The sequence below is a fragment of the Micromonospora sp. NPDC049240 genome, from assembly GCF_040647835.1.
Lineage (GTDB): Bacteria > Actinomycetota > Actinomycetes > Mycobacteriales > Micromonosporaceae > Micromonospora.
This window is the reverse complement of record NZ_JBEZCX010000010.1, coordinates 57,672-281,127: the sequence shown is the minus strand read 5'-3', so window position 1 is coordinate 281,127 and position 223,456 is coordinate 57,672. Positions and strand designations below refer to the sequence as shown.

Annotated in this window: 215 protein-coding genes, 4 tRNA genes and 1 pseudogene (2 of these 220 only partly in view); 136 read left to right on the top strand and 84 right to left on the bottom strand. The window is 73.7% G+C overall.

Annotation, left to right across the window (positions count from 1 at the left end; translation table 11 throughout):
* Positions 1–620: the 3' portion of an NAD(P)H-dependent oxidoreductase gene (locus AB0B02_RS18000; protein WP_281935989.1), read on the top strand. Its footprint begins 136 nt before the window's first position; only the last 620 of its 756 coding nucleotides appear in the window; its start codon lies off the left edge, out of view; the stop codon is at positions 618–620.
* Here AB0B02_RS18000 and AB0B02_RS17995 read toward each other — a convergent pair.
* The 7 genes from AB0B02_RS17995 to AB0B02_RS17965 all read right to left on the bottom strand — a co-directional run bounded on the left by AB0B02_RS17995 (position 563) and on the right by AB0B02_RS17965 (position 6,407).
* Complete coding sequence (locus AB0B02_RS17995; RefSeq protein ID WP_281935988.1) at positions 563–1,096, bottom strand: hypothetical protein; 534 nt, start codon at positions 1,094–1,096, stop codon at positions 563–565. The two genes, AB0B02_RS18000 and AB0B02_RS17995, sit on opposite strands and share 58 nt — an antisense overlap.
* A complete protein-coding gene (locus tag AB0B02_RS17990; protein ID WP_281935987.1) occupies positions 1,093–1,473 on the bottom strand; it encodes a carboxymuconolactone decarboxylase family protein in 381 nt (126 codons plus the stop codon). Before AB0B02_RS17990 ends, AB0B02_RS17995 begins: the two co-directional genes overlap by 4 nt.
* A gap of 2 nt (positions 1,474–1,475) precedes the next feature.
* Positions 1,476–2,687 (bottom strand): MFS transporter, encoded by a 1,212-nt coding sequence (locus AB0B02_RS17985; protein ID WP_357301452.1) that lies wholly within the window; start codon positions 2,685–2,687, stop codon positions 1,476–1,478.
* A 7-nt stretch (positions 2,688–2,694) separates the two neighbouring features.
* Positions 2,695–3,207: an aromatic-ring-hydroxylating dioxygenase subunit beta gene (locus AB0B02_RS17980; RefSeq protein WP_281935983.1), complete on the bottom strand. Its 513-nt coding sequence runs from the start codon at positions 3,205–3,207 to the stop codon at positions 2,695–2,697.
* Positions 3,204–4,523, bottom strand: coding sequence for an aromatic ring-hydroxylating dioxygenase subunit alpha (locus AB0B02_RS17975; protein WP_357301448.1), 1,320 nt, complete (start codon positions 4,521–4,523; stop codon positions 3,204–3,206). The genes AB0B02_RS17980 and AB0B02_RS17975 overlap by 4 nt, the downstream gene beginning before the upstream one ends.
* Entirely contained in the window at positions 4,520–5,686 is a 1,167-nt protein-coding gene (locus AB0B02_RS17970; protein WP_281935979.1) for a glycosyltransferase, read from the bottom strand. Before AB0B02_RS17970 ends, AB0B02_RS17975 begins: the two co-directional genes overlap by 4 nt.
* Positions 5,687–6,029: 343 nt before the next feature.
* Positions 6,030–6,407, bottom strand: coding sequence for a hypothetical protein (locus tag AB0B02_RS17965; RefSeq protein ID WP_357301444.1), 378 nt, complete (start codon positions 6,405–6,407; stop codon positions 6,030–6,032).
* Between the two features lie 21 nt (positions 6,408–6,428).
* Between AB0B02_RS17965 and AB0B02_RS17960 the strand changes: the two genes are divergently transcribed.
* The 4 genes from AB0B02_RS17960 (at position 6,429) to AB0B02_RS17945 (ending at position 10,770) form a co-directional block, all read left to right on the top strand.
* Positions 6,429–6,809, top strand: a complete 381-nt coding sequence (locus AB0B02_RS17960) for a VOC family protein (RefSeq protein WP_281935977.1) — start codon at positions 6,429–6,431, stop codon at positions 6,807–6,809.
* 88 nt (positions 6,810–6,897) lie between these two features.
* Entirely contained in the window at positions 6,898–9,978 is a 3,081-nt protein-coding gene (locus AB0B02_RS17955) for a VWD domain-containing protein (protein WP_357301441.1), read from the top strand.
* Between the two features lie 61 nt (positions 9,979–10,039).
* Positions 10,040–10,115: transfer RNA gene (locus tag AB0B02_RS17950), tRNA-Lys, on the top strand.
* Positions 10,116–10,272: 157 nt separating this feature from the next.
* Entirely contained in the window at positions 10,273–10,770 is a 498-nt protein-coding gene (locus AB0B02_RS17945; RefSeq protein ID WP_281935974.1) for a DinB family protein, read from the top strand.
* Positions 10,771–10,800: 30 nt separating this feature from the next.
* Here AB0B02_RS17945 and AB0B02_RS17940 read toward each other — a convergent pair whose 3' ends face one another.
* On the bottom strand, positions 10,801–11,541 hold the full coding sequence (locus AB0B02_RS17940; protein WP_281935972.1) for an SDR family oxidoreductase: 741 nt from the start codon (positions 11,539–11,541) through the stop codon (positions 10,801–10,803).
* Positions 11,542–11,598: 57 nt separating this feature from the next.
* Between AB0B02_RS17940 and AB0B02_RS17935 the strand changes: the two genes are divergently transcribed.
* The gene (locus AB0B02_RS17935; protein ID WP_357301438.1) at positions 11,599–12,168 is read left to right on the top strand and encodes a TetR family transcriptional regulator; all 570 of its coding nucleotides are present in this window, start codon (positions 11,599–11,601) and stop codon (positions 12,166–12,168) included.
* A 61-nt stretch (positions 12,169–12,229) separates the two neighbouring features.
* Here AB0B02_RS17935 and AB0B02_RS17930 read toward each other — a convergent pair whose 3' ends face one another.
* The gene (locus tag AB0B02_RS17930; protein WP_357301435.1) at positions 12,230–13,336 is read right to left on the bottom strand and encodes an NAD(P)/FAD-dependent oxidoreductase; all 1,107 of its coding nucleotides are present in this window, start codon (positions 13,334–13,336) and stop codon (positions 12,230–12,232) included.
* Positions 13,337–13,366: 30 nt separating this feature from the next.
* On the opposite strand from AB0B02_RS17930, the gene AB0B02_RS17925 reads away from it, so the two are divergent.
* Positions 13,367–14,086 carry a TetR/AcrR family transcriptional regulator gene (locus tag AB0B02_RS17925; RefSeq protein WP_357301432.1) on the top strand — a complete coding sequence of 240 codons (720 nt, stop codon included), beginning with the start codon at positions 13,367–13,369 and terminating at the stop codon, positions 14,084–14,086.
* Positions 14,087–14,115: 29 nt separating this feature from the next.
* On the opposite strand, the gene AB0B02_RS17920 is transcribed toward AB0B02_RS17925, so the two are convergent.
* The gene (locus AB0B02_RS17920) at positions 14,116–15,792 is read right to left on the bottom strand and encodes a Na+/H+ antiporter (protein WP_281935964.1); all 1,677 of its coding nucleotides are present in this window, start codon (positions 15,790–15,792) and stop codon (positions 14,116–14,118) included.
* A gap of 51 nt (positions 15,793–15,843) precedes the next feature.
* Between AB0B02_RS17920 and AB0B02_RS17915 the strand changes: the two genes are divergently transcribed.
* A complete protein-coding gene (locus tag AB0B02_RS17915; protein WP_357301429.1) occupies positions 15,844–16,746 on the top strand; it encodes a ParA family protein in 903 nt (300 codons plus the stop codon).
* 14 nt (positions 16,747–16,760) lie between these two features.
* Complete coding sequence (locus AB0B02_RS17910) at positions 16,761–17,168, top strand: hypothetical protein (protein ID WP_281935960.1); 408 nt, start codon at positions 16,761–16,763, stop codon at positions 17,166–17,168.
* On the opposite strand, the gene AB0B02_RS17905 is transcribed toward AB0B02_RS17910, so the two are convergent.
* Positions 17,140–19,317, bottom strand: coding sequence for a UvrD-helicase domain-containing protein (locus AB0B02_RS17905; protein ID WP_357301425.1), 2,178 nt, complete (start codon positions 19,315–19,317; stop codon positions 17,140–17,142). The genes AB0B02_RS17910 and AB0B02_RS17905 overlap by 29 nt on opposite strands.
* A 422-nt stretch (positions 19,318–19,739) precedes the next feature.
* Here AB0B02_RS17905 and AB0B02_RS17900 point away from each other — a divergent pair, with 422 nt between their 5' ends.
* The 4 genes from AB0B02_RS17900 to AB0B02_RS17885 all read left to right on the top strand — a co-directional run bounded on the left by AB0B02_RS17900 (position 19,740) and on the right by AB0B02_RS17885 (position 25,025).
* Positions 19,740–21,101: a ricin-type beta-trefoil lectin domain protein gene (locus AB0B02_RS17900; RefSeq protein ID WP_357301422.1), complete on the top strand. Its 1,362-nt coding sequence runs from the start codon at positions 19,740–19,742 to the stop codon at positions 21,099–21,101.
* Positions 21,102–21,234: 133 nt separating this feature from the next.
* Positions 21,235–23,595 carry a ricin-type beta-trefoil lectin domain protein gene (locus AB0B02_RS17895; RefSeq protein WP_281936292.1) on the top strand — a complete coding sequence of 787 codons (2,361 nt, stop codon included), beginning with the start codon at positions 21,235–21,237 and terminating at the stop codon, positions 23,593–23,595.
* Positions 23,596–23,671: 76 nt separating this feature from the next.
* Positions 23,672–24,256: a hypothetical protein gene (locus tag AB0B02_RS17890; RefSeq protein ID WP_357301419.1), complete on the top strand. Its 585-nt coding sequence runs from the start codon at positions 23,672–23,674 to the stop codon at positions 24,254–24,256.
* A gap of 31 nt (positions 24,257–24,287) precedes the next feature.
* Entirely contained in the window at positions 24,288–25,025 is a 738-nt protein-coding gene (locus tag AB0B02_RS17885; RefSeq protein ID WP_357301416.1) for a Clp protease N-terminal domain-containing protein, read from the top strand.
* A gap of 47 nt (positions 25,026–25,072) precedes the next feature.
* Here AB0B02_RS17885 and AB0B02_RS17880 read toward each other — a convergent pair whose 3' ends face one another.
* From AB0B02_RS17880 to AB0B02_RS17855, 6 genes are all read right to left on the bottom strand, one after another.
* Positions 25,073–25,591, bottom strand: a complete 519-nt coding sequence (locus AB0B02_RS17880) for a hypothetical protein (protein WP_281935952.1) — start codon at positions 25,589–25,591, stop codon at positions 25,073–25,075.
* Positions 25,592–25,699: 108 nt separating this feature from the next.
* Entirely contained in the window at positions 25,700–26,119 is a 420-nt protein-coding gene (locus AB0B02_RS17875; RefSeq protein ID WP_281935950.1) for a PIN domain nuclease, read from the bottom strand.
* Positions 26,119–26,376 (bottom strand): type II toxin-antitoxin system VapB family antitoxin, encoded by a 258-nt coding sequence (locus AB0B02_RS17870; protein WP_281935948.1) that lies wholly within the window; start codon positions 26,374–26,376, stop codon positions 26,119–26,121. The genes AB0B02_RS17875 and AB0B02_RS17870 overlap by 1 nt, the downstream gene beginning before the upstream one ends.
* Positions 26,377–26,439: 63 nt before the next feature.
* The gene (locus tag AB0B02_RS17865; protein WP_281935947.1) at positions 26,440–26,625 is read right to left on the bottom strand and encodes a DNA repair protein; all 186 of its coding nucleotides are present in this window, start codon (positions 26,623–26,625) and stop codon (positions 26,440–26,442) included.
* A gap of 82 nt (positions 26,626–26,707) precedes the next feature.
* Positions 26,708–27,730: a HAMP domain-containing sensor histidine kinase gene (locus AB0B02_RS17860; protein WP_281935946.1), complete on the bottom strand. Its 1,023-nt coding sequence runs from the start codon at positions 27,728–27,730 to the stop codon at positions 26,708–26,710.
* A complete protein-coding gene (locus AB0B02_RS17855; protein WP_357301409.1) occupies positions 27,723–28,418 on the bottom strand; it encodes a response regulator transcription factor in 696 nt (231 codons plus the stop codon). Before AB0B02_RS17855 ends, AB0B02_RS17860 begins: the two co-directional genes overlap by 8 nt.
* 115 nt (positions 28,419–28,533) lie before the next feature.
* Between AB0B02_RS17855 and AB0B02_RS17850 the strand changes: the two genes are divergently transcribed.
* Complete coding sequence (locus tag AB0B02_RS17850; RefSeq protein WP_281935944.1) at positions 28,534–29,199, top strand: GNAT family N-acetyltransferase; 666 nt, start codon at positions 28,534–28,536, stop codon at positions 29,197–29,199.
* A 166-nt stretch (positions 29,200–29,365) separates the two neighbouring features.
* On the opposite strand, the gene AB0B02_RS17845 is transcribed toward AB0B02_RS17850, so the two are convergent.
* The 4 genes from AB0B02_RS17845 to AB0B02_RS17830 all read right to left on the bottom strand — a co-directional run bounded on the left by AB0B02_RS17845 (position 29,366) and on the right by AB0B02_RS17830 (position 32,571).
* Entirely contained in the window at positions 29,366–30,073 is a 708-nt protein-coding gene (locus AB0B02_RS17845) for a TetR family transcriptional regulator (RefSeq protein ID WP_357301404.1), read from the bottom strand.
* Positions 30,036–30,494 (bottom strand): DCC1-like thiol-disulfide oxidoreductase family protein, encoded by a 459-nt coding sequence (locus tag AB0B02_RS17840; protein WP_281935940.1) that lies wholly within the window; start codon positions 30,492–30,494, stop codon positions 30,036–30,038. The genes AB0B02_RS17845 and AB0B02_RS17840 overlap by 38 nt, the downstream gene beginning before the upstream one ends.
* Positions 30,491–30,976 carry a hypothetical protein gene (locus tag AB0B02_RS17835; protein ID WP_357301399.1) on the bottom strand — a complete coding sequence of 162 codons (486 nt, stop codon included), beginning with the start codon at positions 30,974–30,976 and terminating at the stop codon, positions 30,491–30,493. The genes AB0B02_RS17840 and AB0B02_RS17835 overlap by 4 nt, the downstream gene beginning before the upstream one ends.
* Positions 30,977–31,116: 140 nt before the next feature.
* A complete protein-coding gene (locus AB0B02_RS17830) occupies positions 31,117–32,571 on the bottom strand; it encodes a glycoside hydrolase family 3 N-terminal domain-containing protein (protein WP_357301396.1) in 1,455 nt (484 codons plus the stop codon).
* Positions 32,572–32,697: 126 nt separating this feature from the next.
* Between AB0B02_RS17830 and AB0B02_RS17825 the strand changes: the two genes are divergently transcribed.
* Complete coding sequence (locus AB0B02_RS17825) at positions 32,698–33,906, top strand: ROK family transcriptional regulator (protein WP_357301393.1); 1,209 nt, start codon at positions 32,698–32,700, stop codon at positions 33,904–33,906.
* Positions 33,907–34,042: 136 nt separating this feature from the next.
* On the opposite strand, the gene AB0B02_RS17820 is transcribed toward AB0B02_RS17825, so the two are convergent.
* Together AB0B02_RS17820 and AB0B02_RS17815 are read right to left on the bottom strand one after the other, a co-directional pair.
* Positions 34,043–35,053 carry an ABC transporter permease subunit gene (locus tag AB0B02_RS17820; RefSeq protein WP_281935932.1) on the bottom strand — a complete coding sequence of 337 codons (1,011 nt, stop codon included), beginning with the start codon at positions 35,051–35,053 and terminating at the stop codon, positions 34,043–34,045.
* Positions 35,050–36,054 (bottom strand): ATP-binding cassette domain-containing protein, encoded by a 1,005-nt coding sequence (locus AB0B02_RS17815; protein ID WP_357301389.1) that lies wholly within the window; start codon positions 36,052–36,054, stop codon positions 35,050–35,052. Before AB0B02_RS17815 ends, AB0B02_RS17820 begins: the two co-directional genes overlap by 4 nt.
* A gap of 76 nt (positions 36,055–36,130) precedes the next feature.
* Here AB0B02_RS17815 and AB0B02_RS17810 point away from each other — a divergent pair, with 76 nt between their 5' ends.
* Both AB0B02_RS17810 and AB0B02_RS17805 read left to right on the top strand, forming a co-directional pair.
* Positions 36,131–37,027, top strand: coding sequence for an ABC transporter ATP-binding protein (locus tag AB0B02_RS17810; RefSeq protein ID WP_357301531.1), 897 nt, complete (start codon positions 36,131–36,133; stop codon positions 37,025–37,027).
* A gap of 7 nt (positions 37,028–37,034) precedes the next feature.
* Positions 37,035–37,949 carry a ribokinase gene (locus AB0B02_RS17805; protein WP_357301386.1) on the top strand — a complete coding sequence of 305 codons (915 nt, stop codon included), beginning with the start codon at positions 37,035–37,037 and terminating at the stop codon, positions 37,947–37,949.
* 54 nt (positions 37,950–38,003) lie between these two features.
* Here the strand turns inward: AB0B02_RS17805 and AB0B02_RS17800 are convergent, their stop codons facing one another.
* Both AB0B02_RS17800 and AB0B02_RS17795 read right to left on the bottom strand, forming a co-directional pair.
* On the bottom strand, positions 38,004–38,762 hold the full coding sequence (locus AB0B02_RS17800; protein ID WP_357301383.1) for a hypothetical protein: 759 nt from the start codon (positions 38,760–38,762) through the stop codon (positions 38,004–38,006).
* A gap of 132 nt (positions 38,763–38,894) precedes the next feature.
* Entirely contained in the window at positions 38,895–39,116 is a 222-nt protein-coding gene (locus tag AB0B02_RS17795) for a winged helix-turn-helix domain-containing protein (protein ID WP_357301380.1), read from the bottom strand.
* Between the two features lie 459 nt (positions 39,117–39,575).
* Here AB0B02_RS17795 and AB0B02_RS17790 point away from each other — a divergent pair, with 459 nt between their 5' ends.
* Positions 39,576–39,836, top strand: coding sequence for a hypothetical protein (locus AB0B02_RS17790; RefSeq protein ID WP_357301377.1), 261 nt, complete (start codon positions 39,576–39,578; stop codon positions 39,834–39,836).
* Between the two features lie 33 nt (positions 39,837–39,869).
* On the opposite strand, the gene AB0B02_RS17785 is transcribed toward AB0B02_RS17790, so the two are convergent.
* Entirely contained in the window at positions 39,870–40,391 is a 522-nt protein-coding gene (locus AB0B02_RS17785) for a hypothetical protein (RefSeq protein WP_357301374.1), read from the bottom strand.
* A gap of 162 nt (positions 40,392–40,553) precedes the next feature.
* On the opposite strand from AB0B02_RS17785, the gene AB0B02_RS17780 reads away from it, so the two are divergent.
* Complete coding sequence (locus AB0B02_RS17780; protein WP_357301370.1) at positions 40,554–42,050, top strand: alpha/beta fold hydrolase; 1,497 nt, start codon at positions 40,554–40,556, stop codon at positions 42,048–42,050.
* Between the two features lie 13 nt (positions 42,051–42,063).
* Here AB0B02_RS17780 and AB0B02_RS17775 read toward each other — a convergent pair whose 3' ends face one another.
* Both AB0B02_RS17775 and AB0B02_RS17770 read right to left on the bottom strand, forming a co-directional pair.
* Entirely contained in the window at positions 42,064–42,435 is a 372-nt protein-coding gene (locus AB0B02_RS17775; protein WP_281935923.1) for a hypothetical protein, read from the bottom strand.
* Complete coding sequence (locus tag AB0B02_RS17770) at positions 42,432–42,914, bottom strand: DUF6232 family protein (protein ID WP_281935921.1); 483 nt, start codon at positions 42,912–42,914, stop codon at positions 42,432–42,434. Before AB0B02_RS17770 ends, AB0B02_RS17775 begins: the two co-directional genes overlap by 4 nt.
* Positions 42,915–42,970: 56 nt before the next feature.
* Between AB0B02_RS17770 and AB0B02_RS17765 the strand changes: the two genes are divergently transcribed.
* Positions 42,971–43,372, top strand: coding sequence for a nuclear transport factor 2 family protein (locus tag AB0B02_RS17765; protein ID WP_357301365.1), 402 nt, complete (start codon positions 42,971–42,973; stop codon positions 43,370–43,372).
* Here the strand turns inward: AB0B02_RS17765 and AB0B02_RS17760 are convergent.
* On the bottom strand, positions 43,318–43,854 hold the full coding sequence (locus AB0B02_RS17760) for a DUF6232 family protein (RefSeq protein WP_357301362.1): 537 nt from the start codon (positions 43,852–43,854) through the stop codon (positions 43,318–43,320). The genes AB0B02_RS17765 and AB0B02_RS17760 overlap by 55 nt on opposite strands.
* Positions 43,855–43,951: 97 nt before the next feature.
* Between AB0B02_RS17760 and AB0B02_RS17755 the strand changes: the two genes are divergently transcribed.
* Both AB0B02_RS17755 and AB0B02_RS17750 read left to right on the top strand, forming a co-directional pair.
* Positions 43,952–44,725, top strand: coding sequence for an enoyl-CoA hydratase-related protein (locus AB0B02_RS17755; RefSeq protein WP_281935915.1), 774 nt, complete (start codon positions 43,952–43,954; stop codon positions 44,723–44,725).
* Between the two features lie 72 nt (positions 44,726–44,797).
* Positions 44,798–46,420, top strand: coding sequence for an acetolactate synthase (locus AB0B02_RS17750; RefSeq protein WP_281935913.1), 1,623 nt, complete (start codon positions 44,798–44,800; stop codon positions 46,418–46,420).
* 50 nt (positions 46,421–46,470) lie between these two features.
* Here the strand turns inward: AB0B02_RS17750 and AB0B02_RS17745 are convergent, their stop codons facing one another.
* Genes AB0B02_RS17745 through AB0B02_RS17735 form a run of 3 tightly spaced genes read right to left on the bottom strand, consistent with a single transcriptional unit; the run spans position 46,471 to position 47,635 of the window.
* The gene (locus tag AB0B02_RS17745) at positions 46,471–46,869 is read right to left on the bottom strand and encodes a PLD nuclease N-terminal domain-containing protein (protein WP_281935912.1); all 399 of its coding nucleotides are present in this window, start codon (positions 46,867–46,869) and stop codon (positions 46,471–46,473) included.
* 26 nt (positions 46,870–46,895) lie between these two features.
* Entirely contained in the window at positions 46,896–47,249 is a 354-nt protein-coding gene (locus AB0B02_RS17740) for a DUF202 domain-containing protein (RefSeq protein ID WP_357301357.1), read from the bottom strand.
* The gene (locus AB0B02_RS17735; protein WP_357301529.1) at positions 47,246–47,635 is read right to left on the bottom strand and encodes a DUF202 domain-containing protein; all 390 of its coding nucleotides are present in this window, start codon (positions 47,633–47,635) and stop codon (positions 47,246–47,248) included. Before AB0B02_RS17735 ends, AB0B02_RS17740 begins: the two co-directional genes overlap by 4 nt.
* Positions 47,636–47,676: 41 nt before the next feature.
* Between AB0B02_RS17735 and AB0B02_RS17730 the strand changes: the two genes are divergently transcribed.
* The 4 genes from AB0B02_RS17730 (at position 47,677) to AB0B02_RS17715 (ending at position 50,819) form a co-directional block, all read left to right on the top strand.
* Positions 47,677–48,474: a GNAT family N-acetyltransferase gene (locus AB0B02_RS17730; RefSeq protein ID WP_357301354.1), complete on the top strand. Its 798-nt coding sequence runs from the start codon at positions 47,677–47,679 to the stop codon at positions 48,472–48,474.
* Between the two features lie 2 nt (positions 48,475–48,476).
* Entirely contained in the window at positions 48,477–48,881 is a 405-nt protein-coding gene (locus AB0B02_RS17725) for a hypothetical protein (protein ID WP_357301351.1), read from the top strand.
* A gap of 187 nt (positions 48,882–49,068) precedes the next feature.
* Entirely contained in the window at positions 49,069–49,848 is a 780-nt protein-coding gene (locus AB0B02_RS17720; RefSeq protein ID WP_357301348.1) for an electron transfer flavoprotein subunit beta/FixA family protein, read from the top strand.
* 11 nt (positions 49,849–49,859) lie between these two features.
* Entirely contained in the window at positions 49,860–50,819 is a 960-nt protein-coding gene (locus tag AB0B02_RS17715; RefSeq protein ID WP_281935904.1) for an electron transfer flavoprotein subunit alpha/FixB family protein, read from the top strand.
* A gap of 101 nt (positions 50,820–50,920) precedes the next feature.
* Here AB0B02_RS17715 and AB0B02_RS17710 read toward each other — a convergent pair whose 3' ends face one another.
* Positions 50,921–51,691, bottom strand: coding sequence for an anti-sigma factor (locus AB0B02_RS17710; RefSeq protein WP_281935903.1), 771 nt, complete (start codon positions 51,689–51,691; stop codon positions 50,921–50,923).
* Positions 51,645–52,265, bottom strand: coding sequence for an RNA polymerase sigma factor (locus tag AB0B02_RS17705; RefSeq protein ID WP_357301345.1), 621 nt, complete (start codon positions 52,263–52,265; stop codon positions 51,645–51,647). Before AB0B02_RS17705 ends, AB0B02_RS17710 begins: the two co-directional genes overlap by 47 nt.
* A 225-nt stretch (positions 52,266–52,490) precedes the next feature.
* Between AB0B02_RS17705 and AB0B02_RS17700 the strand changes: the two genes are divergently transcribed.
* The 7 genes from AB0B02_RS17700 (at position 52,491) to AB0B02_RS17670 (ending at position 59,534) form a co-directional block, all read left to right on the top strand.
* The gene (locus AB0B02_RS17700; protein ID WP_281935899.1) at positions 52,491–53,321 is read left to right on the top strand and encodes a DUF4397 domain-containing protein; all 831 of its coding nucleotides are present in this window, start codon (positions 52,491–52,493) and stop codon (positions 53,319–53,321) included.
* Positions 53,318–53,989: a class F sortase gene (locus AB0B02_RS17695; RefSeq protein ID WP_357301341.1), complete on the top strand. Its 672-nt coding sequence runs from the start codon at positions 53,318–53,320 to the stop codon at positions 53,987–53,989. Before AB0B02_RS17700 ends, AB0B02_RS17695 begins: the two co-directional genes overlap by 4 nt.
* Positions 53,990–54,137: 148 nt before the next feature.
* Positions 54,138–55,313 (top strand): cysteine desulfurase family protein, encoded by a 1,176-nt coding sequence (locus tag AB0B02_RS17690; RefSeq protein WP_357301338.1) that lies wholly within the window; start codon positions 54,138–54,140, stop codon positions 55,311–55,313.
* A gap of 37 nt (positions 55,314–55,350) precedes the next feature.
* Entirely contained in the window at positions 55,351–56,433 is a 1,083-nt protein-coding gene (gene mnmA / locus AB0B02_RS17685) for a tRNA 2-thiouridine(34) synthase MnmA (RefSeq protein WP_281935894.1), read from the top strand.
* Between the two features lie 650 nt (positions 56,434–57,083).
* Positions 57,084–58,088: a methionine synthase gene (locus AB0B02_RS17680; RefSeq protein WP_357301334.1), complete on the top strand. Its 1,005-nt coding sequence runs from the start codon at positions 57,084–57,086 to the stop codon at positions 58,086–58,088.
* Positions 58,089–58,125: 37 nt separating this feature from the next.
* Entirely contained in the window at positions 58,126–58,494 is a 369-nt protein-coding gene (locus tag AB0B02_RS17675) for a VOC family protein (RefSeq protein ID WP_281935890.1), read from the top strand.
* Between the two features lie 26 nt (positions 58,495–58,520).
* Complete coding sequence (locus tag AB0B02_RS17670) at positions 58,521–59,534, top strand: ADP-ribosylglycohydrolase family protein (protein ID WP_281935887.1); 1,014 nt, start codon at positions 58,521–58,523, stop codon at positions 59,532–59,534.
* 13 nt (positions 59,535–59,547) lie between these two features.
* Here AB0B02_RS17670 and AB0B02_RS17665 read toward each other — a convergent pair whose 3' ends face one another.
* Positions 59,548–60,057 (bottom strand): type II toxin-antitoxin system PemK/MazF family toxin, encoded by a 510-nt coding sequence (locus AB0B02_RS17665; RefSeq protein ID WP_281935886.1) that lies wholly within the window; start codon positions 60,055–60,057, stop codon positions 59,548–59,550.
* Positions 60,058–60,255: 198 nt separating this feature from the next.
* On the opposite strand from AB0B02_RS17665, the gene ligA reads away from it, so the two are divergent.
* The 6 genes from ligA to AB0B02_RS17635 all read left to right on the top strand — a co-directional run bounded on the left by ligA (position 60,256) and on the right by AB0B02_RS17635 (position 70,897).
* Positions 60,256–62,391: an NAD-dependent DNA ligase LigA gene (gene ligA, locus AB0B02_RS17660; protein WP_281935885.1), complete on the top strand. Its 2,136-nt coding sequence runs from the start codon at positions 60,256–60,258 to the stop codon at positions 62,389–62,391.
* A 152-nt stretch (positions 62,392–62,543) separates the two neighbouring features.
* On the top strand, positions 62,544–65,048 hold the full coding sequence (locus tag AB0B02_RS17655; RefSeq protein WP_357301329.1) for an EAL domain-containing protein: 2,505 nt from the start codon (positions 62,544–62,546) through the stop codon (positions 65,046–65,048).
* Between the two features lie 106 nt (positions 65,049–65,154).
* A complete protein-coding gene (gene gatC, locus AB0B02_RS17650) occupies positions 65,155–65,460 on the top strand; it encodes an Asp-tRNA(Asn)/Glu-tRNA(Gln) amidotransferase subunit GatC (RefSeq protein WP_281935881.1) in 306 nt (101 codons plus the stop codon).
* Positions 65,457–66,932, top strand: coding sequence for an Asp-tRNA(Asn)/Glu-tRNA(Gln) amidotransferase subunit GatA (gene gatA, locus AB0B02_RS17645; RefSeq protein ID WP_281935879.1), 1,476 nt, complete (start codon positions 65,457–65,459; stop codon positions 66,930–66,932). The genes gatC and gatA overlap by 4 nt, the downstream gene beginning before the upstream one ends.
* A gap of 11 nt (positions 66,933–66,943) precedes the next feature.
* Complete coding sequence (gene gatB, locus AB0B02_RS17640; RefSeq protein ID WP_281935876.1) at positions 66,944–68,440, top strand: Asp-tRNA(Asn)/Glu-tRNA(Gln) amidotransferase subunit GatB; 1,497 nt, start codon at positions 66,944–66,946, stop codon at positions 68,438–68,440.
* 108 nt (positions 68,441–68,548) lie between these two features.
* A complete protein-coding gene (locus AB0B02_RS17635) occupies positions 68,549–70,897 on the top strand; it encodes a pyruvate dehydrogenase (RefSeq protein WP_281935874.1) in 2,349 nt (782 codons plus the stop codon).
* Between the two features lies 1 nt (position 70,898).
* On the opposite strand, the gene AB0B02_RS17630 is transcribed toward AB0B02_RS17635, so the two are convergent.
* The 3 genes from AB0B02_RS17630 to AB0B02_RS17620 form a co-directional block, all read right to left on the bottom strand.
* Complete coding sequence (locus tag AB0B02_RS17630) at positions 70,899–72,506, bottom strand: metallophosphoesterase (RefSeq protein WP_281935872.1); 1,608 nt, start codon at positions 72,504–72,506, stop codon at positions 70,899–70,901.
* A 54-nt stretch (positions 72,507–72,560) separates the two neighbouring features.
* Positions 72,561–73,736: a PQQ-dependent sugar dehydrogenase gene (locus AB0B02_RS17625; protein WP_281935870.1), complete on the bottom strand. Its 1,176-nt coding sequence runs from the start codon at positions 73,734–73,736 to the stop codon at positions 72,561–72,563.
* 117 nt (positions 73,737–73,853) lie between these two features.
* Positions 73,854–75,659: a SpoIIE family protein phosphatase gene (locus AB0B02_RS17620; protein ID WP_357301320.1), complete on the bottom strand. Its 1,806-nt coding sequence runs from the start codon at positions 75,657–75,659 to the stop codon at positions 73,854–73,856.
* A gap of 142 nt (positions 75,660–75,801) precedes the next feature.
* On the opposite strand from AB0B02_RS17620, the gene AB0B02_RS17615 reads away from it, so the two are divergent.
* A complete protein-coding gene (locus tag AB0B02_RS17615; RefSeq protein WP_357301317.1) occupies positions 75,802–76,728 on the top strand; it encodes a 2-hydroxyacid dehydrogenase in 927 nt (308 codons plus the stop codon).
* Here the strand turns inward: AB0B02_RS17615 and AB0B02_RS17610 are convergent.
* Positions 76,722–77,129 carry a PH domain-containing protein gene (locus tag AB0B02_RS17610; RefSeq protein WP_357301314.1) on the bottom strand — a complete coding sequence of 136 codons (408 nt, stop codon included), beginning with the start codon at positions 77,127–77,129 and terminating at the stop codon, positions 76,722–76,724. The genes AB0B02_RS17615 and AB0B02_RS17610 overlap by 7 nt on opposite strands.
* 227 nt (positions 77,130–77,356) lie before the next feature.
* On the opposite strand from AB0B02_RS17610, the gene AB0B02_RS17605 reads away from it, so the two are divergent.
* Positions 77,357–79,825, top strand: a complete 2,469-nt coding sequence (locus AB0B02_RS17605) for a GGDEF domain-containing phosphodiesterase (RefSeq protein WP_357301311.1) — start codon at positions 77,357–77,359, stop codon at positions 79,823–79,825.
* 18 nt (positions 79,826–79,843) lie between these two features.
* Here the strand turns inward: AB0B02_RS17605 and AB0B02_RS17600 are convergent, their stop codons facing one another.
* Positions 79,844–80,863: a LacI family DNA-binding transcriptional regulator gene (locus AB0B02_RS17600; RefSeq protein WP_281935863.1), complete on the bottom strand. Its 1,020-nt coding sequence runs from the start codon at positions 80,861–80,863 to the stop codon at positions 79,844–79,846.
* A gap of 383 nt (positions 80,864–81,246) precedes the next feature.
* Here AB0B02_RS17600 and AB0B02_RS17595 point away from each other — a divergent pair, with 383 nt between their 5' ends.
* The 4 genes from AB0B02_RS17595 to AB0B02_RS17580 all read left to right on the top strand — a co-directional run bounded on the left by AB0B02_RS17595 (position 81,247) and on the right by AB0B02_RS17580 (position 86,958).
* The gene (locus AB0B02_RS17595) at positions 81,247–82,530 is read left to right on the top strand and encodes an extracellular solute-binding protein (protein WP_357301308.1); all 1,284 of its coding nucleotides are present in this window, start codon (positions 81,247–81,249) and stop codon (positions 82,528–82,530) included.
* A gap of 83 nt (positions 82,531–82,613) precedes the next feature.
* Complete coding sequence (locus AB0B02_RS17590) at positions 82,614–83,627, top strand: sugar ABC transporter permease (protein ID WP_281935860.1); 1,014 nt, start codon at positions 82,614–82,616, stop codon at positions 83,625–83,627.
* Positions 83,628–83,677: 50 nt separating this feature from the next.
* Positions 83,678–84,520, top strand: coding sequence for a carbohydrate ABC transporter permease (locus AB0B02_RS17585; protein WP_357301526.1), 843 nt, complete (start codon positions 83,678–83,680; stop codon positions 84,518–84,520).
* Positions 84,517–86,958: a glycoside hydrolase family 2 protein gene (locus AB0B02_RS17580; RefSeq protein ID WP_357301304.1), complete on the top strand. Its 2,442-nt coding sequence runs from the start codon at positions 84,517–84,519 to the stop codon at positions 86,956–86,958. Before AB0B02_RS17585 ends, AB0B02_RS17580 begins: the two co-directional genes overlap by 4 nt.
* 64 nt (positions 86,959–87,022) lie before the next feature.
* Here AB0B02_RS17580 and AB0B02_RS17575 read toward each other — a convergent pair whose 3' ends face one another.
* Positions 87,023–87,709, bottom strand: coding sequence for a hypothetical protein (locus AB0B02_RS17575; RefSeq protein WP_357301300.1), 687 nt, complete (start codon positions 87,707–87,709; stop codon positions 87,023–87,025).
* Positions 87,710–88,250: 541 nt separating this feature from the next.
* Complete coding sequence (locus AB0B02_RS17570; RefSeq protein ID WP_281935856.1) at positions 88,251–89,135, bottom strand: inositol monophosphatase family protein; 885 nt, start codon at positions 89,133–89,135, stop codon at positions 88,251–88,253.
* 264 nt (positions 89,136–89,399) lie between these two features.
* On the opposite strand from AB0B02_RS17570, the gene AB0B02_RS17565 reads away from it, so the two are divergent.
* The gene (locus tag AB0B02_RS17565; protein ID WP_281935854.1) at positions 89,400–90,113 is read left to right on the top strand and encodes a trypsin-like serine protease; all 714 of its coding nucleotides are present in this window, start codon (positions 89,400–89,402) and stop codon (positions 90,111–90,113) included.
* A 66-nt stretch (positions 90,114–90,179) separates the two neighbouring features.
* Here AB0B02_RS17565 and AB0B02_RS17560 read toward each other — a convergent pair whose 3' ends face one another.
* The 3 genes from AB0B02_RS17560 to AB0B02_RS17550 form a co-directional block, all read right to left on the bottom strand.
* A complete protein-coding gene (locus AB0B02_RS17560; protein ID WP_357301296.1) occupies positions 90,180–91,577 on the bottom strand; it encodes a stress response protein in 1,398 nt (465 codons plus the stop codon).
* Between the two features lie 358 nt (positions 91,578–91,935).
* The gene (locus tag AB0B02_RS17555; protein ID WP_281935850.1) at positions 91,936–92,130 is read right to left on the bottom strand and encodes a DUF397 domain-containing protein; all 195 of its coding nucleotides are present in this window, start codon (positions 92,128–92,130) and stop codon (positions 91,936–91,938) included.
* On the bottom strand, positions 92,123–93,007 hold the full coding sequence (locus tag AB0B02_RS17550; protein ID WP_357301292.1) for a helix-turn-helix transcriptional regulator: 885 nt from the start codon (positions 93,005–93,007) through the stop codon (positions 92,123–92,125). The genes AB0B02_RS17555 and AB0B02_RS17550 overlap by 8 nt, the downstream gene beginning before the upstream one ends.
* Before the next feature lie 203 nt (positions 93,008–93,210).
* Here AB0B02_RS17550 and AB0B02_RS17545 point away from each other — a divergent pair, with 203 nt between their 5' ends.
* Positions 93,211–93,462, top strand: coding sequence for a hypothetical protein (locus AB0B02_RS17545; RefSeq protein WP_281935846.1), 252 nt, complete (start codon positions 93,211–93,213; stop codon positions 93,460–93,462).
* Positions 93,463–94,314: 852 nt separating this feature from the next.
* Positions 94,315–95,205 carry a hypothetical protein gene (locus tag AB0B02_RS17540; RefSeq protein WP_357301288.1) on the top strand — a complete coding sequence of 297 codons (891 nt, stop codon included), beginning with the start codon at positions 94,315–94,317 and terminating at the stop codon, positions 95,203–95,205.
* Here AB0B02_RS17540 and AB0B02_RS17535 read toward each other — a convergent pair.
* Positions 95,202–95,924, bottom strand: a complete 723-nt coding sequence (locus tag AB0B02_RS17535; RefSeq protein ID WP_281935841.1) for a hypothetical protein — start codon at positions 95,922–95,924, stop codon at positions 95,202–95,204. The genes AB0B02_RS17540 and AB0B02_RS17535 overlap by 4 nt on opposite strands.
* An 82-nt stretch (positions 95,925–96,006) precedes the next feature.
* On the bottom strand, positions 96,007–97,854 hold the full coding sequence (gene ilvD, locus AB0B02_RS17530) for a dihydroxy-acid dehydratase (RefSeq protein WP_281935839.1): 1,848 nt from the start codon (positions 97,852–97,854) through the stop codon (positions 96,007–96,009).
* A gap of 111 nt (positions 97,855–97,965) precedes the next feature.
* Here ilvD and AB0B02_RS17525 point away from each other — a divergent pair, with 111 nt between their 5' ends.
* The 5 genes from AB0B02_RS17525 to serA all read left to right on the top strand — a co-directional run bounded on the left by AB0B02_RS17525 (position 97,966) and on the right by serA (position 105,982).
* Positions 97,966–100,401 (top strand): bifunctional diguanylate cyclase/phosphodiesterase, encoded by a 2,436-nt coding sequence (locus AB0B02_RS17525; protein ID WP_357301283.1) that lies wholly within the window; start codon positions 97,966–97,968, stop codon positions 100,399–100,401.
* A 181-nt stretch (positions 100,402–100,582) separates the two neighbouring features.
* On the top strand, positions 100,583–102,505 hold the full coding sequence (locus tag AB0B02_RS17520) for an acetolactate synthase large subunit (protein ID WP_357301280.1): 1,923 nt from the start codon (positions 100,583–100,585) through the stop codon (positions 102,503–102,505).
* Positions 102,505–103,020: an acetolactate synthase small subunit gene (gene ilvN, locus AB0B02_RS17515; RefSeq protein ID WP_107156164.1), complete on the top strand. Its 516-nt coding sequence runs from the start codon at positions 102,505–102,507 to the stop codon at positions 103,018–103,020. The genes AB0B02_RS17520 and ilvN overlap by 1 nt, the downstream gene beginning before the upstream one ends.
* A gap of 58 nt (positions 103,021–103,078) precedes the next feature.
* Complete coding sequence (gene ilvC / locus AB0B02_RS17510; RefSeq protein ID WP_281935834.1) at positions 103,079–104,092, top strand: ketol-acid reductoisomerase; 1,014 nt, start codon at positions 103,079–103,081, stop codon at positions 104,090–104,092.
* 291 nt (positions 104,093–104,383) lie between these two features.
* Complete coding sequence (gene serA / locus AB0B02_RS17505; protein WP_107156162.1) at positions 104,384–105,982, top strand: phosphoglycerate dehydrogenase; 1,599 nt, start codon at positions 104,384–104,386, stop codon at positions 105,980–105,982.
* Positions 105,983–106,056: 74 nt separating this feature from the next.
* On the opposite strand, the gene AB0B02_RS17500 is transcribed toward serA, so the two are convergent.
* Both AB0B02_RS17500 and AB0B02_RS17495 read right to left on the bottom strand, forming a co-directional pair.
* Entirely contained in the window at positions 106,057–106,413 is a 357-nt protein-coding gene (locus AB0B02_RS17500; protein WP_199199609.1) for a hypothetical protein, read from the bottom strand.
* Between the two features lie 334 nt (positions 106,414–106,747).
* Complete coding sequence (locus AB0B02_RS17495) at positions 106,748–107,620, bottom strand: FAD:protein FMN transferase (protein ID WP_281935830.1); 873 nt, start codon at positions 107,618–107,620, stop codon at positions 106,748–106,750.
* A 219-nt stretch (positions 107,621–107,839) separates the two neighbouring features.
* Between AB0B02_RS17495 and AB0B02_RS17490 the strand changes: the two genes are divergently transcribed.
* Positions 107,840–108,871, top strand: coding sequence for a 3-isopropylmalate dehydrogenase (locus AB0B02_RS17490; protein WP_357301274.1), 1,032 nt, complete (start codon positions 107,840–107,842; stop codon positions 108,869–108,871).
* A gap of 191 nt (positions 108,872–109,062) precedes the next feature.
* On the top strand, positions 109,063–110,160 hold the full coding sequence (locus tag AB0B02_RS17485) for a branched-chain amino acid aminotransferase (protein ID WP_357301270.1): 1,098 nt from the start codon (positions 109,063–109,065) through the stop codon (positions 110,158–110,160).
* A 73-nt stretch (positions 110,161–110,233) separates the two neighbouring features.
* On the opposite strand, the gene AB0B02_RS17480 is transcribed toward AB0B02_RS17485, so the two are convergent.
* Together AB0B02_RS17480 and AB0B02_RS17475 are read right to left on the bottom strand one after the other, a co-directional pair.
* Positions 110,234–110,965, bottom strand: a complete 732-nt coding sequence (locus tag AB0B02_RS17480; RefSeq protein ID WP_357301266.1) for a tyrosine-protein phosphatase — start codon at positions 110,963–110,965, stop codon at positions 110,234–110,236.
* Between the two features lie 64 nt (positions 110,966–111,029).
* Complete coding sequence (locus tag AB0B02_RS17475; protein ID WP_281935822.1) at positions 111,030–111,494, bottom strand: PRC-barrel domain-containing protein; 465 nt, start codon at positions 111,492–111,494, stop codon at positions 111,030–111,032.
* A gap of 280 nt (positions 111,495–111,774) precedes the next feature.
* Here AB0B02_RS17475 and cimA point away from each other — a divergent pair, with 280 nt between their 5' ends.
* Positions 111,775–113,367, top strand: coding sequence for a citramalate synthase (gene cimA / locus AB0B02_RS17470; protein ID WP_357301262.1), 1,593 nt, complete (start codon positions 111,775–111,777; stop codon positions 113,365–113,367).
* 20 nt (positions 113,368–113,387) lie between these two features.
* On the opposite strand, the gene AB0B02_RS17465 is transcribed toward cimA, so the two are convergent.
* On the bottom strand, positions 113,388–114,371 hold the full coding sequence (locus AB0B02_RS17465; protein WP_281936286.1) for an endonuclease/exonuclease/phosphatase family protein: 984 nt from the start codon (positions 114,369–114,371) through the stop codon (positions 113,388–113,390).
* A 296-nt stretch (positions 114,372–114,667) separates the two neighbouring features.
* On the opposite strand from AB0B02_RS17465, the gene AB0B02_RS17460 reads away from it, so the two are divergent.
* The 8 genes from AB0B02_RS17460 to AB0B02_RS17425 all read left to right on the top strand — a co-directional run bounded on the left by AB0B02_RS17460 (position 114,668) and on the right by AB0B02_RS17425 (position 121,378).
* A complete protein-coding gene (locus tag AB0B02_RS17460) occupies positions 114,668–115,189 on the top strand; it encodes a hypothetical protein (protein ID WP_281935819.1) in 522 nt (173 codons plus the stop codon).
* A gap of 192 nt (positions 115,190–115,381) precedes the next feature.
* Positions 115,382–116,431, top strand: coding sequence for a MoxR family ATPase (locus tag AB0B02_RS17455; RefSeq protein WP_281935817.1), 1,050 nt, complete (start codon positions 115,382–115,384; stop codon positions 116,429–116,431).
* Positions 116,428–117,444, top strand: a complete 1,017-nt coding sequence (locus tag AB0B02_RS17450; protein ID WP_281935815.1) for a DUF58 domain-containing protein — start codon at positions 116,428–116,430, stop codon at positions 117,442–117,444. Before AB0B02_RS17455 ends, AB0B02_RS17450 begins: the two co-directional genes overlap by 4 nt.
* Positions 117,441–118,400, top strand: coding sequence for a VWA domain-containing protein (locus AB0B02_RS17445; RefSeq protein WP_357301257.1), 960 nt, complete (start codon positions 117,441–117,443; stop codon positions 118,398–118,400). Before AB0B02_RS17450 ends, AB0B02_RS17445 begins: the two co-directional genes overlap by 4 nt.
* A gap of 46 nt (positions 118,401–118,446) precedes the next feature.
* Positions 118,447–119,307, top strand: a complete 861-nt coding sequence (locus AB0B02_RS17440) for a trypsin-like peptidase domain-containing protein (protein ID WP_281935811.1) — start codon at positions 118,447–118,449, stop codon at positions 119,305–119,307.
* Positions 119,308–119,395: 88 nt separating this feature from the next.
* On the top strand, positions 119,396–119,692 hold the full coding sequence (locus AB0B02_RS17435; protein ID WP_281935809.1) for a hypothetical protein: 297 nt from the start codon (positions 119,396–119,398) through the stop codon (positions 119,690–119,692).
* 9 nt (positions 119,693–119,701) lie between these two features.
* Positions 119,702–120,127 (top strand): alternative ribosome rescue aminoacyl-tRNA hydrolase ArfB, encoded by a 426-nt coding sequence (arfB, locus tag AB0B02_RS17430; protein ID WP_107156148.1) that lies wholly within the window; start codon positions 119,702–119,704, stop codon positions 120,125–120,127.
* A gap of 102 nt (positions 120,128–120,229) precedes the next feature.
* On the top strand, positions 120,230–121,378 hold the full coding sequence (locus AB0B02_RS17425; protein WP_357301250.1) for a cellulose binding domain-containing protein: 1,149 nt from the start codon (positions 120,230–120,232) through the stop codon (positions 121,376–121,378).
* 228 nt (positions 121,379–121,606) lie between these two features.
* Here AB0B02_RS17425 and AB0B02_RS17420 read toward each other — a convergent pair whose 3' ends face one another.
* Together AB0B02_RS17420 and AB0B02_RS17415 are read right to left on the bottom strand one after the other, a co-directional pair.
* Complete coding sequence (locus AB0B02_RS17420) at positions 121,607–122,488, bottom strand: 3-methyladenine DNA glycosylase (RefSeq protein ID WP_357301246.1); 882 nt, start codon at positions 122,486–122,488, stop codon at positions 121,607–121,609.
* A 33-nt stretch (positions 122,489–122,521) separates the two neighbouring features.
* Positions 122,522–123,961: a hypothetical protein gene (locus AB0B02_RS17415; protein ID WP_357301243.1), complete on the bottom strand. Its 1,440-nt coding sequence runs from the start codon at positions 123,959–123,961 to the stop codon at positions 122,522–122,524.
* A 171-nt stretch (positions 123,962–124,132) separates the two neighbouring features.
* Here AB0B02_RS17415 and AB0B02_RS17410 point away from each other — a divergent pair, with 171 nt between their 5' ends.
* The 4 genes from AB0B02_RS17410 (at position 124,133) to AB0B02_RS17395 (ending at position 125,497) form a co-directional block, all read left to right on the top strand.
* Positions 124,133–124,936 carry a fumarylacetoacetate hydrolase family protein gene (locus tag AB0B02_RS17410; RefSeq protein ID WP_107156144.1) on the top strand — a complete coding sequence of 268 codons (804 nt, stop codon included), beginning with the start codon at positions 124,133–124,135 and terminating at the stop codon, positions 124,934–124,936.
* Between the two features lie 106 nt (positions 124,937–125,042).
* A tRNA-Gln gene (locus AB0B02_RS17405) sits at positions 125,043–125,114 on the top strand.
* A 74-nt stretch (positions 125,115–125,188) separates the two neighbouring features.
* A tRNA-Glu gene (locus AB0B02_RS17400) sits at positions 125,189–125,261 on the top strand.
* 163 nt (positions 125,262–125,424) lie between these two features.
* Positions 125,425–125,497: transfer RNA gene (locus AB0B02_RS17395), tRNA-Glu, on the top strand.
* 80 nt (positions 125,498–125,577) lie between these two features.
* Here the strand turns inward: AB0B02_RS17395 and AB0B02_RS17390 are convergent.
* Positions 125,578–126,264 (bottom strand): IclR family transcriptional regulator, encoded by a 687-nt coding sequence (locus AB0B02_RS17390; RefSeq protein WP_091084913.1) that lies wholly within the window; start codon positions 126,262–126,264, stop codon positions 125,578–125,580.
* Positions 126,265–126,313: 49 nt separating this feature from the next.
* On the opposite strand from AB0B02_RS17390, the gene leuC reads away from it, so the two are divergent.
* The 4 genes from leuC (at position 126,314) to AB0B02_RS17370 (ending at position 131,175) form a co-directional block, all read left to right on the top strand.
* Positions 126,314–127,756, top strand: coding sequence for a 3-isopropylmalate dehydratase large subunit (gene leuC, locus AB0B02_RS17385; RefSeq protein WP_107156143.1), 1,443 nt, complete (start codon positions 126,314–126,316; stop codon positions 127,754–127,756).
* Positions 127,757–127,771: 15 nt separating this feature from the next.
* Entirely contained in the window at positions 127,772–128,359 is a 588-nt protein-coding gene (gene leuD / locus AB0B02_RS17380; RefSeq protein ID WP_357301238.1) for a 3-isopropylmalate dehydratase small subunit, read from the top strand.
* Positions 128,360–128,519: 160 nt separating this feature from the next.
* Positions 128,520–129,152, top strand: a complete 633-nt coding sequence (locus tag AB0B02_RS17375) for an HU family DNA-binding protein (RefSeq protein WP_357301235.1) — start codon at positions 128,520–128,522, stop codon at positions 129,150–129,152.
* Between the two features lie 133 nt (positions 129,153–129,285).
* Positions 129,286–131,175 (top strand): endonuclease/exonuclease/phosphatase family protein, encoded by a 1,890-nt coding sequence (locus AB0B02_RS17370; protein ID WP_357301230.1) that lies wholly within the window; start codon positions 129,286–129,288, stop codon positions 131,173–131,175.
* Positions 131,176–131,262: 87 nt separating this feature from the next.
* On the opposite strand, the gene AB0B02_RS17365 is transcribed toward AB0B02_RS17370, so the two are convergent.
* From AB0B02_RS17365 to cofC, 4 genes and pseudogenes are all read right to left on the bottom strand, one after another.
* Positions 131,263–132,144 (bottom strand): NUDIX hydrolase, encoded by an 882-nt coding sequence (locus AB0B02_RS17365; protein ID WP_357301228.1) that lies wholly within the window; start codon positions 132,142–132,144, stop codon positions 131,263–131,265.
* Positions 132,145–132,184: 40 nt separating this feature from the next.
* Entirely contained in the window at positions 132,185–134,485 is a 2,301-nt protein-coding gene (locus AB0B02_RS17360) for an RNA degradosome polyphosphate kinase (RefSeq protein ID WP_357301225.1), read from the bottom strand.
* A gap of 53 nt (positions 134,486–134,538) precedes the next feature.
* The gene (locus AB0B02_RS17355; RefSeq protein ID WP_281936282.1) at positions 134,539–134,736 is read right to left on the bottom strand and encodes a cold-shock protein; all 198 of its coding nucleotides are present in this window, start codon (positions 134,734–134,736) and stop codon (positions 134,539–134,541) included.
* Positions 134,737–134,784: 48 nt separating this feature from the next.
* Positions 134,785–135,384, bottom strand: a pseudogene (gene cofC / locus AB0B02_RS17350) (2-phospho-L-lactate guanylyltransferase); the annotation flags it as partial.
* Positions 135,385–135,480: 96 nt separating this feature from the next.
* On the opposite strand from cofC, the gene AB0B02_RS17345 reads away from it, so the two are divergent.
* The 5 genes from AB0B02_RS17345 (at position 135,481) to AB0B02_RS17325 (ending at position 140,404) form a co-directional block, all read left to right on the top strand.
* Positions 135,481–136,206, top strand: coding sequence for a lysophospholipid acyltransferase family protein (locus tag AB0B02_RS17345; protein WP_281935786.1), 726 nt, complete (start codon positions 135,481–135,483; stop codon positions 136,204–136,206).
* Positions 136,203–137,210 (top strand): NAD(P)H-dependent glycerol-3-phosphate dehydrogenase, encoded by a 1,008-nt coding sequence (locus AB0B02_RS17340; protein ID WP_281935784.1) that lies wholly within the window; start codon positions 136,203–136,205, stop codon positions 137,208–137,210. The genes AB0B02_RS17345 and AB0B02_RS17340 overlap by 4 nt, the downstream gene beginning before the upstream one ends.
* Positions 137,207–138,325 (top strand): cystathionine gamma-lyase, encoded by a 1,119-nt coding sequence (locus tag AB0B02_RS17335; RefSeq protein WP_281935782.1) that lies wholly within the window; start codon positions 137,207–137,209, stop codon positions 138,323–138,325. Before AB0B02_RS17340 ends, AB0B02_RS17335 begins: the two co-directional genes overlap by 4 nt.
* A gap of 185 nt (positions 138,326–138,510) precedes the next feature.
* Complete coding sequence (locus AB0B02_RS17330) at positions 138,511–139,302, top strand: putative protein N(5)-glutamine methyltransferase (protein ID WP_357301220.1); 792 nt, start codon at positions 138,511–138,513, stop codon at positions 139,300–139,302.
* 67 nt (positions 139,303–139,369) lie between these two features.
* Positions 139,370–140,404: an ROK family protein gene (locus AB0B02_RS17325; protein WP_357301217.1), complete on the top strand. Its 1,035-nt coding sequence runs from the start codon at positions 139,370–139,372 to the stop codon at positions 140,402–140,404.
* Positions 140,405–140,445: 41 nt separating this feature from the next.
* Here the strand turns inward: AB0B02_RS17325 and AB0B02_RS17320 are convergent, their stop codons facing one another.
* On the bottom strand, positions 140,446–140,643 hold the full coding sequence (locus tag AB0B02_RS17320) for a DUF397 domain-containing protein (protein WP_107156132.1): 198 nt from the start codon (positions 140,641–140,643) through the stop codon (positions 140,446–140,448).
* A 4-nt stretch (positions 140,644–140,647) separates the two neighbouring features.
* The gene (locus AB0B02_RS17315) at positions 140,648–141,493 is read right to left on the bottom strand and encodes a helix-turn-helix transcriptional regulator (RefSeq protein WP_281935775.1); all 846 of its coding nucleotides are present in this window, start codon (positions 141,491–141,493) and stop codon (positions 140,648–140,650) included.
* Between the two features lie 275 nt (positions 141,494–141,768).
* Here AB0B02_RS17315 and AB0B02_RS17310 point away from each other — a divergent pair, with 275 nt between their 5' ends.
* Positions 141,769–141,993 carry a hypothetical protein gene (locus AB0B02_RS17310; RefSeq protein WP_281935773.1) on the top strand — a complete coding sequence of 75 codons (225 nt, stop codon included), beginning with the start codon at positions 141,769–141,771 and terminating at the stop codon, positions 141,991–141,993.
* A 241-nt stretch (positions 141,994–142,234) separates the two neighbouring features.
* Positions 142,235–143,338 (top strand): D-alanine--D-alanine ligase family protein, encoded by a 1,104-nt coding sequence (locus AB0B02_RS17305; protein WP_281935772.1) that lies wholly within the window; start codon positions 142,235–142,237, stop codon positions 143,336–143,338.
* A 16-nt stretch (positions 143,339–143,354) separates the two neighbouring features.
* On the opposite strand, the gene AB0B02_RS17300 is transcribed toward AB0B02_RS17305, so the two are convergent.
* Both AB0B02_RS17300 and AB0B02_RS17295 read right to left on the bottom strand, forming a co-directional pair.
* Entirely contained in the window at positions 143,355–143,990 is a 636-nt protein-coding gene (locus AB0B02_RS17300; RefSeq protein WP_357301212.1) for a DUF3515 family protein, read from the bottom strand.
* Positions 143,991–144,224, bottom strand: a complete 234-nt coding sequence (locus AB0B02_RS17295) for an Lrp/AsnC ligand binding domain-containing protein (RefSeq protein WP_013284547.1) — start codon at positions 144,222–144,224, stop codon at positions 143,991–143,993.
* Between the two features lie 157 nt (positions 144,225–144,381).
* Here AB0B02_RS17295 and AB0B02_RS17290 point away from each other — a divergent pair, with 157 nt between their 5' ends.
* On the top strand, positions 144,382–145,329 hold the full coding sequence (locus tag AB0B02_RS17290) for a thiamine-phosphate kinase (protein ID WP_357301207.1): 948 nt from the start codon (positions 144,382–144,384) through the stop codon (positions 145,327–145,329).
* 138 nt (positions 145,330–145,467) lie between these two features.
* Positions 145,468–145,935, top strand: coding sequence for a GNAT family N-acetyltransferase (locus AB0B02_RS17285; protein WP_357301204.1), 468 nt, complete (start codon positions 145,468–145,470; stop codon positions 145,933–145,935).
* Positions 145,936–145,944: 9 nt separating this feature from the next.
* Here AB0B02_RS17285 and AB0B02_RS17280 read toward each other — a convergent pair whose 3' ends face one another.
* Positions 145,945–147,198, bottom strand: coding sequence for an ATP-grasp domain-containing protein (locus tag AB0B02_RS17280; RefSeq protein WP_357301201.1), 1,254 nt, complete (start codon positions 147,196–147,198; stop codon positions 145,945–145,947).
* 182 nt (positions 147,199–147,380) lie between these two features.
* Positions 147,381–147,572: a 50S ribosomal protein L28 gene (rpmB, locus tag AB0B02_RS17275; RefSeq protein WP_013284551.1), complete on the bottom strand. Its 192-nt coding sequence runs from the start codon at positions 147,570–147,572 to the stop codon at positions 147,381–147,383.
* Between the two features lie 241 nt (positions 147,573–147,813).
* On the opposite strand from rpmB, the gene AB0B02_RS17270 reads away from it, so the two are divergent.
* Genes AB0B02_RS17270 through AB0B02_RS17260 form a run of 3 tightly spaced genes read left to right on the top strand, consistent with a single transcriptional unit; the run spans position 147,814 to position 152,601 of the window.
* Entirely contained in the window at positions 147,814–149,427 is a 1,614-nt protein-coding gene (locus AB0B02_RS17270; RefSeq protein ID WP_357301197.1) for a DAK2 domain-containing protein, read from the top strand.
* A complete protein-coding gene (gene recG / locus AB0B02_RS17265; protein WP_357301195.1) occupies positions 149,424–151,625 on the top strand; it encodes an ATP-dependent DNA helicase RecG in 2,202 nt (733 codons plus the stop codon). Before AB0B02_RS17270 ends, recG begins: the two co-directional genes overlap by 4 nt.
* Positions 151,626–151,662: 37 nt before the next feature.
* Positions 151,663–152,601: a serine hydrolase domain-containing protein gene (locus AB0B02_RS17260; RefSeq protein WP_357301192.1), complete on the top strand. Its 939-nt coding sequence runs from the start codon at positions 151,663–151,665 to the stop codon at positions 152,599–152,601.
* Between the two features lie 134 nt (positions 152,602–152,735).
* Here AB0B02_RS17260 and AB0B02_RS17255 read toward each other — a convergent pair whose 3' ends face one another.
* Positions 152,736–153,683 carry a cell wall anchor protein gene (locus AB0B02_RS17255; protein ID WP_357301188.1) on the bottom strand — a complete coding sequence of 316 codons (948 nt, stop codon included), beginning with the start codon at positions 153,681–153,683 and terminating at the stop codon, positions 152,736–152,738.
* A 249-nt stretch (positions 153,684–153,932) separates the two neighbouring features.
* On the opposite strand from AB0B02_RS17255, the gene rsmD reads away from it, so the two are divergent.
* The 10 genes from rsmD (at position 153,933) to AB0B02_RS17205 (ending at position 163,470) form a co-directional block, all read left to right on the top strand.
* Positions 153,933–154,496: a 16S rRNA (guanine(966)-N(2))-methyltransferase RsmD gene (rsmD, locus tag AB0B02_RS17250; protein ID WP_357301185.1), complete on the top strand. Its 564-nt coding sequence runs from the start codon at positions 153,933–153,935 to the stop codon at positions 154,494–154,496.
* Entirely contained in the window at positions 154,493–154,969 is a 477-nt protein-coding gene (coaD, locus tag AB0B02_RS17245; RefSeq protein WP_107156120.1) for a pantetheine-phosphate adenylyltransferase, read from the top strand. The genes rsmD and coaD overlap by 4 nt, the downstream gene beginning before the upstream one ends.
* Positions 154,970–155,198: 229 nt before the next feature.
* Positions 155,199–155,696 (top strand): hypothetical protein, encoded by a 498-nt coding sequence (locus AB0B02_RS17240; RefSeq protein ID WP_107156119.1) that lies wholly within the window; start codon positions 155,199–155,201, stop codon positions 155,694–155,696.
* 127 nt (positions 155,697–155,823) lie between these two features.
* Positions 155,824–156,387, top strand: a complete 564-nt coding sequence (locus tag AB0B02_RS17235) for a YceD family protein (protein ID WP_281935750.1) — start codon at positions 155,824–155,826, stop codon at positions 156,385–156,387.
* 5 nt (positions 156,388–156,392) lie between these two features.
* A complete protein-coding gene (gene rpmF, locus AB0B02_RS17230; RefSeq protein WP_107156117.1) occupies positions 156,393–156,566 on the top strand; it encodes a 50S ribosomal protein L32 in 174 nt (57 codons plus the stop codon).
* 132 nt (positions 156,567–156,698) lie between these two features.
* On the top strand, positions 156,699–157,658 hold the full coding sequence (locus AB0B02_RS17225; protein WP_281936279.1) for a phosphate acyltransferase PlsX: 960 nt from the start codon (positions 156,699–156,701) through the stop codon (positions 157,656–157,658).
* Positions 157,655–158,464, top strand: coding sequence for a ribonuclease III (gene rnc, locus AB0B02_RS17220; protein WP_281935746.1), 810 nt, complete (start codon positions 157,655–157,657; stop codon positions 158,462–158,464). The genes AB0B02_RS17225 and rnc overlap by 4 nt, the downstream gene beginning before the upstream one ends.
* Positions 158,457–159,314 carry a bifunctional DNA-formamidopyrimidine glycosylase/DNA-(apurinic or apyrimidinic site) lyase gene (gene mutM, locus AB0B02_RS17215; protein WP_107156114.1) on the top strand — a complete coding sequence of 286 codons (858 nt, stop codon included), beginning with the start codon at positions 158,457–158,459 and terminating at the stop codon, positions 159,312–159,314. The genes rnc and mutM overlap by 8 nt, the downstream gene beginning before the upstream one ends.
* A gap of 235 nt (positions 159,315–159,549) precedes the next feature.
* Complete coding sequence (locus AB0B02_RS17210) at positions 159,550–161,757, top strand: MMPL family transporter (protein ID WP_357301178.1); 2,208 nt, start codon at positions 159,550–159,552, stop codon at positions 161,755–161,757.
* Positions 161,758–161,964: 207 nt separating this feature from the next.
* Positions 161,965–163,470: an MFS transporter gene (locus tag AB0B02_RS17205; protein ID WP_357301174.1), complete on the top strand. Its 1,506-nt coding sequence runs from the start codon at positions 161,965–161,967 to the stop codon at positions 163,468–163,470.
* 52 nt (positions 163,471–163,522) lie between these two features.
* On the opposite strand, the gene AB0B02_RS17200 is transcribed toward AB0B02_RS17205, so the two are convergent.
* Both AB0B02_RS17200 and AB0B02_RS17195 read right to left on the bottom strand, forming a co-directional pair.
* Positions 163,523–164,395, bottom strand: coding sequence for an endo alpha-1,4 polygalactosaminidase (locus AB0B02_RS17200; RefSeq protein WP_357301171.1), 873 nt, complete (start codon positions 164,393–164,395; stop codon positions 163,523–163,525).
* 77 nt (positions 164,396–164,472) lie between these two features.
* Complete coding sequence (locus tag AB0B02_RS17195) at positions 164,473–165,885, bottom strand: CAP domain-containing protein (RefSeq protein WP_357301168.1); 1,413 nt, start codon at positions 165,883–165,885, stop codon at positions 164,473–164,475.
* 378 nt (positions 165,886–166,263) lie between these two features.
* On the opposite strand from AB0B02_RS17195, the gene AB0B02_RS17190 reads away from it, so the two are divergent.
* The 3 genes from AB0B02_RS17190 (at position 166,264) to AB0B02_RS17180 (ending at position 170,920) form a co-directional block, all read left to right on the top strand.
* The gene (locus tag AB0B02_RS17190) at positions 166,264–166,458 is read left to right on the top strand and encodes a hypothetical protein (RefSeq protein WP_107156252.1); all 195 of its coding nucleotides are present in this window, start codon (positions 166,264–166,266) and stop codon (positions 166,456–166,458) included.
* A 245-nt stretch (positions 166,459–166,703) separates the two neighbouring features.
* Positions 166,704–170,303 carry a chromosome segregation protein SMC gene (smc, locus tag AB0B02_RS17185; protein WP_357301165.1) on the top strand — a complete coding sequence of 1,200 codons (3,600 nt, stop codon included), beginning with the start codon at positions 166,704–166,706 and terminating at the stop codon, positions 170,301–170,303.
* The gene (locus AB0B02_RS17180) at positions 170,300–170,920 is read left to right on the top strand and encodes an HAD-IA family hydrolase (protein ID WP_281935730.1); all 621 of its coding nucleotides are present in this window, start codon (positions 170,300–170,302) and stop codon (positions 170,918–170,920) included. Before smc ends, AB0B02_RS17180 begins: the two co-directional genes overlap by 4 nt.
* A 13-nt stretch (positions 170,921–170,933) precedes the next feature.
* Here the strand turns inward: AB0B02_RS17180 and AB0B02_RS17175 are convergent, their stop codons facing one another.
* From AB0B02_RS17175 to AB0B02_RS17155, 5 genes are all read right to left on the bottom strand, one after another.
* Positions 170,934–171,470 carry a DinB family protein gene (locus AB0B02_RS17175; protein ID WP_281935728.1) on the bottom strand — a complete coding sequence of 179 codons (537 nt, stop codon included), beginning with the start codon at positions 171,468–171,470 and terminating at the stop codon, positions 170,934–170,936.
* Between the two features lie 66 nt (positions 171,471–171,536).
* Entirely contained in the window at positions 171,537–172,025 is a 489-nt protein-coding gene (locus tag AB0B02_RS17170) for a universal stress protein (protein WP_281935726.1), read from the bottom strand.
* The gene (locus AB0B02_RS17165) at positions 172,022–173,617 is read right to left on the bottom strand and encodes an MDR family MFS transporter (protein ID WP_281935725.1); all 1,596 of its coding nucleotides are present in this window, start codon (positions 173,615–173,617) and stop codon (positions 172,022–172,024) included. The genes AB0B02_RS17170 and AB0B02_RS17165 overlap by 4 nt, the downstream gene beginning before the upstream one ends.
* Before the next feature lie 113 nt (positions 173,618–173,730).
* Positions 173,731–174,156: a MarR family transcriptional regulator gene (locus tag AB0B02_RS17160; protein ID WP_281935723.1), complete on the bottom strand. Its 426-nt coding sequence runs from the start codon at positions 174,154–174,156 to the stop codon at positions 173,731–173,733.
* A 13-nt stretch (positions 174,157–174,169) separates the two neighbouring features.
* The gene (locus AB0B02_RS17155) at positions 174,170–175,882 is read right to left on the bottom strand and encodes an alkaline phosphatase D family protein (RefSeq protein ID WP_281935721.1); all 1,713 of its coding nucleotides are present in this window, start codon (positions 175,880–175,882) and stop codon (positions 174,170–174,172) included.
* A 146-nt stretch (positions 175,883–176,028) separates the two neighbouring features.
* Here AB0B02_RS17155 and ftsY point away from each other — a divergent pair, with 146 nt between their 5' ends.
* From ftsY to AB0B02_RS17095, 12 genes are all read left to right on the top strand, one after another.
* Entirely contained in the window at positions 176,029–177,210 is a 1,182-nt protein-coding gene (gene ftsY / locus AB0B02_RS17150) for a signal recognition particle-docking protein FtsY (RefSeq protein ID WP_281935719.1), read from the top strand.
* A gap of 8 nt (positions 177,211–177,218) precedes the next feature.
* Positions 177,219–178,082 carry an aminoglycoside phosphotransferase family protein gene (locus AB0B02_RS17145; protein WP_281935717.1) on the top strand — a complete coding sequence of 288 codons (864 nt, stop codon included), beginning with the start codon at positions 177,219–177,221 and terminating at the stop codon, positions 178,080–178,082.
* Positions 178,083–178,246: 164 nt separating this feature from the next.
* Entirely contained in the window at positions 178,247–179,656 is a 1,410-nt protein-coding gene (locus AB0B02_RS17140; protein ID WP_357301155.1) for an ammonium transporter, read from the top strand.
* A gap of 25 nt (positions 179,657–179,681) precedes the next feature.
* Positions 179,682–180,020 (top strand): P-II family nitrogen regulator, encoded by a 339-nt coding sequence (locus AB0B02_RS17135; RefSeq protein ID WP_013284578.1) that lies wholly within the window; start codon positions 179,682–179,684, stop codon positions 180,018–180,020.
* A gap of 17 nt (positions 180,021–180,037) precedes the next feature.
* Positions 180,038–182,302, top strand: coding sequence for a [protein-PII] uridylyltransferase (locus AB0B02_RS17130; RefSeq protein WP_357301150.1), 2,265 nt, complete (start codon positions 180,038–180,040; stop codon positions 182,300–182,302).
* Between the two features lie 134 nt (positions 182,303–182,436).
* Positions 182,437–183,339: an ABC transporter ATP-binding protein gene (locus tag AB0B02_RS17125; protein WP_357301147.1), complete on the top strand. Its 903-nt coding sequence runs from the start codon at positions 182,437–182,439 to the stop codon at positions 183,337–183,339.
* A complete protein-coding gene (locus AB0B02_RS17120) occupies positions 183,329–184,150 on the top strand; it encodes an ABC transporter permease subunit (protein ID WP_357301144.1) in 822 nt (273 codons plus the stop codon). The genes AB0B02_RS17125 and AB0B02_RS17120 overlap by 11 nt, the downstream gene beginning before the upstream one ends.
* Before the next feature lie 20 nt (positions 184,151–184,170).
* The gene (locus AB0B02_RS17115) at positions 184,171–185,292 is read left to right on the top strand and encodes a sensor histidine kinase (protein ID WP_357301141.1); all 1,122 of its coding nucleotides are present in this window, start codon (positions 184,171–184,173) and stop codon (positions 185,290–185,292) included.
* On the top strand, positions 185,289–185,945 hold the full coding sequence (locus tag AB0B02_RS17110; RefSeq protein WP_357301138.1) for a response regulator transcription factor: 657 nt from the start codon (positions 185,289–185,291) through the stop codon (positions 185,943–185,945). Before AB0B02_RS17115 ends, AB0B02_RS17110 begins: the two co-directional genes overlap by 4 nt.
* Before the next feature lie 119 nt (positions 185,946–186,064).
* Positions 186,065–187,621 (top strand): signal recognition particle protein, encoded by a 1,557-nt coding sequence (gene ffh, locus AB0B02_RS17105; protein WP_281935704.1) that lies wholly within the window; start codon positions 186,065–186,067, stop codon positions 187,619–187,621.
* A gap of 67 nt (positions 187,622–187,688) precedes the next feature.
* Positions 187,689–188,270 (top strand): Uma2 family endonuclease, encoded by a 582-nt coding sequence (locus AB0B02_RS17100; protein WP_357301134.1) that lies wholly within the window; start codon positions 187,689–187,691, stop codon positions 188,268–188,270.
* Positions 188,271–188,290: 20 nt separating this feature from the next.
* A complete protein-coding gene (locus AB0B02_RS17095; protein ID WP_357301131.1) occupies positions 188,291–189,370 on the top strand; it encodes an amidohydrolase family protein in 1,080 nt (359 codons plus the stop codon).
* A gap of 93 nt (positions 189,371–189,463) precedes the next feature.
* On the opposite strand, the gene AB0B02_RS17090 is transcribed toward AB0B02_RS17095, so the two are convergent.
* Positions 189,464–190,039, bottom strand: coding sequence for a TetR family transcriptional regulator (locus tag AB0B02_RS17090; protein WP_281935699.1), 576 nt, complete (start codon positions 190,037–190,039; stop codon positions 189,464–189,466).
* Positions 190,040–190,130: 91 nt separating this feature from the next.
* On the opposite strand from AB0B02_RS17090, the gene proS reads away from it, so the two are divergent.
* From proS to AB0B02_RS17030, 12 genes are all read left to right on the top strand, one after another.
* The gene (gene proS / locus AB0B02_RS17085) at positions 190,131–191,537 is read left to right on the top strand and encodes a proline--tRNA ligase (RefSeq protein WP_281935698.1); all 1,407 of its coding nucleotides are present in this window, start codon (positions 190,131–190,133) and stop codon (positions 191,535–191,537) included.
* Between the two features lie 76 nt (positions 191,538–191,613).
* Positions 191,614–192,261, top strand: a complete 648-nt coding sequence (locus AB0B02_RS17080; RefSeq protein ID WP_357301126.1) for a DUF402 domain-containing protein — start codon at positions 191,614–191,616, stop codon at positions 192,259–192,261.
* A gap of 240 nt (positions 192,262–192,501) precedes the next feature.
* Positions 192,502–192,978, top strand: coding sequence for a 30S ribosomal protein S16 (gene rpsP, locus AB0B02_RS17075; RefSeq protein ID WP_107155951.1), 477 nt, complete (start codon positions 192,502–192,504; stop codon positions 192,976–192,978).
* A 1-nt stretch (position 192,979) separates the two neighbouring features.
* Positions 192,980–193,213: an RNA-binding protein gene (locus tag AB0B02_RS17070; RefSeq protein WP_013732101.1), complete on the top strand. Its 234-nt coding sequence runs from the start codon at positions 192,980–192,982 to the stop codon at positions 193,211–193,213.
* On the top strand, positions 193,213–193,752 hold the full coding sequence (gene rimM, locus AB0B02_RS17065; RefSeq protein ID WP_281935694.1) for a ribosome maturation factor RimM: 540 nt from the start codon (positions 193,213–193,215) through the stop codon (positions 193,750–193,752). The genes AB0B02_RS17070 and rimM overlap by 1 nt, the downstream gene beginning before the upstream one ends.
* 13 nt (positions 193,753–193,765) lie before the next feature.
* Positions 193,766–194,554, top strand: coding sequence for a tRNA (guanosine(37)-N1)-methyltransferase TrmD (gene trmD / locus AB0B02_RS17060; protein WP_357301121.1), 789 nt, complete (start codon positions 193,766–193,768; stop codon positions 194,552–194,554).
* Between the two features lie 143 nt (positions 194,555–194,697).
* Positions 194,698–195,057, top strand: coding sequence for a 50S ribosomal protein L19 (gene rplS, locus AB0B02_RS17055; protein WP_091064199.1), 360 nt, complete (start codon positions 194,698–194,700; stop codon positions 195,055–195,057).
* 171 nt (positions 195,058–195,228) lie between these two features.
* Complete coding sequence (gene lepB / locus AB0B02_RS17050; RefSeq protein WP_357301118.1) at positions 195,229–196,110, top strand: signal peptidase I; 882 nt, start codon at positions 195,229–195,231, stop codon at positions 196,108–196,110.
* The gene (lepB, locus tag AB0B02_RS17045; RefSeq protein WP_281935690.1) at positions 196,107–196,739 is read left to right on the top strand and encodes a signal peptidase I; all 633 of its coding nucleotides are present in this window, start codon (positions 196,107–196,109) and stop codon (positions 196,737–196,739) included. The genes lepB (AB0B02_RS17050) and lepB (AB0B02_RS17045) overlap by 4 nt, the downstream gene beginning before the upstream one ends.
* A 46-nt stretch (positions 196,740–196,785) precedes the next feature.
* Positions 196,786–197,253, top strand: coding sequence for an NUDIX hydrolase (locus tag AB0B02_RS17040; RefSeq protein WP_281935689.1), 468 nt, complete (start codon positions 196,786–196,788; stop codon positions 197,251–197,253).
* A complete protein-coding gene (locus AB0B02_RS17035; RefSeq protein WP_357301113.1) occupies positions 197,247–198,095 on the top strand; it encodes a ribonuclease HII in 849 nt (282 codons plus the stop codon). The genes AB0B02_RS17040 and AB0B02_RS17035 overlap by 7 nt, the downstream gene beginning before the upstream one ends.
* Positions 198,092–198,415 (top strand): DUF2469 domain-containing protein, encoded by a 324-nt coding sequence (locus AB0B02_RS17030; RefSeq protein ID WP_007075222.1) that lies wholly within the window; start codon positions 198,092–198,094, stop codon positions 198,413–198,415. The genes AB0B02_RS17035 and AB0B02_RS17030 overlap by 4 nt, the downstream gene beginning before the upstream one ends.
* A 37-nt stretch (positions 198,416–198,452) precedes the next feature.
* On the opposite strand, the gene AB0B02_RS17025 is transcribed toward AB0B02_RS17030, so the two are convergent.
* Both AB0B02_RS17025 and AB0B02_RS17020 read right to left on the bottom strand, forming a co-directional pair.
* Positions 198,453–199,559 carry a sulfite oxidase gene (locus AB0B02_RS17025; protein ID WP_357301110.1) on the bottom strand — a complete coding sequence of 369 codons (1,107 nt, stop codon included), beginning with the start codon at positions 199,557–199,559 and terminating at the stop codon, positions 198,453–198,455.
* The gene (locus AB0B02_RS17020) at positions 199,556–200,206 is read right to left on the bottom strand and encodes an SAM-dependent methyltransferase (RefSeq protein WP_357301107.1); all 651 of its coding nucleotides are present in this window, start codon (positions 200,204–200,206) and stop codon (positions 199,556–199,558) included. The genes AB0B02_RS17025 and AB0B02_RS17020 overlap by 4 nt, the downstream gene beginning before the upstream one ends.
* 131 nt (positions 200,207–200,337) lie before the next feature.
* Here AB0B02_RS17020 and AB0B02_RS17015 point away from each other — a divergent pair, with 131 nt between their 5' ends.
* On the top strand, positions 200,338–201,051 hold the full coding sequence (locus tag AB0B02_RS17015) for a M23 family metallopeptidase (protein ID WP_357301104.1): 714 nt from the start codon (positions 200,338–200,340) through the stop codon (positions 201,049–201,051).
* Here AB0B02_RS17015 and AB0B02_RS17010 read toward each other — a convergent pair.
* The 5 genes from AB0B02_RS17010 to AB0B02_RS16990 all read right to left on the bottom strand — a co-directional run bounded on the left by AB0B02_RS17010 (position 200,985) and on the right by AB0B02_RS16990 (position 206,544).
* The gene (locus AB0B02_RS17010; RefSeq protein ID WP_357301101.1) at positions 200,985–202,166 is read right to left on the bottom strand and encodes an aminotransferase class V-fold PLP-dependent enzyme; all 1,182 of its coding nucleotides are present in this window, start codon (positions 202,164–202,166) and stop codon (positions 200,985–200,987) included. The two genes, AB0B02_RS17015 and AB0B02_RS17010, sit on opposite strands and share 67 nt — an antisense overlap.
* A gap of 43 nt (positions 202,167–202,209) precedes the next feature.
* Positions 202,210–203,259, bottom strand: a complete 1,050-nt coding sequence (locus AB0B02_RS17005; RefSeq protein WP_357301098.1) for a tyrosine recombinase XerC — start codon at positions 203,257–203,259, stop codon at positions 202,210–202,212.
* Between the two features lie 198 nt (positions 203,260–203,457).
* The gene (locus AB0B02_RS17000) at positions 203,458–204,666 is read right to left on the bottom strand and encodes a DNA-processing protein DprA (protein WP_357301095.1); all 1,209 of its coding nucleotides are present in this window, start codon (positions 204,664–204,666) and stop codon (positions 203,458–203,460) included.
* Positions 204,663–206,183 (bottom strand): YifB family Mg chelatase-like AAA ATPase, encoded by a 1,521-nt coding sequence (locus AB0B02_RS16995; protein ID WP_357301092.1) that lies wholly within the window; start codon positions 206,181–206,183, stop codon positions 204,663–204,665. Before AB0B02_RS16995 ends, AB0B02_RS17000 begins: the two co-directional genes overlap by 4 nt.
* A 1-nt stretch (position 206,184) precedes the next feature.
* Positions 206,185–206,544, bottom strand: a complete 360-nt coding sequence (locus tag AB0B02_RS16990; protein ID WP_357301089.1) for a YraN family protein — start codon at positions 206,542–206,544, stop codon at positions 206,185–206,187.
* 224 nt (positions 206,545–206,768) lie between these two features.
* Between AB0B02_RS16990 and AB0B02_RS16985 the strand changes: the two genes are divergently transcribed.
* The 8 genes from AB0B02_RS16985 (at position 206,769) to AB0B02_RS16950 (ending at position 215,621) form a co-directional block, all read left to right on the top strand.
* Positions 206,769–207,866 (top strand): hypothetical protein, encoded by a 1,098-nt coding sequence (locus AB0B02_RS16985; protein WP_357301086.1) that lies wholly within the window; start codon positions 206,769–206,771, stop codon positions 207,864–207,866.
* Between the two features lie 231 nt (positions 207,867–208,097).
* Positions 208,098–208,991, top strand: a complete 894-nt coding sequence (gene rpsB, locus AB0B02_RS16980) for a 30S ribosomal protein S2 (RefSeq protein WP_357301083.1) — start codon at positions 208,098–208,100, stop codon at positions 208,989–208,991.
* 141 nt (positions 208,992–209,132) lie between these two features.
* Entirely contained in the window at positions 209,133–209,960 is an 828-nt protein-coding gene (gene tsf, locus AB0B02_RS16975; RefSeq protein WP_357301080.1) for a translation elongation factor Ts, read from the top strand.
* A gap of 152 nt (positions 209,961–210,112) precedes the next feature.
* Positions 210,113–210,880 (top strand): UMP kinase, encoded by a 768-nt coding sequence (gene pyrH, locus AB0B02_RS16970; RefSeq protein ID WP_036345766.1) that lies wholly within the window; start codon positions 210,113–210,115, stop codon positions 210,878–210,880.
* An 83-nt stretch (positions 210,881–210,963) separates the two neighbouring features.
* Entirely contained in the window at positions 210,964–211,521 is a 558-nt protein-coding gene (frr, locus tag AB0B02_RS16965; protein WP_107155971.1) for a ribosome recycling factor, read from the top strand.
* 260 nt (positions 211,522–211,781) lie between these two features.
* Complete coding sequence (locus AB0B02_RS16960; RefSeq protein ID WP_357301077.1) at positions 211,782–213,059, top strand: phosphatidate cytidylyltransferase; 1,278 nt, start codon at positions 211,782–211,784, stop codon at positions 213,057–213,059.
* A 104-nt stretch (positions 213,060–213,163) separates the two neighbouring features.
* Entirely contained in the window at positions 213,164–214,309 is a 1,146-nt protein-coding gene (gene rlmN / locus AB0B02_RS16955; RefSeq protein WP_357301075.1) for a 23S rRNA (adenine(2503)-C(2))-methyltransferase RlmN, read from the top strand.
* A 22-nt stretch (positions 214,310–214,331) separates the two neighbouring features.
* Positions 214,332–215,621: a DivIVA domain-containing protein gene (locus AB0B02_RS16950; protein ID WP_357301073.1), complete on the top strand. Its 1,290-nt coding sequence runs from the start codon at positions 214,332–214,334 to the stop codon at positions 215,619–215,621.
* Between the two features lie 69 nt (positions 215,622–215,690).
* Here the strand turns inward: AB0B02_RS16950 and AB0B02_RS16945 are convergent, their stop codons facing one another.
* On the bottom strand, positions 215,691–215,915 hold the full coding sequence (locus tag AB0B02_RS16945; RefSeq protein WP_107155975.1) for a DUF2631 domain-containing protein: 225 nt from the start codon (positions 215,913–215,915) through the stop codon (positions 215,691–215,693).
* Between the two features lie 257 nt (positions 215,916–216,172).
* Here AB0B02_RS16945 and AB0B02_RS16940 point away from each other — a divergent pair, with 257 nt between their 5' ends.
* On the top strand, positions 216,173–217,753 hold the full coding sequence (locus AB0B02_RS16940) for a Rieske 2Fe-2S domain-containing protein (protein ID WP_281935647.1): 1,581 nt from the start codon (positions 216,173–216,175) through the stop codon (positions 217,751–217,753).
* A 109-nt stretch (positions 217,754–217,862) separates the two neighbouring features.
* Positions 217,863–218,501, top strand: coding sequence for a TMEM175 family protein (locus tag AB0B02_RS16935; RefSeq protein ID WP_357301520.1), 639 nt, complete (start codon positions 217,863–217,865; stop codon positions 218,499–218,501).
* A gap of 52 nt (positions 218,502–218,553) precedes the next feature.
* Here the strand turns inward: AB0B02_RS16935 and AB0B02_RS16930 are convergent, their stop codons facing one another.
* Positions 218,554–220,152, bottom strand: coding sequence for an NAD(P)/FAD-dependent oxidoreductase (locus AB0B02_RS16930; protein WP_357301070.1), 1,599 nt, complete (start codon positions 220,150–220,152; stop codon positions 218,554–218,556).
* A gap of 68 nt (positions 220,153–220,220) precedes the next feature.
* Between AB0B02_RS16930 and AB0B02_RS16925 the strand changes: the two genes are divergently transcribed.
* Entirely contained in the window at positions 220,221–220,640 is a 420-nt protein-coding gene (locus AB0B02_RS16925) for a 50S ribosomal protein L7/L12 (protein WP_281935646.1), read from the top strand.
* 91 nt (positions 220,641–220,731) lie between these two features.
* Positions 220,732–221,898: an alkaline phosphatase PhoX gene (locus tag AB0B02_RS16920; protein WP_357301067.1), complete on the top strand. Its 1,167-nt coding sequence runs from the start codon at positions 220,732–220,734 to the stop codon at positions 221,896–221,898.
* A 6-nt stretch (positions 221,899–221,904) separates the two neighbouring features.
* Here AB0B02_RS16920 and AB0B02_RS16915 read toward each other — a convergent pair whose 3' ends face one another.
* Entirely contained in the window at positions 221,905–222,747 is an 843-nt protein-coding gene (locus tag AB0B02_RS16915; RefSeq protein WP_281935642.1) for a YhjD/YihY/BrkB family envelope integrity protein, read from the bottom strand.
* 51 nt (positions 222,748–222,798) lie between these two features.
* Here AB0B02_RS16915 and AB0B02_RS16910 point away from each other — a divergent pair, with 51 nt between their 5' ends.
* Positions 222,799–223,344: a GNAT family N-acetyltransferase gene (locus AB0B02_RS16910; protein ID WP_357301065.1), complete on the top strand. Its 546-nt coding sequence runs from the start codon at positions 222,799–222,801 to the stop codon at positions 223,342–223,344.
* A 73-nt stretch (positions 223,345–223,417) separates the two neighbouring features.
* Positions 223,418–223,456 carry the 5' portion of a PP2C family protein-serine/threonine phosphatase gene (locus AB0B02_RS16905; RefSeq protein ID WP_357301063.1) on the top strand. Its footprint extends 1,212 nt past the window's final position, so 39 of the gene's 1,251 nt are visible here — the first part of the coding sequence; it begins with the start codon at positions 223,418–223,420; its stop codon lies beyond the right edge, outside the window.

Genomic DNA, 223,456 nt, shown 5'->3' with positions numbered 1-223,456 from the left:
TGCCGTCGGTGACCGACGCGCTGCTGGAGGCAGCGATCAGCGGCGTCGTCCGGGAGGTCGACGGCGCGGAGATCCAGCGGATCCGGTTGATCGACCATTCCATCGCCATGTGCGAGGGCGAGGACACCTGTCTCGATCCCGAGGTGGGCCGATGCCCGATCGACGACGACTTCGCGCACGTCGTCGAGCTGGCCGAGGGTGCGCAGGCGATGCTGCTCGCCATGCCGGTGTACGCGGGGAACGTCCCCGCGGTGCTGAAGATCTTTCAGGAGCGCCTGAAGAGCTTCATGAACGCCCGGCAGCGACCGTTCGGCAACCTGCTGGTCGGGACCATCGTGCATTCGCGCACCATGCTGACCGAACCGGCGCTGGGCGCGTTGTTCCCGTGGTACCTGCGGTTGCGGAACCGGAATGTGGCGTCGGCCTGCTTCACCCGTAACGATCATCAGGACCTGACCCGCACCGCGGCGTTCGACATGTGTGTGGCAGTGGGCCGGCAACTCGGCATGACGCTCGCCGGCAGCCGGTCGCCGGCCGACGAGCGCACGCTGCTGCCGGTGGTTCAGCCGCCGGCTCGCCCGCGGTGCGGCGATCCGTCCGTCTCCTCGCCCGGGACGTGAGACTCCGCACGCCAGGTGCACCCGTCGCCGGCCCGCACACACGACACCCTGACGTCGGGGTCCAGGTAGCGGGCGGCGATGGTCTCGTGGAGGGGCTGGCAGTACGTGCACGGTGAGGAGAGCGTCAGCACGACGCCGGCGCGGGCGGCCTTTCTGCGGTAACGCAGGATCCCGCAGTCGGTGTTGCGCAGGACGGTGCCCGAGGGCTGACGCTCGCTGGTCACCGCCGAGTCGTACAGCAGCAGTTGACGTTGCAGCCGGGTCATGAAGTGGTCGGTGGCGGACACCCCGGCGGGCCGTTGTGCCCGGAGCAGCGCCGCGGTGATGCGGGAGTTCGCCCGGATCCACGCCGTCAGCCCCGCCTCGCCGTGCTCGCCCAGGACGAACTCCTCGGCGGCGGCCTGGGCCTCGAAGAACCGCTGGCGCCACAGGTCGACCTTCTCGTCCGGGTCGAGGGGGGACGGCTGACCGGTCACGCGGTCCTCCCGGTGGCGTCGTCCAGTTCGGCGAAGACCTCCTGGGCCACGCGCAGCCCGTTGTTGGCGACCGGCCAGCCACCGTAGTAGGCGAGCTGGATGATGACTTCGACGATCTTCTCCCGCGACATCCCGAGATGCAGGGCGGCACCGATGTGGCCGCGCAGCTCCCAGTCGGTCCGGGCCAGCGCGACAGCGGTCAGCGCGACCAGTTCGCGCTCCTCGACGCTCAGGTGCGGGCGGGTCCAGATCTCCCCGAACAGGTGGTCGACCGTGATCCGCAGGAACTCCGGGTAGGAGCCGGGGCGCGGCTCACGTCCGAAGACCTGCTGGAACATGGCCTCACCCCGCTCGTGGCGGTCAGCCGACTGATCCATCGTCAACTCCTTCGGGTCGGACGAACGGTGGTCAACGTGCCCGACGCCACGAAGGCGACGGCCAGCAGCGCGGCGCCGCTGGCGAAGGCGGCCGGAACGTTCACCCGCTCGGCGACGAGCCCCACGACGACCGGCCCGGCCACGGCGCCGACGTCGGTGCACATCGAGAAGCCGGCGACGCCGCTGCCGGCCCGGCCGGCCACGACGTCACCGACCAGCGCGGCCGGCGCGGCGTTGAGCAGCGCCGATCCCGCGGCGTACGCGCAGAGCAGCGCGACGAGCCAGGCGTACCGGTCGACGAACGCCAGGGCGGTGACGGAGGCCGCCGCCACACCGGTGCCGGTGATCATGGCGGCCCGGCGGCCGGCCCGATCGACCATCCGGCCGGCCGGCACGATCAGCAGCGCCTGGACGGCGGCGGACAGGGTGAACGCCCATCCCACCCATGACACGTCGTGTCGCCACGCCACCACGACCAGCGTGGGGACCAGTGCGCTGCGCAGTCCGAACAGGACCCAGCCCTGCGCCAGCGCGGCGAGGCAGGCCACCACGTAGCGTCGGTCCCGCAGCAGCGCCGGTAGTCCGATCACCGGACGGCCGGGCTCCGCGCCGGCGGTCCGGCCGGTGCGCAGCAGCGCCGGCGTCAGCACCGCGGCGGCCAGCAACATCGTGGCGTACGCCAGGAACGGCGTGGCGAGGGTGACGAGCGCGAGGAAGCCGCCCAGTGCCGGTCCGCAGACTCCGCCGAGCAGGAAGCCCGCCTCGAACACGGCGCTGGCCCGCCCCCGCCGGTCGGCCGGCGCGACCGCCAGGAGCATCGCCAGCGCGGACACCGAGAACAGCACCGAGCCGACGCCGCCGAGGCCCCGGAACACGAGCAGCTGCCCGTAGGACCCGGCGAAGGCCGTCAGCGCCGAGGAGACCGCACAGAGCAGCAGGCCGGCGACCAGGACCCGCCGCTCCCCGAAACGCACGCCCAGCCGGCCGCAGAACGGGCTGGCGACCAGCCGCATCAACGCGAACAGGGCGACGAGCGCGCCGATCCGGGTCGGCCCGGCCCCGAACGTCGCCGCGTACACCGGGAGCACCGGGAGCACCAGCCCCAGGCCCATCATGACGCATCCGCCGACGACGCTGAGGACGTAGACCTCGCGCGGGAGACCCGGTCGGGCGGCGGCGACGGGTGGGACGCTGCCCGGAACGGCCGTCTTCACTGCCCGGTCACAGGATGATGCTGAGCTTTCCGTGCTCGACCAGCGTCTCGTGGTCCAGCACCACGACCCGGCGCCGGGCCCGGAACGACCCGCCCTCGGCGACCAGCTCGAACCGGTACTTCCCGACGTAGGCGTCGGAGCGCCCGTGCCCGAACCGGTGTACGACGACATTGGCCGCCACGTCGAGGTGGGTGCCCCGGTCGGTCAGGATCTCCACGTTGCTGACCAGCCGGTTCGTCCGCGATCGTGGGTTCTCGCACCACACCTCGCCGGTGAGGAGCTGGTCGATGCGCTGGCGCAGGCGGGCGGCGTCGTCGTCGATGAGCCCGAGCACGTTCGCCCCCTCGTCGCGGACGTCGGTGGCCGGCACCCGGTAGCGGATGTCGTCGGTCAGCATCTCGTCGTACCACTCGCGCAGGCGCCACTCGTCGAGCAGTCGCGCCTCCCGGAAGAGGAACTGGTTCACCCGGTGCCACAACCGCACCTGGGCCGATTCGTCGACGGTCAGCTCGATGGTCATCGCGGTTCCGCCCCCTGCCGCTCCGCCGGCCGAGCGATCTCGTGGTGATCGTCGTCGCCGTGCATCAGCCGATCCCACTGGCGCCAGAACTCGCGGGCGGGAAGCTCGTCCGTCGTCTCCGGTACGGCCCTGTTCATGCCGCGGGACAGGTCCGAGTAGCGGACCGACCGGTTGAGGTAACCCCGCTGGCAGGATTCGATGATCTCGATGTCGTCGGGGGTGGCGAAGCCGGCGGGACCGAGGAACGTCAGGTAGTGGCTCTTGCGGAGTTCCCGGATGTCCGGCTCCTCGTCCTTCGGGGCCAGCGCGACCGAGGTGATGGCCATCCGGTCGGGGGCGATCGGGTCGATCTTGCGGATCGTGATCGCGATCGCGTCGATGATCATCAAGTTGGGGAAGATCAGCAACGCGCGGTTGGTGCCGGTGATCCGCTCCGCGCGCTCGGCGCCGAACCTGTCGACGAACCGGGCGGCCGTCGCCTCGATCCGCGGCCGGACCTCCGGGCTGAACATCGGCGTCCAGTACGCGAGCGGGCGGGCCGCCGCCGGTGGCAGCTCGTTGGCGCCGTGTCCCAGCCCGAGGGCGCAGCCGAAGCCGCCTCGCCGTCGTGGTGGCACCGACCCCAGCGACTCCATGTAGCCGACGTAACGCTTGTGCAGGGCCCGGAAGTGGTAGATGTCGACGCTGTTCTCCATCATGAGCTTCCAGTTGGCCCGCGCGCCGTGGAGCTGCGCGCCCTGGATCACCTCCATCCCGACCTCGGACTGGTCGTCGATCAGGTCGAGGTACTCCGTCGCGCCCGCCAGGTACTCGGTCAGGGTGCGCCGCTGCCCGGGGTCGAAGGTGACGAACACGAATCCGCGGTAGGCGTCACCACGGTGCTGCGTGAGGCCGTGGTCCGCCTTCCGGAAGCCCGGTCCGTACCCGTCCGGGATCGGGACCCCGACCAGGTCGCCCCGGTTGGAGAACGTCCAGTCGTGGTAGGGGCACCGGAACGACCTGGCCTGCCCGGCCGGCTCCGCGCAGATCAGCGCCCCGCGGTGCGGGCAGCTGTTCGCGAACACCCGGATCACCCCGTCGGACCCGCGGGCCATGACCACCGGCCGCCCGCCGACGTCACGTGCCACGTAGGAGCCCGGTCCGGGCACCTCCGACTCGTGCCCGACGTACAGCCAGCAGCGGTCGAAGATCCTGGTCATCTCCCGGGCGGCCAGCTCGTCGTCGGTGTAGGCGCGGCGGTCCACCCGGAAGGAGTGGCGCTCCTGGTCGTCGAGCACGATCGGGTCGCCCGCCGGTCGCCGTGGCTCGGTGGTCACCGCTTCTCCTCGCGCCGGAGCGTCCCGGCCGTGTCGAGGACCAGCTCCGCCGTCCGCGCGGCGGAGTCGCCGCACTCCGGCTGTGCGGCGCGCAGCCGGGCCCGGTAGTCCCGGGTGGGGTCGAGCAGGTCGGTGACGGCGTCGGTGACCGCCCGCGCGGTGACGTCGGCCGGCGCCAACGCGGTCCCGAAGCCCGCGCCGCCCACGAAGTGCGCCTGCACCGGCTGATCCACCGCCAGCGGGATCACCAGCATCGGTGTCGCCGCGCGGATCGACTCGGCCACGGAGTTGTACCCGCCGTGGGTGACGAACACGTCGGCGCGTTCGAGCACCTCGCGTTGCGGCAGGTACGGGGCGGTGAGCACGTCGTCGGGCAACGCGAGGTCCTCGGCGAGGTCGCCGACCGCGGCGATCACCTGGGCGCCGGTGGCCGCCGCGCCGGTGATGACCGTGCGCAGCAGGTCGGGTCGCCGGTAGAAGATCGTGCCGAAGGAGACGTACACCACCGGACGGCCCGGCTCGATCCGGTCGAGTCCGGCGAAGGCCACCTCGTCGCCGCGGGTTCCGGCCGCGCCCGGCAGCCCGATCAGCCGCACGCCGTCGTCGGTCACGCCGTCGTTCCCGATGAGTGCGGGAATCGTCGGCATCAGATTGAGAATCGGCGATCGCGCCGAATGGGTCCGGGTTGACCACCGCACCCCGTGCCGGGTCAGATAGTCGCCGACCTGCTCGTCGTAGGCCCAGCGTCCCCGTCGGTGTTCGCGCGGGCAGACGCCACCCAGGTTGGCCCAGATCATCCCGTACGGAATGCCGGAGGTCTCGGTGCCGACCATGGCCGACGCGGTGACCGGCAGCGAGTCGACGAGCACGAAGTCCGGTGCCGTCGCGCGCAGCGCGTCGGTCGTCTGGTCCGCCACCGGGGACGCCTGGAGCATCGCGCCGATCTTCGCCGGATCGTCGCTCCACGGCGCCATCTCGACCTTCCCGATCAGGTGGACCGGCGTGGTGCCGAGGGCCTGGCGGCGCTGGTCGTCGAGCATGCCTCCGTCCGCTGACAACAGCAGCAGCGTGACCTCGCCGCCGGCGGCGCGGAGCGCGTTGACCACCGGAACGTACGGGTTCAGATGACCGTGCTGCGTCGTGGTCAGGAGGGCGACGCGCATCAGATCTCCGATCCGTCGGGAAAGCGGTGTCAACTCGTCCTCAAGCGCGCGGAAAAGGCGCGTCAGCGAAAGGAAAGGCTGAAATGCGGCCCGTTTTCCGGCGTTGCGCAGAGCCTGCCGGGAGGAGGGATCGATGTCAATGCTTCGTGTCTGTCATCCGTCTTCGGTTGACGGCGTGCAAACGTCGTCAGGGCTTCGGATGATTGGCACTTGAGTGTTTCGGACGAATCTGAGTGGTTGGACGCATTTGGTCGACAAAAGGCAATGCCGGGTGCGCTCTCGCCGTTGCCTTTGGCGACCCCGCCCCCGCGGGACGGCCTACGAGGGCGGTCTCAGCCGCCACCTACGGCTGGGGTGGATGTCCGCCGACGGGCGACTGGCGGGCCACCGCGCGCAGCAGCCGGTCGAGCGCGCCGCGGTCGCCGCTGAACGTGGCGCGGCCATCGCGCAGGGCTGTGTCGAGGGTGTCCGGTGCGTCCAGCGCCGCGTTGAGGGTCGCCGGGTCGGTCCGGAGGTCGTACTCCGGTGCGGGTGGCCCGCCCGGCGCGATCTCTGTCCGGCCGGCGGCGGTGCGGACGGTCCAGACCCGTTCGGCCAGCTCGACGCGACCGGTCGACGGCGGATCGCCGGGGTCGGGGCGGCCGGCGGTGCGCAGGAACAGCAGCACCGAGGTGGCGCCCACGGTGGGCTGGGGCGGGAACGGCGCGCGCGGACGACGCAACGAAGGGGACCGGTCGGGACGATGGGCAATCCAGTTATCCATTTCGAGATCATCGGCAAGGATCCGGAGCGGCTCCGGGGTTACTTCGGTGACCTGTTCGGTTGGCGGTTCGAGACCGGCGGTCCGGTCGCGCCGTCGGTCTCCGAGGCGGGCCGGTACGGCTTCATGGACGCCACCGACGAGACCGGGCAGCGGATCCCCGGCGGCATCGGAGGCGGGCCGGGCTTCGACAGTCACGTCGTCTTCTATGTCAACGTGCCGGACGTGGAGGCGGCACTGCGGCGGGCGGAGAGTCTCGGCGGCAGGCGGGTCATGGGGCCCGAGCGCAACGCCGCCGGTCTCGTGGTCGGCCACCTCACCGACCCGGAGGGCAATCTGATCGGCCTCGCCGCCCTGCCGTGACGCGTCCGCCGGGCGCTCGTCCGCCGCTGAGCGACCGGTCCCCGACAGAGCCAGGGAATCGTGGTGTCGCGCCCCTACAGTCCCCTCCATGAAGTGGACGGTGCGATTCACGACCGGGCTCGCCGTACTGGCGACGGCCCTGGTGGCCGGGGCGGTGAGCGCCGCCGCGGCGCCCGCCGACGGTGGCCTCGGCCTGGCCCTGCGCCCACCGACGGCGGACTACCGCGCCGGCGACCAGGTCCGCCTGGATCTCACCGTCACGAACACCACCGCGGCGGCGTGCGCGCTGCCTACCCAGGCCGCCGGCACCGTCCAGGTGACCCGGGTACGCCGGGACGGGCGCGACCTCACGCCGGTGCTCGCCCGCAGCTTCCACGACGACGGGATCGCCGCCGCCGCCACCGCCGGCCTGACCACGGTCGAGCCGGGCGCGACCGTGACCGTGGCGCTTACCGGCCTCCGGGTGCACGACGGCGACGCGCCCGGCGACGTGGTGCTCCGGTCGGTGGCCGCCACTGCGGACGGCGGCGGCCTGGACTCGCTCTGGCCGGTCGGCGCCGCCGGCCGGTACGAGATCACGGCCGGCTACGTGACGCTGCCGGTCACCGGCGCGGCGAACCCCTGCCCGGGCGCGACGGAACTGCGGACCACCACGTTCACGATCGGCGACGGCGGCGCGCCCGTCCGCCGCTGGCTCTGGCCGGCCGCCGGGGCATTGCTGCTGGTGCTCCTCGTCGGCGCGCTGGTGGTCCTGCTGTGGGTACGCCGCCACCGTCGGCCGGCCGCCGCCGGCGTGGCACTGCTGCTCGTCGCGGTCGGCGCGCTGGTCGGCGGCGGTTCGCGGCCCGCCCGGGCCGACTACTCGGTCGACCCGACCGCCGGCGTGCCGGTCAGCGGCGTCGACTTCCAGGCCGCGGTCGACGGCTGCCTGGCCGGGTTCGCGCTGCCCGGCGGCGACCCGGCCGGCCTGCTACCCCGGTTGAAGGACAAGAAGAGCCCCAAGGTGCGGATCATCCCCACCCCGGGCGGCTCGGGCGCGTTCGAGACGCCGGAGAGCGCCGACGGCAAGGGCTCGTCCACGGTCACCTGGAACCCGGCGTCCACCGACCCGTACGAGGACGGGGTGGCCCGGAACCCCTGCGCCGCGCTCTACCACGAGCTGAACCACGCCGACGACATCTCCCGCGACGCGGTCCCGGCGGGCCAGTGCGGGAGCACCGGGATCCCCACCGCGGAGGTGAAGGCGACGCTCGCGGAGAACCGCTACCGGGCGGCGAAGGGCCTGCCGCCGCGCACCCAGTACAAGGGAAACCCGCTGCCGAAGAGCCTCGACGAGTGCAAGAAGCCGGCGAAGAAGACGCCCCCGCCGAAGGGCCCGGTGAAGCTCTGCGAGGACGGGGCCGACTGCGGCGGCAGCAACGGCGACCCCCATCTGGTCACCTTCGACCGGGTCTACTACGACTTCCAGGCCGTCGGCGAGTTCACGCTGGTCGCCGCCGTCGGCGGTGACCCGCTGGAGGTGCAGGTCCGGCAGGTGCCGATGGCCGGCACCCGCACCGCCTCGGTCAACTCCGCGGTCGCGTTCCGGGTCGGCGCCCACCGGCTGGCGCTCACCCTCACCGACGGCGCCACCCGGGTCCACGTCGACGGCACGCCGCTCGCCGCGCCGCCGGAGCGGACCGACCTGGCCGGCGGCGGCAGCCTCACCCGCCGTCCCTCCGACACCGGACCGACCGACGGGTACGACGTCACGTGGCCGGACGGCTCCGCCGCCGCGGTCGACCAGATCGGCCGGTACGGCTACCGCGTGCTGGTCCGGCTCGCCGACGGTCGGGCCGGGAAGGTGCGTGGACTGCTCGGCGACTTCGACGGCGACCCCGCCGACGACATCGCGCCCGCCTCCGGCCCCGCCCTCACCCAGCCGGCGCCGTTCGCGAAGCTCTACCCGGCGTACGCGGACAGTTGGCGGATCACCGCGGACCGTTCGCTGTTCCCCTACGACGCCGGGGAGGACACCGGCAGGTTCACCGACCGGAGCTTCCCCGAGCGGCAGGTGACCGCCGGTGACCTCGACCCGGCCCGCCGCGCCGCCGCCGAACAGGTCTGCCGGTGGGCCGGCGTCACCGCCCCCGGCCCGCTCGCCGAGTGCGTCTTCGACGTCGCGGTCAGCGGACGCCCCGAGTTCGCCGTCGCCGTCGCCACCACCGAACGCGTCGCCCCGCCGGCCGCCGCGCCGATCACCGCCGTGCCGGTGGCCACCGCCAGCCTGACGCCGGGCGGTGAGCCGCTGACGTTCGCCGGCCGCGCCGGGGACGCCGTCTTCGTCGACGCCACCGCCCCCGGCATCGACGACCGCTGCTCGCCGTACCTGCTCGTCGACCCCGGTGGGCGGGAGATCGCGAGCGGCTGCAACATCAACGGCGCCGGTTACGTCGACCGCGTCGACCTCCCCACCACCGGCACGTACGCGATCCGGGTCGCCGCCGTCCCCGGCGACGCCGGCCGTGCCGCCGTCCGGGTCTACCTGGCCCGGGACAGCGGCGGCACGCTTCAACCGAACGGCCCGGCCGTGACCGCGACCGTCGAGCAGCCCGGCGCCCGGGCGCAGTACCGGTTCACCGGCCGCAAGGGGGAGCGGGTCTTCGTCGAGGTGCCCGAGAGCACGCTGCCCGACCAGTGCTCCCCGCTGGAGTTGCGGGACGCCGAGGGGCAGTTGTTGCGCAGCGGCTGTGTGATCAACGGCGTCGGCGAGGTCGACGGCACGCTCCTGCCCGCCGACGGGACGTACACGGTGCTTGTCGACCCGGTCGAGCGCGGCACCGGCACGGCCACGCTGCGCCTGGTCACCGGCCGGGACCGGGACGCGACGATCACGGTCGGCGGGCCGCCGGTCGTCGCCGGGATCGACCGGCCCGGGGCGGTCACCGGCTACCGGTTCACCGCCGCCGCCGGCACGTCGGTGACGGTCACCGCGACCGCCGCCACGCTGCCCGACCAGTGCGGCACGCTGGTGCTGAACGCCCCGGACGGCAGCACGCTCGCCACCGGGTGCGTGATCAACGGGGCCGGCGGGATCGACTCGACCACGCTGCCGGCGGCCGGGGAGTACACGCTGTCGGTGGATCCGTCGGGGGCCGCGACCGGGGAGGTCACGCTGGCGGTGCGATGAGGTGGCCCTGCCGTCAAGGGCCGGCGCGGAGGCTGCTAACGTTCCGTCCCGTTGTCGGTGAGCGCCGCTAGCTCAACTGGCAGAGCAGCGGACTCTTAATCCGCGGGTTCGGGGTTCGAGTCCCTGGCGGCGCACCAACGATCAAGGCCCTGACCTGGTGGTGTTCACACCGGGTCGGGGCCTTTTTCGTTGTTGTCGATGGTGGGTGGTCGGGCTGCCCTGCTCGGGCGCGGATTTCCCGGCCTACGCCCGTCGACACCACCTGCTCGGGTGACGGCCTGGAATGCTTCGGCCATGCCTTCCTTTCCACCCACCTTCGCCGACCGGGTCGTCGCGTTGCCGCCCGGCGCCCAGTTCGAGGCGTTCCTCGACGAGCACCGCGACGCGCTCGCCGGCTGCCTGGACGGGCTGACCGAGGAGCAGGCACGCCGGTCGCTCGTCGCTTCCCGGACCACGCTGCTGGGTCTGGTGAAGCACGCGACCTTCGTGGAGAAGGTCTGGTTCGACGAGGCCGTCACCGGCCGGTCGCGCGCCGAGATCGGCATCCCGGAGCGGTCGGAGGAGTCGTTCGTCCTCGACGACGGCGACACGATCGCCACGGTGCGGCAGGCGCACCGCGACGCCTGTGCGGCGTCCCGACGTGCCACGTCGTCCCTCGGCCTGGACGACGTCCTGCGTGGACATCGCCGGGGCCCGCTGCCGCTGCGGTGGGTGTACCTGCACGTGCTGCGTGAGCTGGCCCAGCACTGCGGGCACGCGGACATTCTCCGTGAGCAGCTCCTCGACGGCTGACCTCCCGCGCGGGCCCGGTCGCGCCGCGGCTCAGCCCTGACGGGTGGGCCGGATGGTCAGGTCGCCGATCTCGACGTCGTCGGGCTGGTCGATGGCGAAGGCGATCGCCCGGGCCACCGCCGCCGGGTCGATACCGAGGCCGGCCATGTGCTGCCGGGCCTGCTCGCGCGCGGCCGGGTCGTCCAGCGCGTTGTCGATCAGCTCGGTACGCACGTAACCGGGGGAGATCGACGTGGTGCGCAGCGAGCCGTCGGTGCTCTCCTGGCGCAGCGCTTCCAGGAGCGTGCGGACCGCGTTCTTCGTGCCGGCATAGACCGCCTGGGTGGGGACGATCTTGAGCCCCGAGGTCGACACGACGGTGACCAGGTGTCCGCTGCCCTGGCGGCGAAACGTCGGCAGCGCGGCGGCGATCCCGTGCAGGATGCCCTTGACGTTCACCTCGATCATGGCCGACCAGCCGGCCACGTCGAGGTCGGCCAGTGGGCCGATCCTGGTCATCCCGGCGTTGCCGACCAGGACGTCCAGCCGCCCGTACCGCTGCACGGCGGTGTCGACGAGCGACGTGAGGTCGTCCGCGTCGGTGACGTCGACGCGTACGGCGGTCGCGGCGCCACCGGCGGTGGTGATCTCGTCGACGAGCTGGTCCAGCCGGTCGGTACGGCGGGCGCCCAGCACGACGGTCGCGCCGAGCGACGCGAGGTGGCGAGCCGTCGCCGCCCCGATACCGCTGCTGGCGCCGGTGACGGCGACGACCTTGCCCTGGATGGCCATGATGCCTCCCCCTAGACTGGACACATGTCCGGTTACCCCGACCAGCCTAGCGGACACGTGTCCGCTTCCGCCACCGGCCACTCGTCGCGGCGGGCCGACGCGCAGCTCAACCGCGAACGGATCCTCGCGGCGGCCCGCGAGCTGGTGCGCCAACCGGGCGAGCTGAGGCTCAACGCGGTCGCCAAGGCGTGCGGCATCGGGCAGGGGACGTTGTACCGGCACTTCCCGACCCGGGAGGACCTGTTGGCCGAGGTCTACCGCCAGGAGGTCGACGAGCTGGTCGCCGCTGCCCCGCGACTGTTGGCCCGACACCAGCCGGTGGACGCGCTCGCGGCCTGGTTCGACCGGGTGGCCGCGTACGCCCGGGTCAAGCGCGACGTGTTCGCCGCCGTGGAGGCGGCCACCTGGCGCGGCCTGGCCGCGCACAGCCTGGGCCCGATCGGCGAGTCGGTCGAGCTGCTGCTCGCCGCCGGCCGCGCGGCGGGCACCATCCGTCCCGACGCGGACGCCCGCGACGTCATCGTGCTCATCAGCTGGCTGTCGCGCCTGGACGACGCCGAACTCGACGCCCGCGGGTCCCGGCTGCTCGCCATCCTGGTCGACGGGCTCCGGGCGGGCCCGGCCTGAGTCGGGTGCCCGTCCGGCCACCGCCCGGTGCGGCCGGCCGGGGGCCGCACGCGCCGACGCGTCAGCCCGGCGCCGGCGTGAAGAAGCGGACGATCTCGTCGGCGGCGGTGGGCGACAGCATCATCGCCTGGACCCGTGCGGACATCTCGGCGATCGGCTGGATCCGGCGGAACATCGCCTCCTCGTAGGCCCGGATCGCCGCGTCCGGGTCGGCGGGGGTGCGGACGAGCTGGGCGGCGAGTTCCGCCGCGTCGAGCATGGCCTGGTTGGCGCCCTCGCCGACCGGCGGCATGAGGTGGGCGGCGTCGCCGATGAGGGTGACGCCGGGGCGGTGCGTCCAGCGGGTGCCGGTGGGCATGGCCTGGATCCGGCGGAGGATCGGCGGCCCGTCGCCGGCTTCGATGAGTGCGGTCAGGCGGGGGCTCCAGTCGTCGAAGAGGGCCAGCAGGTCGCGCTTGGTGCGGCAGGTGTCCGGGTGCCGGTCGTCCGGGGGCAGGGAGATCCCGACCCGGATGCTGCCGTCGCCGAGGCGTTGCGCGGACAGGATCTGGCGTACCCCGACGCCCCAGAGGTTGCCGGGGCCGACCAGCTCGGCGACCTCCGGGTGGCGCCGGTCCGCGTCGCCGATGCGGAGCTCCACCATGGTGGACACGGCGGCGAGGGGAGCGTCGGTGAGCAGCGGCCGGACGACCGAGCGGGCGCCGTCCGCGCCGATGAGGACGTCGCAGTCGTCGTGGTGGCCGCCGTCGAACGTCAGCCGGAAGCCGCCGCCGGGGCGTGGCGCTGCCGCGACGAGTCGGTGCCGCCACCTGACCGTGCCGGCGGGCAGCGAGTCGAGCAGCAGGTCGCGCAGTACGCCGCGGTCGATCTCGGGGCGGCCGTCGAACGAGCCGGGCTGCGGCTCGTGGTGCACGAGGGTGCGACCGGCCGGGTCGAGGATGCGGTGTTCCTCGCCCTCCGGCCGCGCCTCGGACCGGAACCGGCCGGTGAGGCCCGCCTCGTCCAGCGCCCGCTGGCCGGACTCGGGGTGCAGGTCCAGCATCCCGCCCGGGGAACGCGTCGTGCGGTCGGCCTCGCGCTCGTGGACCACCGCGTCGATGCCGTGCCGGTGCAGGATCCGGGCCAGGGTCAGGCCGCCCAGGCCGCCACCGGCGATCGCGATTCGCATCGCCGCCTCCTTTAACGTACGCTGTATTTCATGTATACACCGTACGGTAGCGTACCGTTGCCGGTCTGGGAACGCCCCGAACCTCAGCCGCGGGCGGCGCCGGTGCCGTTGAGCCGGGCGAGGATCGCCGCCGTCGCGATCCGGCTCGCCGACGCGGACGGCCTCGACGGGGTGTCGATCCGCAAGCTCGCCAAGGCACTCGACGTCGGCCCGATGCGGCTCTACGACTATGTGCTCAACCGGTCCGAGCTGCTCGACCTGATGGTCGACGCGGTGTACGCCGGCATCGCCGAGGCCGACCGGCACGACGGGTGGCGCGACACGGTGCTGGCCGTCATGCACCGGACCCGGGAGGCCGCGCTCGCGCACGAGTGGTTCGTCGACCTGCTCGGCGCGCGTCCCCACCTGGGCCCGCACGCGCTCGCCGTGGCCGAGGCGACCGCGGCGGCGCTCAGCCGGGCCCCCGCCGTACGCGGGATCGACGATCTGCAACGGGGCCTGGGCGCGCTCAACGCGTTCGTCGTCGGGGCGCTCCGCCGGGAGATCACCGAGCGGCGCACCGCCCGGTCGACCGGCACCGACGTGGCCGCCTGGCAGACCGCCCTCGGGCCCTACCTGACCCGCATGCTCGACACCGGTCGTTATCCGACAGTCGCCCGGCTCGTCGTCGACGGCGCCCACCTCGACGCCGCGGAAACGTTCCACCACAACCTGGTCACCGTGCTGGACGGCATCACCGGCCGTCCGTGACCGCCCCGGGTCGGGTCCGCGGCGACCGGTCAGGTGGACCGCTTCGGGAGCAGCAGCTCCTCGTGGTCGAGTTCGCGCTCCAGCACGCGGAGTTCCTCGTCGGGCAGCCGGCCGGAGTCCCGCCAGCGGACCAGCTCCTCGCGCTGCGCGTCGATGGTCGCCCGGCGGACCCGCAGCGCCGTCTCGTACGCCGGTGAGGTGGGCATCTCGGACGAGCCGCTCTGCTCGATCAGGTCGAGCCGGCCCCGGTAGCGGGCCAGGCGGGTCAGTAGCTGGGCACGGATGGTGTTGACGGCGACGCCGCTCTCCGGATCCTCGGCGGCGACGGCGTCGAGGCGGGCCAGGGCGGCCTCCACCGCGGCGGAGCGGGCCTCGTTGCGTACCCGGGCCTGGTCGGCCTCGTTGGCGCGCAGGCCGAGCCGGCGCACCAGCGGCGCGAACGTCAGGCCCTGCCCGACGAGCGTCACCAGGACGACCACGAACGTGCAGAACAGCAGCAGGTCACGGTCCGGGAAAGGAGCGCCGCCGTCGGTGGTGAGCGGCAGCGTGAAGATCGCGGCCAGGCTGATCACGCCGCGCGTGCCGGACCAGCTCAGCGCCGCCACCTCCCGTGCGGTCAGCCGGTCGGCGTTGCGGTCGGCGCGGGCGACCTGCCGGGCGCTCGCCGGCTCGTCGGCGTCGTCCGGCTCGGCGATGCCACCGAGCCGGGTGTGCAGCGACCGGGGGAGCGACTGGGTCAGGACCAGCCAGGCGGGACGCAGCAGCAACACCACGCCGACGGACACCGCGACGGCGGTGACGATTGTCGAGGTGTCGTACTGGCGCAGGTTCTTGACGACCTCGGGGAGCTGCTGGCCGATCAGCAGGAAGACGAACCCCTCCAGAAGGAAGTCGACCAGCCGCCACACCGCGTTGGTCTGGAGCCGGGCCGCGCCGGACCCGAACTGGGGCGTCTGGTGGCCGACGATCAGCCCGGCGACCACCACCGCGAGCACGCCGGAGACGTGCAGCTCCTCGCCGATCAGGTAGGCGACGAACGGGGTCGCGAGCGAGATCGCGTTGGACAGCAACGGATCCGCGGTGAGCGGTCGGGCCAGCCGCTTCGCCCAGGCGACGGCGGCGCCCACGGCGACGCCGCCGACCGCCGCGACGACGAACTGGGCGACGGCGCCGGGGAAGGAGAACGTCCCGCCGACGGCGGCGGCCACCGCGACGCTGAGCATGGTCAGCGCGGTGGCGTCGTTCAGCAGCCCCTCACCCTGAATGATCGTGACCATCTTGGGCGGCAGGTTGACCCGGCGGCCGACCGCCAGCGCCGCCACCGGGTCCGGCGGCGCGACGGCGGCGCCGACCGCGATCCCGGCGGCCAGCGTCGCGCCGGCGACGAACAGGTGGAACCCGATGCCGACGAGCAGCCCGGTGAGGAGCACCAGCACCACCGAGAGGCTGACCACGATGCGCAGGTTGCGGCGCAGGTCGAGCAGGGAGGAGTCCAGCGCCGCGCTGTAGAGCAACGGCGGCAGCACGACCATCAGGACGAGGTCGGGATCGAGGCCGACGTTGGGGCCGGGGAGCAGCGCGTACGCGATGCCGATGAGCGGCAGGAGCGCCGCCGCCGGCAGGCCGGTGCGGGCCGCCACCCACCGCACGGCGATGATGACCGCGACGGCGGCGAGCACGAACAACAACGTCGAGTGGATGCTCACCTCGACCGACCCTACCCACGCCTGCGATCATCATGCGATGCGGGGAGCGGTATGAGCATCACGTCGGTGATCAACTACAAGGGCGGGGTCGGCAAGACCACCATCACCGCGAACCTCGGCGCCGAGCTGGCCGCCCGTGGCCGCCGGGTCCTGCTGATCGACCTCGACCCGCAGGCCAGCCTCACCTTCTCGTTCTATCCGGCGGACGAGTGGGAGAAGGACCTCGCGTACGAGAAGACGATCCTCCAGTGGTTCGGCTCGGTGCTGGCCGAGGAGCCCACCGGCCCGCTGCACCCGTACGTGATCACGCCGGAACCGGCCAACGCGCTGCTGCCCGACGAGGGCCGCCTCGACCTCGTCGCCTCCCACCTGGGTCTGGTCGACGTCGACCTGGACCTCGCCGCGGCGCTCGGCGGGTCGCGCTTCCAGCACGGCAGCCCGCACTTCCTGCCGCTGCACCGGGCGCTGGCCGACGCGCTCGCCGCCGAGGAGTTCGCCGGGTACGACGACATCCTCATCGACTGCGCGCCGAACTTCACCATGGTCACCCGGACCGGCATCGTGGCCAGCGAGCACATCCTCACCCCGGCCCGGCCCGACTACCTGTCCACGCTCGGTATCGACTACCTGCGCAGCAAGGTCTCCGAGCTGGTCCGGGACTTCAACCGGGTCGCCGCGCCCGGACCGACAATCGACCCGCAGTACCTGGGCGTGGTGTTCACTATGATCCAGTACGCCGCGGGCGGGCCGATCAACGCGTCCCGCAACTACATGCGGCACACCGACAGCCTGGAGGTCCCGGTGTTCCGGCAGACCGTCCGGGAGAACAAGACCCTGTTCGGCACCGCCGGTGAACGGCGGCTGCCCGCCGTGCTGGTGCCGAACGCCAACGAGACGGTGCAGCACGAGCTGCGGCAGCTGGCCAGCGAGTTCCTGGCCCGCACCCGCCTGTGAGAAGGAGACTCCCGGTGTCCAACCCCGCCGACCTCGCCCACGCCGTCCTGCTGCGGGTGGCGGAGTTCGTCCGCGCGCTCCCCGCCGACCAGCTCAGCGCGCTGGCCGACGGCACCGCGAAGCTGGCCGTGGTCGACCGGACGCGGGCCGCCGCCCGGCCGGCCACCACCGCGTCGGCCGGCGTGGACGCCGACCGGGTCCGGGCCGACCTCGCCGCGATCGGGGACCGCGCGGCCGGCGTCCGCTACCTCGCCGACCTGAAGCTCACCGTGGCGAAGCTGCGGGCGCTCGCCGGCGAGCTGGGCATCGCGGTGCCGGGCAAGGCACGGAAGGCCGACATCGAGCGCGACATCGTGCAGTGGACGGTGGGGCGACGGCTGGACTCGGCCGCCGTCAGCCGTCCGCCGGCCGCCCGGGGCTGACCGCGGCCTCCGGCCGTTCGGGGTTGCCTGCGGTCTCCGGCAGCAGCGTCCGCACCTCGGCGAGCACCTCGGCCCAGAACGCGGCCGGGGCGGCGCTGCGCACCTGCCCGGCCAGGTGTTCGGCGAGCCGCCGCGCCTCCCGCCTGCTGAACGGCGCGTCCGTCGGGCCGCCCACCCGCTGCCGGGGCCGGGCCGGCGCGTCCAGCGGCACCGGGTCGCCGGTGCAGACGATGTCGAGGTGCCCGGTGGTGCGCGTCAGCGCCACGTAGAGCAGCCGGTGACCGCGTTCGTCGCCGGCCACGATCTCCTCCGGCTCGACCACCACCACCGCGTCGAACTCCAGGCCCTTGGCCTCCTGCGGACTGACCAGGTTGACCGCGCCGCCCAGCTCGCCCCGGTCGGCGCTGCTCCAGGCCATGTCGTTCGCCGCCAGCGCCGCCTCGACCGGGCGTCGCTGCCGCGGCGGGCAGACGATGCCGACGAACCGGCCGGCCTCGGCGTGCTCCCGCGCCACCGCGACCGCCCGGGCGGCCAGCTCGGCCAGGCCGACCCGGTGCACGCCGGTGTCGGCCGGGCCGTCCCGGACCACCTCCACCGGCGGCACGCCCGGCGCGGCCACCGGCAGCAGCGCCGCCGCCGTCGCGTACGCCTGCCGGGGCACGCGGTAGCCGTACCGCAGTGGGGCGACCCGGGCCGGATGCACGGTCGGTAGGTGCGCGAGCACCTCGTCCCACGAGTCGCGCGCCCACCTGCCGGTGGACTGGGCGAGGTCGCCGACCACCGTCAGCGACCCGGTGGCGCTGCGCCGGGCCACCGCGCGCAACTGCATCGGGGACAGGTCCTGCGCCTCGTCGACCACCACGTGCGCGTACCGTCGGCCCGGCCCGTCGATGAGGAACGCCAGCTCGTCCAGCAGCGGCAGGTCGGCCGCCGACCAGGTCTCCCGGGACAGCCGGTCCGCGCCGCGCCGGTGCAGCGCCGCCACCTCGGCCGGGGCGAACGCGTCCCCGGCGGCGGCCCGCAGCCGGGCGGTGGAGCCGAGCAGGTCGCGCAGCAGCCCGGTCGGCGTCTGCTGTGGCCAGAGCCGCTCGACGAGGTTGCCGACCGCCTCGGACCGGGCCGGGTCGACGCCGGTGCGGGCCGCCACCAGGGCGGCGAGCCGGTCACCGAGCAGCCGGCGCCGGCCGGCGTACGGCAGGGCGGCGGCCCGGGCCACGGCGAGCGCCTCGGCCACCTCGGTGCCGGGCAGCGTGACGAACCGACCGCCGACCAGCAGCCGCTCGGCCGGGTCGGGGACGCCGACCCGGGCGTCCAGCGCGCGGGCCAGCAGCTCGGCCATCCGGGCCTCGCCCTTGATCCGGGCGACCGCGTCGGACTCGGTCCGACCGCGTGGCACGTCCGGGGCGAGCCGGCCGACGTCGCGCAGCTCCACCCCGTCGTCGCCGAGGGCGGGCAGAAGCTGGCCGATGTAGCGCACGAAGGTCGGGTGCGGCCCGACCACCAGCACGTCCGCGGCGGAGAACTCGGTGCGGTGCTGGAACAGCAGCCAGGACACCCGGTGCAGCGCCACGGCGCTCTTGCCGGTGCCGGGACCCCCCTCGATCACCAGCACCTGGTCACGCGGGGCGCGGATCAGCGCGAACTGGGCGGCCTGGATGGTGGCCACGATGTCCCGCATGGTGCCGGTGCGGCCCCGGCTCAGCTCGGCCAGCAGGTGCGCGTCCACCGCCTCGGCGATCTCGGCGAGGATGGTGTCGGTCAGGTCGTCGATGGTGTTGCCGGTGCAGGTGAAGGCGCGCTTGCGGCGGATCCCGGCGGGGTTCTCCGGGGTGGCCTCGAACCAGCCGGCGGCGGCCGGGGCCTGCCAGTTGACCACCAGCACCTCGCCGTCGGCGTCCCGGATCAGGTGTCGTCCGACGTACCGGGTCCCGCCGGCCTCGTCGTCGATCCGGCCGAACGCCACCGCCTCGTCGGCCGCGCCGAGCGCCCGCCCCGCGGCGTCGGCGTAGCGGCGCAGGTGGGCCGCGGCGGTGGCGTGGGCGGCGGCGGACGGCAGCCGGGCGAGGTGGTCGCGGCGCTGGTCGCGGCGCTCGGCCGCGGTGTCGAAGTATTTCTGCTCGGCGGCGATGTCGGCTTCCCTGGACGCCACGCAGCCCTCCCTCACGCCGGTGTGGACCGGTCCGGCCGACGGGACTCGGTCGGGGCTCACCGTACCGGCTCGGTCCGACGTCACAGGCACCTCACCCGCCGGCAACAGCATTGACATACTTCACTGCTCGGCCTAGGGTCTGGTCGAATCGATTCGAGTCGTGCTGTGGCGTTCCAGCGGCGACGGCGGGCGGTTCGGGTCGCGATCGGGCACGTGCGGTGCGGGTGCCGCCGCCGACGCGACGGCCGGCTGGTCGCGCACCGGGCATGCGGACCAGGGGCGAAGTCCGGGACAGCTACGCCGCGCACGGCGGACCCCGTCGTGCGCGTTCTCCCCGTGCCGGCCGGCGGAGTGGCGGTACGGGGGTCGTCGTCGATCCCCGTACCGGACAGGTTCCCACCAAGTGGCGAAGGAGCCGCGTCATGAAATTTCGCAGCACCGTCCTCGGGCCCCTCGCGGCCATGGCGGTCCTGGTCGTGGTGGCCGCGACGACAGTGGCGGGCGGCCCGGGCGGGTCCGCCTCGGCCGCGGAGTCCGGCACGCTCGCCGGGACCGCCGGCTGTGGCCGGGCGCCCACGCTGACGAGTGGTCCCCGGACCATCCAGAGCAGTGGCCAGAACCGGAGCTTCATCCTGCGGATCCCCGACAACTACGACCGGAACCACGCCTACCGGCTGATCTTCGGATTCCACTGGAACGGCGGCACCGCGAACGACGTCGACTCCGGTGGGGCGGACCGGGAGGCCTGGTCCTACTACGGTCTGCGACAGCAGGCGAACAACAGCACCATCTTCGTCGCGCCCCAGGGCAACGGCAACGGCTGGGCCAACCCCGGCGGTCAGGACGTCACCTTCGTCGACGACATGATCAGGCTGATCGAGGGGGACCTGTGCGTCGACACGACGCAACTCTTCGCGCTCGGCTTCAGTTACGGCGGCGGCATGAGCTATTCGCTGGCCTGTTCCCGGGCGGGCGTGTTCCGTGCCGTCGCGGTCTACTCCGGTGGCCAACTCAGCGGGTGCGCCGGCGGCACGCAGCCGATCGCGTACCTGGGGATCCACGGCATCGGTGACCCGGTGCTCAACATTTCCGCCGGACGCTCGCTGCGGGACACGTTCGTGCGCAACAACGGCTGCACCCCGCAGAATCCGCCGGAGCCGAGGGCGGGCAGCCTGACGCACACCACCACCACCTACGCCGGCTGCCGGTCCGGCTATCCGGTGGTGTGGGCCGCGTTCGACGGTGGCCACACCCCCGGCCCGGTGGACGGCGGCGGGGACAGCGGCGCCCGGACCTGGACGAAGACCGAGGTGTGGCGGTTCTTCACCCAGTTCGGCGGCACCGATCCGACCCCGACCCCGACCCCGACGGTCAGCCCGACCACTCCGCCGCCGGGCGGCACGTCGATCGTCCGCAACGCCGCCTCCGGTCGGTGCCTGGACGTCAACGGCGGCTCGCAGGCCAACGGCGCGGCGGCGATCATCTGGGACTGCCACGGCCAGAGCAACCAGTCCTGGACCTCGACGGCGGCCCAGGAACTGCGGGTCTTCGGCGGCAAGTGTCTGGACGTCAACGGCGCCGGTACGGCCAACGGCAGCTCCGTGATCATCTGGGACTGCAACGGCCAGTCCAACCAGAAGTGGCGGCTCAACGCGGACGGCACCGTCACCGGGGTCGGATCGGGTCGGTGCCTGGACCTGGTGGGCGCCGGCACGACCAACGGCACGCGGACCGAGATCCGGGACTGCACCGGCGCGGCCAGCCAGCGGTGGAGCCGCGTCTGAGCCGTTGACCGCTCCTTGTGTGAACGCTAACATATGACGTCTTATAGATTGACATTGATCGATTAATCGGGACCGGGAGGCGGATCGGATGTTCAGCACAGTGAGTCGTCCACGGAGATCGTGGCGGGCGGTGATGTCGGCTGCGGCGGCATCGGTCCTCGCGGCGGCGGCCGTTCTGACCGCGTCCGCCTCTCCGGCCCAGGCGGCCACCGCCATCACCATCAACGGGTCGTCCGGCGGGCGGACGCTCGACGGCGTCGGCGCGGTCAGCGGCGGCGGCGGAAACAGCAGACTGCTGATCGACTACCCCGAACCGCAGCGCAGCGACATCCTCGACTACCTGTTCAAGCCGGGCTACGGCGCCGCGATGCAACTGCTCAAGGCGGAGATCGGCGGCGACACCAACTCCACCTCCGGCGCCGAGCCCAGCCACGAGCACACCCGGGGCAGCGTGAACTGCAACCGGGGCTACGAGTGGTGGCTGATGGAGCAGGCCAGGCAACGCAATCCCAACATCGCGCTGGCCGGCCTGGCCTGGGGGGCGCCGGGCTGGATCGGCAACGGCAACTTCTGGTCCACCGACTCGATCAACTACCTGGTGGGTTGGCTGGACTGCGCGGCGACGCACGGGCTGACCATCAACTACCTGGGCGGATGGAACGAGAAGGGCTGGAACACCACCTGGTACAAGAACCTGCGGTCCACGCTCAACGCCCGCGGCTACGGCAGCGTGAAGATCGTCGCCTCGGACGACTGGGGGTGGGGGGCCGCCGACGACTCGCTGCGTGACCCGGCGTTCGCCGCCGCGGTGCAGGTCTTCGGCAGCCACTACGTCTGCGGCTACCGCGGCGCCCAGAGCAGTTGCCCCAGCTCCGCCAACGCCATCTCGACCGGCAAGCCGCTGTGGGCCAGCGAGAACGGCTCCGACGACTACAACGCCGGCGCGCCGGCGCTCGCCCGGGGCATCAACCGGGGCTACATCGACGGCAAGATGACCGGCTACATCAACTGGCCGGTGATCGCCGCCATCACCCCGAACATCCCCTGGGCGACCACCGGCGTCGCGGTGGCCCAGCAGCCCTGGTCCGGGGCGTACTCCATCGGCAAGAGCACCTGGGTGATGGCACACACCACGCAGTTCGCCGCCCCGGGTTGGCGCTACCTCGACGCGTCGAGCGGCTATCTCGGCGGCAACCGCAACAACGGCAGCTACGTCTCGCTGAAGTCCACCAACAACAGCGACTACAGCACCATCATCGAGACGCAGGACGCCGGCGCGGCCCAGCAGCTCGACTTCACCGTCACCGGCGGGCTCTCCACCGGCACCGTGCGCGTCTGGGCGACGAACGTCAGGTCCAACAACAGCGCCGACCACTTCGTCCGGGGCAGCGACATCACCCCGAACGGCGGGCGCTTCTCGCTCACCGTCCAGCCCGGCTACGTCTACAGCATCACCACCACCTCCGGGCAGGGCAAGGGCACCGCGGTCAGCCCGGCGCAGGGCAACCTGAAGCTGCCGTACAGCGACAACTTCGACAGCTACGCCACCGGCCGCGAGGCCAAGTACCTGATGGACCAGCAGGGCTCGTTCGAGATCGCCGGGTGCGCCGCCGGGCGGACCGGCCAGTGCGTCCGCCAGATGTCCGAGCAGGCGCCGATCTACTGGACGACCGGCCAGGCCGAACCGTACGCCCTGCTGGGCGACCTGACCTGGCGCAACTACACGGTCTCCTCGGACGTGCTGCTGGAGAAGCCCGGTTACGTCCAGCTCATCGGGCGCGGCAACACCTACAACCACCAGGGCCCGCAGAACATGAACGGCTACTACTTCCGGGTCACCGACGGCGGCGCCTGGTCCATCCGGAGCAACAACACCAGCGGCAACTGGCGCACCCTGGCCAGCGGCAACACCTCGGCGCTGGGCACCGGACGCTGGCACAACCTGTCGTTGAAGCTCAACGGCAGCACGCTCACCGCGGCGATCGACGGCTCCACGGTCGGCACCGTGTCGGACTCCGCCTGGGTCGCCGGCCAGATCGGGTACGGCACCGGCCAGGGTGTCACCGCCCAGTTCGACAACCTCACCATCACGCCGGGCGACGGTTCCAGCAGCCCGACCGGAGAGATCCGCAGCGCCAACGCCAACCGCTGCCTGGACGTCAACGGCGCCAGCCAGGCCGACGGCGCGGTGGTGCAGATCTGGGACTGCAACGGCGGCGCCAACCAGCAGTGGACGGTCGGCACGAACAACCAGCTCACCGTGTACGGCAACAAGTGCCTCGACGTGGCGGGCACCGCCTCCGGCAGCCGGGCGCGGATCATGACCTGCACCGGCGGCAGCAACCAGCAGTGGCGGCTCAACGCCGACGGCACCATCGTCGGCGTCGGCTCGGGGCTCTGCCTGGACGTCAACGGCGCGGGCACCGCCAACGGCACCGCGGTCCAGATCTGGACCTGCAACGGCGGCAGCAACCAGCAGTGGGTACGCGGCTGACCCCGCCACCCGTCGCCGACCCGGCCGTCCCGTCACGGGGCGGCCGGGTTGGCGCGTCCCTCCTACGATGACGGTCATGGATGTCGCCGCGGTGACGAACGTGGTCGTGGCCGCGATCTCGGTGCTCACCGTCGTCGTCTCGGCGTTCTTCGCGCTCCGGCAGCTCCGGCTGGCGCAGGGCGCGAACCACACCCTGGTCGCGATCGAACTGCTCACCCGCGACCGGATGAGCGACACGTTCCTGGACAGCCAGCAGTTCGTGCTCACCGAGCTGCGGACCGCCTCCCCGCGCGGCGTGCCGGTCAGCGAACTGCCCGCCGACGCCCGCAAGCACGTGAACCGGATCGCGCTCTACTACAACGGGCTGGGCCAGATGCTGGCCTTCAAGGTGGTCGAGCCGGCGCTGCTGCTCGGCACCGGTGGCTACCGCGCCCGGGAGGCGTGGGCCGTGCTGGAGCCGTACATCCTCGCCGAGCGGGCGGTGCGCGGTGAGTCGTACCTGTCCAACTTCGAGCATCTCGCGGTGCTGGCGACCGAGACGCCGTGGCCGGTCGCGGTGCGCAAGCTGGGCCTGCGCCGGTTCGACCACTACCCGGCAGACGTGGGTCGGGCGCCCCGACCGGCCGACGGACCGGATGGGGCAGCGTCAACCGGGGGTTGACGGGGGGTGTGCGTCAACCTATGGTTGACGCATGGACGAGACCGAACCGCTCAAGACGAGCCACCCGGTGCGCCTCGACGACCTGATCGAGGGCATCAAGAAAGCCCGCCCGGACGCACTCGACCAACTGGCCGACGCGGTCCTGCTCGCCGACCACCTCGGCGACGTCGCCGACCACCTGATCGGGCACTTCGTCGACCAGGCGCGCCGCTCGGGCGCCTCGTGGACGGAGATCGGCCGCAGCATGGGGGTGAGCAAGCAGGCCGCCCAGAAGCGCTCCGCCGCCAAGGCCGAGACCGCCGCCGCGCTCGACCCGAACGCCGGGTTCGGCCGGTTCACGCCGCGCGCCCGCAACGTGGTGCTGGCCTCGCAGGAGGAGGCACGGGCCGCCGGCCACGCCGAGATCACCCCGGAGCACGTGGCGCTGGGACTGCTCGCCGAGCCGGACGGGCTGGCCGCTGCGTTGATCAAGGCGAAGGGCGTACCCCTGGAGATGTTCCGGGAGGCCGTGGCCGCGACCCTGCCGGCGAAGGCCGACCAGGTTCCGGACCTGATCCCCTACGACGCACGCGCCAAGAAGGTCCTGGAGCTGACGTTCCGGGAGGCGCTGCGGATGGGGCACAACTACGTCGGGACCGAGCACATCCTGCTCGCCCTGCTGGAGGAGGAGGGGGTCGACGGCGTGCTCGGTGGCCTCGGCCTGACGAAGGAGGCGATGGAGTCCGCGGTGGAGGGCGCGCTGGCGGAGCTGACCCGTAAGCGCGCCTGAACCGCGTCGGGCACGGGCCACAGGGGCGCGTGCCCGACGTACGGTTGTCAGTCGACGGCGGGGAATCCGTAGCGGGCGGCGTGCTCCGGATCGGCCGGGTCGACCTGGCGGATGCCGGCGTCGGCGAGAAGCTTGTTCACCTCGTCGAGCCGGTCCCGGACCAGCCGGGCCTCCTCCTCGGTGACCCGGCCGCGGTGCGGCCGGCCGGCGTGCTCGATGGTGCCGTAGTCGATCTTCTCGGCGGTACGCCGCGTCTTCGGCGGCCTGACCCGCTCGGCGGTCCGCAGCAACTGCGCCATCGGCACGTCGGTCGCCATCGCGTCGAACTCGCTGGCGGTCAGCACCACCCGGCGCGGCTCACCGCCGCCGTGCCGGTCGTGGATCTCCACCACGGCCACGTCCAGCGCCGCGTCGTCGATGCTCTCCACGTCGACCGGGGTGGCGTCCAGTTGCACGGGCCCGGCGACCAGGTCCGGGTGCTCCAGCACGACGACCCGGACCACCTCGTCGTCGGGGGACAGCACCTGGCCGGTGAAGTCGGAGACGTGGATCGTCTTCTTGCCCATGCGCGGAGCTTCTCCTGTCGTAGGCCGGAAATCGGACCACAAGACGCTACCGCACAGGCGTACGAAGGCCGGTACGACCGCCGCCCGGTGCGTCGCCGCCCGCGTCGCTCAGAGACTGCCCCGCGGTGCCACCCACTCAGTCGGTTGGCCGGTCAGCGCGGCGATCCGGTCGTAGTCGGCGTCGTAGTGCAGCACCACCGCGCCGTGGAGTTCGGCGGTGGCCGCGATGACGAGGTCGGGCAGGCGGAAGTGGCGGTGCTGGCTGTCGGCCGCCAGGAGGCGATGGACCGACAGGGCGCGGTCCATCGCCTCCGTGGTGACGTCCAGCCAGCGGTGCCCGCGCAGTGCCTGCCAGAGGATCTCGTAGCCCTTGGGGCTGGGCGCGTTGTTCAGGTATTCCAGGGAGGTCATCTGGCACGCCGCCAGCCGTCCTTCCGCCAGCAGCGTCTCGAAGCGCTTCCGAACCGAGGGGTGGCGGCCCTGGAGCACGTACACCGAGGTGTCGGCCAGATAGATCCGGCCGGCCATCAGGCCGCGGCCTCGCCCTCTCGCGCGTGCTCGGCCAGCCGGCTCAGATCGCGCCCTCCGCCGTGCCGCCACGCCTGCTCCGACCTGGTGAAGTCCATCTCGACCTGGTCGAAGGCCGCGACGATCTCCTTGGCCTGTCGCCGGACCGCGAACGCGTGGAGCGCGGCGTTGATGGTGGCGACCTTGGTGTCCGTGCCCAGAGCCTCCCGGGCCGCCTCGAGCCACTCGTCGTTCACGTCCACGGTGATGCGCGTCATGTCGCCGACCATACACCGGAAGAGTCGCACGGGACGCACCAAGGAATCAGGTGTCGTGGTGCGTCACGTCGTCGTGAGGCCGCGCCAGGCGGGGGTGCCGGCCGGCTGCGCGTTCAGCTCGGCCCAGCAGGGCCCCCGGTGCCGGGCCTCGCGGTAGGCCGGCTGCGCCGGGAAGCGGTTGGCCGCGTCGGCGGCCCGCCAGCTCCGCGCCGGGTCCTGCTGGAATCGGTCATTCGGCTTCTGAGGCATGACCACTACCGTCCCAGAGAAACTTGTCCATGTATGAAAGTGAATATGACGCGGGGTCGAGGCGTTCGGTTCCGCCGAAGCGTCAGATTCCGGCGGCCGGCAGGCGGACCACGAATCGGCATCCGTCGCTGACGTTCTGGACCTCTACCCGCCCGCCGTGCGCCTCAACCAACCCGCGCACGATCGCCAGCCCGAGGCCGCCGGACCCGCTCGGCTCCACCGCCGCCGGCGTACGGGCCGGCTCGCCCCGGAACGCCACGTCGAAGACCCGGGGCAGATCGTCCGCCGGAATGCCGCCACAGGTGTCCGCGACCGCCAGCCAGGCGGTGTCGACGTCCCGCCCGGCGTCCACCGTCACCGTGCCGTCGGCCGGCGTGTAGCGGATCGCGTTCAGCAGCAGGTTGCCCACCACCCGCGCCAGCTCCCGCTCGCTGGCCGTCACCGCCGGCCAGCCCGACTCGGGGGCGACCAGCCGGATCCGGCGGGCGGCGGCCAGCGGCGCCGCGCCGGCCAACGCGTCGGAGACCACGTCGCCGAGCGCCACCGTGGACAGCGACAACCGGAGCGCGCCGGCGTTGATCCGGGACAGCTCGAACAGGTCGTCCACCAGCCGGGTCATCCGGTCGGTCTCGACCCGGATCCGGCGGTGGTACTCGGCCACCGTCACCGGCTCGTCGACCACCCCGTCCTCCAGCGCCTCGGCCATCGCCCGCAACCCGGCCAGCGGGGTCCGCAGATCGTGTGAGACCCAGGCGACCAGGTCGCGGCGTCCCTTCTCGATGAGGCGTTCCCGGGCCCGGGCCTGGTCCGCCCAGACCGCGGCGGCGGCCAGCCGGCGGCCGAACAGCCAGCCCACCGCCAGGCTCACCACCGCGGCGGCGGCGAGCGTGGTCAGCACCACCTGGAGGTCGTGCGGGGAGAGGAACATGGCCTGGGCGACCACCGCGACCCCGGCGGCCACCGCGCCGACGGTCGTGGCCAGCAGCACCGAGATGTGCACGGTGATCGACCGGCCGCGCAGCACCCGCAGCGCCACCGCGCCGGCCAGCCCGACCGCGAGCGCCGCGGCCAGCGACGCACCGAAGATCAGCGCGAGGTCACCCATCGGCCGGCTCGTACCGGTAGCCGACACCCCAGACGGTGACGATGCGTCGGGGACTGGCCGGGTCGGCCTCGATCTTCTCCCGCAGCCGCCGCACGTGCACGGTCACCGTCGACTGGTCACCGAAGCTCCAGCCCCAGACCCGCTCCAGCAGCTCGGCCCGGCGGAACGCCCGCGCCGGATGCCGCATCAGGTGCGCCAGCAGGTCGAACTCGCGCAGCGTGAGGGCCAGTTCCCGGCCGTGCAGGCGGGCCACCCGGGGCCCGGTCTCCACCTCCAGGCCGCCGTCGGTGAGCAGCTCCGGCAGCACGCCGGCCGGCTCGCCGCCGGCCCGCCGCAGCACCGAGCGCACCCGCAGCACCAGCTCGCGCGGGGAGAACGGCTTGCCCAGGTAGTCGTCCGCGCCCAGTTGCAGGCCGAGGATGCGGTCCGCCTCGTCGCCGCGCGCGGTCAGCATGACGATGGGTACGCCGTCCGGCCGCTCCCGCAGCCGCCGGCACACCTCCAACCCGTCCAGCACGGGGAGCATCAGGTCCAGCACCACCAGGTGCGGCGGGCGGCGGGACACGGCGTCCAGGGCCGCCGCCCCGTCCCCGGCGTGCTCGACCTCGTAGCCGGCGTGCTCCAGGTAGCGGCAGACCACGTCGGCGACCGTCCGGTCGTCGTCGACCACCAGCACCCGCTGCCCCACGGTGCACCTCCTGCCGACCGGGAGGCCAGCGTAGCCACGGGCGGGCGCGTGATCCATTGCCAGGTTCTTACGGCCGGCGGCGACCGGGCGGGCCCGGTGGGCGTACCGTGATCATGTGCTCGACCGACGGCTCTTCCTGCACCTGGCGACCTGGTTGGGGCAGTGGCCGGCGGGGCCCGGGTTGCACGTGGTCCGGTCCTGGCGCCGCGCCCGCCCGGCGTGGGACGGGCGACCGCGCCCGGCGATCGGCGTCACGGTCGGCGACAGCACCGTCCTCTCGGTGCCGCCGGCCCGGGTCGAGGCGGTGCGCGCGCTGGTCGCGGGGCGGTCGATCGAGGAGTGGCTGCCCGCGCTGCCGGCGGCGGTCGGCACCCCGGAACTCACCACGAACCGGGGCGTGTTCCGTTGGTGCACCGACCCGGCGCCGCTGCCCGACGTGGGGGAGTGGCTGCCGCCGGAGATGCCCGGCGCCCCACCGTGGCTGGGTCTGTTCGACACCGACGTGCTGGTGGTCCGGGACGCCGACGGCGCGTACCTGGCCGGCGTGGGGATCAAGCGGCACGACGCGTTCGGGCACGAGCTGGCGCTGGGCACGGTGCCGGCGGCCCGGGGGCGCGGACTGGCCCGGCGGCTGGTCGCGCAGGCGGCCCGGCGGGTGCTGGCCGAGGGGGCGATCCCCACCTACGTCCACGATCCGGGCAACCTGGCGTCCGCCCGGGTGGCCGAGGCGGCCGGGTTCCCGGACCGGGGCTTCACCTCGTTCGGCGTCTTCCCGCACTGAGCGGCGGCGCGGACCGTGGATCCCGGGCCGGATCCACGGTCCGCTGCCTCTCCCCCCAGGCCCCGATGTCGGTAACGCTAGGTGAACCTATGCGGCCGAGCAAGACGCTGACCTTGTCCGGTTGCGGACTTGACCTGTGGAATCGTCGTCGCAGTCAAACGGTGGGTCAGTGACGCAGCGTGTGGATCAGGGTGACTGCCTGGCGGGTGACCGGGCGCAGCACCCGCAGCCGTGACAACCCCACGAGCCGGTCGACCAGCGGGACCACGCCGTCGATGAGCTGCCGGGTCTTGGCCTGGCCGGGCGAGCGGTCGTGCACCCAGTAGAGCACCACGCCCAGGTAGCCGAGCCAGAGCAGCTCCGGCAGGGCCGCCCGCAGCTCCTCGTCCAGTTTCGCGGTGGAGCCCGAGAGCACCTCGCGGAAGAGCGCCACCGACGCCTCGCGGGGCGCCGACGACTCGGCGGAGAACGGGCTGAGCGGCGAGGTCGGCTCCGCCGCCGTCTTGAAGAAGGTGCCGGCGAACGAGTGGTACGGGCTGAGCACGTCGACGCCGGCGTGCAGCACGCCGGCCAGCCGCGGCGCGAAGTCCCGCTCCCGGGCGAGCACCGGCGCGGCGGCGGTCCGGTGCTCGCGCTGGGTGTCCGCGTAGAACTCCTGGATCAGGTGTTCCTTCGAGCCGAAGTAGTAGTAGGCGTTGCCCACCGCCACGCCGGCCTCCTGGGCGACGGCACGCATGGTGGTGCGCGCGTACCCCCGCTCGCGGAACAGGCGCATCGCGGTGTCCAGGATCAGCTGGCGGGTCTGCTCACCCCGGGCGGTCGCCCCACCGCTCGGGTCACCCGCACCGGTCGTCGGCGCACTGTGCTCGGTCATCGTGGTCACCGTATCCCGGTTCCCGGACGCGTTCGCGGACCGCGGCGGCGACCGCCACCACCCGCCGGGCCAGTGGCAGCAGGTGCGGGCGGGCCAGCCGTTCGGCGGTGGCGCGGTGCCCGGCGAGCGCCCAGAGACAGGCGAACCAGGCGCCGTCGCCGGTGTAGACCGCGCCGGTGTCGGCGACCACGGTCAGGTCCCGCAGCGTGGCGTCGTGGTCGAGCCCGGGGAAGCGTCGCCGGGCCTGCGCCGACCCGGCCGCCACGAACTCCAGCGGTACGAGGTGGTCCCGCGAGGCGAGCCACCGCCGGGCGGAGCGGCACAGCGGGCAGCCGGCGTCGAAGAGGACGGTGAACCCACGGATCCCACCGGCCCCGTGCCCGGTGGGATCCGGCGGGTGCCCGCCGGGGGCGGACGTCACCGTGCCGGCGGGTTCGGGCCGGCGGACTGGACCGGTCGCGGGCCGCCCCGCGGCGGGAACGCGGCGCCCTGCGGCGGGAGTGCCACGCCGGGCGGCGGGAGCATGCCGGCCGGCGGGATCGGCGGGTGGGTCGCCTGGTGGCGCATCCGGCCGCGGCGGTAGCGGCCGAGCGCGAACACGTTGAAGAAGTGCAGCGCACCCAGGACCAGGAGCACCAGCCCCACCTTCAGCGAGAGCTGCTCCAGCGCCTGGCTGGCGTCGCCGATCGGGTCGGACTCCTTCATGGCCACCGTGACGTAGCCGAGGTTGAGCAGGTAGAAGCCGACGACCAGCAGGCTGTTGACCGCCTCGGCCAACCGGTCGTCGGGGAACACGTCCCGCAGGAACACCAGCCCGTTGCGGGAGAGCGTCCGCGCCACCCAGACGGTCAGCCCGATGCTGACCGCGAGGTACGCCAGGTACATCCAGACCTTCACGTCCATCCCCGTCGCCTCTCTTGAACGCGTTCAAATTGTCGTCGTCGGCGAGCGTACGACGTTTCTTGAACGTGTTCAAGTTGGTGTGGCCCGAACGCGCGCCGGCCCGCCGTCGGGTGGACGGCGGGCCGGCGGGCACGGACGGATCAGCCGGTCAGGCCGAGCACCCGGGCGGCGGCCCGGCCGTTGGCGTGGCTCGCGCCGTAGGTGGCGACGAACGCGCGCGACCCGGCCGGCCGCCAGGCCGCCGGCCAGCCCATCTCCACCACGGTCACCGGATGCGTGGCGGCCAGCGCCTCGACCAGCTCCCGCGCCCCGGGCAGCCGGTGCAGGTGCCGCCCGACCAGCACTACCGGCCGCTCGCCGGCGAGCCGGCCCAGCTCGCCCGGGTCGGTCTCGCCGGCCACCGCGCGGACCTGCTCGACTCCGGCGGCCAGGTGCGGACCCAGCCCCCACGGCACCCGCCCCTCGGCGATCGTGGCGGCGGCGTGCACCTGCACCACCAGCGGGGCGCCCGGACCGGGCAGGTCGCCCTCGACGTGCACCGCCCGCAGCGCGGCGGCGTAGCCGAGGCCGTCGGCGGGCGGGGTCGGGGCGTCGGCCGGCCCGGCCCAGCCGGCGAGCGCGGCGGTCCGGCCAGCGGCCTCCTCCACCCGGGCGCGGTCCAGCCGGCCGTCCCCGAGCGCGGCGACGATCTCGGCCGCGACGTGTTCGACCAGGGCGGCGTCGACCTGGGCGCCGATGCAGAGCAGGTCGGCGCCGGCGGCCAGCGCGCGTACCGCGGCCGGACCCACCCCGCCGGCGGCCAGCGCCGCGCCCTTCATCTCCAGCGCGTCGGTGATCACCGTGCCGGTGAAGCCGTACTCGCCGCGCAGCAGGTCGTGCAGGACCGCCCGGCTGAACGTGGCCGGGCCGTCGCCGGTCAGCGCCGGCACCCGGATGTGCGCGGTCATCACCGCGCGGACGCCGGCGTCGACCACCGCGGCGAACGGCGGCAGGTCCCGCTCCCGCAGCACGGCCGGCGGCACGTCGACAGTGGGCAGCTCGTGGTGGGAGTCGGCGACCGTCGCGCCGTGCCCGGGGAAGTGCTTGGCGCAGGCGGCCACGCCGACCGACTGGAGGCCGGCGACCGCGGCGGCCGAGTGCACCGCCACCCGCTTCGGGTCCGCGCCGAACGAGCGGGTGCCGATCACCGGGTTCTCGTCGGCGGTGTTCACGTCGACCGTGGGCGCCAGGTCGAGCGTGAGGCCGAGCGCGGCCAGCTCCGCGCCGATCGCCGCGTACACCGCCCGGGTGAGGTCCGGGTCGTCGACCGCGCCGAGCGCGGCGTTGCCCGGGTACGGGCTGCCGGTGGCGTGGGCCAGTCGGGTGACGTCGCCGCCCTCCTCGTCGATCGCGACGATCACGTCCGGGCGGCCGGCGCGCAGCGCCGCCGTGGACGCCGCCACCTGGGCCGGGTCGTGCACGTTCGTGCCGAACAGGGTGTGCCCGGCGAGCCCGTCGGCGAGCAGGTCGACCGCCCAGTCCGGCGGCACCGGGCCCGGGTACGCGGCCAGCAACGTGCCCAGCGCGAGCCGACGGAGTCCTGGATCCAGCCCCACTGTCGTTCCCCTTTCCCTGCCGGGTCGTCCGACCTCCGTCGGACAGGGTGGCCGATACGCTAACGGGCACCCTTCGGCAGGCGTTTTATGGTTAGCAACCTTACGAAAAAAATTGAGGACGTTGGCATGAGTGCGACCCGGCTGCCCGGCACCCCCCGACTGTTGCGGGCGCTCAACGACCGTGCGGCGCTGGAGCTGCTGCTCGAACGCGGTCCGCTGACCCGGGCCCGGATCGGCGAGCTGACCGGGCTGTCCAAGGTGACCGCCTCCCAGCTGGTCGAGCGGCTGGAGGAGCGCGGCCTGGTCGCCCGGGTCGGCGAGCAGGCCGGCGGGCGGGGCCCGAACGCCCAGCTCTACGCGGTGCGTCCGGGCAGCGCGTACGTGGTCGGCGTGGACGTCGGCGCGGAGCGGGTGGTGGCGGCCTGCGCCGACATCACCGGCACCGTCGCCGGCCGGGTCGAGCAGTCCACGAAGGACACCGACGACCCGGTCGGGGTGGTGCACAACGCCGTGGTGCAGGCCGCCAGCAGCGCCGGCGCGGAGCTGTCCGCGGTCCGGCGCGTCGTGCTGGGCACCCCCGGCCTGGTCGATCCGCAGACCGGCGACATCACGTTCGCGTTCAACCTGCCGCGCTGGCACAGCGGCCTGCTCGCCGCGCTCCGGGAGGATCTGGACACCCCGGTCGTGTTCGAGAACGACGTGAACCTGGCCGCGGTGGCCGAGGCGCAGTCCGGCGCCGCCCGGGGCACCGCCGACTTCGTGCTGGTCTGGGTGGACGCGGGCGTCGGCCTGGCGATCATGCTGGGCGGCCGGCTGCACCACGGCAGCAGTGGCGCGGCCGGTGAGATCGGCTACCTGCCGGTGCCCGGGGTGCCCATTCCGCGCGACGTGTCGCGGCGGGCCAAGCCGGCGTTCCAGCAGCTCGCGGGCGCCGACGCGGTGCGCGCCGTGGCGGCCGAGCACGGCTTCGCCACGCCGGACGCGGCCGAGCAGGGTGTCGCGGCGGCGGCGCGGGCGGCCGAGGCGGTGCAGGCCGCCATCGCCGCCGGCGAGGCCGGTGGCCCGGTGCTTGACGAGCTGGCCCGCCGGCTGGCGCTCGGCGTGGCGAGCACCTGCGTGGTGCTCGACCCGCCGTTGGTGGTGCTCGCCGGCGCGGTCGGTCGGGCGGGCGGGGCCGCGTTGGCCGAGCGGGTGCAGCAGGAGGTCGCGGCGATCACGCTGGTCCGTCCCCGGGTGGTGAGCACCGGGCTGACCGAGGAGCCGATCCTGCGCGGCGCGTTGCGGACCGCGCTCGACGCGGTCCGGGACGAGGTGTTCGGCTCGACGGTCGGCTGACCGCCGACCTGTCACCGCACCGGCCGCCATGTGAAGGAATTCTTCACGCTGTAGGCAAAGTCTGCAAGGAGTTGCCGGCGATGTCCGGTCGGCTCGCGTCGGCACGGCCCGGCCGGACCGGGCCGCGCCGACGTGCTCAGATCAGGTCACGGCGGCGGAACACCGCGAACGCGGCGGCCACCAGCGCGGCGGTGAGCCCGAGCAGGACCACCAGGCCCGCCGGCCAACCCAGCGTGTACGAGCCGTCGCAGAAGCCGGAGATCCCGGTGCTGCACGCGTTGTCGTCCCAGAACCGCACCTGGCCGGCGAGCCACGCCCCCAGGTAACTGGAGAGCATGAACCGGTCCGGGCGGCCGACCTGGAGGATCTGGAACACCAGCCGCGCGCCCAGCTCCCACACCACCACGTACGCGGCCACCGTGCCGAGCGCCGCCGAGGTGTGCCGGCCCAGCGTGGCGACGGCGAACCCGAGCGCCGCGGCGAGCAGCACCAGCACCACGCCGCGCGCCCAGACCGCGCCGAGCCCGGCCCAGAACTCGCCGCTCATCCGGCCGGTCAGCCCCGACGCCTGGCCGATCAGCCAGAACGCCCCGAGGTACGCCACCGACGCCAGCACGGAGAGCCCGAGCAGGCCACCCAGCAGCGTGCCGAGCTTCGCGGCGAACACGGTCGGTCGGCGGGGCCGCCACAGCAGCAGGTTGACCACGCCGCCGGAGTTCAGGTCCGCCCCGATGTAGGAGGCGCCGACCAGGAACCCGAACAGCGCCAGGAACGCGATCAGGAAGTAGAGCAGTGGCTTCGCCTCCTTGGCGAAGACGAACACGCCACTGAGATAGTCGGACGCGGTCGGCAACTGCTCGGACCGCGCCGGGTCGATCTGGGCGCAGTCACGCGGCAGGTAGTCGTTCTCGTCCGGGGTGAGCGTGCCGGCCTTGATCCGCAGGCACCGGTCGTGCGCCAGCTCCAGCCGGCGCACCTCGTCCGCGGCCTGCGACTGGGCCCGGCTCAGCTCCACCTCGGTCGGCCGGTGCGAGCCGCCCAGCGTGGTCACCACCGTCACCGCGAACGCGACCGCCAGCAACACCACCATGAGCTGCACGAAGCGCCGGGCGGCGAGCCGCTCCAGCTCGGCACGGACCAGGTTCACGCCTCCACCTCCCGGCTGCCCCGGACGTCGAGATCGATCACACCGTCGTACGCCGGCGCGCCGTCCACCTGGCGCGGCACCGCCACGTGCTCGTCGCCGCGGGTCAACTCCAGGAAGACGCTCTCCAGGTCGGGTCGGATCGGGACCAGCTCCCGCACCCACATGCCCTGCTCACCCAGCGTGCGGCTGATCACCTCGGGGTCCTCCACGCCGGTCACCACCAGATGGTCGGCGTGCCCGGCCACCGACAGGCCGGCCCGGCCCAGCAGCAGCGCGGCCGGCTCGGGCTCGGCCACCCGGACCCGCCACTGGTGCTGGTCGAAACCGGCAAGCACCTCGTCGACCCGGCCGTACGCGACCCGCCGCCCCCGGCTGACGATCGTCACGTGGTCACAGATCAACTGGATCTCGGCGAGGATGTGGCTGGACAGCAGCACGGTCACCCCGGACGCGGCGAGCGACCGGGTCAGGTCGCGCATCTCCCGGATGCCGGCCGGGTCGAGCCCGTTCGCCGGCTCGTCGAGGATCAGCAGCTCCGGGCGCTTGAGTAGGGCCGAGGCCACCGCCAGCCGCTGCTTCATGCCGAGCGAGTAGCCCTTGACCCGCTCCTCGCCCCGGTCCCGCAGGCCGACCTGCTCCAGCACCTCGTCCACCCGGGAGGTGGGCACGCCGCCGGCGAGCGCCAGCAGCCGCAGCGTGCGGTGCGCGGTGAAATTGCCGAAGAACTGCGGACTCTCCACGATGGCGCCGACCCGCCCGGCCACGTCCGGCAGCCGCTCCGGGGAGCGGGTGCCCAACACGTGCATCAAGCCGGCATCCGGCCGGACCAACCCGAGCAGGGCCCGCAGCGTGGTCGTCTTGCCCGAGCCGTTCGGCCCGAGGAAGCCGTGCACCTGGCCCGCCTCGACCAGCATGTGGAAGTCGTCGACGGCGACCCGGCGCCCATGACGCAGCGTGCGGAACGTCTTGCGGAGGCCGGCGATCTCGATGACCGCGCTCATCCGCCTGCCTCCCGGCAGCGGTCGGGCATGAGTCGTCCTTCCTCAGGCGGTGACCAACGACACGGCGCCCCACCCTATGGCGGCGGCGCCGCCCGTGGGGGGCGCCGGGCCGGGTGCGTGGTTGGATGGGGCGGTGACTGGTGACCTGATCCCCGGCGCCGTGGGCGCCCCCGCCCCCTCGACCGTGGACGCGGATCTGGTGGTCAGCCTCGACGGGGTCGGCGTCACGCGCTCCGGCACCGCGCTGGTGCGCGACGTCGACTGGCGGGTCGAGCTGGACGAACGGTGGGTGCTGCTCGGCCCGAACGGCGCCGGCAAGACCACCCTGCTCAACCTGGCCGCCGGCCGGCTGCACCCGAGCAGCGGCGTCGCGCACGTGCTCGGCGAGCGCATCGGCCGCACCGACGTCAACGAGCTGCGTACCCGGATCGGCCTCTCCACCGCCACCCTCGCCGAGCGGATCCCCGCCGACGAGCGGGTCGTCGACGTGGTGGTGACCGCGGCCTGGTCCGTGGTCGGCCGCTGGCGGGAGAGCTACGACCGCACCGACGAGGCGCGGGCCGCCGCGCTGCTGAGCCAGCTCGGCGTCGGCCACCTCGCCGAGCGCGGCTACGGCACGCTCTCCGAGGGCGAGCGCAAGCGGGTGCAGATCGCCCGCGCCCTGATGACCGACCCGGAGCTGCTGCTGCTCGACGAGCCCGCCGCCGGGCTCGACCTGGGCGGTCGGGAGGACCTGGTGGCCCGGCTCGCCGAGCTGGCGTACGACCCGGACGCGCCGGCCATGGTGCTGGTCACCCACCACGTCGAGGAGATCCCGCCCGGCTTCACCCACGCGCTGCTGCTGCGCGAGGGCGGGGTGGTGGCGCAGGGCCTGCTCGCCGACGTGCTCACCGCCGACAACCTGTCCAAGACCTTCGGCCTGCCGTTGGTCGTCTCGCGGACCGGCGACCGCTGGACCGCCCGGGCCGCCTGAGACTGTCATGCCGCAGACCCGGATCGCCGTCGTCGGCAGCGCCAACATGGACCTGGTCGGCACCGCCGCCGCGCTCCCCCGGCCGGGGGAGACGGTGCTCGGCAGCGACTTCGTGATGCTGCCCGGCGGCAAGGGCGCCAACCAGGCGGTCGCCGCGGTCCGCGCCGGCGCGTCCTGCGTCTTCCTCGGCGCGATCGGCTCGGACGCGTTCGGCGTCACCCTCCGGGCCCGGATCACCGCGGCCGGCGTCGACACCGGCCACCTCCGGGTGACGTACGGGCCGTCCGGTGTCGCCCTGGTCATGGTCGGCGGCGCGGGCGAGAACGCGATCCTGGTCACCCCCGGCGCGAACGAGGCGTTCACCGGGCTCACCGAGGACGAGCTGGCCACCGTACGCGAGGCGGACGTGCTGGTCGCGCAGCTTGAGGTGCCGGTCGAGACGGTGACCGAGGCGGCGCTGGCGGCCCGGTCCGCCGACACCCGGGTGGTGCTCAACGCGGCGCCGGCCCGGCCCCTGCCGCCCGAGCTGCTGGCCGCGACCGACCTGCTGGTGGTCAACGAACCCGAGGCGCAGGCGTTGACCGGCCGCGGTCGGGACGAGCCGGCGGCGCTGCTCGACCTGGTGCCCCGCGCGGTGCTCACGCTCGGCGGCGACGGCGCCTGGTACGTCGACCGGGACCGCCCGGCGCTGCACGTGCCGGCCCTACCGGTGGACGTGGTCGACTCCACCGCCGCCGGGGACGCCTTCACCGCCGCGCTGGCGGTGGCCTGGGGCGAGGGGCGCGACCTGGCCGAGGCAGTCCGCTGGGCGGCGGCGGCCGGGGCGGCCTGCGTCCGCAAGCTCGGCGCCTCCGTGGCCCTGCCCCACCGCGCGGAGATCGACGCGCTGTTCGGCGGGCGTCAAGGAGGGGCCCCTTCTTAACGCCTCCGGTATAGGCGGGGCCCCTTCTCAACCCTCGGCGCGCTCGCCGCGGCCTTAACCCTCGGCGCGCTCGCCGCGGCGGCGAAGCATGGCGAGGCCGGGGATGCCGGCCACCGCGAGTTTCAGGTCCCGGGTGACGTCCAGCAGGTCGTGCAGGTCCGGGCCGACCCGGTCCAGCGTGGCCAGGATCGGCAGCACGTCCGAGGTGAGGTGCTTCTTCAGCTTCGGCAGCTCGTCGACGAGCCGGATCGCGGCGGTCACCTCCTCCGGGCTGAGCTGCTCGACGAAGCGGGCCGCCATCGGCGCGGCCCGGCGCAGCGTCGCCTCGTACGCGGTCAGCAGCTCGGTCGCGGTGCCGGCGGCCTGCTCGGCGGTGGCCACCGTGCCGGCGGCCCGGGTCGCCACCGTGTCCGCCTCGGCCACCACCCCGGCGGCGGCCCGCGCCACCCGGTCCGCCTCGCCGACCACCGTGGCGGCGGCAGCCGAGACGCGCTCCGCCTCGCCGACCACCACCGCCGCCGCGGCGGCCACCTCGGTCGCGGTGTCGATCGCGGTGGTGGCGGCGGCGCTGATCACGGCCACCTCACGCACCGCCCCCTCGGCGTCGGTGAGCACCCGGTCGGTGCGGTCGAGCGTGCCCTCGATCCGGTCGACCGCACCGTTGATCCGCCGCACCAGCGCCTCCACCTCGTCGAGCACGGCGAAGGCGCGGGCGGGCACGCCGGCGAACGCGGCGGCCGAGCCGAGCGCCTGGTCCAGGGCGGAGCGGGTGAGGCCGACGACGGCGCGGGGCCGGGGAAGTGGGATCGCCATGATGACCAGTGTGCGTCGCGCCAGCCAGCGACGCCCGGTGGCGCCTGAGTCAGACGGTGCACCTTCGCCGCCGATGCGGTTGCCAAAGAGGTGTCGAGCCCTACCAACCGCTGCCCGTCGCCGCCGGCGAATCTACTCTGCCGAGGGATTGACGTAGACGCCTCGGCCCGGCTGTCCGTACACGAGGTTCCGTGCCTTGAGCTGGATCATGACGAAGCGGATCACCGTCTCGCTGACCTCGTAGATGTCGCATAGCTGCCGCGTGCTGGGCAGGCGGTCACCTGGCTTCAACACGCCGGACTCGATCTGCCGCGTGATGTCGTCGGCGATCTGTTGATACAGCGGCTCGGCCATCCGTCACCCTCCCTGCATTCAGGGAACACGCGGGGGGATCAAGTAGGCGACACGGGGTATCGCAGGTGTACCCAGCGTACCTAGTAACGTAGGTTGGGATTGTGGCGACGGTGAGCTTCGACGAATACCTCCGGGCGGCAGCCCTGACCCTAGCGCGCAGGCACCGGCCCACCTGGGACTACCTGCTCAAACGGGTGACCTGTCGCTGCGGTCGGGATCTCCCCTGTCACGTGAAGCACCGCGTCCCGATCAGCCGGGGGCATTGGCCGGACGTGTCATGACGATCCCGGTTCGCCGCGATGTGCCGTGCCTGGTGCAGCTCGCGTGGTCATGCCTGGACTATCACCGCCACAAGCGCTGCCATCGGTGCTCGGAGGACGACCCCTGCCCTGCGGTTGGGGAGGCGCGTGCCCGGATCAAGGAGTGGCGTAGGGCATGCGTCCTGCTGGGGTGGTCCCGATGAGCACACCCCGTGCCGGGGACCTGGTCCACGTCACTGGAGCGGCCAGCCCGCAGTTCGTCAACCCGATCATGTTCCGCGTCATCCGCCAGCTCGAATGGACGACCTACGACGGGTGGGTGTGGCTCGACGGCTACCAGCTTGACCAGCGTGGAGATGCGATCGCTCGACGGTCCCTCTTCGTGAAATCCGCTGGCCTGGTCATCCAACAACGGACCGTCCCTACTCCTGGCCGAAGGGGGCCATCTGCCCCGCCATGAGCAGGCCGCGGGCATTGATCTCCCCGACACGGGTCAGGACTGCGCCCTCATCTGTCGGCGACGCTCCACCGTCAGGGGGCGTTTCAGACGGTTCAGGATGGTCAGGGCCAGCGCGGCAAGCTTGGTTCGCAGTTCGTCGTCGGCGCGCCCGCCAAGGTCGTCTTCGAGGTACGCCGCGAGGGCGGCGACGGCCGGAAGTAGGTCGTCGAGCGGGCTGCCCTCATGTCCCACCACGTAGAGGCGGTGCGTGCCCACCTCGGCAGGGATGCTGCGGTCGAGGATCCGCCTGCAGGTGTCGGCCGCGATCAGCGCCACGGCCGTCGGTAGGTCTGGCTCCGGAAGCCCGAGCTCGGCGATGACCGCCGCCAGGTGCCGATTCGCGCCATGTGCCGGCAGCGTCCGAGCTGACTCGGCCGCGAGCGCCATCACGGCTTGGCTGTCGACGCCGGCCACCAGCAAGTCGCAGGCCAGCATCACCGCATGGTGCGGGTCGGCGTCGCCGAGCAGCGTCCGGGCCTGTTCGGTCCGGAGCCGGCGAAGAAGGTCGTCATTCACCCGCCGAGGCTAAGGGACACGTGTTACCCCGTAGGACTGTCTGGTGAGGATTGTTGGGCATGACGGCGGGATGCAGGTGCGGTTCTGACCATGTCACCGCTTGGCCGCCCCGGGGCAACGCCGGCTCTCCCGCGGCGCGGGCGTGCCGCGTAGGGTGCCGGCATGCCCGCCCCCGGCTCGGCCCCGCGGCGACCCCTCGTGCTCGGCGTGCTCGCCCTGCTCGCCGTCGTGCTCGGCACGCTGCTGCTGGTCCGCGCGGACGCCGGCCTGAGCACGCGTCGGGCCACCGTCGCCGGGGTGCCGCTCACCGAGGTTCGCCAGTCCGGGACGGGCGGCGACCGTCGACCGGGGGTGGTGATCGCGCACGGGTTCGCCGGCTCCGCCCGGCTGATGCGACCGCTGGCCGACTCGGTGGCCCGGCACGGCGCGGTCGCGGTGCTGCTCGACTTCGCCGGGCACGGCGCCAACCCGGCCGCGCTGCCCGGTGCGGGTCGGGACGACGAGCGGGCCCGGGCGGTCCTGCGGCACGACCTGGACGTCGCGCTGGCCTGGCTGCGGAGCCGGCCGGACGTCGACCCGGACCGGATCGTCCTGGTCGGCCACTCGATGGGCGCCGGGGCGGTCACCCGATATGCGGTCGACCACCCGGAGATCACCCGGACCGTGGCGATCTCGCTACCCGACGCGGACGACGTGCCGCCCGGCTGGGCGGGCCGCCTCACGGTGGTGGTGGGCGGGCTGGAGTTTCCCGACTTCCGCCGGGCGGCCGAGGCGGCGGCGGCCGGCGGGCCACCGGGGGCGCGGGAGCGGGTGGTGGCACCCGGCACCGAGCACATCTCGGTGCTCTTCGCGCCGCGTACCCACGCCGCGACGCTGGCCGCGATCCCGGGTCGCCCCGGCGGTCCGCCGCCGGCCCCGCTGACCCGCCTGGCCGGCGGCGGGCTGCTTCTGCTCGGCCTGGGGCTCGGCTTCGTACCGCTGGCCTCGCTGCTGCTGCGCGGCCCGCCGCCGCCCGCCGCGTCGGCCGGCGGACCACGCTCCCGGCCGGGTCGGTGGCTCACGGTGGCGGTGCCGGCGGCCGGGCTCGGCGCGGTCCTCGCCACGCCGTTGCCGACCGACCGGCTGCCGCTCGCGGTCGGCGGGCACGTGGCCGTGTTCCTGCTGCTCACCGGCGTGCTGCTGGTTGCGGCGCACCGGAGTTTCGGGCTTCGTCGGCCGCCGGCCGGCCACGCCCGCCGGCCGACGCGCGCCGCCGGAGTGGCGGCGGTGCTTCTCGGGTACGCGGTGCTCGCCGTCGCGTTGCCGCTGCACCTGGGGTTCACGTCGGGGGCACCGGTCGGCGCCCGTTGGTGGCTGCTGCCCCTGGTGACGCTCTGTTGCCTGGCCTTCCTGCTCGGCGCCGAGTTGGTCACCGAGGGCCGGGGCGTGGCCTACGCGGCGGTCGGCGGGCTCGCGGTGGTGGTCCTGGCCGCCGCGGCGGTGACCGGCCTTGCGCCCGGGTTCGTGCTGCTGGTGGTGCCGCTCTTCGCGGCGCTGGTGGCCTGGCAGGCGGCGTGGGCCGGGGTGCTGCGCCGTCGCGACGCGCCGTGGTGGCTGCCGGCGGCGGTCGGTGCGGTGGTGCTCGCCTGGCCGATCGCCACCACGCTGCCGCTGACCTGAACCGGGGCGGGAATCAGCGGTTCGGCCGCGCCACCCGCAGCGCCCACCAGATCAGCGGCGCCTGCATCGGCACCCGGCCGTAGGCGACCGCCCGCTTCACCGGCCGTCGCCGTCGCCAGTCCCAGGCCATCTGCGCGTTGGCCGGCAGCACCGCGACGAACAACGCCGCCGCGGCCAGCCCACCCCGTCGTCGGGTCGCCGGATGCGCCACCGCCGCCGCCACGGCCAGTTCCGCGACCCCCGAGGCGTACGTCCAGAAGCGGGCCGGCCCGGGCAGGACGCGCGGCACGATCGGGTCGTAGAAGCCGGGGCGGGCGAAGTGGGTGACGCCCGCGGCGGCGAGCAGCCCGGCGAGCGCGACGGCCTCGCCGCGACGGTGGGTCATCGTCGGTCTCCCTGCTGTTCGACGGCGCGCTGCACGGCCCGGTAGATCTGCCCGAACCGTAGCGCGTCGGGCGTGCGGACCAGCATCGTCTCCCGGCCGTGGACCTGCACCCACAGCTCGTGCACCCGGTTGCCCCGCTCGTAGGAGCGGTCCAGCCAGCCCAGCGGCACCTCCAGGAACGGGGTGAGCACGAGCCCCACCACCACGAACGCGGCCAGGATGATCAGGGCGAGTTTCCAGTCGCCCCGGTCCTGCGCGGCCCAGGCCAGCGACAGCACGCAGACCAACGCCACCAGCGGCGGCAGCGACAGCAGCAGGACCAGCACGCCCCGGCCCAGGACCCGGCCCCGGACCGCCATCGTGGTGGTGCCGCGGGCGTGCCAGACGTACGTGATGTCGGCGAGCGCGACGACCTGCCCGCCGGCGTGGATGGTCTGCGAGGTGACCTGTACCGCGTCGTCCCGGTAATAGAGGGTCATAAATCAGCGTACCCACTGGGAGTGCGCGGGCGGAATCTGTGGGTAGCGTGGTCGGCATGGCGGACGGGGACGAGCGGGCGCGCAACGTCGAGGTGGTCCGGCGGTACCTGCGGACGTTCGTCACCAAGGACCTGGCCGAGGTGGTCGACGAGGACGTGGCGATCTACGGCTCCGGCACGGCGGTACGCGGCCGGCGCTGGCCCGAGGCCGCCGTCTCCTCGCCCGGCCTGACCGTGCTCGACCAGGAGGTCGTGGAGATCTTCGCGGCCGAGGACCGGGTGGTGGTGTCGATCGCGCAGACCTACCGGCGGGACGCGACCGGGGCGACCACGGTGCAGAGCGCCTGCAAGATGTACCGGTTGGCCGGCGGCCGGATCGTCGAGTTCTGGGGCGAGCAGGACACCTACGGCCTGCTGCGCGGGCTGGGCCTGGTGCCAGACGACCCGATCACGTTCTGAGCGGCACCGGGACCGGCACCGGGCCCCGAGGGCATGCGCTCCATGGCCCGCTGCACCGCCCGGTAGATCTGGCCGAAGCGCAGCGCGTCGCCGGTGTGCAGCAGCCGCACCGGCCGGCCCCGCCAGGTGGCCCACATCTCCAGCTCGCGGCTGCCCCGCACGTACGAGCGGTCCAGGTGTTCGAAGAGCACGTCGGCGAGCGGCCCGACCGCGAGGCCGACAAGCACGGAGGCCCCGACGATGGCGACGGTGACGGTGAGCGAGCGGTGCAGCCAGACCGCCAGCGCGATGCCCAGCAGCGCGGCCACCAGCGGCCCGGCGAGCGCCGCGCCGATCGCGCCGCGCCCGGCCAGCACCCGCCAGGAGCGGCTGCCCCGGCGGTGCCACACCATGGTCAGCTCGGCCAGCGGGTAGCTGTGCTCGTCCACCCGCAGCGCGGTGGACGTGACCCGGACCGACCGGTCGTCGTAGTAGGTGGTCATGACCTCACTCCCGGTGTCCGGCGGCTACCGCACTGTCTACCCCAACGACGTGGGTCGTAAGGTTGGCACGCTACTTCGACGAGGAAGTGAGGGCGGCGTGGGCGAGTTCGTCAGGCTGGAAGTGAAGGACGGCATCGGGACCATCCGGCTGGAGCGGCCACCGATGAACGCGCTCAACACCCAGGTGCAGGAGGAATTGCGCGCCGCCGCCACGGCGGCCACCGCCGACGCCGAGGTCCGCGCCGTCATCGTGTACGGCGGCGAGAAGGTCTTCGCGGCCGGCGCGGACATCAAGGAGATGGCCGACATGTCCTACGTGGACATGGCGGAGCGGGCGGCCGACCTGTCCAGCGCGCTGGGCGCGATCGCGCGCATCCCCAAGCCGGTGGTCGCCGCGATCACCGGGTACGCGCTCGGCGGCGGGTGCGAGCTGGCGCTGGCCTGCGACTGGCGGATCGTGGCCTCCGACGCCAAGCTCGGCCAGCCGGAGATCAAGCTCGGCATCATCCCGGGCGCCGGCGGCACCCAGCGGCTGGCCCGGTTGGTCGGCCCGGCCCGCGCCAAGGATCTGATCATGACCGGCCGGATGGTCGACGCCGACGAGGCGCTGCGCATCGGCCTGGCCGACCGGGTGGTGCCGGCCGCCGAGGTGTACGACGCCGCGGTGGCGTACGTGAAGCCGTTCCTGACCGGGCCGGTGCAGGCGCTGCGGGCGGCGAAGGCGGCGGTCGACGGTGGTCTGGACATGGACCTCACCTCCGGTCTGGCCTGGGAGAGCCAGCTCTTCGCGGCGCTGTTCGCGACCGACGACCGGCGCGAGGGCATGGCCGCGTTCGTGGAGAAGCGCAAGCCGGGCTTCACCGGCCGCTGACGCGAGGGTTGTTCACATCCGGTCTACCGGCCAGTAGCGTGTGACTCCGGTCGCGCGACGAAGGGGAGTGGCATGACGGAACGCCTCGAGGGGCACGGCGGCGAGTTGGCGCTGGCGGCGCTGCGGGCGCACGGCGTACGGGAGATGTTCACGCTCTCCGGCGGGCACGTCTTCCCGCTCTACGACGCCGCGCACAAGTCCGGCTTCCCGCTCTACGACGTGCGGCACGAGCAGTCCGCCGTGTTCGCCGCCGAGGCGGTGGCCAAGCTCCAGCGCCGCCCGGGCCTGGCCGTGCTCACCGCCGGCCCCGGCGTCACCAACGGTGTCTCCGGCCTGACCAGCGCGTTCTTCAACGCCTCGCCGGTGCTGGTGCTGGGTGGGCGCGCGCCGCAGTTCCGCTGGGGCTCCGGCAGCCTCCAGGAGATGGACCATCTCCCGCTGGTCGCGCCGGTGACCAAGCACGCCGAGACGGTGTTCAGCGCCGACGACATCCCGCGCGCGGTGTCGGCGGCGCTGACCACCGCGCTCACCCCGCACCGGGGCCCGGTCTTCCTGGACTTCCCGCTGGAGGCGGTCTTCTCGGTCGGCGACGCCGACCTGCCGGCGGTCACCCCGCCCGCACCGATCGAGCCCGACCCGGACGAGGTGGCTAAGGCGGCCGGCCTGATCGCCGGCGCGTCCCGGCCGGTGATCATCGCCGGCTCCGACGTGTACGCCGGCGACGCGGTCGACGCGCTGCGCGCCGCCGCCGAGGCGTTGCAGGTGCCGGTGTTCACCAACGGCATGGGTCGGGGCGCGTTGCCGCCGACCCACCCGCTGGCGTTCGCCAAGGCCCGCCGGGTCGCGCTGAAGGGCGCCGACGTGGTCGTGGTCATCGGCACGCCGCTGGACTTCCGGCTCTCCTTCGGCGACTTCGGCGACGCCACGGTGGTGCACGTGGTGGACGCACCCAGCCAGCGCGCCGGGCACGTGCAGCCGGCCGCCGCGCCCGCCGGTGACCTGCGACTGATCCTCGGCGGGTTCGCCGAGCACAGCGGCGACCGGGCCGACCACGCCGGCTGGATCGCCGAGCTGCGCACCGCCGAGGACGCGGCGAAGGCGCGCGACGCCGAGGAGATGGGCGCCGAGACCGACCCGATCCGGCCGGCCCGGGTCTACGGCGAGCTGCGCAAGGTGCTCGCCCCGGACGCCATCACCATCGGCGACGGCGGCGACTTCGTCTCGTACGCCGGGAAGTACCTGGAACCCGCGCAGCCCGGCACCTGGCTGGACCCCGGCCCGTACGGCTGCCTCGGCACCGGCCTGGGCTACGCGATGGGCGCCCGGGTCAGCCACCCGGACCGGCAGATCTGCGTGCTGATGGGCGACGGCGCGGCCGGGTTCTCGCTGATGGACGTGGAGTCGCTGGCCCGGCAGAAGCTGCCGGTGGTGATCGTGGTCGGCAACAACGGCATCTGGGGGCTGGAGAAGCACCCGATGCGCGCCATGTACGGCTACGACGTGGCCGCCGACCTCCAGCCCGGCCTGCGCTACGACAAGGTGGTCGAGGCGCTCGGCGGCGCGGGCGAGACGGTGGAGAAGGCCGCCGACCTCGGCCCGGCGCTCGGTCGCGCGTTCGACGCCGGCGTGCCGTACCTGGTCAACGTGCTGACCGACCCGGCGGACGCGTACCCCCGCTCGTCGAACCTGGCCTGACCACGACCGTGACCGCCGCCGCCGGGTGACCGGCGGCGGCGCGCGGCGTTTCAGACCTCCGGGCGGTCCCGGTCGTCGGGGCGGTCCCGCAGCTCCGCCTCGCGGCGACGCAGGTCCTCCTCCCAACGGCGGAGGCGTTCCTGGTCCTCGTCGCGGGAGCGCTTGTCGAGCGACGCGAGGAAGTCGGGGTCGTCGTCCGGGGCGAGCGGCCCGCGGGCCGGTGCGGCGGGTCCCCCGAACCCGGTGCCGCCGGCCGGGCCGGTCGGGCGTTCGCGACCGGCCACGAACCAGGCGATCGAGCCGACCACCGGGAAGAACAGGATGACCAGCACCCAGATCATCCGGGGCAGCGCCTTGACCTGACCCTCCTCGGCGGAGAGGCAGCTGATCAGCGCGCAGACGGCGAGCACGACCTGGACCAGGAAGAGCAGTACGTAGAGGCGGGCCATGCCCCATGATGGCCCACCCGACGGGGTCAGTGCACCCGGCCGAGCACGTGCGCCACGCCGAGCAGGGCCAGCGCGGCGGCGCCGAGCGCGGTCAGCGGCACGGACAGACGGCCGAGCCGGCGCGGGCCGGTGCCGGTGGCGCGCCGCCAGTCGACCACCAGCACGGCCAGCCAGACCGCGACCGCCGCCCCGGCCGGCACCGCGTCCCGGACGCGGCCGGTGAACGCCGGCCGGAGCTGGAGCAGCAGCACGACGGTCAGCGCGAGCAGCGTCCGCCGCCAGGCCAGCCGGGTGCGTTCGACCGGGAGACCGGCGTCGGTCATGCGGTGCTGGCTGGGCATGCTCTCACGGCCCTCGCTTCGCTCGGTGCGTTCGCTCATGCCGGGGCACCTCGGAGGAGGACGGCGGCCACCAGCAGCAGCGCGCCGACCGCGACGATCAGCGCCAGCACGGCGGGGAAGCGGGACGCCGGCAGTTCCTCGCCCAGCCGGATGGCGCGTTCGGTGCGGGCCCAGTGGTCCACCGCCCGGATCGACACGGTGGCGCCGAGCAGCAGCAGCCCGACGGCGAGCACCTCGCGCAGGTGGGCCAGGGGGAGCGGCGGGAGGAACTGCGCGGCGGCCAGCCCGCCCGCGACCAGCGCCAGCCCGGTCCGCAGCCAGGCCAGGAACGTCCGTTCGTTGGCCAGCGAGAAGCGGTAGTCCGGCGTGCTGCCGACCGAACGCAGTTCCCGCGGGTCGAACCAGCGCTTGATCGACTCCCACACGGCACCGATTATCCGCTTTGCCACCGGCCTAGCCTGAGTGGATGACCGATCTTGACGCGCGCGCCCTGCGCGACGCCTACGACACGCAGGTCCGTCCGGAGCTGCCGGACCCGGTGCCCGCCGGGGTGACCATCGAGCGGGACGGCCCGCTGTTCCGCGTGCTCGGGCTGGACCAGCGTGGCTTCCTCACCTACCGGACGCTCGACGGCCTGGCCGGCGCCGAACTGGACGCGTTGATCGCCCGGCAGGTCGAGCTCTTCCGGGCCCGCGGCGAGGCGGTCGAGTGGAAGCTCGCCGGCCACGACGAGCCGGCCGACCTGGGCGACCGGTTGCGCGCCGCCGGCTTCGTCCCGGAGGACGAGGAGACCGTCGTGGTCGGCCCGGTGGCGCCGCTGGCCGCCGCCGTCCCGGTCCTCCCCGAGGGGGTACGCCTGCGCGAGGTCACCGGTCACGCCGACCTGGCGCGGATCGCCGCCATGGAGGAGGAGGTCTGGCACGACGACCGCGGTCACCTGGTGCACGGGCTGGCCCGGGAGATCGAGGCGGACCCGCAGTCGATCACGATCGTGGTGGCGGAGGCGGGGGAGACGGTGATCAGCGCCGGTTGGATCCGCTACCAGGCCGGTACCGGGTTCGCCAGTCTCTGGGGCGGCTCGACGCTGCCGCGGTGGCGTCGGAAGGGCGTGTACCGGGCGCTGGTGGCGTACCGGGCGCGGCTGGCGCAGCAGCGCGGCCGGACGTTGGTGCAGGTGGACTGCTCGCCGGACAGCCGGCCCATCCTGGAGCGGCTGGGGCTCGTTGCGGTCACCACCACCACGCCGTACGTCTACACTCCGTGATCATGGACCGGTTGACGGAGGACGAGCAGCTCACCCTGAGGACCGGCGCGTTCGGGGCGGTGTTCCTGGTCTCCAACGCGGTGCCCGGGGTGCTGGGCATGGTGCGCGAGAGCATCGCCGCCTCCGGTGCGCTGGCCGACGTCGGTGGCGTGGTCAAGGAGGCGCTCACCACCGGTCCGCTGCCGCAGCTGCCCCGCGACTCCGCGCTGGAGATCGAGTCGGTGGTGCTGCCCGCGTTGGGCCGGGCGGTGGAGATCCTGCGCGCCAAGTCGCCGGGCGACGTCGAGGCGTACCGGTCGGTGGTGCTGGCGGCGGCGGACCGGGTGGCGGCGGCGCACCGGGGCGTGGCGCCGGCCGAGGCGGCGGCCATCGACAAGATCCGGGTGGCGCTGACCGAGGCGGCGTGACCACCACAGGTTACGGTGAGTTGCGTCACTCCGGGCTCCCGGGGAGTCGATGCTACTTGCGGGTAACATTGCCCCGTGGGCAAGTGCACAGCGGCCTGCGGTTGACCGAGCGTTAAGTCACGCGGCAGGCTGCGCCCGTGACCGGGCGAGTGATCGCTACACCAAACAGGAGGGTCGTCGAAGCGCGATGAACATCGTCGTACTCGTCAAGCAGGTGCCCGATTCGGGCGCGGACCGCAACCTGCGTCCTGACGACAACACCGTCGACCGCGGCTCGGCGAACAACGTCATCAACGAGATGGACGAGTACGCCATCGAAGAGGCGTTGAAGATCAAGGAAGCGCACGGCGGTGAGGTCACCATCCTGACCATGGGTCCGGACCGGGCGACCGAGTCGATCCGCAAGGCGCTCTCCATGGGGCCGGACAAGGCCGTCCACGTCGTCGACGACGCGCTGCACGGCTCCTGTGCGGTGGCCACCTCGAAGGTGCTCGCCGCCGCCCTCGGGCAGCTCAACGCCGACCTGGTCATCTGCGGTGCCGAGTCCACCGACGGTCGGGTGCAGGTCATGCCGCACATGATCGCCGAGCGGCTGGGCGTGGCCGCCCTGACCGGCGCGCGCAAGCTCACCGTCGACGGCTCGACGCTGACCGCCGAGCGGCAGACCGAGGAGGGCTACGAGATGGTCACCGCCTCGACGCCGGCCGTGGTCTCCGTCTGGGACACCATCAACGAGCCGCGCTACCCGTCCTTCAAGGGCATCATGGCCGCGAAGAAGAAGCCGGTGCAGACGCTCTCCCTGGGCGACCTGGGCGTGGCCCCGGCCGAGGTGGGCCTCGACGGCGCCACCAGCGCCGTGCTGGAGCACACCAAGCGCCCGCCGCGCTCCGGCGGCGAGAAGATCACCGACGAGGGCGAGGGCGGCGTCAAGCTGGTCGAGTTCCTCGCCACCGAGAAGTTCGTGTGAGAGGTCTGGACATGTCTGAGGTTCTCGTCGTCGTCGAAGCCACGAAGGAATTCGGCGTCAAGAAGGTCACCCTGGAGATGCTCACCCTCGCCCGCGAGCTGGGCACCCCGAGCGCGGTCGTGCTCGGCGGCGCCGGCGCCGCCGAGGCGCTGAGCGCCAAGCTGGGCGAGTACGGCGCGGAGAAGATCTACGCCGCCGAGGGCGAGGAGATCGACGGCTTCCTGGTGGCCCCGAAGGCCACCGTGGTCGCCGAGCTGGTCAAGCGGGTGCAGCCGGCCGCCGTGCTGCTCGCCTCGTCGCAGGAGGGCAAGGAGATCGCCGCCCGCCTGGCGGTCAAGCTGGACAACGGCATCCTGACCGACGTGGTCGCCCTGGCCGCCGACGGCACCGCCACCCAGGTCGCGTTCGCCGGCTCCACCATCGTCAAGTCCAAGGTCACCAAGGGCCTGCCGCTGGTCACCGTCCGGCCGAACTCGCTCAACCCGACCCCGGCCGCGGCCACCCCGGCCGTCGAGCAGCTCACCGTGTCGGTCGCCGACGCGGACAAGCTGGCCAAGGTCGTCGAGCGGGTCGCCGAGCAGAAGGGCTCCCGCCCCGAGCTGACCGAGGCGTCGATCGTCGTCTCCGGCGGTCGCGGCGTCGGCAACGCCGACAACTTCAAGCTGGTGGAGGAGCTGGCCGACCTGCTCGGCGGCGCGGTCGGCGCGTCCCGCGCGGCGGTCGACTCCGGCTTCTACCCGCACCAGTTCCAGGTCGGCCAGACCGGCAAGACGGTCTCCCCACAGCTCTACGTCGCGCTCGGCATCTCCGGCGCGATCCAGCACCGGGCCGGCATGCAGACGTCGAAGACCATCGTCGCGGTGAACAAGGACGGCGAGGCGCCGATCTTCGAGCTGGCCGACTACGGCGTGGTCGGCGACCTGTTCAAGATCGTCCCGCAGGCCGCCGAGGAGATCCGCAAGCGCAAGTGACCCCAGGGTCGTGAACGAAGGCCGCCGCCCGGATCACCGGGCGGCGGCCTCTTCTCGCCGGGAGCTGATCGGCGGGCCGGGGAGCTGAGCCGGCCCGCCGATCAGCCCGTCAGGGTGCCCCTCAACAGGCTGTCGCCGGAGTGGCGGGTGTTGTTGTCGTACTGCTCGGCGCTGATGTCGACGACGGTGAAGGTGCTCAGGTCGACGTTGCGGGGGATCGGCAGCAACGCGTCCCCCGATCCGTTGCTCAACGTGCCCACCGAGAACATCTCCATCGTCTTCGGATCGATCAGCCAGACCTCGTAGTACCCCGGAACGCTCGGGAGATTCGCCACGTGCAGATGCAATTGGTTGTCCCCGAGCACCCGGGCGTCGCCCGAGGCGTCCTTCGGCGTCGCGCCGAACGCGGCCAGTGGCGCACTGGCCAACACCGTCGGCTGCGGCGCCGGATCGTCACCGCCGGTGCCGAGCACCGCGACGGTGCCCGCCACACCGATCACCGCGGCGGCGGTGGCGGTGACCGCGGTGCTCGCCCACCTCGGCCAGCGGCGGCCACGGCGTGGGCGGACGACGGTCGTCGACCGGTCGCCGACGTCGGCCGGATCGCCGGCACGCGCCGGCCGGCGGCCGTTCAACGTGGGCAGTTCCTCGGCGGCCCGGATCTCGGCGACGATGCCCTGCCAGACGTGCTCCGGCGGATCGGGCAGCTCGGTCAGGCCCTGGGTGCCGGCGCCGAGCCCGGCGACGTGCCGGAGCGTCTCCAGCTCGCCCCGGCAGTGCCCGCAGGCGACGAGATGGGTGGATTCTCCGTCGGCCGCCTCGCTCTCACCGAGCGCCAGAAAGACCAGCCGGTCGTGGTCCAGGTGCTGCACCGTCCACCTCCCATCTGCGTTTCAGGCTCTGCATGCCGCGCCGGATGTGGCTCTTGACCGTGCCGAGCGGCACTCCGGTCACGGTCGAGATCTGCTGGTGTGTCAGGTCGTCGTAGAACGCCAGCTCCAGCATCCGCCGTTGCTCGTCGGGGAGCCGGGCCAGCTCGTCGGCGACCACCAGCCGGTCGACCACCGTGTCCGGGTCGGGACCGGTGTCCACCGGTTCGGGCAGTTGCTTCACCGTCTCGACCACCCGGGTCTCCCGGGCCGCGGCGCGGATCCGGTCGACCACCTTGCGTCGCCCGATGCCGAGCAGCCAGCCGATCAGTGATCCCTTCGCCGGGTCGAACGTCTCGCGGCCGAGCCAGGCGGCGACGAACGTCGCCTGCGTCACGTCCTCGGCGTCACTGCGGTTGACCAGCGTCGTGGTGGCCAGGTGCAGCACCGCTCGGCCGTATCTGTCGTACGCCTCGCGCAGGGCAGCCTCGTCGCCGTCGCGGAACCGTGTCGCGAGATCGTCCTCGACCGGCGGCTCGGGGCCCTGCCTCGCCGCCGTCACCGGGCGGCTCGCCATCCGTGGGGCATGCCGAACTGTAACTCCCACCGCCCCCGCCCCACTCCCGGTGTGTCCGACACGACGCTCATCACCCCTTCCTTCGTCGGCGAGGGGCCCGACGGATGCGTCCGCGGCCGGAAAAAGAAAACGGATCCGGTGCGCATCCGGGGGCGGCGGGGCCGGCGTAACCCGTTCTGCAAGCCAGGCCTGACGAATCAGCACCAACCACCAGGAGGCACTCAAATGCAGTACGCCATGTTCCGTCGGGTCGCCGCGGGCGGCGCGGTGGCCGCCCTCACCTTCGCCGGCGTCGGCGCCGCCACCATGAGCCCGGCCTACGCCGCCTCGTCGAAGGTCTCCGTGGTCCACGGCATCCCGGACACCCCGGTCGACGTCTACGTCAACGGCAAGAAGACGCTCGACAACTTCAAGCCCGGCGACGTGGCCGGCCCGCTCACCCTGCCCGAGGGCGAGTACGACATCGCCCTGACCAAGCCCGGTGAGGCGGTCGACAAGGCCATCCTGAAGGTCGACGACGCCGAGGTGCCGGGCGGGGCGAACATCAGCCTCGCCGCCCACCTGAGCGCCGACGGCAAGCCGCAGATCACCCCGTTCGTCAACGACGTGTCCAAGGTGGGCGCCGGCAAGGCCCGGCTGATCGTCCGGCACACCGCCGCCGCGCCGGCGGTGGACGTGCGGGCCGGCGGCAAGCCGGTCTTCGAGGGGCTGACCAACCCGAAGGAGGCTAAGGCCGACGTGGCCGCCGGCACCGTCAAGGCGGACGTGGTGCTCGCCGGCACCGACACCGTCGCCATCGGCCCGGCCGACCTGAACCTGAAGGAGGGCACGGCCACCATCGTCTACGCGATCGGCTCCGCCGAGGCCAAGAACCTCGACCTGGTCGCGCAGACCATCAGCGGCCTGCACTCCGCGCCGGGCGGCGTGCCCAGCGGCACCGGCGGCCAGGCCGGCACCGGCGTGGACACCTGGTGGTACGTGCTGGCCGGCGCCGGCGTGCTGCTCCTGGTCGGCGGCGGTGCGCGGGTGGCCACCGCCCGGGCCGGTCGCCGGTGACGGTGCGCAACCGCGGGGCGCTGGCGGCGATGGCCGCCGGCGTCGCCGCGCTCACCGTGGCGACGCTTGTGGCGTGCGGGTCGCAGCCCGCCGAGGACGTCGGCGCCGACGAGGCGGCGGCCCTGGCCAGCGCCACCTCCAGCGCGACGCCGGCGGCGACACCGACCGGGGACGCGTCGGTGCCGGTGAACGCCGGCACGCTGCCGGCGGACGGCAACGCCGTGCCACCGGTACGGCTGAGCATCCCGCCGATCAAGGTCACCGCCTCGGTCAACCCGGTCGGCATCAACGCGCGCACCAACGAGTTCGAGGTGCCGCCCAGCGTGGACCAGGTCGGTTGGTACCGCTACGGGCCGGGGCTGGAGGCCGACGCCGGCTCGGTGGTCATCGCCGGGCACGTGGACAGCGCGGAGCAGGGCAAGGGTGCGTTCTTCCGGCTCCGTGAGCTGGACCGGGGGGACACCTTCACCGCCACCGGCGCGGACGGGAAGGACCGTCGCTACCGGGTGGTGGCCCGGGAGGAGTACACCAAGACGAAGATCCCGCTGGAGCGGTACTTCGCCCGCGACGGCAGCCCGCGACTCACGTTGATCACCTGCGGCGGCCCGTTCGACCCGAAGACCCGGCACTACCGCGACAACATCGTCGTCACCGCGGTTCCCGCGTGAGCGCGAGGAGTGAGCCGGTCTTGCGAGCCCCGCAGTCGCGAACGAAGAGCGGCCCCGCATGAGCGTCCGGACCGCCCGTCCCGCCTCCGCACGGGACGGGCGGTCCGGCCAGCGGTGGCCCGCCCACCGGCCGTTAGGCTGAACGGTGATGGCATACCTGGATCACGCGGCGACGACCCCGATGCTCGACGAGGCACTCGAGGCGTACGTCGCCACCGCCCGCGAGGTGGGCAACGCGTCGTCGCTGCACGCGGCCGGCCGCCGTGCCCGGCGGCGGGTGGAGGAGTCCCGCGAGCGGGTGGCCGCCGCGCTCGGTGCGCGCCCCTCCGAGGTGATCTTCACCGGCGGAGGCACGGAGAGTGACAACCTCGCCGTGAAGGGCATCTTCTGGGCCCGCCGCGACGCCCGGCCCGATCGGGTCCGGGTGGTCTCCAGCGCGGTCGAGCACCACGCCGTGCTGGACGCGGTGGACTGGCTCGTCGGGCACGAGGGCGCGGAGGCCGGCTGGCTGCCGGTCGACGCGACCGGCCGGCTCGACCCGGAGCGGCTGCGCGCCGAGCTGGCCGAGCACGGCGACCGGGTGGCGGTGGTCACCGCGATGTGGGCCAACAACGAGGTCGGCACCGTCCAGCCGGTGGCCGCGCTGGCCGCGGTCGCCGCCGAGCACGGGGTGCCGTTCCACACCGACGCGATCCAGGCGGTCGGTCAGGTGCCTGTCGACTTCGCCGCGACCGGGGTGTCCGCGCTCACCGTGACCGGGCACAAGCTCGGCGGCCCGACCGGCGTCGGCGCGCTGCTGCTGGCCCGCGACGTCGCGGCCGTCCCGCTGCTGCACGGTGGTGGCCAGGAGCGCGACGTCCGCTCCGGGACGCTGGACACGGCCGGCATCGTCGCGTTCGCGGTCGCCGTCGAGGCCTCGGTGAAGGGCCAGCAGGAGTACGCGGCCCGGGTCGCCGCGCTCCGCGACGAGCTGGTCGAGCGGGTCCGTCGGGCGGTGCCCGAGGTGGTCTTCAACGGCGACCCGGCGGACCGCCTCCCCGGCAACGCGCACTTCTCCTTCCCCGGCTGCGAGGGGGACGCGCTGCTGCTGCTCCTCGACGCCCAGGGCATCGCCTGCTCGACCGGGTCGGCCTGCTCGGCCGGCGTGGCCCAGCCCTCGCACGTGCTGCTGGCCATGGGCGCAGACGACGACCGGGCCCGCTCCTCGTTGCGTTTCACGCTCGGTCACACCAGCAGCGGCGCGGACGTGGACACGCTCATCGCCGCGTTGCCGGCCGCCGTCGAGCGGGCCCGGCGCGCGGCCGCCCTCCGTACCCCCCGCTGACCCGGATACCCTCGGTAGGGACGAGGGGAGTGGGCCGGTGAGGGTTCTGGCGGCGATGTCGGGCGGGGTGGACTCCGCCGTGGCGGCGGCGCGTGCGGTGGAGGCGGGGCACGACGTGACCGGCGTGCACCTGGCGCTGGCCCGCAACCCGCAGACCTACCGCACCGGCGCCCGGGGCTGCTGCACGCTGGAGGACTCCCGGGACGCCCGGCGGGCCGCCGACGTGCTGGGCATTCCGTTCTACGTGTGGGACATGGCGGACCGGTTCCACGACGACGTGGTCGACGACTTCGTCGCCGAGTACGCGGCCGGGCGTACCCCGAACCCGTGCCTGCGCTGCAACGAGAAGATCAAGTTCGCCGCGGTGCTGGACCGGGCCGTGGCCCTGGGCTTCGACGCCGTGGTGACCGGCCACCACGCCCGGCTCGGCCCGGACGGCCTGCTGCGGCGCAGCGTCGACGCGGCCAAGGACCAGTCGTACGTCCTCGCGGTGCTGACCCGCGCGCAGCTCGACCGGTCGGTCTTCCCGCTCGGTGACTCGACCAAGGCCGAGGTGCGCGCGGAGGCCGCCCGGCGCGGCCTCGCCGTGGCCGACAAGCCGGACTCGCACGACATCTGCTTCATCGCCGACGGCGACACCCGCGGCTTTCTGGCCGAGCGGCTCGGCGAGGCCCCCGGCCCGGTGGTGGACGCGCTCACCGGCGCGGTCGTCGGCAACCACAGCGGCGCCTACCAGTACACCGTCGGGCAGCGACGTGGGCTGCACCTGGACCGCCCCGCGCCGGACGGACGGCCCCGCTACGTGCTCTCCATCACCCCGAAGACCAACACGGTGACGGTCGGCCCGGCCGAGGCGCTGGAGGTCTCCGCGGTGCGCGCGGTCCGCCCGGTCTGGACCGGCGGCCCGCGCCCGGACGGGCCGGTCGAGTGCGAGGTGCAGCTCCGGGCGCACGGTGACGTGGTCCCGGCCGCCGTCCAGGTCGACGCCGACGGCCTGCACGCCGCGCTGCGCCGACCGCTGCGCGGGGTCGCCGCCGGCCAGGCGATCGTGGCCTACCGGCCGGACCCGGCCGGCGACGTGGTCCTCGGCTCCGCCACCATCGCCACCATCGCCGCCTGACAGGTCGCCGCCCGGCTGCCCGTCCCGGCGGACTGTCCTTGTGACGGGCTTGTTCTTGTGACGGGCTGTCATTGTGACGGCTGCCCTGCTGGCGGGGCTGTCCACCCGGTGCGCTGCCGTCGCGGGCGGATCGTTTCCGGGCTGGGCCGTCTCGGACCGGACGTGTCCGGCGCGGCGCCTGACCGGCCCGACCTCTTCCACCCGGTGTCTCGCGCGGCACGTCGGGTCGGAGCAGGTATCCGGCGGTCCGGAACCTCCGGCGACGCGATGCCGTTGACCAGGCGGATCACCCGGTACCGACGAAGCCGGCGCGGAGCCTGCCGCCACCCCCTACAAACTTGATGGCGTCGATGAGTCGCCTCGACCCGCCCTCGGCCCGGCTCTTCGATGACGCGGTTCGGCCGCTGTCCGGCGCGGTGACCCATCCGTGCCATCAAGTTTGTAGTCACTTCGTCGCTCAGCGACCGTCGGACGCTTCGGTGGCCATCCGCACCCGCCCGGCGCCCCGACTCGCCCCGGCTGTGCGCCTTCGGCTGTGCGCCTTCGGCCGTGCGCCTTCGGCCGTCCGGCCGCTGCCGTCCGGCCGCTGCCGTGGCCCGGTCCCGGCCCGCGCTGTCCGCCGGGGGCGGCCCAGTCGATAGGCTTCGGCGGTGACTGATCAGCAGTGGCCCTGGCCGGCCGGGGCGGCGACCGGAATCGGTTCGCTGCCCGGCACCGACATCGCCGAGGCGCAGCGGATCGTGCTCGGCGAGCTGCCCGCGCTGCCGCATCTGCCGGAGCTGCCCGCCCGGGGCCCGGGCGCGGATCTCGTGGGCCGCACCGCCGGGCTGCTCGTCGAGCTTCCGGTCGAGCTGTACGCGGCCCGCTGGCGGATCGCCCTGCGTCCCGGCCGGGACCTGCGCCGCGCCCGTGACCTCATGGAACGCGACCTCGACCAGCTCGCCGAGCAGGCCGAGGAGTACGCCGGCCCGGTCAAGGTCCAGGCCGCCGGCCCGTTCACCCTGGCCGCCACGCTGGAGCTGCCGCTCGGCGGCCGGGTGCTGCGCGACCCGGGCGCGGTGCGGGACCTCGCCGGCTCGCTGGGCGAGGGGCTGCGCGGCCACCTGGCGGCGGTGAGCCGACGGCTGCCCCGCGCCACGGTGCTGCTCCAGCTCGACGAGCCGTCCCTGCCGGCGGTGCTGGCCGGGCGGGTGCCCACCGAGAGTGGCCTCGGCACCCACCGGCCGATGGAGACCGAGGTGGCGCGCGCGCTGCTGCGCGGCGTGCTCGACGCGGCCGGCGTCCCCACGCTGGTGCACTGCTGCGCGCCGGACGTGCCGCTGGAGCTGATCCGTTCCGCCGGCGCGGTCGGCGTCGCCCTCGACCTGTCCCTGGTCAAAGACCTGGACCCGCTCGGCGAGGCGCTCGACGCCGGGTTCGGGCTGCTGGCCGGCGCCGCGCCGACGCTGCCGCCGTCGTCCGGCCGGGCGCCCACGTCCGCCGAGGTCGCCGACCGGGTCCGCCGGCTCTGGGATCAGCTCGGCTTCCCCCGCCGGCGGCTGGCCGAACAGGTGGTGGTCACGCCCGCGTGCGGGCTGGCCGGCGCCACCCCGGCGTACGCGCGGGCCGTGCTGGCCGCCTGTCGCGACGCCGGCCGGCGGCTCGCCGAGGAGTGACGTTTTCCTGTCGTAGGCCGGGGGCAGGATGGCTGGCATGATCGGACGACTGCGTTCCACCGTGATCGACTGTCCCGACCCGCGTGCGCTGGCCGGCTTCTACGCGGAGCTGCTCGGTCTCCCGCTGATCGAGGACAATTCCGACGGCGACGACTGGGTGGTCCTCGGCGGCGCGCCCGGGCACCAGCCGCGGCTCGCCTTCCAGAAGGCGCTCGACCTGCGGGCGCCCGACTGGCCCGACCCGGAGCGTCCGCAGCAGTTCCACCTGGACGTGACGGTGGACGACATCGAGGCGGCCGAGAAGGCGGCGCTGGCCCTCGGCGCCCGGCGGCTGCCCGGCGAAGGGGAGGGCTTCCGGGTCTACGCCGACCCGGCCGGCCACCCGTTCTGCCTCTGCTGGGACTGATCGCACGGGGCTTGCGCGGCCGGTGCATGATCACCACCGTGACCGCCTCCACCGACCGACGCGCCGCCGGCTCGCTCTTCGGCCTGGCCTACGGCGACGCCCTCGGCAAGCCGACCGAGTTCCTCACCGTCACCGAGATCGTCCGGCGCTACGGCCCGGCCGGTCCCCGCGAGCTGGAAGGTGACCCGGCACTGGTCACCGACGACACCCAGATGGCGCTGGCCGTGGCGTGGGCGTTGCACGACGCGCCCGCGTACACGGCGGAGGCGGTGGAGCCGCTGCTGCGGCAGCGCTTCCTCGACTGGGCGGCCAGCCCGGAGAACAACCGCGCGCCGGGCATGACCTGCCTGCGGGCCTGCGCCGAGCTGAGTCGGGGCACCCGCTGGCAACAGGCCACGGTCGCCGGTTCGAAGGGCTGTGGCGCGAACATGCGGGTCACCCCGGTCGGGCTGCTCGACGTCGACCTCGACACGCTGGCCGGGCTGGCCCAGCTCCAGGCCGGCCTCACCCACGGGCACCCGACCGGGCTGGCGGCCAGCGAGCTGACCGCGTACGCGGTCCGGCTGCTGCGCGACGGCGCGGCGCTGCCGGCGCTGCCCGGCCTGCTCACCGAGCGGGCCCGCGAGCAGCGCACGGTCTACCGGGGCGAGTGGCTCGGCGACCTGTGGCAGCGTCCGGGCGTCACCGACCCGGCGGAGTTCATCGCTCGCGGCTGGGACGACTGCCTGCGGGTGCTCGGCCGGCTGGAGGCGGCGCTGGCCCGCCCCGACGACGGCGGCGACCCGTGTCGGCTCACCGGGGAGGGGTGGATCGCGGAGGAGGCGCTCGCGACCGCGCTGCTCTGCGCGCTGCGGCACCCGGACGAACCGGTCGCCGCACTGGCCCGGGGCGCCACCACCGCCGGCGACTCGGACTCCATCGCCGCGCTGGCCGGGGCGTTCCTCGGGGCCGCGTACGGCATGGCCGCCTGGCCGGCCGGCTGGTCCGCCCGCATCGAGTACGCGGACCAGCTCACCGCCCTGGCCGACCCGCTGGACTGAGCGGCGTCCCGCGCTACGCGGTGAGGTGGGGCAGGCGGCGTACGCCGCGCCACACCTCGGGGTCGCAGTCGCCGGCGCGGTCCGCGAACGCGTCGAGCGGCACCCGGATCGGTTCGCTGACGTCGAGGAAGCTGTCGTGGTCCGCGCCCGGGTCCCAGGTGCGGGTCGGGATCCGCACGTGGTCGTCCCGGTCCGACTTGTCCTGGCTGGTGATCTTCAGGACCTCGGCCGCCCGGCCGTCGACGCGCAGCACCAGGCAGGGGCGCACCTTCGAACCGGTGCCGTCGGCGTACGGCACGTCGGCCCACCAGATCTCCCCGGGCCGCGGCCGGTCCCCGGTCGGCCGGTCGGCGCCACGCGGCTTCGGCGGAGCGGCCACCCGCCCACCACCGGGTCGGTTGTCCCGCCCACGCCCGGGCCGGCTGCCCCGACCGTCGGTGGCGCGGCGGCGCCACTCGCTCCACAGCCAGCCCGCCGCCACGCAGGCCACGATCACCAGTGCCCAGATCAGCGCGTCGCGCATCCGTGCCCGCCTTCCGTCCGCTTCGGCCCAGCGATCGTCGCACGGTTGCGGCCCGTCCGCTCCGCGGCGCGGCACGCGTCCCCGGGGCGGCGGGTCGCCCTGCTCAGCACGGGTGGGCGGACGGTTGTCACAGCCGACCGTTACGGTTCGGGGGTAGCACGAGCACGGGAGGTCGACAGCGTGTCCGATGGTGGCGGCGTGTCCGAAGAAGCGGTTCCCCCGACGGTCGACGCCGCCCAGGAGGCGGCGGCCGGCGTCGAGCCGACCCCCGAGGCCCGGGAGCGGCACGCCACGCTGAGCCAGGAGCTCACCGAGCACCAGTACCGCTACTACGTGCTGGACGCGCCGACGATCACCGACGCCGAGTTCGACAGGCAACTGCGCGAGCTGGAGGCGCTGGAGGCGGAGTTCCCGGCGTTGCGCACCCCCGACTCGCCCACCCAGCGGGTCGGCGGCACGTTCTCCACCGACTTCACCCCGGTCACGCACGCCGAGCGGATGCTCTCGCTCGACAACGCGTTCGCCGACGAGGAGCTGGCCGCCTGGGCCGAGCGGGTCGAGCGCGACGCCGGCGGCCCGGTGCCCTACCTCTGCGAGCTGAAGGTCGACGGCCTGGCCATCAACCTGACCTATGAGAAGGGCCGGTTGGTCCGGGCGGCCACCCGCGGCGACGGCCGCACCGGTGAGGACGTCACCGCCAACGTCCGCAGCATCAAGGGCGTGCCGGCCCGGCTGACCCCGTCCGACGACTTCCCCGACGTGCCCGAGCTGATCGAGGTGCGCGGCGAGATCTACTTCCCGGTGGCCGGGTTCGCCGACCTCAACGCGAGCCTGGTCGAGCAGGGCAAGGCGCCGTTCGCCAACCCACGCAACGCCGCCGCCGGCAGCCTCCGGCAGAAGGACCCGCGGGTCACCGCCGGTCGGCCGCTGCGCCTGATCGTGCACGGCATCGGCGCCCGCAAGGGCTACCGGCCGTCCGCGCAGTCCGAGTCGTACGCCGCGCTCAAGGCGTGGGGGCTGCCCACCAGCGACCGCTGGAAGGTGGTGGCCGACCTGGCCGGCGTGGCGGAATACATCGCCTGGTACGGCAAGCACCGGCACGACGTCGAGCACGAGATCGACGGCGTGGTGGTCAAGGTCGACCCGGTCTCCATCCAGGGTCGCCTCGGCTCGACCAGCCGCGCGCCGCGCTGGGCGATCGCCTTCAAGTACCCGCCGGAGGAGGTCAACACCACGCTGCTCGACATCGACGTCAACGTCGGGCGCACCGGCCGGGTCACCCCGTTCGCCGTGCTCCAGCCGGTCCTGGTGGCCGGCTCCACGGTCGCGCTGGCCACCCTGCACAACGCTCGCGAGGTCGAACGCAAGGGCGTGCTCATCGGTGACACGGTGGTGCTGCGCAAGGCCGGCGACGTCATCCCCGAGATCCTCGGCCCGGTGGTCGACCTGCGGCCGGCCGACGCCCGCCCGTTCGTCATGCCGACCACCTGCCCGGCCTGCGGCACGCCGCTCGCGCCGGCCAAGGAGAGCGACGTCGACATCCGCTGCCCCAACGGGCGGACCTGTCCGGGGCAGATCCGCGAGCGGGTCTTCTACCTGGCTAGCCGCAAGGTGCTCGACATCGAGGTGCTCGGCGAGAAGGGCGCGGCGGCGCTGCTGGACGCGCAGATCATCACCAACGAGGGCGACCTGTTCCAGCTCGACGCCGAGCAGCTCGCCCGCTCGCCGTTCTTCGTCAACAAGGACGGCAGCCTCGGCACCAACGCCACCAAGCTGCTGGAGAACCTGGCCGAGGCCAAGGAACGGGATCTGTGGCGGGTGCTGGTGGCGTTCTCCATCCGGCACGTCGGCCCGACCGCGGCGCAGGCGCTCGCCCGGCACTTCCGCTCCGTCACCGCGATCGAGGAGGCGTCCGAGGAGGAACTGTCCTCGGTGGACGGCGTCGGCCCGACCATCGCCGCGAGCCTCAAGGAGTGGTTCGCCGTCGACTGGCACCGCGACGTGGTGCGCAAGTGGGCCGCGGCCGGCGTCCGCATGGCCGAGGAGTCCGCCGACGAGGGGCCGCGCCCGCTCGACGGGGTCACCGTGGTGGTCACCGGCACGCTTGCCGGGTTCAGCCGTGACGAGGCCGCCGAGGCGATCCAGAGCCGGGGCGGAAAGGTGACCGGCTCGGTCTCCAAGAAGACCGGCTTCGTGGTGGTCGGTGACAACCCCGGCACCAAGGCCGACAAGGCGGCCACGCTGAAGCTGCCGATCCTCGACGAGGACGGGTTCCGGGTGCTGCTCGAGTCCGGTCCGGAGGCGGCCCGGGCGGTGGCCCGGGTCCAGGAGTGACCGGCGCCCGGGTGACCGCCCGGCGGCGTATACCAACTTAATTACGACTAGCACCGATTCGTGACTGTCGTGTCGGGGAAAGCGGTCCGGAGGGCGTTTCATTGGCGTACGGCGCGTGACTGCGCGCGCCAGGACCGTGCCCGGGAGGTGCGATGGCGACCGACGACCCGCGCAACTCCGTCCCGCCGGGGCGGACCGGGCCGTTCTTCGGCTTCGTCGGTGCGGTAGGTGTCGTCGCCCTGCTCGTCTCGGTCGGGCCGCTTGCCGCGCTGCCCGGCCGGCTGACCGAGCTGCCGGTCGCGTTCTGGACGATGGCGGCGCTCGCCGTCGCCTGCGACGCCCGCCCGTTCGTCCCGCCCGGCCGGCGGCAGACCTCGGCGGTCTTCCCGTCCACCTGCTTCACCTTCGCCATCCTGCTCGGCTGGGGTCTCGGCCCGGCGGTGGCGGTGCAGGCCGTGGCGGTGGCCGTCTCCGGCTGGCGTCTCGGGTACGCCGCCTGGCGCACCGGCTTCAACGCGGCCCAGTACGCGTGCGCGTTGGCCGCCGCGTACGCGGTCACCCGGTTCGGTCCGGGCGAGCTGTTCGGCGGTGGCCGGCTGCACTGGACGGACGTGGCAGCGGTGGGCGGCGCCACGGTGGCCTGGTTCGCGGTCAACTACGGGCTGGTCAACTCCGCCATCCGGCTGCGCTTCGGGGACCGGTGGTGGCCCAACGTCCGGCTCGGGCTGGCCTACGAGCTGCTCTCCACCGGCTCGCTGCTGCTGCTCGCGCCGGTGCTGGTGGCCGCCGCGCGGGCCAGCGCGGCGCTGATCCCGCTGGTGCTGGTGCCCCTCTTCGCGGTCTACCGGATGGCCCGGCTCTCCGCCGAGCGGGAGCAGCTCGCCGACGTCGACCCGCTGACCGGGCTGCCCAACCGCAAGGCGTTGCTCAGCGAGGTGGTCGAGCAGGTGCACCTGCACGCCGAGCGGGCCGCCCGGGGCGAGCCGGACGCCCACGTGGCCCTGCTGCTGCTCGACCTGGACCGGTTCAAGAACGTCAACGACGCGCTCGGCCACGCGGTCGGGGACCGGCTGCTGGTCGAGGTGAGCGCCCGGCTGATCGACGTGGTCGGCGAGCACGAGATGGTGGCGCGGCTCGGCGGCGACGAGTTCGCCATCGTCGTGCCGGGGCTGGCCGGCGTCGAGGAGGCCCGGGAGCGGGCCGACCGGGTGGTCGCCGCGCTGGCCGAGCCGGTGCCGTTGGACGGGCTGCCGCTGGACGTGGGCGGCTCGATCGGCGTCGCGCTCTTCCCCGAGCACGGCGAGGACTTCGCCACCCTGATGCGGCACGCCGACGTGGCCATGTACGACGCCAAGCACCGCACCGACACGGTCGCGGTCTACGCGCCGGAGTCCGACCACAACTCGGCCGAGCGGTTGAGCCTCCTGGCGGACCTGCGTCGGGTGCTGGAGTCCTCGCCGTCGCCCTCCGGGGAGCCGGTGGGCGTGCGCGGCGGGGACGGCGCGGCGCTGACGCCGGGTCTGCCCGCCGCCCGGCCGGCGCACCCGGCCCGCCGGCGGCTCCGGTGGCGTCGGGAGCGTGTCGAGGCGCGCTCCGACGACGACCTGATCGAGCGGATCCTGACCGGCGCCGACCCGACCCGCCGCCGGGCCGACCGGGTCCCCGACCCGGTTCGTTCCGGCGGTGATGCGGCGTCGGCCGCGTCGGCCCCACCGGCGTCGGCCGCGTCGGCCCCACCGGCGGCGGCGAAGGTGGCGCCGGCTGCGTCGACCGTGTCGGCCCCGGCCGGCGGATCAGCCGCGGAGGCCGTCCCGGCCGCGCGGCTCGCGGAGACCACGGCCGCGTCGGCCGCGGAGGCCGGCGAGATCACCATGTACTACCAACCGCAGATCGCCATCGCCACCGGCGAGGTGGTCGGCGTCGAGGCGCTGCTGCGCTGGCGGCACCCGCGCCGGGGCATGGTCGACCCGGGGGAGCTGATCCAGGTCGCCGAGCAGAGCGCGGTCATGCGGCTGCTCACCCGCCGGGTGGTGGACGACGTGGTGGAGCAGCTCGCCAAGTGGTCCGCGGCCGGGCTCACGTTGCGGTCCGCGCTCAACGTCAGCGTCCGGGACCTGCACACCGGCGAGATCGCCGACCAGATCGCCGACCGGCTGACCCGGTACGGCGTCCCGCCCGAGCGGCTCCAGGTGGAGATCACCGAGGGCGCGCTGATGGCCGACCCCCGTCGGGTGCTGGCCAGCATCACCCACCTGCACCGGATCGGCGTCGGGATCGCGCTCGACGACTTCGGCACCGGGTACTCCTCCCTTCAGCACCTGCGCCGGCTGCCACTGTCCGAGGTGAAGGTGGACCGGTCGTTCGTGCTGGGCATGGCCGACGACCCGGACGACGCGGCGATCGTCCGCTCGATGATCGAGCTGGCCGGCGCGCTCGGCCTGCGGGTGGTCGCCGAGGGCGTGGAGGACGAGCGCACCTGGCGGCTGCTGCACGCCGCCGGCTGTGACGTGGCACAGGGCTGGTTCCACGCCCGGCCGATGCCGGCCGAGGAGCTGATCGCCTGGCTGTCGCGTTACCGCCCGGTCCGCCCGACCGCGGTGGACGGCGACGGGCGGGCCGGGCCGGCAGCGGAGGGGGAGTCGAAGGCGTCGTCGTGACGGCGGGACAATAGACTCGCTCCGGTCACCGCGCGTCATCGTGCTCCGTCAGGCGCGCGGCCGGCACACGCAGACGTCTGAAGGACAGCCACGAAGGGGGCACCCGATGGCCGCCATCTCCCGCGAGGAGGTCGCGCACCTCGCGCGACTGTCGCGGCTCGCCGTCACCGAGGAGGAGCTGGACATGTTCGCCGGCCAGCTGGACGTGATCCTCCAGTCGGTCGCGCAGGTCGGCGAGGTCGCCGCGGCGGACATCCCGCCGACCTCCCACTCGGTGCCGCTGACCAACGTGCTCCGCGAGGACGTGGTGACGCCGAGCCTGACCCCGCAGGAGGTGCTGTCGGGTGCGCCCGACGCCGAGGAGCAGCGGTTCCGCGTTCCGCGGATCCTGGACGAGGATGTGGCATCGTGACCGACCTGACCAGGCTCAATGCCGTCGACCTCGCCGGCCTCGTCGCCAACGGTGACGCCTCGGCGGTCGAGGTCACCCGCGCCCACCTGGACCGGATCGGTGCCGTCGACGACCGGGTGCACGCGTTCCTGCACGTCGACAGCGACGGCGCGTTGGCCGCCGCGCGGGCCGTGGACGAGCGCCGCGCCGCCGGTGAGGAGCTGGGCCCGCTGGCCGGCGTCCCGGTCGCGGTCAAGGACGTGCTGACCACCAAGGGCGTGCCGACCACCGTCGGGTCGAAGATCCTGGAGGGCTGGCGTCCGCCGTACGACTCGACGATCGTCGAGCGGCTGCGGGCCGCCGGCACGGTGATGCTCGGCAAGACGAACATGGACGAGTTCGCGATGGGCTCGTCCACGGAGTACTCCGCGTACGGGCCGACCCGGAACCCGTGGGACACCGAGCGCATCCCGGGCGGCTCCGGCGGCGGCAGCGCGGCGGCGCTGGCCGCGTACGAGGCGCCGCTGGCGATCGGCTCGGACACCGGCGGCTCGATCCGTCAGCCCGGCGCGGTCACCGGCACGGTCGGCGCGAAGCCCACCTACGGCGGCACCTCCCGGTACGGCCTGGTGGCGTTCTCCTCGTCGCTGGACACGCCCGGCCCGTGCGCGCGTACCGTGCTCGACGCCGCGCTGCTGCACCAGGTGATCGGCGGCCACGACCCGCGCGACTCCACCTCGATCCCGGCCCCGGTGCCGGACGTGGTGGGCGCGGCGAAGCTCGGCGCGAGCGGTGACCTGACCGGCGTCAAGCTGGGCGTGGTCACCGAGTTCACCGGCGAGGGCGCCGAGCCGGGCGTGATGGCGGCGTTCCGCGAGTCGGTCGAGGCGCTGGCCAAGCTGGGCGCCGAGATCGTCGAGATCTCCTGCCCGCACTTCAAGTACGCGCTGCCGGCCTACTACCTGATCGCGCCGAGCGAGTGCTCCTCCAACCTGGCCCGCTTCGACGGCGTCCGGTTCGGCCTGCGGGTCGGCGACGACGGCAACCGGTCGCTGGAGGAGGTCATGTCGCTGACCCGCGAGGCCGGCTTCGGCCCCGAGGTGAAGCGGCGCATCATGATCGGCACGTACGCCCTCTCGTCGGGCTACTACGACGCCTACTACGGCCAGGCGCAGAAGGTCCGCACGCTGATCACGCGCGACTTCACCAGCGCGTTCGAGCAGGTGGACGCGTTGATCTCGCCGACCACGCCGTTCGTGGCGTTCCCGATCGGCGCGCGCACCTCGGACCCGTACCAGATGTACCTGGCGGACCTGTTCACCATCCCGACGAACCTCTACGGCGGTCCGGCCATCTCGGTGCCGTGCGGGTTGTCCGACGGGCTCCCGGTGGGTCTGCAGATCATGGCGCCGACCATGGCCGACGACCGGATGTACCGGGTGGCCGCCGCACTGGAGTCCAGCGTCGGCGCGTTCACCCCACCAGCACTGTGAGGCAGGAGCAGATGACGACGACACTGCCCGCGTACGACGAGGTCGTCGCGCGCTACGAACCGGTGATCGGCCTGGAGACCCACGTCGAGCTGGGCACGAACACCAAGATGTGGTGCGGCTGCCCGACCGACTTCGGTGGCGAGCCGAACACCCGGGTCTGCCCGGTGTGCCTGGGCCTGCCCGGCTCGCTGCCGGTGGCCAACAAGGCGGCCATCGAGGCGACCATCCGGATCGGCCTGGCGCTGAACTGCTCGATCGCCGAGTGGTGCCGGTTCGCCCGGAAGAACTACTTCTACCCGGACATGCCGAAGAACTTCCAGATCAGCCAGTACGACGAGCCGCTCTGCTTCGACGGTCACCTGGACGTCGAGGTCGACGGCGAGCTGGTGCGCATCGGCATCGAGCGGGTGCACCTGGAAGAGGACACCGGCAAGACGCTGCACGTCGGTGGTGCCACCGGCCGCATCCACGGCGCCACCGAGTCGCTCGTCGACTACAACCGGGCCGGCATCCCGCTGGTCGAGATCGTCACCAAGCCGATCCCCGGCACCGGTGCGCTCGCCCCGGAGATCGCCCGCGCGTACGTGGCCGAGCTGCGCGACGTGATCCGTTCGCTGGGCGTCTCGGACGTGCGGATGGAGGAGGGCTCGCTGCGCTGCGACGTCAACACGTCGCTGAACCTGCCCGGCGCGGAGTGGGGCACGCGGACCGAGACCAAGAACGTCAACTCGCTGCGCTCGGTCGAGCGGGCGGTCCGCTCGGAGATGCTGCGCCAGGCGTCGGTGCTGGACGCGGGCGGCCGGATCGTCCAGGAGACGCGCCACTTCCACGAGGACACCGGCGACACCACGTCGGGCCGGTCCAAGGAGACCGCCACCGACTACCGGTACTTCCCGGAGCCGGACCTGGTGCCGCTCGCGCCGGACACCGCCTGGGTGGCCGAGCTGAAGGCCGCCCTGCCGGAGCTGCCGCGGCTGCGCCGCAAGCGGATCCAGCAGGACTGGGGCCTCTCCGACCTGGACATGCAGTCGGTGGTCAACGCCGGCGCGGTGGAGCTGATCGAGGCCACCGTGGCGGCCGGCGCCACCCCGGCGGCGGCCCGCAAGTGGTGGCTCGGTGAGCTGTCCCGGCGCGCCAACGAGACCGGCGTGGAGCTGGCCGACATCGGGGCGACCCCGGCGCAGGTGGCCGAGCTTCAGGGCCTGGTCGACGCCGGCAAGCTCAACGACAAGCTGGCCCGTACGGTGCTGGAGGGCGTGGTGGCCGGCGAGGGCTCGCCGACCGAGATCATGACCGCCCGAAACCTGGAGGTCGTCTCGGACACCGGCGCGCTCACCGCCGCCGTGGACGAGGCGATCGCCGCCAACCCGGCCATCGCCGACAAGATCCGTAGCGGCAAGGTCGCGGCGGCCGGCGCGTTGGTCGGCGCCGTCATGAAGACCACCCGCGGCCAGGCGGACGCGAAGACCGTCCGCGAGTTGATCCTGGAGCGCCTCGGCGCTGCCTGACGTGCAAGGAAGGGCCCCTTCTTAACGCCTGGTGCATAAGAGGGGGCCCTTCCTGACACCTCACCCCCACACCGAGGGCGTCAACGGCGACGCCCGGATGGAGACAGCGTGAACACCGACGTCCTCGACGAGATCCAGCGCCGGGTGCTCTGGCTCGCCACCCGCATCGTCGACGCGGCCAACCACGACCGGGACACCGGCGACGGGGTGAAGGTCGGCGGCCACCAGGCGTCGAGCGCGTCGCTGGTGACCGCGATGACCGCGCTCTGGTTCCAGCACCTGGACGCCGAGGACCGGGTCGCGGTGAAGCCGCACGCCTCCCCGGTGTTCCACGCCATCCAGTACCTGCTCGGCAACCTGGACCGGTCCTACCTGCCGAAGCTGCGCGCGCGGGGCGGGCTCCAGTCGTACCCGTCGCGGACCAAGGACCCGGACGAGGTGGACTTCTCCACCGGCTCGGTCGGCCTGGGCGCCGCCGCGCCGCTGTTCGCCGCCGTCACCCGCCGCTACGTCGACGCGCACTTCGGCGCGCGCCCGCACTCCCGGTTCATCGCGCTGATCGGCGACGCGGAGCTGGACGAGGGCAACATCTGGGAGGCGGTCGCCGACCCGGCCACCACCGGCCTGGGCAACGTGATGTGGCTCGTCGACTTCAACCGCCAGTCGCTGGACCGGGTCGTCCCCGGCATCCGGATCAACCAGTGGCGGGGTCAGTTCGAGGCCGCCGGCTGGCACGTCGTCGAGGTCAAGTATGGTCGCCGGCTCGCCGAGGCGTACGCCCGGCCGGGCGGCGCGGCGCTGCGCGACTGGATCGACCGGATGCCGAACGAGCAGTACCAGTCGCTGTTCGGCCTGGCCGGGCCGGTCCTGCGCAAGCAGTTCCTGGACGGCGCGCCGGACGAGGTGACCGCGTTCGTCGCCGATGTCCCGGACGACGAGTTGGGCCCGCTCGTCACCGACCTGGGCGGGCACGACGCGCAGGCGCTGCTCGACGCGTACGCCCAGTGCGACGCGGTCACCGACCGGCCCAGCGTGGTGTTCGCGTACACGGTGAAGGGCTGGGGGCTGCCGATCGCCGGCAACCCGCGCAACCACTCGGCGCTGCTGAGCACCGAACAGGTGGCCGCGCTGCGGACGGCGCACGGCCTGACCGCGGAGACCGAGTGGGACCGCCTCGACCCGGCGTCCCCGGCCGGCATCTGGGCCGGCGAACGCCGGGAGGCGCTGTCCCGCGCGCCGCGCGAGCGGGCGCTGGGCGTCACCGTGCCGGAGTCGACCCGGGTACGCGCGAACAAGCCGGTCTCCACCCAGGAGGTGTTCGGCCGGGTGCTCGTCGACCTGGCCCGCGACCCGCAGGTGGCGCCCTACCTGGTGACCACCGCGCCGGACGTGGCCACCTCGACCAACCTGGCCGGCTTCATCAACAAGACAAGTGTGTTCGCCCCGACCGAGCAGCGTTCGTGGACCGAGGACCGGATGCTGCGCTGGACGGAGAGCCCCGCCGGGCAGCACATCGAGCTGGGCATCTCCGAGATGAACCTGTTCCTGCTGCTGGGCCAGCTCGGCCTCTCCTGGGACCTGTCCGGCCAGCCACTGCTGCCGGTCGGCACGGTCTACGACCCGTTCGTGCTGCGCGGGCTCGACGCGTTCCTGTACGGCACCTACTCGGGTTCGCGGTTCGTGGTGGCCGGCACCCCGTCCGGTATCACGCTGGCGCCCGAGGGCGGCGCGCACCAGTCCACCATCACCGCGTCGGTGGGCTTGGAGCTGCCCGGGGTGACGTTCCTGGAACCCGCGTACGCCGGCAGCCTGGACTGGCTGCTCTGCGACGCGCTCGGGCAGATCGCCGGCGGCGCCGCGCCGGCCGTCACCGCCGCGCCGGCCGAGGACGGGGCGTACTACTTCCGGCTCAGCACCCGACCGATCGACCAGGCGCCGTTCGAGGCGGCGCGGGCCCGGCTCGGTGACGCGGTGCTGCGCCGGCAGGTGGTGGCCGGGGCGTACCGGCTCGTCGACGCGCACCAGGCGTACCCGGATCTGGCGGACGCCCCGGTCGTGCAACTCGCCGCCTCCGGCGCGGTGCTGCCGGAGGTGCTGGCCGCCGCCGCGGAGCTGGCGGAGGAGGGCGTGGCGGCGCACGTGGTGGACGTGACCAGCCTGGACCGGCTCTACCGCGCGTGGCAACGGACGCTGCGTCAGGGCGTGCGGACCGCCACCGTGCCGAGCGTGCCCGGCGCGCTGCGGTCGGCGTTCGCCGACCGGGTGCCGGTGGTGACCGTGCAGGACGCGGCCTCGCACGCGATGGCCTGGCTCGGTTCGGCGGTCGGCGCCCCGGCGGTGCCGCTCGGGGTGGACGAGTTCGGTCAGTCCGGCACCGTCCGGGAGCTGTACGAGCTGCACGACCTGCTGCCCGGCAGCATCGTCAACGCGGCGCTGGCCGCGCTCGCCCTGCGCTGAGTCAGCTCGGGGTCGGGGCCGGGGTCGCGCTGGGCGATCCCGATTCCGGGGCGCCGCGGGTCGGCGTCGGGGTGACCGGCACCTCGTCGCCCTTGGCCGGGTCCCGGATGACGTGCCGTTCCAGGTTGACCTGCGACTGCCCGGTGCCGCCCACGGTGATCTCGTCGTACGCCTGGAGCAGCTTCTGCTGGTCGAAGTAGAGCACTGTCATGGCCAGCGGCGTCGGCTTCTCGCCCTCTAGCCCGCGCAGCCCGGCCCCACCGGTCGAGCCCTCCACCATCAGCGTCGTCGGCTGCTCGCCCGGCACCTGCGGAAGCTTCGACACCTGGCGGGCGTGGGTGTGCCCGGAGAGCACCAGCGGGCAGGTGCCGGAGAGCGGCCCGGCCGACGCCGGGTCGTGCACCAGCGCCACGTCCACCTTCCGCGGTGACTTCTCCACCGTGGCGGCGAGCTGCTCGCCGGCGCCGATCACCTGGTCGGCCACCGCCGACGTGAGTCCGCTGCCGGCCGGCGAGGTCTCCTTGTCCGGGGTGAACCGCGGATCGCCGATGCCGGCGATGGTCAGCCCGGCCACGGTCGTGGTCGAGTTGTTCAACACCACGGCGTTCGGCTGCTGGGCCACCGCCGCGGCGGTCCGCGGCGAGTCGTGGTTGCCGCGGATGTAGACGTAGGGCTTCTTGAGCAGGCCGATCGAACCGACGTAGGACGCCTCCGGCTCGCTGCCCCAGTCGGTGAGGTCGCCGGTGTCGATCACGACGTCGATGCCGAACTGCTCGACCACCGTGCGGATCAGCTGCCAGCCGGTCGGGTTGAGGTGCATGTCCGAGACGTGCAGCACCCGGGTGGTGCCCGGGGACGGCTGCACCACCGGCAGCGACGAGACCGTGGTGTAGAGCTTGCTGACGTTGCCGACCAGCCGCTGGAGCTGCTCCGCGTACTTGGTGTAGTCGTTGGCGATCCGCCGCGCGTCACCCACGATCGCGGGCGCGTTGACCAGCAGCCCCTCGTACCGCGGTTCCTCGATCGCCTGTGGCCGCAGGGTGGCCGCGCCCAGGCCGAGACTGCCGGCGGTGATGACCAGCGCCAACCCGCCGGCCCAGGCGGTCCGCCGCACGTCGCGGAAGACCAGCCCGGCCAGGAGCAGGGTGGCCAGCACCGCCGCGGCGAGCGTCCGCAGGCCGAGCCGCATCACGCCGTCGCGGACGTCCTGCACCGCCGACTGGCTGGCCCGGCTGATGCTCGCCGGATCGTCGATGAGTGCCTCGGTGCGTCGCTGGTCCAGGGAGCCCACCTCGACGGTCAGGTACGCCGGCCCGTCGTGGCTGTCCAGCAGCAACGCGCCCAACGGCGGGATGTCGACGGTGGTGCCGCCGCTCAGCGACGGGCTGAGCTTCAGCTCCGCCCGGAACGGGCCGATGTCGGTGCCGACGTGGCCGCCGGCGTACGTGCCGACCACGATGCCGCCGAGCGTGACCGCGAGCAGCGCCAGCGCCACGCCGACCCGGCGCAGCCGGTGGCCCGGCCGCCAGGCCGCGAGGCGGCGGGCGCGTCCGGTCGCCGGGGACGTCGGGTTCCCGGCGCGCTCCTCTTCGTTCTCCTGGCCGTCCATGCTGAGATTCTGACCTGCCCAGTGAGTGATCTTGGCAAACCTGCCCGAAGCGGCTCAGCTCCGGCCGGCGCCGCCGTCCGCGAGGACCAGCCGCAGGATCCGGTCGTCCTCGGCGGCCGGCCGGCCCCGGCCGTCCCGGTTCGAGGTGCTCACCCAGATCGAGCCGTCCGGCGCCACGGCGGCGGCGCGCAGCCGACCGTACCGCCCGGTGAGCAGCTCGCGCGGCTGGCCCAGGACGGTCCCGTTGCCGGCCAGCTCGACCAGCCACAGCCGCTGCCCGCGCAGGCACGCGGCGACCAGCAGCCGCTCCACGGCGGCCAGCCCGGAGCAGGACGCGTCGGCGGTGCGCCACTGCACGACCGGGTCCACGTAGCGGTTGTCGTCGCCGCGCCCCTCGACCTGCGGCCAGCCGTAGTTGCCGCCCTGGTTGATCTGGTTGATCTCGTCCCAGGTGTTCTGGCCGAACTCCACCGCGTACATCCGCTTGTCCGGCATCCAGGCGAAGCCCTGCACGTTGCGGTGCCCCGAGGACCACACCGGCGAACCGGCGGTCGGGTTGCCCGGGGCCGGCTTGCCGTCCGGGTTGATCCGGAGGATCTTGCCGGCGAGGCTCTTCGGGTCCTGCGCGTTCGCGGTGCGCCCGGCGTCCCCGGTGCTCACGTAGAGGAAGCCGTCCGGGCCGAAACCCAGGCCGCCGCCGTCGTGGTTGCCGGCCTTCGGGATGCCGGTGAGGATCGGCGTCGGCGTCTGACCCAGCCGCAGCTTCGCGACCCGGTTGTCGGCCTCGGCCGTGTAGTAGACGAAGATCATTCGGTCCTGCGCGTACTTCGGCGAGACGGCGATGCCGAGCAGGCCCCCCTCACCGCCGGCCGCCACGCCGGGCACCGTCTGCACCGGCCGGACGGCCAGCCCGTCCGGCCCCGACTCCGGGCCGACCTGGACGATGCGGCCGCTGTCCCGCTCGGTGACCAGCGCCGCGCCGTCGGGCAGGAACGCGATCGCCCACGGCACCGCCAGCCCCTTCGCCAACACCGTGGCCACCACCTGCTGGCTCGCCCCGCCGGGGCTGGCCGTGCTCGACGGCGTCGGCAGGTTGGGTGGCTCGCCGGCCGGGTCCGGCTCGGGCTCGCCGAGTGCGCAGCCGGCGGTGCCCAGCAGCAGCGCCGCGCAGGACGCCGCCAGCGCCGTCCGGAGGCGGTGGGCGCGGGGGTACGGGAGTCGCGGGCTCACCCGGCCCAGCGTAGCCGCACGCGACGGCGAACCGGGCCGGACGAGCGCCGCCGGTGACCGCCGTGTCCGGGCCGTGCCCGGGCGCCGGGTGCGGATGACGTGGTGCGGGCCGGCCGCTCAGCCGGCGCGCAGGGCGAGCACGGCGACGTCGTCCTCGCGGCGGTGCGCGGCGGCCAGCAGCCGGTCGCAGAGCGCGGCCAGCGACACGTCGGGACCGTCGGCGGCGAGCCGGTCGAGCAGCTCCGCCTGCCCCTCGTCGATCGGCTGGTCGCGGCGTTCGATCAGGCCGTCGGTGTGCAGCAGCAGCGTGTCGCCCGGGGCGAGTGTCAGCGTCCGGCCAGTGCGCCGGGGCGGGCGGACCAGACCGAGCAGCGGACCGCGTCCCTCCGCCACCGACACCGTGCCGTCGGCGCGGATCAGCACCGGCGGCGGGTGCCCGGCATTGCACCAGCGGACCTGGAGCCCACCGTCGCCGGGCCGGACCCGGGCCAGCACGGCGGTGGCGACCGTCGGCACCCGGAGCCCACCGATGGCCCGGTCGAGGTTGGCCACCAACTCCTCCACCGGATCGTCCCGCCCGTACGCGTTGCCCCGGACCAGGTTCCGCAACTGGCCCATGGTGGCGGCGGCCTCGATGTCGTGACCGGCGACGTCACCGATGGCGGCGATCAGCTCGCCGTCGGGCTGGACGAACGCGTCGTACCAGTCGCCGCCGACCTCGACCCGGTCCGCCGCCGGCAGGTAGCGGGCGGCCAGTTCCATCCCGGACACGGTCGGCAGCACCGGCAGCATGCTGTGCTGGAGCACCTCGGCCACGTGCCGCTGCTCGCCGTAGAGCCGGCTGTTGCCGACCGCCTGGCCGGCGCGTACCCCGATGTCCTGCGCGGTGCGCAGGTCGCTCGCGTCGAACCCGCGCCGGCCGGCGCGGTTGACAAGCGTGACGGTGCCGATCACCCGGTCGCCGACGGCGGTGATGGGCACCGTCAGGTGCGAGCCGATGCCGAGCCGTTCGGCAAGCGGCACCAGCTCCGGGCGGGTGGTGCCGCGCGCCACGTCCGCGATGCCGGCGGTGCTGCTCATCACCGGCCGACCGGAGCGCAGCACCGAGCGGATCAGCGACTCCGGGCCGAGCCCGGTGGTCAGCAGCGAGGCGAAACGGGTCAGGTCGGCGCGGCGGTCCCCGTCCCGGTGCACGCCGGAGACGCTGCGCGGCCGGCCCGCCGGGTCGACCAGCGTGATCAGGCACCAGTCGGCCAACAGCGGCACCATGGCGTGCGCCAGGCGGTCGACCGCGGTGGTCACGTCGAGCGTGCCGCCGAGCATCTCGCTCATCCCGGCCAGCATCGCGAGCCGGTCGTGGGCCTCCTCCGCGCGGCGGCGGGCCTGTTCGGCGCTGCGGACCGCGATCCGCAGCCGCAACTCCGACGAGCAGGCGGCGGCCAGGTCGGCGAGCGTACGCAACTGCTCCCTGGTCCAGGCGCGGGGCTTGCTGTCGATGGCGCAGAGCGAGCCGAGCACCCGCCCCTCCAGGTCGGTCAGCGGCATGCCCGCGTACGCCACCACGCCGAGGTCCTCGATGGCGAGGTTCAACCGCACCCGTGGGTAGAGCCGGGCGTCGGGCAGCACCATCGGCACCTCGATGTCGACGACGTGCTGGCAGAACGAGTGGCTGAGCGGGGTCTCCCGGCGATCGGCCCAGGGCTGCGGCAGCCCGGTCGCGCCGGGGAAGAACTGGCGATCCGCGTCGACCAGGGAGACCAGCGCGACCGGCACGTCGAGCAGGTCGCCGACCAGCCGCGCGAACCGATCGAACGCCTCGTCCGGCACCGCGTCGAGGCGTGTCTCGTCGAGGGACCGCAGCCGGTCGGGATCGGTAAGCGCCGGAATCGGCGCCGCCTTCCGCTCCGGGTCGTCCTCGCTCATCGCCCCCCTGTCGTGCGCACCGCGACGCCGGCCGGCGTCCCGCCCCCGATTAAACCCTGTCGCACTGGTGTCCGACCCCCGGCGGGGCGTTCGTCACGGTCGCCGCGGCGTCTACCTGCGGCTACGGATATCGTCGGCGGTCGTGAAGGCATGGATTCCGCACCCCGACGGTCGTCGCCTGCTCGGCGAACTGCCGCCCGACGTCACCGTGGAGGTGCTGACCGATCCGGCCCGCCTCCCGTCGTCCTCGGCCGGGGTGCGGTTCTGGGTGCCGCCGTTCCTGGCCGGCCCGGACGCCGGCGCGCTCCTGGCCGACCTGCCGGACGTCGAGGTGGTGCAGTTGCTCTCCGCCGGCGCGGACGCGTGGGCGGGTCGGATGCCGGCCGGCGTGACGCTCTGCGACGCCCGCGGCGTGCACGACTCGGCCACCGCCGAGTGGGTGGTCGGCGCGATCCTGTCCGCGCTGCGCGGATTCGCGCCGCTGGCCCGCGCCCAGGCTCGCCGGGAATGGGCGTACGACGAGGTCGCCCCGACCGACGAGCTGGCCGGCAAGCGGGTGCTGATCGTCGGCGCCGGCTCGATCGGCGCGGCGGTACGCGCCCGGCTCGCCCCGTTCGAGGTGAGCTTCACGCTCGTCGCCCGTACCGCCCGCCCCGACGAGGACGTGCACGGGGTGGCCGACCTGCCCGCCCTGCTGCCCGCCGCGGACGTGGTGGTGCTGCTGGTGCCGCTGACCGGGCAGACCCGGGGTCTGGTCGACGAGCGGTTCCTCGCCGCGATGCCGGACGGCGCGTTGCTGGTGAACGCCGCGCGGGGGCCGGTGGCCCGGACGCCGGCGCTGCTCGCCGAGCTGGCGTCGGGGCGGCTCCGGGCCGCGCTGGACGTCACCGACCCGGAGCCGCTGCCGGCCGACCATCCGCTGTGGGAGCTGCCGAACGTGCTGCTCACCCCGCACGTCGCCGGCTCGGTGCGCGGTCTGCTGCCGCGCGCGTACCGGCTGGTGGGGGCGCAACTGCGTCGCTTCGTGGCCGGGGAGGAGCTGACGAACCGGGTGGTGGACGGCTACTGACCGGTGTCGTCGGGCTGCTCCCGACCGGTGTCGTCGTCGGGAAGGCGCTGCCCGGTGGCGGCGACCAGCCGAGGGAGTTCGGTGGCGCGTACCGCGGGCAGCACGAGCACCTGCCCGTCGTCGAGCCGGACGACGGCCCGGCCACGGGCGTCGCCGGCCAGCTCGGCGACCCGGTCCCAGGGCACCCGTCGCTGCCCGACGAGTGCCCGCAGCCGTAGCTCCCGGGCGTCGGCGTCGGTGCCGGACCGCCACGCCCACAGCCCGATCCCGAGCGGCACCAGCAGCACCCAGAGCAGCCACCACCGGGCGGTGGCCAGCGGCAGCGCGCCGATGAAGGCGACGATGGCGGCCACCAGGATGGCCTGGTTGGGACGGAAACGGACGGTGTCGGCGCGACTCACGCTCCGATGATCGCATCCGACCAGCTCACGCCCCTGCGCCGCCCCCGGGTCGAGGCTGCCTGACTTGATTGTGACGCACGTCACTAACAACGTTCCGTCACCGGCCGATTCCGGGATCGTTCTTAGGCATGGCCGCAGCGGTCCACGCCGATGCGACCGTGCCTGCCCGACCCCGCACGTCGCACCGCAACAGCACCGCCCCGTGCCCCCTCACGAAGGCGACCGCCGTGCCCGTCATCCCCTCCGCCGGACCCCGCCGGCGGCCACCGCTGCCCGACCTCGCCGTGTCGGTCCTCGGCATGTCCTTCCTGCTGGCGGGCATCGCCGGGGTCGTGCCCGGTCCCGCCGCCGCGGCGCTCGCCGTGGCCGGCGCCTCCGCCCTCGCCTGCGTCCGGCTCGCCTGGCTGGCGGGCGTGCCGCCCACGCCGGCGCCGGCACCTCACGCCGTCCCGACCCGAGGCCCCCTGCCCTCGGCCCGGACGCGCCGCGGCGTGACCGGGGCCGGCCATCCGAACTCGACGCCGCGCGCCGTTCCGGGTCGGCCGAGGACCTGCCTCGGCGTACCGGGGGCGGGCGGCTCCGGGCCGGCCGAGCGGACCACCGCCCCGGGCCGGGCCGAGGCGACCGGCCGGGTGGGCCCACCCGGCCCGGGCAGCGCGACCGGCCGGCAGGCCCGCCGGGTGGCGCTGTCCCGCCGGGTCGCCGCGATTCTCGACGCGGCCGTCCTGGTCGCCGGGCTCACCGTCGCGGTGCTGCCGCTGAGCGACCCGGCGCACCGGCTGCCGGTGGCGCTGGTCGGGCTCGGCCTCACCGCGCCGCTGCACGCCGCCGCGCTGCTCCGCCTGCCGGGTCGGTCCCGGCTCCCCGGCCGGGAACGCCTGCGCCGCACCGTCGACGTCCTCGCGCTCGGCGTCAGCCTGGTCTTCGCCGGCTGGATGCTGCTGCCCGCCGGCCCGGTGCCGCCGGTCGCGTGGGTCGCCACCGGTGGCGGGGCGCTGGCGTTGGCCGTGCTCGCCATGGCGGCGGTCTCCGAACGCCGGCGTCGGCCGGGCGCCGCGTGCTGCCACGCCGGCGCCGGTCTCACGCTGGGCGGGTTGGCGCTGCTGGTGGTGCTGCTCGCGTACGACGTTCCGGATCGCGCGCTGTCGGCCGTCGCGCCGCCGGTGCTGGCCGGTGCGTTGCTGATCGCCGCCGGCGCCCGGCGTACCTCGGCGGGGGAGCGACCGCACCACGGGGCCGCGCCGGCCGCGTGGCCCCGGCTCACCGCGCCGGCCGGCATCGCCGCGCTCGCGGCCGGCGTGCACCTGGGCACGGTGGGCGAGTTCACCCCGGCGGCGATGGCCCTGGGCCTGGCGGTCATCCCGCCGATCATGGTGGGTGAGCTGCTGGCCGCCGCCGACCAGCGCCGCCGGGTGGAGCGGCTCGCGGCCAGCGAGGCGTGGCTGCGGCGGCTGGTCGGCGTGGGCGACGACGGCGGTGAGCCGGCGTTGTTGACCCGGGCCGAGCTGGTGCGGGCGCTGTCCCTGCGCAGCGGCGGCGCGCTCCTCCTGGTGGAGGTGCACGGCGACGAGGCGGCCCCGCCGGACGGGCCGGCGCTGGTCGAGGTGGGGCGCCGGCTGCGCGCCGGCTGCGGTCGGCACGATCTGGTCGCCCGCGTCGGCGACACCGGGTTCGCCGTGCTCACCGACCTCGGGCCGGTGCCCGCGTACGCGCTGGGCACGCGGCTGCTGACGGCGCTCGCCGAGCCGTACCCCCGGCCCGAGGGCGGCACCCCGCTCCGGGTCAGCGTCGGGCTGGCCGAGACGACCGGTGGCGACCCGGAGGACGTGCTGCGCCAGGCCGACCTGGCCCGGCGGCGGGCGGCGCAGCTCGGCCGGGAGCGGATCGAGTGGTACGACGCCTACCTGGAGGAGCAACTGGTCCGCCGGCTCGACCTGGAACGGGAGCTGCCCGGCGCGGTGGCCCGGGGCGAGCTGGACCTGGTCTACCAGCCGGTGGTGGCGCTGGCCGACCGGATGCCGGTCGGCACCGAGGCGCTGTTGCGCTGGCGCAGCCCGGCGCTGGGCACCGTGCTGCCGGCGGAGCTGCTGCCGGTGGCGGCCGACCTGGACCTGCTCGGTGAGGTCGGGTGGTGGGTGGTGGACCGGGCCTGCCGGCAGCTCGCCGCCTGGTCGGAGGGGGGCCGCGAGCTGTGGATGGCGGTCAACGTGACGCCGCGGGAGCTGGCCGCGACGGACTTCGTGGCGCGAACCGCGACCGCGTTGGCGGCGTACGACGTGCCGCCGGAACGGCTGGTGGTGGAGGTGGCCGAACCGGCGGTGGGGGCGGAGTTGCCCACCGTGACGGCGCGGCTGGCCGGCCTGCGGTCGCTCGGGGTGCGCACCGCGCTCGACGACTTCCGCGCCGAACACGCCTCGCTCGCCCAGCTCCGCCGGTTGCCGATCGACCTGCTCAAGGTGGGCCCGCACCTGGTGGCGCCGGGCGGGGACGGGCAGCGTCCGCTGATCGACGTGGTGGCGAACCTCGGCGACCGGCTCGGTGTGGAGGTGGTGGTGGAGGGGCTGGAGTCCGACGGTCAGGTGGCCGGGGCCCGCCGGGCCGGTTGCCGGTACGGCCAGGGCTTCGCGCTGGCCAGGCCGGCGACCGCGGAGCGGGTCGAGGCGTGGTTCGAGGAGTTCCCCTCGGCGTCCCGGTGAGGAGTTGACTTAACCGGTTCAGCGTTGACGCGGCGGGGCGGTGCTGCCGCGCGGCGTCAGGTGGGCGGTCTCGTCCTGCAACTCGGTCACCGGCTCCCCGGCGATCACGGCGAGGAGCTGTCGGGCGGCGTGCGACCCGTACGCGGGGATGTCCCGGCCCAGCGCGGTCAGCGGCGGGTGCACGAGCTGGCAGAGCGGTGAGTCGTCCCAGGCGACGATCGAGAGGTCGCCGGGGACGGCCAGCCCCATCTCCTGCGCCACGGACAGCCCGGCGATGGCCATCACGTCGTTGTCGTAGATCACCGCGGTCGGGCGGTTGGCGGAGCTGAGCAGCCGGCGGGTGGCCCGCGCGCCCTCCTCGCCGGTGTAGTCGGACCAGACCGTGCTCGCCTCGTCCAGCCCGAGCCGCCGGCACACGTCGGTGAACGCGTCGGTGCGGATCTCGGTGTGCAGCAGCGAGGGGAGCCCGCCGACCCGGGCGATCCGCCGGTGCCCGAGCGCGACCAGGTACTCGACGGTCTCGACCAGGGCTGCCGCGTCGTCGGACCAGACGCTGGCCAGGGTGCCGGTGTGCCCGGGGCCGCCGATGACCACGGCGGGCAGTTGCAGCTCCTCCAGCGCGGGCACCCGCCGGTCGTCGGTGCGCAGGTCGCAGACGAAGACGCCGTCGACTCGGCGCTCGGCCCACCACCGGCGGTAGACCGCGATCTCCGCCTCCTGGTCGGTGACCACCTGGAGCGTGAGCGCGTACGAGCGGGCGGAGAGTTCCGCCTCGACGCCGCTGATCAGCTCCATGAAGAACGGCTCGATGCCCAGTATCCGGGCGGGCCGGCACAGCGCCAGCCCGACCGCCTTGGCGGTGGCGCCGGAGAGCGCCCGCGCGGCGCTGCTCGGGCTGAAGCCGATCTCGGCGGCGATGGCCAGGATGCGCTGGCGGGTCGCCTCGGAGACGCCGGGCTGCCCGTTCAGCGCGTACGAGACCGCGCCCTTGGAGACCCCGGCGCGCCGGGCGACGTCGGCGATGGTCGGCCGCTTCACCGCAGCGTTCCTCCACTGTGTCCAGCCCTCGCGGGCGCCTTCCGGCCGCCGGGTGGCGGCGGGGAGTGACGCTACTGCACCGGGCCCGTCGGTCGGTCGGCGCGGCGGCCGGCCGGCGACTGAACCGCACAGTTGGTCACTTGTGCGGTTCAGCGTACGGGCATCCGGCCCGGTGTCCACCATCCCGACGCTCCCGAAACTGCTCCGGAAAGCGCTCCACCACGCATGGTCGCGCTCCCATCCGGTCCGGAAGGTTACGGGACGGCCTCGCTGTTAACCGGCCGTTGACAGTGCAAAGAGCGAACCGTACGGTGGCCTCACTTATCCGGTTCAGTCAACGTCTCTCGATCTCGGGAGCGTTCCCATTTGGCGCGGAGGATGACATGAAACGGTCCTGGACGCACTGGGCGCGCACGGCCGCCGTCGGTGCCGTCAGCCTGGTCATGGTCGCCGCCTGTAGCGGCAAGAGCACCACCGGCGGCGCGGACACGGCCGACGGCCAGGTCACGTTGAAGATCAATTTTTGGGGTGACTTCGGCCTCCAGGACCTCAAGACGAAGTACGAGGCCGACCACCCCAACGTCAAGATCCAGCTCAACTCGGGCGAGTACAACGCCCAGCACGAGGACCTGCAGAAGAAGCTCGTCGCCGGCAACGGCGCGCCGGACATCGCGGCGATCGACGAGGGCTTCATGGTCCAGTTCCGCAGCCAGTCCGACAAGTTCGTCAACCTGCTGGACAAGGGCGCCGGTTCGTACGAGAGCAAGTACCTGCCCTGGAAGTGGAAGCAGTCGCTGTCCGCCGACGGCAAGACGCAGATCGGTCTCGGCACCGACGTGGGCGGCCTGGCCATGTGCTACCGCACCGACCTGTTCAAGGCCGCCGGCCTGCCCACCGACCGCGACCAGGTCTCCGCGCTCTGGCCCACCTGGGACAAGTTCCTGGAGGTCGGCCAGCAGTACACCGGCAAGACCAAGAAGAAGTTCATCGACGCCGGTACGAACCTGTTCAACCCGATCCTCGGGCAGCAGCAGGTCGGCTTCTACAACGACCAGGAGCAGCTCCAGATGGAGCAGGGCCCGAAGGTCGCATTCGACTACACGGTCAAGGCCGTCCAGGGCGGGCTCTCCGCCAACCTGGTCAGCTTCCAGGCCGACTGGGACAAGGGCTTCACCAGCGGCGCGTTCGCGGTGCTCGCCTGCCCGGCGTGGATGCTCGGCCACATCAAGGACACCGCGCCCGGCACCCAGGGCAAGTGGGACATCGCCGCGGTGCCCGGCGGCGGCGGCAACTGGGGCGGCTCGTTCCTGACCATCCCCAAGCAGGGCAAGCACGTCGACGAGGCGTACAAGCTGCTGGAGTGGCTGGTCGCGCCGGAACAGCAGATCGAGATCTTCAAGAAGGTCGGCAACCTGCCGTCGCAGCCGGCGCTCTACGCCGACCCGGCCATCGCCGACTTCAAGAACCCGTTCTTCAACGACGCCCCGGTCGGCCAGATCTTCCCGAAGATGGCGCAGGGCCTCACCCCGCAGTACCTGGGCAAGAAGAACGGCCCGACCCGGGTCGCGGTGGAGAACGTCATCCGCCGGGTGGAGAACAAGTCGCTGAAGCCCGACGCCGCCTGGACCGAGGCGGTCAAGGAGGCCGACAAGGCCGCCAAGTCCTGACGCACCGCCGGTGCCGGAGCGGACCGACCCGCTCCGGCACCGCCGTACCCCGTCCACCCCCACCTCGGCTCTGGAGTGATCCGATGTCCAGCACCCGTGCCGCGCCCGCGCCGCAGCGCCACCGACCCGCGCCGGAGCGCGGCCGTCGCGGGGCCGAAGACCGGCGGCTGACCTGGCGCAACCGGCTGTACCGCTTCGACATGCGCTACATGCCGTACCTGATGATCGCGCCGTTCTTTCTGCTCTTCATCGTGTTCGGGCTGTTCCCGCTGCTGTTCAACGCGGTGGTCTCGCTGCGCAACTACCGCCTGGACGACCCGACGCTGCCCTACTGGGCCGGCGTCGAGAACTTCAGTCGCCTCATCGCCGACGAGGACTTCTGGAACGCGCTCTACAACACCTTCGGCATCTTCCTGCTCTCCACCGTCCCGCAGCTGCTGCTCGCGCTGCTGGTCGCCTCGCTGCTCAACCGGCAACTGCGGGCGCAGACCTGGTGGCGGGTCGGTGTGCTGCTGCCGTACGTGACGCCGATCGTGGCCTCGACCATGGTGTTCAGCGTCTTCTTCTCCCGCGACTTCGGCATGGCCAACTGGGCGCTCGGCCTGCTCGGCATCGGCGGCCCCGACGACCCGATCGACTGGCGGGCCGACAAGCTGCACGCCTGGATCGCCATCGCCACCATGGTCAACTGGAAGTGGATCGGCTACAACGCGCTGCTCTACCTGGCCGCCATGCAGTCCATCCCGCGCGACGTCTACGAGGCCGCCGCGATCGACGGCGCCGGCCAGTGGAAACAGCTCTGGCGGATCACCGTGCCGATGATCCAGCCGGTGGTCGTGTTCACCGTGATCCTCTCCACCATCGGCGGGCTCCAGCTCTTCACCGAGCCGATGCTGTTCGACCCGAACGCCCAGGCCGCCACCGGCGGCCCGAACGGCGAGTGGCAGACCATCGCCCAGCTCATCTACAAGGTCGGCTGGAAGGACCTCAACCTCGGCTACGCCGCGGCCATGTCCTGGGCGCTGTTCCTGATCATCCTGATCGTCGCCGGCCTGAACTACCTGATGACGAACCGACTGTCCGGAGGGCGCAAATGAGCGTCGCAGCCCCACCCGCCGTCCCGCCGGCCCCGCGTAAGCGGCGCGCGATGGCCCGGGCGCCGCAGGAGACGCCGGCCGGGCTCTGGACCTACCTGCTGCTCGCGGTCAGCATGCTGTTCGCCGCGTTCCCGCTCTACTGGATGTTCGTCATCGCCACCAGCAACGACGAGGCGCTGGCGAAGCTGCCACCGGCGATCGTCCCGGGTGACCGGTTCCTGACCAACGTCGACGAGGTCTTCTCCCTCCAGGACGTCTACTTCGCCGCCTCGCTCGTCAACAGCGTCATCGTGTCGACGCTGGTCACCGCCTCGGTGCTGTTCTTCTGCTCGCTGGCCGGGTTCGCGTTCGCCAAGCTGCGGTTCAAGGGCAGCGGCGCGCTGATGCTCTTCGTGGTGCTCACCCTGACCGTGCCGAACCAGCTCGGCATCGTCGCGCTCTACATCGTGATGGGCAAGCTCGGCTGGAACGGCACGCTGCTCGCGGTCATCGCGCCCGGCCTGGTCACCGCGTTCGGCGTGTTCTACATGCGGCAGTTCATCGTGAACACCGTCCCGGACGAGCTGATCGAGTCGGCCCGGGTCGACGGCGCCACGACCATGCGGGTGTACGCGACGATCGTGCTCCCCGCGATCCGCCCGGCCCTGGCGGTGCTCGGCCTGCTCACGTTCGTGGCCACCTGGAACGACTTCCAGTGGCCGCTGATCACGTTGAGCGGCACCGACTACCCGACCTCGATGGTGGCGATCTCCGACCTGGCCAGCGGCAACTACGTGATCTACCGGCGGGTGCTGGCCGGCGCGTTCATCGCCACCGTCCCCCTGCTGCTGATGCTGTTCATCGGTGGACGCCAGATCGTCCGCGGAATCATGGAAGGCGCGGTGAAGTCGTGAGCCGTTCCACGCTGCTGCACGAGGGTTGGACGCTACGGGCCGAGCCCGGCGCGCAGGTGCCGCCGGAGATCGCCGGCGCCGAGGTGCCGGCCACGGTGCCCGGATGCGTACACACCGACCTGCTCGCCGCCGGTCTCGTCCCCGACCCGTACCTGGACGACAACGAGAACCGGCTGCTCTGGATCGGGCGCACCGACTGGGTCTACCGGACCACGTTCGCCTGGCAGCCGGGTGCGGACGACCGGGTCGACCTGGTCTGCGCCGGCCTGGACACGGTGGCCACCGTGACGCTCAACGGCGTCGAGGTCGGGCGCACCGAGAACCAGCACCGTTCCTACCGGTTCGACGTCCGCGCGCTGCTGCGCCCGGGCGACAACACCCTGGCCGTACGCTTCGACTCGCCGTACCGCTACGCCGAGGCGCACCGGGACCGGCTCGGCGACCGGCCCAACGCGTACCCGGAGCCGTTCCAGTTCATCCGCAAGACCGCCTGCAACTTCGGCTGGGACTGGGGACCGACAGTGGTCACCGCCGGCATCTGGCAGGAGATCGGCCTGCACGCCTGGTCCACCGCCCGGCTCGCGGCGGTCCGGCCGCTGGTCACCGTCTCCGACGGCGTCGGCCGGGTGGAGCTGCACGTCGACGTGGAGCGGGCCGGCGACGAGCCGCTGGCCGTACGCGCCGACGTCGCCGGCGTCACCGCCGAGGTCACCGTGCCGGCCGGGGAACGCACCGCCGTACTGGCGCTCACCGTGCCGGACCCGGCGCTGTGGTGGCCGGTCGGGTACGGCGACCAGCCGCTGCACGACCTCCACGTCACGCTGCACGCCGCCGACGGGCGGGACCTCGACGCCGCGTCCCGCCGGATCGGCTTCCGCTCGGTCCGCCTCGACACCACGCCCGACGCCCACGGCACCCCGTTCACGCTGCACGTCAACGAGCTGCCGATCTTCGTCAAGGGCGTCAACTGGATCCCCGACGACGCGTTCCCCAACCGGGTCACCCGGTCGCGCCTGGCCGACCGGTTCGACCAGGCGGTCGGGGCGAACGTCAACCTGCTGCGCATCTGGGGCGGCGGCCGGTACGAGTCGGACGACTTCTACGAGCTGGCCGACGAACTGGGGCTGCTGGTGCAGCAGGACTTCCTGTTCGCCTGCGCGGCGTACCCGGAGGAGGAGCCGTTCCGCGCCGAGGTCGAGGCCGAGGCGCGGGAACAGGTGGCCCGGCTCGCCGGCCACCCCTCGCTGGTGCTCTGGACCGGCAACAACGAGAACATCTGGGGCTGGCACGACTGGGACTGGCAGGAGCCGCTCGCCGGCCGTACCTGGGGACGCGGCTACTACCTGGAGCTGCTGCCCGCGATCGTCGGCGAGCTGGACCCGACCGTCCCGTACTGGCCGGGCAGCCCCTGGTCCGGCACCGAGGACCGGCACCCCAACGACCCGGCGCACGGCACCATGCACATCTGGGACGTCTGGAACGACGACGACTACACCAAGTACCGCGAGTACGTGCCCCGCTTCGTCGCCGAGTTCGGCTACCAGGCCCCGCCCACGTACGCGACGCTGCGCCGGTCCATCTCCGACGAGCCGCTCGCGCACGACTCGCCCGGCATGGCCCACCACCAGAAGGCGATCGACGGGGACCGGAAACTCCAGCGCGGGCTGGACGCCCACCTGCCGCCGCCCGCCGACTTCGACGACTGGCACTACTACACCCAGCTCAACCAGGCGCGCGCCATCCAGCTCGGCGTCGAGCACTTCCGGTCCCACCGGCCGGTCTGCACCGGCACCATCGTGTGGCAGCTCAACGACTGCTGGCCGGTCACCTCCTGGGCCGCCGTCGACGGCGACGGCCGGCGCAAACCCCTGTGGTACGCGCTGCGCCGCGCCTACGCCGACCGGCTGCTCACCGTGCAGCCGCGCGACGGCGGGCTGGCGGTGGTCGCGGTCAACGAGACCGGGCAGGCGTGGACCGGCCCGGCGACGGTCACCCGGCTCACCGTCACCGGGGAGCCGAGGGCGAAGACCTCGGTCGACCTCGACGTCCCGGCGTACTCCTCGGTGGTGCTGGCGCTGCCGGCGGAGCTGGCGCGGCCGGACGAGGCCCGCCGTGAGCTGCTCGTCGCGGACGCCGGCGACACCGCGGAGCGGGCGCTGTGGTTCTTCGCCGAGGACCGCGACATCACGTGGCCGGCGGCGGAGTGGGACGCGACCGTCGAGCCGGTGGACGGCGGCCAGCGGGTCCGGGTGACCGCCCGGACCGTGCTGCGCGACCTGACGCTCTTTCCCGACCGGCTGGACCCGTCCGCGCAGGTCGACACCGCGCTGGTCACGCTGCTGCCGGGGGAGAGCGCCGTCTTCACGGTGCGCGCCGCCGCCCCGCTCGACCGGGCGGCGCTGACGCGCCGCCCGGTGCTGCGCTGCGTCAACGGCTGAAGGAGGGGCCCCCTGTTAACGCATTCCGCATAGCAGGGGGCCCCGCTTAACACTGACGCATCTGTCAGCGTCCGGCCCGCTTCCACGCCCGATAGAACTCCTTGTACAGGAATCGCTGTACCGGCGTGCCGGTGGCAGCCATCTGCTTGCCGATCACCCGGGCACCGATCCACATTCCCGAGACCTTTGGAATGCCGGGCACCGACTCGGCGACGGACGCCACGCCGTTGACGAGTTCCTGCTCCACCGCCGACAGTGCGATCTTGCGAAACCCGAGGCGTTCGAGCAGTTGCTTCTTCGCCTCGTCGATGTCCCGTACGAGGCGTAGGTAGTCCTCGTCGGTGACGCACCTGGCGACGGCCTCTCGTAGATCGGCCGCCTTCTGTCGATAATCGCCGATGCGGCTGACGACCAGGTCGACCCACGCGTTGTCGCCCAACCTGCCGGTCTCCGAGGCCTGCCAGAGCCGGCCACCGAGAAGCGGTAGTTCCAGCTCGAGCAGCCGCACCTGATGGGTGTCGCTCTCGCTCGCGGCAGTGGCGAGCGACTGGTGGATGCCGCGAATGGCCTTGATGACGTCGAGTACGACCCCCTCGGCGGCGCCCTCGCGGGACAGGTCGAAGGTGAGGAGGAAGTCTCTTCGAAGGGGGTGTGCCTGGTAGGAAAGGCCGGTGGCATCCGCTCTCGACCGGTACTTGAGCCCGCGGGCAAGGGTGGCCGCTACGTAGACCTCCTCACCCGGCGGGGCCATCGACTGAAGTGGCCCCCGTAGGACGATCGAGGCCGCCCTCGCCCACTCGCCGAAGGGTCGTCCTCCACACCGTCGGAGGTCGCGATCCGATCGGCGTGATGACCGGCGACGCGGACATGTGTGGCCTGGAACGTGGACCACCCGTGGATGCGCTTCGACAGTGAGTTACGGGCGCCGGGCATGGCGTCGTCGCAGGCGAGCGCCTGTTCGATGAACTGTCCGAGTGCCCGGCTTCCCTGCCAGCTCTGCAGATCCTGAAGAGCGGACTCCTCGGCGGTTCGAGCGGCCTGGCTCTCGTCGGCGTCAAGATGCAGCGGATGGAGCAACTCGGCCTCTGCCAACGCCCGGAGCAGGAGAGGCCTGGTGCCGAAGTCCGCAGCGGTAGGTCGTGCGAGTACCGGGTGGGCGACCCACACCCGGTTCATGAAGATCAGTGACTGGATCAGCTCGACGAACGCCTGTCGCGCGAACGGATCGCCGGGTTGCGCGCGGCGGTTCTGGGCGGCAACGAAGTCATCGGCACCGATGATCGATGTGACGTCTACGAGGACCTCGGTGTTTCGGTGCGGGAGTTCCGCGCCACCTCCACGAACCACTTGACTGCCTCCGGGCGACCCATCACGGTGCTGGCGAAAGTCGGTTCTGGCTGAGCGAGCGTCTCGATGGACACTGGCAGGCGTTTGCCTCCATCAATGTCCGTAGACATTAGACCGACGATCTCACCCAGACACAAGCCCGCCAAGCCGTCCCAGACCTTCTGTCGCCTGCGATAGAAGAGGTCGAAGCGTGGTGTGCCCTCGACCAGGTCGGTGAGGTCCAGCGCGGTCCGGATCATGTCGAGCGTCTGCGACGTGGTGCGGGTCTTCAGTCGATATCCGGCCTTGGTCATGGCCAACTCGTGAAGCGGCGCCTCGGAGGTCGCACTTCGTGTCAGAGATGCGACAAGTGCGGGCTCCGGGCCGTTGTTGAGCGCTGCGGGGCGGCCGTTGACCACGATCGTGCTGGTGGCTCGGGACGCGTGCACGACCACCGGCGCGCGGCCGGTGCCGAGTTCGGGGGCGACGATGAGCGCCGCCACCGGCTCCCGCCGCTCCAGCAGGCAGACGACCGAGCAGAACTCACTGCTCTGCGGTCGGACGAACTCCGCCGTGCCGTCGATCGGATCGATGATCCAGATCCGCTCGGGCTCCTCGTCGACGCCGGGCCGCCAACTGCCGCTTCCGGACTCCTCCGCCAGTACGCGGGCTGCCGGATCGAAGGCACGGAGCCTGTCGATGATCATCTTTTCGACTGCGAGGTCGGCCTCCGTGAGCAGAGTCCGATCGGCCTTCTCCTGCACGTCGATCTCCGACAACCGGGACCGATAGGCGGCAAGGGTGCGGAGGATTTCCGTCGTCAGCCCGGACCACAGCCGCTCAAGGTTCATCAACACTCCTACACGCCTGCGTGGGACAAGCCTGTCAGTGGTGGAGCCCATCCTCCCACCTCTTCCCTCGCCCGTAACAACATGGTCTACGCCGGCTGAGCGGGCCTGCAACGGTCAGGACCGGTCGGCCGCCAGCGGGTTGCGCGGAGCGCCGGGTCGCGTCATCACCCCGAAACGGCTTTGTCATCCACCGTTTCCGCCGCCCGGACACGACATCGATTACGGTCACCGGACCAAACGTTTTCTACGAGGGGGAGAGCCCTGTTGAAGATCGGACGAATGTTCCGTTCAGGTGCCGCAGCCGCCGCGGCGGCCGGCCTCGCGGTCGCGCTGGTGTTCGCCGGCTCGACGCCGGCATCGGCCATCTTCGGCGGCACCACCAGCGGGGTGCTCCGCGGCCAGGTCAACATCTGGGCTGACTACGGAGACAAATACGTGTGCACGGGGACGCTGATCGGTCAGCGTTGGGTGCTCACCGCCAAGCACTGCTTCGACGGCGAAGACCCCGACTCGTTCCAGATCTGGACCGGCGACCGCAGGCCGATGTACGGCGAGGGAGTCCCGGTCATCGGCTGGGCGCCCAACGACAAGTACGACGTCGCGGTCGTGGAACTGCAGTGGTCCGTGCGCAATGTGCAGCTCATCGCGAAGTACAACGCCAACTCGCTCCTGAAGACGGGCATCCAGGTCGCCGTGCGGGGCTGGGGCCGGGATCAGCCGAACGTCCCCTCATCGGCTCCGACCTCGTCGCTCCGGGTCTGCTCCATGAAGGTGGACGGGTCCGCCGTGGACGAGATGCGGCTGACTCCCGTCGACGGAATTCCGCTGGAGGGAGATTCGGGTGCGGGCGTCTGGCAGGGCGACCGCGTCTATGGGATCTGGTATGCAACGTCGGGCCTTTCCTACGGCCATGCCACCCAGACGTCGGTGGTCGCCGGGTGGATCGAAGGCATGACGGGCATCCCTGGAGTGAGCTGACACGCAGCCCTACCCGTTTTCGGCGTTCCTTCCCGCACGCCCCTCGTGCGGGAAGGATCGGCAGGTTCACGGCCTCTGCTGGTTGTCTGCCTCGTGGTTGTCGCCCGCCGCCGACGGGTCGTGGAGGTCGGGGCTGTCCTGGGAGGAGATGGCGGTCGAGACGAGACTCGCGGCGACCGACTGCACCGGCGTGACGTCGTCCGGCGTACGCAGGCGCGGCGGGGCGGGCATCCACGGCTTCAGGTTCTGGATGATCTGTTCGTAGAAGTCGTCGACCGCGCGCAGCACGGAGTCGATGAAGGCACCCCGCCCGCTGCCCCGCTTGGTGCCCGCCGCCGTGCTCTGCGCGACCCGGAACGCCCGCAGCTCACGGGCCGGGTCGGTGATCAGCATGCTGGGCTCGGCGCGGACCTGTCGCAGCAGGTCCGTCGCGCCACCCCCGCGGGCGTGCAGGGCGAACGCCTCGATCCGTACCGTCTCCGGCGCGTCCTTGAGTTGGCGGACCAGCCAGTTCACCCTGGTGGTCGGCCTGCCGGTGCGCGGAGCGTCCACGTCGACGTGGCAGACGATCTGCCCGGCCCGCAGGTCGGCGGTGACGTGGAGGTGGCCGACCGCGCCCGGAATCCGGATGCTTCCGGTCAGGCTTCCGGTGGTGACGAGCTGGTTGACAAGCAACTGGGTGCGGGCGGCCGGGTCGGCGAGGTCACGGCGGCTCAGCGCGGGCGTGACGTCGGTGCCCAACTGCCGGCCGAGGCGCAGGCAGGCGTAGCGGATCAGGGCGTCGAAACGGCCGGCCACCTCCGCCGCGCCGCCGTCGCCGGCCCGCAGCGTCCCGGCCGACACCCCATCGCGTACGGAGACCCAGGCCGGTCCCATGTCGCTGAACTCCAGTGCGCCCGAACGTGGGTGCTCGAGGTACCTGATCAGCTCGCCCAGAATCCACGCCTGGTCCGGGTCGGCGATGCCGCGGTACTCCTTCTGGATCACCGCCTGGGTCAGGATCTCCGTCCAGGGCAGGTGGTAGAGCGCGACCTTGCGCAGCTTCCGGCGATCGATCGTGGTCGGGTGCTGGCCCGGCACCGGGGCGATCTCGTTGGAGATCGTGATGAGAGCGTCGAAGCCCTGTTCGCGGGCGATGTCCAGGTACGCCTCCACCTGCTCGGTCCGCAACGCGTTGCTGCCGGTCTTCACCTCCACCAGCGCGGTCCACTGTCGCTGCCCCCGCGTGACGCGGATGAGGCCGTCCGGAAAGAGCTGCTGGTTGCCGAGCTTGAACGGCACCTCGATGAAGGTCTGCACCGTGCCGGCCGGTGCGCCGAGGGACTGGGTGAGCACCCGCCCGAACTCCCGTACCGCGCTCATCACCGCCAGCAGCGCGGATGTGGCCCGGCGTTCCTGCTCCTCCGCGCCGTTGATGCCGGACGTGGGGATCAGGCGGGCCGCGAGCCAGGTCTCCTGGGACATGCGGATACTCCTCGTGAAGGCGGTGGTACGAGAAGTTACCTGCGGGCCGGACCGGAAAGCGGTGTGATCGTGGGCGCGTACGCATGGAAAGAGCTGCCCGGGTCGGGTGCCGGACGATCCGCCCGGCCGGATCGGGCTGCCGGACGGAGGCGTCCGTGTCAACGGTTCGGCCCTTACCGGCAATTCCGTCCATTAGTTGACTGCACTTCCCGCGCCGCTAGTGGAACGCCATGGGTGTCAAACGGGTGCTGACACACCCATGATGTTCCACTCACCCGGCCTGAGCGCGGTGAGTGGAACGGTATGGGTGTCAAATGGGGCCGGAGAGACCCATGGCGTTCCACTCGCCGGCTGGGGATCAGCGAGTGTGCTTGGTCTGGGCGGTGAAGGTGGTCCAGGCGGCGGGAGTGAAGGTGAGGACCGGACCCGCCGGGTCCTTGCTGTCGCGTACGCCGACCAGGCCGGGCAGGTTGTCGGCCACCTCGACGCACTCCCCGCCGTTGCCGCCGCTGCGAGTACTCTTGTGCCACTGGGCGTCGGTCAGATCAGCCATGGTGAGCCTCCCCAAGGATCTTGTTGATCAGGTGCCGTGATTGTTCCTCATCAAGCGTCAGCCGATCGAGACTCATCCACGCCTTCTCGTAGGCCGCGAACTCCGACGGGCGGTCGAGGTAGAGCGCGCCCGTCCATGATTCGCAGTAGATGACGGCGGGCTCCGGAGTGCTCCGATTGCCTAGTGGGAATTCCAGCATCACGAACTCTCCGCCCACCGCACCAAGATGCGGCCCGGCGGACAGCGGGAGGATGCGCACGGAGACGTTCGGCAGGTCGGACATCTCCAGCAGATGCCGGAGTTGCTCGGCCATCACCGAGGGATCGCCGACCGGGCGAAGCAGCACCGACTCGCAGAGCGTCACCTGCACCCGTGGTGCCCTGGGCAGCCGGCGAGTGAGCAGGGACTGCCGTTGCAGACGCAGCTCGACCGCCAACTCCCGGTCTTCCGGACTCATCTCCGGCTGATCGACCTGATAGATGCCGAGGGCGTACCGCTTCGTCTGGAGCAGTCCCGGCACCAACGTGTTCTTGAAGAACCGGAGTCGGGAAGCGGCCGACTCCAAGCCGACGTACAGCTCGAACCAGTCCGGGATGGCGTCGCCGTAGGCGTGCCACCAACCCTTCGCCTTCGTCTCGCTCGCCAGCGCGGCCAGCGCGCCGGTCAGCTCCGCGTTCGCGTCGTAGAGCTGGCACATCGCCCGCACGTCGACCCCGCGCGCCGACCCGAGGCCGCTCTCGATCCGCCACACCTTCTGCCGGCTGCATTCCAGCGCCTCGGCCGCCGCGTCGAGCGTCACCCCGGCCTCGGTGCGCAACTGCCGCAGCGCCCGGCCGAGCTGCCGTCGCGGCACCGTCGAACCCATGTCCTCCGCCAACGACCACGCCTCCGTCCCATTTTGCAACACTCCGAGTACCCGTTCCGGAATGCCTATCCGTTATGCAGAAATAAGTCAAGAATCGGGGCCGGAGAGCGTTGCGCAAATGCCGATACAGCCACAGGATGACCAGCGCACAAGCCCTGTTCTAGCGGTTATCGGAAATGGGAGTGACGCTCTCGTGTACGTATTCTGGGAATCCCATGGGTGAGCGTTTCGTGGCGCATCTGCCGTTCACCGCCGTCGACCTGTCCGCCGCCCGCCACTTCGCCGGCACGCTGGCCCGCTCGGTGAGCTTCCTGTCCGAAGTGGACGCCGGTGAGGTCACCGTCAGCTTCGAGGACGCGCAGGGCGTACGCCATCGGGTCTTCTGCGACCTGCCGCTGCCCGACCGCCGCCGGTGCGCGCGCCGGGTCGACCACGACGGAGCCTGCGCGCCGAGGCCACCGCGATGAGCGACGTCACCGCCTGCCCGCAGTGCGGTGGCGCCGGTTGCCCGCGCTGCCGCTGGCGGGGCCGCCGCCGCGCGCAGCTCCTGCTGACCGTCGCCAACACCGACACCGGCGCGGTCGCCTCACACCGGGTGACGCCCGCCGACCTCGAACCGCGACCGGACGCGACAGGTCGCGTGGTGGCCGACCTGACCGCCCGGGTACGCGACCTCGCGTCCACCGTGGCCGTCGCGCTCGACCCCGACGCGCTGTGGATACGCCTCCCGCCGACCTGGCGTCCCGAGCTGTCCGTCGCCGACTGGTACGCCCTCGCGGCGCAGGCCCTCGCCGACGCGGCCCGCCGCCCGTGGCGGCTCTGGGTGGGCGGGAAGACCGCATCCGAACGGGTGGACCCGGACGGTCGGCTCACCCAGCTCTGCCGTCTGGCCGACCTGCTCCTGCTCGACCTCGTCGTGACGCTCCGCCGATGCGACGGCCGTCGTTCGTGGACGGCTTACCGAGACGACTGTCATCTGATGTGGATGGTTCGTTACGAGGTGCCCGGCTCACCCGTCCCCAACGGTCCGGTCGAGGGTAGCCCCGACCTGACGACTGCGATGACGCTCACCGATGCGCGAGCGGCCCTGACCGGCCTCACCGAGCGCGGGCTGACCGTGCCGGCCCGGCTGCTCGACCCCGGTCGGCGACGCTGCGGTGCACCGCCGATCCCCGTCTCACCCGGGCCGGTCGGCCGGATCGAGCGACGCGTCGTTGCCGAGCTGGCCGACGGTCGACCGGGCGCGCAGGCGGTGTGGCGGGACGGCGGCTGGTGGTACACCGGCCTGCGGTTACGCCGGGTCACCCGCCCGGTCGGCGGTGCGTGGCCGGCCGCCGCTGTGTCGGGTCACCGAGCCGCCCGACCCGTCCCGGCTCGACGACCCGGGACCCTCGTCCGGAGAGCCGGGGACCGGGTTTCCGTTCGTAGGCACCCCCGGCCGGGACCGCCCGGCGGTACTGGTCACCATCACCGACCTGCGGCACCGGGTGGTGCACCTGACCTGGCGCAGCGGTATCCCGGAGGCCACCCGCACGGTGGCGCACACGCCCGACGGCCGGCCGGTGGTGCAGCTCCCCGAGCGCTACCGGCTCGGCGCGTGGGCGCGCGTCTTCGACGTACGCCCGGAGGACCTGGCGGAGGCGGACGGCGGCCACATGATCGTCCGCGAGCTGCGCGACGGTTACGTCAGCCTGCCCTGGGCGGGGGCCGACCCGGTCGGGGAGTACGTGCGTCAGATCGGCGGCGGCCGGCTTCTCGTCACCGCCGTCCGCCCGGAGGTGCCGCCGCTGCCCGAGCTGGTCCGGCTCGTGCTCGGCCTCGACCTGGCGCTGCACGTCGGCGTGCTCGACCTGCGGCGGCACGCCGACCACCCGCTGCGGCCGGACGGCCGGTGGTGGTCGGTGGAGGTGCGGCGGCGCGACGCCCCGGTGCACCCGGACGACCTGCCCGACCGGCCCAGCCTGGCGGCGGCGCTCGACGACTGCCTCACCCACTTGGCCGACGACGTGGCCGCACTGGTCCCCGCCGACCCGGACGAGCCGCTTCCGGTGCCCGGCTCACCGGCCTGCGAGCTGGGTGCCGACCCGGCGCCCGAGCTGGTCCGGCTCGCCGCGCAACACGCCGGCCGGGCGGTGACCCTGCGCGTCACCCGCGACGGCCACACCGTGTACCGCCACGACGACGACGGCGTTCGCCGGTTGGGCGGCTAGTTGGGCAGGGCGGCGAGGCCGGCCAGCAGTTCCCACCGCTCGGCGTCGGTGAGCACCGCGTACGCCGGCTCGTCGCGGCGGTCGGTGTCGGCCTCGATCGGCGCGCGCTCCGGCCCGTCCGGCAGCGCGCGGATCTCGTCGGCGGTCAGCCCGGCGGCCCGCCACGCGGCCCGGTGCGCGTCCGCCCGGTGGTGCCGCAGCGAGCCCAGCCGGGTGACGAGCAGCAGCGCCGGGGATGCGCCGTCCGGCTCGTACGGCGGGGACATGGCCCGGAACGCCGGCCCGCCGGTGGCCTGCGCGTGCGCCAGCACCCGGCCGACCAGGTCCGCGAGCCGGGGCACGATGCTCAGGCCGGGCAGCACCTCGGGCCGCGTCCCCCACAGCTCCTCGGCGGCCTCGCCGCTGGCGCGCTGACCGAACGACGCCAACTCCCGGCCCCGCTCGGTCAGGTGCCAGGCACCCTCGTCGTCGCGGACGAAGACGCCCTGCGCCAGCTCCCGGCTCAGGTCGACGCCGGTGTAGATGAGGCCGTCGGCGAGCGCCTCGGCCGGCATCGGTCGGGCCAGCACGCCGGAGAAGAGCGTGTTCTCCATGCCGAGTTCGTGGCCGCGTTCTGCGTAGAACGCCGCCATCCGGGGGCGCGCCTTGAGGCGGGCGCCCATGTAGACCCGGTCGATCGCCGGTCGGATCAGTCGCGCGTAGCTCACCGTCGTCTCCACGTCGCCGGAGGTTACCGGTGAAAGGCGTCGAGCGGGGCCCCCGCCTATGCACGAGGCGTTGAGCGGGGGCCCCTCCTTGCACCTACTCGGGGACGCGGCGGTACGCGCCGTCGCTGGCCGAGGTCGCCATCGAGGCGTACGCGCGCAGCGCCGCCGAGACCGGGCGCTGCCGGTCGGCCGGGGTGTACGGACGGTCGCGCTTCTCCTCGGCCACCCGGCGCGCGGTCAGCTCGTCGGCGGGCACGTTCAGCTCGATGGAGCGGCCCGGGATGTCGATGACGACCTCGTCGCCGTCGCGCACCAGCGCGATCAGCCCGCCGGAGGCCGCCTCCGGCGAGACGTGCCCGATGGACAGGCCGGAGGTGCCGCCGGAGAACCGGCCGTCGGTGAGCAGCGCGCAGGCGCGCCCGAGCCCTCGGCCCTTCAGGAACGAGGTGGGGTAGAGCATCTCCTGCATGCCGGGGCCGCCCTTCGGGCCCTCGTAGCGGATCACCACCACGTCGCCGGCGACGATCTGCTTGGCCAGGATGGCGGTCACCGCGTCGTCCTGCGACTCGAAGACCTTGGCCGGGCCGCGGAACGTCAGGCACTCCTCGGGCACCCCGGCGGTCTTCACCACGCAGCCGTCCGGCGCCAGGTTGCCGTGCAGGATGGCCAGCCCGCCGTCGGCGCTGTAGGCGTGCGCACGGTCGCGGATGCAGCCGCCGGCCGCGTCGGTGTCCAGCGACGACCAGCGGTTGGTGGTGGAGAACGGCTCGGTGGTGCGCACCCCGCCGGGCGCGGCGTGGAACAGCTCGACCGCCTCGGGCGTGGCCGAGCCGCCGCGCACGTCCCAGTCGGCCAGCCACCGGTCGAGGCTGGGGGAGTGCACCGCGCGCACGTCGCGGTGGAGCAGGCCGGCGCGGTCCAGCTCGCCGAGGATGGCGGGGATGCCGCCGGCCCGGTGCACGTCCTCCATGTGGTAGTTCGGCGAGTTCGGGGCGACCTTGGCCAGGCACGGCACCCGCCGCGAGACGGCGTCGATGTCGGCCACGTCGAAGTCCAGCTCGGCTTCGCGGGCGGCGGCGAGCAGGTGCAGGATCGTGTTGGTGGAGCCGCCCATGGCCACGTCGAGCGCGACCGCGTTCTCGAACGCGGCCCGGCCGGCGATCGCCCGCGGCAGCACCGAGGCGTCGTCCTCGTCGTACCAGCGCTTGGCGATCTCCACGGCGGTGCGGCCGGCCTCGACGAAGAGCGACCGACGCGCGGCGTGGGTGGCCAGCGTCGAGCCGTTGCCGGGCAGCGCCAGGCCGATCGCCTCGGTCAGGCAGTTCATCGAGTTGGCGGTGAACATGCCGGAGCAGGAGCCGCAGGTCGGGCACGCCGAGCGCTCGATCTCGCCGAGCTGGTCGTCGGTGACCGCCTCGTTCGAGGACGCAATCATGGCGTCGATCAGGTCGATCTTGGAGTGGACGACGCCCTCGATCGCCACCGTCTTGCCGGCCTCCATCGGGCCGCCGGAGACGAACACGGTCGGGATGTTCAGCCGCAGCGCGGCGAGCAGCATCCCGGGGGTGATCTTGTCGCAGTTGGAGATGCAGACCAGGGCGTCCGCGCAGTGCGCGTTGACCATGTATTCCACCGCGTCGGCGATCAGCTCGCGGCTGGGCAGCGAGTAGAGCATGCCGCCGTGGCCCATGGCGATGCCGTCGTCGACGGCGATGGTGTTGAACTCCCGACCCACGCCGCCGGCCTCGGCCACCGCGTCCGCGACCAGGCCGCCGAGGTCCTTGAGATGGACATGACCGGGTACGAACTGGGTGAAACTGTTGGCGATGGCGACGATCGGCTTGCCGAAGTCGTCGTCGGTCATCCCGGTGGCCCGCCAGAGGGCCCGGGCGCCGGCCATCGTCCGACCGTGGGTGGATGTCCTCGACCGCAGCTCAGGCATGTCCACCAGTCTGACACCGCCGGCCCGGCGACTTCCGGCCGTACACCCTGTGTCCCAACAGTTGCACACCCGGTCCCCCACGGAGGGCACGGATCCGGCAGAGTTGGACGTGTGCAGTCGTCCCCGGGGATGGTCGCCGTCGCGGCGCTGAGCGGTTGCGCCGCGGCCGGCGCCGTCACGCTGCTCGCCGCGTCGGCCCGGCGCCGCACCGGCCCCCGTCGGCAGGCCCACCTGCTGCTGGCCGTGGCCGGCGGGACCGCCCTGCTCAGCCTGCTCCTCGGCCTGGGCGGCCTGCTGCTCGCCGGGGACCACTGGGCGCACCGGCAGGGCCAGCGCACCGGCTGGGCCACGCTCGTCGCGGCGTCCACCACCGTGGCCGCGGTGGGTCTCGGCGCCGCGCTGCTGCGGTTGCCCGGCGCGGCGGCGACCCGGGCCGCCACCGCCCGGCTGCTGCTCGACGGCGTGATCATGGCGACCGCGCTGTGGTTCGTCGGCTGGGTGGCGTTCAGCGCGCCGACCCGGCTGCTCGGCGACGCCACCCCGGTCGCCTGCCTGCCCATCCTGCTGGCCACCGTCAGCGCCGCGCTCACCACCGGGCTGACGCTGATCCTGGTGCTGCGCGCCGCCCCGCCGCGCGGCTGGCTGACGCTGCTCGGCGGCGGCGCGATCGCGGTGACCGCCGGGGGCCTGGGCGTGGCGGCCGGGCTGTGCCAGGGCGGCCCGCGCATGCTGCTGGCCGGCGCCGTGCTGACCGCGGCCGGCCTGGTGGCCACCGCCGTCGCCGGGCGCCGGGCGGACGCGACGCGGTTCGACGTCGACCTCATCCGCCGCGACGGCGAGTACGCGTTCGTGCCGATGTTCGCCATGGCCGCCTCCGCGATGTACCACCTCACCCAGGGTGGCCGGTTCGACGGGTACGGCATCGTGACCGGCAGCGTCGAGGGGTTCGCGCTCGTCGCCCGGCAATATCTCGCCCTCAACGACGTGCGCGGCTACGCCGTCCGGCTGGCCGAGCGGGAGGCGCACTTCCGCGAGCTGGCGCACACCGATCCGCTCACCGACCTGGCCAACCGGCGCGGGCTGCTGCGGGCCCTGCACCGGTGCGCCGAGACGGGGGTGCCCTGCGTGCTGCTCGGGCTCGACCTGGACGGCTTCAAGAACGTCAACGACATGCGCGGGCACGACGTCGGCGACGCGGTGCTCGCCGAGGTGGGTCGGCGGCTGCGCGGCAACCTGCGGCCGGGTGATCTGGCAGCCCGCCTCGGCGGCGACGAGTTCGCGGTGCTGATGCACGGTTCGGCCGAGCCCGGGCCGGTCGCCGAGCGGCTGCTCGGGCTGCTCGGCCGCCCGTACGAGGAGGCGGACGGGCCGGTCTTCCTCTCGGTCAGCATCGGGGTGGCCGGCAGTCCCGGCGACCACGACGTCGAGCTGTTGCTGCGCAACGCCGACCTGGCGTTGCGCTACGCCAAGCAGCGCGGCAAGAACCGGATCGAGCGCTACGACGCCACGTACGACCAGTTGCTGAGCCGGCGCACCCGGCTGGAGCACGAGCTGCGCGGCGCGATCGAGCGCGACGAGCTGCGGCTGGTCTTCCAGCCGGTGGCCTCGCTGCCCTCGGTCCGGCCGGTCGGCGCCGAGGCGCTGCTCCGCTGGCGCCACCCGGAGCTGGGCAACGTCCGGCCGGACGAGTTCATCCCGCTGGCCGAGGAGTGCGGGATGATCTCCAAGCTCGGCGCGTGGGTGCTGCACCAGGCCTGCTACCAGCTCTCCCGCTGGCTGGCCGACGGGCACGACGTCTGGGTGTCGGTGAACGTCTCGCCGCGCGAGCTGCACGCCCCGCAGTACGTCGTCCAGGTGGCCGACGCGTTGCGCGCGCACCACGTGCCGCCGCAGCGGCTGGTGCTGGAGGTGACCGAGCACGCGGTCGCCACCGACCTGGACGAGCTGATCCGGCGGCTGACCGCGTTGCGGCTGACCGGCGTCCGGATCGCGCTCGACGACTTCGGCGCCGGCTACTCCTCGCTGGGGCAGCTTCGGCGGCTGCCGATCGACATCCTCAAGATCGACCACAGTCTGGTCGCCGAGCACGAGCCGGTGCGGCCGGTGGGCCGGGAGGGGCCGGCGTTCGCCCCGATGGTCGACATCGTCATGCGCCTCGGCCACCAGCTCGGGCTGGAGGTGATCGCCGAGGGGGTCACCAACCCGACCGAGCTGGCCGCCGTGGTGGCCGCCGGCTGCCGGTTCGGCCAGGGCGCGCTCTTCGGCTGGGGAGTGCCGGCCGAGCACCTGGAGGCGATGCTGGAGGCGGCCACCGCGCCCGGCAACCGGCCCGCCGCGATCCCGCCCGCGCCGCCGTCCCCGCCGGCGCGTACGCCGTCGCCGTTGCTGCCCCGGCTGCGCAACAACCCGCCCGCCCAACGCCCCGCCGTGGAGGCGTCTCCGCAGGTGACAGCCGGCGTGGAGGGGGTGTCGACGACCGACACGCCCACGTCCGTGAACCAAAATGTGGGATCAGTTGACTCATCGCGTGAGATGCGTCAGGCTTAGCCGCATGTCGTCGAACCGGTCGCTGCGAGTACTTACCTGAGCGCACTCTCCTCCCGAGAGTGCGCTGGCCCCGTGCATCCTGCACGAGGGCTTTTTTGTTGCCGTCGGACCATCGCCGGGACGCCCGCCGTCCCATCCTGACAACCGCGTCACCCACTCACAGCCGAAGGCCTGAACCGCCATGACGAGACCCACGCCAGAGACCCTCGCCCACTCCGCCCGACGAGCCCGCACGGGCACCGGCGCGACCGGCGACGCCGACCACGCCCCCGCCGCCCGCACCGGCGCCGCCCCCGCCGCGAGCCGGGCCGTCCCGGCCGGCGCGGACCCGGCCGGCACACCGGTACGGCAGCCCGCCACCGCGCAGGTCTCCGGCGCCGGCTCGCTCGTGCGCTCGCTGGAGGCGCTCGGCGTCGACGTGGTCTTCGGCATCCCGGGCGGCGCGATCCTGCCCGCGTACGACCCGCTCTACGACTCCACCGTCCGGCACATCCTGGTCCGCCACGAGCAGGGCGCCGGGCACGCGGCCACCGGCTACGCCCAGGCCACCGGCCGGGTCGGCGTCTGCATCGCCACCTCCGGCCCGGGCGCGACCAACCTGGTCACCCCGATCGCGGACGCCTACATGGACTCGGTGCCGATCGTGGCGATCACCGGCCAGGTGGCCCGGCCGTCGATCGGCACGGACGCCTTCCAGGAGGCCGACATCCAGGGCATCACGCTGCCGATCACCAAGCACAACTTCCTGGTGCAGACCGCCGACGAGATCCCCCGGGTGCTCGCCGAGGCGTTCCACCTGGCCTCCACCGGCCGGCCCGGGCCGGTGCTCGTCGACATCCCCAAGGACGTCCTCCAGGCGCCGGCCACGTTCTCCTGGCCGCCGACGCTGGACCTGCCCGGCTACCGGCCCACGCTGCACCCGCACGGCAAGCAGATCCGCGAGGCGGCCCGGCTGATGACCACGGCCCGCCGGCCGGTGCTCTACGTCGGCGGCGGCGTGCTCAAGGCCGGCGCCACCGAAGGGCTGCGCCGGCTGGCCGAGCTGACCGGGATCCCGGTGGTCACCACGTTGATGGCGCTCGGCGCGTTCCCCGACTCGCACCGGCAGCACCTCGGCATGCCCGGCATGCACGGCACCGTCGCCGCCGTCTACGGCCTCCAGAAGGCCGACCTGATCGTGGCGCTCGGCGCCCGCTTCGACGACCGGGTGACCGGCAAGCTGGACTCGTTCGCGCCGGACGCCGCGGTGGTGCACGCCGACGTCGACCCGGCCGAGATCGGCAAGAACCGGCACGCCGACGTCCCGATCGTGGGTGACGCGCGGCACGTGATCGACGAGCTGATCGCGGCGGTCACCGCCGAGCAGGCCACCCACCCGGCCGCCGACCTGGCGGACTGGTGGCACCAGCTCGACGACCTGCGCGAGCGGTACCCGCTCGGCTTCGAGGAGCCGGCCGACGGCACGCTCTCCCCGCAGTACGTGATCAAGCGGTTGGGCGAGATCGCCGGTCCGGACGCGATCTACGTGGCCGGCGTCGGCCAGCACCAGATGTGGGCCAGCCAGTTCATCTCCTACGAGAAGCCGAACACCTGGCTGAACTCCGGTGGGCTGGGCACCATGGGCTACGCCGTGCCGGCCGCGATGGGCGCCAAGGTGGGCCGGCCGGAGACCACGGTCTGGGCGGTGGACGGCGACGGCTGCTTCCAGATGACCAACCAGGAGCTGGCCACCTGCGCGCTGGAGGGCATCCCGGTCAAGGTCGCCGTGATCAACAACGGCAACCTCGGCATGGTCCGGCAGTGGCAGACGCTGTTCTACGGGGAGCGTTACTCCAACACCGAGCTGGGCACGCACAAGCACCGCATCCCGGATTTCGTCAAGCTCGCCGAGGCGCTCGGCTGCGTCGGGCTGCGCTGCGAGAACGCCGCCGACGTGGACAAGACCATCGAGGCCGCCATGGCGATCACCGACGCGCCGGTGGTCATCGACTTCGTGGTCGGCAAGGACGCGATGGTCTGGCCGATGGTGGCCGCCGGCACCAGCAACGACGAGATCATGTTCGCCCGGGGCGTCCGCCCCGCGTTCGACGAGGACGATATCTAATGACCTTGCACACGCTGTCCGTGCTGGTGGAGAACAAGCCGGGTGTCCTGGCCCGGGTCTCCGGGCTGTTCTCCCGGCGCGGGTTCAACATCGACAGTCTCGCCGTGGGCGAGACCGAGAACCCGGACGTCTCCCGGATCACCATCGTGGTCAACGCCGAGTCCTCGCCGCTGGAGCAGGTGACCAAGCAGCTCAACAAGCTGGTCAACGTACTCAAGATCGTTGAGCTGGATGCGCAGGTCTCGGTGGCCCGGGAGCTGCTGCTGGTCAAGGTCCGCGCGGACCGCAGCGCCCGCGCCCAGGTGCTGGAGACGGTCGGCCTGTTCCGGGCCCGGGTGGTCGACGTCGCGCCGGACACGTTGACCATCGAGGCCACCGGCACGCCGGACAAGCTCGACGCGCTGCTGCGTGACCTGGAGCCGTTCGGCATCAAGGAGATGGTCCAGTCCGGCACGGTGGCCATCGGGCGCGGTTCCCGCGCCATCACCGCCGGCCCGGCGCTGCGCGCCGCCTGATCCGTACCCACCAGTTTTTCGACGGGCCGACGGGCACCGCCGTACGAAAGGGAAGTCAATGAGCGTTGAGGTTTTCTACGACGACGACGCCGACCTGGGCCTGATCCAGGGCCGCAAGGTCGCCGTGATCGGGTACGGCAGCCAGGGCCACGCGCACGCGTTGTCGCTGCGTGACTCCGGCGTCGACGTGGTGATCGGCCTGCCCGCCGGGTCGAAGAGCCGGCCCAAGGCCGAGGAGCAGGGCCTGCGGGTGCTCACCCCGGCGGAGGCGGCGGCCGAGGCCGACGTGATCATGATCCTGGCGCCGGACACCGCCCAGCGTGGCCTCTACGCCGACGCCATCGCGCCGAACCTGGCCGCCGGCAAGGCGCTCTTCTTCGGCCACGGCTTCAACATCCGGTACGGCCTGATCACGCCGCCGGCCGACGTGGACGTGGCGATGGTCGCCCCGAAGGGTCCCGGTCACCTGGTCCGCCGCCAGTACGTCGACGGCAAGGGCGTGCCCTGCCTGGTCGCCGTCGAGCAGGACCCCAGCGGCAACGCGTTCGCCCTGGCGCTGGCGTACGCCAAGGCGATCGGCGGCACCCGGGCCGGCGCGATCCGGACCACCTTCACCGAGGAGACCGAGACCGACCTCTTCGGCGAGCAGGCGGTGCTCTGCGGCGGCGCGGCGGCGCTGGTGCAGACCGGTTTCGAGGTGCTCACCGAGGCCGGCTACGCGCCCGAGGTGGCCTACTTCGAGTGCCTGCACGAGCTGAAGCTGATCGTCGACCTGATGTACGAGGGCGGCATCGCCCGGATGCGCTACAGCATCTCCGACACCGCCGAGTACGGTGACCTGTCCCGTGGCCCCCGGGTCGTCGACTCGCGGGTCAAGGACGAGATGCGCAAGATCCTCGGCGAGATCCAGTCCGGCGAGTTCGCCCGCGAGTGGGTGGCCGAGGACGAGGCCGGCCGGCCGAACTTCGCCAAGTGGCGGGCCGAGGGCGCGGCCCACCCGATCGAGGAGACCGGGCAGAAGCTGCGCGCCATGATGAGCTGGGTCGACCGCCCGATCACCGAGACCGCCTGATCGGACCCACCGCCCGACCGGGCACACCGTGCGACCCGCGACCCGACGCTCTCCCCGGCGTCGGGCCGCGGGTCGTCGTCGTCGGCACATGAACCGGCGGTGTCCGGCGCGTGACGACCGCGTGTGAGGGCCCTCACCCCCTGGTCCGGGACCCGGAGGGCGGGCCGACACCTACCATCCTTGGTGTGGTGCTCCACGCGGCACCCGACGGCCATGGCACGGATCGGCGCAGGGCGCAGTGCGGCGCCCCGACGCCCCAGGCCAACCGATACCGAGCGTCTACGAGGACCGATGAATCCTGTCGTACTGATCGCCGAAGAACTCGCCCCCGCCGCCATCGAGGTGCTCGCGCACGACTTCGACGTGCGCCACGTGGACGGCACCGACCGTCCGGCCCTGCTCTCCGCGCTCTCCGAGGCCGACGCGGTGATCGTACGCAGCGCCACCCAGATCGACGCCGAGGCGGTCGCGGCGGCGCCCCGGCTGAAGGTGGTCGCCCGGGCCGGCGTCGGCCTGGACAACGTCGAGGTGCCGGCCGCCACCGCGCGTGGCGTCATGGTGGTCAACGCTCCCACCTCCAACATCGTCTCCGCCGCCGAGCAGGCGGTCGCGCTGCTGCTCGCGGTGGCCCGCAACACCGCCAGCGCCAGCGCCGCGCTCAAGGCCGGCGAGTGGAAGCGGTCGAAGTACACCGGCGTGGAGATCCAGGGCAAGACCGTGGGCGTGGTCGGCCTCGGCCGCATCGGCGTGCTGTTCGCGCAGCGCATCGCCGCGTTCGGCACCCGGCTCATCGCGTACGACCCGTACATCCAGCCGGCCCGCGCCGCGCAGCTCGGGGTGCGCCTGGTCGGCCTGGAGGAGCTGCTGCGGGAGAGCGACTTCATCTCGATCCACCTGCCGAAGACGCCGGAGACGGTGGGCCTGATCGGCGAGAAGGAACTGGCGGTGGTCAAGCCGGGCGTCCGGATCGTCAACGCCGCCCGGGGCGGGCTGGTCGACGAGCAGGCGCTCGCCGACGCGATCGCGGAGGGCCGGGTCGCCGGCGCCGGCGTCGACGTGTACGCCAAGGAGCCCTGCACCTCGTCGCCGCTGTTCGCGTTCGACAACGTGGTGGCCACCCCGCACCTGGGCGCCTCCACGAACGAGGCGCAGGACAAGGCCGGTCTGGCCGTGGCGAAGAGCGTCAAGCTCGCGCTCCAGGGCGAGTTCGTGCCGGACGCGGTGAACGTGCAGGCCGGCGGCGTGGTCGCCGAGGACGTCCGGCCGCTGCTGCCGCTGGCCGAGAAGCTGGGCCGGGCGTTCACCGCGCTGGCCGGCGGCGTGGCCGCCAGCGTCACCGTCGAGGTGCGCGGCGAGATCGCCAGCCACGACGTGTCGGTGCTCAAGCTCGCCGCCACCAAGGGGCTGTTCAGCTCCGTGGTGGAGGAGCAGGTCACCTACGTCAACGCGCCGCACCTGGCCGCCGAGCGGGGCGTCGAGGTCACGCTGGCCACGCCGACCGAGACGGTGGACCACCCGAACCTGGTGACGGTGCGCGGCGCGCTGCCGGACGGGCGGACCGTCCGGGTCTCCGGCACGGCGGTGCACACCGGGGCCCGGGACGTGCTCAAGCTGACCGAGGTGGACGGCTTCGACGTGGAGATCGGCGCGGAGGGCATCCTGGTCTTCCTGCGTTACGTCGACCGGCCCGGCGTGGTCGGCACGGTCGGCACGCTGCTCGGCGAGGCCGGCGTCAACATCGCCGCCATGCAGGTGGCCCGGCGGGAGGCCGGCGGCGAGACGCTGATGACGCTCACCGTCGACCAGGCGCTCGGCGCCGACCTGCTCACCTCCGCGGCCGACTCGATCGGCGCGGTCGCGGCCAGCGCGGCCGACCTGCGCGACGAGTAGTCCGCACCGGACGGATCGGGGCCCGGCCGCTTCGGCCGGGCCCTTCGTCGTGCGGCGGACGCCGGTCGCGTCGGTCAGGACCGGACGCGGGCGGGCGGCGGGTAGACCGAGCCGTCCTGCGCGTCGAAGAGCATCAGGTCGTGTTCGCCGGCCAGCCGCTCGATGTCCAACAGGACCTGGTCCGGGCAGGCGGGGTGCAGGTTCATCTCGACGTGGTCGGCGGCCGCGTGCAGCGGTGCGACCTCCCACGGCGTGCCCGGTCGGGCCGGCCGGTCGGGGTAGCTCGCCGTGATCGCCCGGTAGAAGCCGACCACGCGCGGGTCGGGGTGCTGCTCGCCGTGCCATCCCTCGCGGCACTGCCGCACGGCCGCTCGCACCTGCTCCGGGGTGGCCCCGTTCGGCAGGGCCCACACGCTCAGATCGAAACTCACGGCGGACAGCGTGCCATCCCGGGCGGCCGGCGTCACTTCCGCCCCGCCCCGAGGGTTCACCTGCTGATTGTCGACACCGCTCCGGCGGCGTCCGCTGTGGAGACTCTTGCGTCGAGTTGCGTCGATTCGCTAGCGTACCGGTGCGGTTTCCGGCTGAGTCGATGTCCCGGCCCGTCTTCGGGTGACGCGGTCGGGTGCCCGGCTTGTCGGCCCGCACCCCTCGATTGCGCGAGCCACGCGCATTCGTCGCTGACCGGCCCCCACGGTCGTTGCCGAGACCGCGGGGGCCGATCGCGGTTCCACGCCCCGGATGCGAGCGGGGCGGGACCGCGCGTCAGCGGCGCTGGTGCGCGAAGAGCGCGCGGTAGTCCGAGCCGTCGCGGAACCAGGCCAGGCCGGCCGGGCCGGCGGCGTACAGGGCGGTGGCGTAGGCGTCGGCGATCGCCAGGTCCGGGCCGACCACGGTGGCGGCGACCAGTCGTTCGGTCGGCTCCCCGGTGTGCGGGTCGACGACGTGCCCCCGCCGCCCGGTGACCCCGGAGGTGCCGACCGCGCCGGCGGTCATCTCCAGCACCAGCGGCGACCGGCGCGCCTCGGTCGGGTGGTGCACCGCGACCCGCCACGGGCCGCCGTGCGCGGCGTGGCCGCGTACCGTCAGGTCGGCACCGCTGAGCACGGCGTAGTCGTGGATGCCGGCGGCCCGCAACCGCGCCGCGGCCCGCTCCACCGCCCAGCCGCCGAGCAGGCCGCCCGGGTCGAAGCCGCCCGGCACCGCCCAGGCGTCGAACCACCCGTCGGTCGCCGCCCGCATGGCGGCGCAGCGGTCCACCAGGTCGGCCAGCGGAGGGTACGAGTCGGGGCTGATCTCGTCGCGCCGCAGCCGCGACACCAGGCTGTCCGGCTGGTTCGGGCCGAAGGTGAGGTCGACGGCGCGCAGTTCGGCGACGGCGTCGCGGAGCGCCTCGCCGACGCCCCGGTGACCGAACCAGTCCGGCGCGTTGAGCAGCAGCGTGTACTCCGCGGTGGAGGTGCTGACGGTGTGCCGGACGCTGATCCGGTCGTAGGGGGTGGTGCCGTCGCGCTCCACCCGGTGGCTGCGGGCGCCGAGGCGCAGGTCGGGGCGGGGCTGGCGGAACCCGGTCTGGTCGACCCAGCGGGTCCGGGGTTGTTCGTCCGCCCAGTGTGCCCGCCGCTGGTCGATCCGCATGACACCCGCCCCCTCGCTGGCCGCCGCAGCGTCGCGGCGATGCCGGTGCCGGGCTCCCGTCGACCCGGTCGACTCGACCCTAAGCAGTGGAGATGACCGCACCATGAATGCCGGCTGGGAGCCTCCTGTGCATCGGGCTTCCCGGATGGTGGAAGACTCGTACCGGGAGGCGGGACGGCGACGTACCGTTGCGCAGAACGACGAGGTGAGGAGCGCCAGGTGGCACGCATCGCGGTGGTGGCCGGTGACGGCATCGGTCCCGAGGTGGTCGGGCAGGCCCGCAAGGTCCTCGACGCCGTGCTGCCCGGCATCGAGGCCACCGAGTACGACCTCGGCGCCGCGCGCTGGCACCGCACCGGCGAGGTGCTCCCGGACAGCGTCCTCGACGAGCTGGCCGGTCACGACGCCATCCTGCTCGGCGCCGTCGGCGACCCGACCGTGCCGCCCGGCGTGCTGGAGCGCGGCCTGCTGCTCAAGCTCCGCTTCGCCTTCGACCAGTACGTGAACCTCCGGCCGTCCCGGCTCTGGCCCGGCGTGACCGGCCCGCTGGCGGCCGTCAAGCCCGGCGAGGTGGACCTCGTGGTGGTCCGCGAGGGCACCGAGGGGCTCTACGCGGGCGCCGGCGGCAGCCTGCACCGGGGCACCCCGGCCGAGGTGGCCACCGAGGAGAGCCTGAACACCCGGCACGGCGTCGAGCGGGTGATCCGGGACGCGTTCGCCCGGGCCGGCCGCCGGGAGCGGCGCAAGGTCACGCTGGTGCACAAGACCAACGTGCTCACCCACGCCGGCTCGTTGTGGTCCCGCGCCTTCGCCGAGGTGGCCGCCGAGCACCCCGACGTGACCACGGAGTACCAGCACGTCGACGCCGCCGCGATGTTCCTGGTGACGAACCCGTCCCGGTACGACGTGGTGGTGACCGACAACCTCTTCGGTGACATCCTCACCGACATCGCCGCCGCGGTGACCGGCGGCATCGGGTTGGCCGCCAGCGGCTGCATCAACCCGGAGGGGCGTTACCCGTCGATGTTCGAGCCGGTGCACGGCTCCGCGCCGGACATCGCCGGCAAGGGCGTCGCCGACCCGGTGGCCGCCGTGCTCTCCGCCGCGCTGCTGCTCGACCAGCTCGGCCACGCCGACGCCGCCGCGCGGGTCACCGCCGCGGTCGCCGCCGAGCTGTCCGGGCGTACCCCCGGCACGCCGCTGCGCACCGACGAGGTCGGCGACCGGCTCGCCGCCCACACGGTAGCCTGACCGGGCCGATCCCTCCTGGCGGCCCGGAACCGGGCCGCCAGACCCGTTTCCGGGCCAGCTCCCCCCGATTGGCATCGTCGATGTGCGGGGTCGGAGCTATCCGCTGAACGACCGTTCGGGGTAAGTTTCTGGCACCAGTGACGTCGGTGTGCGACCCCCGCATGCCGTGGACCCGCAGGGAGGTCAGCGCGATGAGCGGTGGTGACAAGCTCGATTTCGAGACCCGTCCGAATCCCGCGCCGGTATCCGCCGCCGACCGGGCCGCCCTGCTGGCGAACCCGGGGTTCGGCCGGGTGTTCACCGACCACATGGTCACCATCCGCTACGCCGACGGCAAGGGCTGGTACGACGCCCGCATCGAGGCGCGCGCCCCGATCCCGATGGACCCGGCCGCCGCCGTGCTGCACTACGCGCAGGAGATCTTCGAGGGCCTGAAGGCGTACCGCACCGGTGACGGGGCGGTGACCATGTTCCGCCCGGAGGCCAACGCGGCCCGCTTCGTGGCGTCCGCCCGCCGGCTGGCCATGCCGGAGCTGCCGCCGGAGACGTTCGTGGAGTCGCTGCGCCGGCTGGTCGAGATCGACCGGGAGTGGATTCCGGAGCAGGAGGACGGCAGCCTCTACCTGCGGCCGTTCATGTTCGCCAGCGAGGTCTTCCTCGGCGTGCGCCCGGCCAACGAATACCTCTACTGCGTCATCGCGTCGCCGGCCGGTGCCTACTTCGCTGGCGGGGTGAAGCCGGTGACGGTCTGGGTCTCGCCGGACTACACCCGGGCCGCGCCCGGCGGCACCGGCGCGGCCAAGTGCGGCGGCAACTACGCCGCGTCGCTGGCGGCCCAGGCCGAGGCGATCGAGGCCGGCTGCGACCAGGTGGTCTTCCTGGACGCGGTCGAGCGGCGGTTCGTCGACGAGCTGGGCGGCATGAACGTCTTCTTCGTCTACGACGACGGCACGGTGGTCACGCCGCCGCTGGGCGGCACGATCCTGCCGGGCATCACCCGCGACGCGATCCTGTCGCTGGCCGCCGAGGCCGGGCACCCGGTCCGGGAGAGTCCGGTCAGCTTCGCCGACTGGCAGGCGGACGCGGCCAGCGGCCGGCTGCGCGAGGTCTTCGCCTGCGGCACCGCCGCCGTGATCACCCCGATCGGCGGCGTGCGCTTCCCGGACGGCGAGTTCCTCATCGGCGGCGGCGAGCCGGGCCGCACCACCATGGCGTTGCGGCAGCGGCTGGTCGACATCCAGCGCGGCCGTGCCGCCGACCCCCACAACTGGGTCACCCGGGTGCTCTGACGACCCCGGAGGCGTGACCAAGGAGTTGGCGTCCGCCCGGTCCGGCGCCGGACGCCAACTCCTTGTCGACACGTCATTCCAGAAGGTGGGTGCGGAGCGCGTCGAGCTGGGCCTCGGTGACGCCGGCGTGCGTCAGGTAGCCCTCGACCGAGCCGTGGCCGGCGCGTAGCTCGGCGAGGAACAGCTCCATCGCCTCGGCGGGGGAGCCCAGGAACGGCGGCGGCAGCTCCTCCGCGTCCGGCAGGGTGGCCCGCACCCAGGCGCTGAACCGTTCCGAGGCGGCGGTGCTGAGCGCGTAGTCCGCGACGATGTCGTCGTCGGCCACGCCGAGCACGGCCAGCGTGAGCGCGCAGACGATGCCGGTGCGGTCCTTGCCGGCGACGCAGTGCACCACCACCGGGGCGTTGGCGCTGTCGGCGATCAGGCCGACCGCCTCGGCCAGCCCCGCCGTGCCGGTGCGGGCCAGGTCCGCGTACCGGTCGGCGAGGTAGCGGGCCAGGTCGACGCCGGAGGACTCGAACTGCCGGGCGGCCCAGTCCGCGTGCTCGGGATGGATGTGCCGGTAGACGAGCCCGTCGTAGTCGGGCACCCGGCCGTCGCGCGCCACCTCGGTCGGCCGGCGCAGGTCGATCACCGTGCGGATGCCGAGCGCGGTGAACGCGGCCCGGTCGGTCTCGTCGATGCGGTGCAGGGAGTCGGAGCGGTAGAGCCGACCGCGTCGGACGGCGCGCCCGTCGCGGGCGGGGTAGCCGCCGACGTCGCGGAAGTTGAACAGGGCGGGGAAGGGGGTCTCCGGGGCATCCACCCCTGACACGGTAACGGCCGGCGGCGGCATCGGTGTGCCCCCGCCGGCCGTGGCCGGTGCTGTCTCAGATCCGGGCCGGGCCGTCCGGCGGCAGCGCGGAGTAGTTCTCGCCGTAGTAGCCGCCGAGCTTGTCCCGGTAGGCCGGGTCGGCGTGGTTGCTCTCGTCGTACTCCGGGGCCGCCTTGATCTGGTCCTTGTCCCGGTCGACGAAGACCTTCCGGTCGTCGTGGTCGACGCGGTTCACCGTGCCGGCCGGGAGCATGACCTTCTTGCCGAAGATCCACGGGCCGGTGTCGACCACCAGGTAGCTGTCGTCGACCTCGTGGCTCGCCTTGTCGATCTTGCCGATGCTGCCGTCGGTGGCCTCGACCTTGTAGCCGGTGAGGTCGGCGCTGGCCACGCCGGCCTCGTCGCGGTAACGCCAGGGGTCGAACGCGCCGGCGGGCGCGCCGCCGGCGTAGGCGCCCTGGCCGCCGTCGGCGACCGGGTCGGTGGTGCCGTGCGTGGTGTGCGGGTCGAGCCTGTCCATAGGGGTGACTCCTGTCCCGGCCGGTCGGCCGTCATGGAGTGAATGTGTCGTTGCTGAGCCGGTTCATACCCGTTGGCCGACTTTTCAATCCTTGCCCGCATCCCGGAATGTGGATTACCCCTCCCAACACGCGGTGGAGGTGGCAGAGTACCGGTCGTGACCAGCTCCGTCCTGATCATTAGCAGCTAGCGCGCCGGCTTCCCTCGCCGAGCGCGCCGACCTCCCGCATTTCGCGGGGGGTCTTTTTGTTGCTCTCCCCAGGCACGAGAAGAGGACTCCGATGACCTTCCAGGTGTACGACACGACGCTGCGCGACGGCGCCCAGCGTGAAGGGCTCAGCTACTCGGTGGTCGACAAGCTGGCGGTGGCCCGCCTGCTCGACGACCTCGGGGTCGGCTTCATCGAGGGCGGCTGGCCGGGCGCGGTGCCCAAGGACACCGAGTTCTTCCGCCGGGCCCGCACGGAGCTGGACCTGCGGCACGCCGTCCTGGTCGCGTTCGGCGCCACCCGCAAGGCCGGCCTGGCGGTCTCCGACGACCCGCAGGTGCGCGGGCTGCTCGACGCGGGGACCCCGGCCGTGGCGCTGGTCGCCAAGGCGGACCTGCGACACGTCGAGCGCGCGCTGCGCACCACCGCCGAGGAGAACCTGGCGATGGTCCGGGACACCGTCACGTACCTGGTGGCGCAGGGGCGGCGGGTGTTCGTCGACGGGGAGCACACGTTCGACGGCTTCCGCCACGACCCCGGCTACACCGCCGCCGTGGTGGCGACCGCGATGGCCGCCGGCGCCGAGCGGTTCGTGCTCTGCGACACCAATGGCGGCATGCTGCCCTCCCAGGTCACCGCCGCGATCGAGGACCTGGCCGCGCGGACCGGCGTGGCGCCGGAGCGGCTGGGCATGCACGCCCAGAACGACACCGCCTGCGCGGTGGCGAACACGATCGCCGCGGTCGAGGCCGGGGTCCGGCACGTGCAGGGCACCGCCAACGGGTACGGCGAGCGCCCCGGCAACGCGGACCTGTTCGCGATCGTCGCCAACCTCCAGCTCAAGCTCGGCATGCCCGTCCTACCGGAGGGCTGCCTGGAACAGATGGTGCGGGTCTCGCACGCCATCGCCGAGATCGCCAACATCGCCCCCGACACCCACCAGGCCTACGTCGGGGCCGCCGCCTTCGCCCACAAGGCGGGGCTGCACGCGAGCGCGATCAAGGTCGACCCGTTGCTCTACAACCACGTGGACCCCGCCGTGGTGGGCAACGACATGCGGATCCTGGTGACCGAGATGGCCGGCCGGGCCAGCATCGAGCTCAAGAGCCGCGAGCTGGGTCTGGACCTGGCCGGCCATCCGGAGGCGCTCTCCCGGGTCACCGGCCGGGTCAAGGAGCTGGAGGCCGGTGGCTGGTCGTTCGAGGCCGCCGACGCCTCGTTCGAGCTGCTGGTCCGCTCCGAGCTGCCGGACGCCGCGCCGGCCCGGCCGTTCGCGCTGGAGTCGTACCGGGTGCTTGTCGAGCACCGCGAGGACGGCGCGGTGGTCTCCGAGGCGACCGTCAAGATCCGGGTACGCGGCGAGCGGGTGATCGCCACCGCCGAGGGCAACGGCCCGGTCAACGCGCTCGACGAGGCGCTGCGGTCCGGGCTGGCCCGGCACTACCCGGAGCTGCGGGAGTTCGAGCTGGCCGACTACAAGGTGCGCATCCTGGAGGGCAGCCACGGCACCGGCGCGGTGACCCGGGTGCTGGTGGAGACCGCCGGCGCGGGCCGGGACTGGACCACGGTCGGCGTGCACCCCAACGTGGTGGAGGCGAGCTGGCACGCGCTCGTCGACGCGCTCACCTACGGCCTGGACAAGGCGGGGGCCCGGCTGAACGCCTGAGGCGGGGGCCCGCGCCCCGCTCACGCCGCCGGCAGGCGCAGCTCGGCCAGCACCGCCCGGTGGTCGCTGCCCGGCACCGGCCAGACGTCGACGGCGCGGACCGCGATGCGCCGGTCGACAAGCACGTGGTCGATGGTGACCGGCGGGATCGGGTCGCCGTCGTACGGGCCCCAGGTGCCGGCGAGCCCGGCCCCGACCGCGTCGGCGGCGTCGGTGTAGCCGGTCGCGATCAGGCGGCGCACGGTGGCGTGGTCCAGCGTGGCGTTGAAGTCGCCGGCCAGCACACTGAGCCCGGCGGTCGGGGTGGCCGGCGGCTGCGCGCGCTGGTCGGTCCACCACTGCGGCACCGCGTCGAGGATGTACGGCGCGCCCGGGTGCGCCGACTCCACCCGCAGCGGCGGCGCGCCCGGCACCGTCAGCGTGGCGTACGCCTGGGTGAGGAAATATCGCCGATGGCGTCGGTAGCCGGGGTCGTGCAGCGGATGGCGGGCGTACAGACCGGAGCCGGTGGAGCCCACCTCCGGGCTCAGCGACCGGTACGGCAGCAGCGTGGCCAGGCCGAGCCGGTCCAGGTCGGCGGCGAGCTGCGGGCTGAGCTCCTGCACGGTGAGCACGTCCACCCGGTGCACGCGGACCAGGGCCACCAGCCGGGCCGGGTCGGCCGAGCCCAGGCGCAGGTTGGCGGTGAGCAGCCGCAGCGTCGGTCCGTCGGCGGGCGGCTGGTCGTCGGCGACCGCACGCGGCGCCACGGCGCCGACCAGCGCCAGCGTGGCGAGCGCCGCGACCACCGCGGGCGCGTGGCGCCGCAGCGCGAGCGCCAGCCCCGCGACCACCGGCGCCACCGCGGCGACGTACGGCGTGAAGGCGGTCGTCAGCACCAGCGGGCCGCGTTCCAGCCCGGCCAGCCGCAGCACCGCCCAGGCGGCCACCGGCGCGACCGCCAGCCAGCACGCCACCGTCGTCCACCGGCTGCGTCGGGTGCCGCCGCGCGGGGGAGCGTCCATGGTGATCATGGCGGTGAGCGTACCGGCGGACGGGTCGGTCCGGTGTCCCGCGAAGCAATTTCGTGAATGGTCGAGCGTTGCCTTCTCACAATTTCAGGACGGCTTTCGAGGTGCGTCGGACACGCGATTAACGCTATTGACCGCCCCATTTTCCGGTGTTAGGTTCCACCTGGTTGAGACATCCCAATGCTTCGTAGTAAGGCCAGCTCAGCGGCCGTGCTCTCCACTGCGGGAACCCGATGTCCCGCAATTGCTCGCGCCGTTTCATCACCACGGTCAAAAGAGGGAGATCAGTCATGGCTACATTCTTCAAGCGGAAGGCGACGGTGGTGGCGCTCGCCGCGCTCGCCCTCACCGTGGCCGGTGGCGGGATCGCGGTCGCCGCCCAGCCGGAGTCGAAGGCCGGCCAGCCCACCCAATCCGCCGGGCAGCAGCCGGCGGTCAGCCCGGCCGAGCGGCAGGCCGCCCGGTCCGCCATGCGGGCCACGCTGGCCCCGCCGGCTCCCGGGCAGGTCGCCTGGGCGGTGGTGTCGTCCACCGGCGTGCTGCTCCAGCACTCCGGCAACGTGGTCTCCGCGTTCCGGTTCCCGCCCGGGCCGGGCGTGTCGCCGGGGCAGTTCCAGGTGCTGCTCGACTACGACGTGAGCCAGAAGGCGTACGTGGCGACCGTCGGCACCAACGACTCGGCGAACGTCCCGCCGGCCGGCGAGGTCTCCGTCGCGCCGCGGCTGCTGACGCCGAACGGGGTCTTCGTGCAGACCCGCAACTCCGTCGGCATCTTCTCGCCGCGCCCGTTCCACCTCGTGGTCACGAACTGACCCGCCCCGCCGGACACCGGCCCCCGCCACGGCGGGGGCCGGTGTCGTGTTCCGTCCCGGTCCGGTGCCCCGGACGCCGCTTCGCGCCGTTCCCGCCCGGTCGGCGAGGTCCTCCCGGTCCGGCCCGGACCGGGCCGACCTGGGCCGGATAATCCGACGTTTGTCGGCCGTCCGGCCCGGGAAGCAAGCACCGTGACGGACATCTCGGACACCCTGGCCAGCGTGCCCAGCCCGGTCGATGCGGACGCGAGCGGCGTCGAGCTGGACCAGACCCTCTTCGAGGTCAAACGCGTGATCGTCGGGCAGGATCGGCTCGTCGACCGCCTGCTCACCGCGCTCGTCGCCGACGGTCACTGCCTGCTGGAGGGCGTGCCGGGAGTGGCCAAGACGCTGGCCGCGCAGACACTCGCCACAGTGGTCGGCGGCACGTTCTCCCGGATCCAGTTCACGCCCGACCTGGTCCCGTCGGACATCGTGGGCACCCGGATCTACCGGGCCTCCACCGAGGCGTTCGACGTGGAGCTGGGACCGATCATGGCGAACCTGGTGCTCGCCGACGAGATCAACCGCGCCCCGGCCAAGGTGCAGTCCGCGTTGCTGGAGGCGATGGCCGAGCGGCAGGTCTCCATCGCCGGACGGAGCTGGCCGGTGCCCGACCCGTTCCTGGTGCTGGCCACGCAGAACCCGATCGAGTCGGAGGGCGTCTACCAACTGCCCGAGGCGCAACGCGACCGGTTCCTCATGAAGGTCGTGGTCGACTACCCGAGCGACGCCGACGAGCTGGCCATCCTCTACCGGATGAGCACCGAGCGACCCACCGCGCGCCCGGTGCTGGACCCGGTCCGGCTGCGGGAACTGCAACGCCGCGCCGCCGACGTCTTCGTCCACCACGCGCTCGCCGAGTACGTGGTCCGACTCATCCTCGCCACCCGGGACCCGGGCCGGTTCGGCCTGCCCGAGGTCGCGCCGCTGTTGGCGTACGGGGCCAGCCCCCGGGCCACGCTCGGCCTGGTCGCCGCCGCCCGCGCGCACGCGCTGATCCACGGCCGGGACTACGTGCTCCCCGAGGACATCCGGGACCTGGCGGTGGACGTGCTGGCGCACCGGCTGGTGCTCTCCTTCGACGCGGTGGCCGACGGTGTCACCGGCGAGGAGTTGGTGCGCCGGCTGGTCGAGGCGGTGCCCCCGCCCCGGCTGGTGACCGGTCCGGCGCCGGCGGCGGCGGACCTGGCGGCGGCGTGACCCGCCGCACCGCTCCCGCGCCGGCCGGTCCCGGCCTCGCCGACCTCGCCCCCGACCAGCGGCTGCGCCGGTTGGAGCTGATCGTGACCCGGCGGCTCGACGGCCTGCTGCACGGCCGGTACCGGGGCCTGCTGCCCGGCCCCGGCAGCGAGGCGGCCGGCAGTCGCGAGTACCGCCCCGGCGAGGACGAGGTACGCCGGATGGACTGGGCGGTCACCGCCCGCACCACCGTTCCGCACGTGCGGGAGGTCGACGCCGACCGCGAGTTGACCACCTGGCTGCTCGTCGACGCCAGCCCCAGCATGGAGTACGGCACCGCCACACTGGACAAACGCGAACTGGCGGTGGCGGCGGTGGCCTGCGTCGGCTTCCTCACCGCCGGCGTGGGCAACCGGCTCGGCGCCCAGGTGCTCGCCCCGGACGGGCTGCGCCGGTTCCCGGCCCGCAGCGGTCGGACCCATCTGCTCGGGCTGCTCCGCGCGTTGCTCGGCGCCCCGCGTACCGGTGAGCGGCCGGACGCGCGCGCGGTCGGACGGGCCGACGGCGGCCCCGACGCCCCGACGCCGGGCCTGGCCGACGGTCTGGCCGGGGTGCAGCGCGTCGCCACCTCGCGCGGCTTGGTGGTGGTGGTCTCCGACTTCCTGGACGACCTGCCGGACGACCCGGACGCGCCCCCGCCGTGGGCGACCGCGCTGCGCCGGCTGGCGGTCCGGCACCAGGTGCTCGCCGTGGAGGTGACCGACCCGCGCGAGCTGGAGCTGCCCGACGTCGGGCTGATCACCCTGGTCGACCCGGAGAGCGGGCGGCACCGCGAGGTGTGGACCGGCGACCCGGTGCTGCGCGAGCGGTACGCGCACGCCGCCGCCGGGCAGCGCGACCAGGTGCGTCGGGCCCTGCGCCGGGCCGGCGCCACCCACCTGACGCTGCGCACCGACCGGGACTGGTGCGCGGACGTGATCCGGCACGTGCACGAGCAGCGTCGGCTGGCCACCGCCCGGGGCGGTGCGGCATGAACTGGCAGTCACCCGCGCGCCTCTGGCTGCTGCTCGTGGTCGCCGCGCTGGTCGCCGGCTACCTGGTCCGCCAGCGCCGGCAGAGCCGGTACGCGGTCCGCTTCACCAACCTGCGCCTGCTGGACCGGGTCGCGCCGCGCCGGCCGGCCTGGCGCCGGCACGTGCCGGCGGGGCTCTTCCTCGCCATGCTGGCGTTGCTGGTGGTCGGATTCGCCCGGCCCGAGGCGGAGGTGCGGGTGCCCCGGGAGCGGGCCACCGTGATGGTCGCGGTGGACGTCTCCACCTCGATGCTCGCCGGTGACGTGGACCCGGACCGGCTCACCGCGGCCAAGGAGGCCGGCCGGAAGTTCGTCGACGGGCTGCCGGACGAGTTCAACGTCGGCCTGGTCGCGTTCGCCGGCAGCGCGGCGGTGCTGGTGCCGCCGAGCACCGACCGGGAGGCGCTGCACGAGGGGATCCAGCGGCTCGCCGAGGGGATCACCGGCGTGCAGGGCACCGCCATCGGCGAGGCGATCAGCACCTCGCTCGGCGCGGTGAAGAGCCTGGACGCCAGCGCCGCCAAGAACCCGCCGCCGGCCCGGATCATCATCCTCTCCGACGGCGCGAACACCTCCGGGATGGACCCGATGGAGGCCGCGGACCAGGCGGTGGCCGCCAAGGTGCCGGTGCACACCATCTCGTTCGGCACGCCCGGCGGGTCGGTGGACCGGGGCGGCCGGGCGATCCAGGTGCCGGTGGACGGGCAGACGCTCAAGGCGGTCGCCGAGGCGACCGGCGGCGGCTTCCACGAGGCGTCGACCAGCCGCGAGCTGAAGGACGTCTACGAGGACATCGGCACCTCGGTCGGCTACCGCACGGAACGGCAGGACATCTCGGCCCGCTTCATCGGGTTCGGGCTGGTCCTGGCCATGGGCGCCGCCGCCGGCTCGCTGCGGTGGTTCTCCCGGCTGCCCTGACCCGCACATCCGGACCGGACGACGCACGACACGTGAGGAGCCAGGCATGGCAGTGCAGACCGGACTCGGCGAGCCGCGCGGCCCGTGGTTCGTCTCCCCGGAGCTGGACCCGGACGGACGCGGTCACGACGGCGTACCCGGATCGGCCGGGCCGGCGGGGCGACGGAGCTGGTCGGGCCGGCTGCTGAGCGCGGCGGCGGTGGTGGCGCTCTCCACCGTCTCCGGCGCGGCGGCCGGCACCTGGGCGGCCGACCGGGGCGCACCCGGCCCGTCCGCGGCCTCCGCCGCGCCGGTGCCGGCCGAGCTGGTCACCGCCGCCGGCAAGACGGTGCCCGGGGTGGTGTCGGTGATGGTCGGCGGGAGGTCCGGCGCGGGAGCGTCCGGCTCCGGCTTCGCCATCGACAACGAGCAGCACATCGTCACCAACGACCACATCCTGGCCCGGGGCGGCGCCGGCCCGGTGACGGTGGAGACCTCGGACGGGCGCCGGATCGCCGCCGAGGTGGTGGGCCGGGCGCCGGACAGCGACCTGGCCGTGCTCAAGGTGCCCGCGTCGGCCGGGCTGCCGCCGCTGCCGCTGGCGAAGCCGAACGGGACCCGGGTGGGCGAGCCGGTGCTCGCGGTCGGTTCGCCGCTCGGGCTCGCCGGCACGGTCACCGCCGGTATCGTCAGCGCGCTCAACCGGCAGGTCCGGATCGGCAACGGCCGGCACACCGCGGTGCAGACGGACGCCTCCATCAACCCGGGCAACTCCGGCGGGCCGCTGGTGAACGCGCGCGGGGAGGTGGTCGGCGTGAACACCGCCATCGCCACCATCGACGGGAACGGCTCGATCGGCATCGGCTTCGCCATCCCGATCGACCAGGTGCAGCAGACCGCCGACACGATCATCGGCCGGGGCGGCTGAGCTGCGCGGACAAGCCGGAACTGTCGGATATCCGGCGTGGGACCATCGGACCATGGAAATATTACGCTGAGTATGGATACTGGCGGAGGTGGAGCAAGCTGTCATCGCGGCCCTCCTCCTGGTGGGCCTGGTCATCGGCGCCGGAGTCGGCGCGTCGTACGCCCGTGCCAAGCGCGGCTGGAAGGACTACCAGACGGTCCGTACCAGCGTGCCGGGCGCGCGGCGCAACGCCTGGGCCGCGATCCGGGGCGTGGCCGTCAAGCTCGCCGTGATCGCCCTGCTGCTGGTCGGCGCCGCCGCGTACGCGGCGTCCGGCGCCGGTCAGGAGCGGGCCGGTCCGGCCCCGACCGGCACCCCGACCCCGAGCCACCTTCCGGGGCGCTAGCCTCGGGGCGTGGACGACGGACTCCGGGTGACCGACCGGCTCGTGGTGCCCGCCGCCGAGCTGCGCGAGCGGTTCTCCCGGTCGTCCGGGCCGGGCGGGCAGGGCGTCAACACCACCGACTCCCGGGTGGAGCTGAGCTTCGACCTGGCCGGCTCGCCCAGCGTGCCGCCCGCGCTGCGGGAACGGGCCCTGGGCCGGCTCGCCGGCCGACTGGTCGACGGCGTGCTGACGGTCACCGCCAGCGAGCACCGCGCCCAGTTGGCCAACCGGGAGGCGGCCCGGGAACGGATGACCGCGCTGCTGCGCGAGGCGGTCGCCCCGCCGCCCAAGCCGCGCCGGCCGACCCGTCCGTCCCGGGGCGCGAAGGAACGCCGGCTGGCCGAGAAGAAGCGGCAGTCCCAGCGCAAGCGCGACCGCCGGGTGGACGGCGACTGACCGCTGTCCGGGGGTTGAATCACAGGCTTCGAAGCGCTTCAATGCGTACGGGAGCGTCAGGGCCGTCACCGACCATCGTCACGTGACAGGAGTCCCGTACGCATGCCCCGAATCCGCCTGCGCGCCGCGTTGACCGCGGTCGCCGCGCTGCTGCCCGCCCTCGCCCTCGGTCTCACCCTCGTCTCCGTCACCCCACCGGCCGCCGCCGCGGCCGCCCCGATCCGGGTCATGCCGCTCGGCGACTCCATCACCGGATCGCCCGGCTGCTGGCGGGCCGTGCTCTGGAACCGGCTCCAGTCCACCGGCCACACCGACGTCGACTTCGTCGGCACGCTCGGCCCCCAGGGCTGCGGCGTGCCCTACGACGGCGACAACGAGGGGCACGGTGGCTACCTGGCGACCAACATCGCCAACCAGAACCTGCTGCCGGGCTGGCTCGCCGCCACCCACCCCGACGTGGTGCTCATGCACCTCGGTACCAACGACGTGTGGAGCAACATCGCGCCGAGCACCATCCTGGCCGCGTACTCGAAGCTGGTGGACCAGATGCGGGCCGCCAACCCGGCCACCACGGTGCTGGTCGCGAAGATCATCCCGATGAACCCGGCGAGTTGCCCGGAGTGCGGGCAGCGGACCGTGGCGCTCAACGCCGCCATCGACGGCTGGGCGGCGGGGAAGACCACCGCCGCCTCGCCGATCGTGGTGGTCGACCAGTGGACCGGCTTCAACACCGCCACCGACACGTACGACGGGGTGCACCCCAACGCCGCCGGTGACCAGAAGATGTCCGACCGGTGGTACCCGGCGCTGACCGCCGCGTTGCGCGGGACCACCCCGACCACCCCACCGAGCCCGACCACCTCGCCGACGCCGACCTCGCCGACGCCGAGCCAGACGCCGACCGGTCCGACGTACCCGACCGACAGCCCGTCGCCGACGCCCACGGTCGGCGGCTGCACGGCCACCTGGCGCATCGCCGGTCAGTGGCCGGGCGGCTTCCAGGCCGAGGTGACGGTCCGCAACACCGGCGCCGTGTCGATCCCCTTCTGGGTGGTCCGCTTCGCGCTCACCGGCGGGCAGCGGATCACCCAGGCGTGGAGTGCCCAGGTGGCGCAGGGCGGGACCGCCGTGACGGCCCGGAGCGCGGCCTGGAACGGCGCGCTGGCCCCGGGTGCCGAGGCCACGTTCGGCTTCCTGGCCGACGGCGCGGTCCCAAACCCGGTGCCGCTGCCGGCGTGCGCCCTCGGCTGACCCGGGCTGCCTCCGGCCGGAACCAGCGTTGACCACGTTGATCGCAATGCGTGACCGGCGAGGAGAAGGACGTGGTGTTTTCCGGTATGCCTCCTGGTCATAATTATGACCAGGAGGCATACCGCTCGCAGCGGGTCTGTTCCCGGCGCGCGACACGCCCGGCGCGCGACAGCGTCAGCGTCGGTTCGGCGCGGCAAAGTGCCATAGCCGCCGTGGGACGAGCGGGTCTCAGGCCGGGACGACGTGGTCCAGCGCGGCCAGCAGCCGGGCGCGCAGGCCGGCGGCCCGCTCGGCGAACCCGCGCTGGGCGGCGGCGTACTCGGCCCGGCCCTCCGGCGTCTCCACCCGCACCGGCGGGTGGCCCAGGTCGGCCAGGTCGTACGGGCTGGCCCGCATGTCCAGCGTCCGGATCTCGCGCGCCAGCGCGAAGCAGTCGGCCACGAGTTCCGAGGCCACCAGCGGGGAGAGTTTGTACGCCCATTTGTAGAGATCCATGTTGGCGTGCAGACAGCCCGGCTGTTCCAGCGCGTGCTGGCGTTCCCGGGTCGGCTGGAGCACGTTCAGCGGCCGGGCCGGCGCGGTGAAGAAGCGGAACGCGTCGAAGTGGCTGCACCGCACGCCGCGCTCCTCGACCACCGCCGCGGTCGCCGCCGGGCTCAGCCGCAGCGGCCAGGCGTTGTGCCGCACCTGCTCCTGGGTCTGCCGGTAGACCATCGCCCACTCGTGCGTGCCGAAGCAGCCGAGGTGCGCCGGACGGGAGGCGGTCGCCGCCAGCAGTGTCCGGATCCAGGAGATCGACTCGGCGCGGCGGGTGCGTACCCGGTCGGTGTCGAGCGTGAGCCCGGCGGCGCCGGCGGTGTAGTCCGGGCCGAACCCGGCCGGGTCGGCGTCGCGCAGCTCCACGCCCGCGCCCGGGTGCCAGCGGCGCAGCTGGGCCGGCCGGTGCGAGTAGTAGGTGAAGAGGAAGTCCTCCACCGGGTGCTTCACGCCGGTGCGGCGGCGGGTCAGGTGCGGCGTCAGCCAGGCGTCGACCCGTTCCTCGTGGTCGCGCCGGCGGGCCCGCCAGTCGGCCGCGTCGAGCACGGCGGCGGGGGCGAGGGCGGCGGTCACGCACCCAGGGTACGACCGCCGCCCGGCCCCCGGTCAGTCCACGTCCACCCGCACGCCGGCGGAGAACACGCCGCTGCGCAGCTCCAACTGCTTCGGCGGCTCGGCCCCGCGCACGGTGAACACCAGCGGCAGCAGCACCCGCCGGCCGGCGGCCACCGGTTGGGCGAACACGTCCCGGCCCAGGTTCGCCACCCGGGTGGCGTCCTCGTCCGCGGCCACCCAGTTGCCGCTCGGCAGGTACGCGCGCTGCAACTGCCCGTGCCAGGTCTGCTGCTCCGACGTGAGGTTGCGCACGCCGACCGTGGCCAGGCAGGGCCGCCCGCCGGCCGGCGCCGCCGGCACCACGCCCGTGCCGCAGCTCATCCGGTAGACGGTGAACTCGAACGCGGTCTCGCGCAGCGGCACGCCGAGCGCTCCGGTCACGCTGCTGCCCACCCAGGCGCCGCTGGTCGGCTGCTTGGTGGTGTCCATCGCGGCGACCCGCTGGGTCGCGGTCCAGGCCGCCGCGCCGACCACGCCGGCCAGTACCGCCGCCGCCACGCCGACCGTCAACCAGACCGGCGGGCGGCGCCGCCGGACGGTGGGCGTCGGCAGCGCCGGGCGCGGGTAGACCGTGCCCCGGTCCGTCGGGCCGCCCGTCTCGCGGCCGACCGGTGGGCCGGGCGGGACGGCACCGGGTCCGGCGGCGCCCACCGGGCCGGTCGGGCCCGTGGCGGACCTGGCGACGCTCACCGCCGGGGCAGCCCGCCGCCGGCGCCACGCCGTCCACCACAGCGCCCCGCCGACGAGCACCAGAAGCGCGGTCGCCGCGGCCAGCAGCACCGGCGGGCGGCGCCAGGCCGGGGCGGCCGTCGCCGGCGCCGTCGGGGCCGTGGCCGCGCCCACCCAGGTCGCCGTGGCGCAGTCGTACGGGCGGGTGCCGTCGGTGCCGTAGACGCAGGCGGGAGCCGTCACCGAACGGTCCTGGCCGGTGACCGCGAGCGCGGTGTGCAGCGTGGTGGTGCTCCGCGCCGGCAGGCGCAGCCGCCAGGTCACCTCGCCGGTGGTCGCCCCGACCGGGCCGGTGCGTTGCCCGCCGCCGGTGACCAAGGTGGCCCGGGACCCGGTCGGCAGCTCCTGCCGGACCATCGTCTCGACCGGCGCCGGGCCGGCGTTGCGGACCTCGATCCGGTACCCCGGCGCCGGGGTGCCGGCGGCGCCGACGGCCAGGCTCACCGGTGGCATCGACGGCTGCACCGGCGCCGGGCCGGTGGTCGGCACCGCGGGGGGCACCGCCGGCACGCCGGTCGGGATCGGGGTGGCCGCCGCCACCGGGCGGACCGGCGTGGCGGCCAGGGCCGGTGGCGGGGCCGACCGGGCGGGCGCGGCGACCGCCCGGGGCGCCGCCGGGGGCAGCGCCGGCACGGCGGCGAGCACGCCGAGGCAGTTCACCAGCACGGCCAGGGTCCTGTGGTGTCGTCTCGATGCAGGCATACCAACGAACCTCCGGACCCGAAGCTATGGGCCGGGGCCCGCCGGGCGGGTACGAAGCCGGCATATTCCTCCCGGTCGGCGGGAGCCGGCGTATCCTGGCGCACCGGTCGAGGCCGGGATCACCTGCCGGTCTCCGGCGGCCGGCGGGCCGGTGCGGGATAGATTGGCCCGGTGCGTATCGCTCGTTTCGCTCATGCCAAGGGAATGTCGTTCGGGGTCGTCGAGGGCGAGCCGGAGGCCGGGCCGCAGGGCCTGACCATCGCCGAGATCGAGGGCCACCCGTTCGGGCAGATCCAGTTCTCCGGCGCCCGCTGGGCGCTCTCCGACGTCCGGCTGCTGTCGCCGATCCTGCCGAGCAAGGTGGTCTGCGTCGGTCGCAACTACGCCGAGCACGCCGCCGAGCACGGCAGCGAGGTACCGAAGGAGCCGCTGCTCTTCCTCAAGCCGTCCACCTCGGTGATCGGCCCCCGGGACGCCATCCGGTTGCCGATCTTCTCCAAGCAGGTGGAGCACGAGGCGGAACTCGCCGTGGTGATCGGCGCCCCCGGCGCGCGGCGGGCCGACCGGGCCGCCGCCGAGCGGGCCATCTTCGGCTACACCTGCGCCAACGACGTCACCGCTCGGGACCTCCAGCGGTCCGACGGGCAGTGGACCCGGGCCAAGGGCTTCGACTCGTTCTGCCCGATCGGGCCGTGGATCACCACCGGGCTGGACGTCCGCGACCTGGAGGTGCGCTGCGAGGTGGGACGCGATCCGGAGGAGATGGAGGTGCGCCAGCTCGGCCGGACCAAGGACATGGTGTTCGACGTGCCGGGTCTGGTGTCGTACATCTCGCACGTGATGACGCTGCTGCCCGGCGACGTGGTGCTCACCGGCACGCCGGCGGGGGTTAGCCCGCTCACCGAGGGGGATACGGTCACCGTGCGGATCGAGGGGATCGGGGAACTCAGCAACCCGGTCGTTCCGGTCGCCTGATCCGTCCGATGCCTTGTTTCCGCAGCTCAGGTGCGGTTCGGGGGGTTGGATTTGGCCTGCTGGCGGCGGGAGGGTAAAGTTCATTCCCGGCGCCGCAAGGGGCCAATGGGGTATGGGGTAATTGGCAGCCCGACTGATTCTGGTTCAGTTAGTCTAGGTTCGAGTCCTGGTACCCCAGCGCAACCGCGGGTTCGTGAGAATCCCGGTCGCTGGATTCCGGCAGTTGCCACTGCCGGAGTGCACGAAAGTTCTGGCCCCGTCGTCTAGTGGCCCAGGACGCCGCCCTCTCAAGGCGGTAGCGCCGGTTCGAATCCGGTCGGGGCTACAGCACCGTCAGCCCGTCCCGTTCTCGGGGCGGGCTGTTCTGCTGTTCGGCCCCGGTGTGCTCGGCAGCCTCGCGGGGGCGACCCCCCGCGGCGGCGCCGGAAGCGGTGCCGCTAGACTACTCCCGCACCGCCCGCGAGGGTGGTGAAGCAGGAAAAGTGCCTGGCCCCGTCGTCTAGTGGCCCAGGACGCCGCCCTCTCAAGGCGGTAGCGCCGGTTCGAATCCGGTCGGGGCTACAGCTCACCGAACGGCCCGTCTCGCTCTCGCGAGGCGGGCCGTTCGCCGTTTCGCCGGGATCCTCTGCGCCCGGCGGGGGTCAGAGGCCGGAGAGGCGTTGGCCGGCCCGGACGACGGCCATGGCGTGGCGTTCGCCGGGACGGCGGCCGAGGCGCTCGATCGGGCCGGAGATGCTGATCGCGGCGATCACCCGGCCGGTGCGGTCGCGGATCGGGGCCGAGACGCTCGCCACGCCCGCCTCCCGCTCGGCGACGCTCTGCGCCCAGCCGCGCCGGCGCACCTCGGCCAGCGTGCGGCCGGTGAACTTGGAGCGGGGCAGCAGCGGCATGACCGCCTCCGGTGGCTCCCAGGCGAGCAGGATCTGCGCCGCCGAGCCGGCGACCATCGGCAGCACCGAACCGACCGGGACGGTGTCCCGCAGGCCGCTGGCGCGTTCGGCGGCGGCCACGCAGATCCGCTCGTCGGCGCGGCGCAGGTAGAGCTGGGCGCTCTCGCCGGTGGCGTCGCGCAGCGCGGCGAGCAGCGGCTCGGCGGCGGTGAGCAGCACGTCCGGCGCCGCGTTCGCCAGCTCGCCCAGGCGTGGCCCGGGGCGCCATCGCCCCTGAGTGTCCCGGACCAGCATCCGGTGGATCTCCAGCGCCTGCGCCAGCCGGTGCGCGGTGGCCCGGGGCAGCTTGGTGCGTTCAACGAGTTCGGCCAGGCTGGCGCCGTCGACACAGGCGGCCAGGATGACCACCGCCTTGTCGAGAACGCCGACACCGCTCATACTGTGTCCCACAAGCCGAAATTTACCTCCCAGAATTTAGGATGTCCAGATGGTGGGAGTCACTCAACCGAGGACCCTGGCCGAGAAGGTCTGGGACGCGCACGTGGTCCGCTCCGCCGCCGGCGAGCCGGACCTGCTCTTCATCGACCTGCACCTGCTGCACGAGGTGACCAGCCCGCAGGCGTTCGACGGCCTGCGCCTGGCCGGTCGCGGCGTCCGCCGGACCGATCTGACCATCGCGACCGAGGACCACAACACCCCTACCGGGTACGACGACCCGGCGTTCCGCTCCCGGCGCGGCGACCTGCTCACGATCGCGGACCCCACCTCCCGCACCCAGATCGAGACGCTGCGCCGCAACTGCGCCGAGTTCGGCGTGCGGCTGCACCCGCTCGGCGACGAGAACCAGGGCATCGTGCACGTCATCGGCCCGCAGCTCGGCCTCACCCAGCCGGGCATGACGATCGTCTGCGGCGACTCGCACACCGCCACCCACGGCGCGTTCGGCGCGCTCGCGTTCGGCATCGGCACCAGCGAGGTGGAGCACGTGCTGGCCACCCAGACGCTGCCCCAGGCCCGGCCGAGGACGATGGCCGTGAACGTCGTCGGCGAGCTGGCCCCCGGCGTCACCGCGAAGGACCTGGTGCTCGCGCTGATCGCGCAGGTGGGCACCGGCGGCGGGCGCGGCCACATCGTCGAGTACCGGGGCGAGGCGATCCGGGACCTCTCCATGGAGGGGCGGATGACGATCGCGAACATGTCCATCGAGTGGGGCGCCAAGGCGGGCATGATCGCGCCGGACGAGACCACGTTCGCGTACCTGAAGGGGCGGCCCCACGCGCCCCAGGGGGCCGACTGGGACGCGGCGCTGGAGTTCTGGCGGACGCTGCCCACGGACGACGGCGCGACGTTCGACACCGAGGTGACGCTGGACGCCGGCCGGATCACCCCGTTCGTCACCTGGGGCACCAACCCGGGTCAGGGCGTGCCGCTGGGCGCGGCCGTGCCGGACCCGGAGGAGTTCGTCACCGAGCCGGAACGGGTGGCTGCCCGCCGGGCGTTGGAGTACATGGACCTCACCCCCGGCACGCCGCTGCGCGACCTCGCGGTGGACGTGGTCTTCGTCGGCTCCTGCACCAACGGCCGGCTGGAGGACCTGCGGGCCGCCGCCGAGGTGCTGCGCGGGCGCCGGGTCGCCGACGGCGTACGCATGCTCGTGGTCCCCGGCTCCGCCGCGGTCCGGGAGGCGGCCGAGATCGAGGGGCTGCACCAGGTCTTCACCGACGCCGGCGCCGAGTGGCGGTTCGCCGGCTGCTCCATGTGTCTCGGCATGAACCCCGACACGCTGAAGCCGGGGGAGCGCTCCGCCTCGACATCCAACCGCAACTTCGAGGGCCGCCAGGGCCGGGGCGGACGTACCCATCTGGTGTCCCCGCCGGTCGCCGCCGCCACCGCCGTGGTCGGCCGGCTGGCCGCCCCCGCCGACCTGTAGAAGGGCAGCCGAGAGATGGACAAGTTCACCGCACACACCGGCACCGCCGTGCCGCTGCGCCGGTCCAACGTGGACACCGACCAGATCATCCCCGCCGTGTACCTCAAGCGGGTGACCCGGACGGGCTTCGCCGACGGTCTCTTCAGCGCGTGGCGGGAGGACCCGTCGTTCGTGCTCAACAACCCCGCCTACGCGGGGGCGTCGATTCTCGTCGCCGGCCCCGAGTTCGGCACCGGCTCGTCCCGCGAGCACGCCGTCTGGGCGCTGCGGGACTGGGGCTTCCGGGCGGTGATCTCGCCCCGCTTCGGTGACATCTTCCGGGGCAACGCCCTCAAGGAAGGTCTCCTTCCGGTGGAGTTGGAATTGAAGGCCGTCGAGGAACTGTGGGATCTGGTGGAATCCGAGCCCACCACCGCGGTCACCGTCGACCTCACCGCCCGCCAGGTCCACGCCGGGCAGGCCACCTGGGCCTTCCCGCTGGACGACCACAGCCGGTGGCGGCTGATGGAGGGCTTGGACGACATTGGACTCACCCTCCGCCACGAGGCCGAGATCGGCGCGTACGAGGCCGCCCGGCCGGCTTTCCTGCCCTCCATCGCCTGACCCCGACCCCCTTTTCGCCCCCACCGGCCCGGCCGGTGGGGGCGAATCCGTTGCGACACAAGGGCTTTTTTCCACCGAATGTTTGTGTCCAGGCAGCACAGGGCATACGGTGCGCGCAGAATGGCTCGCGTCGAGTCAGTTGCACAATCGGGAGGAAGTCGTGAACAAGGCCGAGCTCATCGAGGCGCTCGCCGTTCGCCTGGGGGACCGGAAGACGGCGACGGCCGCGCTCGACGCGGTTCTCGCTGAGGTCCAGGCGGCGGTCACCAAGGGCGAGAAGGTGGCGATCACCGGTTTCGGAGCGTTCGAGAAGCGGGTACGTGGGGCCCGAACAGCGCGCAACCCGCGGACCGGCGAGGCGGTGAAGGTCAAGAAGACCTCCGTCCCGACCTTCCGGGCGGGTGCGGGCTTCAAGGAGATGGTCGCCAGCGGCAAGGTTCCGAAGGACACCACCGCCGCGAAGAAGACCACCGCCGCCACCAAGACCACGGCGGCGGCGAAGAAGACCACGGCGGCGAAGACCACCGGGGCCGCCAAGAAGACCACGGCGGCGAAGGCCACCAAGGCCACCACCGCCGCGACCAAGAAGGCCGCGCCGGCGAAGAAGGCCACCGCGACCAAGACGGCCACGGCGGCGAAGAAGACGACCGCGGCGAAGTCCGCCACGGCGAAGAAGGCGCCCGCCGCCAAGAAGACGACCGCGGCGAAGTCCGCCACGGCCAAGAAGACCACGGCGGCGAAGCAGGCACCCGCGAAGAAGGCACCGGCCAAGAAGGCCGCCAGTCGGCGCTGACCGGACGGCCCGATCGAGGGCGCCCACCGTTCGCGGTGGGCGCCCTCGATTCGTCGGTACGCGTTGACCACCCGCCGTACCGGCCCGCAGAATCGCCGTGCCGAAACCCCCTCGGTCACGAGAAGAGGCGCCCGTGCGGCACCGTCACCTCTCCACCGTCGCGCTCGCCCTGGGCGTCGCGGTCTTCCTGGACGTCCTGCGGGTCTGGCTGCCGTCGGTCATCACGCTCTTCGGCCGCGCCGCCGAGACACCCGCCGAACTGCTCGGCGCGTTCGCGCTCGGCTGGTTCCTGCTCGCGCTTGCCGCGCCCACCGTGGTCCGTCGGCTCGGCGCCCGCCCGGTCGGCCTCGCCGCGGCCGGCGTGCTCGCCGCCGCCCGGCTGGCGCTCACCGCCGCGCCCGGTGGCGGCGCCCAGCTCTGGCTCGCGTGCGCCGGCCTGCTCGCCGGACTGACCTGGCTCGCCGCCACCGCCGCCCGCGTCGACCGACCGGTGCCCGGGCTGGCGCTCGGCCTGGCCGGCGCCGCCGCCGGGCACGCGTTGCTCGGCACCGAGGACCTGGTCTGGCGCGGCGGCGCGCTCGGCTGGACGCTGAGCGTGGCGCTGGTGGCGGCGTTCCTGGCCGCGACCGTGCCCGCGCCACTGACCGGCGCGGCGCCGGGGGAGCCGTCGGCGGCCGGCCGCCGGGCGTGGCTGCTCTGCGGTCCGGCACTGTTGCTGGCCAACCAGATCGCGCTCGCCCCGGCGGTGTGGGCGGCCGCCTCGGGTGTCGGCCCGGCCGGCTTCCCCGGTCTGTCCCGCGCCCCGGTCGGCGTCGTGCCGTGGGGCGCGTTGGCGGTCGCGCTGTTCCTGGTGACCGCGCTGTACCGGCCCCCGGCCCGGTTGGCCCGGCCGGCCCGGGTGCTCTGGCCGGTCGCGCTGCTCGCCGGGGCGGCGCTGTTCGCCGCCGGGCGGCTCGGGCCGGCGTACCTGCTCACCGCCGCCGGTCTCGGCGGCTGCCTGGCCGCCACCGACACGGCCGCGCCCGGCGGCGACGTGCCGGACGGGCGCGCCGCGGCGCGGCGCGGTCGGGCGGCGGTCGGGGGGACGGTGGTCTTCGCGGCGGCCACGGTCGCCTACTACGCCGCATACGACCTGGGGTACCCCAACGGGTGGGTGCCGGTCGCCACGGCGCTCCTGGTCGGCCTGGTGGCCGTTGCCGGGCCGACCTGGTCACCGACGGAGCTGTCCGGGCGGGCCCGGCGGTGGAGCGTGGCCGCGCTGGTGCTGGCGACCGCGCTCGTGCCCGTGTTCCACCACACGCCGCTGTCCGCCCCGCGGCCCGGCGTCGCGCCGGCCACGGTCCGGGTGGCCGCGTACAACATCCGGATGGGGTTCGGCCTGGACGGCCGGCTGGACCTCGACGCGGTGGCCCGGGCGTTGCGCGGGGCGGACGTGGTGCTGCTCAGCGAGGTGGACCGCGGGTGGTGGCTCAACGGCGGCCACGACACGTTGGCGTTGCTGGCGGCGCGGCTGCGGATGCCGTACGTCTTCGCGCCCGCCGCGGACCCGGTCTGGGGCGACGCGGTGCTCAGCCGGTTTCCGGCGCGCTCCGGTCGGACCCGGCCGCTGCCCGCGCACGGCGCGCCGACCGGCGCGCAGGTCCTCGGCGTCACGCTCGACCTCGGCGGGCGGGAGCTGGCCGTGGTCGCCACCCACCTGCAACCGCCGCCCGGCCGGGACCCGGTGGAGCAGGCCCGCGAGGCGGCCACGTTCGCCCGCGGGTACGCGGCCGGCCGGCCGCTGGTGCTCGGCGGTGACCTGAACACCGAGCCGGCCGACCCGGCGTTCGCCGAGTTCACCGGCGCCGGTCTGGTGGACGCGCTGGTCGCGGCCCGGCCGCTGCGGACCAGCCCGGCCGACGACCCGCGGACCCAGATCGACCACGTCTTCGTCTCGCCGGGTGTGACCGCCGCCGAGGCGCGCGCCCCGCGTACCGAGGCCAGCGACCACCTCCCGGTGCGCCTGACCCTGACCCTGCCGTGAGCCCCCGCCCGCCGCCGGCCCGGTCCGGCGCGGCGGTGGTGAGAAGGGGCCCCGGCTATACCGGAGGCGTTAACCGGGGGCCCGGCCTTACAAGCGGTCGGGGAGGAGGAGACGGTCGCCGGCGAAGGGGAGCAGCCAGCCGCCGCCCTTGGCGGTGGTGAAGTCGTCGGCGCGGCCGGTGAGCCGTTCCAGCGCGCCCGGGATCACCTTGCCCTGGCTGCACACCGCGACCGGCTCCCCGGCGGCGGCCAACGCGGCCAGCCGCGCGGCGGCGGCCAACGCGCACTCCTCGGGCTGCTGGCCCGGCCCCGGCTCGTCCAGGTCGCCGCAGACCTCGATCGGCAGGTCCAGCCGGGCCGCCGCCGGATCCAGCGTCTGCACGCACCGGCGGGCCGAGGCGGAGAGCAGGCGGGCCGGGCGGACCAGGGCCACCAGCGGAACCAGCGCCCGCGCCTGGGCCCGCCCCTCGGCGTCCAGCGGCCGGCCGGTGTCCGGACCGGACCAGGTGCCCCGCTTGCCGGCGTGCGCGTGCCGGACCAGCAGCACGGTCGTGGTGACCGGCGGCAGCGCCGCGAACGCGGCGATCACCTCCGCGTCGTGCGGGTAGCTGACCCGGCGGGCCGCCGCGTCGACCGGGAACCAGGCCACGTCGTCCACCTCGGTGCCGGGCTGGAAACCGCCGCTGCCGACCGCCCGCATCGACCACCAGTCGACCGCCTTGGCGCGACCCTCGCTGCGGTAGCGGACCGTGGGCAGGCGCACCTGCGGCACCGCCCGCACGTCGGTCTCCTCGGCCACCTCCCGGACGGCCGCCGCCAGCGGGTGCTCGCCGGCGTCCAGCTTGCCCTTCGGCAGCGACCAGTCGCCGTACCGGGGGCGGTGCACCAGGCAGACCTCGACACCGCCGGGGCCGGGACGCCAGACGACCCCGCCCGCCGCCCGGATCCGCACCGGCTCGTCGTCGCTCATCGGATCACCGTATGCCCGCCCGCCGCGTGTCGCGCGTCGCTCAGTCCGCCCGGCCACCGACCCGACGCAGCAACAGTTCCTGGAGATGGGTCGACGGTGTGTCGCCGTCGCCGGTACGCCGGTGCCAGGTGCCGTCCGCGGCCAGCTCGAACGCGTCCACCTCGGGAGCGAACGCGGCGGCCAGCACGTGGTCCAGCTCGGCGCGGGCCACCGGGTCGCTCACCTGCACCAGCGCCTCCACCCGGCGGTCCAGGTTGCGGTGCATCAGGTCGGCCGAGCCCATCCAGAACTCGGCGTCGCCGTTGTTGCCGAACCGGAAGATGCGCGAGTGCTCCAGGAACCGGCCGAGGATCGACCGGACCCGGATGTTCTCCGACAGCCCCGGCACGCCCGGCCGCAGCGTGCACATGCCCCGGATCAGCAGGTCCACGTGCACGCCGGCCCGCGACGCCCGGTAGAGCGCGTCGGTGATCTCCTCGTCGACGAGCGCGTTCACCTTGAACTGCACCAGGCCCGGCATGCCCAGCCGGACGTGCTCGATCTCCCGCTCGATCCGTTCGATCAGGCCGCTGCGGATGCCCTGCGGCGCGACCAGCAACCGCCGGAAGGCCGTCTGCCGGCTGTAGCCGGTGAGCACGTTGAACAGGTCGGTCAGGTCGGCGCCGATCTCCGGGTCGGCGGTGAGCATGCCGAAGTCCTCGTAGAGCCGGGCGGTCTTCGGGTGGTAGTTGCCGGTGCCGATGTGGCAGTAGCGCCGGATCTGGTTGCCCTCCTGCCGCACCACCAACGCGGTCTTGCAGTGCGTCTTCAGGCCGACCAGGCCGTAGACCACGTGGCAGCCGGCCCGCTCCAGGGTGCGCGCCCAGCCGATGTTGGCCACCTCGTCGAAGCGCGCCTTCACCTCGACCAGCACCACCACCTGCTTGCCGGCGGCGGCGGCGTCGACGAGCGCGTCGACGATCGGGGAGTCGCCGCTGGTGCGGTACAGCGTCTGCTTGATGGCGAGCACGTTCGGGTCGGCCGCGGCCTGCTCGACGAAGCGCTGCACGCTTGTCGCGAACGAGTGGTACGGGTGGTGCACCAGCACGTCCCCGTCGCGCAGGGTGGCGAAGACGCTGCGCGGCACCTCGCCCTCGGTCAACCGGGGATGGGTGGCCGGCACGAACGGCCGGTCCTTGAGGTCGGGGCGGTCGGCCTCGCCGTACACCTGCCAGAGCGCGGAGAGGTCGACCAGGCCGCGGACCCGCAGCACGTCGTGGTCGTCCATGTCCAGCTCGCGGACGAGCAGCTCCAGCATGTGGTCGGAGATGGAGGCGGCCACCTCCAGCCGCACCGGCGGGCCGAACCGGCGCCGGGCCAGCTCCCGTTCGAGCGCCTGGAGCAGGTCCTCGTCGCGGTCCTCGTCGACCTCCACCTCGGCGTTGCGGGTGACCCGGAACAGGTGGCACTCGACCACCTGCATGCCGGAGAAGAGCTGGCCCAGGTGGACCGCGATGAGGTCCTCCACCGGCAGGAAGCGGACGCCGGGCCGGTCCCGGGCGACCCGGACGAACCGAGGCACGTTGTTCGGCACCTTGACCCGGGCGAACAGCTCGGAGCCGCCGTCCGGGTCGCGCACCGAGACGGCCAGGTTCAGCGACCGGCCGGAGATGTAGGGGAACGGGTGCGCCGGGTCGACCGCCAGCGGGGTGAGCACCGGGAAGATGTGCTCCCGGAACCAGGTGCGCAGCCGCTCCCGCTCGGCGTCGTCCAGCTCGCTCCAGCGCAGGATGCGGACGTCCTCCTCGGCGAGCCGGGGGAGCACGTCGTCGACGAAGCAGGCGGCGTGCCGGGCGACCAGGTCGGCGGCCTTCTCGGTGATCAGGTCGAGTTGGGTGCGCAGCGGCAGCCGGTCGCCGCCGCGCACCGGCAGGCCGGCGGAGAGCCGGCGCTTCAACCCGGCCACCCGCACCATGTAGAACTCGTCCAGGTTCCCGGCGAAGATGGCCAGGAACTTCGCCCGCTCCAGCAGCGGCGTCCGGGGGTCCTCGGCGAGCGCGAGCACCCGGGCGTTGAAGTCGAGCCAGGAGAGCTCCCGGTTGAGGAAGCGATCCTCCGGCAGCGGCTCCGCGGCTGGCGGCTCGTCCCGCGGGCCGGCGATCGGGCCGGGCCCCTCGACCGGGTCGAGCGGCTCGTCCAGCCCGGTGGCGCCGGCCGCGTCCGGGTCGGCCCCGAGGCGCTCCTCGGGCGGCCGGGACGGCCGGAACCGCCCGTCCGCCCCGCGCGTCGGGCGGCCGTTGCGGGGCGTGCCGGGGTCGAGGATGGGCGGCGGACCGTCGGAGTGCTCGCGAGGGGTGCTCACCACCCCATGATTCCCTGACGAGGGTGAACGGAAAATGAACTCGACCAGGTTGTTCAGGCCATCGTCGGCAACGTCACCCGGGTGACCTCGCCGGCCGCGTCCCGTTCGACGCGCACCCGCTGCCCGAGCCGCAGCAGCCGCAGCCCGGAGGCGTCGAAGGCGCGGGCCGGGAACGCCAGCTCGGTGCCGTCGTCGAGCAGCAGCACGCCGCTGCGCGTCGACGCGTCGTAGGTGGCCACCGTGCCCTGCATGCCAGCACCGTACCGGACCGGGTCGCCGGCGCGGTCCAGCAGCGCGCCGGTGCGTGGCCCCAGGCCCAGCCCGGCGGCGGTGGCCAGGTCGGCCGCGGTGTCCACGTCCCGCCGCAGGCTGGGCCAGTCGCCGGTCAGCGGCAGCGCGCCGCCGGCCGCGTGCGCACCGGCCGAGCCGGGCCCGAACCGGGGCGCCAGCGGCACCCCGGGCGGTGTGGCCAGCAGCACCGTGCCGGTGCCCGGGGCGTCGGCGACGAATCCGCGTACCCCCTCGGCCGCGCGCAAGGCCGCGGCCAGCTCGGCCGGGCGCAGCGCCGGCAGGTCGGCGGTGAGGGCGGCCACCGGGGCGCGCGGCCCGGCCACCGCGGCGCCGTGCCGGAAGGCGGCGTTGAGCCCGCCGGCGGGGTCGCCCGCGACCCGGGCGCCCGCCGCGGTCACGGTGGCGGTCACCCGCGGGTCGTCGGTGACCACCAGCACCCGCCCGACCGCCGGGCAGGCCAGCGCCGCGCGCACCGTGTCGGCCGCCAGGGCCAGCGCCAGCTCCTCATGGGGTACGCCGGGCAGCGCGCCGCGCAGGCGGCTCTTCGCCACCCCGAGGTGCTTCACCGGCGTGACCACGGTCCAGCTGGGCTCAGGCACACCGACCATCCTGCCAGCGCGGCCGGCGGTACCCTCACTGGCCGGACCGGTGGCGAGCAGGCATGATTCTTCCCCGGGGCGCGTGGGGCGGAACGAGGAGGCACTGTGGCACCGCGGAGGCTGGGATTCTGGCAACGGTTCGCCGTGGTGCTGGTGAAGCCGGTGTTGACCGTCTGGACCCGGCGCACCTGGCGGGGCATGGAGCACCTGCGGGGCGACGGCGGCGTCATCATCGTGCCCAACCACATCTCGCACGCCGACCCGCTGGTCTCCGCGCACTTCATCTACGACGCCGGGCGCTGGCCGCAGTTCCTCGGCAAGGCGAGCGTGTTCCGGGTGCCGGTGATCGGCTGGATCCTGCACCGGTGCAAGCAGATCCCGGTCGAGCGGGGCAGCGTCGAGGCGGTCAAGTCGCTTGACAAGCTGATCGCCGCGCTGGACGACGGAGGCGCCGTGGTGATCTACCCGGAGGGGACCACCACCCGGGAGCCGGAGCTGTGGCCGATGAAGGGCAAGACCGGCGCGGCCCGGCTGGCGCTGGCCACCGGCGCCCCGGTGATCCCGGTGGCCATGATCGGCCCGGAGCGGATGTTCGACCCGCGCACGGCCCGGTTCGGGCTGCGCCCGCGTACGCCGGTGACGGTGGTCGCCGGGCCGCCGGTCGACCTGGGCCGGTGGGCGGGCGCCACGCCGACCCGGCCGATCCTGGAGGAGATGACGGACACCATCATGCTGCGGATCCGGGACCTGGTCGCCGAGATCCGGGGCGGCACACCGCCGCCGCTGTGGCAGCGCCCGGCCCGCACCGGCACCCCGGAGGTCTCCGAATGAGCGGGCACGTCGCGGTGCTGGGCGCCGGTTCCTGGGGGACCGCGTTCGCCAAGATCCTCGCCGACGCCGGGCGGGACGTGACGGTGCTGGCCCGCCGCGCCGCGGTGGCCGAGGCGATCCGCGACGGGCGGCGCAACCCGGAGTACCTGCCGGACGTGCGCCTGCCCGAGCGGGTCACCGCCACCGGCGACGCCGCCGAGGCGATCGAGGGCGCCGAGGTGGTGGTGCTGTCGGTGCCCTCGCAGACGCTGCGCGGCAACCTCGCCGAGTGGACGCCGCACCTGGCCCCCGACGCCACGCTGGTGTCCCTGATGAAGGGCATCGAGCTGGGCACCACCAAGCGGATGAGCCAGGTGATCATGGAGACGGCCGGGGTGCCGGCCGACCGGGTGGTCGTGGTCTCCGGGCCCAACCTGGCCCCGGAGATCGCCGCCGAGCAGCCCGCCGCCACCGTGGTCGCCGGCACCGACAGCCGGCGTACCGCGCTGGTGCAGGCGTCGATCCGGACGCCCTACTTCCGCCCCTACACGAACGACGACGTGATCGGCTGCGAGCTGGGCGGCGCGGTGAAGAACGTGATCGCGCTCTCCTACGGCATCGCCACCGCGATGGGCTTCGGCGACAACACCCGCGCCATGCTGATGACCCGCGGCCTGGCCGAGACCGCCCGGCTGGGCGTGGCGCTCGGCGCCGACCCGATCACCTTCGCCGGGCTGGCCGGCATGGGCGACCTGGTCGCCTCCTGCTCGTCGCCGCTGGCCCGCAACCGCACGTTCGGCGAGCACCTGGGCCGGGGCGAGACGCTGGAGCAGGCGCAGGCGGCCACCCGGCAGACCGCCGAGGGCGTGAAGAGCTGCCTGGCCATCCGGGACCTGGCCCGGGCGCACGGGGTGGAGATGCCGATCACCGAGCAGATCGAGCGGATCTGCCACGAGGGGATGGACCCCCGCCTGGCCGTGGACGCGCTGATGAGCCGCACCGCCAAGCCGGAGTCGTACGAGTGAGCGCGGGCTGGGGGGACGGCACCCGCAGCGTCCACGCCGGCCTGCCGGAGGCGGTGCCGGGCCAGCCGTTCCTGCCCGGCCCGGTGTTCGCCGCGCCCTACCACCTCGACCCGTGGCGCGGGCCGGCGGCGGCGCCCGACGGGTACGGGCGGCCGGACAATCCCACCCGCCGGCTGCTGGAGGCGGCGATCGGCGAGCTGGAGGGCGGCGAGTGCCGGGCCTTCGCCAGCGGCCAGGCGGCCATCACCGGGCTGCTGCTGGCCGTGCTGCGCCCCGGTGACACGGTGCTGCTCCCCGCCGACGGCTACTTCCCGGTGCGCGCGTTCGCCACCGGGACGCTGGAGCGGATCGGGGTGCGCGTCGTCCTCGTGCCGACCGCCGGGCCGTACCCGTCGTTCGACGGCGTCCGGCTGGTGCTGCTGGAGACGCCGGCGAATCCCGGCCTCGACGTGGCCGACGTGCCGGCGCTGGCCGGGGCGGCGCACGCCGCGGGCGCGCTGCTGGCGGTGGACAACACCACCGCGACGCCGCTCGGGCAGCGCCCGCTGGACCTCGGCGCGGACGTGGTGGTGGCCTCCGGCACCAAGGCGCTCACCGGCCACTCCGACCTGCTGCTCGGCTACGTGGCGACGCGCGACGCCGCGCTGCGCGACGCGGTGACCGGGTGGCGGACCACCACCGGCGGGGTGCCCGGCGCGTTCGACTGCTGGCTGGCCCACCGCTCGCTGGCCACCGTCGACCTGCGGCTGGCACGGCAGACCGCCAACGCCGGGGCGCTTGCCGAGCTGCTCGCCGGCCGACCGGACGTGACCGGCCTGCGCTGGCCGGGGCGGCCGGCGGACCCGGCGTACCGGGTGGCGTCGACGCAGATGCGGCGCGTCCCGGGCGTGCTCTCGTTCGACCTGGGCGACGCCGACCGGGTGGCCCGGTTCCTGGACGCGTCCCGCCTGGTGGCAGCCGCCACCTCGTTCGGTGGGCTGCACACCACCGCCGACCGGCGGGCCCAGTGGGGCGACGACACCGCGCCCGGCTTCGTCCGGCTCTCCTGCGGCATCGAGGACGCCGCCGACCTGGTCGCCGACGTGGCCGCGGCGCTGGACGCCGCCGCGCGTTGACGTGCCGGGCAGACGGCGGGTCGACCGCTGGGCTATCGTGACGGGCAGCCACGGCCCGTGCGGCCCCGACGCGAGGAGGTGAGTCCGATCCACCAGCAGAGGACCGGCGCTCCCTCCGAGTCCGTGTCGCCCCGGGGCTGAGGCGACGCCGGGGGCGCCGACGAGCGTTCCCCGAGAGGCTTGCCATGGCATCCACCGTGTTCACTCCCGACCGTCCCGCCCTCGTCCGCCGGCTGCGTGCCGCCGGTTGCGTCTTCGCCGAGGACGAGGCGGATCTCCTGATCGCCGCCGCCGACTCGGCCGGCGCGCTGACCCGCCTGGTCGACCGTCGCGTCGCCGGCCTGCCGTTGGAGCACCTGCTCGGCTGGGCCGAGTTCTGCGGGCGGCGGATCGTCGTCCACCCCGGCGTGTTCGTGCCCCGGGGGCGTACCGCGCTGCTCGTCGACGCCGCCGTGGCGGTGACCGGGCCGGCGCCGGCGGTGCTGGACCTCTGCTGCGGCTCCGGTGCCGCCGCCGTGGTGCTGCACGACCGGCTGGCGCCGCGCTGGTTGGGCGCCGCCGACGTCGACCCGGTCGCGGTGGCCTGCGCCCGGCGCAACCTCGACCCGCTGGGCGTGCCGGTCTACCGGGGCGACCTGTTCGACCCGGTGCCGGCGCGCTGGCGCGGCCGGCTGGACCTGGTGGTGGCGAACGCCCCGTACGTGCCGAGCGACGCGGTGGCGATGCTGCCGGCCGAGGCCCGGTTGCACGAGGCCCCGGTGGCGCTGGACGGCGGCGCGGACGGGCTCGCGGTGTTGCGCCGGGTGGCCGTCGGCGCGGCCGAGTGGCTGGCCCCGGGCGGCCACCTCGCGGTCGAGGTGAGCGCCGAGCAGGCGCCGGCGCTCTGCGCCGCGTTCACCGCCGCCGGGCTGGACCCGACCGTGGTGCGCGACGAGGAGTGGGAGGCCACCGCCGTGACCGCCCGCCGCCCCGGCTGACGTCGCCGTGGCGGGTGGGCCGGCCGGGAACTAACCTCGGCTCAGACTCGACGGCGAGGCGGTGGCGGTGGGCAGCACAGGAATGCCGGTGGTGGTGGGGCTGGACAACGGCGGCACGAGCAACAACGCCACCGTGCTGACCGTCGACGGCCGGTTCCTGGTGGACGGGCTGCGGGAGATCCCGAGTGAGGTGGGCGACGGCCCGGAGGCGGCCGTCGAGGCGCTCGCGCGGGCGTTCGACGGTGTGCTCGCGTACACCGGGGTGCCCCGCGAGTTGGTCCGCGCGGTCGGGCTGGACACGCCCGGCCCGGCCAGCGCCACCGGGGTGATCTCGTCGCGCGGGTCGACCAACTTCGCGCAGCCCGCGTGGCGCGGCTACGACGTGCGCAGCGCGCTGGAGCGGCGGCTCGGCCTGCCGGTGGTGTACGCCAACGACGGCAACGCCGCCGCGCTCTACGCCCACCACGTGCACTTCGGCACGGACGCGGCGGCCCGCTCGTCGGTGTCCGCGATCGTCGGCACCGGCCTCGGCGGGGGCGTGGTCGAGGCCGGCCGGGTGGTCGGCGGCGCGGCCGGCATGGCGGGCGAGTTCGGGCACGTGCACATCCCACTGGACGGGCTGCTCGAACCGGGCCAGCCGGTGCCGGTCTGTGCCTGCGGATTCGCCGGGGACGCGGAGAGCGTCGCCTCGCTCACCGCCATCCGGCGCAACCTGCTGCCGTACTGGCTGGCCCGGCATCCGGAGCATCCGTTGGCGGCGGAGGAGCCCGGCCGGGCGGCGAAGCTGCTCCGCGACCTCGGCGAGCGGGGCGACCCGTTGGCCCGTCAGGTGTTCGGCCAGCAGGCCCGGGCGCTGGGGCGGTTGTTCACCATCGCGGCGAACTTCACCGACCCGCACGCGTACTTCGTCGGTGGCGGCGTGGTGGAGGCCGCGCCGGAGTTCCGGGACTGGTTCCTCGCCACCGTCGCGGAGCACACGGTGCTCCGCGACGAGCAACGCGCGGTGGCGACGTTCGCGCTGGTGCCCGACCGTGACATGGCCGGCGCGCGGGGCGTCGCGATCGCCGCCCTGGAGCGGGTGAAAGGCGGGGCCCCCGCTTGACGCCTCCGGTAGAGGTGGGGGCCCCGCCTGACATCCCGCGTTCAGGCGCGGGGCGGCGCGGCGGTGAAGGCGGCCCAGGCGGCGGGCGGGAACACGAGCACCGGGCCGGTCGGGTCCTTGGAGTCGCGGACCGCGACGGTCTCCGGCAGCGGCGCCATCTCCACGCAGGCGCCCTCGTCGCCGCTGTGGCTGCTCTTGCGCCACCGCGGCGTCGGGTGGCTGGGGGTCGTGCCGTTCATGCGGTCACCTCTCGTTGAGCAGACGGAGGAGCTGGTCCCGACTGGCCGCCGGGCTCAACGCCACGGTCCGCAGGTGCTCCATGATCTTTGTACAGGTACGCAGGTCGCCCGGCCGGTCCAGGACCATCTGCCCGGCGACGGTCTCCACCGACGCGATGATCGGGTCCTCCGGGTCGGCGAACTCCAGGATGTGCAGGGAACCCCGGGTGCCCCGGTGGTAGCCGGCGGAGAGTGGGATCACCTGCACCGTGATGTTCGGCAGCTCGGTCATCTTGAGCAGGTGCTGGAGCTGGCTGGCCATCACCGCCCGGCCGCCGACCGGGCGCAGCAGCGCGCCCTCGTCGATGATGGCGTCGAGGATCGGCGGCTCCGCCGCGGTGATCCGCTGCTGGCGGTCCAGCCGTAGGTGGACGCGCTGCTCCACCTGCTCGTCGCTGAGCGTGTGCGGGCCACCGCGCATCACCGCGCGGATGTAGTCGGCGGTCTGCAGCAGGCCCGGCACCACCGACGGTTCGAAGTTCGCGATGCCGGTGGCCTCGGCCTCCAGCGCGATGAAGTCGATGGTGCGGCGGTCCAGCAGGTACGAGTAGGACACCCACCAGCCGGGCTTGCGGGCGTCCTTGGCCAGTTGGACCGCCGCGGCGATCTCGTCGGGTCCCACGCCGTAGCTGGTGAGCAGCGCGCGCACGGTGGCCGGGCTGATCAGCGTCTGGGCGTTCTCGTAGCGGGACAGCGTGCTGCGGGTGCTGTTGATCTCGTCGGCCGCGGTCTCCAGCGTGAGGCCGGCGGCCTCCCGGTGGGTTCGCAGGGCGATGCCGAGCCGTCGGGCTCGGGCGGTCTTCGGCGCCATGTATCGATGGTCTCATATCCGGTGGGAAAGTGGGCATGAGAGAAAGCCGATGAGAGTTGCATTCACGCCCGTCCACCTGTCAACCTGTGATGGCGTCCTCACCACCGGTTGTCGTGGCGACGGTGGTGGTGAGCGACCGGAGGGGATGGGGTGCGCGGCGGTCGGGTCTACTCCCCCACGACCCGATCGCCGCGTGCCCCTACCCGGTCCGCCAGACGGGGAGGAATCGCGATGACGGTGACGGCCTGCCGCCCCGGGGGCGGGGGTGGCCCGGAATGACCCGGTTCCTCGTGGTCCTCACCGACGTACGCCCGACCGACTGCCCCGGCCGCGACGAACGGACCAGCCCGGAACGACGCCGGCAGGTGGTCGGCGCGAGCAGCCGGGAGGCGGCCGACCGGATCGCCGGCGCGTTCATGGCGCTGGGCATGGTGCGGGCCGGCCGGCAGCGGGTCAAGGTCATCGCGGTCGGCCGCCGGCTCCGGCGTCCGGTCACCTGAACCACACCGGGCCCGACCCCGTGGAGGCGGCAACGGGGGTCGGGGAGCCGGGCGGCCGACGGCAGGTCCCGCCGTCGGCCGCCCGCGCCGTTACTCCCCGTATATGTCATCTTGACCGTTTGCCACACCGTTGCGCTCTGCCCGGGTATCGGCCACCGCTGCCGACGACGCACAGTAAGGTCAACCGGGTGAGCGCCACCGGCGAGCACGGCCAGCCGCAGCCGCGAACGATGAGGTGACCATGACCACCCCAGGCAAGACCCGTGTGGCGATCGTCTTCGGCGGCCGGAGCCCCGAACACGGCATCTCCTGCGTCAGCGCCGGCAGCGTGCTGGCCGCCCTGGACCCGGACGAGTTCGAGGTCGTCCCGGTCGGCATCACCCGGCGGGGCCAGTGGGTGCTCGCCAGCGGCGACCCGGCCGGGCTCGCCATCGCCGACCGCAAGCTGCCCGAGATCACCGCCGGCTCCGGCGCCGAACTGCTGCTGCGCGCCGACCCGGCCGCCGGCGGCCTGATGGTGCTCGACCCGGCCCAGGGTCCGGTGGCGCTGGCCGACGTGGACGTGGTCTTCCCGGTGCTGCACGGCGCGTACGGCGAGGACGGCACGATCCAGGGCATGCTGGAGATGGCGGACCTCCCCTACGTCGGGGCGAACGTGTTCGCGTCCGCCGCCGCCATGGACAAGGAGTTCACCAAGAAGCTCTGCGCGGCCGAGGGCATCCCGGTCGGCCCGTACGCGGTGCTGCGCGCCGGGATGTCGCTGAGCGAGGAGGACAAGGAGCGCCTCGGCCTGCCGGTCTTCGTCAAGCCGTCCCGCGCCGGTTCCTCGTTCGGCATCACCAAGGTCGACGACTGGGCGCAGTTGGACGCCGCGCTGACCACTGCCCGGGAGATCGACAGCAAGGTGCTCGTCGAGGCCGCCGTGGTGGGCCGCGAGATCGAGTGCGGCGTGCTGGAGGGCGAGGCCGGCGGCGCGCCCGAGGCGTCGGTGCTCGCCGAGGTGCGGATGATCGGCGACCGCGACTGGTACGACTTCGAGGCCAAGTACATCTTCGCCGACGAGGTGACCGAGTACGACGTTCCCGCGGAGCTGCCCGAGGCGGTGACCCGGCAGGTGCGCGACTACGCCACCCGGGCGTTCACCGCGCTTGACTGCTCCGGCCTGGCCCGGGTCGACTTCTTCGTCACCCCGGCGCAGGAGGTCTTCCTCAACGAGATCAACACGATGCCGGGCTTCACGCCGACCTCGATGTTCCCGCGTATGTGGGCGGCCAGCGGGCTGGAGTACCCGAAGCTGGTCAACCGCCTGATCCGCACCGCCCTGCACCGCCGCGCCGGCCGCTGACGGGCCGGCCCGGGCGTCACCCGGCGCAGCCCGAGGGGGCCTGCTTCGCCGAGGGGACCGCGCTGACGATCGCGTCGGAGATCTGCACCACCCACTGCAACGCGGGCTGGTACGTCTCCGGCGCCCGGACCTGGACGGGCACCTCCCGGTCGACGGTGGTCAGCACCGTGGCGCCGGCCCCGGTCACCGGGTGCCAGCAGACGCCGTTGACCCGGAACACCTCGTCGGTGTCCGGGAAACAACCGGCGGGCAGCGTGGCGCCGCCGGTGGGCGACGGGCAGGGCCGCACCGGCGGCGTCGCGCCGCAGGCCACGGTGAGCGCCGGGTCGCCGTACGCCGCGTTCTGCTCCGGACCCGCGGTGACCGGGCGCTGCCGCAGGTCACGCACGCTGTCGGGAAGCTGCGAGACCAGGGCGCGGCAGACGACCCCGGGGCGCTGGGCGAGCGCCGGCGCGGGCAGCTCGACCGGCGCGGTGGACTGCGCCCGAGGGCTCGCCGACGCGCTCGGCGCGGCGTCCGGGGACTCCGGGGCGAGCTTGGCGAACGTGAAGCCGGCCACCGCCAGGGTCATCGGCACCGCGATCACCGTGGCCCAGAGCGCGGCCCGTCGGGTGCCGGGGTCCCGGCGCGCGGTGGGTTCCGTCTCGTCCACTTACAGCCGCACCACCGAACACGTGAGCGTGCGGGTGATGCCGGGCACCATCTGCACCTTGCTGACGATGAGTTTGCCCAGCTCGTCGACCGTGTTCGCCTCGGTGAGCACGACCACGTCGTAGGGCCCGGTGACGGCGTCGACCCGTACCACGCCGGCAAGGTCCGCGATCAGACCGGCCACGTCACGCGCCCGGCCGACCTCGGTCTGGATGAGGATGTACGCCTGTACCACGACTCGACCTCCGTCCGTCGCCGCCTGGGGCGGCCCGAAGGGTGAAACTACCGTACCGACCGGGCGTGATCCCTATCGGTCGCCGGTGGGCGGGCAGGTCGAGGGCGGGGGACGGGTGCGGAACGTGCGGAACGACGGAGCGGAACGAGGGGACGGCATGACGGTCGCGGGTGTCGGGGAGTTCGGACTGATCGACCGGGTGACCGCCCGGCTGTCGTACGGGGAGAGCTGCCTGCTCGGCCCCGGCGACGACGCGGCGCTGGTGGCGGCGCCGGACCGGCGGGTGGTCGCCTCCACCGACGTGCTCGTCGAGGGGCGGCACTTCCGGCGGGACTGGTCCTCGGCGCGGGACGTCGGGCACCGGGCCGCCGCGGCCAACCTCGCCGACGTCGCCGCCATGGGCGCGACGCCGACCGCGCTGCTGGTCGCGCTCTGCATGCCGGCCGACCTGGACCCGGCCTGGGCCGAGGAACTGGCGGACGGGCTGGGCGCGGAGGCGGCCGGCGTGGGCGCGAGCGTGGTCGGCGGGGACATGTCCGCCAGCCCGACGCTGACCGTCGCGGTCACCGCGCTCGGTGACCTGGCCGGCCGCGCGCCGGTGGTCCGTTCCGGGGCGCGACCGGGCGACGTGGTGGCGCTCGCCGGGCGTACCGGCTGGGCGGCGGCCGGCTTCACCGTGCTGTCCCGCGGTTTCCGTACGCCCCGGCTGCTGGTCGAGGCGTTCCGCCGTCCCGAGGTGCCGTACGCCGCCGGGCCGGCCGCCGCCGCGGCCGGCGCCACCGCCATGATCGACGTCTCGGACGGGCTGCTCGCCGACCTGGGACACGTGGCCACGGCCAGCGGGGTGGCGGTCGACCTGAGCCGGGACGCGTTCGAGGTGCCCCGACAGATGCGCGACGCGGCGCAGGCGCTCGGCGTCGACCCGTACTCCTGGATCCTGGCCGGCGGCGACGACCACGCCCTGGCGGCCACGTTCCCCGCCGACGCGGCGCTGCCGGACGGCTGGCGTCCGGTCGGCCGGGTCACCGAGGGCGCCGGGGTCACCGTCGACGGCGGTGACTACGACGGCCCGCGTGGCTGGGACCACTTCCGCAGGGCGGACTAGCTGACCCGTCGCAGGGCGGACCAGCCGACCCGTCGCAGGGCGGGCCAGCAGGCTCTTCCGCCAGGGCCCGCAGTGATCTGCGTCCGAGCGTGGCGACCGGCGCCGGCCGGGGGCCAGGGGCGGTCGTAGCCTGGCACGGTGAGCGAGATCGAGATCCTCCCGCGGCGCTTCGACGCGCCCGAGTCGCAGGAGCTGATCCGGGCGGCGCTGGCCGACCTGGGCCGGCGGTACGGCGGCAACGGCGACGAGACGCCCGTCGACGCCGCCGAGTTCGTCCCGCCGGCCGGCGCGTTCCTGGTCGCGTACCTGGACGGCCTGCCGGTGGGCTGCGGCGGCTGGCGCAGCCACGGCGCGGACGGCGAGGAGGCCGAGCTGAAGCGGATGTACACCGCGCCGGCCGCCCGGGGCCGGGGCGTGGCCCGTGCGGTGCTCGCCGCGATCGAGCGGTCCGCCCACGACGCCGGCCGGAAGCGGATCGTGCTGGAGTGCGGCGACAAGCAGCCCGAGGCGCTCGCCATGTACGCCTCGGCCGGCTACGAGCGGATCCCGAACTTCGGCTACTACCGGGACGCGCCGGGCTGCCTGTCGTTCGGCCGGACGCTCTGACCGCCGCCCTCAGCCGACCGTGATCCGGATCTCCGCGGCGGCCCGACGGGCGGCGACCGCCGCCTCGTCCGGCGTCGCGCCCCAGGTCATCAGGTGCCCGCTGCGGTGCGCCGAGGAGAGCAGCTCGGGCACGGTCTGCCCGACCCTCGTCTCGACCTGGACGTCGAGCACGCCCGGCACGCGCAGCGCCGCCCGCCGGCCGTCCACCGCGGTGACCCGGCCGGGCGGGGCGGTCAGGAACTCGATCGCCGCCGCGCCGGTCGGCCGCTGCGGCAGCGCCGGTCGTTCGCCGCACAGCACCCGCAGGTACGCCTCGATGACGTCCCGCTCGTAGGCGATCGAGATGAGCGCCGTGATCATGTCGCCGGGCATCCGGGCGGCGCACTCCACGAGCGTCGGCACGCCGTCGGCCAGGATCCACTCGCTGTGCAGCATGCCGCTGCCGAAGCCGGCCGCTGCGGCGAGGCGGGTCGCCGCCGACCGCATCGCGTCGTGCTCGGCCGGCGGCAGCGCGGACGGTACGGTGTGCCCGGTCTCCACCGGGTGCCGGCCACCGGCGACCCGCTTGTCGGTGACGTTGGCGAAGATCACCTCGCCGGCGGCGACCAGCAGCTCCACGCTGTGCTCGGAGCCGACCAGCAGTTCCTCGACCAGCACGCCGGTGGGCAGGCCCGCGGTGGCCTCGGCCGGCTCCGGCGGGGTGGCGCTGGCCGCCCAGCGGGCCGGCACCTCGGCCGGGTCGGTGATGAGCTGCACGCCGAGGCTGCCGGAGCGGCGGGTGGGCTTGAGTACGCACCGGCCGCCGTGGGCGCGGGCGAACTCCGCCGCCCGGCCCGCGTCCTCGACCAGCTCGTATGCCGGGTTGGCCAGGCCGATCTCGTCGGCGAGCAGCCGCATCCGGTGCTTGTCGGAGAAGATGTCCGCGGCGACCGCCCCGGCGCCGGGCAGACCGAGCCGGTCGGCCAGCCGGGCGGTGGCGGCGACCGCGTACTCCAGGCCGGGCAGCACCAGGCGCGCGTCGGCCAGGCCGGGCTCGCGACCGAGCAGGGCGTCGACGTCCAGGCCGGTCTGGTACTCCGCGGCCACCAGGCGGCCGATCAGCGGCAGCTCCTCGGCGAACCGGGCCAGGTCGCGGCGGCGGATCACGTCCGGCTCCTCGACCAGCACCACACTGCCGGCCGGCAGCTCCTGGTCGAACCAGCGCAACGAGCCGAACGACCCGCCCACCACCACCAGTTGCTCGCGGCCCAGATCGAGGTCCACCGGTCGTCCTCCCCACGGTCCGCGCCGGAGCCGGACGGCCGGCGCAGCAGCACCCTAACCGGCGGGGACCAGCCGGTCGCCGTACGGTCGGTCAGCGGTCGCCGCGGACCGGCGGACACGACAGAAGCCGGCGGACCCGAGGGGTCCGCCGGCGACCGACGATGTTCCGGTGGTGCTCCGCGTCAGGCGCGGGTGACCTTGCCGGCCTTGATGCACGAGGTGCAGACCTGCAACTTCTTGGTGGTGCCGCCACCGGCCGGGGTACGCACCGACTGGATGTTCGGGTTCCAGCGGCGGTTGGTCCGCCGGTGCGAGTGGGACACGTTGTGGCCGAAGCCCGGTCCCTTGCCACAGACGTCGCACACGCTAGCCACGGGATACTCCTGGGATTGAAACGTTCATGAGGTCGCCGCCAGGCGCAGCCCGGGCAACCTGGCCAGGTTACCCGATGCCGGTCGGTACGCCCAATCGGCCCTTCGCCGAGCCCATCCAGCGTACCGGCCGGCCGGGTCGGCGCGTGGTCGACCCGGGACCGGGACCGACCGGGCCGACCGGCCGGGCGGACACGCCGGACGACCCCGGCGCGTGTCGGTGCGCGCCAGTAGGCTTCCCGACGTGCTGGACACCCTCGACGCCGCCGCGGTGCGCCGCTGGTGCACGAGCGGGCTGGCCGCCCTCCAGCGGCACCAGGGCGAGATCGACGACCTCAACGTCTACCCGGTGCCGGACGGCGACACCGGCACCAACCTGGTGCTCACGCTCACCTCGGCCCAGCAGGCCCTGGCCATGGATCTCGGCACCCTCCCCGACGACGGGCACACCCCGCACGGGCACGCGCTGCGGCTGATGGCCCGCGGCGCGTTGCTCGGCGCGCGGGGCAACTCCGGGGTGATCCTCTCGCAGATCCTGCGCGGCCTCGCGGACGCGCTCGCCGCCGCGCCGGCGGTCCGGGGCCGGCAGCTCGCCGGTGCGCTCGCCGACGCCGCCACCGCCGCCTACGCCGCGGTCGCCCGGCCGGTCGAGGGCACGCTGCTGAGCGTGGTCGCCGCGGCGGCCCGCGCGGCCCAACGGGCGGACAGCGACGACCTGCGCACGGTGGCCGGGGCCGCCGCCGAGGCGGCCACGGACGCGCTGGCCCGCACCCCGGAGCAACTGCCCGAGCTGGCCCGCGCCGGCGTGGTCGACGCCGGCGGGCGCGGGCTCTGCCTGCTGCTCGACGCGCTGGTCGAGGTGATCACGGGGGAGAGCCCCGGCCGGCCGGCCCTCGCGCCGGCCGCGCCGCACCGGCCGGGGGCCGCCGTCCGGGAGACCGGCTCCGACGCGTACGCCTACGAGGTGCAGTACCTCCTCGACGCCACCGAGGAGGCGGTCGCGCGGCTGCGCGGCGAGCTGGCCGGGCTCGGCGACTCCCTGGCCGTGGTCGGGGACGGCGACGGCACCTGGAACGTGCACGTGCACGTCAACGACGTCGGGGCCGCCGTGGAGGCGGGCGTGGTCGCCGGCCGGCCGCACCGGATCACGGTGACCCGCTTCGCCGACCACCCCGTTCCGGTGCCCGGCCCGCCGCCGACGCCGTCCGGTGGCCGGGCCGCCGTGGTGGTCGCCACCGGCGCCGGCATCGCCGAGCTGTTCGCCGCCGAGGGCGCGGTGGTGGTGCCGGCCAACCCGTCCACCGGCGAGCTGCTCGACGCGGTCCGGGCCACCGACGCGGCCCGGGTGGTGGTGCTGCCGAACGACCCGAACACGCAGTCGGTGGCGAGCGCGGCGGCCAAGGAGGCGCACCGTCTCGGCATCAAGGTCAGCGTGGTGCCCACCCGCTCCCCGGTGCAGGCGCTCGCCGCGCTCGCCGTCCGCGACCCGAAGCGCCGCTTCGAGGACGACGTGATCGCGATGGCCGAGGCCGCCGGCGCCTGCCGCTACGCCGAGGTCTGCCACGCCGGCCGGGAGGCGCTCACCGTCGCCGGCCCGTGCCGGCCGGGTGACGTGCTGGCCCTGGTGGAGGGCGAGGTGCACCTGATCGGGCAGGATCTGACCGACACCTGCACCGCCGTGGTCGACCGGATGCTCGGCGGCGGCGGCGAGCTGGTCACGCTGCTCTGCGGGGCGGACGCCCCGGCCGGGCTGGCCGACCGTGTCCGCGCGCACGTCGAGCGCGCCTGGCCGTTCGTCGAGGTGCAGGCGTACGAGGGCGGCCAGCCGCACTACCCGCTCCTGCTGGGGGTCGAATGACGAGCGAACCGTCGACGGTGGACACCCCGCTCAAGAAGCTGGTCGGGGAGAAGACCGCGAAGGCGCTTGCCGGCCACCTCGACCTGCACACCGCCGGTGACCTGATCTATCACTTCCCGCGCCGCTACGACGAGCGCGGCGAGCACACCGACATCCGCTCGCTCGACGTGGGGGAGCAGGTCACGGTGCTGGCCCAGGTGCAGCGCACCGCGGTCCGCCCGATGCGCCAGCGGCGCGGCAACCTGCTGGAGGTGACCGTCGGCGACGGTTCCGGCGGCGTGCTGACCTGCACCTTCTTCGGTAACCAGGCGTGGCGGGAGCGGGAGCTGCGACCGGGCCGCTGGGGGCTGTTCGCCGGCAAGGTGACCGAGTTCCGGGGCAAGCGGCAGCTCAACGGCCCGGAGTACGTCCTGCTCGGCGAGGGCGGTGACGGCGAGGCGGCGGCCAACGAGGAGGTCGAGGAGTTCGCCGGCGCGCTGATCCCGGTCTACCCGGCCGCGGCGGCGGTGCCGACCTGGGTGATCGCCCGCTGCGTCCGGGTGGTGCTGGACACGTTCACCCCGCCGGACGACCCGCTGCCGGCCACCCTGCGGGCCACCCGCAACCTGGTCGGCATCGGCGCCGCCCTGCGGGAGATCCACCGGCCGTCCAGCAAGGAGGCGCTCTACCGGGCCCGCCGCCGGCTCAAGTGGGACGAGGCGTTCGCGGTGCAGCTCACCCTGGCGCAGCGCAAGCACCGGGCGGCGGCGTGGCCGGCGCGGGCCCGACCGGCCCGGGCGGGTGGCCTGCTGGACGCGTTCGACGCCCGGCTGCCGTACGAGCTGACCCCTGGCCAGCAGGTGGTCGGGCGGGAGATCGCCGCCGACCTGGCCACCGCGCACCCGATGCACCGGCTGCTCCAGGGCGAGGTGGGCTCCGGCAAGACGGTGGTGGCGCTGCGCGCCATGCTCCAGGTGGTCGACGCCGGCGGTCAGGCCGCGCTGCTCGCCCCGACCGAGGTGCTCGCCGCCCAGCACCACCGCGGCATCCGGGAGCTGCTCGGCCCGCTCGGCGCCGCGGGTGAGCTGGGCGCCGCCGATGACGCCACCCGGGTGGAGCTGGTCACCGGCTCGCTGGGCGCGGCGGCCCGACGCCGTGCCCTGGCCGAGGTGGCCGAGGGCCGGGCCGGCATCGTGCTCGGCACGCACGCGCTGCTCTACGAGGGCGTCGACTTCGCCGACCTGGGCCTGGTGGTGGTGGACGAGCAGCACCGCTTCGGCGTGGAGCAGCGGGACGCGCTGCGCGCCAAGGCCGAGCAGCCGCCGCACGTGCTGGTGATGACCGCCACCCCGATCCCGCGCACGGTCGCCATGACCGTCTACGGCGACCTGGAGACCTCCACGTTGTCCCAGTTGCCGCAGGGCCGCTCGCCGATCGCCTCGCACGTGGTGCCGGCCGCCGAGAAGCCGGCCTTCCTGGACCGGGCCTGGCGTCGGCTGCGCGAGGAGGTCGGCAAGGGCCACCAGGCGTACGTGGTCTGCCCCCGGATCGGGGACGGTCCGGTCTCCGACGAGGAGGCGCCGCGGGAGGACGACAACGGTCGCCGGCCGCCGCTGGCGGTGACCGAGGTGGCCCCGCTGCTCGCCGACGGGCCGCTGCACGGGCTGCGGATCGGGGTGCTGCACGGGCGGCTGCCGGCCGACGAGAAGGACGCGGTGATGCGCGCGTACGCCGCCGGCGACCTGGACGTGCTGGTGGCGACCACGGTCGTCGAGGTGGGCGTGAACGTCCCCAACGCGACCGTGATGATCGTGCTGGACGCCGACCGGTTCGGCGTCTCCCAGCTGCACCAGTTGCGCGGCCGGGTGGGCCGGGGGTCGGCCGCGGGTCTCTGCCTGCTGGTCACCGAGGCGGCCGAGGGCTCGTCGGCCCGGGAGCGGCTGGACGCGGTGGCCTCCACCACCGACGGGTTCAAGCTGGCCGAGCTCGACCTGGAGCAGCGCCGGGAGGGCGACGTGCTCGGCGCGTCCCAGTCCGGCCGGCGCTCACACCTGCGGTTGCTGTCGCTCCTGCGCGACACGGAGCTGATCCGTGACGCCCGCGCCGAGGCGATCGAGCTGGTCGAGGAGGATCCGGAGCTGGCCCGGCACCCGGCGCTGGCCGCGTCCGTCGCCGCCCTGGTCGACGAGGAGCGGGCCGAATACCTGGAGAAGGGCTGACCTCGCCGGTCGACCGGGTGCGCCTAGGCTCCGACGGATGTCGACGTTTTCGCACGGCCGTGGCGTGCTCCTGCTTGCCCGGGGCGACGAGGTGGTGGTGGACCGGGTCACCGGCGCGGCCGACGAGGCCACCGGAGTGCCCTGCACCCCGGCCACCCGGTTCCAGATCGCCTCGATCAGCAAGCAGATGGCGGCCGTCGCGGTCCTGCTGCTCGCCGAGCGGGGCGTGCTGCGTCTGACCGATCCGGTCACCCGGTGGTTGCCCGACCCGCCGCCGGCGTGGTCCGGCATCACGCTGCACCATCTGCTCACCCACACCTCGGGCCTGGGCCACTGGCCGGAGTATCCGGCCGTCGACCTGGTCGGGCCGGCGGAGCCGGACGCCCTGCTCGCCGCGTTCGCGGCCGTGCCGCCACTGTTCCGACCGGGGGCCGGCTGGCACTACAGCAGCCCCGGGTACGTGCTGCTGGCCCGGACCGTCGAGCGGGCCGCCGACCGTCCGTACGCCGACTTCCTGGCCGATGAGCTCTTCGCGCCGCTCGGCATGGCGGGCAGCTTCGCCGGCCCGGCCGGCGGTCGGCCGGACGTGGCGGTCGGGTACGAGGGCGGCCGGCCGGTGCCGTCCTGGGACCTGGCGACCGTGAGCCTGGGCGCGGGTGACGTCTGGTGCACCGGCGCGGACCTGCTCGCCTGGCTCGACGTGCCGCGCCGGGGCGGGCTGCTGGCCCCGGCCTCGCTGGTGGCGCTGACCGCGCCGCACGCGCCCACCGGACGGCCCGGGGAGGCGTACGGCTACGGCTTCTTCGTCGGCCCGCTGGCCGGCCGTCGGGCGGTCCACCACTCCGGGGACAACGGCGGCTACAAGGCGTTCGCCGCCTGGCTGCCCGGTACCGACCAACGGTTGGTGCTGCTGACCAACCAGGCCGAGGTGGACCCGGTCGCCGTCACGTCGGTGCTCGACCCGGACGGCTCCTGACCGACGCCGCCGCGGCGAGGTGGGGGCATCGAGGACGGGTGCGCCCCGGCCACCTCGACGGGCCGGTGTGGAGTACGCGCGGCGAGGGCGCGCCGACCGGGTGGTCGACGCGCCCTCGCGGCGGTGCGGGCGGGTCAGGCGGTGAAGCGGATCCGGCGGCGGCGGGCCACCACGAACAGCACCGCGCCGGCGGCCAGCAGCAGCACGGCGCCACCGGCGATCGCGCCGGCGGCCGGGCCGGTCACCGGCAGGCCGCCGCCCTGGCCGGAGCAGTCCTCCGGCTGGGTGTACGGGACGGTCTCGGCGTCGGCGACCACGTCGTACTTCACGGTGACCTTGAGGCCCCGGTAGGCGTCGAACTCGACCGAGGCGGTCGTGCCCGGCGCTGAGGTGAGCTTCTTGGTGACGCCCTTCTCGGTGGTCAGCGTGGCGGTGAACGGGATGCCCCTCGCCGGGTTCTCCACGATGAAGGTCATCGAGTCGCAGTCCTGGTCCAGCTTGAAGATCGGCTCCGCCGGCTCGGCCGGGGCGGACGGCGTCGCGGACGGGCTCGGCGGGGTGGACGCGGACGGCGTCGGGGTGGGCTGCTCGGGCGACCGGGTCGGCTCCGGCGTGGCGCTCGGCGACGGCGCGCTGGGCGACGGCGACGGGCTCTCCACGACTTCGCAGTCGCGGCTGGGCCGGGCCACCACGGTGCGCTCGCCGTCGTGCGACTGGCGGCCCCGCTCCCAGTGCGCCCCGACGGTCAGCTTCAGCTCGGGGATCTCACCGGTGAACGTGTGGGTCTGGGTGCCGGTCAGCGGCCCCTCGCTCTGCTTCTTCAGTTCCGCGCCGACGGTCAGGCCGCCGGTGATGTCGCCGGGCACGGTGGACTCGAGCTTGGTGATCCGGCCGGAGATGTCGCGCTCGCTGCTGATCACCGACCAGGTGACGGTGACCGTGCCGTCCTTGGTGGCGCAGAAGCTGCCGGACGGTTCGGGGTGGTGGGCCGCGGCGGGGGCGGCCGTGGTGGCGACGCCCGCGAGGCCGATCAGCGCGCCGGCGGTGAGGACGGCGGCACGCCGGAGGTTGAGACGGTTCACGTCTTCTCCTGATGAGGGGAGGTGCGGAGAGGGATGCGGCGGACGGACCGGAGTCACGCGTCCACGCGGCAACCGGGCAGACCCTAGCGAGATCGACACTGTGGGCGTTACCGAGATCTACGGGTCGTAAAGGGTCCGTTATGAATTCGAGATCATAGATGTACGGGGCGTCATGAATCGTTGCTCCCGGTGGTCCGCCCGTCCGGTGTCCGCGGTCGCGTAGCGTCGGGGCATGCGGAGGGAACGACGGTGACCCGGATCGTGGCCGGCGCGTTCGGTGGGCGGCGGATCGCCGCGCCGCCCGGCGCCGGCACCCGACCGACCTCGGACCGGGTGCGGGAGGCGCTGTTCAGCGCCGTGCAGGCCGATCTCGACCTGGCCGGGGCGCGCTTCGTCGACCTGTTCGCCGGCTCCGGCGCGGTCGGGCTGGAGGCGCTGTCCCGGGGCGCGGCGCACGTGCTGCTGGTCGAGTCGGACGCCCGGGCCGCCCGGGTGATCCGGGAGAACATCGCCACCCTCCGGGCCGCGCCGGCAGCCCGCCTGGTCACCGGCAAGGTGGTCGGCGTGCTGGCGGCCGGGCCGGACGGCGCGCCGTACGACGTGGTCTTCGCCGACCCGCCGTACGCGGTGCCGGCCGCGGAGGTCACCGCGATGCTGGCCGCGCTGGTGCACGGCGACTGGCTCGCCCCGGACGCCCTGGTGGTCGTCGAGCGGTCCCGCCGATCCGGACCGGTCGACTGGGTGGAGGGCGTCACGCCGGAACGCAGTCGCCGCTACGGCGAGACCACCCTTTGGTACGGTCGCCGATCATGAGACGTGCGGTCTGCCCGGGCTCGTTCGACCCGGTCACCAACGGTCACCTCGACATCGTCGGCCGGGCCAGCCGGCTCTTCGACGAGGTGATCGTCGGCGTGCTGGTCAACCAGTCGAAGCAGGGGTTGTTCACGGTCGAGGAGCGGATCACGATGCTCCGCGAGGTGACCGCCTCGTACGACAACGTCCGGGTGGAGTCGTTCCGCGGCCTGCTCGTCGACTTCTGCCGGGACCAGCAGGCGAGTGTGCTGATCAAGGGCCTGCGGGCGGTCAGCGACTTCGACTACGAGTTGCAGATGGCCCAGATGAACATCGGCCTGGCCGGCGTGGAGACGCTCTTCATGCCGACCAACCCGCTCTACTCCTTCCTCTCCTCCAGCCTGGTCAAGGACGTGGCCAAGTGGGGCGGCGACATCTCCGCCCACGTCCCCGACCTGGTCCGCGAGCAACTCGTCGCCCGCCTCCGCCCCTGACCGCCCCGACCCCGCCGATCTTGCACTTGCCGCCCGGCTGGTGTCCCTTTCGCGTCAGATGTCGGGGCGGAAAGTGCAAGATCAACGGCCGGGGTGGAGGCGTGGGCGACGCGCCGGGTGGGCGGGGTGGGGCGGGAGTGGGCGGGGCGCGACATGATGGGGGCAGCGCCGGAACCGGGCGCAGGCCGCATCATGGAGGGCGGCCGACGAAGACAGGAGTGAGGCGCCGGTGGACCCGCTCGATCGCATCGACGAACTGATCGCCATGGTGGAGCAGGCCCGCTCCGTCCCGATGTCGCGCAACAACTGCATGGTCGACCGCGGTGAGATGATCGCCGTGCTCGACGAGCTGCGCGCCGAGCTCCCCGCCGACCTGCGCCGGGCCGCCGCGCTGCTGGAGGAACGGGACAAGATCATGGAGGCCGGCAAGCGCGAGGCCGACCGGATCATCAGCGAGGGTGAGGCGGAACACGCCCGCCTGGTCTCGGTGAACGAGATCACGGTCTCCGCCGAGCACGAGGGCGCCCGGATCATCGGCGAGGCGCGGGCCGAGGCGCAGCGCCTCCGCGAGGAGGTGGACGACTACGTCGACACCGCGCTGGCCAACTTCGAGCAGTTCCTCACCCGGGCGCTGGCCTCGATAGAGCGCGGCCGGGACAAGATGCACGCGCTGCGCGAGATCGGCACCTTCGCGGGGGACGAGGCCGACCGCCCGCTACCCTTCTGAGCGGCGCACGGGCCGGTCGCCGACAGCCGGCTGCCGCCGGACCGGGGCGGACACGCCCCCGGTTCGACGGTCCGCCCCCCTGCCAGGTAACCTTTTTTGTCGGCCTCTCACCGGCCGGAGTCTGACTATGCCCAAACATTCGCCTCGCCAACTCGACCCCAGGGCGCCGCTGGTCCTCGACACGAGGGACCTGCCGCGTCGCCCTGGCGCGTTGCGTGAGCTTCGGCGGGTCGTGACGGCACCGGCGGACCTCGGCGTGGAGTTGATCAGCGTGCCGGCGGGCGCGGACCTCGACCTCGACCTGAGGTTGCAGTCGGTGTCCGAGGGCGTGCTCGTCTCCGGGACCGTCACCGGCCCCGTCAAGGGCGAGTGCGGTCGCTGCCTGCGCGAGATCGACGACTCGGTGGTCGTGAACGTCCAGGAGCTGTACGCGTACGAGGACAGCACCACGGACGAGACGACCGACGAAGACGAGGTGGGCCGGATGCAGGGCGATCTGATCGACCTGGAGCCGGCGTTGCGGGACGCGGTGGTGCTCGCGCTGCCGACCAACCCGCTCTGCCGGGAGGACTGCCCAGGGCTGTGCCCCGAGTGTGGGGTGCACTGGGACGATCTGCCGGCCGACCACAGTCACCAGCAGGTCGACCCGCGTTGGGCGGGCCTGTCGCAACTGACCCGTACAGAGGAGTAGGAACCGTGGCCGTCCCCAAGCGCAAGATGTCGCGCAGCAACACCCGCGCCCGCCGGGCGAACTGGAAGGCCACGGCGGTGTCGACCGTTGCCTGCCCGCAGTGCAAGTCGCCGAAGCTGCCGCACGCCGCCTGCTCCGTCTGCGGCACGTACAACGGCCGCCAGGTTCTCGAGGTCTGACCTGGACGCCGAGTGACGCCCCCGACCACCGGTCGGGCGGCGCGCGCACCACGGCTCACGCCCGGTGCCCCGGCTCCCTCCGCCGCCGGCCGTTCCCCGGCCGGCGGGCCGACGGAGCCGGGCACCGCGCGGATCGCCGTCGACCTCCTCGGCGGGGACGATGCTCCCGCCGTCGTGGTTGACGGCGCTCTGCGGGCGGTGCGCACCGACCCTGACCTGCGCCTGATGCTCGTCGGCCCGTCCGAGGTGGCCGACGGGCTGATCGCTGCGCTCGACCCGGCGCACCGCGCCCGGGTCACGGTCCGCCCGGTGCGGGCCGCCGTCGGCATGGCCGACCATCCGACCGCCGGACGCGGCGAGAGCACGGTACGCACGGCCGTGCAGGCCGTCCACGACGGGCTCGCCGACGCCGTGGTCTCCGCCGGCTCGACCGGGGCCACCGTCACCGCCGCCGCGCTCGGCCTGGGCCGCTGGACCGGGGTACGCCGACCCGCGCTGGTCGCCACGCTGCCGGCCGTCGCCGGGCCGGTGGTCCTGCTGGACGTCGGCGGCACACTCGAACCCGGCCCCGCCACGCTGGCCCGGCACGCCGTCCTCGGCGCCGCCTACGCGGCGGTGGCGCACGGCGTCGTCGCACCCCGGGTGGGCCTGCTCTCCGTCGGCCACGAGGCCGGCAAGGGTGACCGCCTGCGCCGCGCCGCCGACCCGGCGCTTGCCGCCGTGCCGCTGCCCTGCGGCGCCCGCTACGTCGGCCTCGTCGAAGGATTCGACCTGTCCCTGGGCGGTCGCGCCGACGTGGTGGTGACCGATGGCTTCACCGGCAACGTCCTGCTCAAGGCCATCGAGGGCGCGTACGCCATGGCCGGGGGTCCGCCGGTCGGCGGCGGCGCGCCGCGCGCGGCGGCCCTGCTCGGGGTGGCCGGCACGGTGGTGGTGTGCCACGGCTCGGCCGGCCCCGACGACGTCGCCTCGGGCATCGCGCTGGCCGCCCACCTCTGGCGTCGCGACGCCGCCGGCACGGTCCGTGCCCTGCTCGCCGAGATCCCGCACGATCCCGCACCTGACCGCAACGACACCGAGGTAGCACCATGACCAACGACAAGCGGCGGCGTGCTCCCGTCGGCCTCCTCGAGGCGGCCTTCGGGGTGTCGCTCGACCCGGAGCTGCTGGAACGCGCCCTGACCCACCGCTCGTACGCGTACGAGAACGGCGGGCTGCCCACCAACGAGCGGCTGGAGTTCCTCGGCGACTCGGTCCTCGGCGTGGTGATCACCACCGCGCTCTTCCACAACCACCCGGACCTGCCCGAGGGGCAGTTGGCGAAGCTGCGGGCCAGCGTGGTCAACATGCGCGCGCTGGCCGACGTGGCGCGTGGCCTCGGCCCGGACGGGTTGGGCGCGTACCTCCTGCTCGGCAAGGGCGAGGAGGCCACCGGTGGCCGGGACAAGGCGAGCATCCTGGCCGACACGCTGGAGGCGCTGCTCGGCGCCATCTACCTCCAGTACGGCCTGGACACCGCCGCCATCGTGATCCACCGCCTCTTCGACCCGCTGATGGCGGAGTCGGCCGGGCGGGGCGCGGCACTGGACTGGAAGACCAGCCTCCAGGAGTTGACCGCCGCACTGGGGCTGGGCGTGCCGGAGTACCGGATCGAGGGCACCGGACCGGACCACCTGAAGACGTTCACCGCCTGGGTGGTGGTGGCCGGCAACCGGTACGGCGGCGCGGAGGGGCGCAGCAAGAAGGAGGCCGAGCAGCGGGCCGCGGAGTCGGCCTGGCGGATGCTCACCGAGCAGGCGGAGGCGACCGCGCGGGCGGAGGCCGAGGCGCGGGCGGAGGCCGAGGCCGAGGCGGCGGCCGACCCGGAGGACGCCGAGGCGGGCGCCGGCCGTGCCTGAGCTGCCCGAGGTCGAGACCGTCCGGCAGGGGCTGGCCGAGTGGGTGGTCGGCCGACGGATCAGCGCCGTCGAGGTGCGCCATCCCCGGGCGGTACGCCGGCACGCGCCGGGCGGCGCGCACTTCGCCGACGTGCTGGCCGGCCGGACGATCACCGACGTCCGCCGCCGGGGCAAGTATCTCTGGCTGCCGCTGGACAGCGGGGACGCGGTGATCGGCCACCTGGGCATGTCCGGGCAGTTGCTGCTGCAACCGGTCGGCGCGGCCGACGAGCTGCACCTACGGGTCCGGTTCCGGTTCGCCGACGACGGCCCGGAGCTGCGCTTCGTCGACCAGCGCACGTTCGGCGGGCTGTCCGTCTCCGACGGCGGGGCGGAACTGCCGGCCGAGATCGCGCACATCGCCCGGGACCCGATGGACCCGGAGTTCTCCGACGACGCGTTCGTGGCCGCGTTGCGCCGCCGGCGTACGGAGATCAAGCGGGCGCTGCTCGACCAGACGCTGATCTCCGGCGTGGGCAACATCTACGCCGACGAGGCGCTGTGGCGGGCGAAGCTGCACGGCGCCCGGCCGACCGACGCGTTGACCCGGCCGGCGGCGCTGCGGCTGCTCGGCCACGTGCGGGACGTGCTCGGCGAGGCGATCAAGCAGGGCGGCACCAGCTTCGACGAGCTGTACGTGAACGTCAACGGCGAGAGCGGCTACTTCGACAGGTCGTTGAACGCGTACGGCCGGGAGGGTGAGCCCTGCCCGCGCTGTGGCGCGCCGATCCGGCGGGAGGCGTTCATGAACCGTTCCTCCTACAGTTGCCCGCGCTGCCAGCCGCGCCCCCGGGGCACGCTCCGGGGATGACCCCGAGCCGGTTCGGGGTTGCGCCGGTGTGCTGCGCCGGACCGGGCCCGGGGGCCCGCCGCGACGTACCCTGAAATGCCCTTTTCCGCCCGACCGGCGCGGCCGGTTCCGGCCGCCCGGTAGGGCCAGCCCCATCGGGGAGGAGCCGGGGCCGTTCCCCGATGTCCGGGCTCCGTCGGCTGCCTAGCGTCTCCAGACGTCGGCACGGGGCCGACGGCTGGAGGGGGACCCGGATATGGGCAGGCGACCGGTGACCGTGCGGGTGGCACGGTGGAGTGCGGAGCATCCGTGGCGGGCCATCGCGCTGTGGGTGGTGTTCGTGGCGGTGTGCTTCGTCGGCGGCAACGCCGCCGGGCTGAACGAGGCCACCGACGCGGATCAGGCGATCGGCGAGTTCGGGCGGGCCGAGCTGATCGTCGACGACGGCGGCTTCCATCAGGCGGCCACCGAGAACGTGCTGATCACCGCACGGTCCGGCGCGCTCGACCCGGCCGCGGCGAAGGCCGCCGCGCAGGACGCCGCGGGCCGGCTGCGGCAGGTCGAGGGCGTCGCGTCGGTGGGTACGCCGATGCCGTCCCGGGACGGGAGCGCGCTGCTGCTGCCGATCACCATGTCCGGCGACCCGGAGACCGCCGGGGACCGGGTGGGGCCGCTGCGGGACGCCACCGCCGGTGTGCAGGCGGCCCATCCGGGGCTGCGGGTGGAGGAGGTCGGCGGCCCGTCGATCGACAAGGCGCTCGACGACACGCTCGGCAAGGACTTCAAGCGGGCCGAGCTGCTCAGCCTGCCGGTGACGCTGGCCATCCTGATCATCGCGTTCGGCGCGTTGATCGCCGCCGGCGTGCCGGTGCTGCTCGCGCTCTCCTCGGTGGCCGCCGCGATGGGCCTCTCCACGCTCGCCTCGCACCTGGTGCCGGCCACCGACACCACGGCCAGCGTGATCCTGCTGATCGGCATGGCGGTGGGCGTCGACTACTCGCTGTTCTACGTGCGGCGCGAGCGCGAGGAACGGGCGAAGGGGCGGTCCGGCCTGGACGCGGTGGAGGTCGCGGCGGAGACCTCCGGGCACGCCGTGGTGGTCTCCGGCACCGCCGTGATCATCGCGATGGCCGGCTTGCTGCTCGCCCAGGACGCCATCTTCTCGTCGCTGGCCGTCGGCTCGATCCTGGTGGTCGCGGTGGCGGTGCTCGGCTCGCTGACCGTGCTGCCGGCGCTGCTGGCCAAGCTGGGCCGGTGGGTGGACCGGCCCCGGGTGCCGCTGCTGTGGCGGCTCACCACCCCGCGTCCCGGGCGGCGTCCCCGCTTCTGGCCGGCGGTGCTCCGGCCCGCGCTGCGCGCGCCGGTGGCCACCCTGCTGGTGTCGGTGGCGCTGCTGCTCGCCCTGGCCGCGCCCGCGCTGGGCATGAAGCTGAAGTTCCCCGGGACCGAGGACGTGCCGCGCACCACGGCGGCCATGCAGGCGTACGACCGGCTCGCGGCGGCCTTCCCGAGCAACGGCACCAGCCACACGGTGGCCGTGCGGGCGCCCGCCGACCAGGCCGACCGGGTGCGGGCCGCGCTCACCGGGCTGGCCGCCCGCACCGGCACCGACCCGCTCTTCGCGCCGGCCGAGGGGGACGGCCCGGAGATCCGGGTGTCGACGGACCGGCGGGTGTCGGTGCTGGAGGTGGCCACCCCGTTCGCCAGCCGCTCGGCGGAGGCGTCCCGCTCCCTGCACGAGCTGCGCGACGACCTGGTGCCGGCCGCCCTGGACGGCGTTCCCGGCGTGGAGTACGCGGTCGGCGGCGGGGTGGCCGCCAGCGAGGACTACGCCGACCACATCTGGGCGAAGCTGCCGGTGGTCGCGGCGTTCGTGCTGGCGCTGACGTTCCTGGTGATGGCCTGGACGTTCCGGTCGGTGGTGGTGGCGCTCACCTCGATCCTGCTGAACCTGCTCTCCGTCGGCGCCGCGTACGGGCTGCTGGTGCTGGTCTTCCAGAGCCACTGGGCGGAGGGGCTGCTCGGGTTCACCTCGATGGACGCGATCGTTACCTGGCTGCCGCTGTTCCTGTTCGTGGTGCTGTTCGGGCTCTCCATGGACTACCACGTCTTCGTGGTCAGCCGGATCCGCGAGGCGGTGGACCGGGGCATGCCCAACCGGGAGGCGGTGGCGTACGGGATCACGTCGTCGGCGCCGGTGGTGACCAGTGCGGCGATCGTGATGGTCGGGGTCTTCTCGATCTTCGCCACGCTCAGCATGATCGACTTCAAGCAGCTCGGCATCGGGCTGGCGGCGGCGATCCTGCTGGACGCCACGATCATCCGCGCGGTGGTGCTGCCGTCGGTGATGACGCTGCTGGGTGACGCGAACTGGTGGGCGCCGCGGCTCCTGCGCCGCCGGGTGACCGCCCCGCCGGCCGAGCCGCCGCCCGCGCCGGCGCCGGAGCTGGTCGGCGCCCGCTGACCGATGGGGGCCGGATCGTCCGATCCGGCCCCCGCCCCGACTCCCATGCGATTGCCATCCGATTCCCAGCCGGCTCCCATCCGGCCGGGAAAGCCGAAGGCAGGATTAGTGCTGGTGGCCCCGGGGCATCTGGGCGGCCATGGATGAACAGCTCTCGCCGGAGGCGCTTACTTCCGCCCCGGCTCCCGAATCCCTCCGGCGGGCGTCATGAGCACCGACGTGTCGACCGGCACCGTACGGACCAACGTCCCGGCCCGCCTCGACCGGCTGCCGTGGTCCCGCTGGCACTGGATGATCGTGATCGGTCTCGGGACGGTGTGGATCCTCGACGGTCTCGAGGTGACCATCGTCGGCAACCTGTCCGGGAAGCTGGCCGAGCCGGGCAGCGGTCTGGACATCACCCAGAGTCAGGTCACCGGCCTGGCCGCCGCGCTCTACGTGGCCGGCGCGTGCACCGGCGCGCTCTTCTTCGGCTGGCTCACCGACCGGTTCGGCCGCAAGAAGCTGTTCCTGCTGACGCTGGGGCTCTACCTGGTGGCCACCGCGCTCACCGCGCTCTCGTTCGACACCTGGTGGTTCTTCCTGTTCCGGTTCCTCACCGGCATGGGCATCGGCGGTGAGTACGCGGCCATCAACTCCGCCATCGACGAGCTGATCCCGGCCCGCCACCGCGGGCGGATCGACATCATCATCAACGGCACGTTCTGGCTCGGCGCGGCGGTCGGCGCGCTGCTGACCGTACCGCTGCTCAACGGCCTGCCGACCAACCTCGGCTGGCGGGTGGCGTTCGGCATGGGCGCGGTGCTCGGCGTGGTGATCCTGCTGGTCCGCCGGCACGTGCCGGAGAGCCCACGCTGGTTGTTCATCCACGGCCGGGCGGACGAGGCGAACCACCTCGTCGACTCGGTCGAGGCCGAGGTGGAACGGGAGACCGGCAAGGACCTCGCCGAGGCCGACAACTACATCGAGATCCGGCAGCGGAAGAGCACGAACTTCCTGGAGATCGCGAAGACGTTGTTCCGTCGCTACCCGAAGCGCGCCACGCTGGGCTTCTCGCTCTTCATCGGGCAGGCGTTCCTCTACAACGCGATCACGTTCGGTTTCGCCCAGATCCTGGAGACCTTCTTCGACGTCCCGCCCGGCAACAGCGGCTACTACTTCGCGGTGATCGCGGTCGGCAACCTGCTCGGCCCGCTGCTGCTCGGCAAGCTGTTCGACACGGTCGGCCGGGTGCCGATGATCGCCGGCTCGTACATCGGCTCGGGCGTGCTGCTGCTCGGCACCGCCTGGCTGTTCCACTCCGGCGTGCTCAGCGCGGTGACCATGACCGCCTGCTGGTGCGTGGTGCTCTTCTTCGCCTCGGCGGGGGCCAGCGCGGCGTACCTGACGGTCAGCGAGATCTTCCCGATGGAGACCCGGGCCATGGCGATCGCGTTCTTCTACGCGATCGGCACCGCCGCCGGTGGCATCACCGGCCCGCTGCTCTTCGCCAAGCTGGTCGGCAGCGGCCAGGTCGGCGACACCGTGATCGCGTTCGTCATCGGCGCCACCATCATGATCATCGGTGGTCTGGTGGAGCTGGCGCTCGGCGTCAAGGCGGAAGGCAAGTCCCTGGAGGACCTGGCCACCCCGCTCAGCGCCGAACACCCCGACCTGCCGTCGCAGCGCGACGCCGGCAGCCCCACCTCGACCACCGGCGCGAGCGCCGGCTGACCCCGACCACGCCCACCGCCCCCGCCCACGACGGGCGGGGGCGGTGCCGCGTTCACGGCAGCGGGCAGGGCGCCCGCCAGGCGTCGAGCGCGCGTTCCTTGCGGATCGACGTGAAGCCGTAGCCGACCGAGGTGACGCAGAACGTGGCCGGCTCGCCGACGTACTCGACGTGGAAGACCGGCTTGTGCGCGTCGACGAACGGCAGCAGCTTCGCGCACTCGCGCCGGCGGACGCACTCCTGGTTGACCGCGAAGTCGAAGTCGGGCGCCAGCGCGGCCACCTGCGTCACGTCGTCGACCAGACCGGGGGAGAGGTCGAACCGTCGGGCCAGCCCGGCCAGCCGACGGTTGAACAGCACCTGCTCGTCGAAGCCGAGCGGGAAACCGGAGCGGTGCCGGAAGCCGTCCACGTCGGACAGCGCCACCGCGCCGAAGCCCTTGCCCCGGCAGAGCCGGAACCGGTCGGCCAGCACCGGCTCCAGCGAGTCCCAGCGCCGGACGTCCAGGAACCGGCTACCGGGCCGACCCGGCACCGCCGCGCCGCGCACCGCGGCCGGGAAGCGGGTGGCGTCCGGGTCGCCTGTCACGTACGTGCCGACCCGGACCTGACAGACCAGCCGGCGCCCTTTGGCCCGCAGCGCGGCGGTCTCGGTCGAGGTGGTGGCGACCGGGTCGAGGAGGAAGACGTCCGCCGCGACCGAGACGTCGACCGGGCCGGTGAGCTGCCACTGCCACGCCCAGCGACGGGCCAGCGCGGCCGGCCACGAGGTGGGGGCGCCGGGCGGCGGGGCGAGCCGGTCCCGGCAGCCCGGGAGCGGGGCGAGCAGCAGCGCGGTCAACGCCAGCGCCACGCCCCGGCGCGGTCCCCGTCGGCGGACGCGGACCGGCCGGGAGCGCGGCACGGCGTACGCCGGCCGGATCCGCATCGACAGCTCCCGGACGCGGGCGGCCCGACGCCGCCCCCGACCGGTCAACGAGCGCCGGCCCGGTCACGACGCGCCGGTCAGCGCGGTGTGCCGAAGTCCTGCGTCCAGTACGGCCCGTTGCTGCGTGCCACGCCCACCCCGATCTCGGTGTACGAGCAGTTAAGAATGTTCTTCCGGTGGCCGGGGGAGTTCATCCAGGCGTCCATGACCTCAGCCGGGCCCTGCTGGCCCCAGGCGACATTCTCGGCCGCCGCCCGCCAGGCGTAGCCGACCCGGTCGAGCCGCTGCCCGACGTCGCTGCCGTCGCTGCCGTCGTGCGTCATGGTCTTGTGGTCGGCCTGGTCCTGGCTGTGCCGCTGGGCGGCGAGCGTCAGCTTGCTGTCGACGCCGAGCGCCTTGCAGCCGGCCTTGGCCCGCTCCTGGTTGACCAGGTCGACGACCTGCTGCAACTCGGCGCTGAGCCCGCCCGAGGAGGTGGTCCGGGCGGTGGTGCCGCTCGGCGCGCTGCTGCGCTGCTGCTGGCGCGACGGGGCGGTGGTCCGGCTCGGCTTCGGCGCGACCTTCCTCGTCGGGCTCGGCTTGGCGGTGGTCGGCGCGGTGGACGGGCTGGCGGACGCCGAGCCGGAGGCGGACGCGCCCGCGGCGGGCGTGGCGTCGGACGCCCCGGTCGGCGACGGGGCGGCGGCCACCGGCGCGTCCACGGCGGCCCGCTCGGCCGGCCCGTCGTCGCCGGGCAGCAGCACCGCGCCCACGCCCAGGCTCACCACGAGGGTGGCCGCAGCGGCGGCGCCACCGATCACGAACGGTCGGGACAGTCGCCGCTTCGGCCGGTGCCGGTCGTCGTCGGCCGGGGTGTCGGTCACCGGCTGCCAGGCGGCAGTGGGCTGCTCCCACCCGCCGGCCGGCTCCTCGCCGTTCCAGCGGTCCCGACCCGCCGGGTAGCTGTCGCCCGGCGCGTACGGCGCCCGGGGGTCGTACGCCGGCTGCGCCTGGGCGTGGCCGGGCCGGTCGTGGCCGGGCACGGCGGCGGGCCCGTAGCCCGGCTGGTCGTAACCGGGCTGGTCGTAACCGGGCTGGTCGTAACCGGGCTGGTCGTAACCGGGCTGGTCGTAGCGGGACTGGTCGTAGCCTGCCTGGTCGTAGCCGGCGGTCCGGTCGTAGCCGGGCGCGGCGGCCGGGCCGTACCCCGGCTGGTCGCCGTGGCCGTAGCCGGCGGGCGAGCCGTACCCCGGCTCGGCCGGGTGGCCCCAGCCCGGGTGCGCCTCGGTGGCGTCGGCCGGGCCGTGGCCGGGCCGGGTGGTGTCGCCGTAGCGACCGGCGTCGAGGGTGGGCGGCAGGTGGCCGGCGGGCGGCTGCCCGGACTCGTCCCCGAAGAGGTACGACGACCGCGGCTCGGGCCGGTCGGTGAGCCACGCCGGACCCTGGTCGGTCGGCGGCTCCGGGCGCCGGGCGGCGTCGTCCGGGTCGATCGGGTCGGTCCAGCGGTACACGCCTGTCGCCTCCACGGGTCGGTTGCGGGCCGGGGTGACGCTACGGGCGCGGTCCGAGCAGCGGCAACGTGGCTAAGAAAGAGTTAAGGCGAACCGGGCGGGAAGGGGGAGGTGTTCCCGGACACCCGGGCGTACAGTGAAGGCGTCCGGACAGAGCGTGTCCGCGCCCTTTGTGGCAGCCCCCCGGTGAGTGGCCCGGCCGACGTGGAGATGATCTACGGCCTGCGGCAACTTGACGAAGGAGGGGGGTTCGGCTCAATATAGAGGTGTCGCCAGTCGCGCCCAGCCATGTCCCGATACACAGCGGGAATGGCAGCCGCGAACATCATGGGCGCGCGTTGGCCGGCCTTTCCGGCAGCGCATATCGAGGAGTTCAGCATGGCGAAGGCCCTCTACGGCCACGTAGGTGCAGCGTCCGACCGGCGTCTGCTCGACGAGGTCACCCGACTGCGTGCCAGGGTTCAGGCACTGGAATTCGAGATCACGCGTCTGCGCGCCGAGAACGATCGGCTCGCGGCGGCGGCAGCGGAGGCCGACGACCTCCTCCGTCTCGCCGAGCCCGCGCTGACCTGAGTTCCAGTCGCCGGAAAACTGAATCGCACCACACCGAAAAGCGCGCCGACACACTTCAGTGCCGGCGCGCAGCCATGTGCGTACCCTTTCCGCAATTATCGATCTTGCGAGGCGTTCCGGAATTGCGCCGGCGGAAACCGGGTGGGTCGCGTGCCGGCGGCGTCCCGGTCGCGGGTTAGTCTGCGGGTTCACCAGGTCCGCGGCTCCGGCGACGGTACGGCGGCCACCGGACGAGGATCGAGAAGGTGCATCTCAAGAGCCTGACGGTGAAGGGCTTCAAGTCCTTCGCCTCCGCCACGACGTTGAAGCTGGAGCCCGGGATCACCTGCGTGGTCGGTCCGAACGGCTCCGGCAAGTCCAACGTCGTCGACGCCATCGCCTGGGTGCTCGGCGAGCAGGGCGCCAAGGCGCTGCGCGGCGGCAAGATGGAGGACGTCATCTTCGCCGGCACCGCCGGACGGGCCCCGCTGGGCCGGGCCGAGGTCACCCTCACCATCGACAACACCGACGGCGCGCTGCCGATCGAGTACACCGAGGTCTCCATCACCCGCCGGATGTTCCGCTCCGGCGAGAGCGAGTACGAGATCAACGGCGACTCCTGCCGCCTGCTCGACATCCAGGAGCTGCTCTCCGACTCGGGCATCGGCCGGGAGATGCACATCATCGTCGGGCAGGGCCGGCTCGACGGCATGCTGCACGCCAAGCCGGAGGACCGGCGGTCGTTCATCGAGGAGGCGGCCGGCGTCCTCAAGCACCGCAAGCGCAAGGAGAAGGCGCTGCGGAAGCTCGACGCGATGCAGGTGAACCTCAACCGGCTCACCGACCTCACCGCCGAGCTGCGCCGCCAGCTCAAGCCGCTGGGCCGGCAGGCCGAGGTGGCCCGGCGGGCCGCCGCCATCCAGGCCAACCTGCGCGACGCCCGGCTCCGGCTGCTCGCCGACGACCTGCACACGCTGCGGACCACGCTGGACAAGGAGATCGCCGACGAGACCGCGCTGCGCGAGCGGCGCGAGCAGATCGAGGGCGAGCACGGCGAGGTGCAGGGCCGCCTCGGTGAGCTGGAGGCGGCCCTGGCCGAGGACGCCCCGATGCTGGCGGCTGCCCAGGACACCTGGTACAAGCTCTCCGCGTTGCAGGAGCGGTTCCGGTCCATCGAACAGCTCGCCCGGGAGCGCCTGCGGCACCTCAGCGCCACCGGCGACGACGAGCGGCCCGGCCGCGACCCGGAGCAGCTCGAGGCGGAGTCGCGGCGGGTCCGCGAGCAGGAGGAGGAACTGCGCGCCGCGCTCACCGACGACCAGATCCGGCTCGCCGAGGCGGTCGAGCACCGGCAGGAGTTGGAACGGCAGCTCGCCGCCGCCGAACGGGAGCTGGTGGCCGCCGCCAAGGCCATCGCCGACCGGCGCGAGGGGCTGGCCCGGCTGACCGGCCAGGTGAACTCCGCCCGGGCGCGGACCACGAGCGCCGGCGAGGAGATCGAACGACTCGCCGCCGCGCACGCCGACGCGCTGGGCCGTGCCGAGAAGGCGCAGGCCGACCTGGACGCGGTCGCCGAGCAGTCCACCGAGGCGGACCGGGACAACGCCGACCTGGACGCCCGGCACGCCGAGGCGGTGGCCGCGCACGAGCGGGCCCAGGCGACCGTGCGCGGTCTCGTCGACGCCGAGCGGGCCGCCGAGAAGGACGCCGCCACCTGGAAGGCCCGCGAGGAGGCGCTCGCGCTCGGCCTGCGCCGCAAGGACGGCGCCGGGGCGCTGCTGGCCCGCGCCGACCAGGTGCCCGGCCTGCTCGGCAGCCTCGCCGGGCTGCTCACCGTGGCCCCCGGCGACGAGGCGGCGCTCGCCGCCGCGCTGGGTGGGCTCGCCGACGCGGTCGCGGTCACCGGCGTGGACGAGGCCGTCGAGGCGATGCGGCTGCTCAAGATCTCCGACGCCGGCCGGGCCGGGCTGCTGGTCGGCAGCCCCGCCGGGCCCGGCATGGACGGCTCGGCGGACGCGCTGCGCCCGAAGCTGCCCGAGGGCGCCCGCTGGGCGCCCGACCTGGTGGAGTGCGCGGCCGGGATCCGCCCGGCCGTGCACCGGGCGCTGCGGGACGTGGCGCTCGTCGACGACCTGGCCGCCGCCGCCGAGCTGGTCGCCGCGAACCCGGAGCTGCGCGCGGTCACCCCGGACGGCGACGTGGTCGGGGCGTACGCGGCGGCCGGCGGCTCGGCCAAGGCGCCCAGCTTCATCGAGGTGCAGGCCGCGGTCGAGGAGGCCCGCACCAACCGGGCCACCGCCGAGCACACCGCGGCCGAGCTGCGGGAACAACTGGTCGAGGCGCGGGCCGAGGTGGCCGCCGCGAAGGAGGCCGTGCAGCACGCCGCCGCCGCGAAGCGGGAGGCGGAGAGCCACCGCAACGCCGCCGCCCGCCGCCTCGCCGAGCTGGGCGCGGCCGCCCGGTCGGCCAAGGCGGAGACGGACCGGCTCGGCGACTCCCGGGCCCGCGCCGAGGCGGCCCGGGAGCGGGACCTGACGGCCCTGGCCGAGCTGGCGGAGCGGCTGCGGCTGGCCGAGGTCACCCCGATCGACGCCGAACCGTCGACCGAGGAACGCGACCAGCTCGCCGCCATGGTGCCGCCGGCCCGGCAGAACGAGATGGAGGTCCGGCTCGCCGTGCGTACCGCCGAGGAGCGGGTCTCCTCGATCGCCGGTCGGGCCGACTCGCTGGCCCGGCAGGCGACCGCCGAACGCGCCGCGCGGGAGCGCGCGGCGGCCCGCCGCGCGGCCCGCACCCGCGGCGCGGAGATCGCCCGCGCCGTGGTCGGCGGCGCCCGCGAGGCGCTCACCCGGCTCACCGTCTCGCTCGCCCGGGCCGAGGAGCACCGGGACGCCGTCGCCCGCGAGCGCGCCGCCCGCGAGGCCGAGCTGTCCGAGGTACGCGGCGCGGCCAAGCGCCTCGCCGCCGAGCTGGAGCGGCTCACCAGCCAGGTGCACCGGGACGAGGTGGCCCGCGCCGAGCAGCGGATGCGCATCGAGCAGTTGGAGGTGAAGGCCGCCGAGGACTTCGGTCTGGACGTGCCCACCCTGGTCGCCGAGTACGGCCCGGCGCAGCTCGTGCCACCGACCGACGCGGACGTCGCGCAGGCCGAGAAGGACGGCCGGCCGGTGCCCGAGCCGGTCCGCTACGAGCGGCCGGCGCAGGAGAAGCGGGCCGCCAAGGCGGAACGGGAACTGGCCCTGCTCGGCAAGGTGAACCCGCTCGCGTTGGAGGAGTTCGCCGCGCTGGAGGAGCGCTTCAAGTTCCTCTCCGAGCAGCTGGAGGACCTCAAGGCCACCCGGCGGGACCTGCTCACCGTGGTCAAGGACGTGGACGACCGGATCCTGGAGGTCTTCGCCAGCGCGTTCGAGGACACCGCCCGGGAGTTCGAGCAGGTCTTCACCGTGCTCTTCCCCGGCGGCGAGGGCCGGCTGGTGCTCACCGACCCGGAGGACCTGCTCACCACCGGCGTCGAGGTCGAGGCCCGACCGCCGGGCAAGAAGATCAAGCGGCTGTCGCTGCTCTCCGGCGGCGAGCGGTCGCTGACCGCGGTGGCCATGCTGGTGGCGATCTTCCGCGCCCGGCCCAGCCCGTTCTACATCATGGACGAGGTGGAGGCGGCGCTCGACGACGTCAACCTGGGCCGGCTGATCACGCTGATGGCACAGTTGCGGGAGAAGAGCCAGCTGATCGTCATCACCCACCAGAAGCGGACCATGGAGATCGCCGACGCGCTCTACGGCGTGACGATGCGCAGCGGCGTGACCCAGGTGATCAGCCAGCGGCTCAACCGGGCCGAGGACGACGGGCAGGAGACAGACGAGTGAGTCGGGAACGCGCCACGGCGCTCCTGGTGGATTTCGACGGCGTGCTGCGCCGCTGGGACCCGGCGGTGGCCGCCGGCGTCGAGCGGGAGTACGGGCTCACCGAGGGGGTCCTCGGCGAGATCGCGATGTCCTGGGGGCTGCTCCAACCGGTGCTCACCGGCCGGATGAGCCACGCCGCGTGGATGGCGAGCGTGGCGGACGCGCTGACCCCGTCGGTCGGCGACCCGGCTCGGGCTCGCGCGGCGGTCGAGGCGTGGCAGCGCTACCGCGGGGAGGTGGATCCCGACGTGCTCGCGTTCGTCCGCGAGGTGCGGGCGGCCGGCATCCGGGTCGGGTTGGGCACCAACGCCACCGACCTGCTCGACGCCGACCTGGCCGCGTTGGACCTGACCGACGAGCTGGACGTGGTGGTCAACTCCTCGGTGATCGGTGTGCACAAACCGGCGAAGGAGTACTTCCAGGCCGCCTGCGCGGCGCTGGACACGCCGCCGGGCCGGGTGCTCTTCGTCGACGACCAGGACCGCGCGGTGGCCGGCGCCCGGGTCGCCGGCCTCTCCGCGCACCGGTGGAGCGGGCCGGCCGACCTGCGCTACCTGCGCGCCGCGCTGGCGTACTGAACCGGGGTGCGGATCAGCTCCCGGTGACGCCGTCGATGCGTTCCCGGATCAGGTCGGCGTGGCCGTTGTGCCGGGCGTACTCCTCGATCATGTGCACGTAGACCCAGCGGAGGCTGATCTCGTGGAACCCGTCGCCGTCGCGGCGGCGGTGCGGGAAGGTGTGCTCCAGCGGCAGGTCGGCCACCGCCCGGTCGGCCGCCTCGATCTCGGCGGCCAGCGTGGCGAGCGCCTCGGCCGGGTCGGCGTCGGCGATGTCGTTGAGGTCGGCGTCCGGGTCCTTGTCGTAGTCGTACATGTCGGGCAGCTCCCTGCCGGCGGCGCGGACCCGGAACCACCAGCGCTCCACGTCGGCCATGTGCCGGACCAGGCCGAGCAGGGTCAGCCCGGAGGGCTCGACGCTGCGGGTGCGCAGTTGCTCGGCGGTCAGCCCGGCGCACTTGAGGCGCAGGGTGTCGCGGTGGTTGTCCAGCCAGCCCTGGAGCATGGCGCGTTCGTCGGCGACGAAGGGCTCGTGGCGGCGGTCGATCTCGGGTGCGGTCCAGGTTGTCATCCCGGCGATGTTAGGAGGGGGCCCGGGTACAACGCGAGGCGTTAACCGGGGGCCCCTCCTTACACCTCAGGGCACCACGACGACCGGCCAGCGGCCGGCGCGCACCAGCCGGGTGGCGACGGAGCCGACCAGCTTGTGCCCGGCCTGCTCGGAGGAGCCGACCACGACCAGGTCGGCCCGGTGCTCGTCGGCGGCCCGGCACAGCTCGGCGTACGCGTCGCCGCGCCGGCTCAGGAACGTCACCGGCAGGGCCAGCTCCTCGGCCCCGCGCCGGCACTCGGCGCGCAGCTCGTCGGCCAGCTCGTCGTGGGTCTGCTGCACCGCGCCGGCCACCACCCCGGACATGATGCCGCTGTACGGGGCCGGCGAGCTGACGAACACCACCACCAGGCCGGCGCCCTGCCGGCGGGCCAGCCCGGCGGCGTACGAGGCGGCCCGCATCGAGGTGCGGCTGCCGTCCACGCCGACCAGCACCACCCGGGGCCCGTCGGTGCCCCGCTCGTAGGGCAGCGGCCGGGCCTGCGGGCCGTACCGCTCACGCTCCGGCGCGTTCATCGGGCCACCGGGGCGGCGGCCGGGGCCACCTCCGGCTCGATCCCGGTCGGGGCCGGGTCGGCGTTGGTGCGGCGCAGCGGCACCTCCCGGATCAGCACCACCGCGAGCAGGGCGAGCAGCCCGAACGGGGCGGCGGCCAGGAAGATGTCCCCGGCGCCGTGCCCGTACGCGGACTCGACCACGGCGCGGATCGGGGCGGGCAGCGTGTGCACGTCCGGCAGCGCGCCGCCACCGCCCGAGCCGGAGGCCGGCACACCCAGCCGGGCGAGCCCGTCGGCGAGGTAGCCGGTGACCCGGTGGCCGAGCACCGCGCCGAGCGCGCTGACGCCGACCGCGCCGCCGAGGCTGCGGAAGAACGCCACCACGGAGCTGGCCGCGCCCAGCTCGTGCGTGCCGACGGTGTTCTGCACGGCCAGCACCAGGTTCTGCATGGTCATGCCGAGGCCCAGGCCGATCAGCGCCATGAAGATCGCGAGCCGCCAGTACGGCGTGTCCACCCGCATGCCACCCATCAGCGCGAAGCCGGCGGTGAGCAGCAGCGAACCGGTCACCAGCCAGCGCTTCCAGCGGCCGGTGCTGGTGATGATCCGGCCCACCACGGTCGAGGCGACCAGCAGGCCGCCGATCATCGGCAGCGTCATCAGGCCGGCCATGGTCGGGCTCTCGCCGCGGCTGATCTGGAAGTACTGGCCGAGGAAGACCGAGGAGCCGAACATGCCGACGCCGACCGCGACGCTGGCCACCACGGCGAGCGTGATGGTGCGGTTGCGGAACAGCCGCGGCGGGATCATCGGCTCGGTGGCGCGCTGCTCGACCCGGACCGCGAGCACCCCGAGCAGCACCGCGCCGGCCACCATGGCCGCGCTGGTCCAGGAGATCCAGTCGTACCGGTCGCCGGCCAGGGTGATCCAGATCAGCAGCAGCGAGACGGCGGCGGTGATCAGCGTGGCGCCCCACCAGTCGATGGTGACCTTCCGCTTCACCACGGGCAGGTGCAGCGTCTTCTGGAGCACGATCAGCGCGAGCACGGCGAACGGCACGCCGACGTAGAAGCACCAGCGCCAGCCGAGCCAGTCGGTGTCGACGATCACGCCGCCGATCAGCGGGCCGCCGATGGTGCCGACCGCCATCACCGCGCCGAGGTAGCCGCTGTACCGGCCGCGCTCGCGGGGAGCGATCATCGTCGCCATGATCACCTGGGCCAGCGCGGTGAGCCCGCCCGCGCCGACGCCCTGCACCACGCGGCAGGCGATCAGCTCGCCGGTGGTCTGGGCCTGCCCGGCCAGCACCGAGCCCAGCACGAAGACCGTCAGGGCGAGCTGCACCAGGATCTTCTTGCTGGTCAGATCCGCGAGCTTGCCCCAGATCGGGGTGGTCGCGGTGGTGGCCAGCAGCGTCGAGGTGACCACCCAGGTGTACGCGGACTGGCTGCCGTGCAGGTCGGTGATGATCCGGGGCAGCGCGTTCGAGACGACCGTGGAGGAGAGGATCGCGACGAACATGCCCAGCAGCAGGCCGGAGAGCGCCTCCAGGATCTGCCGGTGGGACATGCCGACGGCGGGGGCCCGGGTGGACACGGTCGCCTGGGTCATCGTGGGTCGCCTCCGAAAGGGGGAGAGAAATGGGTGCCTCGGGCAACCGTACGGTTTGGTTGCCTTGAGCAACAACCGCGAGTGGCGCGTCTCCTATTCCCCGCCGGAGCAGGTCAGAACGTCTCGTTGAAGCGGTGCATCAGCCGGGCGAACGCCGCCACGTCCTCGGCCGGCCAGCTCTCCAGCGACCGCCGGATCTGCCCGAGCCGGGCGGACCGTGCCGCGTCGAACCGCCGGGTGCCCTCCTCGGTGAGGCTGAGCTGGGCGGCCCGCCGGTCGGTCGGGTCCGGGTCGCGACGCACCAGGCCCAGCGTCTCCAGGCCGCCGATCTGCCGGCTCAGCGTGCCCTTGCCGATGCCCAGCTTCACGGCCAGGTCGGTGAGCCGGATCTGACCGGAGCGGCGCAGCCAGAGCAACAACCCGTAGGCGTTCGGCTCCAGGTTCGGGTGGACCTCGCGGGCGATCTCCCAGGACAGCGCCCGGCCGCGGCGCAGCAGCGCGGTCAACTCGTGTTCCACGGCCCGCAGCGTCTCGTCCACGGTCAGAGGGTACTCATCCCTCGTCGCTGAGCTGCTGGCGCGCCACCGGCCGCAACTCGCCCTGACTGGTGGTGCCCTCGATCACCACGGCGGCCGACCGGCCCCGGTGGGTGAGCGTGGCCACCGCGTTGCCGAAGTACGGCCCGGCGAGCTTGCGCCACCGCACCGGCGGCCGGCGCACCCCGGCCGACCGGGCCAGCGCCCGGGTCGCCCCGGCCGGACCCGGGTTCCAGCCCAGCGTCATCAGCGGCCGCATCGCGGCCGGCACCTGGTTGTGGATCGGCGAGCAGGTGAGCTGGTGCACCGGCGTCTGCACGCCGCGGTCGGCGAACCGGGCCCGGGCCACGTACGAGTGGTGCACGTCGCCGGAGAGCACGCTGATCGACGCCGGCCGCGGGTACGCCGGACCGGCGCCCACCCGGGCGCCGGTGCGTGCCGCGGCGCCGCTGCCCAGCCGGGCGAACAGCTCGCCGAGGGCCTCGAACGAACGCCGGAACGCCGCCCAGTGCTCCAGGTCCCAGGCCCGGCGCATCTGCTCGGCCAGCCGCGCCACCCAGGGCCGGTCGGAATCGGCCAGGCGCTCGTTCCACGCCTCCACGTGGTGGATGCCCGGCGGCAGCAGCCACGGCAGCGAGGTGCCCACCACCAGGTGGTCGTAGGCGCCGTGCGCCTGGTCCAGGAACCACGACCACTCGCCCGGCGGCAGCATCGCCCGGCTGCCCGGCAGCAGCACCCGGCTGGAGCGGTTGTCCAGCATCACCAGGCGGGTGCGCCCCAGGTCCAGGGCGTAACTCCACTGGTACTGCACGGCCCGCCAGCGCTCGGTGTCGTGCGCCAGGTCGGCCTCGGTGTCCACCCGCGCGCCGAACTCGTGCAGCACGCTCGTGGCGTCCTCGGCGGCCACCACCTTGGCGTACACCGGGTCGGCGGCGATCTCGTCCGGGCTCAGGTTGCCCAGGTGCTGATAGACCCAGTAGGAGGCGAGGCCGCTGCGGATCCGCTCGGCCCACCACGGCTCCTCGCGCATGTCCGCCCGCCAGGACTGCGAGGTGTTCCAGTCGTCGATGACCTCGTGGTCGTCGAAGATCATCACGCTCGGCACGGTGGAGAGCAGCCAGCGGATCTCCGGATCCCGCCAGGACTCCAGGTAGAGCTTCGTGTACTCGTCGAAGCTGACCACCTGCGTCGCCGGGGCGTCCTTCGGCCGCCGCCGGCGCCGCTTCAGCAGCTTGCGCACGGTCGGTGAGGTCTCGTCCGCGTAGACCTGGTCACCGAGCAGCACCAGCAGGTCGGGCAGCGTGTTCTCCTCGGGCGCGGCCATCACCCGCCGGGCGTACGCGTCGAGCGCGTCCGGCGGCAGCTTGCGCGCGGTGGAGTGCTGGGTGGTCTCCCGGCAGGAGCCGAACACCAGGCGCACCGGCTGGTCGGCGTCGTCGGCCGCGCGGGTGCGGATCACGCTGGGCGGGAACGCGCTGTCCGGCAGCGGCCAGGCCGCCTCGTCGTCGATCAGCACCTGGTATTCGGTGGTGCTGTCCGGCGTGAGGCCGGTCACCACCACGATCGCGTAGTGGTGGTCGTACGCGGAGAAGGTGGGCGCGCTGCCGGTGGCGCCGTCGGCCGTGCGGACGGTGACCACGGCGGGCGCGCTGGTCTCCACCCAGACCGTCGCCCGCGTGTCGACGACCCGGCGCAGCAGTGGGCCGATGAGCAGGCGGGAACCGGGCACGGCGTCTACCTCCGACAAGATCGTATGGGCGTTCCTACCCGGCCGGCGGTTGCGGTACGCCTTCCGAACGCGAGCGTACCCGCAGGTTGTTCGCGTGCCGAGGCGGTGAGTGGGACGCCGTCGCCGGCATCTGACAGGATTTCGGCATGAAGGAATACCTCCTCGTCGCTCTCGCCCTGCTCGGCGTGCTCATCATCGGCGGCCTGAGCCTCGTGGTGCCCCGGCTGCGCCGGCGCCCCGAGCCGCCGCTGCCGCGCACGGAGGTCGACACCCGCACCGAGGAGGACCTGGCCGGCCCGCCGGTGGAGGCGCCCGAGGCGGAACTGACCACCGGCGTGGTGGTCGAGGCGCCGCCGGTCGAGGCGCCCCCGATCGAGGTCCCCGAGCCCACCGCCGGCCGGCTGGTCCGGCTGCGCTCCCGGCTGTCCCGCTCGCAGAACGCGTTCGGCAAGGGCCTGCTCGGCCTGCTCAGCCGCGACCGGCTCGACGAGGACACCTGGGAGGAGATCGAGGACAGCCTGATCACCGCCGACGTCGGCGTGGACTCCACCCGGGAGATCGTCGACCGGCTGCGGGAGCGCACCCGGGTGCTCGGCACCCGCACCGGCGACGAGCTGCGCACGCTGCTCGCCACCGAGCTGGTCAACGCGCTCGACCCCGGCCTGGACCGGTCGCTGCGGACCACGCCGAAGGATGGCGTGCCGGCGGTGGTGCTGGTGGTCGGCGTGAACGGCGCCGGCAAGACCACCACCTGCGGCAAGATCGCCCGGGTGCTGGTCGCGGACGGCCGTACCGTGCTGCTCGGCGCGGCCGACACGTTCCGGGCCGCCGCCGCCGACCAGTTGGAGACCTGGGGCGGCCGGGTGGGCGCGGAGACGGTCCGCGGCCCGGAGGCCGCCGACCCGGCCAGTGTCGCGTTCGACGCGGTCCGGCGCGGCATCGAGACGGGCGTCGACACCGTGCTCATCGACACCGCCGGCCGGCTCCAGAACAAGATCGGCCTGATGGACGAGCTGGGCAAGGTCAAGCGGGTGGTGGAGAAGCACGGCCCGATCGACGAGACGCTGCTGATCCTGGACGCCACCACCGGCCAGAACGGCCTGGAGCAGGCCCGGGTCTTCACCGAGGCGGTCAACGTCACCGGCGTGGTGCTGACCAAGCTCGACGGGACGGCCAAGGGCGGCATCGTGATCGCCGTGCAACGCAAGCTCGGCATCCCGGTCAAGCTGGTCGGGCTCGGCGAGGGCAAGGACGACCTGGCCCCGTTCGACCCGGCGCAGTTCGTCGACGCGCTGCTCGGCACCGAGCCGCTCGGCCGGGACGCGTAACCCCTGCCGTGACCACCGACGATCGCGCCTACCCGGAGTGGCGCGACCCCCACCACCCCGCGCCGCGCCTCGGGAGACCGTACGTGACTTCGCAGGAGATCCCGCTGCACGGCGGGAACGTCAGCACCGTGGTCCGCGTGGGCGACACGGTCCGGCGCAACGCCGGCCCCTGGACCCCCTCGGTGCACGCGCTGCTGCGCCACCTGGAATACGTCGGCTTCACCGGCGCGCCGCGCGCGCTCGGCATGGACGAGCGCAACCGGGAGGTGCTGTCGTACCTGGAGGGGGAGTGCGGGGAGTACCCGCTGGCCCCGCACTGGGTGACCGACGAGGCGCTGGTCACGGTGGCCACCATGCTGCGGATGTTCCACGACGCCCAGTACGGTTTCACCCCGCCGCCCGGCGCGGTCTGGCGCTCGTTCGGCCCGCCCCCGCCGGACACCGAGGTCATCTGCCACCACGACGCCGCGCCGCACAACGTGATCTGGCGTCCCGACGGCACGCTCGGGCTGATCGACTTCGACCTCGCGTCGCCCGGCGCCCGCATCTACGACGTGGCGTACGCGGCCTGGACCTGGGTGCCGATCTTCGCCGACCGGGACTCCATCACGCTCGGCTGGAAGCGCCCCGACCGGCCGCGCCGGCTGCGCCTGTTCGCCGACGCGTACGGGTTGATCCCCCGCGACCGGCACCGGCTCATCCGCACCATCCGCAAGCGCATCGTCGACCACGTCGAGGGCATCCGGCGGATGGCCGCCGCCGGTGAGCCGGCGTTCGTCCGGATCGTGCACAAGGGCCATCTCCGCCGCCCGATGCGGGACCTGCGCCTGCTCGACTACGAGCGGCACCACCTGGAGTACGCGCTGCGCTGAGCAAGATCGGCGTTCTTCACACGCCGGAAACAACCCGTCACGCGTCGGAAATCGAGCGGTGTCGGTACAGGAAACAGCGGCCGACCAAGCTTCCGCGCAACCGGCGTACGGGCGACGCTGCCCCGGAAGCCGCGAAGGAGGAAGTTCACCTTTAGGAGGCCAGCGTGCCTGAAGCACCGACGATCGACGGCGGCAACACCGTTTGGCTGCTGGTTTCGACCGCTCTCGTGCTGCTCATGACCCCCGGCCTGGCGCTGTTCTACGGCGGCCTCAACAGGTCCAAGGGCGTGCTCAACATGATGATGATGAGCTTCTCGGCCATCGGGCTCATCTCTGTTCTGTGGTGGTTCTACGGTTTCAGCGTCGCGTTCGGCAGCGACGTCAACGGGCTCTGGGGTGACCCGGGCGCCTACCTCGGCACCAAGACGTTCCTCGCCGAGACCGACCTCTGGGGCGCCACGGCGGAGAACCCCAGCGGCATCGGCATCCCGCTCTACGTGTTCATGGCGTTCCAGATGGTCTTCGCGGTGATCACCGTCGCGCTGATCAGCGGCGCGATCTCCGACCGGGCCAAGTTCTCCGGCTGGCTGCTCTTCGCGTTCGGCTGGGCCACCCTGGTCTACTTCCCGGTCGCGCACTGGGTGTGGGGCGGCGGCGTCATCGGCGCCAAGCTGCACGCGCTGGACTTCGCCGGCGGCACCGCGGTGCACATCAACGCCGGCGCGGCGGCGCTCGGCGTGGCGCTGGTGCTCGGCAAGCGGGTCGGCTGGCCCCGCGAGGGCATGAAGCCGCACAACATCCCGCTCGTCGCGCTCGGCGCCGGTCTGCTCTGGTTCGGCTGGTTCGGCTTCAACGCCGGCTCCGAGCTGACCGTCGACTCGGTGGCCGGCCTGGCGTTCCTCAACACCCAGCTCGCCACCGCCGCGGCGGTGCTCGGCTGGCTGCTGGTCGAGCGGATCAAGGACGGCCGTCCGACCATGGTCGGCGCGTCCTCCGGCGCGGTCGCCGGCCTGGTCGCGATCACCCCGGCCTGCGGTTTCATCGCCCCCTGGGCGGCGGTCCTGCTCGGGCTCGTCGCCGGTGCGGTCTGCGCGCTCGCCATCAGCCTGAAGTACAAGCTCGGCTACGACGACTCGCTCGACGTGGTCGGCGTGCACTTCGTCGGCGGCTGGATCGGCTCGCTCTGGCTCGGGTTCTTCGCCACCAACTCGGTCAACAGCGCGATCGGCGACGTGGTCGGCGCCTCCGACGGCCTGTTCTACGGCGGCGGCGTCACCCAGCTCGGCCGGCAGGCGCTGGCCGGTCTGATCGTCACCGTCTGGTCGGGTGGGGTGGCCTGGCTGCTCGCCTTCGCCATCCAGAAGACGATCGGCTTCCGGGTGTCGGCCGAGGCCGAGGTCGACGGCATCGACGTCGCCGAGCACGCGGAGAGCGCGTACGACCTGTCGCCCACCACGGGCAGCAGCACCAGCGCGTTCGCCCTGGCCGGGATCGGCGGCGGCAAGCCGAGCCCGGAGCCCACCGACGAGGCGGACCCGTCCGCCGCGCCGGTCGGCGAGAAGGTCGCCGGTTAACGTTCCTGGGATGGAGGGATTGGACATGAAGCTGGTGACCGCGGTCATCAAGCCGTACCAGCTGGACGCGGTGAAGGAGGCCCTGCACGCCCTCGGCGTGGCCGGGCTGACCGTCAGCGAGGTCCAGGGCTACGGCCGGCAGAAGGGGCACACCGAGGTCTACCGGGGTGCGGAGTACACGGTCGAGTTCCTGCCCAAGATCCGGGTCGAGGTGCTCACCGACGAGATGGACGTCGACAAGATCGTGGACGCCATCGTCGGCGCCGCCCGGACCGGCAAGATCGGCGACGGCAAGGTCTGGGTGACCGGCGTCGAGGAGGTCGTCCGGGTGCGTACCGGCGAGCGCGGGCTCGACGCGCTCTGACCACGGAATCCGCCGACGTGACCTCGTTGACCACGGCCACCGCCCCGGGCGGGGACGGCGTACCCGTGGTCAACGAGGTCACCGGCCTGCCCGGGGGCGTCGGCGCGGCGGCCCGTGCCGACCGCGCCGACGCGCTCGACGCCTGGCTGCGCCGGATCTTCCCGGCCCGGCCCGGCGTCGCGCTGGTCGCCGTGGGCGGGCTCGGCCGCCGCCAGTGCGCCCCCTACGGCGACCTCGACCTGGTGCTGCTGCACGCCGGGGTGCCCGGCGTCGACGAGCTGGCCGCCGCGCTCTGGTACCCGATCTGGGACGCCGGCCTGCGGCTCGACCACTCGGTACGCACCGTCGCCGAGGCGCTCTCGGTGGCCCAGGACGACGTCAAGGTCGCCCTCGGCCTGCTCGACGCGCGCCACGTGGCCGGCGACCAGGCCCTGACCGAGCAGCTCGCCCGCACCGCCACCGACCACTGGCGGCGTACCGCCATCCGGCAGCTCCCCGGGCTGCGCGAGATCACCGCGACCCGCTGGGAGGCCCACGGCGAGCTGGCCTTCCTGCTCGAAGGCGACCTCAAGGAGGCCGCCGGTGGGCTGCGCGACGTCGGCATCCTGCGGGCCATCGCGACCGCCGGCGTCACCGACGCGCTCCGCCCCGCCGTGCACGCCGCGCACCGGCGGCTGCTGGACACCCGGGACGCCCTGCACCAGCAGGTCGGCCGCCGGGTCGACCGCCTGGTCGCGCAGGAACGCGACGGCGTCGCGAAGCTCCTCGGCGTCGACGGGGGCGACGCGCTGCTGCGCCTGATCGCCGGCGACGCGCGGACCGTCCGCCACGCCCTCGACGACGCCTGGCGGGCCGCCGACCGACTCCGTTCCGGCCGGCAGCGCGCCGCCTCGGGCCGGCCGGTGCGCCGCCCGGTCGCCCGGGACGTCGTCGAGCAGGACGGCGAACTGGTGCTCGCCCGGACCGCGATCGGGGCCCGCCCCGACCCCTGCCTGTCGCTGCGGGTGGCCGCCGCGGCGGCCACCACCCGGCTGCCCATCGCGCGCGCCACCTGCGAGTGGCTGGCCGCGTACTGCCCGCCGCTGCCCGCGCCCTGGCCGCCGGCGGCCCGCGCCGCGCTGATCACCCTGCTCGGCGCCGGCCCCGGCCTGGTGCCGGCCTGGGAGACCTGCGACCGGTACGGGCTGATCGACGGCTGGCTGCCCGAGTGGACCCGGATGCGCAGCCTGCCCCAGCACAACCCGGTGCACCGGTTCACCCTCGACCGGCACCTGGTGCAGACCGCGTACGAGGCCAGTCGGCACGCCCGCGACGTGGAGCGCCCCGACCTGCTGCTGCTCGGCGCGTTCCTGCACGACATCGGCAAGGGACTTCCGGGAGATCATTCGACGGTCGGGGCGCCGCTGGCCGAGGCGGTGGCCACCCGGATCGGGCTGCCCCCGGCCGAGGCGGCGCTGATCGGCACGCTGGTCCGGCTGCACCTGCTGCTGCCCGAGGTGGCCACCCGGCGGGACCTGTCCGACCCGAAGACCATCGCCGGGGTCGCCGGGCTGGTCGGCGACCCCGGCACGCTGGAACTGCTGCACGCGCTGGTCCGGGCGGACGCCGCCGCCACCGGCCCGGCCGCCTGGTCCGGCTGGAAGGGCCGGCTGATCGCCGACCTGGTCGCCCGGGTACGCACCACGCTGGACACCGGCGTGGTGCCCGCCCCGCCGGCCCCCGACCCGGCGCTGGTCGCCGGCCCGCTGCCGGTCGTACACCTGGGCGAGGACCGGGTGTCGGTGGCCGCGGCCGACCGGCGTGGGCTGCTCGCCACCGTGGCCGGGTGCCTGGCCCTGCACCGACTGGAAGTGATCTCCGCGGACGCCGCCACGGTGGACGGTCGCGCCCTGGTCGAGTGCCGGGTGCAGCCGCGCTACGGGCTCGCCCCCGACCCGATCGCGCTCAGCGCCGACCTGCGCCGGGCGGTGGCCGGCGACGTCTCGGTCACCCAGCGGCTGCGCGGCCGGGCGCTCGCCGCCCGCAGCCGGGGCGCCGCGCCCCGCGTGGTCTGGCACCGGGAGGCGGCCACCGACGCGGTGCTGCTGGAGTTGCGCGCGGCAGACGCGGCCGGCCTGCTCTACCGGGTCACCTGCGCGCTCGACGAGGCCGGCGCCCAGGTGCGCGCCGCCCGGATCGCCACTCTCGGCGGCGACGTGGTGGACACGTTCTACCTGGTCGGCACCGACCTACCGGACGAGCGTCGGGCCGTCGTCGAGGCCGCCCTCCTCGCCGCCGTGTAAGGAAGGGCCCCCTATTAACGTTTTCGGTAGAGGCGGGGCCCCCGCTTAACACCTCGCGCTACGCCCACTGACGTACGCCGGGAGCCGCCGCCGGGCCGACGCGGCGGAGGGCCGCCGGCGGGACGCTCAACGGCATGAACCCGCCCGTGCAGACCGAAGCGCTCACCAAACGGTACGGCGGCCTGACCGCCGTGCGGCATCTCGACCTGACCGTCCGACCCGGCGAGGTATACGGCTTCCTCGGCCCCAACGGCGCCGGCAAGACCACCACGCTGCGCATGCTGCTCGGCCTGGTCCGGCCCAGCGCCGGCACGGTGCGGCTGTTCGGCCGTACCCCCGGCGTCGGGCGGCTCGCCGGCGTCGGCGCGCTGATCGAGGGGCCGGCGTTCTACCCGTACCTGTCCGGCCGGGACAACCTGAGCGTGCTGGCCCGCTACGCCGGCGTCGGCGCGGACCGGGTCGCGGCGGTGCTCGACCAGGTCGACCTCGCCGACCGGGCCGGCGACCGGTACACCGGCTACTCGCTGGGCATGAAGCAGCGCCTCGGGGTGGCCGCCGCGCTGCTGAAGGACCCGCGCCTGCTGATCCTGGACGAGCCGACGAACGGCCTCGACCCGGCCGGCATGGCGGACATGCGGACGCTGATCCGGCGGCTCGGTGCGGCCGGGCACACCGTGCTGGTCTCCAGTCACCTGCTCGGCGAGGTCGAGCAGATCTGTGACCGGGTGGGCGTGATCGCCCGGGGCGCGCTGGTCGCCGAGGGCAGCATCGACGAACTACGCGGCGCGGCCGCGCTGCGGGTGCTCGCCGACCCGCTGGACGCGGCGGCGGAGCGGGCCCGGGAACTCGTCGGCGCGGACCGGGTCCGTGTCGTCGACGGCGGGCTGGAACTGGCGGTCGAGCCGGCGCGGGCCGCCTGGCTGAACACCGCGCTTGTCGGTGCCGGGCTCGCCGTACGCGAGCTGCGGCCCCGGGAGCGGGACCTGGAGCAGATCTTCTTCGACCTGGTGGAAAGGGGTACCGCCGATGTCGCGTAGTTTCGGTGCCGAGCTGGTCAAGCTGGTCCGGCGGCCGGCCGTCTGGCTGCTGCTGGCCATCACGCTGGCGTTGTCGTTGATCTTCACCTACCTCTTCCCGTACGCCGGGGTGGCCGGCGGCGCCGACGGCCCGAACACGGACCGGGCGCTGCCCGCCCTGCTCCCCGACCACCTGGTCGGCAACTCGCTCGGCGGCCTGCCGATCTTCCTCGGCGCGATCCTGCTGATCCTCGGTGTGCTCACGGTCGGCGGCGAGTACGGCTGGGGCACCTGGAAGACCGTGCTCACCCAGGGCCCGACCCGGCTCCAGGTGTACGCGGGCAAGCTGCTCGCGCTCGCGGTCGCCGCGCTGGGCGTGGTGCTTGCCGTGTTCGCGGTCGGCGCGGTGGCCGCCGCGCTGATCGCATCCGCCGAGGCGCAGCCGGTGCGCTGGCCGTCGGCCGGTGATCTGGTGGTCGGCGTCGGCGCGGGGTGGCTCGTCGCGACGATGTGGGCCATGCTCGGTGCCGTGCTCGCGGTCGCGTTGCGTGCGGTGGCGCTCCCGGTCGGCCTGGGACTGGTGTGGATGCTCGCCGTGCAGAACCTGCTCGCCGCCATCGCCGCCCCGCTCGTCGACTGGGTGGCGACCGCCCAGCAGGGGCTGCCGGGCCCGAACGCCGGGGCGTTGGCCGCCGCGCTGGGCGCGCCCGGGGACACCCCGGGTGTCGCCGCCACCGTCGGCGGTGGACAGGCGGCGGTGGTGGTGGCCGCGTACCTGGTGGGCTTCGCGGCGGTCGGCGCGGCGCTGCTGCGCCGGCGGGACATCGGCTGAGCCGGGACGGGGGGAGCGAGGTGGACCGCGAGCGTCGGCGCCGGTGGTCCCTCGACGGCCTGCTCGCCCTGGCCCTGCTGGCGATCGGGCTGGCCGGCACCGGGCCGGCCGGCCTGAACCAGGACGTCCGGGCCGACCTGGGCGCCTATCCGCTGGTGGTGGTCGCCGCGCTCGCGGTGGCGGGACGCCGACGGTGGCCGGTGCCGACCCTGGCCGTGGTCACCGCCGCGACCACGGCGTACCTGATGCTGGACTACCCGTACGGCCCGATCCTGCTGTCGTTCTTCGCCGCGGTCTACGCGGTGGCCGCGCACCTGCCGTTCCGCGACGCGGCGGTGGCCGGCGCGGTCGCGTTGGCCGCGCTGCTGGCCTACGTGTTCGTCGGGGTCCGGCCACCGGGGCCGGTCGGTCTGATGCCGGTCGCCGCGTGGGTGGTGGTGCCGGTCGCGATCGGGGTCACCGTGCGGATGGGCCGGGAGGCCACCGCGCGGAGCCGGGCGGACGGGGCCCGCCGGCTGGCCGACGCGGAGCGGCTGCGGGTGGCCCGGGAGGTGCACGACGTGGTGGGCCACGGGCTCGCCGCGATCCACCTCCAGGCCGAGATCGCGTTGCACCTGCTGGCCCGCAGGCCCGAGCAGGCCGAGGCGGCGCTCACCGCGATCAGCCGGACCAGCCAGGAGGCGTTGGACGAGCTGCGGGTCACGCTCACCGTGGTCCGTCGCGAGGAACCCGTCGACGAGCGCGCGCCGGCGCCCGGGCTGGGCCAGCTCCCGCAGTTGCGGGACCGGCTGGCCGGCGCCGGCGTGCCGCTCACCGTCGAGGTGGCCGGCGTGCCGCGCGCGCTGCCGGCGGCGGTGGACCTGGCCGCGTACCGGGTGGTGCAGGAGGCGCTGACCAACGTGTTGCGGCACGCCGGACCGGCCACCGCCGCGGTCCGCCTCGGCTACGCGCCGGGCCAGGTCACCGTGGAGGTCACCGACACCGGCCGGGGCCCCTCCGCCCGGCCCGCCCGGCCCACCGGCTCGGGCCTGGCCGGCATGCGCGAACGGGTCACCGCGCTCGGCGGTACGTTCAGCGCCGGGGCGGCCCCGGCCGGCGGGTTCCGGGTGCACGCCACGCTGCCCACGGGGGAGGTCACATGATCCGGGTGCTGCTCGCCGACGACCAGGACCTGGTCCGGATCGGACTGCGGGCCCTGGTGGAGAGCGAGGACGACCTGACGGTCGTGGGGGAGGCCACCGACGGGCTCGCCGCCGTGACGGTGGCCCGCCGGGAACGCCCCGACGTGGTGCTGATGGACGTGCGGATGCCCGGCGTCGACGGCATCGAGGCCACCCGTCGCATCGTCGGCGACCCGACGCTGGCCGGCACCCGGGTGGTGGTGCTGACCACGTTCGAGCTGGACGAGTACGTCTTCGACGCGCTCCGGCACGGCGCCAGCGGCTTCCTCACCAAGGACACCCGCCCGGTCGACCTGCTGCGGGCGATCCGCCTGGTCGCCGACGGGGAGGCGCTGCTGTCCCCGTCGGTGACCCGGCGGGTGGTCCGGGAGTTCGCCACCCGGCCGGCCCGGGTGCCGCGTCCGCATCCCCGGCTCGGGTCGCTCACCGACCGGGAACGCGAGGTGGTGGGGCTGGTCGGGGAAGGGCTGAGCAACGCCGAGATCGCGGACCGGCTGGTGGTCAGCCCGGCCACGGCGCGTACCCACGTCAGCCGGGCGATGGTGAAGCTCGGGGCCCGGGACCGGGCGCAACTGGTGGTCTTCGCGTACCAGTCGGGCCTGGTCGTCTCCTGACCCGGTCGAGGGGCGGCCGGGTCGGAGCGGGGGTGCGGGCGGCGGGCTACCCTAACGGTGGGCTGGACAGCCGGCCCGGCCGCACTGTGCCCGCCGATGACGACAAACGGGATGTTCGCGTGTTTGACACCTTGAGTGACCGCCTGTCCGGGATCTTCACCAAGCTCCGCGGCAAGGGGCGGCTCACCGACGCCGACATCGACGCCACCGCACGCGAGATCCGGATGGCGCTGCTGGAGGCCGACGTCGCCCTGCCGGTGGTCAAGGGCTTCATCGCGAACGTCAAGGAGCGGGCCCGCGGGTCCGAGGTCTCCCAGGCGCTCAACCCGGCCCAGCAGATCGTCAAGATCGTCAACGAGGAGCTGATCAACGTCCTCGGTGGCGAGGGGCGGCGGCTCCAGTTCGCCAAGAACCCGCCGACCGTGATCATGCTCGCCGGCCTCCAGGGCTCCGGCAAGACCACGCTCGCCGGCAAGCTGGCCCGCTGGCTCAAGGGCCAGGGCCACCAGCCGCTGCTGGTCGCCGCCGACCTTCAGCGCCCGAACGCCGTCGGGCAGCTCCAGGTGCTCGGCGGCCGGGCCGGCGTCGAGGTGTACGCCCCGGCGCCCGGCAACGGCGTCGGCGACCCGGTGCAGGTGGCCCGCGACTCGATCGAGCACGCCCGCCGCGCCGCCCGCGACATCGTCATCGTGGACACCGCCGGCCGGCTCGGCATCGACGCCGAGATGATGCGGCAGGCGGCGGACATCCGCGACGCGGTCCAGCCGGACGAGGTCATCTTCGTCATCGACGCCATGGTCGGCCAGGACGCGGTCCGCACCGCCGAGGCGTTCCGCGACGGCGTCGGCATCACCGGCGTGGTCCTCTCCAAGCTCGACGGTGACGCCCGCGGTGGTGCCGCGCTCTCCGTCCGGGAGGTCACCGGCCAGCCGATCCTGTTCGCCTCCACCGGCGAGAAGCTGGAGGACTTCGACGTCTTCCACCCCGACCGGATGGCCAGCCGGATCCTCGGCATGGGCGACGTCCTCACGCTGATCGAGCAGGCCGAGGCGGCCTTCGACTCCGATCAGAAGGAGAAGATGACCGCCAAGCTGATGGGCGGGGAGACCTTCACGCTGGAGGACTTCCTCGATCAGCTCATCGCGGTCCGGCGGATGGGTCCGATCGCCAACGTGCTGGCCATGATGCCCGGCATGGGCCAGATGAAGGACCAGATCGCCGAGCTGGACGACAAGCACTTCGACCGGGTCACCGCGATCATCCGGTCGATGACGCCGGGCGAGCGCACCAACCCGAAGATCATCAACGGTTCCCGTCGGGCCCGCATCGCCAACGGTTCCGGCGTCACCGTGATGGACGTCAACCAGCTGCTCAACCGCTTCGCCGACGCGCAGAAGATGATGAAGCAGATGGGCGGCATGATGGGGCTGCCCGGCGGCGGCCGGCGCAAGGCGACCAAGTCGCCCAAGAACAAGCGCAAGGGCACCAAGGGCGGCGGCGGTCGGCCGCGTACCGGCGCCGGGATGCCGGGCGGCTTCCCCGGCGGCATGCCGCAGCTCCCGCCGGGCCTGGACCCGGGCGACCTGGCCGGTGGGCAGGGCCTGCCTCCGGGCTTCAAGCTGCCGAAGATCGACTTCAACAAGCTGGGAAAGGGTGGGGAGAAGGGTCCCCGCTAGCGTGTCGGTGACGGTGGGCGACGCCATCATCTCCTAGGGTGATGTTGCCCCCTGGAAGGAGATGTCAGTGACCGCGGCCCCGATCCTGCCGGAGCGGCACGAGTGGACGGTCGACGACCTGGGCGACCTGCCCAAGGACCTTCCGTACGAACTGATCAACGGAAGGTTGATCGTGCCGTCCCCCACTGCCGTACACCAGGAGCTGTGTGTCGAGCTGCTGCTCGCGCTCCGTGTCAACTGCCCGCCGGAGTTCCTGGTCACCATCGACCTCTCGATGCGGGTCGACCGGCGCAACGAGCCGCGACCCGACGTGGTGGTCATCCGGCGCAAGCACGCCGGCCGGTCACCGGTGCCGGTCGAGGACGCGTTGCTCGCGGTGGAGGTGGTCCCGCCGACGTCGCACTTCCGCGACCTCTACGACAAGGCGAAGGTCTACGCCCGCGCCGGGGTCGGCTCCTACTGGGTGGTGGACCCGCAGCACGAGCGGATCGCGCTCACCGAGTACACGCTGGGTGGCGCTGCCCGCGAGTACGAGCAGTTGACCCACACCGAGGACCTGTTCGTCACCGAGCAGCCCTGGAAGGTCTCGGTCGACCTGCCGGCGTTGACCGCACGACGCAATGACCTGCTGGCCGGCGAGGACGACTGAGATCGGGTAGGACTGTGCGCATGGCTCTGCACGTGCGCGGTGTGTTCCTCCCCGACGACGAGGTCCGGGACGTCTGGCTGGTCGGCGACCGGGTCACCTTCGAACCGGTGCCGGGCGCCGAGACGGTGGCCGACGGCGGCTTCGTGCTGCCCGGCCTGACCGACGCGCACTGCCATATCGGCATCGCCCGGGGCGGCGCGCCGATCACCGGGCTCGACCAGGCCCGCGAACTGGCCCGGATCGACCGGGACGCGGGCGTGCTGGCGATCCGTGACGCCGGCTCGCCGTACCCGTACCCGGAGTTGGAGGACGAGCCGGAGCTGCCACGCCTGGCCCGCGCCGGCCGGCACGTCGCGCCGCCGAAGCGGTACCTGCGCGACATCGGCGTGGAGGTCGACGCCGCCGAGGTGGCCGCGACTGTGGCGGCGCAGGCCGCCGCCGGCAACGGCTGGGTCAAGCTGGTCGGGGACTGGATCGACCGGGGCGTGGGCGACCTGGCGCCGGCCTGGGACGCCGACACGATGACCGCGGCGGTCGCCGCCGCGCACGCCGCCGGGGTACGCGCCGCGGTGCACACGTTCTCCGAGTCGGCCGTGGAGATCATGGTGCGGGCCGGGGTGGACTCGGTGGAGCACGGCACCGGGCTGAGCCTCGACCTGATCGACCTGATGGCCCGGCAGGGCACCGCGCTGGTGCCCACGATGATCAACATTCGGACGTTCGGCCACATCGCGGAGCAGGCCCGACCCAAGTTCCCCGGGTACGCCGACCACATGCTCGCCCTGCGGGACCGCTTCCCCGAGGTGGTCCGCGCCGCGCACGAGGCCGGCGTGCCGATCTACGTGGGCACCGACGCCGGCGGCGGCATCGACCACGGGCTCGCGGCCGAGGAGATGCTGCTGCTGCACGAGCAGGCCGGGATGCCCGCCGAGGACGTGCTGGCCGCCGCCTCCTGGCGGGCCCGGGAGTGGCTCGGCTTCCCCGGCCTGGTCGAGGGCGGCCTCGCCGACCTGGTGGTCTACGCCGCGGACCCGCGCCGCGACCTGCGGGTCGTCCGGACGCCCAGCCGGATCGTGCTGCGCGGCCGCGTGATCCGCTGACGCCGGCGCGCGCCCCCGTCCGTCCGCCCGTCCGTGTGGCTGTCCGCCCGTCCGCGTCGCTGCTGTCTCCCGGAACGAGTGCGTGGGGGTGGGTCAGCGCGGTGGGGCGGCGGCCAGGAACAGGTGGACGGCGAGGTCGGCCAACTTGCCGGCGGTCTCGTCGACCGGGGCCCGGGGCAGCACGATGTGGCTCACCACCAGGCGCACCACGCTGTCCGCCGCGAACGCCAGGGCCGCCGGGTCGGCGTCGGGCAGGTGGCACCCGGCCCACTCCAGCAGCGCCGCGGTCGACTCGGTGAGCACCAGCTCGGAGCGGGTGGTCAGGTAGGGCAGCAGTTCGTCCGAGCCGCCCCGGGCGCTGGTCAGGATCGCCTTGACCAGCGGGTTGTCGGCGGCGGCGGCGAGCGTCCGGCGGATCGCCGCGTACGCGGCCGCGCGCACGTCGGCGCCGTGCTCGCCGAGCGCGGCCCGGACGTCGCCGACGAAGCGGTCCACCTCGCGTCGGGCCAGCGCCTCGGCCAGGCCGGCCTTGGTGCCGAACTCGTTGTAGACCGTCTGCCGGCTGACGCCGGCGGCCTCGGCCACCGCGCCCATCCGTACGCCGTCCCAGCCGCAGGCCACGGTCTGCGCCCGGGCGGCCTCCACGATCGCGTTCCGTGCGTCACCCATCGACGTCGAAGTCTACGGCCGCCGGGTCGACACGGCGCGGGTCGGCTCCCCGGCGCAGCGGCGACCCGCGCGACGCATAGGATGTGCGGTCATGGCACGCGTGCTCACTCCCCGTGCGGAGGACTTTCCCCGCTGGTACCAGGACCTGATCGCCAAGGCGAAGCTGGCCGACAACGGCCCGGTTCGGGGCACCATGGTCATCCGACCGGCCGGCTACGCCATCTGGGAGCGGATGCAGGCCGAGATGGACGCCCGGATCAAGGCGGCCGGCGCGGAGAACGCGTACTTCCCGCTCTTCATCCCGGAGAGCTACCTCAAGCGCGAGGCCGAGCACGTCGAGGGCTTCTCGCCGGAGCTGGCGGTGGTCACCCACGGCGGCGGCAAGCAGCTCGCCGAGCCGGTGGTGGTGCGCCCCACCAGCGAGACGGTCATCGGCGAGTTCATGGCCAAGTGGATCGACTCGTACCGGGACCTGCCGCTGCTGCTCAACCAGTGGGCGAACGTGGTCCGGTGGGAGCTGCGCCCGCGGATCTTCCTGCGTACCAGCGAGTTCCTCTGGCAGGAGGGGCACACCGCGCACGCCTCCCGGGACGACGCCCGCGCCTACGCCCGGCGGATCCTGCACGAGGCGTACGAGGATCTGATGGTCAACGTGCTGGGCATCCCGGTGGTGGTCGGCCTGAAGACCGCCCGGGAGCGCTTCGCCGGGGCCACCGCCACGTACACGTGCGAGGGCATGATGGGCGACGGTAAGGCGCTCCAGCTCGGCACCAGCCACGAGCTGGGGCAGAACTTCGCCAAGGCGTTCGACATCAGCTACTCGTCGGCCGAGGGCGGCCGGGAGCACGCCTGGACCACCTCCTGGGGCACCTCGACCCGGATGCTCGGCGGGCTGATCATGGCGCACGGCGACGACAACGGGCTGCGGGTGCCGCCGAAGCTGGCGCCGGTCCAGGCGTACGTGATGGTCGTCAAGGACGGCGAGGGCGTGAGCGAGGCCGCGACCAAGCTGCGCGACGCGCTGCGCGACGCCGGTGTCCGGGTGGCGTTGGACGACCGCACCGACACCGCGTTCGGCCGCCGTGCCGTCGACGCCGAGCTGCGCGGTTACCCGGTCCGCGTCGAGGTCGGCCCGCGCGATCTGGCCGCCGGCAACGCGGTGGTGGTCCGGCGTACCGACGGCTCGAAGGCCCCCACGCCGGTGGCTGACGTGGTCGGCGCGGTGCTGGCCGCGCTGGAGGCCGACCAGCGGGCGCTGCACGACCAGGCGCTGGAGTTCCGCCGGTCCCGCACCGTCGAGGTGTCGACGCTGGCCGAGGCGATCGAGGCGTCCGCCACCGGTTGGGCCATGGTGCCCTGGTCGGCGGTGGGCGTGCCCGGTGAGGCCGAGGCGAACGCGCAGGGCGTCACCGTCCGCTGCCTGCTCCGCGCCGACGGCTCGGTGCCGGACACCGAGGACGAGCCCGACCTGGTCGCCATCCTCGCCCGCGCCTACTGAGGGTGTAAGGAAGGGCCCCCTGTTAACGCATTCGGTAGAGGCGGGGCCCCCTCTTAACAAGTCAGGGATGGTGAGCGTGCGCTTCGAACCCGGCCGGCTGGTCCTGCACCGCAACGTGCGGCACGGGCGGATCGGGTGGGTCCGGACGGCCCGCGTCGTCTCCGACGACGAGCGCGGGCTGCTGCTCTGGGTGCCCCGCGACGCGCCGGTGGCGTACGAGGTGACCGCGGCCGGGTCGGGCATGCGCGCGGTGCCGTTCGCCGAGTGGATCGTCTCCTCGTACGCCCTGGCGGTCGGCACCTGGAACGGGCCGTCGGTGCTCAAGTTCCTGCCCGCCGGCGCCGCCCACTCGGTGTGGTGGTTCTCCGACGAGCGGGGCCGGTTCAAGAACTGGTACGTGAACCTGGAGGAGCCCGGCGTCCGCTGGGACGACGGCGCGGTGGCCGGGGTCGACATGGTGGACCAGGACCTCGACGTGGTGATCCACCCGGACCTGACCTGGGAGTGGAAGGACGAGGACGAGTTCACCGAGCGGCTCGCCTTCCCGGAGCACTACTGGGTGACCGACGAGAAGGCGGTGCGCGCCGAGGGGGAACGGGTGATCCGGATCGCCGAGTCGGGCGCGTTCCCGTTCGACGGGACGTGGTGCGACTTCACGCCGCCCGCGGAGTGGGACGTTCCGGACGAGCTACCGCCCGGCTGGGACCGCCCGCCGGCGCGCTGAGGGTGTCCTTCGTCACGGACCGGCCGGTCCGGGGCGCGCGGTCCGGGTCCGGTGCGAGCGTTCCGGGTCGGATCTGGCAGAATGGTCCGCTGGTATCCGGCACGCGTCCGGCGCCCTCTAACCCGGGCGCGTCGCCAGTTCACCGAGCAGTCTCCGGCCCAAACCCCACTGTGCCGGTCGGCGCTCACCCGCCACACCGCCCAGACGGGCCGGTGAGATCGCAACAGGAGCGAAACAACTGTGGCCGTAAAGATCCGGCTCCTGCGGATGGGCAAGATCCGCAACCCGCAGTACCGCATCGTCGTCGCCGACTCGCGCACCAAGCGTGACGGTCGCGCGATCGAGTTCGTCGGTGTGTACCAGCCGAAGGAGGACCCTTCGGTGATCGAGGTCCGGTCGGAGCGGGTCCAGTACTGGCTGTCGGTCGGCGCTCAGCCGAGCGAGGCCGTGCAGCGTCTGCTGGAGCTGACCGGTGACTGGCAGAAGTTCAAGGGCCTGCCGGCCCCGCCGCCGCTGAAGGTCGCCCCGGAGCGGGCCGACCGCAAGGCGGCGTACGAGGCCGAGGCGAAGGCCGCCGCCGGTGTGGCGGACACCCCGGCCAAGCCGGCCAAGAAGGCCGCCAAGACGGAGGCCGCGAAGCCCGAGGCCGAGGCGCCGAAGGCGGAGGAGCCGAAGGCCGAGGCGCAGACCGGCGCCGAGTCCGGCGAGCAGGCCTGACATGGCGCTGCGTCCCGCCCTGGAGCACCTGGTCAAGGGGATCGTCGACCACCCGGATGACGTCCGGGTGCGGATGGTCGATTCCCGTCGGGGCAAGCGGCTCGAGGTCCGCGTGCACCCGGAGGACCTCGGCACGGTGATCGGGCGGTCCGGACGGACCGCCAAGGCGCTGCGCCAGGTGATCGGCTCCATCGGCGGACGTGGGGTACGCGTCGACATCGTCGACTCGTACTGATGCTTCTCGTCGTCGGCCGGATCGGCAAACCGCACGGCATCCGCGGTGAGGTCACCGTGGAGGTGCGGACCGATGAGCCCGAAGCACGCTTCGCCCCCGGTTCGGTGCTGGTCACCGAGCCGGGGGTGGTGCCGGCCGAGCCCGGCGCCTGGCGGGTGCCGCCGACGCTGACCGTGGAGTCGGCGCGCTGGCACCAGGGCCGCCTGCTGGTCGTGTTCGCCGGCGTCCTGGGTCGCGACGTCGCCGAGGCGCTGCGCAACACGCTTGTCGGCGTGGACAGCGCGGACGTCGCCGAGCCGGACGACCCGGAGGAGTTCCACGACCACCAGTTGGTCGGGCTCGCCGTGGTCACCCGGGACGGGGAACGGCTCGGCGAGGTGGACCGCATCGACCACGCCCCCGCCTCCGACCTGTTGGTGGTGCGGCGTCCGGCGGGAAGTCCCGTGCTCGTTCCGTTCGTCAAGGCGATCGTGCCCGAGGTGGATCTCGCCGGCGGTCGCGTCGTCGTCGACCTGCCCGGCGGTTTGCTCGACCTCTAGCTGGAGCCACCGCATGCGCGTCGACATCGTCTCGATCTTCCCGGAGTACTTCGCCCCGCTGGACCTCTCGTTGATCGGCAAGGCCCGGGCGAACGGGCTGCTGCGGCTGGCCGTACACGATCTGCGGACCTGGACCCACGACGTGCACCGCACGGTGGACGACACGCCCTACGGCGGCGGTCCCGGCATGGTGATGCGGCCGGAGCCGTGGGGTGAGGCGTTGGACGCGCTGGCCCCCGACGAGCTGAGCCCGGACGGCCACACGCTGCCCCGGCTGCTCGTCCCGTCGCCGGCCGGCGTCCCGTTCACCCAGGCGATGGCGCACGAGTTGGCCACCGAGTCGCACCTGCTCTTCGCCTGCGGCCGGTACGAGGGCATCGACCAGCGGGTGCTCGACCACGCGGCGGCCCGGATGCCGGTGACCGAGGTCTCGCTCGGCGACTACGTGCTGTTCGGTGGCGAGGTCGCCGTGCTGGTCATCCTGGAGGCGGTCACCCGGCTGCTGCCCGGGGTGCTCGGCAACGCCGGCTCGCTGGACGAGGAGTCGCACGCGCACGGGCTGCTGGAGGCGCCGCTCTACACGAAGCCGGCGACCTGGCGTGACCTCGACGTGCCCGAGGTGCTCCGCTCCGGCGACCATGCCCGGATCGCGCGCTGGCGACGCGACGAGGCGCTGCGGCGCACCGCGGCCCGTCGCCCCGACCTGGTCGGCGCGCTGCCCCCGGAGAGCCTGGACCAGCGGGACCGGGCGGCGCTGGACCGGGGTGGGTTTCAGTCCCCGCCGGGGCATGTGGCAAAGTAGAGGGGTTGCCGCATCCGTTCACGCCGTGGGCGGCTGCGAGGACCCCCGACCGGGGCCGGCGTCGCCGGTCACCACCCGGGGGTCAGAATCACCCGTTCGCGCATCGACTGACGATGCGCCGTGAGCCTCACGAGGACGCAGCGATGAACATCCTGGACGCCCTTGACGCCCAGTCGAAGCGCGCCGACCTGCCCGACTTCCGTGCCGGTGACACCGTCAAGGTGCACGCGCGGGTCGTCGAGGGCAGCCGGTCCCGGGTCCAGATCTTCCAGGGCGTGGTCATCCGTCGCCAGGGTGACGGCCTGCGCGAGACCTTCTCGGTCCGCAAGATCAGCTTCGGTGTCGGCGTGGAGCGGACCTACCCGCTGAACAGCCCGGGCATCGACCGGATCGAGATCGTGACCCGCGGTGACGTGCGGCGCGCCAAGCTCTACTACCTGCGCGAGCTGCGCGGCAAGAAGGCCAAGATCAAGGAGCTGCGGGAGAAGCAGCCGGCGAACTGATCCACTTCCGCCACGCCGTCCCGCCTGCGCGGATGTCGTATCGACCGGATCGCATTACCCTGGTCGGTACGGGCGCAGCCGGACGGCGCGAAGCGGTCCACTGCCGCCCGTGGGGTCTTCGAGGAGACTCCCGGGCGGTAGTGTCGTTTTCGCGGCGATCCGGAGAGTGGCATGGTGCAGATGCTTGACGAGGACGGCACCGTCGATCCCTGGCGCCGGCGGTCCCGGCGTTCCCGACGGCAGATGCCGCTCTGGCAGGAGTTGCCGCTGCTGCTCGTCGTGGCGTTCTGCCTCGCGGTGCTGATCCGCACGTTCCTGCTCCAGGCCTTCTTCATCCCGTCCGGGTCGATGGAGAACACGCTGCTCATCGGCGACCGGGTGCTGGTCAACAAGGTCGTCTACGACATGCGCGACCCGGTCCGCGGCGAGGTCGTGGTGTTCCGGGGCACCGACCGCTGGGTCGCCCAGGAGGCGCCGGCCCCGCCGACCAACCTCGCCGGCAAGGTCGGCCGCACGCTCGGCGACCTGGTCGGGGTCAGCCGCCCCGGCGAGAAGGACTTCATCAAGCGCGTCATCGGGGTGCCGGGCGACAAGGTCTGGTGCTGTGACGACGGCCGCGTCGTGGTCAACGGCACGCCGCTGGAGGAGCAGGCGTACGTCTCCGAGGACTCCCCGGTCGACCTGCCGCCCAACCCGAAGGAGTGCCGCTCCCGGCAGTTCACCGAGGTGGTGGTGCCGCCCGGGCAGATCTTCGTGATGGGCGACCACCGACTGGTGTCGCAGGACGCCCGCTGCCAGGGGCCGGTGCCGATCGACAACGTGGTCGGCCGGGCCTTCATGATCGTCTGGCCGTCCGAGCGGTGGACCAGCCTGCCCGTACCCAAGACGTTCGCGGACCTGCCCCGCGCGGACGCCGCGCCGGCCCGTCCGGTCCCGATCGATCCCGACCCGCTGGGGGGTGTCGTCCTGATTCTTCCGGTCGCGGCCACGCTGGCCGTTCTCCCGGGTTCGGGGCGACTGCGCCGCACCGGTGGACGTAGGCTCCTCCCGTGATTGACGAGCAGACCGAAAAGCCGCGCAGCTCCTTCTGGAAGGAACTGCCCATCCTCCTGGGTGTGGCGATCCTGGTCGCAGTGCTGGTTCGTGCCTTCGTGCTGCAGACCTTCTTCATTCCGTCCCCGTCCATGGAGAACACCCTCGCGATCGACGATCGGGTGCTGGTCAACAAGCTGGTCTACGACTTCCGCTCGCCGCACCGCGGTGAGGTGATCGTCTTCAAGGCGCCCACCGAGTGGAGTGGCAACCCCAACGGTGAGGACTTCATCAAGCGGGTGATCGGCGTCGGGGGCGACCACGTGGTCTGCTGCGACCGCACCGGCGGCCAGGAGCGGCTGGTCATCAACGGCAAGCCGATCGACGAGCCGTTCGTCTTCCCCGGCAACAAGCCCGCCGACCAGGACTTCGACATCACCGTGCCGAAGGGTCGGCTGTGGGTGATGGGCGATCACCGGGAGGCCTCCGGCGACTCACTGGAGCACTGGCAGCAGTCCGGTGAGGACATCACCGAGGCCACCATCCCGGAGGGTGAGGTCGTCGGCCGGGCCTTCACGATCTTCTGGCCGGTCGACCGGGCCACCTGGCTCACCGTGCCCAAGCAGTTCGACGGCATCCCCAATCCCTGACCGGAGCGCGTGGTCGTTCGTCGGAGGCGTCTGGCAGGCTGGTGCGGTGACCGTCTACACCCCTCGTCGCGCGGCCCGGGTGCTGCTGATCGACGCCGCCGGCCGGGTGCTGCTGTTCGAGGGCAGCGATCCGGGCCGGCCGGGGCACCGCTACTGGTTCACCCCGGGCGGCGGGCTCGACCCGGGGGAGACCCCGGCGCAGGGCGCGGCGCGGGAGTTGGCCGAGGAGACCGGCCTCCGGCTGACGCCGGCCGAGCTGGGCGCGCCGGTCTGGTCGGAGACCGTCGAGTTCCCGTTCGACGGCGTCTGGTACCGCCAGGAGCAGGAGTTCTTCCTCGTCCGGGTGCCCGGGTGGGAGGTCGACACCGCCGGCTTCGACGAGATCGAGCGGGCCAGCGTGCACGGGCACCGCTGGTGGGTGGTGACCGACCTGGCCGCCACCACCGAGCGCTACTACCCGCCCGACCTGCCCGACCGGCTCGGCCGGGTGCTGACCGGGGGTGGCACGTGCTGACCCCGCCGCGCACGGTGGTGCGCCGCGACGGCGGCCTCTACGCGTTGGAGCGGGCGCTGCAACGGCGCGGCTTCCGGCACGTGGCGGGCGCCGACGAGGCCGGCCGGGGCGCCTGTGCCGGGCCGCTGGTGGCCGCCGCCGCGGTGCTGCCCGAGGGGCGGCGCGGTGAGATCGACGAACTGGCCGACTCGAAGCTGCTCACCCCGGCGGCCCGCGAGCGGGTCTACCACGAGGTGGTGGCCCGGGCCCTGGCGTACGCCGTGGTGATCATCCCGGCCGAGGAGGTCGACGCGCGCGGGCTGCACGTGTGCAACCTGGCCGCGATGCGCCGCGCGCTCGCCTCGCTCGACACCCGGCCGGACTACGTACTGACCGACGGCTTCGGGGTGGACGGGCTCGATGTGCCGGGGCTGGCGGTCTGGAAGGGGGACCGGGTGGCGGCCTGCGTCGCGGCGGCGAGCGTGCTCGCCAAGGTCACCCGGGACCGCATCATGGTGGAGCTGGACGGGCGCTTCCCGGGCTACGGCTTCGCCGAGCACAAGGGCTACATCACCGCGGAGCACAGCGCGGCGCTGCGGGAGCGGGGGCCCTGCCGGGAACACCGGTTCTCGTACGTGAACGTGGCGGCCGTCTCCGGGCGGGACGGCCGGCCGCCGCGGGCCCGCCGCCCGGCCGGCGGGGAGCCGACGACACCGGTCACCGGTCGTGGGGCCGGGGGTCGGGACGAGCCGATGGAGCACTCCGGCCCGCCAGGGGGTACCGTCGGCGTGGCGTTGGGCGAGCAGCCTCGACCTCCGGTGTCGGTGGGGGAAGATGTGGTCATGGAAGGCGGAGTGCGATGAGCGCGGAAGATCTCGAGAAGTACGAGACCGAGATGGAGCTGCAGCTCTACCGGGAGTACCGCGACATTGTCCGTCAGTTCTCCTACGTGGTGGAGACCGAGCGCCGTTTCTACCTGGCGAATCAGGTGGACCTGCACGTCCGCAACTCCGACGGTGAGGTCTACTTCGAGGTCGAGATGCACGACGCCTGGGTGTGGGACATGTACCGTCCTGCCCGTTTCGTCAAGAACGTCCGAGTAATGACGTTCAAGGACGTCAATGTGGAAGAGCTCGAAAAGCCCGACATCTCGCTTCCCGCGGATTCGGGCTTCGGCGGCTGAGCCGGGCGGGCCGAACCGCCCCGCCGCCGGGCGCGGATCACTCCGCCGGCACGACCACCTCGACGCGCTGCACCAGGTTGTTCGCGAACCCACCCCGGTTCCACGGCTGCTCGACCGGCTGGGTCCGCCCCGAGGCGTCAGTCGCCCGCGCCCCCAGCACGTACCGCCCCGGCGTCGCCGTCCACGCCACCGACCACCGGCGCCACGCCCACCCGCCCCCGGTGGGCTCGTCCAGACGCGCCGGCGTCCAGGTGTCGCCGCCGTCGAACGTCACCTCGACCGACGTCACCGGCGCGTGCCCCGACCAGGCGCGACCGTCCACCGTGCACGGCCCGGGCCGCAGCACCCGCGTGCGGGACATGAAATCCGGGAACCCGGGCGGACGCACCAGCGCGCGGGGCTCGATCCGGGTCACCGGCACGCCCGGGTCGACGGCGTCGGTCCGCAGCCGGTAGGCCACCGCGTTCTGGTAACCGTCGAACGGCTCCGTCGTCACCCGGATGTCGCGCAGCCACTTGACGTGCGCCATGCCGTACCAGCCGGGCACGATGAGCCGCAGCGGGGCGCCGTGCTGCGGCAGCAACGGAGCGCCGTTCATCTCGTACGCCAGCAGCACCTCCTCGCGCAGCGCGTCGGGCACCGGCAGCGCGCGTTGGTAGTCCTGCTCGATGCCGCGCTCCACCCCGTGGTCGGCGCCGGTGAACACCACGTCGACCGCGTCGGCGGACAGGCCGGCCTCGCGCAGCAGCGGAGCCAGCGGGGTGCCCGTCCACTCGGCGTTGCCCACCGCCTCCACCAGCCAGGGCTGGCTGACCGGCCGCGGATGCAGCAACGCCCGTCCGTTGCCGGCGCACTCCAGCGTGACCTGCCGGGTGACCCGGGGCCGGGCGCGCAACGTCGCCAGGTCCAGCCGGAGCGGACGCTCGACCGCCCCGGACACGGTCAGCGTGTGCCCGGCCGGGTCCACGTCCGGGATGTCGTAGTGGATGAGCAGGTAGTGCAGGCCCGCCGGCGTCACGTCGTACCGCAACGCCTCCAGCGGGATGCCGTGGTTGCGCGCGGCGAGCTGAAGCTCCTCGACGCTGATCGCCTCGTCCGGCCCGGCGACCCGCGAGGGGCGGCTGACGTCGTCCACAGAGGTCATCGCTGCTCCAACTCGTCGTACCCCACGAACTCGAACATCCGCACCGCCGGGGCGAGCGGCCGGGGCGGGCCGGTGAAGCGGTGCGCGCCGACCCCCACCCCGTCGGCCGGGCTGCTCACCGCCACCGGCACGAAGCCCTCCTCGGCGAACCAGTCGCAGATGACGGGCACCAGGTTCGGCTCCCGCCGGTGCCGGGTCCACAGCACCGTGCCACCGGTGGCGCAGAGCGACGCACAGTGTCGCACCGTCGACCGGATGTCGTCGTCGTCGATATTGCCGAAGATGCCGCAGGCCAGCACCAGGTCCGCCGGGACCAGGTCGGCGTAGCGGTCGGTCAGGGCCGCGTCGCCGGTGACGACCTCCACGCCGGTCAGCCCCGCCTCGGCGGCGGCCCGGCGGGCCGGTTCGGTGTTGCGCGGATCCAACTCGACCAGGCGGGCGGTCACGTCCCGGCCGCGGGGATGGGTGGCGAGCACCGGGATCAGGTCGCGTCCCTGGCCGGCGCAGAGGCTGATCGCGCGCAGCGGGCCGGGCGGCGCCGCGTCCAGCGCCTCGACGATCCGGTGCCGCACCTCGACGAGCCGCCGGGACAGCGCCGAGTCGGGTTGGTCGTAGTCGCGGTGCCAGGCGTGCCAGTCCTTCGTCACGCGGCCAGCATAGGCGGATCTGCCATAGCAGATCCGTCCCGAGTTCGGGCGTCGTCCACAAGCGGGTGTCCGTCCACAGGGTCGTCCGTGAGCGGTGGCCGGACGCCGGGCGGCGCGGGCAGAGTGCCGGCATGGCTACCCCGATCGGTCGCGCCGGTTCGGCCGTGCTGCTGGTGCTGCTCCTCACGCCGGGCCCGTCCGCCGAGCCGTCGCACCGCCTGGCCCCGGCCGGCGCCGTACACCCGGCAGGTCCAACGCTGGTCCGGGCTTCCCCTCCGAACGGCGCCGCGCCGTTGGTCGGTCGACCGGTGTCGGCGGCGCCGGGAACCGGTCCGGCGGCACGTTTCCGGTGGCCGTTGCCGGGCCCACCCCGGGTGGCCCGGCGGTTCGACCCGCCACCCCGGCCCTGGCTGCCCGGGCACCGGGGCGTGGACCTCGTCGCCGGGGCGGGTGCCGAGGTGCGCGCCGCCGGATCGGGAACGGTCCTCTTCGCCGGCGCGGTGGCCGGCCGGCCGGTGCTCACAGTCGGGCACGGTGACGGGCTGCGCACCACCTACGAGCCGGTCCGCTCCCGGCTCGCGGCCGGCACCCGGGTCGACGCCGGCACCCCGGTCGGCGAGCTGCTCGCCGGCCACCCCGGTTGCGCCGCCGCAGCCTGCCTGCACTGGGGACTGCGCCACGGCGACGACTACCTGGACCCGCTCGCCCTGCTCGGGCTGGGCCGGGTCCGACTCCTCCCACTCAACCCGACGCCAGCCACGCCGGCCGACCCGGGCGCTCAGCCCTGGGCGAGCAACGTGGGCAGCCGCACCGCCAGCCGGTCGTACTCCTCCGGGGTGTTGTAGACCTGGCCGCACAGCCGCAGGTAACCCCGGCCGTTCCAGCCGGCCACCGACACCTCGGCGGCCAGCCGCTCCGCGATCCGGGCCCGCAGCGCCCGGGCCGCGTCCAGCGTCGTCGCGACGCCGGGCGGCAGCGGCACGAGACGCATGGCGACCGCCGGTCCGCCGGGCGCCGGCAGCCGCTCCGGCGCCACCCCCAGCGCGTCCCCGACCACCCGTTGCCCGTACGCGGCCAGCGCCGCGTTGTGCGCGCGCACCCGGTCCACGCCGAGGCTGCGCAGCGTGAACACGCCGACCGGGGCGGCCAGCCAACCGGTGTAGTCGTCGGTGGCCTGCCACTCGACCCGGGTGGGGAACCCGCTGCCCTGCTCCCACGAGACGACGAGCGGCTGGATCCGCTCCCGCCACGGCTCCGCCACCACCAGCGCGGCGGTGCCGCGCGGCGCGTACGCCCACTTGTGCAGGTTGCCGACCCAGAAGTCGGCGCCGATCGACGCCACCGTGGCCGGCAGCATGCCCGGCGCGTGCGCCGCGTCCACCAGCACCGGCACCTCCCGTTCCCGGGCCACCGCGACGAGCGCCGCCGCCGGGAACAGCCGGGCGGTCGGCGAGGTGAGCTGGTCGACGATCAGTAACCGGGTCCGCCCGGGGCGCAGCCCGGCCCGGACGATCTCGACGATCTCCTCGTCGGTGGCCGTCAACGGCACCGGCAGGGTCCGGGACACCGCCCCGGTCCGCTCGCACTCCCGGGCCACCGACAGGGCGACCGCGCCGTACCCGTGGTCGGTGGTCAGCACCTCGTCGCCGGGGCGCAGCCGCAGCGACTGCAACACCACGGCCGCGCCGGTGGTGGCGTTGCCAACCAGGGCGGTGCCGTCCGGGTCGGCGCCGAGGAAGGTGGCCAGGTGCCGCCGGGCGTGGGTGATCCGGTCGACCAGGCCCTGGCCGAAGAACCGCATCGGATTGGCCTCCATCTCGTCGCGCAGCCGCTGCTGGGCGCGCTGCACGACGACCGGCACGGCACCGAACGAGCCGTGGTTGAGGTGGCTGACGGACGGGTCGAGGGAGAAGAGCAGCCGAGCCCCGGGAATCGGCTCGGGCGGCTGCGGCACCGTCATCCGTCGATGGTAGCCCGCCGTGGATCACCGCCGGCCGGTTCCGTCAGGCCCGTGGGTGCGCCTGCCGGTAGGCCGCCCGCAGCCGCTCGACCGAGACGTGTGTGTAGATCTGCGTGCTGGCCAGCGACGAGTGCCCGAGCAGCTCCTGCACGGCGCGCAGGTCCGCGCCGCCTTCGAGCAGATGGGTGGCGGCCGAGTGGCGCAGCCCGTGCGGGGTCACCCGCGGCACGCCGGCCGCGGCGGTCCAGCCGGCCACGATCCGCCGGGCGGTCGTCGGGTTCAGCCGCCCGCCCCGGGCCCCGAGCAGCAGCGCGCGGCCCGAGCCGGGCACCACCAGGGCGGGCCGGCCGGCGTCGAGCCACGCGTCCAGGGCGCGCTGCGCCGGGACCCCGTACGGCACCGCCCGCTCCCGGCCGCCCTTGCCCAGCACGCGTACCACCCGGCGGCCCTGGTCGACGTCCGTGACGTCCAGGCCGCACGCCTCGCTGATCCGCACCCCGGTGCCGTAGAGCAGTTCGAGCAGCAGCCGGTCCCGCAGCAGCACCGCCTCCGGCGGACCGGCTCCGTCGCCCGCACCGGCTCCGTCGCCCGCACCGGCCCCGTCGCCCGCGTCGGGTTCGGTCTCGGCGGGTAGTCCCGTGTCCCGGTCGGCGGCCTCGGCGGCCCGTGCCGGTGCGTCCATCAGGGCGGCGGCCTGATCGGCGCGCAGGACGGTGGGCAGGTCCCGGCGGGCCCGGGGGCTGGCCAGCGGCGCGGCGATGTCGCCGGGAAGCAGGCCGGCCCGGTGCGCCCAGGCGCTGAAGGTCCGGGCGGCGGCGGCCCGCCGGGCCAGCGTCGTCCGGGCGGTCCCCATGGTCCGCTGCCGGGCCAGCCAACTGCGCAGCACCGCGAGGTCCAGCTCGGGCAGGTCGGCGCAGCCCATCCGCGCCGCGTGGTCCAGCAGTGAGACCACGTCCGTGACGTACGCCCGGACGGTGTGCGCGGAGCGGTTCCGCACCCGGGACAGGTGGTCGGCGAAGTCGTCCACCGCCGCACGCATGGCGGTGGGCAGCGCCGCGTGGAGGTCGCGGGTGCCGCCGCGTCGTCCGCTCATGCCCACCTCGTCGTCGATCCCGCGCCGGCGGGGGCCCCGTGGTCGGGATGAGCCTACGGGCACCGGGTGAGACACTCGGGTGCCGACAGGCGGACGCGCGCTGCCCGCCACAGTCTCTCGTACGGTCCGTCCACCGTGGCCTGCCGGACGCGATCCGGGGTCTCGTCGCGGAGCTGGAGACCGGGGAGCGGAACGTGGTCACCCGTCTCCGGTCCGGGCGTCCGTCCGCCTGACGGTCGCCGGCGGGGGAGCCAACGCGTACCCGCCGTCGCGGCGCACCACGAGGTGGAGTTCCTCCAGCAGCGACAGCTTCCGCATGGCCGTCCGGATGTCCACGCCGGCCCGGGCGGCCAGCGCCTCCAGCCCGATCACGCCGCGGCGCGGAAACGTCTCCACCAGCAGCGTGGCCTCGTCGTCGAGCTGGTCGGTGGGCCGACTCGGCCCGCGTACGGGCGGGGCGAGGTCCGCGCCGATCCGACCCACCTCCTCCAGCACGTGTGCCACGCCGGTGACCAGGCGGGCCCTCGGCTCCTCGCGGAGGATCTCGTGGGCGCCGACGGACATGGCCGACGTGACCGGACCCGGAACGACCATGGCCGGGCGGTTGAGGGCGAGCGCCCGTCTCGTCGTCTGGGTCGCCCCGCTGCGGGCGGACGCCTCCACCAGCACGGTGCCGAGGGTGCCGGCGGCGATCACGCGATTCCGGATGAGGAACCGGGGACGCAGGGGCTCCGCCCCGGGCAGCCATTCGCCGAGCAGCAACCCGGACTCGGCGATCCGGTCGAAGAGCGCGGCGTTACCCATCGGGTAGGGCCGGTCGATCCCGCACGCCAGGACGCTCACCGTCACCCCGCCGGCGTTCAGCGCGCCTCGGTGCGCCGCCGCGTCGACGCCGAAGGCACCCCCGGAGACCACGGTCCAGCCCCGGTCGGCGAGACCGTAGCCGAGCTCGGTCGCCACGTGCAGGCCGTACGCGGTCGCGGCCCGGGCGCCGACCACGGCCACGGAACGCTCCAGGGATTCGTCCAGTCGCGGGGCGCCGCGCAGCCACAGGCACAGCGGCGGGGCGGTTTCCAGGTCCACCCGCCGGCTGGCGTCGGGCAGTCGGAGACGGCGCAGGTCGGCGAGTCGAACCGGCCACTCGGCGTCCTCCGGGCAGATGACGCGGGCACCGAGCCGTTCCGCGCGGGCCAGCGCGTCAGCGGCGGCACCGCGTGCGTCACCGCTGGCGCGGCGGGCCGCCACGGTGGCGCGGAGCCGGTCCTCGGGTGCGCCGCCGTCGAGCAGCAGGTCCAGCGTGGCGATCGGGCCGATCGAGTCCACCAGCCGGTACACGGTCCAGGTGCCGGGCTCGGCGAGCCAGGTCAACGCCAGCCGGGCGAGCAGCCGCTCCTCTCCGGTGCTCATGCGGCCGCTCCCGTCCTGAGTTGGAGGGCCTCCAGCACGTCCTGCCGGTCCGGGCGTGCTCGCCCGTCCAGGTCGGCGACGGTCCAGGCCATCCGGATGACGCGATCGAAGCCGCGTGCGGAGATCGATCCGGAGTCCAGCCGGGCGCGAAGCTCAGCGGTGTCGTCGGCGGGGAGCCGCCACGGTGGACGACGGAGGAGCGGCCCCGGTATCTCGGCGTTGAGCCGGTGCCCGGTGCCGGCCCACCGGTCGGCGGCGGCTCGTCGGGCCGCGGCGACGCGGGCGGCGACCGTCGACGAGGACTCGCTCACGGTCACCGTCTCCATCAGCTCCGCCGCGGTCACCGGCATCAGTTGCACCTGCACGTCGACCCGGTCGAGCAGCGGCCCCGAGAGCCGGCCGAGGTAGCGCCGCCGGGCCTGCGGGGCGCACTCGCAGTCGGCGTCGCCGGACGGCTTCGCGCAGGGGCAGGGGTTGGCGGCCAGCACCAGTTGGGAACGGGCCGGGTACTCAACGGCGCCCCGGGTGCGGGCGACCCGGACCCGTCCGCTCTCCAGCGGCTGGCGCAACGCCTCCAGCGCGCCCTTGCTGAACTCCGGTGCCTCGTCGAGGAAGAGCACGCCCCGGTGGGCCAGCGACACGGCGCCGGGCCGGGCCAGCCCGGAGCCGCCACCGACCAGCGCGGGCACCGTGGTGGTGTGGTGCGGCGCCTGGAACGGTGGGCGGCGCAGCAACCCGCCGCCGGGCGGCAGCAGGCCGGCGATCGAGTACAGCGCCGTCACCTCCAGAGCGGCCTCGTCGTCCAGCGCGGGCAGGATCGACGGCAGCCGTTCGGCGAGCATGGTCTTGCCGGCCCCGGGCGGGCCGAGCAGGGCGAGGTGGTGGCCGCCGGCGGCGGCGATCTCCAGTGCCCGCCGGCCGAAGGGCTGCCCGGCGACGTCGCTGAGGTCGGGACCGGTGGGCGCGCCGGCCGGCGGCGGCTCCGGTGAGGCGAGCAGTGGCACGCCGCCGCGGACGTGCGCGACGAGCCGGTGCAGCGTGTCGACCCCGTGCACCCGTACGCCGGGGATGACGGCGGCTTCCGCGGCGTTGCCGGCCGGCACCACGACGCGCGGGCAGCCGGCCCGGGCGGCGGCGGCGACCATGGGCAGGGCGCCCCGGACCGGGCGGACCGCGCCGTCGAGACCGAGTTCGCCGAGGACGACGGTGCCCTCCAGGGCGACCGGCGGTAGTTCGCCGGAACCGGCGAGCACGGCGACGGCGATGGCGAGGTCGAACGCGGAACCGTACTTGGGCAGGGTGGCGGGGAGCAGGTTGAGTGTGATCCGCCGGTTGGGCCACTTCTGGCCGGAGTTGACGATGGCGGCGCGAACCCGGTCGCGGGCCTCGTGCAGCGCGGTGTCCGGCAGGCCGGAGATGAGCACCGCCGGCAGGCCGGGCGCGAGGTCGGCCTCCACCTCGACCACCTGCCCGGACACGCCGGCCAGCCCGACGCTGAGGACCTTGGCGTAGCCCATGTCAGAACGCGCCCCGGAGGTGTTCCACGCGGGCGTGGCCGGCGGCCGGCAACCGGACCGAGAGCACGTCGAAACGGACCTCGTCGGCGGTGGTGCCGGTCTCGGCGAGCCAGCGGGCGGCCAGGCCGCGCAGCCGGCGTGCCTTGGCCCGGACCACGGCCTCGGCGGGGGAGCCGTACCGCTCGGTGCGCCGCGTCTTCACCTCGCAGAAGGCGAGGACCGCCCCTTCCCAGGCGATGATGTCGATCTCCCCGTCGGGGCAGCGCCAGTTGCGGGCGATCGGGCGTAGCCCGGTCTCGATCAGGTGCCGCAGCGCGCACCGTTCGCCGTAGGCGCCGACGGCCTGGTTCCGGTTCGTCATGCCGGTCAGGATGCGACCGACGGGCGTGGTCGTGCGGGGCTGCCGTCGCTGGTCTGTGGACGACGGTGGGGTTGTGGACGGGCACCCGATCTCGCGCCCGATCTGCTAAAGGGACGATCCGCGAGGACACTCCCCGTGATCGCACGACGACCGGGCGGTGTGGGGATGAGCTGCGGTGACGCTTCGGCCGACCCGAATGGCGTGGCTGGTGCCGGTCGCATACCGTGCCCGTCGTGGACGGACGACGGAGCTATCCCGAGGATCAGCAGGAACCGCGGTGGGGTGACCGCGGGTACGAGTCGGACTGGCGAGCCGCGGGCGAGCCGCGCTACCGCGACGACGACTACCGCGCCCCGGAGCAGCGGGCGGGCGAGGGTCGGTACGCGGACCCGGGTCGGTACTCCGCCGCCGATCCGCTCGTCGACGACACGAGTGGTTGGCGGTCACAGCGACCGGACGACCCGGAGGTCTCCGGTGAGCTGCCGGGGCGGGCCGGCCGGCGGGCGGCACGCGAGTCGGCGGCCGGGCACGGGGACGACCGGCTCGGCGCGGTGTCGCGCAGCGGCGTCGACGCGCTCGGCACCGCGTCGCGCGGCGCGCCGGACCCGCTCGGGTCGCGCGGAATCGACGCCCTCGCCGGGGGCGCCGACCCGGCCCGACCCGCCTCGTTCGGGAGTTTCGGCGCGGACGCCCCGGCCGGAGGTGCCGTTTCGGCAGGTTCGGGCTCGTTCGGGGGGTTCGGCGCGGACGCCCCGGCCGGGAGCGGCGATCCGGCGCGTCCGGGCCCGCTCGGCGGCTACCCGATCGTGGAGACCGGCCGGTCGGCGGAGCCCGCCACGGCCGGCGGGACGCAGATCTCGGTGGGCGGCCGGCCGAGCCCGGGTGCGGCCACCTCGCTGACCATCGGCGAGCGTCCGACCGCCCCGGCCGAGCCGACGGCGCCGGTGAACCCGCTGGAGATGCCGACCGGCCCGATGCCGGCGGTCGTGCCCCGGTCGGACGGGCCGCCGCCCGGTGACGGCGTCTACCGGACCCGGCGTCCGGCGTTGGCGGTGCTGCTGGCGGCGCTCGTGCTGGTGCTGGAGGTGCCCGCGTTCCGGGTGTTGCTGCACGGGCTGGTGGGTGACCCGGTCTCCACGTCGCACGTCGTGGTGGGCACGTTCCTGGTGGTCGGGCTGCCGATCTTCGGCGCCGGGCTGTACGGCCTGCGCACCGGTGGGCTCGCGCTGGCCGACGGCAGCCGCGGCTGGCTCCGCCCGCCGACCGCGTACCTGACCGTGGGTCTGGTGCTCTTCGTCGCCGCCGCGCTCGCGGCCCGCTGACCCCCGGGGACCGCGCACCCCGGGGTCGGGGGGCGGAGAAGGCGCGTACACTGGTCAACTGGCGACCGCCTCGCGCGGTCGACCTCGCGTGCCCTCTCCATGGTCATTCCGTGGAGCGACGGCCTCCCTGGTCCCGGTCCTTCGTCCGGGCCCACCCTGGCCGGCGACCGGGCGCCAGGCGTCCGGCCGCCGGCCGGACGGACAACCAGGGACAACGTAGGAGTACCCACCATGGCCGTCGTGACCATGCGTCAGCTGCTGGAGAGCGGTGTGCACTTCGGGCACCAGACCCGGCGCTGGAACCCGAAGATGAAGCGCTTCATCTTCACCGAGCGCAACGGTATCTACATCATCGACCTGCGCCAGACCCTCGACTACATCGAGAAGGCGTACTCGTTCATCCGCACCACCGTCGCGGGCGGCGGCAGCATCCTGTTCGTCGGCACCAAGAAGCAGGCCCAGGAGGCCATCGCCGAGCAGGCGACCCGGGTCGGCCAGCCGTACGTCAACCACCGCTGGCTCGGTGGCATGCTGACCAACTTCCAGACCGTGTACAAGCGGCTCCAGCGGATGAAGGAGCTTGAGGCCCTGGGTGACCTGAGCGGCACCGCCGCCGGTTACACCAAGAAGGAGACCCTCCAGCTCTCCCGCGAGAAGATCAAGCTCACCAAGACCCTCGGTGGCCTGCGGGACATGCAGAAGCTCCCGGCCGCGGTCTGGATCGTCGACACCAAGAAGGAGCACATCGCCGTCGACGAGGCCCGCAAGCTGGGCATCCCGGTGATCGCCGTGCTGGACACCAACTGCGACCCGGACGAGGTCGACTTCCCGATCCCGGGTAACGACGACGCCATCCGCTCGGCCGAGCTGCTGACCAAGGTCGTCGCCGCGGCCGTCGCCGACGGTCTGATCGCGCGTTCCGGCCGTGGCCGGGGCGGCGACGAGAAGCCCGAGGCGGGCCAGGTCGGCGCCGACGAGCCGCTGGCCGAGTGGGAGCGCGAGCTGCTCGAGGAGCCGAAGAAGGCCGACGAGCAGCCCGCCGCCGCCGCTGAGCAGCCGGCCGCCGCCGAGCAGCAGCCGGCCCCGGCCGCTGCCGAGCAGCCGGCGACCGCCGCCGCGGAGTGATCGCGCCGTCGCGTCCCCGCCGGCCGGTTCTGCGCCGGCCGGCGGGGCGCGGCGGACACACCGGGCGACACCGGCCCGGTTCCGGGTAACCGGCAGTCAGACCATCCCACCGCAGTAGTCACAGACACCGAAGAGAGAGTCATGTCCAACTTCACCGCCGCGGACGTCAAGAAGCTCCGGGACCTCACCGGCGCCGGCATGATGGACTCCAAGAAGGCGCTGACCGAGGCCGAGGGCGACTTCGACAAGGCCGTCGAGATCCTGCGCGTCAAGGGCGCGAAGGACGTGGGCAAGCGGGCCGGTCGCACCGCCGCCAACGGTCTCATCGCCCACTCCGGCCAGGCGCTGCTCGAACTCAACTGCGAGACCGACTTCGTCGCCAAGAACGACGCCTTCATCGCGCTGGCCCAGCAGCTGGTCGAGCACGGCGTGACCAGTGACGCCACCAACGCCGAGGAGCTGCTCGCCAGCACCATCGACGGCAAGAGCGTGGCCGACCTGATCCAGGAGCAGTCCGCCAAGATCGGCGAGAAGCTGGTGCTGAACCGCTTCGCCAAGCTCGACGGCACCACCGCGGTCTACCTGCACCGCAAGAGCCAGGACCTGCCCCCGGCGGTCGGCGTGCTGGTGCAGTTCTCCGGCAAGACCGACGAGGCGGGCGACGCGGACGCCCGTGGCGTCGCGATGCAGATCGCCGCGATGCGGCCGAAGTACCTCACCCGCGACGAGGTGCCCGCCGAGACGGTCGAGTCCGAGCGGCGCATCGCCGAGCAGACCGCCCGCGAGGAGAACAAGCCCGAGGCTGCGCTCCCGAAGATCGTCGAGGGCCGGGTGAACGCCTTCTTCAAGGACTTCGTCCTGCTGGAGCAGGCCGCGGTCGCCGACAACAAGAAGACCGTCAAGCAGGTGCTGGCCGAGGCCGGCATCGAGGTGACCCGCTTCGTGCGGTTCGAGGTCGGCCAGGCCTGAGCCGCCACCCGGGCCGCGGGCCCGGGCAGCGAGAACGTGGACGAGGAGGCCGCCGGTGTACGCGACAGGCACCGCGGCCTCCTCGTCACATAGGGTCGGCAAGGGCAGGTACGCGACGCTCGCGCGGTGCGCGGGGAGAAGGGGCGGGGCGGATGACGCAGGTTGTGAGTGACCGGAGCCTGGCGGCGGATGACCCGACCGCCCCTCCGCCCGGCCGGTCCCGTCGGGTGGTGCTGAAGCTGTCCGGCGAGGTCTTCGGCGGCGGTGCGATCGGCGTCGACCCGGACGTGGTCCAGGGCATCGCCCGGCAGATCGCCACCGTGGTCCGCCGCGGCGTGCAGGTCTCCGTGGTGGTCGGCGGCGGCAACTTCTTCCGCGGCGCCGAGCTGCAGAAGCGTGGCATGGACCGCGCCCGCGCCGACTACATGGGCATGCTGGGCACGGTGATGAACTGCCTCGCGCTCCAGGACTTCCTGGAGAAGGAGGGCATCGAGACCCGGGTGCAGAGCGCGATCACCATGGCCCAGGTCGCCGAGCCGTACATTCCTTTGCGCGCGATCCGGCATCTGGAGAAGGGCCGGGTGGTGATCTTCGGCGCCGGCGCCGGGATGCCGTACTTCTCCACCGACACGGTGGCCGCCCAGCGCGCGCTGGAGATCCGCGCGGACGTGGTGCTGATGAGCAAGAACGGCGTGGACGCGGTCTACACCGCCGACCCCCGGATCGACCCGACGGCGAGCAAGCTCGACTCGATCACCTTCTCCGAGGTGCTGCGTCGCAACCTGCGGGTCGCCGACGCCGCCGCGTTCAGCCTCTGCATGGAGAACGGCCTGCCGATGCTGGTCTTCGGCGCCCAGGGTGACGACACGATCGTCCGCGCCGTCGGCGGTGAGAAGATCGGCACGCTGATCACCGCCTGACCGGCCCACCCGGACCGGCAGCGGTCCTCTGCCACAGCCCCAGCACAGCCCACGACGAGCGACAGAAGGAGGCGAGGAGACCGGTGATCGACGACACCCTCCTCGAGGCGGAGGAGAAGATGGAGCGTGCCATCGAGCACGCCAGGGAGGAATTCGGCGGGATCCGCACCGGTCGCGCCAACGCCGCCATGTTCTCCCGGATCGTCATCGACTACTACGGCAGCCCGACCCCGCTGCCGCAGATGGCGTCCATCGCGGTGCCCGAGCCGCGCATGGTGATCATCAAGCCGTACGACACCTCGCAGACCAATGCGATGGAGAAGGCGATCCGCGACTCGGATCTCGGGGTGAACCCGAACAACGAGGGCAACCAGCTGCGCATCGTGCTCCCGCAGATGACCGAGGAGCGGCGACGCGAGATGATCAAGGTCGCCCGGCAGAAGGGCGAGGAGGCGAAGGTCGCCGTCCGTAACATCCGCCGCAAGGGCAAGGAAGAGCTGGACCGCCTGGTCAAGGACGGCGAGGTCGGCGAGGACGAGGGCCGGCGCGCGGAGAAGGACCTGGACGACCTGACCCAGCGCTTCGTCGGCACCGTGGATGAAATGATCAAGCACAAGGAGAGCGAGCTGCTCGAGGTCTGAACGGCCCGCGCACTCCGTCACGGCACCGCGCCGCCGTCGCCCGGCACCCCGGGCGGCGGCCCGGTGCCGTCGTCGTGCCCGGGCGGCGTCCACCCTCGACGCCGGCCGGTTGCAGTAGGCTCGGCACGATTCCCGACCACCACCGGGTGAACGGCGGGGATCGCCCGGCCGTCGGTCGGTCAACAGGAAGTCTCACGCCGGTAGGGGATGGTCTTGGTCTTGCGTCATGTGGTGGCTTTCGTACCGTCTGCCGGTGCGTGATGTCCCACCCCGACCCCTACGGCAGCACCGAGCCGCGCGGCTGGGACCGCTCGGCCCCCGCCCTGCCCTGGCCGGAGACCGGCCTGGAGCCTGGTCCGTGGCGGCGTCCCGCCCCCGGCCCGGACGCCTTTCCCGACGCGGAGGCGTACGCCGGGCCGGTCACCGACGCGTACCCGCTGGATCAGCGGCACCACGACGCGCCGTGGCCGCCCGACGGCCCCCCGACCGCGCCGCGTGGCCGGCGGGACGAGCCCGGGCCCGGCGACCGCGGCCCGGCGGGCGACGACCGGCCGGACGACGACTACCCCACCGCGCAGATCGCCCCGGTCCGCGACGAGCTCACGGTCCGTGACGACCCCGCGGTACGCGACGAGCCCGCGCCCGAACCGCCGGCCGGTCGCCGGTCGAAGGGGCGTCGACGGGCGAGCGCGGACCGTCCCCCGACCACCGCGCCGCCGGCGTCCCGGGCGGGCCGCAACCTGCCGGCGGCGATCGGCGTCGGGGCGGCCCTCGGCGCGGCGATCGTGGTGCCGCTCTTCTTCTTCCTGCCGGCGTTCCTGGCCGTGCTCGCCGCCGCGGTGGCGATCGGTATCTGGGAGATGGCGCGGGCGGTCCGCCGCAGCGGCGCCCACCCGCCGCTGGTGCCGCTGGTCGCCGGTGGCGTGATCATGGTCGGGCTGGCCTGGTTCGCCGGCCCGGACGCGCTCTGCCTCGGGCTGCTGGTCACCGTGCTGGGCACGATGATCTGGCGGCTCGGCGACGGCCCCGGCAACTATCAGCGTGACCTGACCGCGGCCACGCTGATCGCGGTCTACGTGCCCTTCCTCGCCGGCTTCGCGGCCCTGCTCGCCGCCGCGCCCGACGACGGTCACCTGCGGGTGCTGGTCACGCTGGTGGCGGTGGTGCTCTCCGACACCGGTGGGTACGCGGCCGGGGTGGCCTTCGGCAAGCGTCCGATGGCTCCGAAGATCAGCCCGAAGAAGTCGTGGGAGGGCTTCGCCGGCTCGGTCACCGCCGCCGCGGCGGGCAGCGCGCTGCTGCTGTGGCTGCTGTTCGACGTGGCCCCGTGGTGGGGCGCGCTGTTCGGGATGGCGATGTCCTGCGCGGCGGTGCTCGGTGACCTCGCCGAGTCGATGATCAAGCGCGATCTGGGCGTCAAGGACATGAGCAACCTGCTGCCCGGCCACGGCGGCCTGATGGACCGGCTCGACTCGATCCTGTTCGCGGTGCCGACGGCGTACCTGCTGTTGGCGGTCTTCGTGCCGGTGGTGAGCTGAGGGATGGATCACGTCGTCGCCACGCCCCCGACCGGCCGGTCGGGGGCGATTCGGCGCCGGTGGACAGGTGCGTCCGGCTCGGCGCGTGTCAGACTGGACGCGCCATGACGAGCCTCCCGCTGATCTCCGTAGACGCCGACGCCCGCGGCCGCCGGCCCGCGATGCCTCCCCGTCACCTCGCCGACCTCGACCTGCCGGGCCGGCAGGCGCTCGTCACCGAGCTGGGCGAACCGGCGTTCCGCGCCAAGCAGGTGTCGAACCACTACTTCGGCCGCCTGGTCCGTGACCCGGAGCGGATGACCGACCTGCCGGCGGCGACCCGGGAGCGGCTGGCCGGCACGTTGCTGCCCACGCTGCTCACCCCGGTCCGCGAGCTGGCCTGCGACGACGGCGCCACCCGCAAGGCGCTCTGGCGGCTGCACGACGGCTCGCTGGTGGAGAGCGTGCTGATGGGTTACCCGGACCGGGTCACCGTCTGCATCTCCAGCCAGGCCGGATGCGGCATGGCCTGCCCGTTCTGCGCCACCGGCCAGGCCGGGCTGACCCGCAACCTCTCCACCGCGGAGATCGTCGACCAGGCCGTCTACCTGGCCGGCGTGGCCGCCTCCGGTGCGGTGGCCGGCTCGCCGCCGAGGCTGTCGCACGTGGTGTTCATGGGCATGGGTGAGCCGCTGGCCAACTACGCGCGGGTGGTGGCGGCGATCCGTCGGCTGGTCGCGCCGGCCCCGGAGGGGCTCGGCCTGTCCCAGCGGCACATCACCGTCTCCACGGTCGGCCTGGTCCCGGCCATTCGGCGGTTGGCCAGCGAAGACCTCTCGGTGACCCTTGCGTTGTCGCTGCATGCCCCCGATGATGAGCTGCGCGACGAACTCGTCCCGGTCAACCAGCGCTGGAAGGTGTCCGAGGTGCTGGACGCGGCGTGGGACTACGCGGCCACGACGGGGCGTCGCGTGTCCATCGAATACGCGATGATCAAGGACGTGAACGACCAGCCGTGGCGGGCCGACCTGCTCGGGCGGCTGCTGGCGGGCAAGCTGACCCACGTGAACCTGATCCCGCTCAACCCGACTCCGGGCAGCCGCTGGGACGCCAGCCCGAAGCCGGTCGAGCGGGAGTTCGTCAGGCGGTTGCGCGACGCCGGCGTGTCCACCACGGTGCGGGACACCCGGGGGCGCGAGATCGACGGGGCGTGTGGGCAGCTCGCCGCCGCCGAGGACACCGACAGCGACCCCCGCGCGGCAACGGCGTAGCGGTACGAGACCAGGAGACATAGTGGCGAGTCAGGGTCAGCGTTTCCGGCGGAAGGCGCTCCGTCGGGGATACAAGGTCGACGAGGTGGACGCCTTCCTGGACCGGGTCGAGGCGACCCTCGACGGCCAGCCGGTCGGTGCGCCCGTCGCGTCCCAGGAGGTCCACGACGTCGTCTTCCGGGTCCGGTTCAACGGCTATGACGAGTGGCAGGTCGACCTGCACCTCGACCGGGTCGAGCGGCAGCTCGCCGAGCTGGAGGAGCGCGCCGGCGCCCCCGGCGGGCGCGGTGGCGATCCCCGGATGGCAGACCGGCTCGGCCCGCCGATGCGCGACGACCGTGGCCTGTCCCCGGTGCCGCAGCCGCCGATGCCGCCCCGGCAGATGCCGGCCCAGGCCGGCCCGCCCGTCGACCGCTACGGCAACCGCTACGACGAGCCGACCGGCGCGTTCGCCGGTGGGTACGACGGCCCCCGTGGCGGCTACGACGCGCCGCGCGGCCCGGCCGGTCCCGGCCCGATGGGCCCCGGGCCGGGTGCCCCGATCGGGCACGGCGGACCGCCGCCGCGCAGCCTGCCACCCGGCCCGGGCGGCTACGGCCAGGACACCGGCCCGGGCGGCTACGGCCAGGACACCGGCCCGGGCGGCTACGGCCAGGACACCGGTCCCGGCGGATACGGTCAGGACACCGGTCCGGGCGGCTACGGCCAGGACACCGGCCCCGGCGGGTACGGCCAGGACAAGGGCCCGGGTGGGTACGGCGGCCCGAGCGACCGCTTCGACGGCTTCGAGGCCGGCCGGCACGGTCGGGCCGACATGACCGCGGAGATCCGGATGCCCGAGCGGGACCTGCGGGAGCTGCGTGGGCGCGGCCCGGCCGGCCCGCCGGCGCTGCCGCAGCAGGGCTACGGCCCGCCGGATCCGGGCTACGGCCCGCCGGACCAGGGCTACGGCCCGCCGGACCAGGGCTACGGCGGCGGCCCCTCGATGACGGGCCCGCCGCTTGTCGGTCCGCCGGCCGCCGGTCCGCCGATGGTGGGACCGCCGATGGCCGGCCCGCCCGGCAGCGACCTGCACCGGGTCGACCAGATCCGGCGCGGCTTCCAGGTCCGTCGGTTCGGCAGCGGGTACGACCCGGACCAGGTCGACCGGTTCTTCGACACGCTGCTCGGCGGCATGCAGGGGCGCAACCCGATGCCGGTGAACCCGAAGGAGCTGGACACGCTGCGCTTCGGCCTGGTGCCCGGCGGCTACTTCGAGGCCGAGGTCGACGCCGCGCTCAAGGACGTGCAGGACATCCTGCTCGGCCGCTGAGCCGCACCCGACGACGAAGGGCCCGCCCCCGAGGGGACGGGCCCTTCCGCGTACCGCTGGTGCCGGGTGTCAGGACCGCAGGCCGTTGCGGCGCAGCACGGCGTCGCCGATGACGATGGCGAGCAGCAGCGCGGCGATCCCGAACAGCCAGATGTGCTCCACCCGGCCCTCCTCGGTGCCGCAGAGCGCCATCAACACCAGGGCCACCGCCGACACCACCGCACCGATCCGTCCGGACCTGCGGTGCCCGGGCCTGTGCTGGTCTGGCGCGGTTACCGGCTCGTCTCCTGCCACTGTCGGTCCTTCCCTCGCGATCGGATCTCCGGTTAGTCTGGCACGCCGCGTGCCGGGCCCGGCGCAGGGTCCGACCCGACGCGGTCGGACGACCCGCACGGGCGACCGGCGGCCGGCGCGACGGTGGGCGGATCGGCCCGGGCCGTTGGACCTGTTCCGCGGGGGCCGGCCGGCACTGTGGGCGTCGCGGGACGGCGACCACACTGTCTCCGGTAGCGTCTTGTCGTACGCCTGATGCCTTTTTGAGGGGGACTACGGTGCGAGTGACCGGTACGGGCCACGCCAGCATGCGGATCGACACGCCCGCGGGCAGCATCCTGTGCGACCCGTGGGTCAATCCCGCCTACTTCGCCTCGTGGTTCCCCTTCCCCGACAACTCCCAGCTCGACTGGGCGACGCTGGGCCAGGTCGACTACCTGTACGTGTCGCACCTGCACCGGGACCACTTCGACGCGAAGCACCTGCGGGATTTCGTCTCGAAGGACGCCACCGTCCTGCTGCCCGAGTACCCGACCTCCGAGATGGAGGACGAGCTGCGGGAGCTGGGCTTCACGAAGTTCCTGAAGGCCCCGAACGAGCAGGTGGTGGAGCTGCCCGGCGGCCTCAAGATCATGATCCAGGCGTTGACCAGCCCGACCGACGGCCCGATCGGCGACTCGTCGCTCTGGGTCGAGTACGACGGCGTCCGGCTGCTCAACCAGAACGACGCCCGCCCCACCGACCTGACCGTCTTCGCCGAGCTGGGTCACGTGCACGCGCACATGCTCCAGTTCTCCGGCGCGATCTGGTACCCGATGGTCTACGAGCTGCCGCAGTCGGCGAAGACCGCGTTCGGCAAGCAGAAGCGGGACCGGCAGTTCGACCGCACCTGGCGCTACATCGACGACCTGAAGGCCGACCACGTCTTCCCGATCGCCGGCCCGCCCTGCTTCCTCGACGACGAGCTGTGGCAGTTCAACGACATCTTCGGCGACGAGGGCAACATCTTCCCCGACCAGTCGGTCTTCCTGGCCGAGTACGCGAAGGTCGGCGGCCACAACGGCATCGTGCTGCTGCCCGGCAGCGTCACCGAGATCACCACCGAGGGCGCGACCACCACCCACCCGCAGCCGGTGGAGGAGTTCTTCGCGAACAAGGTCGCCCACCTGGAGGAGATGCGGGAGCGCAAGCGCGGCGTCATCGAGGCCGAGAAGGCGTCCTGGCGGCACCCGGAGATCGACGTGCTGGCCGAGATGAAGCGCCGGATCGAGCCGCTGCTCGACGAGTCGATCTATCTGGCCAAGGGCGTCGGCGGCCCGGTCCGCTTCGACCTGGTCAGCTACGACGGCGCCGACGTCGAGTCGATCGTGGTGGACTTCCCGGGCAAGGAGGTCCGGCCGTACGCCGACGAGAAGGTCCGCTACCGGTTCCGCACCGAGCGGGCGCTGATCGAGCACCTGTTCCACATCGGCGAGGTCGACTGGGTCAACTCGCTCTTCCTCTCCTGCCGGTTCTCGGCGGCCCGGATCGGCCAGTACAACGAGTTCGTCTACGCGTTCTTCAAGTGCCTCTCCGAGGAACGCCTCCAGTACGCCGAGGGCTGGTACGACGAGCACGAGCGCGCGGTCGACGCCGAGGACATCACGGTCGACGGCTGGGTGGTGCAGCGGCGCTGCCCGCACCTGAAGGCGGACCTGAGCCGGTTCGGCATCGTCGACGGTGACCAGCTCACCTGCCAGCTCCACGGCTGGAAGTTCGACCTGCCCAGCGGCCGGTGCCTGACCAGCGTCGGGCACAAGATCCGCGCCCACCGGGCCGACGAGGAGACGCCGGCGCCGGCCGGGAACCCGGTCATCTGACGCTTTCGCCCCGCCCGCCGCCCCCGGCGCGCGACCATCTCCTGGTGAGGTGGGCGGCGTGACGGGCGCGGACCGGGAGCCGGCGTACCGGTTCGCGCGCAGCAGCGAGATGGCGCGGGACGCCTCCCGGGTGGAGGCGTTCAGCGACGCGGTGATCGCCATCGTGCTCACGCTGATGGCGGTCGAGCTGCTCCAGTTCGGCCCGGACGCCCCGGATGACCGGGGGCTGCCGGCCGCGTTGGCACACGAGTGGCGGGCCTACCTGGCGTACGTGATCACGTTCGCGGTCGTCGGCCAGGTCTGGCTGACGCACCACAACATGTGGCGCTACGTCTGCCGGGTCGACCAGATGCTGCTGGTGTTGAACCTGCTGCTGCTGATGTTCGTGGCCGCCATCCCGTTCACCGCGAACCTGCTGGCGGACAATCTGCGCGGCTCGGCCGGCGACCAGCGGCTGACCGCGGCGCTGTACGTCGGCACGGTGCTCGGCGAGGCGACGTTCTTCAACCTGAGCTGGTGGTGGGCCCGCCGCCGGGGCCTGCTGCACCCGGATCTCGACCCGCGGCTGGCCCGGGCGGTGGCCCGCCGGTTCCGGCTCGGCCCGCTGCTGTACCTGGTCGCGTTCGCGGTCGTGTTCGTCGACCCGATCCTCAGCCTGCTGGCGTACCTGCTGCTGATCGGGCTCTACGTGATCCGTGGCCCCGGTGACCTGCCGCGCGCCGGGCAGGAGGCCGCCGAGCCGTCGTGAGGTGTGAGAGGGGGCCCCTGCTCTACCCGAGGCGTTAACCGGGGGCCCCTCCTTACCCCAGATCGGCGAGGATGCGGCGGGCGGCGTTGTGGCCGGCGGCGCCGATCACGCTGCCTGCCGGGTGGCAGCCGGCGCTGCCGGCGTAGACGCCGTCCACGCCGGTGGCGTACGGCATCCGGTCGGTGAACGACACCGTGTTGTCGACGTGGTGGATGTGGCCGCCGGTGATGCCGAAGTGGGCCTCGATGCCGGGCGGGGGCAGCGGCACCGCGTCCGCGATCAGGTCGGCGGTGCCCGGCGCGTACCGCTCGCAGATCGCGACCAGCCGCTCGACGTACCCGGGCAGCGCCGCGTCCCAGGTGGTGCCGGCCAGCTCGTAGGGGACCGACTGGACGAACAGCGCCGACGAGTGGTGCCCGGCGGGGTCTTGCAGCGACGGGTCGACGGTGGTGTGCACGTACCACTCGATGGTCGGCTCGTCCGGCAGCCGCCCGGCCTGGACGTCGGCCCACATGCCGCGCAGCGCCGCCATCGGCGACTCACCGCCGCCGCCGACCAGCGAGTCGGAGCCGGGCAGCAGGTGGATGGTCGAGCCGAACGGGCTCGGCGCGTCGGCCGGCAGGCAGGAGAAGCGCGGCAGCCCGGTGAGCGCCAGGTTGAGCTTGAGCGTGGTGCCGGGCCGGCGGACCGCCGCCATCCGCGCGCCCAACTCCGCCGGGAGCGCGCCGTCGGGTAACAGGTCGATCAGCCGGTACGGGTCACACGCGCCCAGCACCACTGACGCGCCGACCTCCCGGCCGTCGGCCAGCACCACGCCCGACGCGGCGCCGGAGTCCAGCGTGACGGCGGTGACCGGGGCGCCGGTGACGATGCGGGCGCCCGCGCCCCGGGCCGCGTCGGCGAACGTGCGCGACACGGTGCCCATGCCGCCCTCGGCGATCATCCAGGTGCCGTCCGCGCCGGGGAGCCGGCACATGTTGTGCACCAGGAAGTTGTGCCCGGTGCCCGGGTCGTCCGGGCCGGCGTTGAGCCCGGACAGGCCGTCGGTGACCGCGTACATGCTGACCAGCAGCTCGGAGCGGAAGTCGAAGCGGGCCAGGTGGTCGGCGACCGAGCCGCGGACCAGGTCGACGAAGACCTGTCGCAGGGCCGGCCGGACGTAGCGCTCGGCGGTCTCGTCGACCGGCAGCGGCTCGGCCAGCCAGGCCGGCGCGAGGTCCTCGCGGAGCTGCGCCAGCTCGGCCTGGAGCGCGTCGTCGGCCGCCACGTCCGCCGCCGAGAACATCTCGGTGAGCTGCCGCCGGGTGGCCGCCACGTCGCTGCCGAAGAGGAGGTACGGCGCGCCGGGGCCGCCGGGCGTGGGCAGGAAGTAGTGCGGGTCGCGGCGCAGCACCGGAATGGTCACGTCGAGCGTGGCGAGCAGTTCCGGCGGCATCAGCCCGAGCAGGTACGACCCGGTGGAGTGACGCAGCCCGGGCACCAGCGGGAACGGGTTCTCGGTGCGGGTGGCGCCGCCGATCACCTCGGCCGCCTCCAGCACCAGCACGTCGAGGCCGGCGCGGGCCAGCAGGATCGCCGAGACCAGGCCGTTGTGCCCGGAGCCGACCACGACGACGTCGGCGCGTGCCGGCAGCTGAGTCCCGTCAGTCATGGGAACGGAGCCTACTGCCGGGCCGACCCCGGCGGGAGGGTTCGCGGCCGGGCGCTACCGTGGCCGGCATGCCCGAGGCAGTCCAGTTCGCGCTCCCGGCCGTACTCGTCGTCCTGCTCCTGCTCTGGTTCGTGCTCCGGCGGTCCGCCGGCCGTCCCCGGGATCTGGTCGCCCCGGACCCGGCCGCGGGCGGTGGGCAGGGGGAGGTGCTCCGGCTGGCCCGTGCGGGGCACACGGTCGAGGCGGTCCGGCTGTTGCGCCAGCAGACCGGGCTGCCGCTGCTGGAGGCGAAGCAGGCGGTCGACGCGTTGCGGGCGGGCGGCCCGCTGCCGGCCCCACCCGGCGGCCCGGTCGACCCGGGCGGCGGCGTGCGCGCCGAGGCGACCCGGCTGGTGCACGCCGGGAAGAAGATCCACGCCGTCAAGCTGGTGCGGGAGCACACGAACTGGTCGCTGGCCGAGGCGAAGCGGTACGTCGACCGACTCTGACGTCACGCCACGTTCACCGGGCAGTGGCGGCGGTCGATGCGGCCCGACAGCTACCGTCGGCGGGGAGTCGTCGTCTCGGGGAGGTCATCCGATGGATCGTCGTACCGTCCTGCGTGCTGCCACCGTGGCGGGCGGCACCGCCTTCGCGGGCGGCCTCTGGGCCGCCGCCGCACCGGCGGCGCCCGCCCAGCCCGGTCCCGGCCCCTACGGTGACCTGCTGGCCGCCGACGCCAACGGCCTCCGGTTGCCGGCCGGCTTCACCAGTCGGGTGATCGCCCGTTCCGGCCAGCGGGTCGCCGGCACCTCGTACGTCTGGCACCCGGCGCCGGACGGCGGCGCGTGCTTCCCGGCCGGCGACGGCTGGTGCTACGTCTCCAACTCGGAGGTGCCGCTGGTCGGCGGCGCCTCGGCGGTGCGCTTCGCGGCCGACGGCACGATCGTCGCCGCGTACCGGATCCTCGGCGGCACCAACAACAACTGCGCCGGCGGTCCCACCCCGTGGGGGACGTGGCTCTCCTGCGAGGAGGTGCCGCTGGGCCGGGTGTTCGAGACCTGGCCGGACGGCGGCCGGGGCGGCGAGGAGCGGACCCGGATGGGTCGCTTCAAGCACGAGGCGGCGGCCTGCGACCCGGTCCGGCAGGTGGTCTACCTGACCGAGGACGAGCCAGACGGCTGCTTCTACCGCTTCGTGCCGGACACCTGGGGTGACCTGCGCACCGGTCGGGTGCAGGTGCTCTGCGCCCCCGAGGACCAGGTGGCCGGCCCGGTGACCTGGCGGGACCTGCCGGACCGGGACGGTTTCCCGGTGCCCACCCGCTACCAGGCGGGCGCCGCGAAGTCGTTCGCCGGTGGCGAGGGCTGCTGGTACGCGGACGACACCTGCTGGTTCACCACCAAGGGCGACAACCGGGTGTGGGCGTACGACGCGGCGCGGGAGCGGCTCGACCTCGCGTACGACGACTCGCTGGTGGAGGCCGGCGCGGCGCCGTTGACCGGGGTGGACAACATCACCGGCACCGGAGGCGGCGACCTCTACGTGGCCGAGGACGGCGGCGACATGGAGATCAACATGATCACGCCGGCCGGCGTGGTGACGCCGTTCCTGCGGCTGCTCGGGCAGTCGGCGTCGGAACTCACCGGCCCGGCGTTCGCGCCGGACGGCAGCCGGCTCTACTTCTCGTCGCAGCGCGGCACCAGCGGCGCGAAGGCCGGCACCGGCGGCATCACCTACGAGGTGCGCGGCCCGTTCCGGCGCTGACCGGGCTCAGGCGCGGGCCGCCTCCCGGGCGGCCCGCCACCGGCTCAACGCCAGCGTGGCCGAGTAGCCGGCCAGCACGATCACGTGGAACAGGTAGAGCCAGAGCAGCACCGCCACCCCGCCGCCGATCTCGTCGAACCCGCCGAACGGCACGCCCAGGTTCAGCGGCAGCGAGCAGAACAGCACGAAACCGTGCAGGAAGCCGGAGAGGTTCGCGGCGGTGAACGAGCCCATGCCGAGCGTGGACAACCAGTCCGGGGAGGCCGGGCCGACCACCCGGAACACCCACACCAGCACCGGCGTGAGCACCAGCCACACCGCCAGGAACGACAGCACCACACCGAGCGCGCCGATCCAGCCGCCCTGCCGGACCAGCCGGGTGGTCAGCGGCAGCGCCAGCAGGATCGACAGCAGCAGGGCCGGGGCGGGCGCGAGCAGCGGCAGCAGCAGCAGCCGGCCGCGCCAGCCGACAAGCGCGCCGGACTCGGCGCGCGGCTCGGCCACCGAGACGAACGCCCGGCGCAGCCCCTCACCGTAGAGCGAGGCCGGCAGCAGCGAGGCGAGCGCCAGCAGCGGGGTCAGCCCCAACCCGGCCTCGACCAGCGCGGCCACCGCCCGGTGCGCGCCGATCTCGGTGGGCAGCGTGTCGATCGCGTACGAGGTCAGCCGGCGCACCCGGTCGGCGCCGGCGAGCAGCCCGGTGAGCCAGATCGCCAGCAGCGCCACCGGCACCACGGCGATCGCGCCGTAGAACGTGATCGCGGCGGCGTGCAGTGAGAGATCCCGGCCCCGGACCGGCCGGAACGCCGCCGAGGTGATCCGCTTCGTGCGGTGCCAGCCGTCGCCCATCGCCCCCTCGTTCCCCGTGCGGTCGCCGGCCACGCATTACGATCCGGCGTCATGATGATCGCCTCGACCGAGCGGCTCGTGGTCCGGGACTGGACCGAGTCACCCGACGACCTCGCCCGGGTCTACGACATCTACTCCCGTGCGGAGGTGATGCGCTGGCTGGGCGGCGGGAAGGGGCGGCTGACCGACCCCGCGCAGGCGCTGGAGCGGGTGCGTTCCTGGCGCGAGCGCAACGCGCCGTACGCCGGTCGGTGGGGCCTGTGGGCGATCGAACCGCACGCGACGGGCTGCGCGGCCGGCAGCGTGCTGCTCAAGCCGCTGCCCGGCCGGGACGGTGTCACGCCTACCGACGACCTGGAGGTCGGCTGGCACCTGCACCCCGACGCGCAGGGCCACGGCTACGCCACCGAGGCGGCCCGGGCGGTGCTGGAGCGGGAGTTCGCCACCGGCACCGGCCGGGTGTACGCGGTGGTGATGGCCGGCAACGAGCCGTCGACGGCGGTGGCCCGGCGCCTCGGCATGACGCACCTGGGCGTCCGCACCGACTGGTACGGCGGCGCGGAGCTGGAGACGTTCGTCCTGGACCGGCCCGCCTGACCGAAGTCGGGTGCCCGTACGTTGGCAGTTCGCCGTCGGACTCCTACGGTGGTGGGGACGCGGGGGAGGTGCGGTGGTCGACGGCGGCGAGGCAGCGCGTTGGCTGCAACTC

Excerpts from the sequence above, each read along its gene's own strand:
- AB0B02_RS17810 (WP_357301531.1), top strand. The coding sequence starts at position 36,131 with ATGGCGGCGGCGCCGCCCGTGGGGGGCGCCGGGCCGGGTGCGTGGTTG.
- AB0B02_RS17945 (WP_281935974.1), top strand. The coding sequence starts at position 10,273 with ATGCCTTCCTTTCCACCCACCTTCGCCGACCGGGTCGTCGCGTTGCCG.
- AB0B02_RS17960 (WP_281935977.1), top strand. The coding sequence starts at position 6,429 with ATGGGCAATCCAGTTATCCATTTCGAGATCATCGGCAAGGATCCGGAG.
- AB0B02_RS17865 (WP_281935947.1), bottom strand. The coding sequence starts at position 26,625 with ATGCCTCAGAAGCCGAATGACCGATTCCAGCAGGACCCGGCGCGGAGC.
- AB0B02_RS17415 (WP_357301243.1), bottom strand. The coding sequence starts at position 123,961 with ATGCCTGCATCGAGACGACACCACAGGACCCTGGCCGTGCTGGTGAAC.
- AB0B02_RS16910 (WP_357301065.1), top strand. The coding sequence starts at position 222,799 with ATGATGATCGCCTCGACCGAGCGGCTCGTGGTCCGGGACTGGACCGAG.
- AB0B02_RS17320 (WP_107156132.1), bottom strand. The coding sequence starts at position 140,643 with ATGAACGGCACGACCCCCAGCCACCCGACGCCGCGGTGGCGCAAGAGC.
- AB0B02_RS17310 (WP_281935773.1), top strand. The coding sequence starts at position 141,769 with ATGACCCGGTTCCTCGTGGTCCTCACCGACGTACGCCCGACCGACTGC.
- AB0B02_RS17585 (WP_357301526.1), top strand. The coding sequence starts at position 83,678 with ATGGCCCGGGCGCCGCAGGAGACGCCGGCCGGGCTCTGGACCTACCTG.
- AB0B02_RS17305 (WP_281935772.1), top strand. The coding sequence starts at position 142,235 with ATGACCACCCCAGGCAAGACCCGTGTGGCGATCGTCTTCGGCGGCCGG.
- rlmN (WP_357301075.1), top strand. The coding sequence starts at position 213,164 with ATGACGAGCCTCCCGCTGATCTCCGTAGACGCCGACGCCCGCGGCCGC.
- AB0B02_RS17485 (WP_357301270.1), top strand. The coding sequence starts at position 109,063 with ATGAGCGGTGGTGACAAGCTCGATTTCGAGACCCGTCCGAATCCCGCG.
- AB0B02_RS17620 (WP_357301320.1), bottom strand. The coding sequence starts at position 75,659 with ATGAGCGAGGACGACCCGGAGCGGAAGGCGGCGCCGATTCCGGCGCTT.
- AB0B02_RS16995 (WP_357301092.1), bottom strand. The coding sequence starts at position 206,183 with ATGGGCTACGCCAAGGTCCTCAGCGTCGGGCTGGCCGGCGTGTCCGGG.
- rnc (WP_281935746.1), top strand. The coding sequence starts at position 157,655 with ATGACCAACGACAAGCGGCGGCGTGCTCCCGTCGGCCTCCTCGAGGCG.
- AB0B02_RS17790 (WP_357301377.1), top strand. The coding sequence starts at position 39,576 with ATGAGCACACCCCGTGCCGGGGACCTGGTCCACGTCACTGGAGCGGCC.
- AB0B02_RS16930 (WP_357301070.1), bottom strand. The coding sequence starts at position 220,152 with ATGACTGACGGGACTCAGCTGCCGGCACGCGCCGACGTCGTCGTGGTC.
- AB0B02_RS16915 (WP_281935642.1), bottom strand. The coding sequence starts at position 222,747 with ATGGGCGACGGCTGGCACCGCACGAAGCGGATCACCTCGGCGGCGTTC.
- gatC (WP_281935881.1), top strand. The coding sequence starts at position 65,155 with ATGGCCGCCATCTCCCGCGAGGAGGTCGCGCACCTCGCGCGACTGTCG.
- AB0B02_RS17260 (WP_357301192.1), top strand. The coding sequence starts at position 151,663 with ATGTCGACGTTTTCGCACGGCCGTGGCGTGCTCCTGCTTGCCCGGGGC.
- AB0B02_RS17595 (WP_357301308.1), top strand. The coding sequence starts at position 81,247 with ATGAAACGGTCCTGGACGCACTGGGCGCGCACGGCCGCCGTCGGTGCC.
- AB0B02_RS17980 (WP_281935983.1), bottom strand. The coding sequence starts at position 3,207 with ATGACCATCGAGCTGACCGTCGACGAATCGGCCCAGGTGCGGTTGTGG.
- AB0B02_RS17205 (WP_357301174.1), top strand. The coding sequence starts at position 161,965 with ATGAGCACCGACGTGTCGACCGGCACCGTACGGACCAACGTCCCGGCC.
- AB0B02_RS17445 (WP_357301257.1), top strand. The coding sequence starts at position 117,441 with ATGAACTGGCAGTCACCCGCGCGCCTCTGGCTGCTGCTCGTGGTCGCC.
- ftsY (WP_281935719.1), top strand. The coding sequence starts at position 176,029 with ATGAAGGAATACCTCCTCGTCGCTCTCGCCCTGCTCGGCGTGCTCATC.
- AB0B02_RS17590 (WP_281935860.1), top strand. The coding sequence starts at position 82,614 with ATGTCCAGCACCCGTGCCGCGCCCGCGCCGCAGCGCCACCGACCCGCG.
- AB0B02_RS17845 (WP_357301404.1), bottom strand. The coding sequence starts at position 30,073 with ATGACCGAGCACAGTGCGCCGACGACCGGTGCGGGTGACCCGAGCGGT.
- trmD (WP_357301121.1), top strand. The coding sequence starts at position 193,766 with ATGCGCGTCGACATCGTCTCGATCTTCCCGGAGTACTTCGCCCCGCTG.
- AB0B02_RS16925 (WP_281935646.1), top strand. The coding sequence starts at position 220,221 with ATGCCCGAGGCAGTCCAGTTCGCGCTCCCGGCCGTACTCGTCGTCCTG.
- AB0B02_RS17800 (WP_357301383.1), bottom strand. The coding sequence starts at position 38,762 with ATGGCGATCCCACTTCCCCGGCCCCGCGCCGTCGTCGGCCTCACCCGC.
- AB0B02_RS17885 (WP_357301416.1), top strand. The coding sequence starts at position 24,288 with ATGGACGAGACCGAACCGCTCAAGACGAGCCACCCGGTGCGCCTCGAC.
- AB0B02_RS17235 (WP_281935750.1), top strand. The coding sequence starts at position 155,824 with ATGCCCAAACATTCGCCTCGCCAACTCGACCCCAGGGCGCCGCTGGTC.
- AB0B02_RS17690 (WP_357301338.1), top strand. The coding sequence starts at position 54,138 with ATGGCATACCTGGATCACGCGGCGACGACCCCGATGCTCGACGAGGCA.
- AB0B02_RS17875 (WP_281935950.1), bottom strand. The coding sequence starts at position 26,119 with ATGGCCGGCCGGATCTATCTGGCCGACACCTCGGTGTACGTGCTCCAG.
- AB0B02_RS17555 (WP_281935850.1), bottom strand. The coding sequence starts at position 92,130 with ATGGCTGATCTGACCGACGCCCAGTGGCACAAGAGTACTCGCAGCGGC.
- AB0B02_RS17570 (WP_281935856.1), bottom strand. The coding sequence starts at position 89,135 with ATGAACCTTGAGCGGCTGTGGTCCGGGCTGACGACGGAAATCCTCCGC.
- AB0B02_RS17655 (WP_357301329.1), top strand. The coding sequence starts at position 62,544 with ATGGCGACCGACGACCCGCGCAACTCCGTCCCGCCGGGGCGGACCGGG.
- AB0B02_RS17795 (WP_357301380.1), bottom strand. The coding sequence starts at position 39,116 with ATGGCCGAGCCGCTGTATCAACAGATCGCCGACGACATCACGCGGCAG.
- AB0B02_RS17175 (WP_281935728.1), bottom strand. The coding sequence starts at position 171,470 with ATGACAACCTGGACCGCACCCGAGATCGACCGCCGCCACGAGCCCTTC.
- AB0B02_RS17190 (WP_107156252.1), top strand. The coding sequence starts at position 166,264 with ATGGCGAAGGCCCTCTACGGCCACGTAGGTGCAGCGTCCGACCGGCGT.
- leuD (WP_357301238.1), top strand. The coding sequence starts at position 127,772 with ATGGACAAGTTCACCGCACACACCGGCACCGCCGTGCCGCTGCGCCGG.
- AB0B02_RS17495 (WP_281935830.1), bottom strand. The coding sequence starts at position 107,620 with ATGCGGATCGACCAGCGGCGGGCACACTGGGCGGACGAACAACCCCGG.
- AB0B02_RS17750 (WP_281935913.1), top strand. The coding sequence starts at position 44,798 with ATGACGGAACGCCTCGAGGGGCACGGCGGCGAGTTGGCGCTGGCGGCG.
- pyrH (WP_036345766.1), top strand. The coding sequence starts at position 210,113 with ATGACGCAGGTTGTGAGTGACCGGAGCCTGGCGGCGGATGACCCGACC.
- AB0B02_RS17815 (WP_357301389.1), bottom strand. The coding sequence starts at position 36,054 with ATGAGCGCGGTCATCGAGATCGCCGGCCTCCGCAAGACGTTCCGCACG.
- rimM (WP_281935694.1), top strand. The coding sequence starts at position 193,213 with ATGCTTCTCGTCGTCGGCCGGATCGGCAAACCGCACGGCATCCGCGGT.
- AB0B02_RS16990 (WP_357301089.1), bottom strand. The coding sequence starts at position 206,544 with ATGACGAACCGGAACCAGGCCGTCGGCGCCTACGGCGAACGGTGCGCG.
- AB0B02_RS17740 (WP_357301357.1), bottom strand. The coding sequence starts at position 47,249 with ATGAGCGAACGCACCGAGCGAAGCGAGGGCCGTGAGAGCATGCCCAGC.
- AB0B02_RS17770 (WP_281935921.1), bottom strand. The coding sequence starts at position 42,914 with ATGACCCTCTATTACCGGGACGACGCGGTACAGGTCACCTCGCAGACC.
- AB0B02_RS17000 (WP_357301095.1), bottom strand. The coding sequence starts at position 204,666 with ATGAGCACCGGAGAGGAGCGGCTGCTCGCCCGGCTGGCGTTGACCTGG.
- AB0B02_RS17870 (WP_281935948.1), bottom strand. The coding sequence starts at position 26,376 with ATGACGCGCATCACCGTGGACGTGAACGACGAGTGGCTCGAGGCGGCC.
- recG (WP_357301195.1), top strand. The coding sequence starts at position 149,424 with ATGACGAGCGAACCGTCGACGGTGGACACCCCGCTCAAGAAGCTGGTC.
- AB0B02_RS17070 (WP_013732101.1), top strand. The coding sequence starts at position 192,980 with ATGGCGCTGCGTCCCGCCCTGGAGCACCTGGTCAAGGGGATCGTCGAC.
- AB0B02_RS17560 (WP_357301296.1), bottom strand. The coding sequence starts at position 91,577 with ATGTCCCAGGAGACCTGGCTCGCGGCCCGCCTGATCCCCACGTCCGGC.
- AB0B02_RS17520 (WP_357301280.1), top strand. The coding sequence starts at position 100,583 with ATGACGAGACCCACGCCAGAGACCCTCGCCCACTCCGCCCGACGAGCC.
- AB0B02_RS17765 (WP_357301365.1), top strand. The coding sequence starts at position 42,971 with ATGGCGGACGGGGACGAGCGGGCGCGCAACGTCGAGGTGGTCCGGCGG.
- AB0B02_RS17745 (WP_281935912.1), bottom strand. The coding sequence starts at position 46,869 with ATGGCCCGCCTCTACGTACTGCTCTTCCTGGTCCAGGTCGTGCTCGCC.
- cimA (WP_357301262.1), top strand. The coding sequence starts at position 111,775 with ATGACCTTCCAGGTGTACGACACGACGCTGCGCGACGGCGCCCAGCGT.
- ilvC (WP_281935834.1), top strand. The coding sequence starts at position 103,079 with ATGAGCGTTGAGGTTTTCTACGACGACGACGCCGACCTGGGCCTGATC.
- leuC (WP_107156143.1), top strand. The coding sequence starts at position 126,314 with ATGGTGGGAGTCACTCAACCGAGGACCCTGGCCGAGAAGGTCTGGGAC.
- AB0B02_RS17725 (WP_357301351.1), top strand. The coding sequence starts at position 48,477 with ATGGACCGGTTGACGGAGGACGAGCAGCTCACCCTGAGGACCGGCGCG.
- AB0B02_RS17895 (WP_281936292.1), top strand. The coding sequence starts at position 21,235 with ATGTCGGCTGCGGCGGCATCGGTCCTCGCGGCGGCGGCCGTTCTGACC.
- AB0B02_RS17200 (WP_357301171.1), bottom strand. The coding sequence starts at position 164,395 with ATGCGGATCCGGCCGGCGTACGCCGTGCCGCGCTCCCGGCCGGTCCGC.
- AB0B02_RS17700 (WP_281935899.1), top strand. The coding sequence starts at position 52,491 with ATGCAGTACGCCATGTTCCGTCGGGTCGCCGCGGGCGGCGCGGTGGCC.
- serA (WP_107156162.1), top strand. The coding sequence starts at position 104,384 with ATGAATCCTGTCGTACTGATCGCCGAAGAACTCGCCCCCGCCGCCATC.
- AB0B02_RS17015 (WP_357301104.1), top strand. The coding sequence starts at position 200,338 with ATGGCTACCCCGATCGGTCGCGCCGGTTCGGCCGTGCTGCTGGTGCTG.
- AB0B02_RS17025 (WP_357301110.1), bottom strand. The coding sequence starts at position 199,559 with ATGACCTCTGTGGACGACGTCAGCCGCCCCTCGCGGGTCGCCGGGCCG.
- ilvD (WP_281935839.1), bottom strand. The coding sequence starts at position 97,854 with ATGCCTGAGCTGCGGTCGAGGACATCCACCCACGGTCGGACGATGGCC.
- AB0B02_RS17290 (WP_357301207.1), top strand. The coding sequence starts at position 144,382 with ATGACGGTCGCGGGTGTCGGGGAGTTCGGACTGATCGACCGGGTGACC.
- AB0B02_RS17120 (WP_357301144.1), top strand. The coding sequence starts at position 183,329 with ATGTCGCGTAGTTTCGGTGCCGAGCTGGTCAAGCTGGTCCGGCGGCCG.
- AB0B02_RS17775 (WP_281935923.1), bottom strand. The coding sequence starts at position 42,435 with ATGACCCACCGTCGCGGCGAGGCCGTCGCGCTCGCCGGGCTGCTCGCC.
- AB0B02_RS17670 (WP_281935887.1), top strand. The coding sequence starts at position 58,521 with ATGATCACCACCGTGACCGCCTCCACCGACCGACGCGCCGCCGGCTCG.
- ilvN (WP_107156164.1), top strand. The coding sequence starts at position 102,505 with ATGACCTTGCACACGCTGTCCGTGCTGGTGGAGAACAAGCCGGGTGTC.
- AB0B02_RS17835 (WP_357301399.1), bottom strand. The coding sequence starts at position 30,976 with ATGGACGTGAAGGTCTGGATGTACCTGGCGTACCTCGCGGTCAGCATC.
- AB0B02_RS17125 (WP_357301147.1), top strand. The coding sequence starts at position 182,437 with ATGAACCCGCCCGTGCAGACCGAAGCGCTCACCAAACGGTACGGCGGC.
- AB0B02_RS17940 (WP_281935972.1), bottom strand. The coding sequence starts at position 11,541 with ATGGCCATCCAGGGCAAGGTCGTCGCCGTCACCGGCGCCAGCAGCGGT.
- AB0B02_RS17805 (WP_357301386.1), top strand. The coding sequence starts at position 37,035 with ATGCCGCAGACCCGGATCGCCGTCGTCGGCAGCGCCAACATGGACCTG.
- AB0B02_RS17930 (WP_357301435.1), bottom strand. The coding sequence starts at position 13,336 with ATGCGAATCGCGATCGCCGGTGGCGGCCTGGGCGGCCTGACCCTGGCC.
- AB0B02_RS17355 (WP_281936282.1), bottom strand. The coding sequence starts at position 134,736 with ATGCAGGGCACGGTGGCCACCTACGACGCGTCGACGCGCAGCGGCGTG.
- AB0B02_RS17210 (WP_357301178.1), top strand. The coding sequence starts at position 159,550 with ATGGGCAGGCGACCGGTGACCGTGCGGGTGGCACGGTGGAGTGCGGAG.
- AB0B02_RS17675 (WP_281935890.1), top strand. The coding sequence starts at position 58,126 with ATGATCGGACGACTGCGTTCCACCGTGATCGACTGTCCCGACCCGCGT.
- AB0B02_RS16960 (WP_357301077.1), top strand. The coding sequence starts at position 211,782 with ATGTCCCACCCCGACCCCTACGGCAGCACCGAGCCGCGCGGCTGGGAC.
- AB0B02_RS16935 (WP_357301520.1), top strand. The coding sequence starts at position 217,863 with ATGGCGCGGGACGCCTCCCGGGTGGAGGCGTTCAGCGACGCGGTGATC.
- AB0B02_RS17925 (WP_357301432.1), top strand. The coding sequence starts at position 13,367 with ATGTATACACCGTACGGTAGCGTACCGTTGCCGGTCTGGGAACGCCCC.
- AB0B02_RS17170 (WP_281935726.1), bottom strand. The coding sequence starts at position 172,025 with ATGAACGCGCCGGAGCGTGAGCGGTACGGCCCGCAGGCCCGGCCGCTG.
- tsf (WP_357301080.1), top strand. The coding sequence starts at position 209,133 with ATGTCCAACTTCACCGCCGCGGACGTCAAGAAGCTCCGGGACCTCACC.
- AB0B02_RS17720 (WP_357301348.1), top strand. The coding sequence starts at position 49,069 with ATGAACATCGTCGTACTCGTCAAGCAGGTGCCCGATTCGGGCGCGGAC.
- AB0B02_RS17715 (WP_281935904.1), top strand. The coding sequence starts at position 49,860 with ATGTCTGAGGTTCTCGTCGTCGTCGAAGCCACGAAGGAATTCGGCGTC.
- AB0B02_RS17825 (WP_357301393.1), top strand. The coding sequence starts at position 32,698 with ATGAGTGCGACCCGGCTGCCCGGCACCCCCCGACTGTTGCGGGCGCTC.
- AB0B02_RS17970 (WP_281935979.1), bottom strand. The coding sequence starts at position 5,686 with ATGCGCGTCGCCCTCCTGACCACGACGCAGCACGGTCATCTGAACCCG.
- AB0B02_RS17900 (WP_357301422.1), top strand. The coding sequence starts at position 19,740 with ATGAAATTTCGCAGCACCGTCCTCGGGCCCCTCGCGGCCATGGCGGTC.
- AB0B02_RS17440 (WP_281935811.1), top strand. The coding sequence starts at position 118,447 with ATGGCAGTGCAGACCGGACTCGGCGAGCCGCGCGGCCCGTGGTTCGTC.
- AB0B02_RS17760 (WP_357301362.1), bottom strand. The coding sequence starts at position 43,854 with ATGACCACCTACTACGACGACCGGTCGGTCCGGGTCACGTCCACCGCG.
- rplS (WP_091064199.1), top strand. The coding sequence starts at position 194,698 with ATGAACATCCTGGACGCCCTTGACGCCCAGTCGAAGCGCGCCGACCTG.
- AB0B02_RS17545 (WP_281935846.1), top strand. The coding sequence starts at position 93,211 with ATGGGTGAGCGTTTCGTGGCGCATCTGCCGTTCACCGCCGTCGACCTG.
- AB0B02_RS17010 (WP_357301101.1), bottom strand. The coding sequence starts at position 202,166 with ATGACGGTGCCGCAGCCGCCCGAGCCGATTCCCGGGGCTCGGCTGCTC.
- AB0B02_RS17340 (WP_281935784.1), top strand. The coding sequence starts at position 136,203 with ATGAGCGGGCACGTCGCGGTGCTGGGCGCCGGTTCCTGGGGGACCGCG.
- AB0B02_RS17315 (WP_281935775.1), bottom strand. The coding sequence starts at position 141,493 with ATGGCGCCGAAGACCGCCCGAGCCCGACGGCTCGGCATCGCCCTGCGA.
- AB0B02_RS17890 (WP_357301419.1), top strand. The coding sequence starts at position 23,672 with ATGGATGTCGCCGCGGTGACGAACGTGGTCGTGGCCGCGATCTCGGTG.
- AB0B02_RS17365 (WP_357301228.1), bottom strand. The coding sequence starts at position 132,144 with ATGAGCGACGACGAGCCGGTGCGGATCCGGGCGGCGGGCGGGGTCGTC.
- AB0B02_RS17165 (WP_281935725.1), bottom strand. The coding sequence starts at position 173,617 with ATGACCCAGGCGACCGTGTCCACCCGGGCCCCCGCCGTCGGCATGTCC.
- AB0B02_RS17575 (WP_357301300.1), bottom strand. The coding sequence starts at position 87,709 with ATGGCCCCGCCGGGTGAGGAGGTCTACGTAGCGGCCACCCTTGCCCGC.
- proS (WP_281935698.1), top strand. The coding sequence starts at position 190,131 with ATGGCACGCGTGCTCACTCCCCGTGCGGAGGACTTTCCCCGCTGGTAC.
- AB0B02_RS17990 (WP_281935987.1), bottom strand. The coding sequence starts at position 1,473 with ATGGATCAGTCGGCTGACCGCCACGAGCGGGGTGAGGCCATGTTCCAG.
- AB0B02_RS17030 (WP_007075222.1), top strand. The coding sequence starts at position 198,092 with ATGAGCGCGGAAGATCTCGAGAAGTACGAGACCGAGATGGAGCTGCAG.
- AB0B02_RS17110 (WP_357301138.1), top strand. The coding sequence starts at position 185,289 with ATGATCCGGGTGCTGCTCGCCGACGACCAGGACCTGGTCCGGATCGGA.
- coaD (WP_107156120.1), top strand. The coding sequence starts at position 154,493 with ATGAGACGTGCGGTCTGCCCGGGCTCGTTCGACCCGGTCACCAACGGT.
- AB0B02_RS17095 (WP_357301131.1), top strand. The coding sequence starts at position 188,291 with ATGGCTCTGCACGTGCGCGGTGTGTTCCTCCCCGACGACGAGGTCCGG.
- AB0B02_RS17665 (WP_281935886.1), bottom strand. The coding sequence starts at position 60,057 with ATGCGCGACGCGCTGATCTGGGCACTGGTGATCGTGGCCTGCGTGGCG.
- AB0B02_RS17330 (WP_357301220.1), top strand. The coding sequence starts at position 138,511 with ATGGCATCCACCGTGTTCACTCCCGACCGTCCCGCCCTCGTCCGCCGG.
- AB0B02_RS17915 (WP_357301429.1), top strand. The coding sequence starts at position 15,844 with ATGAGCATCACGTCGGTGATCAACTACAAGGGCGGGGTCGGCAAGACC.
- AB0B02_RS17465 (WP_281936286.1), bottom strand. The coding sequence starts at position 114,371 with ATGGACGCTCCCCCGCGCGGCGGCACCCGACGCAGCCGGTGGACGACG.
- AB0B02_RS17860 (WP_281935946.1), bottom strand. The coding sequence starts at position 27,730 with ATGGGTGACCTCGCGCTGATCTTCGGTGCGTCGCTGGCCGCGGCGCTC.
- rpsB (WP_357301083.1), top strand. The coding sequence starts at position 208,098 with ATGGCCGTCGTGACCATGCGTCAGCTGCTGGAGAGCGGTGTGCACTTC.
- AB0B02_RS17955 (WP_357301441.1), top strand. The coding sequence starts at position 6,898 with ATGAAGTGGACGGTGCGATTCACGACCGGGCTCGCCGTACTGGCGACG.
- AB0B02_RS16920 (WP_357301067.1), top strand. The coding sequence starts at position 220,732 with ATGGATCGTCGTACCGTCCTGCGTGCTGCCACCGTGGCGGGCGGCACC.
- AB0B02_RS17730 (WP_357301354.1), top strand. The coding sequence starts at position 47,677 with ATGACCGATCTTGACGCGCGCGCCCTGCGCGACGCCTACGACACGCAG.
- AB0B02_RS17090 (WP_281935699.1), bottom strand. The coding sequence starts at position 190,039 with ATGGGTGACGCACGGAACGCGATCGTGGAGGCCGCCCGGGCGCAGACC.
- AB0B02_RS17475 (WP_281935822.1), bottom strand. The coding sequence starts at position 111,494 with ATGGACAGGCTCGACCCGCACACCACGCACGGCACCACCGACCCGGTC.
- AB0B02_RS17425 (WP_357301250.1), top strand. The coding sequence starts at position 120,230 with ATGCCCCGAATCCGCCTGCGCGCCGCGTTGACCGCGGTCGCCGCGCTG.
- lepB (WP_357301118.1), top strand. The coding sequence starts at position 195,229 with ATGGTGCAGATGCTTGACGAGGACGGCACCGTCGATCCCTGGCGCCGG.
- AB0B02_RS17135 (WP_013284578.1), top strand. The coding sequence starts at position 179,682 with ATGAAGCTGGTGACCGCGGTCATCAAGCCGTACCAGCTGGACGCGGTG.
- AB0B02_RS17630 (WP_281935872.1), bottom strand. The coding sequence starts at position 72,506 with ATGGACGGCCAGGAGAACGAAGAGGAGCGCGCCGGGAACCCGACGTCC.
- AB0B02_RS17880 (WP_281935952.1), bottom strand. The coding sequence starts at position 25,591 with ATGGGCAAGAAGACGATCCACGTCTCCGACTTCACCGGCCAGGTGCTG.
- AB0B02_RS17780 (WP_357301370.1), top strand. The coding sequence starts at position 40,554 with ATGCCCGCCCCCGGCTCGGCCCCGCGGCGACCCCTCGTGCTCGGCGTG.
- gatB (WP_281935876.1), top strand. The coding sequence starts at position 66,944 with ATGACGACGACACTGCCCGCGTACGACGAGGTCGTCGCGCGCTACGAA.
- AB0B02_RS17705 (WP_357301345.1), bottom strand. The coding sequence starts at position 52,265 with ATGGCGAGCCGCCCGGTGACGGCGGCGAGGCAGGGCCCCGAGCCGCCG.
- AB0B02_RS17460 (WP_281935819.1), top strand. The coding sequence starts at position 114,668 with ATGGCTACATTCTTCAAGCGGAAGGCGACGGTGGTGGCGCTCGCCGCG.
- AB0B02_RS17005 (WP_357301098.1), bottom strand. The coding sequence starts at position 203,259 with ATGAGCGGACGACGCGGCGGCACCCGCGACCTCCACGCGGCGCTGCCC.
- AB0B02_RS17390 (WP_091084913.1), bottom strand. The coding sequence starts at position 126,264 with ATGAGCGGTGTCGGCGTTCTCGACAAGGCGGTGGTCATCCTGGCCGCC.